Raw genomic sequence first — 230,686 nt, 5'->3', positions numbered from 1 at the left:
AAAGTGCACCCGTTTACCTTGGGTGAGCATTTACAAACGGCGTGGGAGAACTCTGAAACGTGCATCCAACTGATGGCAGAAAACCTCGCTTGTGAATTGTGGGAGAACCAACCTGATAACGCACTGGTGCTCGACACCCCTGTAGGGCAATTGCACGAACGCTTGGTCGGTTGGTTGCATATCTCCCCCATATTAGCCGGTAACGTCGCCACACGCACCCTCGCCCAGTTTACCGACTATGCCCAACAATTGGGCTGGATACCCTCGACAACGGAGCCGTCATGAGTCAAAAAACAGAATCTTGCATTATCTGTGACAACTACCGATTTTGGATTAACCTGCAATTGGTGGATGATAAAGGACAACCATTAATTGGCGTGGCTTATACTTTATCCGAACGTGGCACAGGGCGCACCTTAGCGGGCAGCAGTGATACGCAAGGGCTAATACACGCCGAAGGCATGACGGCACGCCCGTATACTTTAACCCTTGAGCCGCAGTCACTGGCGGATGCACTGACCACCCTATCTCCTCCGACGGCGATTCAAGGCAAAGATAAATCGTTGAAAGATTTTTGTCGCGAACAGGGCTATTCACTCAGTGAACAGCACCGCGCGGGTGAATTTAACACCGGATTGCCCGAGAGCGTTCACCGTATGACGGCAGGGCAAATCAGCCGTTCAGCCCATTATCAACAGCGAGATGAAGGCTATCAACTGTGGTTCCCCTACGACCTCCACCGCGTGATAGCAATTAAACGCATTGCCGAACCGGTATTTGCCAAATCTATCTTGCGCGGCGAAGGCAATACAGATGCTGGTGATGCGATCGAAGACTTGGCGAATTTTGGGGAGTGTGATTACAGTGCGTATACCTGTGGTATTCCGTCAGCAACTGAACAATCTGAGTCTGAAGCTAACTGGGTTTCATCCTTATTCAGTACCATTGGCAATGCACTCAATCCGATTGGGACTGCACAGGCATTTCCTTTCTTCGGTGGTTTGGGTGGGAGCATGGGAATGGGAGGAGCCTTAAGTGGTGGTGTTGCCGGTGCTGCTGTAGGGCAACAAGAGAACGATTTTGGTTGGGGTACAACACAACAGAGCTCAAGTAAGAACATTTCCAATGAGCTAGAACAAGTTTTGCGGGTATCATTTCCCGTCACCATGGACGGCAGGAAGATCTTTTTCGCTATGGTGGCTCACTATTATAAAGGCGATAGTTTAACCCAGCAGGATTTATTGGAAATTGCGGATATGGGGAACGGCACCGACACGTTTGCGAGTGGGCTTTGCCTCAACTGATAAAACCGCAGTCGCAATGGCAGCGGCATCACAGTTGATTGCTCTTCATACTGAGCCGGATAGTGATAAAGCGCAAGTTCCTGTGATTAAAGGTCAGCTGGCATCTGGAGCTGAAAGAATGGAAGTCATCAGCTTACCTGCGTATCAATCCCTTGGTCATGCACTCAGTCTGCTGGCGCCTATTGAAGTATACCGATTTGATGTGGATGGTGGTACTCAGCTGTATATGGGGGTAGCGGCGTCAGGCAAAATTATTAATATCTCAGCGCGGATTGATGATATTCCAAAAGGGCCGATTATTCATGCAGGGCCTTCCCCTCTGCCACAAAAAGTCGATAAGCCTGAAGGGTTTGATATTCATGATTTCGATTATCGACCTGAGACACTGCCTGTTGCGGATGACGATATTGTCTGGCGGCATACGGGGCACGATGTTGAGCCGGTGGATTTTCGCGATTATATTCTGACGGTTGAGCGAAAGGATGTAAAACCTACGTATGTAAGCTTACGCGGTAAATCAGTTGAAGAAAAACTCAAGGCTCGTGGATATGATGATGTTATTATTAATGAGAATGGTGGATTAGACTATTCGAAAAGCAAGGCATTATATCATAATCCTGATAGATTGAAGCCAGATGGTACTCCAGTTGAGCCTATAGTAAAAATTAAGTATACAGGGAATTATCCTGATGATTTTGAAGCGGCAAATATGGCTGGATTTGGACAAAAATCCACACCTATGTTAGATGGGGAACGTTATCTTTGGCACCACCTAGATGATTATGATCCAATTACTAATGAAGGTACTATGCAGCTAGTTGTTTCGGATTCACATAATGGGATTCAGCATAAAGGTGGAGTGAGCCAATTCAAGGACACAAATAATGTTAGTGAATATCCATTTAGATTACCCAATAAATAAGGAGCCAATTATATGACAATAGAATTAGTGTTTCCTGAAAAAAGCTTATCTAATGATGAGTTAAATCAATTTGAATTGTTGTTTATAGCTAAATTGCCAGAAGCATTTAAGCGACACTATCTTACCATTAATGGTGGCTTTATTGGTGAAGATTCCAATATAAATTCTTATTTTGGAGGTTTTAACCCTATAAAGTATGGAAAGTTACCTATTGAAAAGCTTATTGAGGATATTGGTGATTTGGATGTAATACTGAATAATAAATCAGTACACTATGAGCAGGGAAGTTTTATACCCTTTGGTTATGATAATGGGGGAAATACCTTGCTTTTATCCCTTAAGAAAGATAGTTATGGCGAAGTTTACTTTCACTCTTATGATGGTTTATTCCAAAAGGAATATAGTAATTTTGAATCTTTTTTGAATGATGTATTTGGAAATGATTATTATTAAGATATATAAAAATAAACTAGTGTCGTAGAATTTTCACTTTATAAATGACTAACTCAGATATGATTCTTTTATAGATTACCAGTCTAGTAAAATATTTTATCATTTGATAAAAAAACATTTTTCGTTGACGTTTTAGAAAAAGGTCGAACAGATTTTAGTGAAACTGTATCAGGAGAAATATCTTAATGCGTAGCACCGTAAACAGCAGAAAAATCATTTTAAAAAATGATACGACGAATACTGGTGGTACGGTGCTGACTGCTTCTTCTCTCGCCAAGCAAACTCAAGGCGTAGCTTGTGTGGGTGACTCTGTTTATTGCCCTTCGTGCAAAAAAACAGGCACTATTGTTGAAGGAGATAGTTTAATGAAAATTAACGGTATACCTGTAGCATTAGAAGGCCATAAAGTCGCTTGTGGATGTTCTAGTGGCTGTGTACTTGTCGCAGCAGGTTAAATTATAGCTTGATATCAGTACTCAGAATAAAAAAATAAAGTCTAGGTAATGACCACCTTTACGAATATTCGCAAAGGTGGCTAAATGATATTATTCAGTTTGATTTATGCTCTAACTCATCAATATATCCGCATACCACTGCATCATTTCCCTTCTTCTTTCCAAATACTGAGCATGATTATAGGTTCCACGAATGGAATTTTTATCTTTATGCACCAATTGAGTTTCAATCCAAGCGCTGTTAAACCCTTTTTCATGCAGGATCGTACTCATAGTGTGGCGGAAACCATGCCCCGTTGCTTTACTATTATACCCCATTCGTTTTAATACCATATTGGCTTCATCACGTATAACGCGGGCGTCAGCAAGAGAAATATCAGGGTAAACACCAATCGATAATTATTTCTTTTTGCTCGTAAAGCAATCAGTAACGGCAACTATTAGGTTTGCTCGGAGTACGCTTACCAGAAGCCTTATGTTCTTTGTTTTAGGCTCATATCTGTCGGGAGTGGTACGCTATAAAATGGTCTTTAAATTATATCGAACAAGCTATGCTTAAATATCAAATATCGTATTGAGTTTGTTTAGGTGGAATAGAAGATAACTTAATCATTATGAGGAACTAAACTAACTGAGGAGACCACTGTAGAAGTGAAAGTGGTGCCGGACTCGGAATCGACTTTTCATTATAACTGGTTGTATTTAAAAATATTAATTGAATTTGATTTTATTTATACCCTCTTTTGTACCCTCTGTCCGTTTGGTGGGTTTTGTTGAGCACGGTTGGGGCGATAGAGCGCAGCAAATAGATTGTTTTTTTGCACAGATGACAGGTGTAATTATAACGTATTCGAATCCTTTTTAAGTATACATTTAATGGGGATCATGTTCATGTTAATTGTTTCTAGTATGAATCATGGTATTGCCAATTTGACATGTTTAATGATGTCTTAGAACCTATCCCAAAAGGAATTGTCAGATAATACATAATGATAATTTATGAGGGCAACGTATGGTAGGTAATAAGTGGCAAATCAGTGATGAACTCTGGGAGAAAATGGCTCCTCTCATCCCGGAGCATAGAACTCAACACCCGCTGGGTACGCACCGCAAGCGGGTTGATAATCGCGCTGCAATGAACGCCATTTTCTTCGTACTCAGGACGGGTTGCCAGTGGAATGCGCTAAATGCCACCGGTATATGCTCGTCAAGCTCTGCTCATCGCCGATTTCAGGAGTGGCGGGATGCTGGCGTATTTGAACGCTTCTGGCAAAACGGGTTGCTTGCTTGCGAACAGTTGGACGCTATTGACTGGTCGTGGCTGTCGATGGATGGTTGTATGACCAAATCACCGCTGGCAGGCTCAAAAAAACAGGCAAGAACCCAACAGACCGAGGGAAACGGGGCGTAAAGCGCAGTCTGATGACTGACGGGAACGGGCTTCCGCTTGCACTGGTTGTCGCTGGAGCAAATACGCACGACATAAAGCTGGTTGCGGATACGCTCGATGCCCTCCAGACGGGCAGACCGGGCAAGAGGCTCCGGTTGTGCATGGACAAAGGGTATGAAGCGGAATGGTTGGGAGCGTATCTGAAAAGTCGTCGCTATGAACCTCATATCCAGTCACGGAAGGATGAATCAGAAGCCATCAAAAACACGGATTTTAAGGCCCACCGCTGGGTTGTAGAGAGAACACACAGTTGGATGAATCGCTACCGTCGTGTCCTGACTCGTTGGGAGAAGAAGGTCGAGAATTATGAGGCAATGCTGCATCTTGCCTGTGCCATCATTGTCTGGAATAAAATCCTATTGGGATAGGTTCTTATTGTGTCATTTTTGTTTAATTCCTCAATGCCTAATTCAGTTAAGATCCAACGGTTTGATATGTGCCATTGAATACTAATCAAAGTGGAAGTAGGCTTAATTTATCCATCCAATATAGGATAAACTCAAAGTGATCAGTACTTATTCAATTCAATGTCACACACATGACACACGCATAAGGGCCATCTCTGTCTTGGCGACGTTCAACATAAACAGCTAACACGCCACGACAATCTGGCACCTCCTTACCAATATAATGCTCGCTATTACCAACCCATTGATACTTTCCCCTACAATAACGAGCAAGGCGAGAGCCTAAATGTTGCTGATGGATCTTCATTGCTGCAGATTTACGGATGATATTCATGGTTCACCTCATACTAAGCCATGCTCAGCGAAAGAGAAGATTTGCTGACCACCGATGATCAGATGGTCAAGCACTCGTACTTCAATTAGCTGCAATGCTTTTATTAATTGTTGCGTGATAGATTTATCCGCTTGGCTTGGCGTGATATCGCCTGACGGATGGTTGTGTGCAAAGATAACGGCAGCAGCATTAAAATGAAGTGCTCGTTTGACGACTTCACGAGGATAAACCTGTGTGCTGCTAATCGAGCCAGCAAACAGGGTTTCACTGCTTATCAACTGATTTTGTTGATTCAAGTAGAGCACAATAAACGCTTCACGCTCTAATGCTGACATTTTTAGCCGTAACCAATCCCTCACATTTTGCGTTGATGTAAAAGCAATACCCGGTTCACGCAGATACTTATCCAGTATGGTCAACGCACGTTTGATAGTACGTTGTTCATTAGGAAGCAGTGTTAAGGTATTCGTATAAGTATTGATACTCTCCATCGTTAATATCTCCATCATTACGAGGCTAGTTGAAGCATATTTTCAGCCATCACCCACAAGGCTCGGTTAAGCTTCACATCACCATCAATCCCATTCACTGAACGCGTGCGAGCGCGTTTACCTTTCGCATTTCTGCCTGATAATCCCCCTTTAATTAAATTTTCTTGCAAACGTTGGTACACCGTCCAAAGATCGTCCTTCTTATCTTCTACACGGCGTGGTTGTAATACTTGCGCTTCGGTGATCGGCTGATGCGCTTCACCATAACGATATGTGAGAGCAGATTGAGCAAAGATGTGTTGGGCTGGTGGCGGTAATAATAGGGACTGCATGGCATCACGTTGCTCATCCATGCGTTCAAATAGCCCTAACACTTCATAAGCCCCTTCAATCACTTTTTCCACCACATCACCTTTATGCGGTACACGCACCTCACCAAAGGTTTGTCCGCAAATTAAGCCATTCTGACAAACGAATCGGAACATCCCCGGTAACATCTGATAACTCGATGAGCCATCATGGCTATTGAGTAAGATGATTTCAGGCACTAGGCTGCCCGTAATTTGGTCATGGCGTCTCAGCCGTAACAGATGCTTAGTATGATCACGACGGCTGTCATCTCGCACACGCGTTTGGCAAGCAAAGAACGGATAGAAGCCTTCTTTTTGAAGACTATCCAATAAGGTAATCGTAGGGATGTAAGTATAACGTTCACTTCTGGATGCGTGTTTTTCTTCTGAAAATACGCTAGGTACTGTGCGGAATAATTCTTCAATGGTTAGCGGGCGGTCACGACGAATAGAGCAAGCATTGCCAAAACGGGAAGCTAAACGAGACATAGGGGTTCTCCTCAATAATTAAACTGATAAATCATTCGATAAATGGATTAAATGAAGATTGCTGGTGGGGGAAAGATAAAACCGTGACTGATAAATCAGTCTATAAGGCGAAAGATTTGAGCTTGCTCCGGATGCTGTATAGCGTAATCACGCAACAGGTAAAAATATTCCACCAGCACAGGGCTTTCGGTTTTAAATGACCAGATGCTATACACCAGTAAACAGACAGCAATACCGGCTGCTTCAGGGCTTAACTCAGCTTCATTTCCGTTATGCGGGTTAAACATTTGCAGGGAGGTTTCGAGCATATCAGGCCAGATAAATGCGCCGCCATTAGACAGCATACTGAACTCCCAGAAAGCACCTTGATAGACCTCACACATCTTATCCATCAGATTAAAGATATCGCCTTCAATACGTTGCCAGTCTGGCACAGTACCAAAGTAAAAACGCCAGAAGGTACTACGACCACGGGAATTGACGAGGTTGGTTTTGATAACCGTTGATTCTTGCTCTTGTAAGGTAAACATAATAGAACTCCAATTCAGTCGATATTGATAGACAGTAATAAACAAAAAAGCCCTACACCTTGCGGTGCAGAGCTTTCTCGAAATGATAGGTATATTGAGTATCATTTTTAGTGACGCATTCTGATGATTGATTCACTAAAATAATATAGATATAAAAATAAATGTAAGTTAATTAATGGGTTAGTCTGATGATGCTTTTATAATGGTATCACCATTACGTATAGTAAACTCACTGATGCTATAAAACCGATGACTTTGACTAGCAAATGAAGTTATGTTTGCAGGTACAAAGATATCCATCTCTTTTTTTTCTACCCCCACTTTACCAAAAGAATAAGATACAGAAGGTGAAACAATGCAGATCTCAACTTCCTTCTTATAGTTCGCTGTTTGAGCGTAAAACACAGGTTGATCGTTGCTCTGAACGGGTACAACCACTGACAGCACTAATAGGGCATAAGGTAGACTGAAACAGCGCATTGCATAAGCTCGATTTACCTACGCCCGTTTTGCCCATGAGGCCAATGGTAGGGGAGTAGTGAACGAGTTGATTAACTTCATGTAAGAGCTGGGTCTGCAGGTGTGACAGTGAGTTAGATAGAGTGGCTTTGATTAATGATGAAACAATATGTTCAGCAGACATAAAAATCTCCTTGTGATTTTACAAGGAGATAATATGGCGCTGAAAAAATATCTAACTGAAAGGGGGTGATTAAGTGATAACTAAGAAAGTACCATCAGTTGCTTAGCTTGCTCTGAACGGTTTTTTATACTGACATTTTTATCATCAATGTAGGCTTTAACTTTCTGTTGATATTTTTCTTTGATTTCACATAACACGTCATCACGGTAAATGGGGGAATTGAGTGCCCTCAAAAAATACCCCCCTTTTCGCGTTATTTGAACACAGAATAATTTTTTTAAATGATAAGCTCGATTTTCTTGAAATAACTGGGCAAATGTATAGTGTTTAATGTCTAGAATATTTATTTCTAAGATGTCATTAGCTAAATACACAGGGACGATTTCTGCCTCATAGTTCAAGGCAACTCTAATTTTTGGCTGATATTTTTTTTCATCATGACCACTTTTTTTTATGTCTAAGATATTCACATTAACTTCTTTTATGAGTATAAGCGTTATATCAGCAAGTGGCTTGATGAGATTATCAGGATAATTTTTGAGATTGATAATTTCATTCTTAATTAATTCAGATACAGCCGTTCTGTTAATTTTCTTAGATTTAATGAATTGAGTATTAAACTCCTCTACTGTGTAATCTTTATTTACACCGCCGGGCCAGAATTTAGTTGGTCTCGACATAAATCCTTCTTTCGACTTTACCCATGTGATTTCGTAATAGGCTTCTTTCAAATCGATATCATCATTTTTATAGTGCATGATAGAACGATTAATTTCTTTCTCAATAAGCTGTTCTGCAAATTTTCCTGGTTTTGTATTAGCTCGCTCCGCACCTTTGAGTATGTGATCATAGATGCGCTTGTTTTTAAAATTAATATGAACTCGGTATTTACTTGGCATCGTCCCTTCCTCACCAACCTAATGAGCCAGTATGACATACTGAAACGAACTCCAATAGATGCATTATGCCGTAAAAAAATAATACGCGTTACTCGGCAAAAACGTTCAGCCCCCAAAGCCACGGATAAGCGATAGGCTTAATTTTTACGTAGATTATCGCGCATCTCAAAGTGCGCACCTTTATTAAATATCATTATTATCATGTGCTTATAATTTACCATCTTTGTTTTTGATGATATTGGCTGGAAGGCTTCAGGGCTTACGGTATTCATGATGACCCGCGAAAAAATGAGGGTGGCAGTTAAAATTTGCATGTTTTTTTAAGGGGGAAAAGTATAAAAATGAGGTCATTGAGAAGTGAAAATAGGGGACTAATATCAGAGTAGTGAGTTGTGGTTTTCATTGAAAAAATGCGCTCAAACTCAACTTAATTTCAGGTTAATGTCCATACGCTTGAGTACTTACTGAGGGTTTTTAACGAAAATAGCCTAATCGGTGTGTTGGTATAGTTATATAAATATACATGCTACATATAAACAATACATTTAAATATCAACACGACTATTCCAATACAAAAACCAACCTACACATCTAAAACGATATCTATAGTCCTAGAGTGGCATCATCTTCCATAAACCTATTAATGCGTAAATGACCTATATGGTTAAGCACATGTCTTATAAATCTACACTGACTTACCAACCTCATATTCCCTTAAAAGTTCAGTCAGTATGACGATCTTGCAGCCTTAAGCAGCAGACTTAGATCGGTGAACTTATTCTCCTAATAACCACGCTGTAATTTAATACTGCCCTCCTATTGATATGACATCCAACCAACATAAGAGGAATTCGTCATGTCAAAAAAGCTAAACCAACACTATGTAAACCAAATTAACCGTACCATCAATAAAGCACTAGCGGTACATAAACGCTTAACTGCCATACACCTTGATTTACGCTTTCCAATTACACCAGAAGATGTTGCAGATGACTCCACAGCTATTACCCGATTCTTTGAATCACTTAAGGCTAAAATCAAAAATGACCTTAAAAAGAAAAAAGAGGCTTGGAAACGTAATCTTTCCTGTAAATTACATTATTGTTGGGTGAAAGAGATTGGTGAAAAGAATAAACAAAAGCACTACCACGTGATGTTGCTGCTTAACAAAGATATCTATCACTCCTTAGGGGATTTCAAAAAAGAGAGTGGAACCCTTTATGTTATGTTACAACAGGCTTGGTGCAGTGCCATCAAAATTGAGTATTTACCGTCTCGTCCATTAGTCAACATTGCGGGTAAAAATGTCACGCATTTATATCGTGTCGAGCAAGAAGAAACCAAAGATGGCATGTATACCTACATAGTGACGAATCAATCTCAAAATATCATTGTAAATCGAATTCGGTATCTCGCTAAGTTGCATACCAAGTTCAATGTGGATGGTGAACGGTCATTTGGATGCAGTCGGTAATTAAAAACTGGAGAAGGGATGTCATGACTTGAAGTGATATCCCTTTCATCAAACCGGTATCGCTTCTGACTTTAATTTTAAAGACAGGAGTTTTTCCTCATGACAAATCCAATTGAAACATCAACAGCAACAATGCCATCATTGTTAAATGACCAGTTTATCGATATGAAATTCATCACTCAATTAACAGGCTTAACCGATAAGTGGTTTTATAAACTCATTCAAGACGGTGAATTTCCAAAGCCAATCAAACTAGGACGTAGTTCTCGTTGGCTGAAAAGTGAAGTTGAACAGTGGCTACAAGAGCGAATTCAAGAATCACGTGCTACATGTTAATCCTATTCAGTGAACCCCCAACAACTTCATACTGCACACAGCAAGAGAGTGATTGAGTTTACTTATCACATGATGACTTATCGACCATAATGGGCATAATGAACACCAATAAATGAGCGGTAGCTATAATATCTTGCCTTGCCTTGCCTTGCCTTGCCTTGCCTTGCCTTGCCTTGCCTTGCCTTGCCTTGCCTTGCAGTTATAATGTAAGCGGTTAATGAACCACACATACTAAACAAACTCGTCATTTGCCATAGTAGCTTTTTCATTGGAGGGACGTAAGCGGTTAATGAACCACACATACTAAACAAACTCGTCATTTGCCATAGTAGCTTTTTCATTGGAGGGACTATGGAACAACAAAGTAAACGAGAATACTGGGCTGCAATTCTAGAGCAGCAACGACAAAGTAATTTAGGCATTAAGCAGTTTTGCTCGGAGCAAAACATAAGCTATCAGACTTTTCACTATTGGTCGAAAAAGCTCACGCAATCCGAGCCTGAAACCAGGGTTCAACCTATCGTGGTGACAGAGCCTACCGTGAGCACAAGTTGTGTTGTGTTAATTCTCAATAATGGCATTCGAGCAGAACTGCCGGCAACGCTTAGCTCGCAACAAATTAAGACTTGGTTTGAAGCGCTACAATGATACCAACAGGTAAGGTTTTCCTCATCTCTGGAGTCACGGACATGCGTAAGTCCATTGATGGACTATCGTTGATTGTCGCGGAGACTCTTGAGATGGATCCGTTTAGTGAGTCTTGGTTCATTTTCTGCAATCGTACCCGAGATAAATTGAAAATCTTGTTTTGGGATACTAATGGCTTCTGGCTGTACTATCGTCGCTTAGAAAAAGGGACCTTCAAGTGGCCAAGACCCAGTGAGGACGGAGCCATTCATATTACTAAGCAACAACTGGGTCGGCTTCTTTCGGGGTTAACGCTCGAACATGCCAAAGCTCATCGTCCACTTCATAATCTAGAAGTGTGACCGCTGATACTGATCGTCACGTTGGGCTTGAACGATCCTTTTTTGCTGTCACACTTAAGTCATTGAGATGACCAGAGCCCAGACATGACCGACCTCCCTGATGATATCGACCAGCTAAAAGCTATGCTGCTTGAACTTCACCAACAGAACGAAGCAAAAGATAAACTCCTTGCGGCAAAGCAAGAGGAGGTTGCCGAGCTCAAAACCAAAATTGAGTTGTTGATTGAACAGCTCAATTTAAGTAAGTCAAAGCGCTTCTCATCACAAAGTGAAAAAATACCCAAAGGTACGTTTAACGAAGCGGAGCAACAAAAGAGTACGGCTAAATCCGACGACGACAAGAAAAAAACAGGCCGTAAGCCTTTTCCAAAAGAGCTCGAGCGTGAAGTTCATAAACATGAACTCAATGCCCCTTATTGCGACTGCTGCGACGAGCCTTTACATCAATGTGGTGTTGAAACTTCTGAAGAGCTGAAAATCATCCCACAGAAGGTTAGTGTTATACGTCACGAGCGAACCAAGTACGCTTGCCGGCAGTGTGAAAAAACACAGACTGAAACAAAGATTATCACAGCACCAAAACCCGCAAGTATGATCCCTAAAAGCCTAGGGAGTGCAGATGCATTCGCCGCTGTAGTCACAGCAAAATACGTTGATGCTCTGCCACTCTATCGCCAAGTGGATATTCTCAATCGCTCTGGTATAGATATTAGCCGCGCTACACTGGCCAACTGGTGCGTTCAGTTAGGAAGCAAAGTGCAAGTCATTATTGATGCAATGAAAAGTGAGTTATTGAAAGAAAAGCTCATCTGCGCGGACGAAACCACTGTTCAAGTATTACGTGAAGAAGATAAGAAAGCACAATCTAAGTCATATATGTGGGTCTATCGTAGCGGTGAGTTCGTCAATAACCCAGTGGTTATCTACGACTATCAAGCCAGCCGCAGAGCAGAGTGCGTACAAGACTTTTTAGGTGGTTACTCTGGTTACTTGCTATCGGATGGCTACAGTGCATACGACAAACTTGAGGACGTGACTCAAGCTGCTTGCATGGCGCATGTACGCAGAAAGTTCACTGATGCTCAAAAAGCTTCACCATCAAAAAAAGCGGGCAAGCCAGAAAAAGCACTGAACTTTATTAGCAAACTATACGGTATTGAAAAGAAAGCCAAAGGGCTTGACGCAAAATCTCGACACCAACTACGACAAGAAGAAGCCAAACCTATTTTAGATGAGTTCAAGCAATGGCTTGACAGTCAAAACGTTCTCCCTAAAGGATTACTTGGCAAAGCCATCACTTATACGCAAAACCAGTGGCCTAAGCTGCTTACCTACCTTGAAGACGGCGATATAAGTATCGACAACAATGTGACCGAACGAGATATAAGGCCGTTCACGACAGGTCGCAAAAATTGGATGTTCTCAACTTCGGTAGGCGGAGCAAAGGCGAGTGCAAACTTGTATAGCCTCGTGATGACTTGCCGCGCTAATGACATGAACCCTTATTATTACTTCCAACACCTGTTTACCGAGTTACCAAAACGAAGTCCGAAAGATGATGTGTCGGATCTCATGCCATGGAACGTAGAAATCAGTGAGGTTGAGTAAAGCTTTACTGGTTCATTAAGCGCTTACCTCAAAATGAAGTCCGCTTTAGGTTTATTATTTAGATTAGCAGTTATTTTTTATAACCATTAGGGTTTTGAGACTGCCAGCGCCAGCTATCATTAACCATGTCTTGTACTGAGTATTGAGCTTGCCATCCTAAATCTTCAAATGCTTTTTCCGGGCTAGACCAACATTCAGCAATATCACCAGGCCTGCGCTCAACAATTTTGTATTGTATTTGTTGACCTGCAGCTTGTTCAAAAGCCGCTATCATTTCTAAAACGCTTGTACCTTTGCCGGTTCCAAGATTATAAATATGTAGTCCTGATTTTTGTCTCACATTTTTGAGGGCTGCAAGATGCCCACTTGCTAAATCCATCACATGGATATAATCACGAACACCTGTTCCATCTGGAGTAGGATAATCTGCACCAAAAACCATGACCTCCTTGTGGCGACCAACAGCAACTTGCGCAATATAGGGTGTTAAATTATTTGGTATACCTTGTGGGTCTTCACCCATTAACCCAGATGGATGGGCACCAACAGGATTAAAATAGCGCAATAAGGTAATCGACCAATCATTATGAGCAATATTGAGATCAGTTAAAATCCGTTCAACCATATATTTACTGGTACCATACGGATTAGTTGTTCCACCGACATTGGATTTTTCAGTTAAAGGAACTTCTTCCGGATCACCATAAACCGTGGCAGAGGAGCTAAAAATTAAGCTTTTAACATTTGCCTGCTGCATGCTTTCAATTAAAACGAGTGTACCATTCACATTATTATCATAGTACTCAATCGGCTTTTGTACTGACTCACCAACTGCTTTTAATCCAGCAAAATGGATGACTGAATCTATCTTATGTTGGGCAAATATCTTGTCGAGCATTGCTTTATCGCGGACGTCACCTTCATAAAAAATAGGTTGAGTATCGGTGATGGTTTGAATGCGATTAAGCACTTCAGGATTAGCATTGCATAGATTATCTAAAATAATAGGTTGTATACCTTGCTGGATCATCTGTACACAGGTATGGCTACCAATGTAGCCAAGCCCACCAGTGACCAGTACTGTTATATCACTCATCTGTATTCCTTGTGCGACTAATATTCATAAACATAGTTATAGTCGTCAGATCTTGCATCTATACCGTTTAAGATGACGCCTGTAATTTCAATATCATTTTGCTTGAAGCGTCTTAATGACAACTCTATGTCTTTAACGGTATTGACACCATAGAAGGCAATCAATAATGACGTACCGACATATTTACCAATAATTGCCGAATCAGTAATAGCTAGTATTGGTGCTGTATCAATCACTACGAGGTCATATTGTCCCTTGACAGTCTCAAGTAAATTTTTAAATCGTTCACCCATTAATAATTCAGATGAGTGGGTGACATTATTACCGCGGCAAAAAATATCTAAGTTTTCAATCACGTTTTGATGAATAATGGGTTGAGTGGTATCTGATTGAGATAAATAATCAGAGAGTCCATTTTTATTACTCAAGCCAAAGAGCTTGTGGATACAGCCTTTACGTAAGTCAGTATCAATAAGAAGTACTTTTTTGCCTGCATTGGCAAGTACAACAGCCATATTCGAAGTCACAAAACTTTTACCCACACCTGGTGATGCACTGGTCACCATGACGAGGTTATTCCCTTGGTTCATTACCGAGAAATAAACACTTGTCCGTAATGAACGAATAGCCTCTACTGCGGTATCTGCTGGGTTTTCAAGGGATAATGGTCGTATATTGCCCTCTGCAATCAGCTTTTTCTCATGAGCTGAAAACGGGATCGTGGCGTAAACATTGACACCCAATGCATCAATATCTTCTGTACCCTTAATTTTATTATTGAGGAATTCACGTGCAATGACATAGGCACAACCCACAATAAAGCCCAGTATTGCAGCTAACACTAAGATTAATGCTTTCTTAGGTGCTACGGCATTCGGTTGAGACTCGGCTGAGTCAATAATACGCACATCAGCGGTGATCCCTGAGTTCAATACACTCAATTCTTGCTGTTTAGCTACTAATTGATTGTAAATTGCTTGTTCAGACTCAACATCACGCGTTAAACGAACAATTTGTTGTTGGGTATTCGGTAGTTTTTGAATATTTTTACTAATTTTCTCTTTTTCACGTAACAATTGTTGGCGCTTATCTAATAATGATTGATATGCAGGATGGTTACGGGTATAGAGTTGTTGAATTTCAACCTCTTTAAACGTCAGTTCATTCAACTTTTCTTCAACTTGTAAAGCACTATCAAGTGCGGCTTTAGCTTCCAATGACAGGTCAATAGACTCATTTTTCTTACGGAAGGCATTTAACTGATTTTCATAGTTATCCAACTTAATTTTTATTCGCGAATTCAGATAATAAGTGCAACGCTCGGTCATGTTAGATGGAAGGACGGTTAGCTACTGATAAGCTATCCTGCTCTTCCGACCAAAGATGAGCGAGTAAGTATGAAGTATCAGCAACTAACCGAAGGACAACGATACCAGATATCGATACTGCGTGAGGATAATTTATCCTGCCATGAGATAGGTATCCGTATCGGTGTAAGCAAGTCCACGGTCTCCCGTGAACTGAGGCGTAACACTTCAGATACTGGTTATAACCCACAACAGGCACACCAGAAGTGCTGTGATAGGCGGCTGTCATCTGCCAAAAGGACAATTCCTCAGCAGACCATAGATTTCGTGATATTTGCTCTGGAGTGGAAGTGGAGTCCTGAGCAAATAAGTGCAATTGGCAGCATTATTGGTCTTAGCGTCAGCCATGAATGGATTTACCAGTATATCTATGCGGATAAGCGTAGCGGTGGCGAGTTGTACAGGCATCTTAGGCAGGGCAAACGGCGATATCGTAAGGGCTACGGGCAGAAACGAGGGCGCATCCCTGATGCGGTATCCATTGAGCTACGGCCGTCAGTCGTCGATGACCGTAGCCGTCTGGGGGACTGGGAGGCCGATTTGGTGCAGGGTAAACAGGGCACTGGTGCTATCGTGACACTGGCAGAACGCAAAAGCCGTATTTACCTGACAAAAAAGGTGTTTTCAAAGGATGCGGTGGAAGTCAGTAAGGCCATTATCTCACTGCTGAGTGAGTATCAGGATGTATGTCACACAATAACGTTCGATAACGGTCTAGAGTTTAGTGAGCACAAGGCGATAGCAGAAGCACTGAACGCAGATACGTACTTTGCCCATCCGTATGCCTCGCATGAGCGTGGGCTGAACGAGAATACGAATGGGTTGTTAAGACAGTTTATCCCGAAAGGAACAGACCTGCGGACAGTGACAGAAGAAGACTTACAACGCTATCAGGGAGCGTTGAACAGCAGGCCACGCAAGTGTCTGGGGTTCAGACAACCTTCGGTGGTGTTTGCGGAGCTAAGAAAGGCGGCTTAGCGTTGCACTTCGGACTTGAATCCGCCATTTTTGGTAAATATTCATCCAAAAAGAGTAAGGTATTATTGGTCACTTCTTTTTTACGTTCAGTATTTTGGTCTACATAGTTTTGGATAATACTATTAAGAATTTTGACATTTTCTGTTCTATCAGGGCCTTTGATTGCCATGTTGATAATGCCCGTACCTTTACCCACTTCCGCAATAGTTAAAGTATTACGTAAATTTTCAATGGAGGAATAGCGTGAGTCTTTTATAAGATTAAATTCTTGACCAATTTCTGCATTGATTGAAGAGACCAATAAGCTGATTTCATCTTGCTTTAATAATTCACCTACTTTTCCTTCAACAGTTTGCCCTGCAATACTGAGTGAATATTTGTCCTCACCTAAATAAGTAAAGGTAGCTGGCTCGCCAATTAATTGCTCTGGTACAAAATAGAGAGAAATAGTAACAGAAGATTTATCATTCCAGAGTTTATCGAAAAAGCCTGCTGGTGCAATTTGGGTATCTAAATTAAGGTCTGTTACTGTTTTGCCTAGCACCATACGAGATTTAATCACTTCAATCTCTGAATCTACTTGGCTATTACTATTTGATAGCGGCATTATATCACTCATCTGATCTAACAGAGAGACTTGACTTGCTTTATCATATTGTAGCGTGGCATTAGCTTGATAAATGGACGTCGCTAAATAACTATAAACTGCGGCTAAGATAATAAAAATAAGTGTAAAAAAACCAATCTTAATATAGTTGGTTTTTAATACCTTGAATAATGCCAGCAGGTCGATTTCATCTGTGGCTGCGGGGTTATTTTTTGTTGTATTCATAATAAGTTAAATATCAATTCATCCAAAATTAAAATTAAATTTTCCCTTGCCACTGTATAACGGCTTTTTCCATTAACTGATAAACATGCTCAAACATTTCATCACTACGTTTATGGGGATCTGGGATTTCTATTTTATTGAGCCATTGACCAAATAGCATCACTTTTCCGCGAGTTTCGGGAAATTGTTGATGAACTTTATCAATATGATCGTTTTCCATCACCAAAATTAAATCTGCTTCTTGGCACAATTCTTTGGTTAAACGACGAGATTGATGATTATCTAATGACAGATTATGGTTTTGGGCAATTCGCATAGCACTTTCATTGGCTGGCATATTCTCTTTGGCGATAATACCTGCAGAATGAACCTTTTTATTGGGGAAATGTGTTTGTAATAAACGCTCCCCTGTAGGGGAGCGACAGATATTACCCATGCAGATAACAAGAATATTGTTAAACATAATAATTACCAGTCATGAACACGTTTGACCCCTTCAGTTAATTGATTATATGAAGCAATTGTTGGCAGAAGCTGAGTGATTAAACGGTTCCAGCGAACTATTGGTGCGGCAGTCACATAAACAAGGTCATAAGGTTTTAGTTTAAACTCTGTTCCCATCACCATGGATGTTGCATCCGATAAATCGAGCTGATAAACCGCTGCAATTTTTTTCGGTAGTAGAGCATCAAGTTCTTTATCACCCGATGATTTGTTTTTTAGTGGGCGGATAACAAATATACCCGTTGCATTAGCTGTGGCTTGATTTGTACCACCAGCTTTACTTAAGGCTTCAGTAATACTCATACCTGCACGGTCAATGGTAAGTGTATCTGGCTGACCAACTTCACCCATAACAAACACTTTTTGGCTATCATTACGCGGTACATACAGTACATCACCGGGTAACATGAGATAATTTTGTGTTAAATCACCATATTGAACAAGTGATTGTAAGGAAACTTTAATTTCTTTACCATTTCTCGTTAATACCACGTTATCCCAATCTGCTTTTTCGGTCAGTCCACCCGCATTATTAAACGCTTCTAGAATTGTCAGTGGGACGTTAGTAATTGGTAATGTGCCTGGTTTAGCAACTTCACCTGAAACATACATCTTTTGTGAGCGGAAAGCGGCGATACTGACATCAATTTGAGGTGATTCTATATAAGTCGCTAACTTATTACTTATAAGGCTACGAATTTCAGTGACAGTCTTACCAATAACTTTAACTTTTCCAATATAAGGGTAGTAAATTGTACCATCGGAATGTACCCAGTTACCGGAATCTGCTGCGCTACGATAGGACCCCGCAGGAATTGTTAACTCAGGATGATCCCATACTGTTATATTTAGTACATCACCAACGCCAACACGATATTCATAGGTTGAAAGCTGTTTTTCAAGCGTTGGGTTTGGCTTGGCGATATCGTGTGGTGTGTATAACTCATCCAGTAATTTAGGTGAAATGGGGTAGATATCAACAAACTTATCAATATCACGATCGCCCGTATCAACAACATTTTTACCGCTGGTGGACATATAAACACCGGGAGTAACGGTACAACCTGTCAGTAATATGCTCGTTGCTAACAGTGTAAGAGGGAGACGCTTCCTAAGCACAGTATCATCCTATAAAGAAATGTTTGGACAAAGAGTGGGCACCAATAATCATTAATATTGTATTAACGCCTACACCTAGTTAGTATAATTTTTGCGTAGTTTATATTGAATGATGTTTCTTGGCAAAAAACATTAATTATTTTATGTCCATTAATTAATCACTACCAAATAAATCGCGGGTATACACTTTATCAGCGACATCTTCCAACTCATCAACAAGACGGTTAGCCAATATTAAGTCACAATCAGCTTTAAAGACCTCTAAATCGCGATACACTTTTGAACGGAAAAACTCGTCTTCTTTTAGCACTGGCTCATAGACGATGACTTCAATCCCTTTGGCTTTGATGCGTTTCATCACACCTTGCACCGCAGAAGCACGGAAGTTATCTGAACCAGCTTTCATGACTAGGCGATAAACACCCACTTTGCGCGGTGACTTGGCAATAATCGCATCAGAGATAAAATCTTTACGCGTCCGGTTTGATTCCACAATGGCATTAATCAGGTTGTTTGGCACATCATCATAGTTCGCCAACAGCTGTTTGGTATCTTTTGGCAAACAATAACCGCCATAACCAAAAGATGGGTTGTTATAATGGCTGCCAATACGTGGGTCTAATGACACACCTTCAATAATTTGGCGCGCATTCAGACCCCGACTTTCTGCGTAAGTATCGAGTTCATTAAAATACGCAACGCGCATCGCTAAGTAAGTGTTAGCAAACAATTTAATGGCTTCGGCTTCTGTACCATCCGTAAATAAAACAGGGACATCTTTTTTAATTGCGCCTTCGAGCAACAAATCCGCAAAAATTTGGGCGCGTTCAGAGCGTTCACCGACCACAATGCGTGAAGGATACAGATTGTCATACAGCGCACGACCTTCACGTAAAAACTCGGGTGAGAAAATCACATTGGTGTAGCCGAACTCTTCACGTAGGCGCTCAGTAAAGCCAACCGGAATAGTCGATTTGACAATAATCGTGGCATTTGGATTGATTTTTTGCACATCATGGATGACCGATTCAACGGATTTAGTATTAAAGTAATTGGTTTTCGGGTCGTAGTCAGTTGGTGTGGCGACAATCACATAATCAGCGCCCGTATAGGCTTCTTGGATATCTTGCGTAGCACGGAAATTAAGCTTTTTCTCCCGTAAAAACTGCTCAATTTCAGTATCAATAATTGGAGATTGGTGATTATTTAACATCGCCACTTTTTCGGGGATGATATCGACTGCCACGACTTCGTGATTTTGTGACAATAACATAGCATTGGACAGACCGACATAGCCTGTACCTGTAATTGCAATTTTCATCGTTCAATCCATTATTAATAGTTGTTATATATCATTCAGAATATTTAAAAATTAGCTTTTAATAAATTGAATAATATCGTTATACATTTTAAACTCATCTTTAGTATATTTATTTAGTATAATTCCATTTTTTATTTTATCTAAACATATAGGTATTTCCTCAAATCTCCATGCAATAAGAGCATAATTGTTTTTTTCAACATATAAAGCAATATCTTGTTGATGATTATCTACTCGCTCTAAGTTTGGAACTATAACTATTTTTTTTTTCATTTCTAGTAGGTTATAGATAGAACCAGCTCCTGCATGCGTTATGATAATATCATAGTCTTTATAAATCTTATTAATATTACTCTCAAAAGAAAAATGTTCATGATTTTTAGGGATATAATTACCCATTGACTGAATTACTATATTAGTATTATTCAACTGGGTATCAATATATCTAACAAGACTATCAAATGGTGTCGTACCCAAGGTTAATAAAATTTTCATAGTCGACCCGAGTAAATTGAGTTTTTATAAATCTTTAATAACTCTTTATTTTGTACATAAAACTTATTAGATATTAGGTACATAATTCTTCCTGTAAAAGATTTTGTATGAAATCTAGACCAAGTTTCTATATGTAAAACTTCACCACCAAATACTCTAGTTAAAAAACCAAAAAAAATAACGTGTCCAGGGCCTACAGATATCATTTTTATTTTTTCTGAATTTTTATATATTTTAATAAAGTTTTTAAATGAAAAGATAAGATTTTTGAAAAAATCTAATGGACTGAACTTGATTTTTGAACGTGGTTCAATGATATATAATACTTCATCAGCCCAATCAAATTTACTTAAATCATCTGTATAGGCAATCCAATAATCATTCTCTTGTTTTTTTCCTATGAGAGAAACCATTAAGCGATCCATCTGAGTTTTATGTCCACCAGTACCAAAGGCGAAAACTACGCTTAATTTTCTTTTATCTAAATGATTCATACAATCTCTCTGATACTTTATTAGAGCAATAATTATTTTTAACAGTTTCTAAGGCAGAATACCTGATCTGATTCAATTGTTTGTTGCTGAATGTCATTAACATATTTATTACATCAACATATTCATTAATATCACTACAAAGAAAACCATTTTTAGAATTATTAATGTACTCTTCAAAAGCAGGTATTTTTGATAGAACTACAATAGTTCCGGAAGCCATGGCTTCTAAGGGAACCAAGCCTAAACTTTCAGCTTCTGAGGGATAGATTAATATATCTATATTTTTATACCATAGTGCTAGTTCACTAGTCGATTTGGGAGCTAAAAAAGTAAAGTTATTACATAAATTTAAATTTGAAACTTTCTCCATCAATTCATCCTTCATTGGACCATACCCAACGATTTCACAAGTAATATTTTCATTATTAGTCTGTTTAATTACATCAATAATGATGGAAACATTTTTACTTTCAACTAATCGCCCTGCAAAACCTAACTTTAGAGGCTTTCCCAGTCGAGGTGAAAATGAAAATTTTGATAAGTCAACTCCACCTGAAGGGTATATTATTATTTTATTCTGACTTACATTATATTTTTTTATTAATAGCTCTTTGTAATATAAAGAAGGTGAAATAACAGAGTTTGATTTAACTAGGATCATTTTTGATAGAGTTGATTTTAATTTAAAAAAAAATTTCTTTCTTCCTTTATGGTATTTAATGTCACCGCCATGCACATGTGTAACTATTTTAAGTTTTGGTTTAAATAAAATAGCGATTAGAATCGGTAGAGCACAATGTGATATGTAGTGCGCATAAATAAAATCATTTTTTTTAAATAAGCACACATATATTATTTTTACGTAAAAAATAATATAATTAAAAATTTTCTTCTTAAATGAACTTGATGGCTCATTTAAGACTACTCTCGATACTTGTATATTTTTGTGAGATAGAGAATCTTCAGCGCGATGTACAAATATGCCATAATATGGATATTTATTGGAGGGATACATATTACTTATAAGTAGTACTTTTTTCATTTTTCTATTCTCATGAACTTTTTTAATATAGAATAGGGTATTGCTAATTTTATCATCACTTTATAATTACAAGAGAATATATACCTTAAGCAGTTATATTTAATTATAAGGCTCATCGCTTTTTTCTTTTTACCTAAACAAATACAGTAATTGACTAGTCTATTAAAAACAAAAATAGATTTGGCTTTTGGTGAAAGTAAATTTTTCTTTATCCAAACCAACCCAGGTTCATAGCTTAAGGAGTTAGATATTCTAGAGCCGGAGTCGTTGTCAGTCATAAAAACAAGCACTTCATCGATAAACTTGAAATTTGCATTATGATAAAGTTGGGAGCGAATAATAAAATCATAATCTTGATAACGAACAAGTTTTTCATCAAAAAGGATAGATTTACAAAAGCTTAGATGCATGAATATTGATGATGTTTGAATTGTTCCTGAATTAATAATCAAATAATCACCAACATTTTGTTGTGGATGCACTCCTTTTTTAGGTGAAATTATATTTCTATCTTTTACTTTAGAGTAAAGTATAGTTTTTTTATCAATATTTTGCATCATACATAATGATAGTTTATCTGATCTCCAAATATCATCTGAATCTAAAAATGCAATATATTTACCTTTGGCATGCATTATTCCAGTATTTCTTGCAGCTGAGCCATGTTTATTAGTTTCATGTCGTATGTAAATTATATTTAGTTGGTTTGAATATTGGTTTAATATAACCTCCAAAGTGGCACTATCATTTGAACAATCATCAACAATGACAACTTCAAAGTCTTTATAAGTTTGCTTTGTCAGGGAGATTAACGTATTTTCTATTATATGAGAACGATTATATACGGGAATTATTACTGATATCATCAAAATTGTTATCTCTTTTTTTAAAGATTGTAAAGCCATAACAAATTGCAAATATAGCTGGCCAAGAAGTATCAGAAAATCCCATCGTACTAATAAAGGAGACTAATGCTATTATTGGCCAAATATAAGTATCTTTTTTTCTTGCAACAATTGTTGGGTAAAGAATAATTAGGAAATAAAGAAATGAAAAAATACCTTGCTCAACAAATATGTGTGCATACGCACTATCAGACATATAAACTTGAAAATATGTATGAGTAATTTGATTATTTAATGTGGATGAGAAATCTCCCCAAGTTCCAAGACCGAGCCCAAAAGGATTTTGGCTAACTATGGATATAGCTAGTAGATAACAATAAAATCGCCAGTCAACATGACCAAGTTGTGCAGAATTTAGATTTTCCCTAAGTGAGATTATATACTCTAATTGATCTAACTTATTAATAAACCTAGGTTCATATAATAAATATATAATAAATACTATAGATAGAATTATAATTGGAAATATACGAGCTGTTATTAATTTTTTTCTGTATTTTAAAGAATAATAAATACCTAAAGAAATTAGAGCTATTTTGGATGTTGAGATAATAATAGTTAAAGAAAATATCAACTTAATTTTAGAGCTATGCTTTTTCTTAAATAAAGAAATATTTTGATCAAATAAGATAAAAAGACAAAGAGCACTCATAGATAAAGCCGGAAGATTACCATACAACCCCATTACTCTCCCTGCTTTTTGGGTATCATCGTACATTTCTGTTGGCATCAAAAATAAGCTAACAAAATGGTCCCCAAATACTAATTGTAATATCATTATAAGTAAATTAATCGTAAAATAAAAAATACCTACCTTCATAAAACTACGAATAAATAGATTAAGTTCAGATTTATTTAGTGATGAAAAAAAAGGGAAAAAGGACAAAAATATCAGCAATTTTGATAATTCATAACTAAATGAGTTAAATGAGGACCATAAGAATAATAATGTTATTATTATATACAATATTATTAGTGGAAAAAAACCCCTAGCAACTATTGTTACCTTTCTTTTATAAAATGCCACTAATAGTAAAAATATAAAAAACGTAATTACTATAGCTAGCCTATCAGTAAAAGGAATATCAAATGCAAACCTGAAATAGTCAGAAGTAAATATTAAAAATGACAAAAAATAAGATATTATTTTCATAATTCAAGAGTCTTTATCATGTTTTTCTCCCATGATGGAAGGGAGAATTTTTTTATATAGGTATGGTAAGCATTATCGGCTAAACTGTCTCTCAATATTTTATTATCAATTAATTTAAGGAGTGTTGTCACATGTTCATCAATATTAGATTTTTGAACAATTAAACCTGATATATTATTATTAATTGATTCAGAGTTTCCCCCGGTATCACAAGCTACAATTGGAAGTTTGAAAGACATTGCTTCTAATATACTTAAAGAATGATTTTCAATATGAGATGGATGGTAATATATATCAGATGTTGAATAATATTCTGATAAATCCTTCTTATACCCAGCAAGATGAATTTTTTTTTGTTCACTTTCGCTTAAATCTAGTTGAATAGGCCCATCTCCAAGCCAAATAAATTTAACATTATTTCTTAGCGCTATAATTTTTTTTGATACTTCTAGCCAATCATATATACCTTTGTATTTTACACGCTGGCCAACAGACAGAATAATGATTTCATTATTTTTTTTAAAATTAGTCTTGTGACAAGACGAGTGCATAGTATGGTTGTACACTACATTAATATTACTGGAAATTATACTAGTATTTTTCATTAGTAATTTTTTTGCATAATTTGAAACGGTGATTATTTTTTTATTTTTAATATTATTTACAAAAAACATATTTTTTATAGATATTTTTTTTGTAAATAAAGAATGTAATATATGTATATTTTTGCTATTTTTCATAGAAAATCCCCAGTATTTAGATATATCACCGGTATTGATTATGACTATACTAAAATTCTTTCTTTTAATTTTTCTAGTAAGGTATTTGTCATAAAAAACACCTATAATATTATTTCTAAAATATTTTCCTCTATGGTTAGTTATTATTATTTTATCTTCTGGTACTAGATCAGAAAAATATGACTTATCTTGATGTATACTTTCTATGAATAACTCAACATCAAATGAATTTTTTTGAAGGAATGTGATTAATTGACGAGTATGTAACTTAACTCCTCCTGCTATCATTGCATTTTGAATATCAGTTACTATAAGTGCTTTTCTATTCATATTTATTCTTTATTAGTTTTGCTGGGTTACCAGCATAAATACAATTAGCGGCTAAGATTCCTTTTGGTACTATGCTACCCGCAGCAACTATAGCGCCAGTTTCTATTTTTACACCTGGTAGAATGATCACTCTAGCTCCTATCCATACATTATCTTCGATTATGACTGGCAGATAATTATACCCAGACTCATTCATATAATCAGATGTGGAATAATTATGATTAGCTGTAAATATCATAACTTCAGGGCCGATCATTACATTGTTACCTATATCTATTATAGCATCACTATATATGTAATTATTAATTCCAAATCCAGAATTATTTCCTATTTTTAGATTTTCGGAGTTCTAAACTTTACTCCTTGCTGTATATTGCAGTTATTACCTATAGACATAAAACTATTTTTTAATAGCCAATAACGTATTCTTACTATTTTGTCTTTAGGTGTGTTTTTACTCCGCAGCCTAGAAAAAAGTGTATTATATATGAGTATTTTTATTCTTTGCATTACTGCATTTCCTTATATGATTTTTTTTTAAAAAAAACAAACAAAGAGCTTGGATATATAATGAAATTACCACGCCATACAATGATATAAATTGAATAAGTATGAGTAAAAATATCAGATAAATAAGATTAGAAAAAAAAGTATACTTAATAACATTTTTATACCCATTGAGATATAAATATAAGGGATTATAAAAAATAAAACTATAACATGATACAATAACAGAAATCATAATAAGTAGAAAATTTGCATTACTCGTTATTAGGGTAGGCAGTGTTATAAATAGTTCTATTTTTTTTACAAAAAAAGCTAATAAAAATGCAACTAATACAATAATTATATTTATTTTTATAACTATTTTTGATATAAATTTTAATGTGTTCAATATGTTAATCTTGGCTAGTATTATTATTTTACTATAATAATGTTGATAAAATGAGGTTATGACTAGAACTATGACACTTGATATTCGTCGGCAAATAGTGAATAAGCCTGTTAATTCCATACCCAAGAAGTAACCAATAACAAATCGGTCTAGATAATTGACAGGAATATCTAAAATAGAGGTAATATTTAATTTATATGACTTTAATATTAAAAATATTGCATAAATTCTACTTGCTTTTACATGAAGAACACTATTACCCATTCTCAACGAGAAAAAGTTTACAACATACCTGAAAAACTCAGATAATAGATAAATAATACTAATATCTAAAAGGGTTGGAGAACATATCATTATTCCTATTATTTTAATGACTCCAGATGACAAATTTGCCAACAAAGTTACGTTATAATAAGAATGGTATCTTATTATGGCATTAAAAGTATTAAATGACATAAATAAAATATTGAACAAGTTTATTGTTAATATAAAATAATCAACATTAGCTATATCTAAAAATGTTATAATTAAATAAGAAAATATTAATGATACTAAAATACCTAATGACGATATTAATATTTCAACAATAAAGGATGTTTTTATTTTTCGAACATCATATCGTTTATTTAAGCTTATAATTAGTGGTTCCCAAAGCTTAAAATTAAAAATGGAACATGCTATTAATAATGCACCTTGGTAAATGCTAAATAATCCAAAACCTGAAACACCTAATTTATTAGTGATTTGTATTATAATTATAAAGCCTACAAAAGCATTTATAAGATTGGCTATTATTAGTGTTTTAATGCCAGTTTTTTTTAAAAGAATCATAGGTTAAATTTCTGTTATTATACTATCTCTAAAAAACATAATTACCTCAATGGGTTGTCAAGCCACACTATATGATTGAATTCTGGTGATATACTTATTGGTTGTAAATGAATTAATATTTCTAATCAAAGTTATCGGAATGAATTGCTGCATTAGGGCTAAAAATAACATTACAACATAAATACTTAAAATTTCGTCTATATTATTTTTAGTTATATTTCAAACTATTCATCATCCACGCTTAGGATTCAAATAGATTGGGGAAAAACAAGATAAGCAAAAACATAAGTTAGTTTTCTATATTGGATTGGCTAGGATCTAAATATCGAGCTACCGACCTATTAACCAATCACTATTACCGATGATTCTTTGTATATTTGGATTATTTCTTATTTACTAGTAAGGTTTTGGGGAAACAGGTCACGTATCCAAAGGGTTGATGGCATTTCAAACGTAATACTCTCGCTCAATGAAAGTCCCAATGATCTTGTCATGCATGCCGGATGATTTTGAATACCCTAACGTCTTGCGATTAAGTCGTTTCAATCGGTTACGCAACGTCAGATTTTCACGCTCAATTCGCTGTGTATATAGCTTTCCTAAAATAGGTTTTTCGCTAGGGAGTGTCTCTTTGTACGCCCTGTAACCATCCGTACACCAAAAAGCGATACGGAACCCAGACAGCAGTTTTAACAATTTCCCCAGTGTTTTCTTGCTTCGGGAACCAAATACATGAGCGATAATCCGCTTTAAGCGAGGCTCCCATGCATACCACAACCAACGCTGACGTTTTTTGTTACCGATAAATGACCACATCTCATCGACCTCACAAATGAGCTGAATTTGTAGGTTATCTAGGGGCAGTGTTGTTACATTCCGTGACGAGAGTTTTTTAAAGTGCGGACGACGGCATTGATACTGATATGTAATGCCCTAGCGGTGTCACGAATACCCGCATTATTCATGGCAAGCTCAACCACTTGCTCTTTGATGCCGGGCTGACAAGCGTTGTAGGTATAATCGAGTTGAAAAGTGCGGCAACAGGCCTGACAGCGATAACGGGGATGACCTCCATTGCCGGTGCCATGTTTTTTAACAGGGTCGGTTAACCCACAGAATCGGTATTTTACTGAAATGGTAGCCATACTAAACCTCAACAGAAAAGCTCAGTTTACCCCATTATCAACTCATTGAATACTCGACCGGGAAACACCGATATAACATCTCAATTTGATTGAATCTAAGAAGGTAATATTCATACACGTATAGCTACCGCACTGGGTTATCGGGTCCCAGAGCACCATTGAATTTTGCTTGAGTGCTTATCAATTGAAAATATTACCGTTTTTCAAAATTGCTCAATTGATAAGCATTGCTTATTGTTTTGAGGATCTGTTAGAGGAGAACCAATAAGCTGATCATATTACTCAAATACGGTTCATAATATCATTAAATATAGGGAATGTCTATGGGAGGAATACCCTTAGAGAATAGTCCTAATGCAAAATACAATTGTATTGGAATAGTTTAAATAATATCACAAATAGCCATCTTTACGGATATCCGTAAAGATGGCTTAAAATAGAGTTTAGTTTGATTAACGTTCTAGCTTATGGATATCATTGGGGTACCACGACATTCTTTATTTCCCGCCCAATGGGATCAAAGCGGATTGACTCTCATGTTGTTGTCCTATCTACCCACCCGTATGATAAACATATCCTCCACTGTGAAAAATTCCGCCTTGTTCAAGGCAAACATCACGTCCATAGCGTTCATAATCAAAGTAGTGGGATAAATGACCCAGTTGGGCTAAATCATAACAACCACTTTCTTCTATCCAGTAATAACCTAAATCATATTCATTATAGACCCCCGCTAATTGCTGGAAAGAATCTAAATTATCCGCTAAATGAATTAAATCATGGATTGAACTCGTTGAAGAACCGATTTCAATTGCCGCCTGGTAAAGGTTAATTTCATCTGGCGATAACATGGCTAATCGCGAGGCTAACTCGTTCAACTCATCTAAAAGGCTATATTCTGAAATGTAAGAAGAAAGGCCATCAATGGAGGATTCATAGTCGGTCAAAAAATACTCTTCATAGTGAATGCCATCAATGCCAATCCGCACTAAACAGTGTTCGATATCTTTTGAGGTTGCTGGAAGCTCAAGCCACTCACCAACCAGTTCACCTTCGTTATATTTTCCTAAGTTCGTAATAAAAACAGAAATCATCCCCGATTTTAGGCATGGGGAAGCCGTCGCAGTTATACGCATATTCGTGTCCTATTATTGATGTATTGTGATTTAATTAATGGCGATATTTTGATAAAGGGAGCTATTTCCCTTTAGAAGATGATATTGATATAAAAAGCCAATCAGCTGAAAAACAGGCAACTCGCTTTAAAAATGATTAATGACGGTTTAGAGCAGGATAATGAGTTGCCTTACAATCCCGATAACATGTTATGTTTTTTACCATGATTTATTTTTGTGTGGGTTAAAACGAAAAAAAGCCCCTGTCCAATAAACTAGGGGCAGTTCAGACTCATAGATTCCTAAGAGATGAAACCCCATCAGGGGTTTCCGTTAACTTATGGTTATCAATCAAACGTGTATTCACACTCGATACATTCATAACGATCAAATACCACACCATCTAAAGCTGAACCACTCACAGCCCCAGCAGTAGCTCCAGCGACTAAACGTCCAAATAGAGCGCCTACCGCAGCACCAGCAATCGTCCCGACAACAGGAACAGCAGAGCCGATAGACGCTCCAGCTAGTGCGCCTGATACGCCACCAGCAACAGCTCCTGTCTTTTTCCCGATATGACGTTCACGAATGCGAGTTGAATCGCAGGCCGGGCAACGAATGTAATTTTCCATGATAATTTCCTTTTAGGTTGATTTAAAAGCAAAAAAGCCCCTGTCCGTGAGGACAGAGGCTTTCAGTGATAAAGCTTTTTTATTGAATGAGATGTATTACGATAAATCGTGGTTAGTTATCATGCGTTTTGACGATGAAAATTCCCATGAAGAATATTTCCCCCATTTCTCAATGAATCGATATAGTCGGCATACTACAGTAGTATTCGACTCCTCGTATTGAAAATGGATCTCCTATATGACATGGCTAAAGTTTTAGTGATTCATTGGATTATTCAACTTTGCAAAGTCGAATGGCGAAATCGTTTGTTCCCGATTAGCATCCAAATAATCCGCCCACCATTGCACCATTAATCGGCGTTGATCTATATGTTCTGCCTTATGAATATAAGCAGCCCTCACTGAGTTACGTTCTTGGTGGCTCATTTGCCTTTCTACTGCATCCTTCGACCATAAACCTGATTCAACTAATGAACTACACGCCATCGTTCTAAAACCGTGCCCACAAATTTCAGTCTTCGTATCATAGCCCATCACACGTAAGGCTTTATTGACTGTATTTTCACTCATGGGTTTAAAGGGATTATGAGCGCCCGTTAGGATCAATTCATGTTCACCCGTCCATGCCCAAATTTCTTTCAGTATAGTGATGGCTTGGTGGCTAAGGGGAACTAAATGCGGAGTGCGCATTTTAGCGCCTCTGTGTGAGAATTTAACGCCGGGTATAGGCTTTCGCTGAGCAGGAATCGTCCATAAGGCTTTATCGAAGTCAATTTCAGACCAACGCGCATAGCGAAGTTCGCTTGACCTAATAAACACTAATAAATTTAACATCACGGCTAGGCGAGTGACGGGCTGCCCTTTATAAGCATCGATACGGGCAATGAGTTCAGGTAGACGGTCAAGATTAAGAGCTGGACGGTGTTGGCGTTGTACCGTCGTTACAGCCCCTGCGGTATCAATAGCAGGGTTATAGCCAATAATACCGGATTGCACCGCATAACGCATGACAGCAGAGATACGTTGCTGTAAACGCGCAGCGATCTCATAAATCTCTTTACTTTCTGCTGCACGGATAGGAATAAGCAGGTCAGGGGTTTTGAGGGTAGTGATATCCCGTAATCCAATATAAGGAAAGACATGCGACTCCAAACTCTTTAAAACCTTTTCACTGTGTGATTCAGACCATTTTTTATTGCTGGCATGCCATTGTCTTGCGATGGTTTCAAAAGAGAGATTAGCATCAGAAGCTGCTTTAGCCACACGTTTTTGTTCGCACGGGTCAATACCGTCAGCAATCAATTTTCTTGCTTCATCACGTTTTAAACGCGCCTCTGATAAAGAGACATCAGGGTATAAACCCAATGCTAAGGTTTTCTCTTTACCTAAGTAGCGATAGCGTAATCGCCAGTACTTAGAACCATTAGTGTGAACCAATAAGTGCAGACCTGCACCATCGGTTAATTTATAGGATTTCACATCGGGTTTAGCCGCCCGAATTTTAGCGTCAGTCAGTGCCATAGTGAGCTTCCTGAAAGATAAAGTGGGTACAAAATTCTATCGAACTAGTGTATACCCGCAATTGTACCCACGCAATGGGGTTGATGTGGGTAGAATCGAGTAGAATTCAGTGGAGTTGAAACTTTGGGAGAGTGTTGATTTTAGCGGGCTTTACAAACCAAAACAGACGTCGGTTGACGTCTGTTGATAACAAGGTGGTGCCCGGACTCGGAATCGAACCAAGGACACGGGGATTTTCAATCCCCTAGTTAAAAAGCTTGATGTAATTCACTAATGTAATTATTTTTTTTGACTTCTCACCCAGAGTATGCTGAGTGAGAAAATGACCAGAATTGTTCCAATTATATCAACAAAAGGCGGAGCCGGAAAGTCAACCAAAGCCAGCAATATTGCGGGTTTTTGTGCTGATGCAGGGTTAAAAACCCTGTTGATCGACGGCGATCATTCCCAGCCGACAGCCAGCAGTCTGTTTAAACTTGAATATGAAGCACCAAACGGCTTGTTTGAGTTGTTAATGCAACTGACCGATCTTTCCCGGCCGGATACCATCATATCACGCTCCGTTATCCCTAATCTGGATATCATCATTTCTAACGATCCGCATGATCGTCTCCCTGCGGCTATATTGCATGCACCTGACGGCAGAATGCGTCTGCGTAATATTCTGCAACATCCGTTATTCGCTTCTTACGATGTTATTATCATTGATTCAAAAGGCGCGGCTTCGGTGATGCTGGAAACCATTTTGTTAGCTGCCACCGATTATGCTGTCGGGATAATCAAACCTATTTTGCCGGATACGCGTGAATTTTTACGGGGAACACTGGGATTAATCGGCGGGCTGGTGCCGCTGACGGCTTACGGAATTCCCCTGCCGGCAATACGTATTCTTGCTAATTGTGTTGAAGATACGGTGTTAGATCGTGCAACACTGACTGAATTAACTCAGATTATTGACCAAAAAGCGTACCCCTTTGCGGAGTCGATTTCTCTTTCGTTACTGAAAACCGCTGTTCCCAAACTGGAAATATTTAAAAATGGTCATGCACAGGGACAACCGGTGCATCGTCTGGAATACCGGACTCAGCGTAAAACACCGGCAGCCGCAGTCATTATGCATCATCTTGTTTCAGAGCTGTTTCCGGAATGGAAAACCCGTTTTGATGATGTGCTGAAACGGGAGGTGCGTCCATGAATATCAAGGTATTCTCCTGTTTTTTCCCGTTCAGTCTAACCGTGGACTGGCAGCAGATACTGCCAGCCCGATCAGAATTAATGTATTTCCCGGAAAGGATCGTCAAGAGAGTCCGGGCGTTTTTCGACTCTGCGCAAAAAGTCTTTTGCCCCTCTACGAGCTTTGAATGTGCCCCACTCTTCAGTCAGCGCCAGATGTATCTGTTCTGTTGTCATGCCTGCCACCTGAGCTGCCGGCAGGTTATCGCGAAGAATAAGATAGCTGTGAATAGCATTCAGGGGAGTGATATCGGGATTCAGCATTTTCCAGCCATACATTTCAGCCAGCCAGTCACCCAGCCATTGCAGGCGGAACAGACTCTGGCGGGAATTGCTTTCTTCAGTCATTTTCATGGTCATACTCCGGAAGGTTTTGACATACAAGTCAAAACGGGCTTCGCCCGTATCGGTGTTGTTGTCAAAAATGCCAATGTAATCAATGTCGGACGGCAGTTGATAGTTTGTATTCATAAATGTTCCTTTAGGTGTGTTATGGATAAAAATAGGCTGCCTGTACGTTCAGACCGGGGTCGCCAAACTTACCGGTCCGAAAATAGTCGGGCAGTCACAGGGAGCTTATCTCTGACGACTGTTCGTCCGACACCAACAATTCATATTCCAAAAAAAATAATTTATTTACACGGTGGGAACAGGGCATTTCGGATTAACGGAGGGCTTTTCAATGCATAAAAAGTCTTCTTCTGCTGTATTACCTGAAACTCTGTACTCACCGGAGGCGGAGCAGAGCGTGCTGGGCGGGCTGATGCTGGATAATGACCGCTGGGATGAAGTGGCGCCGTTATTACAGGCGGAGGATTTTTGTTCCAGAGCGCATCAGGAAATCTGGAAGAAAATGGCCGCCCTGTGTCAGATAAACAGCCCGATAGATTTAATCACCCTCAGTGATGTACTGGAAAAAGACGGCGTGCTTGAGCGGGTGGGGGGCTTTGCTTATCTGGCGGAATTATCCAAAAACACCCCCAGTGCGGCCAATATTGTCCGCTATGCGGAGATTGTCGTGGATCGCAGCCGTGCCCGTGGTCTGATGATGCTCGGGAATCTGCTGGCCACCCAGAGTGTGGCGGCTCAGGCAAATATACCGGCGTTATGTGAGCAGGCTGAACAGCGGCTGTTTCAGCTGTCAGAAAAAGGGCTGCCCGCTTATTCCCCGTCGTTGCTCGATATTTTAAATAATGTTGTTCAGCATCTGGAGGAGGCATTAAGTGCAAAAGGGATAACCGGTACGCCAACGGGGTTCAGTGAGCTGGATGAAAAAACCTGTGGTTTGCAGGCAGGCGATTTGGTGTTACTGGGCGCACGGCCATCGATGGGGAAAACGGCACTGGCGCTGACCGTTGCACAGAATGCCCTGCGTCTGGCAGAAAAACCGGTCTTTTTTTTCAGTCTGGAAATGCCGGCGGAACAAATCATGCAGCGCTTACTCAGTGATTTGGGCAATGTCTCACTGACGGCTATCCGCAGTGCGCCTCTGGAAGAAAATGACTGGGAGTGTCTTGGTGGTGCCATGTCACAGATTGCCGAATGGGGGGAGCGTCTGGTGATTGATGATACCAGTAATATGACACCTTCCCTGTTACGTGCCCGGGCACGGCGTTACCGCCGTAAAGTGGGTACGCCGGGACTGATTATTGTGGATTACCTTCAACTGATGCGCAGTCCTGAACAGGAAAACCGGACGCAGGAAATCAGTGAAATTTCCCGTAGTCTGAAAGCACTGGCGAAAGAACTCGGGTGTCCGGTGGTGGCCCTTTCCCAGCTAAACCGGCAACTGGAGCAACGTGCAGATAAGCGCCCGACAAACGGGGATTTACGGGATTCCGGCTCGCTGGAACAGGATGCGGATTTGATTTTATTTTTGTACCGCGATGAGGTGTATCACGAACACTCACCGGACAAAGGTGTGGCAGAAATTATCATCGGTAAGCAACGACAGGGACCGCTGGGGACGGTGAAAGTGCAGTTTAACGGGATGTATACCCGGTTCAGTGATTTTCCTCAGGGATATTATTTTTAAGGGAGAGGCGAAGAATGAAAACAGATTTACAGCATAAACTCAGTCAGGCGCTTCTCAGAGGAAATCCTGTCAGTTCCCCGTTATCCGATAATGCCCACGTCAATCCGGTGTCTGAAATGCCGATGATATTAACACTTGAGCAACTTCAGCCAAATCCGGATAACCCACGTCAGGGCAGAAACCCGCGTTATGAGGAAATCAAGAGTTCCATTCGGGCACGCGGACTGGACAGTGTCCCTAAAGTCACCAAAGCACCGGGGAGTGAGTTTTATATCTTCAGTGACGGCGGAAATACGCGCTATCAGATCCTCTCTGAGTTGTGGCAGGAGACACAGGATGAGCGTTTCTTCCGCCTTCATGTGTTATTTAAACCCTGGCCGGGGCGTTTGCAGTGTTTGATTGGCCATCTGGCGGAGAATGAAGTCAGAGGGGAGTTAACGTTTCTGGAAAAAGCACAAGGGATTTGTGTGGCGCGTTCTCTGTATGAGGAAACGCTGGGGAAAAAATTATCACTCCGGGCATTCGCTCAGCGCATGACGGCGGACGGATTACCTGTCAGCATTTCACACATCAGTAAGATGGAAGATACTGTTTCTGTTTTATTACCTTATATGCCCCGTTTACTGGAAAACGGGCTGGGAAGACCCCAAATTGAGCAATTATTGTCCGTGCGTTCGACATTAAAACGGGTAGCGGATTCGTTTCTTTTTCAGTATGACGGGCCGGATCCAGCCTGTGATTTTCTGGGATGTTTTGAAAGGACATGCACAGAAATAGATAACCATGATGTTTTTGATTATGACGTGTTTCTGGATGAACTGATTGGCCGGCTACTGAGGGAGTGTTCTGTTGCCGGTGTGGATTATGAACGTTGGGTATTTGAATTGAAGGTCAATAAAGGCAGACGCAGCACAAAGCCGGAATTGCCTGCGCCGGTGGAGAGTGAGGGTGATACAACAACCGCGCATTCAGAAACCGTACCTACCGGTATGACCTCCGGTTTTTCGGCAGAGGATTTGTTAACGGAGCCCCTATCTTCTGGTTCAGGTCAGGAGGCTTCAGTATCTCCTGTCGTTGAAAAGAAAAAATCCCGTCCGGTTGTGGAGATCCAGACGGATTTATACGGCGGGGCACCTGTGCTGAGCGGGGATACCGACGAGGCGGATATTGAGCCTGTCGATGGCGGAAGTCTGTTTGTCACGAATAACCCGGAGCATGTCACACCGGTGGAGGCGCCCGTCTCCGGTCATGCGGTGACGGCACTGACGTGTCAGGATCTCTGGCCGGTGGCATCACATCTGGATGATATTGAACATCTTCAGACGCAAATTTACCGTACTTTGTTTGAATTAGGGAATGAGCTGGATTTATCTTCCGCCTTTATGGCGGCTTCCGGGGTGCATTCTCCGGGATTTATTACGTTGTCAGCACATTCGGTGCTGGGGCGTGTGATGACGGTTTTCTCAGAACCTGATGAGTCCCATGATGATATTCCGGATGCCCTCAGAGCCCTGCTGACGGGGGGATATCAGCCCGGTATGTCGCCGGTATTGAATGATACCCAGTTTATGACATGGATGAAACTGATGTACTTGTTGCGTTGTTTGTATGCCAAACAAAGAGATGTTGATCCGGATGTGAATGATGAAGAGGAATGGGAATAAAAGCACCGCCTTATCGCCGGAGGCGCTGGCGTGTTATCTGCCCCTGAACCGGGGGCGGGCAAAGACCGGTTATGAGCAGGAAGTGATACAGCGCCTGATGGATATCTGCCGGTTATTCCGGGCCGGGAGCCGGAAATATGAGCATGATAAGGTTTTCCGGTTTTCTGTCCGTCCACCGGAAAATCAGGATGCGGACTGGTGGCGGTTGGTGTTGTTCAGTGCGGAAATTTGCCGTTGCCGTTATGCACTGCGGAAAACCGGGACCGCCGGAGAACCTTATATTGAGGTGTGTTTTACCGGTAAAGGCCGGCAGGCTGAATTGTCTGCGGAATTACTGGGATTTATATGGTCCCGGTATTATCAGAGCCGGCGCCGGGCGTGGCGAAAATATATGCGCACCATGAGACAAAAAGCAGGGGCAGAAGTATTGCTTTCAAATAAAGCCCGTGAGTTATGGCACCGGAATTACGTGTTACAGTGGATACTTACACTCTGGCAGGCTTTCAATAATACAGGAGGCTGTAATGGCGACTCAATTAGCACAGGCAGGGAATCATCTGCTGACAGAACTGGTGATGGAAATAAAAAGCGGAAATCTGCGGCGTTGTGAGGCGCTGGGACTGACGGACAATGAGATCCGGTTACTGAACAGTTTAACCATTGAAGATCTGCATTATCTTTCTCAAAGTCCGGTCTCCATTATTACCTGCCAGATCCACCGGGAGAATTTACGGTTATTACTGACCCGGGCAAAAGAAGTTCACCGTCAAAATCAGATGATTGAACGCTGTCTGAGACTGGGGGCATCCATCGATTTGCTGAATCAGTATTTTGGCATGACGTCACTGGAGGTGTCAGCCCGTCGGCGTTTGTCCGGGATCCGGGGAAATGCTGGCCGTTCACAGCGGCTGTCAGATGTGCAGCAAACGGAATTATGGTATCGCTGGAAAGAGGAGGGCATGCCGGAGCCGGATGATCCGGATTGTCTTCAGATCATGGTGTCCTGTGCCGAAAAAATGAATGTCTCTCTGACCACGGTATGGAATTCGGTTCAGGAATGGCACCGGGACGGCATACTGAATTCAGCTGACAGGGGGAAATATCATGCCGGATAACAGGAATATCAGTCATCATCAATCCGCCCGGATATTTCCGGAATGTGTCACGCCTGTTCCGGAGCATATTCAGCGGAAGGCAAACGGGTTATTGCTACGTTATTTTTCGGGAGAACGACTTTGTAAAAAAGTGAAATGCGGTGGAAAAAAGGGCGGTGTTTACCCGGTATTGAAAATTGATATTGGTGCATTCTGGCGTCTGCTCAGTATGGACCAGGGGCAAAGCTGGAAGCTGATGAGCCATGAACGTTATAACAAGATGATTAGCCGGTAAGGGCAGAATATTCAACATCATGATCCTCAGTATATTGAGACTGCCTCTTTACGGTGCGGTATTTTCACCGGAGGAGGCAGCTATAAGTGTATTCAGGCATGAAATTATTTTTGTGTGGGGCATAAGATGCAATTTCCTCCGGACAGTATTATTCAGTTTTCATTAGAAAAAATGCGGCAGCAACTGCATCACCGGCAACACAGCCAGCCCGGCACGGCACTGCGCAGTGGATTGATTTACGCCGGCAATGTTCATGATGCAATCCCCCGGCAATTATTGCTGGAATCCCGACTTTCCCCGGTTGATAAACTGACCTGGATGATGATCCGCCTTCATGCTCAGCAAAATGAGGGGGCCGTATTTCCGACCTATGATGACTTACAACTCCAGTTAGCCACACCCCACAGCGATAAAGCCTCGCGGGAAACGGTCAGCAGGGCACTGTTAATGCTGAGGCTGACGGGCTGGCTCAGTTTATGCCATCGGGTCAGGGATAAACGGGGGCGTATCAGAGGAAATATCTATATGTTACATGATGAGCCGGTGAATGCATTTGATGCAGAGACATTAGATCCACGCTGGATGGATGTACTGGAAAAAAGTTGTTATCACAAAAATAAGAGTGTGCGGTGCGTGGCCCGCGCTGCGCTGACTGCCCTGAAAACCGAGCCGTCAATGCGACATCAGCATACCAGAATGCAACTCATTGAGCAGCGGCTTGAAAGTCTTCAGACACCGGAAGCGCTGGCAGACAGGCAACGCCGGATACTCAATGGGCAGACGGCACAACTTCATCCGGGTAAACATAAAAAAAATCGAGCCCAGTGTAAAACACCGGATTTGAAAATCGAACTCAGGGAAAAAAATGATGAAAAAAAACCGGGTACGAAAATCGAACTGAGTACACAAACCCAGTCTGATTCAGGGGTACGAAAATCGAACTGTTACGTACGTAATACTTTTACACAGAGTGTAAAAAATACGTACGTAGATCAGGGAGAGCAATATTTATCGGGTACTCAGGTGCAGGGGCTGCATCAGTGGATTGATGAGAATGATCGGCAGATGCTGGAAAAACAGTTACAGGCGTTGCCGGAAGAAGCCGCAATATCGATTGTGCAGCAACTGACACAGGGGGTGAGGACAGGAAGTGTACGTAATCCGGTGGGGTATGCCTTGCAGCTATTAAAGGCAGCCCGTGAAGGGCGATATCACTCCGTTTCCCCAGCAGAAACGGGGATGAAAAGTGCGTCTTTACAGAAAATGTCAGGTACTCCGGATGTATCACAGCACACGCAAACCAAACCGGAGAGAACGGAGAGAAGTAAGGCGTCTCAGGGGGGGATGGGTGCCCCTGATATTGCACGTCAGTACCTTCAGCGTTTTCGCCGTACGCTCATAGGGATATCCAATGAGCAATGAAGGCGTATTCAATAAATCACCCGTGTTTCCACTGGAAACAGTGCTCAAAACTTAACCGGTGTTTCCACTGGAAACAGTGCTCAAAACTTAACCGGTGTTTCCACTGGAAACAGTGTTTAAAAATTGGGTTTTTCTTATCCGGGTAGGAAGGTCCGGAACGCGATATTTCGCTTTCCGTAACGAAATCTGCATCATCGAGAGTAAAGAATTTAACAAGCTATGGAGCAGTCTGGTTAACGATATGGGCATAGAGATATTTTCGTACATATAATTTCACTCTGATATTTACTTTAAACTGATCTTATTGTTTTTTGCCCACTTTCTTAATCTTCCATTAGCGTTGGCGTAAGGCGAAGATGTGTTAAATGAGATCATTCTCCCCATCGTCCATTTTGTGTACCATAGTCTTCCATACAAAATATCATCGGTACGCTCATCAATAAGTTTCACAACTTCATTTTTTACAGCCTGAAGTTCAGCTACTAACAATTCATAACTTAACTCACTGTAATCTGAGTAAAATTTTTGAGCAAGAAGACTAAGTTGATTCCATTTATAGCCAGTTTCCGGAAAATCGACAGGCAGACCTTTAGCATCAAAAGTGATCCACTTTACAACAAGAGCATTCCATCCAAGCAGATATGAAACAAGGTCATGAACACTTATCTTCGTTCCTTTGGCGTGTCCATCCATTGAGTTATCTGAAGTCATTTCTGGCGGGATTGCGTTGAGGTAACTAATTAATTTACTAAAACTTTTATCAATAGCTAAAAGCAGCTCAGCTTTTGTTTGTGGCACACTCATGAAGAATTTCCTCTTATTTAAAATAAGACACCATAAATGCATTGTATGGTGTTTATAAATCAATTAGGTACTGTACTACTCCCCTTACAACAGAGGAAGACCCTTAACTATTTACTGATGTTTCCGGTGGAAACAATGCTCAAAGGTTAACCTGCATTTCAGTAGGATGACGAGTAACGCTACGTTTTTATAATAAATTATTTTTTTCAATTTGAATTTATCGTTGGCATAGGGGGTTGACATTTGTACGGTATGTCAATTTCTCAAAGCAAGGGTATTGTTATGGAACAAAATAAACATTCTCAACAGTTACTTCAGGCTGGCCCTTTAAAGTCAACATTAACACTGAAACTCCATACCAGTTATGCAATCCGGCTATGGGAAGGGCGGGTTGTACCCAACTCTCAGAATGACGGTGACGAAAAAAAGCGTAAATGGATGATCCCCAGTCTTCCGATGTTTATTTCCCGGGCGGGTCATATTACTGATGATGCAAAGAAGGGATACTTATATGCAGAAATGTGGCTGTATCAGCTTGAGCAGGCACTGGAGCAAGGGACTCGGACTATTCAGAAATTACTTTCAGAGGTTGAACAACAATTAGTTCAGTTACCTGCGGTTGCGGTTATTTCGGATATCTCATCAACATCTCCTGTTGACCTGGCGATATTCAGTAAATCTCCTGTTGGTTATAAATGTGTCTGGTTACTCGTCGGGGTTGATCAACTTGCTTTGCGTGTATTGCAGGGAGAGCATTATGGTTTTATTTCCCGTCAGCAACGTGACAAGGTCCTTAAATTAGCGGGCTATCAGGTTCGTCATGTGACAGGGATGGCCGTAAACTACCGGAAATATGAGCTCACCCGTCATAACCTTGATTTAAACAGTGAAACTTATCAACAGGCTTCCCGTTATTTAGGTGAAATTGATCCGGATATCATTTCAGGAAGAAAACGTGCGTCATTTTTACCGTCTTTAAAAAAATAACGAATGTTATTTATATTGGGTTAATTATTTAATAATAAGGAGCTGCAATGAAAAAAAGCGGATTGCTTACCTTATGCTTTTCTTTATGGCTTTTGACCGGATGCTCTGCACAGGAAATCGCAGAATGGAATCAGAAAATCAGTGACCTGGGGCATCAGGTCAGTCATACCATGAATGGTGGTATGCAGAAACGGGAACAACGGGAGTATGACGTGGTTATCCCTGTTGATATTGATACAGCCGCAGCCCGTCTGCGCCGTTATTATGGTTTTGAGGATGTGAATGCCAAAATCCGTGCTCTGTGTCAGTCAGGTAAAGAAAGTGATCAATGGGCCGCCACGGCTATTGCAGAAGAAAGCCGGGGCTGGGAATGGGAAGTGACGCCGGGAAGTTATTATAAAATGGGGGCGGATATGGGAAAACGTAACCCGCCGGCACATATCGTCATCGAACTGGAAAAAAATGGTTCGGGAACACACATGTATATCACTTACAGCGCTTCGTACAGTGATACCCTGACTCCGGAGTTTGTTCAGGAAATATTTAAAACCGCGAATGACGTTGCAGCCGGAAAAAGGAGGTAGAACAGGGTAATGAAATTATTTCTGTGCGAAAAGCCGTCTCAGGCCAAAGATATTGCCCGGGTGATCGGCGCTCATCAGCGGCGGGATAATTTTTTTCAGGGAAATGGCGTTCAGGTCGCCTGGGCAAGAGGTCATCTGCTGGAGCAGGCTGAACCGGAGGCTTATGGCGCACAGTTTGCGGCCCCCTGGCGGCAGAGTGCCTTACCCGTTATTCCTGAACAGTGGAAAATGGTGGTTAAAAAAGACGCGGTTTCGTTGTTTCAGACCATAAAACAGTTGCTCAGTCAGGCGACGGAAGTGGTGATTGCCACGGATGCGGACAGGGAAGGGGAAGTGATTGCCCGTGAATTACTGGAGGCCTGTCATTACCGGAAAAAGGTACAACGTTTATGGTTGTCTGCACTGGATGAGGCGAGTATCAGGCAGGCATTAAATAACCTGTTACCCGGCGAGAAAACGGCCTCTTTATATTCAGCGGGATTAGGGCGGGCCAGAGCAGACTGGCTTATCGGTATGAACATGACGCGTCTGTTTACCCTCAAAGCCCGGGAACTGGGGTTTGGTGGGATATTGTCGGTCGGACGTGTCCAGACGCCGACACTGGCCCTGATTGTCCGGCGGGAAAGAGAAATTACGCACTTTGTTTCCAAACCCTTCTGGCGGGTGACCGCCTCGTTGCAGCATCAGGGGATCATTTTTCAGGCTCACTGGCGACCTGCCTCGCAGTATTGTGATGATGAACATCGTTGTATTCACGTTCAGGCCGCTCAGGCCGTAGAGCAACTGTGCCGGCAGGCAGGGAAAGCGACGGTGTGTACAGTGAATGAAACGAAAGGAAAAGCCTTGCCGCCGTTGCCGTTTGATCTCGGGACACTTCAGCAGGCGGCCTCAAGGCGTTGGGGGTATTCTGCGGATAAAGTGCTTGAAATCGCACAAAGTCTGTATGAAAAACATAAGGCCACCACGTATCCCCGGACGGACTGCGGGTATCTGCCGGTGTCCATGCGTGCCGACATACCGGTTGTTTTAGATGCATTATCACAAAGCGATCCGGCCTTACAGAATGTGCTGGCACAATTGCAGCCGGCGCGAATTTCCCGGGTCTGGAATGATGCAAAAATTACGGCTCACCATGCGATTATACCGACCCGGCAGACACCTGATTTGAACGCCATGAATGAGGCTGAACTGAATGTCTATAAACTTATCCGTGCCCATTATCTGGCGCAGTTTTTGCCGGATCAGGAATGGGATGCAACAGAGGTGTTTTTAGATATAGGCGGACAACAATTTGTTGCCAAAGGGAAAGTCGAAAGAGTGAAGGGCTGGTCTGTATTATTTGTGAAACATGAAGACGATCCGCCAGTAAAAGAAGAGGCAGAAACCGGGCTGGAAGCCGGAACAGAAACATTGCCGTCCCTTCACGAAGGTGAATTCTGTGTGGTACAGGAGGCAAAGGTTGTACAACTGGCGACCTCACCACCGAAACCGTATACGGATGGTACATTGATTGCGGCCATGAAGAATGCGTCCTCCTTTATTACCGATCCGACATTAAAAAAAGTCCTGAAAGAGAATGCGGGGCTGGGGACAGAGGCAACCCGGGCAGGGATCATCACCACGCTGGAAAACAGGAAATTGATTGTCAGGCAGAAAAAAACACTCCGGGCGACAGACACCGGTTGTCAGCTGATTGATGCCCTGCCGGCAGCCTGTACAGATCCGGGAATGACGGCGTTATGGGAACAATCACTCGAGCAGGTTGCACAGGGAAATCTGTCTCTGGATGTGTTTATGCAAAAGCAAATCAGCTGGTTGGCACATCTCATTAAAAAAGGCGGGGAAATGCCGCTGGCGCTGGATCTGCCACCGATGCCATCCTGCCCGTCGTGTCATGGAAAGATGGTCTTACGGGAGAGCAGTAAAGGCCGTTTCTGGAGTTGTCAGCGTTATCCGGATTGTAAAGGGAGTGTACCATTACCGGAAAAAATGCAGGGGGTTACCCGGGGGATGAATAAAAGAAAGAAGGCCGTGAAGAAGAGCATAACAGGACTCTTTACCTGAGTGATAATTACCGTTAGCATAGCTGACGCTAGGGAAAAGCCCCCCGTCATTGCGGCAAAGCCGTAGCGGAACAACTGCGGTGGCGACAATGAGAAAGTCTGTCTGTCAGCAGGACAGACTTTAAGGCGCATCAACCTCATGAAAACCGCGCCGGAGCTGGTTGAACTCCTGAGGTTCTTTTTAACATCACAGAGTGGGCGGCACTGTCAGGCGTTATTAACCGTAACGCCTTTTTTATTTGACAAAAAAGTTATTCATCCATGTGACTGAGTACCTGAATCACCCAGTCCGGGCAGGGCCGGGCGCTGTTTTTTTCCGGTGGGCATAACCAGGATTTTACCGCCCTGACAGAACAGGGCCTGCCTGTTGTCTGCTGAATGAGTTGAGCCAGGTCTTTTTGTGTCAGATGATGTTGCTGTAACCAGACTTTCAGTTTGTTTCTGTTATCCATTTTATTCTTCTGTGTTTATCCTTTTCTCTCTGAACTGCTTTTTTACTTGACAAATAAAAAAAGCAGATTAATCCTTATTCTGCTTATACCGTTGCTTAATGCAACATTGCCAATGCTTCAGTTGTCTGAGAGAAGCGCCTACGGGTGACAACGATGCCAATGTTCCGGCAATCTGAGAGGAACGCCTACGGGTGATTGCCACTGCCAATCCTCGGGTCATCTGAGACGGGAGCCTACGGGCGATGACAGAACTCCGTTCGTCCTTGAAATTGACGGAGGGTGATAACAGAATAGCGTTATCATCAGGATCATCTTATACAACGCAAGTCGTCAGTTCGGGAGCGTTCCTGTTACTGACCCCGGTGGGAAACACGTTCCTGCCGAGACGATGTTTCTCATTTTTTTACCTTTTTTATCCGATGGAGAAACATCATGACCAGCAAAAATAATACAACATCTGAAAATAAATACTTTAATCTGCATGTGAACGGGATTGGGTATTTATCGAATATCCGTCAGGTTAACGGCCCTAAAGGGCAGTTTTTAACCGCAGTGATTAATGCACTCAGTGGACCGGCTGATAACCCTGTGTATGTTCGTTTTGATACGACCGTTGTCGGGGAGAATACGGTCTCACTGGTCAGACGGTGTATCAAAGCGGTGGATGAGGACAAAAAAGTCCTAACCGGGTTTACATTAAGTAACCTGGCTTCCGATATTTTCACCCTGACAAAAGGTGAGCATGCCGGAGAACAGCGGGTCAGCCTGAAAGCCAGGCTGCTGAATATTGACTGGATTAAAATCGGTAAAGAAGTGGTATATAAAGCCGAGAAACACCAGTCAACACCACCAGAGACTGAACAGCCGGTATCCAGAGAGTATGTGGCTGATTCTTTTTAGTCATTAATAAGGAGTTTGCTGTGACTAAAAATACACAACAACCGGTACATGATGCGTTATTCAAGCAGTTTTTAACGCATCCTGAGAATGCCCGGGATTTTTTCTCGGTGCATTTGCCGGCCAACATCCTGCCTTTGTGCGATTTAAGTACACTGCGCCTGGAGCCGGCCAGTTTTGTGGAGCGCCGTTTACGTCAGCTGCATTCGGATGTGCTGTATTCCGTGCAGATGACGGAAGGGGAAGGGTATATCTACTGCCTGATCGAGCACCAGTCAAAACCGGATCGGTTAATGGGTTTTCGTCTGATGCATTATGCGATGTCAGCGATAGCGCATCATCTGAAAAAATCGCCGGCGGATAAGACCCTGCCGTTGGTGGTGCCGTTTCTGTTTTATCAGGGCAGTGTTTGTCCTTATCCGTACAGCATGAACTGGCTGGACGGGTTCGCCGATCCGGCGCTGGCTCAGCAGCTGTATACCCGGTCGTTTCCGTTAGTGGATTTGAGTGTGCTCAGTGATGAGGAAATCCTGACACACAAGGGTATTGCCCTGCTGGAGCTGGTTCAGAAACATATTCGGACCCGCGACGGTTTAATGGCGGTATTGCCGATAATCGCGCAGATAATTAACTCGCAACACAATACGGTTGACCAGGTGAGGAGTGTGATAGAATATATTGCCTATCAGGGGTATATTCTGGATGAATCCCGCTTTTTCAGCCAATTGATTGCACTGTCACCGGAGTATAAAACGATGCTGACAACGATTGCAGAACAACTTGAGCAAAAAGGTATCGAAAAAGGTATCGAAAAAGGTATCGAAAAAGGTATCGAAAAAGGTATCGAAAAAGGTATTGGCCTGGGTGTTGAAAAAGTCGCCCGCTCATTATTACAACAGGGGGTTGATCTGAACATTATTATGCAATGTACCGGACTGACCCGGGAAAAGATTGAGTCATTAAAACATTAATCTTTTCTGTTTTTACTCTCAAATGCCGGCATGACTGCCGGCATTTTTTATGCCCGCCGTTTTCTTTTTTTTTTCGGAAAACTAATTTCTCATTGAGAGCACTTGCTTTTCTGCGCACAGTGTGCCTGTGACTTTATTTTATTAACACAGGACAGAAAATGCGTATGAAAATTCTCCCGATATGTCTTGCCCTGACCTCACTGCTGTTGGGGGGCTGTGCAGATAAACCCTCCCGGCCTGCTGAACCGGTGGCTGATAGATACCGCGATTCTGGTCAACACCGGTCATGCCCAGCCGGTACTTCCGGACCTTTATCCATCAGCTGGGGCTGGTACAGTTACTGCCGGTGGGCGGACGTTATCAGGGGCGTACGGTGACGTTGCGCCTACCATAAAAGAGATGCCGTGATGAAAAACATAAGATTTGTGGTTTTACTGAGCGGGTGTCTGATGACAGCGCCGCTGACAGCCACACAGTCTGTTTCCGGGGGGCAGATTGGCAGATTGAGGCGGGGAAATCGGCTAAGAGTCAGACTCAGTCATTGCAGTATGAGGCGCAGGAATGGGGACTGAGTGCGGAGGAGTATGCCCGTTTTGAAGCGCTGATGAAAGGGTGGCGCGGTATTCAGTCTCTCGGCCTGGATCCTCTGACGACACTGGGCATTGAGGCCCGGTCAGATGAGGAGCGCTGTCGGCTGGCTGAAAAGTGGGTACAGCAGGAATTTGCCTGGGCAGAAAAAGAGCTGGCGTTTCAGCGGGAAGTGGATGCAGCCTAGAAACGGCTTTATGGTCAGATATTATCGGTCAGTCTGGGAACAGCCGGCTGAATCCGGTCTGTATTCTTTTTATTTAAATCAATTACACCTGTTAATCGATTAATAATATTAGTCGGAATAACTTTATCTTTATTAATAATAGCGAATACAGGCTGTCCAAAGCTATTTTGTTCAATAAAATCGAGCCTTCCATCTTGAATATTATCAAGTGAAATAATAATTGCGGCAATATAAGAGAAGTCAGTATGTAGAATATTAACATATTTACGATGAGTTGAAATAGAGTCAGACATATCATAGCTGACTGCGACTTTATAATTTTTCATTTTTAATTCCTTTTTGGTAAAAAATCTTGCTGAAATATTAAGTGAAAATATTTCATTTATTTATATTTATGTCATCACGGATATAAAATAATGTTATAGGTTGGTGGCTTTTATAATTTTAGTAATCTTTTTTTTAGCAAAATGACTAGGAATAAAAGCTGTTTAGCTGCACATTACTGTGCATAAAAACCAAGGATATGAATGTTCAATAAGAGCTCGTTATAACCACATTAAATGTGATATATAATGATAAAGAGATTGACTATCCATTTGATGAAAATATGCAAACCACGTGATAGAAGCCAATAGAGAGATTATCTTTGAGCGCTGAAAAGATTAAAACTAAAACATGAGAAATGTGAAAGCATCATTATATGTGTAATAAGTTTTATATGTGGTCAAAATCGGTTATTATTTTCTATTTTTGCATTCATTAATTGTTAAGGTATATATAACAACTATAAGTTATATGTAATTAAATATCCGAATTATACTGTGATGCAGATCAAGGTATATCATTTAAAGAATGATTTTTCTTTAATTCATATATTTATTTTTTGTTATTTGTTGTTTTCTTTTTAACAAAAGAATAGGTGATTAATATAGTCGCCAAGTCTATGTTATAAATATTAATACAATGTATTTATGGTGCCTTTCCTATAATTAAAGATTATAAATTATTATCATTAATGGTTGCATTAATATATATTTATTTTCTAAATAATTATTTTAAAGTTTTTTAAATTTGCTTATATAGTCATTAAGATTAATAAAATATACTTTGAAATATATTCTGTATTACCTATTCCCTTCTATATCAATATAAATGAGTTTTACAATCAGTATAAATTGTTAAAAATGATCGTTAAAAACGATTGTTATGTTTATATTGATGGTTTTAATCTATCAAAAAAATACATTATCGATCAATAATAACATATTAACATAATTTATTTTTAGAAAGAAAATTATATCCATTAATTATATTTTAATTACATGAGGTTACATTTTAATAAATAATAAGTTTGTAATTTCAAATAAAGCTTCCGTATTTTTCATGTTGGTGAATGTTATTAATTTTTTATTAAATAATGGCGTTTATATTTAATAATTTTAATAGAGTAGCACCTGTTTTTTATAGTTTTAATATATAAATTAAGGATATAAATACCCTCAATGAAGTTTATAGATTGATTTTTATGTTAGTAACCAAATAATGAAATTTAAAAATAATATTGCTTTAAGTACGGTACTGTCTGTTGCTATTTTTAACTCAGCAATGGCATATGACGGTACAATTAGTCTTACTGGATGCACTACTGGACAAAATGGATCTAGTAATGTGAAAGCTTTTTTTGAACCCGGAGCTAATACTGACTTTAATACGAACAAACTAAAAAATGCAAGCTCTGACGGAGCACAAAATGTTCAAATTCAGTTATTAAATAACGATGGTACTACTGCTATTCAATTAGGGAAAGACTTTGTCGGACAGGATGTCCATTCAGAAGCTATTAATAGTGACGATGAAGCGACACTACGCTATATGGCCCAATATTATGCTACAGGAAAAGCAATTGTAGGGGATGTCATTTCTAGTGTTAATTACACTATTGCCTATGAGTAATAAATAATAATCGTGCGTTTTTATTATCATTATTTACAAGGCAGCTCATCTGCACTGCTTTGTTCGGAGTTTCCATGAAAAAACTTTTCTTTTTCATGATGGCCGGCTTATTTTCTGTGTCAAGTTATGCTAATGTTGGGTACCTGAGTTATTTATCCTGAAAACTAGGAAGGTATTAATATTAAAATTAATAATGATGAATCTACTCCATCTTTAATTCAGTCCTGGATTGATACTGGTGATGCCAGTGTTGCTCCAGACTCAGTCAATGTTCCCTTTATTATTACTCCGCTTATATTTCGTATAGAACCTCACACAGGGCAAACATTACGAATTATGTATACGGGTGAAGCACTGCCTAATGATCGTGAATCAATTTTTTGGCTAAATATACTGGATATTTCAGCTAAACCTAAATTTGAAAATAAAAATAATTTAAATGTAAACTCAAATTATCTTCAACTCCCGATCCATAGTCGCATAAAGCTATTCTATCGTCCAGAAAAACTCACACGTTCTCTCAGTGAGGCCTATAATTCTGTTATATGGCATATTGAAAAACAAGGAGCAAAGGCCTTTCTTTGTGCAGATAATCAAAGTCCTTATTTTATTACTTATAATCATATTACTTTGATTCAGAGCAACTACTCACAATCAATTAATCCAGTAGATATGGTTGCTCCTTATTCTTCAATACGCCTTCCTATACATGGAAATATGTCGGGATATGGAAAAGTGAAGTGGACAGTTGTTAACGATTATGGTGGGCATGAATTAAGTGAGTCAGCTCTGAAATAAGGATAATATTTATGAAATATTGCACTTAAACTGAACATCATTCATTCCTGCCTGCCATATTTATTTCACTGGGAGTTTTTTCCATGGACACAGTGGCTATGGAATATGCTGAATTTGATCCCAGTTTTTTACAGCATACTCAAGGGAAGACGACGTTAGATATTCATCGTTTCAATCAAGGAAATCCAACTCCAGCAGGAAAGTACTATGCTGATGTTTATCTTAATAATAAATGGAAAGGGCTCTGCCTTAGTGTTTCTTACGCCATTTGTCACATTAACATTTTTGGTGTTTACACCTGAAACCTGGGTACATGGAGCAGATGCTCATACTGAGTTTCCTTATCTTTCCGGTGCGGGAAGGTTAGTTCTGAAAGATACTATGATGATAGCAGCAGGATTTGTTGCAATGGTACATTCTGCAAGGTGTATCACTAAAAAGTAGTGAACACTATCATTTATCTGATTTTTATTTTCTAGTATTATATGAGGTTATCGCGTCGTGGAGGGGAACTTTCCCCCTCCACTCCCACGGAGCCGGACGTGGCAGTATCCCGTCATCTGGCTCTTGTAGTTGACTGGTAACATCGCGTACAAATAGTCCAGTGTGCAAACAAACTGAGTTTAACATTCCGGATCCTGTCTAATCATTCATACGCTTGAACCAGACTACCGTGTCCCCTCTTGTATTTACGGGTAACCCATTTAGCAAGGTACAGATCGATATGTCTGGCTATATAATCCATTACTGATTGACAAAAGCGTCCATAGTACAATACCCACGTAGCCTGAGATTGAGCCAACGTACCATTGTATCCAGTGATAACGGTGCTCTGTGGCTTCAATCCTAACCCCGCACTGTCTGACGGATTGCCTCGCAAAAATGGACAATGCCGCTGAGGAACTGGCGTATAGTAATAGAGTCGCTTTATTGTCGAGTTCGGTGACCGCGACCGCTAGGATGGTCACTTTTGAAAAAGGCGTTTACACAGCATGGTAAACGGACTCGAAATTCTCTTACATATACTGAAAATTAATTACAGTAACCTATTCGTTATAACCTGTTTAAACCCACTCCAATTCGTTATTTATCTCACGTCTGATCATGAATATATAAAAATCGCGTATGTACGGTATGTCCGGTTAAAGTATTCAATGAAAGTGTCCTGCGTCGGCTTACCTGGCTGGATAAGATCCCGTTTTACTGCATGTTTTTCTGCCCATTCAGCCAGTATCAGTGAGATAAATTCTGGACCATTATTCATGTGCAGCATGATCGGGTAGCCGCAGTTTGCCGCGATCCTGTCGAGTACACGGATCATTCGCAGATCTGGCAGATTCAGAATGATTTTAATCGACAATGTCTCACGGTTAAAGTCATCAACTTTAACAGTCCGCCCGGTTTCAACCGACTTAATTACGGCGATGATCTGATGCTCAGTAAAACAGGCTTTACGCATAGCGATCTCCTTCGTTGGCAAATTAATTATGCGGGATACTTACACCGTCAACCCCAGTATGCAGAGGATGAAGCATCAGATCGGAGCATTGTCTGATGGTGCCATACACCAGATTTAACAATAACCCGTTTAATACGCCAAGCTGCAAAGAAGCAATTAAGTATTCTAAAACAGATAGTTAAAACTTAAACCTTATCTAGGACAGCCCAAATTTTTATTATTTTTTAAATAATCACTTGCTAATGATAATTATATATACATACAATGTGATATGTTATAACATAACAAAAAATGGCGGATAGTATGAAAAAATCTATTTTTAATTATACAACATTTTTTATTTCAATGAGTTATTCCTTATTTGCAAATGCAAGCCCTGCAATAAAATCAACTGAAAATCGGAACAATGAGGTATTAGAGGTCTATTCAACACCTTTGCATACTCCGCAAGAGAAAATGGCGATCCCCGTTTCTGTTCTGACACAAGAAGATCTACGCGCTAATCGTAGTGCCTCGATTGCTGAAACCTTAACATCCTTACCAGGTTTTCATGCCAGCTTTTTTGGTGGAGGCTCAGTTCATCCAGTTATTCGAGGAATGTCAGGCAATCGAGTCAAGGTATTACACAGTGGTAGTGATCTTATGGACGTATCCTCTATTGGTGCAGATCATACAATCACCAGTGAACCCTTTTTAAGTCAACGCATTGAAGTATTAAAAGGCCCTTCAACATTACTTTATGGAGGAGGCACAATAGGCGGTGCAATTAATGTTATTGATAGCAAGATTCCTATGTCAGTGCCTGAAAAAGGCTATGAGGGTGAATTGCATTATCAATACGATTCTGTTTCTAAAGGAAATACAGGATCAGTAGGATTAACGTTAGGAGAAAATAATTTGGCGCTTCGCCTTGAGGGTACTAAACGTTATCAAAGTGATTACAAACAACCAGAACCTTTACATCAAGGAGAAACTAGCCGTTTAGCAGGATCTTATCAAGATAACCAATCGGCAAATATTGGTGTATCCTGGCTTTTTGATGACGGTTATATAGGGATTGGTTATGGTGAACAACATCGTCGATATGGGCTGCCTGGTCATACGCATTTTCATGATCATGAAGATGATCACCATCATCACGCCCCAATTCGCCCTCCTTTAATCGGCCATCATCATCATAATCACAATCATGAATACCCTGATGAACAACATCAACATGGTATTCCTTATATTGTTATGGATAGCAAACGATGGGATCTTCGTGGTGAAAAAAACAATCCATTTACTGGTATTGAATCAATACGTTTCAGTGCGGTCAGAACCGATTATCATCATGATGAAAAAGAAGGAAATGAAGTCAGTACCTCATTTAAAAACAAAGGCGATGAATTAAGACTGACATTTACACATCAACCTATTTGGGGTTGGCATGGTGTTATTGGCGGGCAATTTAACCAGCGTGATTTTAGTGCTCAAGGAGAAGAAGCTTATGTACCGTCAACAAAAACAAAAAATCACTCACTCTTTTTATTAGAAGAATACCAATTAGGTGATTTTCGCTATGAATTAGGATTTCGCCAAGAGTGGCAATCACTGTTAAATAGAGAAACTCAAAAAAATAATAAGCAGAGTGCATCTTCTATTTCTGCTGGATTAGCATGGAATTTTACACAAGACTATTTTTTAAATTTATCACTTTCACACACGAAAAGATTACCTGTTGCAGAAGAGCTTTACGCGAATGGTGTTCATGCTGCAAGTCGAACTATTGAAAAAGGCGATCCTAATTTAACCGCAGAGGCTGCAAATAATATTGATATTGGAATAACTAAAGTAACAGGTGATATTCAATTCAATATGAGTGCCTATTATAACCGTATTAATAATTATATTTACGGTCAATTTACGGGGACTGAATTAAATAATGGCTATCGTTCATTACAATATGTTCAAAATGATGCACAGTTTAAAGGTATAGAAGGAAATATTGATTATTACTATAACCAAGATAGCTTAATTGGTATTTCTGGTGATTATGTTAGAGCAAATTTACTACACAATAAGGGAAATATACCAAGAATACCGGCTTATCGTTTAAGTACTTATATTAAACATAGTTTTACAGAAAACGTAATTGGACAAATTCGCATTGATCATTTTGGAAAACAGAATAAAACAGCAGACTATGAAACATCCACAGAGGCTTATAACACAGTTAGTTTAGGTAGTGAATATATTGGTTATTTAGATAACACAGATTATACCTTATACGCCAAGATTAATAATATCTTTGATGTAAAAGGGAAAGACAGCACCTCTTATATTAAAGATGAAATGTATTTACCTGGTCGTAATATTATCTTAGGCGCTACTCTTACATTCTAATATGAATATCATGAAAAAAAGTAAACTCTCTATTATTTTACTTATACTTTTGTCGTCTCCTTTATATGGAAAAGAGAATAATCAAGATAAAAGCCAAGAAAAAGAAACATCAAACGATGTTATTACTGTTAAAGCAACATCAATAAAAAACAAAGAGACATTCTCCTCTTTATTACTCAATAATCGAGAAGAGATAAAAGGAAAACAACTTGAACAAATAAAAACAAATACGATTGGTAATACCGTTTCAAAAGTTGCTGGTGTACAAGCGGAAGGTTTTGGCCCAAATGCGGCAAGGCCTGTTATTCGAAGTCTCTCTGGCAATAGAGTCGGGATTTTAGTTAATAATCTTCCGATTAATGATGTTTCATTTATTAGTGGGAATATGCCTATTCCTGTTGATATGAATAGAATTAACGAAATATCAATTAGTAAAAGCTCCGAAGCACTACTTTATGGTGGTAGCAGCAGTGGTGGTGCAATTCATTTGTGGGATGATCGAATAATGACACAGTTTCCTGAAAAAGCAATTTCAGGTGCCGTGACATTTAATGGTAGCACTAATAATGGTAACGGTGGATCAGTAAATATTAAATTCAGTAATAAAGAAAACTGGATTTTTAATCTTTCCGGTGCTACTAAACGAGTCTCAAAATATAAAATTCCAACACGCTCTAAAGTTGGTGCTTGCTATAGCTATCAACAGCTAAAAGACCACTCTGCATTACGTGATCAATGCCAAGTGGATATGAAAGTGTTTACTAGCCGTAACCCTGAAGCGTATCCTTACATTAGTGAGTTTTGGAAAAAATATCAGGTTGAATATGAGTTAAGCGAGGATGATAAATATACCTTTAAAGATAAGGACTATTTTTCAGGTATTGGTTATGTAGATAATGAACCTAACTTACGATATAAACCTGGTAGCCCCACATCTATTGAACATGTCACACCTCCAAAGCATTATGTTGAAAATAATAATAACGAAATTCCCAATAGCTTTTTAAAAAGCCAAAGTGGTAACGCATCACTCTCTTATATCGGAGATGACGGTTACTTAGGTTTTTCTGTCACTGATTTTCAAACATCGTATGGAGTGCCAGGCTATGCTTATCTCACAACTAAAACAACTCGAGAAAGGTATAAACCTGTTTCGGTTTCAAATAGTAATCGAAGAATAGATATACAAGGAAAACATGATCATTTAGCACCATTTTTAAGAGACAGTGCTTTTTATTATTCTTATTCTGAATCTAAAGATGAAGAGTTAGTCGGCCAAATTGCTTCATCGGTATTTAATACAAAAAGCCATCAGTTAGCTTTAGAAACTGCACATACTCCGCTATTTAATCGACTTAATGGTGCGTTTGGGATCAACGGTAATTATCGTGATCTGAAAACGTCTGGTTATGATGCTTATTTACCCAGTGTATTAACCAAAGAGTACGGAATATATTGGGTTGAATCGCTAAATTTATCTCCTTTTGAGCTCACTGCTGGATATCGTAAAGGTTACACTCAACATAATCTCAATATTCCAGCGAATTATAATCGTGGTAGAGGGCAAGGTTCTAATTTACAAAACCGTCATTTTGATACAAGTGCAAATACACTCGCTCTATCTTTTACACCAATTGATGAATGGACATTAAAACTACAACAAAATATTTCTTATCGAGCACCAGAAATTAATGAACTTTATACACATGGCCCTCATTATGCTTATTTAATTGAAGAACAAGGAAACAGTGAATTTAATACCGAAAAAAGCAAAAGTATTGAATTATCATCTGTTATTGAGATTGGCAATTTCTCTAATAAACTTAATTTGTATAAAACAGACTACAGTGGTTTTAAATTTAGACGATTAACGGGTATCAGTCGTGGTGCTGGTCCTGTTATGGAATGGGATGACACCGATCTTGAAACAAAAGGATTAGAATATGAATTTAAATATTTATATGAAATGCCTCATGATCACAATCTAACATTTACACTATTTGGTGATTTTGTCGAAAATAAAAGCAAAAGAAAACTGTTTATTGCAGGTCACTATTTGCCAAATTTACCTAATGAAAAGCATGGTATCAGTATTTATTACCAACATGATGAATTAACTGCATTTAGTAGTGCAACTTACTATAAAAAACAAAAAGAAAGCGGTGGGTTAATGTATGGTGGAGATATGGCCTTTCCTTCCTATACGTTAGTTGATGCGGGGATTGGCAAAAAATACCACCTTGATAAGGTAGATGTTTCGGTTGATTTTATTATTAATAATCTCACCGATACTGAAGCAAGACCTGCATCTTCTCAATTGAAATATTTAGTCCCATTACCGGGTCGAAATTATGGGATAAATGTCAAAATTGATTTTTAATATATTCTGATTTAATAAGATATAAAGTAAGTGAGGTACTCTATGGGTGCCTCTTTTTTTTATAATCATGCACAATTAACTTGAAGATGCATGTTTTAGGGCTCTATCACATTAAGGTAAGCACACCTGTTTTAATTCTAGACATTTTTTGAGATCTCGGTGCCAACAAGATGTTTCTATCAGTACCAATCCCCAATTCATTACCACAAATCTACTTTTCACCAATACGGAGTAAAGGGCGCTAAGTTCGGCTATGCAGGGACCGATTTTTCCTCCTGTGTGCTTTTTGTTCCCGTATCAGCTTCCGGTTAATCATTTCACGGCACAACCGGTCCCGTAAGGGTGAAGTGCACGCATGCTGCACCCTTGTGGGCCAGAACGATGCCGAGAAAGCGAACTGTCAGGCGATACGAAGATGAAAATCACATTACTGATGGAGAAAAAACTATGATCACTTCCTTGCATACTCAGACAAGTGCCTCTAACACCGCAACGGCGACCAGCGTATCCCCGCTGGACCCGTCAGGCTCCTCAAAAACGAAATTTTCCAAAACCAGAACCGATATTTATCAGATCGTTACCGACCTCATCATTACCACACTGGAAGTAGGCGTTAAACCCTGAGTGTGTCCGTGGCAGCGCGTACCGGGTATGTCCGGCATGCCTTCCAACTACGCTACTGGCACAGCCTACAGCGGGTGCAGTGAATCAGAATGAGGATTCAGTGATTCCTGCTGGATGACATACAAACAGGCTAGGGCAGAAGGTGCGCAAGTTCGTAAGGACTAGCACGGCATGACCGCCATTTTTTATACCATCCTGGAGAAGGAAAACGACACCGGAGAAATTGACCATATCCCGATGCTGAAAACCTTTGTCGTGTTTAATGTCGAACAAATTGATGGCCTCTCACTGACGGCAGATACCGTTGCCCCACAAGCGACGTTTGACGCGTTGCCACAGGCTGAAAATCTGTTCTGTAACAGCGGTGCTAACATCATTGAGAAAGGACAAAACGCCTTTTTCATGCCATCAACAGATGAGGTTTTGTTACCTGAACGTCGTTTTTTTCCGATGCCGCTAGCTTTTATGCCACGGATCTGCATGAGATTGTTCACTGGAGCGATGGCAAAAGTCGCCTGAACCGCGAAATGAAAGGAAGATTTAGCAGTGAAAATTATGCATTTGAAGAGTTGATCGCCGAGCTGGGAAGCGTGTTCCTGATGGCGGATCTGGGGATTGTCGGATAGGTTCAGCACGAAAGTTATATTGCTTCTTGGCTGAAAGCACTGAAAAACGATAAGCGCTATATTTTTAAAGCCGCCAGGCAGCATCGAAAGCGCATCGTTATATGATGGATAAGGTCTGAACAGAGGAATAAGACGCCGCAAAGGAATGCGGCCTTAACCTTATTTTTGGATCTGGCAGAGTGACATAGATTTCAATTTCCCTGCGAATGCGGACGGTAAAGAGCCCGCTCATCCTGCAAACTACATTTTTATACTGTTGATAATAGGGTATTCCTTAGTCATGGTAATAAGGCTCAGAAAGCCATATTTAGCTTTCCATAATGGAATATTATCGCCACCTTGAAGAATTCTTTGTTCCGGTTACAGAATCTGCATTTTTATTGAGAGCAAGGGATTTAACCTGCCACGGCGTGGTCAGATTAAGGATGTGGGCATAGAGCGATTTTTCGGCCATTAATTTGACGCTGATGCTTACTTTAAATTGTTATTATTTTTTGCCCACTTTTTTAATCTTCCATTCGCGTTGGTATAAGGCGAAGATGTATTAAATGAGATCATTCGGCCCATCGTCCATTTTTTGTATCATGGTTCACCATACAAAACATCATCAGTTCGTTCATCAATAAGCTTTTGTAGTGGTCAACTAAAACTGGCCACGGTTTTAGAGTTTTTTCGGTATCGGTTTTCCGATTCATTTGGTGGTAATCCACCGTTATATTCGTGCGGCCTGAGTTCGCTGTAATACCCGACGATATAACCCGTTATCGCTTGAGCAGCTTCACTGAAGCTGGTGTAGCCTGTCACCGGCATCCACTCATTTTTCAGACTCCTGAAAAAGCGCTCCATCGGACTGTTGACGCTCCTATGTCAAGAGCGGCGATTGGCATATGCGAGGTCCGATAAAATCAATGGATAGAGCTCACGGACGATGTAGCGTTTTAGGCATCTCAGGATCTCTTTAGTCGATAGCCCTTCACCAGTTCGTCTGTCGACATAGATTCTCGTGCGCGGATCGCTACGCATACGTACAAGGGCTATTGTCCACAGGGCATTGTTTGCTTCACGTGAGCCACCACGGTTTAATCTGTGCCTTACTGTTTTCCCTGATGATGCTGGCAGTGGATTTACGCCACAGAGCGATGCCAGGGCCGCTTCATTTTTTAAACGTTCGGGGTTATCACCCGCAACTGCCAGCAGTGTTGCAGCCGTCTGTGGCCCAACGCCAAACTGGCTACGAAGGTTACTGGCATACTTGCGGGTCAGTTTATCTAGTGATTCGTCTAGTTCATTCAACTCTTCAGTCAGGGCCATCCATCGTTTCGCAAGGCTTCGAAGCGTACTGCACAAGGCTATACGTAACGGTGAGTGCTCTGACACTTCGCTGTTAATGCAGGCAGTTACGCATTCGTGTGGTTTCGATTTCCAGAGTTTGTCGCGAACATCTTGCGGGGCACTAACCAGCAGTGCACGAAGCTGATTAATCGCCTGCGTACAGGCTTTTACTGCACTACGTCGGGCAACACTAATAATCCGGAGAGCCTCACATGCACCTGACTGCATTTTTGGTATGGCCTTGCTGCTCCCTGAAAGCACTGTCCGGGCTGCATTTTCTGCATCTAGTGGATCTGACTTCCCTTCAAGGCGGCGTTTTGAGCGATCTGGCCGGTTAACTTCAACAACATAAATGCTATTCTTGATGAGATAGCGTGTTAATGCGGCACCATATGTTCCTGTTCCTTCGATGCCTGCTCGTTCGAGGCTACCGAAAGAACGTGCCCAATCAAGTAGTTCCAGATAGCCCGCTTGATTTGTTTGAATAATGTGAGTTCCAAGCAGTTTACCTGCCTGACTGATAACAGCGCCGACATGAATATCAAGATGGGTATCGACACCCAGAATCACGGTTTCAGAAGATTGGCGGTCGTTTTGCATGGTTTGCCTCCAGATATTGGTAGCACAATCATCCCCATCGCAGGACAGGACACTCGGGATGCAGCACAAAGCTCCTATCAGGTCACAAACTCTGGGCCCGGTTATGCCCGGGAAATACCAGAATCGGACGACAGGTCAACACAAAGGCATTTGAGCCAATCCCAGCACGGGTCAGTCCGATCCGGTATTTGAAAGTATATTAGAATGAGTATCCCAGCAGTTTCCGCGCCTGCTCATACTTTGCCTGATCCGGTATCGCCACAGTAACTGCCTGAACTACCTGCTTGTATAGTGACTACCCTAATCACTGTGGAACATAACCCCGGATGGCTTACCGCGTCTTTCCCATGCCATTTTCAGTGCTTTGGTGGTCAGCCTGCTGTCCGGAGAGAACGACATTGCCCACCCCACGGGTTTCCGTGCAAATAGATCGAGTACCACAGCAAGGTAAGTCCGGCGTTTACCTGTCCAGATATACGTCACATCGCCGCACCATACCTGGTCAGGCACTGTCACTGCAAACTGACGTCCGAGGTGATTCGGGATAGCAATATGTTCGTGTCCCCCACGTCTATATCGGTGAACAGGCTGCTGACAACTCACCAGCCCCAGCTTCCTCATAAGATGGCCGGCAAGCCATCGTTCCATCCGGAAGCCCCTGTGTGTGGCCATTGTGGCGATACTTCTTGCATCCTCGGAGCCATGACTGAGGCCGTGTAGTTCCTGAACCTGACTGCGTAATACAGCTAGCCTGCTATCCGGCTTGTCAGGACGGTTTTTCCGGTATTTATAGCTGCTGCGGTGAACCCCAAACACGTGGCAAAGCGTGGCCACAGGATAATGCGCTCTGAGTTTCCCGATTATCGAGAGTTGTTCAGGGAATCTGACATCAAGAGCGCAGTAGCCTTTTTTAATATTTCATTTTCCATTTCAATACGTTGAAGTTTTTTCTTCAGCTCACGTATCTCAATTTGCTCCGGCGTGATAGGGGAGGCTTTAGGTGTTTTGCCGGCACGTTCATCTCGTAGCTGCTTTACCCACCGGGTCATAGTGGAAAGTCCGACATCCATGGCATTTGCGGCATCTGCAACCGTATAGTGTTGATCCACCACTAACTGAGCGGATTCACGTCTGAATTCTGCACTGAAATTTCGTTTTTTCATTAAAGCACCAGTGTTGTCCTGAGGGTATTCATTTCGTCGAAGGTGAGTCCCAGAGATTCACGATGGTGAATATTGTCTTCTTTCAGCGCACGCAGGGCATCTGTTAATACGGCGTAATTCAGAGACGGAATCATGATTTCGGACCTTCCTTAAACACTTCAGCGGTTGGCTAATTTGAGGTTGATCCATTCATCAATTTCAGATTCGAGCCAGGCTACGCTGGCAGGGCCAACCTTTATTATTGAACGAGGAAAAGAGCCCCCTTTCATATACAGATAGATTTGCGAGCGTTTCAGACCGGTTTTTTCTTCGACCTGTTTCAGGCGTAATAACTGATGTGATGTCATGATTTTCTCCAGTGTAGAGTGGGGTTGGAGAAGATAAAAAAGCATAAGCGAAGGTGAAGAAGAAAGCACGTAAGCCCGTATTAAGAGTTTTTGAGTTCTTAATACGTATTTCAGTATAATGGTGAGTTAAATCAATAAGGCACTGAAGTGGGAGAACCGCGTTCAAGTGCTGTTTTCAGTGTATCGCCGCTGAATTTGTCAGTAATACCTTCGGTAGATGCCCATTGTTCGAAAATGGATAAAAGCTTGTAAGGTTTTCCTAGTAATGGACTGATGACTTCATTATGTTTACATGAAAGCCAGAAAAGACGAGATAAAGGGCTGGATATGCGTGTCGATGTTGGAGTGTGTTTAATATTTACATAGGCATTCATCAGCTTTTGTAGTTCAGTCAGGCGAATTACAAAACAGGAATCTTGTGGTAATTTATAAATAGGGAAATATTCTTTGTCACTGGATTTATGAGTTTCATTCGATTAATGTTGTTATAAATCTCAGATTTTAGTTCTTCAGGTAATTACATTAGTTGTTGGCTAATTCGTTCTTTTCATGTTATTTTCTCAAACGCTTGAAATAGAGTTCTTGATAATAAAACTGAAATGCCATAATTAATACATTGATTGCCTGTGATTGGTGGTGATATATTGATTGAGTGCGCCAGTAAGTGTTGAATTGTTACGAATTCATACCCGATCAGAGTGGTATCAATGACCCATTTTTTTAGAATGAATATATTTATCTTGAGTGAGTGTGGTATAATTTATATGTTTAATGAAACAATGTGTATCAAGATAGCATAAACGATCTGTGAGAGAGTTTCCTATTTTTTTCAATTTAATTTTATTCTTAATTTTTGTGACTTTCCTTAATATAATTGTAGATTGAAAGTATATAGATAAATAAATGTTTCAAGATAGCGCATGGCGATAAACGTCGCTGTCGGTTAATTGTTTCTCTGTTTTTTTCTGGTTGGCTAGGTATACAGCTTCAGGTATGGTTAACCAATCGGATTTATTTTTAATAATAGTATTTTTTGTTTTATTGTTAAACATAATTTTTCCTTATTTATATGAGTGCTAATATATTGATGGTTTTTTATAATTTATTCGTGTTTTGGTGTGAATATATGAATTGAATTGTCATATCTTTTATATGACCTATAGTCAGTCAAATAATACTTAAAACTAACTGTTAATATATAATTTCATTGTGGTCGTATAACTATAATAAATGATGTGGCAGGTTGCTTTTTATATCACCCCATGTTAAGAATTTATAGTTAAATGGATGGTGATATGTGATTATGGATATTTTATAGCTATCTAATATTGATTTGGTAATATATGAAAGATGAGCAGAGTAATGCTGTTCTATAAAATATAATTTATCAAATTGATCTCTCTTTATATAAAAATCTAAATTCTTAATGATTTCTTCTGATAATCCAATGCCTCTTGATTTAATATAGGCTTCTTTTAATGTCCACATCTTATAGAAATTATGTTTTTTTTGAGTCTCGTCAAAATAAGATAGGTATTTTTTTTCTTTTTTTGAGAAATAATAATCTATAATGCTATTTATTTCTATATCACGGTTGAAATATTCAATATCAATACCAACGGATGATGTATTTGAAATAGCGAGAGCAACACAATTATTTGAATGTGATAAATTGAAGTAAATGCTTTCCTTTGATTCGTTTAAAATAAATGGTTTCCCGTACTCATTTTTTGAAAATCTTACATCTTCTGGTGAAATTTTTAAATAAAATGATAAAATATCGCGTAACATGACTCTTGATAGCAAAAAAATATTTCGTTGTTTTATAAAAGGGTAGTCGAATAACGATGAAATTTCATCGTTATTTAAGATGTGCATTCTGGATTTAGCTTTACTTAAACATGGTATCGTTTGTAGATTACCAATCCAGATATGCACCTCATTATCTATAAACAAGTTGCTATTACTCATTGCATTTGGCTATTAGCATAACGCTTTCTGTTGTAACCATAAATGTGCATATAAGCCATTTTTTGCAAGTAACTCAGCATGTTTTCCTTGTTCTGCTATTTTTCCATTTTCCATTACGATAATGTTATCGGCATTTTTAATGCTATTTAATCGATGGGCAATCATAATGATTGTCTTATCTTTTGATAACAATGATAAAGCTTGTTGAATTAATACTTCTGATGAACAATCGATACTCGATGTTGCTTCGTCGATCAGTAAAATTGGTGCATTTTTTAATAAAGTTCTAGCAAGAGAAAGACGTTGACGTTCTCCACCTGAGAGTAACATACCACCGTAACCAATAGGAGTATCATAATTTTGTGGTTTTTGTATAATAAACTCATGTGCATTAGCTAATTTAGCTGCAGTTATTATTTCATCATCGTGAGCATCTGTTTTTCCCATTAAAATATTATCTTTAATTGTTCCTGAAAATAAAACGACATCTTGATAAACAGAAGATACATATGAACAGAGTTTATCGGAATTTATTTGGTTAATATTAATATCATCTAGCAATATTTCACCTTGGTTAACATCCCATAGACGAGAAATAAGCTGTAGTAAAGTGCTTTTCCCTGAGCCACTAGGGCCAACAATAGCAGTAAAGCTTTTTTCAGGAAAACAGCAAGATATATTATCTAATGTTAATTGACTATTATAAGGATAAATAAAGCTTACATTGTTAAAATAGATATCTGTTCTTATTGGTAATTGAGTATATTTAGGCTCAGAAAGTGGAACCACTTTCATTACTTCTTCTATGCGTTGTAATGATTTTTGTGCATAATTTAACAACATACTGGATAATCCTAAATCAAAGAATTGTCGATAAATGGGGAGTGCTAATACAAGGAAAAAAACGAATTGAGAAGGAGAAAGTGAGCCACTAATTAAACGGCTTGTTCCTATTATCATTAATAAAATAAAACCTGATTCAAGAATAAAACCATAAAGTGCAATCCAAGGGGCAGGCTTGGAATCTAGAACTATTTGGGTTTTATTTTGTGTTTCTAAGGCTGCTTTTAGTTTTTTCCATGCAGGACCAAGTCGCCCAAAACTACGAATAACCATAATTCCTTGGATATAATCGAGTAATTCGGATTGTACATTGGCATTAGCATCAGCTGCCTGTTGTGCAGCTTTTAACATTATTTTATGGCTTATGGATAATGCGAACAGAGCGATTGGAATAGAAAATAATATAATTAAAGTGAGTTGCCAATCTACCCATACTAAGAATAGTGAGAGAAAAACAGGCATCGCTAAAGTACTGATAAACATTCCTAAGAAATGTGACCAGATATTTTCAATGATCTCTAAATCAGCAGTAAGCCGTGATGCAAGATCACCACTGCGTTGAGAAGAAAACCAGCCAATCGGGATTTTTCGTAAATGATCGGCTATTCTTAGACGGGCTTGTCCCATCATTTTATAAGCACCAATAAAAATCATTGGCATACTATAAGTACCAATGACAATACGCAGAACAATAGATAAGAGTATTGATAAAAAGTAATAAAATAACTGAGCTAGTGTGATTTTATTGGCAAAAAGATCAATTAATAAAAAATAGAGTAGAATATACGGAATAGTAGCAAAAAGACCTTCAACTACGGCAAGGCATAGACCCACCATTAAATCTTTATCTTTTTTATTAGAAAGCAAATAACCTGATTTAATTAATTCTTTAATCATTATTATTCTCCTGGATTAATTGCCAATGAATAGTGTGACTATAATCATTCCATAATTTTTGATAGGTTGGGCATTGGTTTAATAAATGGGTGTGTGTACCTGTATCAATAATCTTTCCATTATCAAGCACAATAATTTTATCTGCGTTAATAATAGTATGTAGGTTATGAGTGATCATAATAACAGTCCGATTCTGGCATAGACTCTTTAATGCGCGATAGATCAAAATTTCATTTTCAGCATCAACATTGGCAGTAATTTCATCGAGAAGTAGGATTGGAGAGTTTTTTAATAGTGCTCTTGCAATTGATAATCGCTGTTTCTCTCCACCTGAAAGTTTATTTCCTTGTTCACCAATTAATGTATTATATCCTGCTGGGAGTTTTTCAATAACATGATGAATATTGGCTGCTTTAGTTGCTTTGATAATATCCTCAAATAAGGCATTAGGATTTGCTATGAGTAAATTTTCTAAAATAGTTCCATGAAATAGATATACATCTTGAAAAACAACACTTATTTGAGAAAGTAAATCAATTTCTGGCCAGTAGTTGATATCATATTGACCTATTTTTATTTGGCCAGAAGTACAATCATAAAAACGGGGAATTAGTTTTAATAATGAGGATTTTCCTGCACCACTGTGGCCTACAATTGCAGTTGTTGTACCCGCTTGGGCATTAAAACTAATTTTCTCTAATATCGGTTTATCACCATGATCCAAACAGACATCTTTAAAAGTAATATCGCTATTTTTAGGGAGAGTAAAATGTTTATCATGTTGTTTATGCTCTGAAAGTTCAAGGATCATACTGATATGTTTTAAGGTTTGTTTTCGTTGAGCTTGTTCTCCTAGCACAAATGTTAGTCGTAATAACGGCGCAAGTACGAGGGGGGATGTCATTAAAAATAAAATATAAGTAGATAAATCAATATTTTGATTTAAATACATCCACCCACCTACTGGTGCTATAATAACGAGATTCGCTGTTAATATCCCACTAAATACCATCCAAGAGCCTGTACTAGCTTTGACATTATTTTTTATCCATTTAACAGAGGAATTGATAGATTGAGATAATTTACCAAAAGTATGGGAGGTTAAGTTAAACGCTTTTATTTCTCGTATTCCTTTAATATATTCTCCTATTTCATTAGCAATTTTTTTCTGAATATTCATCCACTCATTGGTTTGTTTATTGGCTCGACGCAACATGAGAAGTTGAGCCATAAAAGCAATGGGTAATGGGGTTAGAGATAATAAGGCAAGAGGCCAATTTACATAAAAAAGTAATATAATAGCGATAAAGGGAGTCACTATGGCTGAGACGAGATCAGGTAGCATATGTGCGAAAAAACCTTCTAAGCTTTTTATATCATCATTGATAATACGTCGCAGATTTCCACTGCCATATTGAGCAAAAAATGATAATGGTACTTTACTGATTTTTTTAGCTATTGCGAGTTGTAATTGATGCTGAATATAAAAAGCACCCCGATGTGCGGCAATATGACTTATTGCCATTAATCCCCAACGTAAAATTAAAATAATCACAGTGATATAAACTAGATTATTTATTTGTTGAATATTAGGTGATGTTGAAAAACAAATCTGGCTGATTTTATAGATGATCCATAATGGTGCTAAACTTAGCATTGTTGAGATTATTGCCATAATAATGCCACTAATCAGAGGGAGTGGGGCTAATTTTATTAAAATACGAAAGTTAAGTGGCAAAGTATCTATTGTTTTATTCATATATATTACCTAATCAATTTAATCATTGATAAATTGGTGATAAAAATCAATAATAAAACGACAAAAAGTATTTGGGCGTGTAATTGGATAAAAGTGATCTCCAGCGATGCAATTAATAGTGCAATGCTTATCTATCCAATCTTGCCATGCTTCAACTTCGTTTTTATCAGCTTCACTATCATGACTACCATACATTAATAAAACAGGGGTATGAAAAAGCCGTTTAGTGCTTTTTTGAAAAAAATAACGCTCGGTAGCAAGGAAATCAGCACGTAATAATGGCATAAACTGTTTTAACAACTGTGGCTGCTTGATTAATTCAGCATCACATCCACCAATGGCAATTAATTGTTGAATAAAGTCATCATCATTTAAATCACTCAGTAATCTCCTTGCTTGAATATGAGGAGCTTGGCAGCCTGATAATATTAGTCCAGATAATTCCCAGCCATTTTTTTCTAATTGAATAGCAGTTTCAAAGGCAACTTGGGCCCCCATACTGTGACCGCAAAGTAATAATGAATTATGCCGTGGTGGATAAAATTTCTTTATTATTGTTATTAATTCATTGGCTAATAACCCAATATCATTAAAGGCTGGTTCTTTAAATCTGCAACCATGGCCAGAGTAATTAACTAATTGACAATTTAACCCTGAAATATCGGTAGATCTCCACGAGTTAAATGCACTATTACTGGCACCAGCAAATGGGCAAACCAATAGGTTAGCATTGTCTTTATTTACATTTTGCTCATTTAAAGGAGTAATATATTTGGGAGATTGTTTTATCATTATTTTCTCCGTCCACTACTTTTGGTGAAGTTCATTCGCTTAAATGGCGCAATTGTGCCATCAATGGCTTTACCTGCTGTTTGCAATGTTTTTATCCATAATTGAGATAAAGCTAATTGGTAATGGGGTTGTAAAATCATTGGTTTTTTATCATTAGGTAATTGCCAGCATTTATCTATCTCTGCCAGTAAGTAATTAATAGCTTCTGGTGCTTCACATTCCATCACATCCTGCCAACTATTTGGTGGAGTATGAAATGAATGAAACAGTGGTTCATCAAGCTCCATCGTGGCAGGAGATTGATACATGGCTTTTTTACTATCTTGGTGATGATGAATATAAAGCGCATTATTCCATTCTACTGGCCCATAACTTCCAGCGAGAGTTAAATAACCAGCTGGCCAGCCTAATATCATATGATGCATCACGAGGCTATGCTGATCAGGATCGTTAGATGACAAATGTTTTTGTAGGCATAAAAGCAAATCACCAGTAGGGTTGGATAGTCGTAGAAATTGTAGCGGGGTATTATCTTTTTCTAATGTGACTGTAATATCATTAGGGTGTAATTTCATTGCTTGGCAATATATATCTAAGGCGGAATAAATTAATTGCCTGCTTGTGATAATTTGTCCCCACACTGGTCGTTGTTGTATTTGCTGATATATCTTCTGTGTGTTTTCTATCCATAAACGTCCTGCTTTATTATGTGGATAGAGGCTGTTAACGATATAGTGGCAATGCATTTTTTCTGCTAATGATTGTAGTCTGGTAATTTCATCAGGATGTACAGGATGTTCCTGTACAACCGAGATCCCCCGTTGTAAAAATGCTTGCGCAAGTTGGCTACCTTCGCCACCAACAATGGCTGATCGCACAACAATACAAGCTAGATCTATTTTTTCAGGTAGTTGATCAAATCGAGTAAAAAGTGGAATACCGAATGCTTTAGATAATTCTCGAGAACGAGTGCTACCTTTGGAAAAAAGGCCAATAAGATGCCATTTGTCTTGAGGTTGTATAAATGCATTGAGATAAACCTCTCCAAATTTACTGCCTACAATCACCACTTTTTTTGCCGGTTTCATTAATTACCTCCTTCGGATGGATATCCGTTATTAGAAAGTTTTTGTTGCACCCACTGATCAATGATTTCGGCCAGATGTGTGCTGGTAGCGCGATCTTGCAGTATTGACCAGTGCTCCCCTGAAAAATAGTGATGTTGGGTATGTGGCGGTAATCGTTGGTACCACTCTTTTTCAGGTGATGTCCATTCTGTTGGGTGGTTGGTGGCTTCCAGCCATAAACAGGCGATATCATCAGATAATGGTAGGTCACTTTCAGGTAGGAATGACATAAGTCTTTTAGTGCATGCAAGCTGCTTATTTTCATCTGATGAACTATCTGAGTCATCATGACAAAATTTAATAAAATCATGTCGATAGACGGGATCTATTAATACTAATAATACGGAATGATTTTGTTGCGAGAGTTGTTCTGCAAGGTAACTGGCAATAAAAGCACCATATGACCAACCAATAAGAATATAAGGGCCAGTCTGTTGTGCTGTTTTTATGCTAGATAAATGTAATGATAACAATGTATCCAAATCAGTTAGTTTTGAAGCATCTGTAACTGTTAATCCCCACACTGTATTATTTAACGACTCAGCAAGAGGTAGGTAAACACCGGGATCACCATCAGAAGCATGTACCATAAAGTAGTGGTAAGGTTTTGGAGCAGATACAGCGCTTAGAGGTATCAAAGAGGAGTACTCTCGTTGAGATTGCTTTTCCTGCTCTAAATGAGCACAAAAATCGGCTAAGCATGGATAGGTAAAAATCTGTTGTAATGTTGCTGGATATCCCCGTTGATGTAATTGGCTGATCATTTTGGTTGCAATCAAACTATCTCCTCCAGAACGGAAGAAATCATTTGTACTATTGACCTCACGACCTAATAACTCAGACCATAATGCAATGATTTCATTAATCATATTGGTTGGTACATCAGGTATTGCAACAGGTTGTATCTGTTCATTTAGCTCTTGAGCGGATGATGTTGCTATGCCATTAAGGGTTGCTTCAATATTTTCACATTGGAACAACTCAAAAGAGTCGATATTCTGATCAAGAGAATGAGATAAATAATCACGTAATTTACCTAAATAAGGTTTTCCTCCACGAGTGGGAGAGGCTAAAAAGAGTGTTTGTCGCAAAGATGAGGAATCTGTTTGGGGCCATTGACCAATAGTTTCAAAACCAGTATTGATTAAAATATCATGCCAACTTTCACTATCAAGCATCGCTTTATTCGTCAATATACGCTTATCTTGATATGCACTTAATCCCTCAATAAAGCCAACAGTCGCCATTTGCATAGCACTTTGACACTCGGTTGCTTCGATAAATAATAAATAGCCTTGAGGTTTTAACAGGCTTCTAATCCGTTTTAGTGCGTGGCCGATATGTGATGCATCATGTAATACATTAGATGCAATGATCAGATCATAGCCATTATCTGGATGATGAGAAAATTGTATTGGTGCATTAATATCAAAGAGTTGATAGCGCATTTCTCCTACAGCAGTGAATTTTTTTCGCGCTTTATCAAGGAAGTAATGTGATATATCAGTAAAGGTGTATGAGTAATGCGTATTCTTAAGTACTGCGACTATACCTTGAGTGGTAGCTCCTGTACCTGCCCCTATTTCTAAAATATTGAGTGAAGATGTTGCACCAACCATTGCACTAACAATATCTTTTGCACATTGATTTAAATAATTTAGTGCAGGGTGTTTGGCGTATAGTGCTGTGGTAATTTCATCTGAATTAAAAAGTAGTGAAAGAGGAGAAACCTTACCACTAAAGAGTAATTCATGTTGGGTTAGTGATTGTTCAAGGTAATCCCAAAGTACATATTCCCAATCATTAACAGGTTGTTGAAATACTGGGGCAGATAAACATAAGTTAATAAACTGTGTTGTGGCATAAAACTGATCACCCTCTTTGGTTAATAAGTGATGCAGGCATAATAAATCTAGCCACTGACTAAGTAGCCTCTCATACTGAGGCTTTGCTTTTAAACGAGCCACTATTTCAGCTAGGGTGATTGGTGTGTTTAGCTCGGTAAAAAGAGCATTTCGATACAGTGTGTGACATATGCCATACCGTGCTCGTTCCTCAAATCGTTGCCAACTCTTTTCAATAATGTCACTGAGTGAAGCTGATGGCGAAAGTAAATTAGGTAACCAATTGGGCTGTTTAATAACGGATAGTGGAATATCAGAAGAGGCTTCAAACAGTAATTGTAGAGGAGGCTCTACTTTCGTATCGTCTTTTACCATTACCATAGCATGAGCACGTTTGATTTGCGGATGATTTTCCAATGTTTGCTCGAGTTGTTGATAGCGTGATTGGAGGTGATTATCTATTGCTAAATGTTGATATGAAGGAAGTTGCGCAATAATCTTATCAACTGATTGATTATTATCTTCATCTTGGCATAATTGAGTGATCAAGCTTTGATAATCAGAGAACATCATTGTTAATAAACCGTCAGCAAAGATGTCATCCATGCAGAACCAATTTAATGTTAGCCCCTCTTTTCCTTCCATTACTTGGTGATCTAACCAAACTTGAGGTGTTTGCGCGAAGCTATATACGGGTTGGCCGAAAAGCTGATTTAATGCTTCATCAATATTGTCACCATCTAGTGTCATACCTAACATGCTAGTAAATACAATAGGTAACAGAGATTGGCTACTATCCCCTTTATAGCGTCCCCATTCACGTAAAATCTCTACACCATTTACTTGGGACTTACTTAAATGTTGCCAAAGTCTGCGCTGTATTTTTGCCATTGACTCATTTAATGTACAGTCGTTATCTAGATAAATATCTATAGGGAGTACAGAGGTAAAATCACCAATAAGTTGTGTAACATCTGGGTGCCATGGTTGACGATTAAAGAAAGTTAAGTTTAGTGTAAAGGCTGGGTATTTTGTCCAGCGACCTAAAACTAAAGCAAAAAGTGTTAAAAGCCCTGCTGATGGTGTAATACCATGCTTTTTCCACCTCTGTTTTAATTTGTCCCATTGCGCTATAGAAACATGATGTTGGAAAGTCGTAAAACGAGGTTGTTCAGTAATGGATGAATTCTTTATCGGTAAATATGGGGCAGAAGGTAAATCAGATAATAGATCCTGCCAGTAACACCATGCCATTTTCCACTCATCACTGTTACGATTTGTTTGATTTTTTAAGCAGTAGTCGCGGAAGGTAAATGTTTGTGGTATTAATTCTTGTCCTGAATAGGCGTTAAATAGATCATCAAACAGAATTTTAAAGCTCATGGTATCAAACTGCAGTAAATCTAGATTGATATGTAATCTGTAACAATCGTTATTTAGCCAAGAAATTTCAACTTCAAATAATGGCCATGACTCAGTCGGTAATACCCGATAAGAAAGGGCTTCCCTTATCTGTGTTAGGCTCTCTTGTTGCTCTTGTTGGGTTAAATTTGTTAGGTCATGTTGAATAAAATGAAAATAAGGAACTTCTTTTAAGATACGTTGTTGTCCATCATCATCTATGATCATTCTCAACATATCATGACGCTGAATAACTTTATTCCAAGCTTTTTCAAGTGAGGCCGGCTCCCATATATGGCGTTGACAATCCCATTCAAAAATTGCATGGCAAGCAACGCCTCCGTAGTTAAAGAGGTTTTTACGTCCGATCCAATAGGCGTGTTGAATTGGTGTTAATGGAAATGGGGCATATCGTTCTGACTCCATTGTGTGGGAAATGTTGTCTTGATTATGGAGTGCTTCTGTCACAGTAAATTTCTCAGGTGCTGCGGTTCGAATAACTGAGGCTAAACCAGCAATAGTCATATCATCATAAGATTGTTCAGCGTCAATATTGACCGCAAACTGTTTCTTAATTTCCGCACTGAGATCGAGGAAAGAGAGAGAATCTAGTCCTAATTGGAATAGTTCAATGTGAGTATCAATATGTTCATCACCAAGACGCAACAGTTGTTTGATGCATGCTGTTAGCCACTGTTCTAAGTTATCACCAACGCGATAATCAACCCTGTTAGGGCTTACCGGCTCTGTTTGATCCGTTTGAGTTGGGGTTTCACAAAGCTGGCGAGTGTGATTAATTTCATGGTTATCATAATGATCATTATGATTAGTCTGATGAAATAAAGGCGTTTTTTGTGTCATTAAAGGTGGAGTCGCTAAGCGCATTGCAAGGCGACAAGAGGTATTATCTAGCAGACAAGCATCTAAATGTGCCAGTCCTTCCTCAGTAGTAAGCGTACTCATACCTTTGTGTTGTAATTTATCATGGAGTTGTTTTTCTGCCACAAAGCCAACACTTTGCCATGCCCCCCAAGCGATAGAAATGACGGTTAATCCCTTGATATTGCGACGTGCATATTCAGCTAATCCATCTAAATATCCACAAGCGAGGGAATGAGCTGCTTGTCCTTCAGAGCCTATAGTTGCAGCGGCAGAGGAGTATAAAATAAGGTAACTGGCATCTGTTTTTTCTAAAGCATCACAAAATTGCTTGGCAGATATCGCTTTAACAGAAAATACGTCAGACATACGCTTAGGGGTGAGTTGTGTCATAAGTGCATCATCCAAAATACCTGCACTGTGTATAAGCCCCTCAATGCCACCTTCATTTTCAAGCTGAGTGAGTGCTGCATGACATTGAGCGTTATCACGACAATCACATGTTAGCCATTTTATTTCTAGCTGGTTAGATTTCTGTAAGTTATTCATCCAATCTAATGCGCTGCTATCAGCTCGTGGTGCCAAAATAGCGATACGTTTAGCACCTTGCCTTACTAACCAACTTGCTGTAATTCGACCTAAGCCTCCAAAACCACCAGTAATAATATGCCAGCGCGGGGATACCATGATGTTCTGCGCTATGATCGTAGAAGATGAGGGCAGTGGGGTTAATTGTGGTAAGTAGCAGCAATGGTTACGAACAATAATTTCATTATTACCTTGTTCTATTTGTATAAAAGCAGGAACTAATTCAGACCATGAGGCATTTATACCTAAATCAACAATGGCAATTAACCTTGAGCTATATTCTTTTTGAATAGTTTTTAATAAACTTCGAATACTACGTTGTGCTGGATTAACCGTTTCTATGGCAGTTAATGCCCAGGCTTGTTGCGTGATAACAACAAACCCATCAGACGATGACAGTAATATTTGGCGGATCTGCTCGGCGATAATTAAAGGATCTGCAAGGTTGGCAACGATTAATTGATTTTCGCCCTGTTCAGAAAGACATCCAATAGCGGATAAAATAGCTGTGATTTCAGAAGGCAATGTTTGTTGATGGTTAAATATTAATGTTGGCTTGATAAGATCTTGTTCCACACAAGGTGTTAATTGCCATTGGTAGTGTGAACTTTGTTGTATCTTGGTGTCACTAGGTAACTCTTGATCAAAGTGATCGTTTTCTGTCGAAACACTGGCGAGAATAATATGTTCACACATATCTTTGGTTTCTGGTAATGCATCAGGTAACCAGCGAATATGTTGAAATCCTGCTAAGCGACACTGTTGATGCCATAATTCTGGTGATAAAAATAGTTTTCCTTTACGGATCTTTTCATCATGGAGGGGTAACACCAGTGGGCCAAAAACAAAATCAAATAAGCGAGCTTGTTTGGTTATTTCGCGCATAAGCAAATGACCATTGGAACGCAGTAAAGTACGAAGAGCAGTTAATGTATCTCCAATATGTTGAGTGGCATGAATAACATTAGCAGCAATAATAATGTCATAATAATCAGATTGAAAACCTTGTATTTCAGGGGATTGTTGTAAATTGAACTCTCGATAGTTAACAAATGAATATTGACTAAATTTTTGTGCGGCACGTCGGGTGAAGATAGGTGAAATATCGGTAAATTCGTATTCAACATGTTGTATGGTTGATAAAATAGGTAGCAGCCAAGAGGTGGTTCCTCCCGTGCCACCACCGACTTCAATAATTCGCAAAGGCTTAGCCACAGTGGGCTGGTAGTGAGAAAGTAATCCTTTAAGTACCGCGGCAGCAATTTGGTTAAAATAACGACCAAAACTAAAATCTTGATAGAGAACTTCAACACCTTGAGATGCACCTTCAGGAAAGATCACTGAAACAGGTTCAATCACGCCTGTCATCATATCGTAGAGTTGCTCTCCTGCTCGCTTGACGGTGTCAGGAATAGATTGAAGACCTTCGCTATCTAATTGTAATTGATGGAATAATAATGGTAATTTATCACTAGAAATAGATTTTATTTTTTTATAGTAGTTGTGCTGATTTATCTGTTGGTAAATATAATATCCATCCTCAACACAGGCCTCTAATAAACGTACTAATAATTGATAATAGCGGGGTAAAATGCGTCCTGCTCGCATAATATCGATTACAGACATGGGGGTATTCAACTCATGGCCTAAACACGAGCATATCATTTTATCGACGTAATAATTATGTAAAGTGGTAAGTGTTGAATTAAATGAGTTTAAACGAGGAAGATCGAGTGTTGTAAGCGCTTTTAATGCCGTTTCACGACCTTGGCTAATAGGTAAATCAAATGCGCTTTTTTGTGGTTGATATTTTTCACTATCCTTTTTTTCATACCAATAATATTGTTTTTCAAAGGGATAGAGAGGTAATGGTATATAACTTCCTTGAGTTTTAAACAGTGACTGCCATGGTAAATCATAGCCTGCAATAAATAGGGTTGTTGCAGCCTGTTGTTTCATCTGAATTTCATCAACTCCCATTCTGGCAGTTGGTATCCAACTAATCTCAGTAATGCCTTCACGTTCACCAAGATCACTTAATACAGAAGTTGGTCCTAATTCTATAGCATGGGTGACACCATGATTGACTAACGTTTGTATTGCATCTTGATACATAACTGTATTGCGTAGTTGCTGAGCCCAATATGATGGATGTTGAAGTTCTTTTTGAGAAATTAATTGCCCTGTATAGCCTGAGACTAAGGCTATTTTTCCTTGTGAGGCTGATAATGACTCAGTAAATTCCATCAATTGATCAAGAATATTATCAATATAAGAGGTATGAGCAGCACACACGTTATTCATTTCTCTAAATCGAATATTCTTTGCTTTCAATATTTGAGTAAACTTTTGCATATCATCGGGTTGCCCCGCGAATGATAAGTTGTTATGGCCATTAATTGCAGCTAATTCAACATGACATTGTTTAGCAATGATTTGAATATCTTGATATTCTGCAAATACAGCAATCATTTCACCATTAACATGACTTTCCATTAATTGTCCACTATATACAGCAAGTGGCATCATTTGTTCGATTGTATAGAAACCAGCGATAACGGCTGCGGCATATTCTCCGCAAGAATGACCTACAATTATTTCAGGTAAAATACCGATTGCTCGCCAATGTGCTGCCATTGCGATTTCATAGGCGACAATAGCCGCTTGAATATAACTGGCATTAACAAGTTTATCGCTATGTAGGCCAAACATGACTTCTTTTAACGGAAATGTTAAGTGTTGCAGGCATGCTTGCTCACAACGATCGATTGTTTCGGCAAATGTTGTTGAATGTTGGTACATCACTTTACCCATAGCAGGATATTGTGATCCCATACCAGAAAATAGCCACGCTATTTTCTTATTTGTTGATGTATGACCATATTGTATTAAAGAATCAGCACTTCCTTGAGAGAAAGCTAACAGTGAAATATCACTCTCACTTGTTAAGGGGATAGATAAGCGCCATGGTAAGTTGAGTTGTCTTTGCTGTAATGCATTATGAGCCAGAATGTTTGCTGGGGTAATTTTTATTAATGGTGCATAATCACCAGCAAGTTTTTTTAGACTCTCTTTTGTGGCGGCACTAAGCAATAATGAGTATTCAAAATTATTGTCTACCTCTTGTTCAGGTTTGATTGATACTAATGAGTCAGGCAATGATTGCACAATGATATGACAGTTTGTTCCACCAATACCAAATGAAGAAACACCAGCAGTTCGTATTCTGCTAGACCAAGCTTTAGGGTTTTTAGGAATGTAGAACGGGCTTTTTTCTATTTGTAATTGAGGATTTGGGTGATTAAAATGCATAGATGGAGGAATAAGTGCTTTATTTACCGCTAATATCGTTTTAATTAGGCCAGTGATACCTGCTGCTGTATCCAGATGTCCGATATTGCCTTTAACTGAGCCAATAGCGCATTTAGAAGCAGTAAGAGAGCGATCAGCGAAAACCTGACATAATGCACTAAACTCAATTGGATCACCTAATGGTGTAGCTGTTGCGTGTGCTTCAATAAGTTCAATATCTTCATTTTTAATATCGGCCAGTTGTATTGCTTCTCTAATAACTGAAACTTGGCCTGCTACGGAGGGAGCTGTGAATCCCGCTTTTTGATGACCATCATTATTAATGGCACTACCACGTAATACAGCAATAATTGTGTTTCCATCCACTAAGGCATCTTCAAGACGACGTAACACTACAATACCAAATCCATTACCAGCAAAAGTACCGTTTGCCTCTGCATCAAAAGGACGACAAATACCATCTGGTGAGAAGATCATGCCTTTCTGATATAGATAACCACCGGTTTGTGGAAATGTGATACCAATTCCACCAGCAATAGCCATACTGCATTCACCAGAGCGTAAACTTTCACAAGCCATATGTACGGCAACTAAGGAGCTAGAACAAGCGGTTTGTATAGTTAATGCTGGACCAGTTAAATTTAATTTATATGCAATACGTGTTGCGAGATAGTCTTTATCATTCCCTAATAATTTTTGCATGCCACGGACATGGCCAATATTGTGCAATGCTAAATCTTGCTGGGCAGGATAGCTGCTCATTCTTGCTGAAGCAAAAACGCCTGTTTTGATGGTTATATTGCAAGGGGCATATCCAGCATGCTCTAAAGCATGCCAAGCACCTTGTAAAAAAATTCTTTGCTGGGGATCGATAAGTTCAGCTTCTGAGCGTGAATAATTAAATAGAGTAGCGTCAAAATATTCCGCTTCATCTAACGGCGCGCCACGATTAACAAAATCAGGTGAATGATAAGTTTGTTCAGCGACACCTGCGGCTTTTAGTTCTTCTTCAGAAAAAAGACGAGAGCTATCGTGTTTATTAATTATGTTATGCCAAAATTGATCAATATTTTGTGCATCAGGGAAGCGACCAGAAAGACCAATAACAGCTATAGGTTCACTATTACCATAGAAAGTTTCAAAATTCAGCATGATTAATATCCTTTATCTACTATGAGTTCGTAGTTGTAACCGTTTCTTTCTCTTGTTTTTGTGTTTGTCTCGGTCGGAATATTGCTCACATGTTGGTGAAGTGTTTTGCCAAAGCAATTGCGCTAATGTACTTAGATTTGGACTAGCGAACAGATCAGTAATTGTAATATGGCTATAGCCATTTTTTTGTAGTGCTGCATGAAGTTGAACCAATTGTAAAGAGCTGGCACCTGCTTCGAAAAAATTTGTTTCAGGTGCTAACGTTATTCCAATAACTTGCTTAACAAGTTGTTGTAGTTTTTGTATTGTCTGACCTGTTTTTTGTGTATCAGTAGATTGTTTATAATGTGTGTTTTGATTATTTTTGGCATTGAAAACTGGGGTGATGACGAGATTATTGCATCTTGGTATAAGTTTATTTAGTGGCAATTGCCAAGATTGTGGTTCAGTAGCCAGTTTAGTGAGTATATGTTCATATTGCTGGAACATGGAAAAAATGGTTGTGTAGTCAAATAATTGTTCGACAAAATCCCAGTTTAAATATAATTCACCGTCTGACTCATATACTTGATGATCTAGCCATGTTTGTGGTGTTTGTGATATTCCCCAAACAGGTTTTAGCCATGAATGATGAGAAAGAAAACCTTCATCATGTTTATAGCCCAATGCACAGGTAAAAACGACAGGTATCTCTATATGAGACATCTGTCGTTGAATTGCCATTTCACGCATTACTTTGATGGCTGAAACACTACGATGTTGCATATCTTTATGTAAACGTTTTTGCATCATTGAGATACTGTTTGACCAAAGATCACAGGTATACCAATCGAGTAATTGTAATGAGGTAAAATCACCAAGTACTTCATTTATTTGAGGATGTACAGGATGCCGATTAAATAATGTCAAATTAATTGTTAACTCAGGGCTTTTACTCCATGCGGATAATGTGGCGCAATAAGCAGCAATCAAAAGTGCTGCTGGCGTAACATTATTTTGCTGAGCAACTTGTTGTAGTGCTTGCCAAACAGAAGTAGATAATGATGTTTGTAAACGCGAGAAGCGAGGTTGCACAATCTGTGCTGGATCTTTTATTAGTGGCAATTGTGGGGCTGGTGGTAATTGTGGTAAACGCGTTAACCAATATTCCCAATCATTTTGTGTGTTAATCGGATAGGCATCACAATCAATATAATCTCGAAAAGTAATATCTAGAGGGATAAATTGGTGATTTGGCTCCATATACAGTGTTTTTAGCTCACTGAAAAATATCTGCATACTCATTCCATCAAGGAATAAGTTATCAAGGCTAATAAAAATATGATCTGGTTGTTCTTTGGTCTTGATAACTTGAATAGTAAATAAAGGCCAAATTTCTGGATCATAAACAATGTTAGCAAGTTGAGCTCGTAATACTAGAAAAGCGTCACTTTTTTCTGTAGGGATATAATGCGTTTTAACGGAATAATAAGGAACTTTTTTAAGTACTTGTTGTTGTCCATTAATAATGACACCACGTAACATATCATGACGAGAAATCAACTGATTAATTGTACGTTCTAATTTAGGTACATCTAAATTTTCCGCTATAAAATGGACAAAAAAATGTGTACCAACACCCCCAAGTGTAAAATTATTTTGCCGTCCAACTAAGTAAGCTTGCTGAATATCAGTGAGTGGAAATGGATTGTATCTATACGCCTCGTTATGTGAAATTGCTGGCTGTTTTTCGAAAACTTCGCTCTGCTTTATATTTTGTGCAAAATCAGAAAGGATCGGATAAGCAAAGATATGCTCCAGTTCAACTTGGTAGCCAATATGGTTTAAATCAGAGATCAATCGAATAGCAACTAGGCTATCTCCCCCTTCACGAAAGAAATGACTGTGACGGTGTATCTTGTTGGTGCCAAGGAGCTTTTGCCATATTGTTATGATGATCTGTTCTTTACCATTGATAGGTTGTTGATTTAGGTATTCTTCTTGGTATTCCTGACAATACAATTTTAATGATTGGTTATCTATTTTGCCATTTGCGGTTAAGGGGAACTCAGTTAGAAAATAAATATGTTTTGGGATCATATAGTCTGGTAAAAATTGGCGCAAATCATGCTCTAGCTTATTTTTATCTGGTAAATAAATTTTTTCTGGTGCTTGGTATAACTGTGTCAATATTTCGCCGTTAACTCCTTCACTTTTATAAGTCGCAGTAGAAGCGCTAAAGATATCTTTGCATTTTTTTGCTGTTAATAATTCATCAGCAGGATCACTACCATTTTGTTGTAATAAAGAGATGCTTATCAGTGATTGTGCAGGGGCATGTAACACTTCTTGTATAAAAATCATTCCACTCGGAGCACAGAGTGAAACGAATTTTTGTATCTCTTTTTGTGGGCTGTCTAATCGATGAAGATAATTGTTCATCCAAATGATATCTGCACTATATCGATTTTTATGAAGAAATACTTCTGTAAGAGGCTCAGCATAACTATTTTGATAATCTGATAAATTTTGGTTAGCTTGCGTTACCATTGAAAGAGACTCATCAGTTAGCAGTAGGGTAACCATATTAGTGGGTAATCGTTGCAGAATATAATTTGCTGAAATACCGCTTCTAGCACCTAATTGAATGATTTTTATTGGCCTTTTTAGTGAATGATGAAGTTCTCTTATTTGTTGTAGTAAATTTTCTAAGGAGTAGTGCATTCCATCAATACGCATAGTGACTTGTTCTGGTGACCAATAGGGATCATCAAATAGTGTTAGAGCTGATTTTTTACCTTTGAGTATGTCTGTTAAATTGTTTTTGTGGCGCTGCAAATTTTCTATTAGCGTTCGCTGGGTACTATTAGTTGGGGGGGAATTGAGTGTAGTTTGTGGATATTGTGCTATTAAATTTAGCCAATTAGCCATTAATGACTGATAGCTAGCGATAATGCTATGGTCATCTGCTGATTTTTTTTCTGACAAGAGGTTGTCGAAATCAATATTTTGTTCAGTAAGATAATCATATAAAAATCCAGCTATGATTGCCGTTTCTTGGGATTGTTGTTGTACATTTATTGGGGTTGAGCGCAGATAGTAGAGGGGAGAAAAGGTGCTATTTGAACTGATAATATCCTGGTAATTACCCGAATTTAGTATCACAAAAGAGTGTAATGCTTTTTCTTTATTACCATTACCAAGGCATAGTGTAATCGCATTTTGCACACCCTGAAGCTTATTGAATGCAGCATCAATTTCCCCTGGTTCTATACGGTATCCGCCAATCTTAACTTGGCGGTCACGTCTTCCTAAAAATTCAAGTATACCGCCAGGGAGATATCTTCCCATATCACCTGTTTTATACCAATTTTCACCATTTTGTTTTACAAACTGTTGTGCTGTTTTTTCGGGATCGTTTAGGTAGCCTAACGCAACGCCTGCACCACCAATCCAAAGTTCTCCTGATACCCAATCAGGGCAATCTTCTCCTCTAGCATTAACAATACGATAACGTTGGTTGGATAAAGGATATCCATAAGGTATCGAGCTCCAGGATGGGTCTAATGTTGTGACATTAAAATAGTTAGACCAAATAGCGGCTTCTGTGGCACCTCCCATGGCGACTATTTGTCCATCAGGGCAGAAATTATAGTAACGTGTCGGGAGATCAAGCCCAATCCAATCTCCAGAGAGATAGATTAATAGCAGCGATTGTGGAATGGATGACCCTATTCCTTCTGCATAGGTTAGTAACATATCAAACAGTGCAGGTACGCTGTTCCAAAGTGTTATTTTATGTTGGTTAATAAGTCGTAACCATGCATCAGGATTACGGCGCTCATCTTCTTTAACTAATACAAGAGTCCCTCCGGCATTTAAAACACCGAAAATATCATAAACAGACAGATCAAAATGTAGTGCTGATATGGCAAGTACCCGATCTTTGTCTGAAATGTTATATCGCCGATTGAGATCAAGGCAGGTATTCATTGCGCTGGCATGGGATACAACAACACCTTTAGGCTCTCCAGTAGAACCTGAAGTATAAATAACATAAGCTGCTTGATGAGGAGATATATCTATATTGTGTAGTGGTTTATTCTCGGAGGGTTGAACTTTTTGCCAAACAATCCTGTTACAAAATGTAGCATAGATTGAATAGGATGGATCGCTATCAGATACGATGAGTAATGAAAGCTGAGCATTTTTAGCAATGCGGTTTATACGTTCTTCTGGTTGTAGTACATCAATCGGAACATAAGTTCCCCCCATTAATAAAATAGCCAGAACGCTAATGATTTGCCCTACTCCTTTTGGCATACATACACCAATTCTGTCTTCTGGTTTATAACCTTGTTGTATTATTTGATCACTGAGTATTGTTGCTTTAGATAATAATTTTTTGTAGCTCCATTCCTGAGAGTCGATATCAATGACAGCAATTTTTGATGAATTTGAATAATTATGGAAAATAGACTTATGCAGTGTATGTGGTAATAGTGAATTATCTTTTTTGATAACTGATATTCTATTTTTTAATTGTTTTTTAGGAATTAAATCAGGTTGGGTTTCAATCCAGGCATTAGGATCGTTGGCAAGTTGGCGTATACGAGAAATATAAACATCAAATATTGTTGTTATAACATCATTCCGGAACAAGTCATTGTTATAATCCCACTGTAAAACAATATTTCCACTTTTGTTAATTGCCATGTGATCAAGCCAAACTTGTGGGGTTTGTGATATTCCCCATCCTATAGAACCTAATACAGATTCTATATTTTTATCAATAAGTGGTTGATTAATATGGCTAGTAAAGACAACAGGACACCCATAAGGATGGGTGCCATTTTTACGAAGGTCTCTAATGATATCAATACCAGAATAATCAGAATGTTGCCAAGCTTCAATAAATGTATTTTGATTGTCTTTAGATAATGAAATTAATGGTCGATTGTCTGTTTTCATTTCTAAAAGAATGACATTAGTAAAATCAGCTATAATATTATTAACTGCAGGGGCTAATGGCTTTCTATCAAATAATGTAAAGTTGAGTAATAAGCTATTTTGGCCAGTCCATCTTGCAAGTACAGATGAGAAACAGGTTGCTAATGCAATGGAAGGTGTAATATTATTTTCTTTAGCCAAATTACTAAAGTTTTTCCATTCTTTTGAGCTAAATGTCCAGCTAAGGCGTTTAATTTTTATTTTATTTATTTTTTCTGGATCCATATATAATGGCAGAAGAGGAGAGTCTGGTAGGTTTGGGATTTTATTTTTCCAATATTGATATGCTGATTCTTTGTTTTCATACTGTTTTTTATCTTGTAAATAATGGTAAAAGTCATAGTGCTCATCTAACTGAGGCAGTATTTCTCCGCTCAATAATAAACAAAGTTCAGTAAAGAGTAATGAATAACTTGTACCATCTGCAATCAACATATCAATATTAGTACATAAACGATATCTGTTGTTAGGTAGCGATATCATGTGAAAATCAATTAACTGACCGCTTTCAACATTTAGTACCTGATGGCTTAATTTTTCCCGTAATTGTAAAAGTTTTTTCTCATACTCATCTTTTGGTAATTTACTAAAATCATGATATGTAACATATTTTCTATTTGGGTTAGGAGACCAAAATTGTGTACCCTGTTGGTGAAATACTATATTCAACATGGGATGACGTTTTGATAATAATACTAATGCTTTCTCTAAACTTTCCGGAGTAAATTTAGGGGTGCCATCAAATTCTTGATAAATTTGGCAAGCAACACCACCAAGAGTTTGTTTATTCAAACGGCCGACAAAATAGGCATGTTGTATAGGTGTAAGTGAAAACTCACCAGCATTTTTTATTGTTTTATGTGTATATATATTATCTTTTCTTTCTTTTTTATTTATATCTGATTTTTTTAATATTTTATACCATCCTTTTATTGTTGGATTTAAATACAAATCTTTTAATGTTATAGCATAACCATTTTTTTGGAAAATATATAAACATTGCATAAATCCAATTGAATCAAGACCTAATTTTATCAGATTGTCCTTATCTGAAAATTTATTTTTGTCAATGTTTATTTGCTTGGAACATAATTCTTTTATGTTATTAATATCACTTAATATTTTCATTTCTATACCTTAATTATGAGTTATTTATGGCGGAGGATTGCCATTGGTACAGTACTTGAGCTAATGTTTTCATGGACCAATCCTTCTCTTGATGCCTCCTTAATTACTTGTTCAATTCCAAAAGTATACCAATCTCTTTCTATATTAAAATTTCGTATGACTTTATCGTCTTCTATGATTTTAAAATTCATATTCCAACGAATAGCCTCTTGATCTATAGGTTTGCCACTTAAATAAATTTCATAGATATGGTTCCCTATTTTTTTACTATTTAATAGTATCTTAGAAATGTTACAAGGCGTATTAAACGGCATTGTATCTACCAAAATAGCACCTTTTTTTTCTAGCCCATTTGCAAGCTTATTCCATAATATTTTTCTATCATTCTGATTAAAATATCCTATACAGCCACATATAATAGCGGCAGAAAATGATTTTGGTAGAATGGTATTTTGAAATGTATCAGCAATCACAGTTACTTGGTGTTGTATTTCAGGTAACATCATAATTCTTGTCATTAGGCCAATACGCATAGATGCAGACGGTTCAATTGCAAAAATATGTATGTCTGGAAACATTTGCGCAATTATACTTAATTCTTGGCCAGTGCCGGAACCTATATTTAACCAGTTGCCTGTTTTTACTCCCATAAACTTCAAGGATTTTATAAATGTATCTTTACGAGTTTCCCAATGAGGTTCGCTTAAAATATCATACATTTCAGCAGACTGAGTATAATAATCTTCATAGTTATCCATTCTGTAATTACCTTATTCAATTTCCTACTAATTATACATATTGCTCAAAATTGTTTGATGAAATATTTAGTTTAAGGCGTTTTTTTATTAATTTAATGGAAATTAGTACTGCGATAAAAGTATAAATAGATGATATTGCAAAAACAAAATGATAAGACCAGTTCTCCGCTGTCCAAGTGCCTAATAGAGTAGCAATGATTGCTGTAAAAGCATTTGTACATTGGAAAATAGTGAAATCAATACCAGCTTGTTTCAATGAAGATAAGCTCATTAAACCAGTGTAAAAAGAAACTAGTCCTGCAGAAAAAAGAATATATTTGAACCCTATAAGTAAAAAAAGTATTTCATGTGGGATATATTTTATTCCTATAGCCATGGATATGAAAGTAAAAATTAAACCTTGTAAACCATAGGTAATGAAAATTGATTTCCATATGCCAAATACTTTTATTAATATACCACCTAAAAGTGTTCCAAATAGGCTTGCACAAAAATTGAAGCTTCCTATTAATAGTGCAATATTATTTAATGTAATATTTATATCTATTAATAGAGGTCCGGTAATCATATCTGTGATTCTGTTACCTCCTTCTAATAAAACTACTAATAAAATACCAATTCTTACCTCTTTTCGATTAAATGCATATGATAATTTGGGTATATGGTAAGTTTCAGATGTGGTTAGTCTATCTGATTCTTTAAAGTAGAGTGTTGGAATTGTAAGTAATATGATGGTTAGAGCTGATATAGCAAATGCAGTATTTAAGCTAAAATAACTGGAAATTAATAAAAAACCACTAGTGCCTAATAATGCTCCTATTTCTCCTCCGCCAACTTGGGCAATATTTCCCCACCCTCTATTACTTGCCTTAATCTGTTCTACCGCCATGCCATCACATGCAATGTCAATAGTCGATGTTAAGAATGCACATAGGATAAATATTCCAAAAATCCAAAGATTATTCAGTTTGCTTATATTATCGTTAGGGTTTATTAGAATAAGTAAAAAAACTAAAAGAGCAACCAATGATTGACCAATAAGAATCAAGTTACGTGAACGGCGAAATTTTTTTCCAAAAGGTAATCTCAGGCGTTCAATAAATGGAGACCATAAAAATTTAAGTGTCCAAGGAAGCATAAAAAGTGAAGTCAATCCAATTAAAGAGAGAGAAAATCCTTCACTTCTTAGTAAGGTTGGTACAGATTGCATGATAATCATTGATATAAGGGTTTGGGTGATATAAACCCCACCTATAGCCATAATGATCCTTCTGTTGGCTGATAACTCATAACAGATTGATTTATAGCAGCAATGATCCTTTTGTTTTTTGTCATTGGTTTGCACTCTATTAACCCACCTTAATATTCATGTTTTCTGTTACTCAGCACACTTTCATAAGTATATATAATTTTCATGCTCAAAATGTGATCAACCTCAAATAATAATAACAATGCAAATGATATTAATTCGCATTAACATTTCGGCGTAAAGTGCCATTGCACATTTTGGGGTTTATATGGAAAATAAAGGAACTTTATTTAAATCTATATCTTTTGTAGCGGCTACAATGGTAACAGTAAGCTCTGTAGCTGCCACAGAACAGCATGATAATACAATAACTGTTACTGCAACTAAGCGCATTCAAAGTAGTTTTGATGTAATTGGTAATGTGAATGTTCAAACTGATGAACAGTTAAAAAAATCTTTAGTTAATCAAACTGATGATTTGAGCGCAGTTTTTCCTGAGTTGTTATCTGCAAACCGAAGTTCGCGTATTTATAACAATATGACTCTTCGGGGCCAATCTTCGGCCGATTTCTTTTCTCCAAGTTTGGGACTGTTTGTTGATGGTGCTCCCCAGCTTTCTCAATCGTATGCTCAATCTCTTCAAGGGGTTGAGCAAGTTGAGCTACTTAAAGGCCCACAAGGAGTTATTTATGGGCGTGGCACATTGGGAGGGATTATCAGTGTTATTACCAAAAAACCCAGTAGTCACGCTGAAGCATGGTTAGGGGGGCAATATTTTGGTCAAGGGGAAAGAATCAATACAGGAGGAAGCACTGGCTACATGGAAAACGGCTGGGCTTTTCAGGGGAATGTTAGTCTCGATAGAAATAATGGTTCTTTGAACAATCCAGCATGGGATAAAAAAAATGTTGATAGCAGAGATATAAAAGCTGGATGGTTGTCTGCTAATTATATTTCCCCTGATACATTATTTGAGTCTAATTTAAAAGTAGGTGGAGAAAATTACCATTCTCATGAGGAATATTTTGTTCCTTTTTCACCTCTTTCACGTTCAAAAATTGATACTGAATGGTTATATGAAACACCTAATCTTAAACGTAAATTAAAAAATATTTCCTGGAATACAGGTTATGATTTTAATGATGAATGGAAGTTTAAAACGATACTTTCTTATCAAAATATGGATATAGATAGATTGTTTATGGACGGAACGTTACAAGATGATTCTCAGGATATTTTGTATTCAGAAGCAAGAGCTAATTATGAGGGGGGGGATCTAAGTGGAATTATAGGGGTATCATTTCAAAAGATGGGTTATAGACATGATAATTTATCTGTAGGGAAAGTCGGAATGGGAGGAAAAAAATCTGATAATGATATTTATAATTACTCTGGATATTTTGATGGTGCATACAGGATAAATGACAATTGGGAGTTAGGTGCAGGGGCTCGTTTTTCTCACGAAAAAGCAAAAACTCGAATGATTATTTTAGAAAAAGGAAAAGGTGAGTCTAATTATAATAATAATGCAGTTTTTAATGCCTTTATTCCACGAGCAAGTATCGCCTGGCTTCCAAATGAGCAGAATCGTATATGGTTTGGAGTTGGCCGCGGTTTTAAACCTGGTGGTTTTAACAAAGAAGGGGTTGATAAACTAGCTCTGACTTCTTATAAATCGGAAATTGCCACGGAAATGGAATTAGGTTGGAAATGGCACAGTGTTAATGATAACCATATGGCCGAAATTACTTTATATCAAATAGATAGTAAAGATGTTCAAGGATATGTAGGTGTTATTGGTTATCAGGCATTATCTAATATGGGAGATTCAAGAAGTCGAGGGATAGAATATCTTTGGAAATCAAAGCTTACCCCTAATCATAGTATTTCACTGGGTGGCATGTTCAATCAATCAGAGTTTACCAGTGGAGAACATAAAAATAAAAGACCTGCTTATACTCCTAGTTATAGTTCATTAATTTCATGGGAGGGCTTATATGGCAAGGAGCAAAAGTGGTCTTCTCGGATTGCAGTCAGATTTAATGGACCATTTTACTTTAATGAGCAAAATAATTTAGAACAAGGGCATTATACTGTTGTTGATGCATCAATATCATGGCACCCTACAAAGCAATATGAACTTAGTATCTATGCGAAAAATATTGGTGATGCTTTATATCGAACGTATGCATTTGGTAATAAAGCACAGCTAGGTAATCCGAGAGAGATCGGGGTTCAGGGAAGTATTAACTTTTAGGGTATAGTAAAATCCGCCTGCGCCAAAAAGCGGGTTTTTATTGTCAGCCTTAAACCACCACCTAAGCAGGTGATGATTGACCCTGTGAGGCTATAGCCTGAAGGAAACCCATGTTAAAAAACTACCTCTTACTCACCACAAGTAAAGAGGAAATAACATGGGTTTATACAGAAGTTCATCACATGTGTATTGACGTTGCAAATATCATCTAGTTTGGACTCCTAAATATCGTTATAATATATTGAAAGATAAAGTAGGAAAAGAGCTTTATAGAATAATTTATATTCTCTGCATTATGAAAGACTGTGAAGTATTGGTGCTAAATGTTCAGCCAGACCATGCTTATTTAGTTGTAATGATCCCACCTAAACTATCAATATCAACACTAATGGGAGTCCTGAAAGGACGTAGTACGATAAGGTTATATAATCGATTTCCACATATACGTAAGAAACTTTGGGGTAATCATTTTTGGGCTAGGGGATATTTTGCTGATACGGTGGGGGTTAATGAAGTCATCATTAGGCGTTATGTAAGGCATCAGGATAAAGTTGATCAAGAGCTCGACCAACAAATGGAATTGTTGGGGGATTAATAAAGAATATAGCCCCCTTATAGGGGGCCCAATTTAAAACCACCTCTTTTAGAGGCGGTATTTTACACCCGCCGTTTTCTTTTTTTTCGGAAAACTAATTTCCTATTGAGAGCGCTTGCTTTTCTGCGCACAGTGTGCCTGTGACTTTATTTTGTTAACTCAGGACAGAAAATGCGTATGAAAACTCTCCCGATATGTCTTGCCCTGACCTCACTGCTGTTGGGGGGCTGTGCAGACAAGCCAGCCCAGCCTACGGAAGCGGCGGCAGACATCGCGATTCCGCTCAACGTCGGTTATGCTCAGCCGCTGCTCCCAGATATTTATCCGTCAGCCCCGGAAGTGGTGCGTTATGACCGTTACCGGCTGGTTGATATTTCGCCTTCACAGGCACAGCGTTACCCGCTGGAACAAATTGTTCATCTGCGTATTCCTGCTTCCGTCTCCCCGACAGTCGGGGATGCGCTACATTATGCCCTGCGTGATTCCGGATATCGTCTGTGCACGTCCGATGGACAGGCGAACCACCTTTATCGTTTGCCGTTACCCGCTGTTCATTATCAGATGGGATCGATCCGCCTGAATGTGGCGTTACAGATCCTTGTCGGTCCGGCCTGGCAGTTGTGGGTGGATGATGTGCAACGGGAAGTGTGTTACCGACTTCGTCCGGAATACACGCCATCTGCGCCGGATGCAGGAATGAGCGGCGCTTCATCCGTCTCTGTGGTCACCCCACTTTCTGCGGGCAGTACGCCATTACCGGTGCCACCGGTGCTTAACACTTCCACTGGTCATACCGATGTGAATAAGGTTCATCGCGGAGGGTGGCTGAAATGACTCATTCTGAAGAATTGTCCGTAACCCCATTACATAAAAAAATTTACCGGGGGGTGATTGTGACGGGCGTGGTCGCCTGTGCTCTGGTGGCCGGTATCCCGCTGTTTATCCACAGTAATGTTATCAGTTCACACTCAGAGGCTCTGTCACAACTCGGACAACGATTACAGGCGATTGAGATGAAGATGGCTGACTCTGTCACGGATGACCGGATGAATGCGCAACTGGACGTGCTCCGTCAGGGGCTGACGACGCTAAAACAGGATGTGGCATCACAGCGCGACACCCTCAGAACGGTGACAGCACAGCTGGCGGTGGCCGGCAAACCGGATGAACAGATCGCCGTACTGTCTGACGGGCTGGAAAAACGGCTGGCACAACTGGAAACCCGCCAGGCACAGTGGGCACTGGCGTTACATCAGTTGCAGGAACAGCGTCAGCCGGAACAAAAAACGGTCAATCCCCCGGTTGTCAGGGCAAAACCCGCCACGCCGGAAACTTCCCGTCTCGGGGCTTCTGTCCGTCCATCCCGGACCGTGCCGTTTCAGTTAACCGCGATTGAACAGCGGGGCGGTCGTCTTCTTGCCGCACTGGCTCCTGCGGATATTCGTCAGCTGGGGCAGGTACAGTTACTGCCGGTAGGCGGACGTTATCAGGGCTGGGAAATGACCGACATTCAGACTGATCGTGTGACATTACGTTATCAGGGGCGCACAGTGACGTTGCGCCTGCCATAAAAGGAATGCCGTGATGAAAAACATAAGATGCGTGGTTTTACTGGGTGGGTGTCTGATGTCCGCACCGCTGACAGCTGCACAGTCTGTTTCCGGGGCAACCCGACCGGTTCAGATTGAGGCGGGGAAATCGGCTGAGAGTCAGACACAGTCATTGCAGTATGAGGCGCAGGAATGGGGACTGAGTGCGGAGGAGTATGCCCGTTTTGAGGCGCTGATGAAAGGGCGGCGCGGTATTCAGTCTCCCGGACTGGATCCCCTGACGACATTGGGTATTGAGGCCCGGTCAGACGAAGAGCGCCGCCGGCTGGCTGAAAAGTGGGTACAGCAGGAATTTGCCAGGGCAGAAAAAGAGCTGGCGTTTCAGCGGGAAGTAGATGCTGCCTGGAAGCGGCTCTATGGTCAGGTATTACCGGTCAGTCTGGGAACATTCGGCAGGATGGAACAGGGAACAGCGCAGCGCCGGCAGGCACTGTTTGTGCAGGCGGAAAATTGTAGCGCGTGTGATGCCCGTCTGGCTACTCTGCTGGCCGGCAAACAGCCGTTTGATATTTATGTGCTGGGGACAAAGGGGGATGATAACCGCCTGAGGGCTTGGGCCAGACAAAAAAATATCCCGGCAGAGCGCGTCAGAAAGCGGGAAATTACGTTAAATCATGATGGCGGTCTCTCGCTTCAGTACGGACTGACCACCACACCGGTGGTGATGCAACAGTTACCGGATGGGCGGTGGCGTCCGCTCACACCTTAATCCGGAGGCGTGATGCGTAAAAATTCCCTGCTCACTCTTGTCCTGCTGCTGTTTTCCGTGCCGTTACCGGCTCGGGAGGTGCCGCCGGGCTACCGTGAGGTGGCCCGGCAGGAGAATGTACCAGCAGAAGCCCTGTATTCCCTGGCACTGACGGAGTCATCCTGGACATTACCGGCACATCACCCGCAGGCCGGTGAAATCCATCCCTGGCCGTGGACGCTGAATGTGGCTGGTAAAGGATACCGTTATCCGACACGGCAGGCCGCCTGGCAGGCTTTACAGTCGTTTTTACAGACGACATCCCCCAGACGTATTGATGTGGGGATTGCACAGGTGAACTGGGGCTGGAACGGGCATCACTTCCGTTCCGCCTGGGAGGCCTTTGATCCTTATACCAATTTGCATGTGGCCGCCCGCATCCTGCGCCGCTGTTATGAGGCGTCACCGGGTAGTTGGATCCGTGCCGCCGGCTGTTATCACCATCCGGCGGGCGGTCAGCCCGCAGTACGCTATAAAAATAGTGTCCGGCGTCAGCTGGCGACACTGACGGGCGGTACACAACCCGTTCCCGCTCATTTACCGGCAGTCAGTACAGATCGGGCTGTATCGTTTGTGTGGATAGAACCGGAGAACAAAACCGATGCGAAATAATCCTGAAGAAAAGACAACGCGAGCCTTTTATCCCCTGCCCGTCTTGGGGATGCTGCTGTTTTGCGCAGCCGGCGGCAGTCAGGCGGCATTAACGGTGGTGGCGGATTATGGCGGGCAACCGGCAGCACCTTTTTATGACGCGATAAATAATGCCCCGAATGAATGGACAGCAAAGCCGGCGTCCCGCCCTCTGCCGTCCGTGATGGCCCCGTCAATGGTGTTGCCGGTTGAGACACCGGAAATGACGCCGGGGGAGGTGGATGACCGCGTCCTGCATTTACCGGGGATTGGGGCACTGTATCTGGTGGGGGATGATCCGTTATCCCGGGCATGGCTCACACAGCACGCAGCCCAGCTGAATGCAATGAATGCGGCCGGGATGGTGGTGAATGTGAAATCGGAAACCGGGTTACAGGCGCTTCAGGCGCTGGCTCAGGGAGGACTGCTCTCCCCAGCTTCTGGCACCGATTTAGCTCACCGTCTTCAGTTATCACATTACCCAGTTCTGATCACGGAAACCGGGTTGACCCAGCAGGTGAAGTAATGTTACCGCCGATATGGCCTTCAGATGGGGTTGACTCCCCGGCATTCTGGTTGGCCGTGCTGATGTGGTGCGTGTTCTTTGTTGTGATGAGACTCCTGGGGAAAAAAAACCGTCCTGCCCGCCGTCATCGTCACTGTCACGGGAAAGAATCGCGTGTACCGGAAAAAGAAAATCCGTCAGATCCTCCCTGGGGTTGAGTGCAGTGAGCACATTGTTTTCCGGACGTGTCGGTGAATTTTCAAACAGTGTTTCCAGTGGAAACGCTGGATGATTTTTGAACACTGTTTCCACTGGAAACACCGGTGAATTTTTAAACACTGTTTTCCGGGGTAACACCAAAAAAGAGTTTGAGAGAATGAGTGATCGTTATGTGATAGAGGCCTGGCTGCGACCGGCCGTGGAATTGAACAGTGCTCTGGTGTCCGGCGGGGCGGCGTTTGTGTGTGCGGTAGCGCCCTGGGCAGTGGCATTGTCTCCGTCCGTGAGTTATGTCACCGCCGGTGCGTTTGCCGGTTTTTCCGCATTGCGGGCACATCAGGGATTCCGGGTATTACGTTACCGCCGGAATCTCCGGCGTCTGCCCCGCTATCAGGTGACGTCGGCACAGGTGCCGGTCAGCCGGCAGCGTCTGTTTCTGGGAAAAGGGTTTCAGTGGCAGCAAAAACACACGCAACGCCTGCTGGAAACCCAGCGTCCGGAAGTGGAGCGGTATGTTCAGCCGCCGGCACATTACCGGCTGGCCCGGCAGTTTGAACTCCGTTTTGAATCCCGTTTTCCGGCGGTTTGCCGGCTTTTGCAAAAAGACAGTTGGCTGAATCCGGTCCGCCCGCTGACGCCGGTGGGGGGGAATCCGGTGTTACACGGTGTGGAGCCGGATGAGGTGAATGTGACCATGGATTTGCGTGAACGGGTTGGTCATATGCTGGTACTGGGGACCACCCGTGTCGGCAAAACCCGTCTGGCGGAAGTGCTGATCACTCAGGATATCCGCCGGGGGAATATCACGATTGTTTTTGATCCGAAAGGGGATGCGGATTTATTGCGCCGGATGTGGGCGGAAGCGCATCGTGCGGGGCGCAGTGAGGAGTTTTATGTTTTTCACTTGGGCTGGCCTGATATCAGTGCCCGTTATAACGCCATCGGGCGTTTTGGCCGAGTATCGGAAGTCGCGGGGCGGGTTGCCGGCCAGTTATCCGGGGAAGGGAACAGCGCGGCGTTCCGGGAGTTTGCCTGGCGGTTTGTTAATATCATTGCCCGGGCACTGGTTGCTCTGGGGGAGCGTCCGGATTATGCCAAAATTTTACGTTATGTCACCAATATCGGGGAACTCTATCAGACATATTCGATGCAGGTGATTAAAGCACAACTACCTGATTTGTTTGCCCAAATCGAGAATGCGCAGAACGCGCTGACGGTCGAGGATGTGCCCCGTCATCTGCAAAGTGATCCGAAAGCTGTGGCTATCTGGGCAACGGAGCTGGCGTTAAGTAGTGAGAAAGGGAAAAAAATCTATGATCCGATTTTGGACGGGCTGCGCAGTGCGATCCGTTATGACCGGACCTATTTTGATAAAATAGTGGCTTCTCTGCTGCCGTTACTGGAAAAACTGACTACCGGAAAAACTGCCGCCCTGTTGTCGCCGGATTACACCAATATGCAGGATCCCCGTCCGATTTTTGACTGGCAGCAGGTGATTCGGAAAAAAGGGATTGTATATGTCGGGCTGGATGCGTTATCGGATGCGGAAGTGGCGGCAGCGGTGGGGAATTCCATGTTTGCGGATTTGGTCTCGGTAGCCGGGCATATTTATAAATTCGGGACTCAGGATGGACTGCCGGAGGATGAGCACGCCGGAAAATTACCGATCAGCCTGCATTGCGATGAATTTAATGAACTGATGGGGGATGAATTTATTCCGTTACTGAACAAGAGCGGCGGCGCGGGGATTGAAGTGACGGCCTACACACAGACCTGGTCTGATATTGAAGCCCGGCTGGGGAATGCGGCGAAATCGGCGCAGGTCACCGGTAACTTTAATACGCTGGTGATGTTGCGTGTCCGTGAACTGATGACCGCGAAATTACTGACGGAACAGTTACCGGAAGTGGATATTTACACCAAAACCCTGGTATCCGGGATCACCGATATTTCCAATCCGAGGCAGGGGAGTGATTTTACCTCCAATACCCAGGACAGGGTCAGTATGGTGGCTAAACCGCTGCTGTTACCGGCAGATATTATTCAGTTACCGAAAGGACAGGCGTTTGCGCTGCTGGAAGGCGGGAAGTTATGGAAAATCAGGATGCCCCTGCCGGCGGCAGAGGCTGATGCCCTGATGCCACCGGATTTACAAAAAATCGCACAGTATATGGAGAAAAATTACCGTACCGGCGAAACTTGGTGGACTGCGTCATCATTTTCGGATGCGCGGCATGACAGCGGCGGTATGAATGTGGCTGAGATGGCACCGGATACCGAAGGGGGCAACGATGGCAACTGCTGAGGTACGTCAGGAAACCCCGCGTCACCCGGCAAAAGACCCCGGTTTGCCGGCTAAATTGTTGTGGCACTGGCCGTGGGCCATCATCGGGGTATTACTGGCCTCCTGGGTATGCAGTCTGTTGATTGAGTGGGTCGGGATTGCGTTTTTCTGGGCGGACGAAGGGGCGGAGCACAGCCGGCAGGTGATGTTAACCGAGAGCGGGTATCTGTCAGAAGGGTTTACCCGTAGTCTGCTGATGTCCAGTCCGGCGCAGTGGCTGGCTCATACCGTTGAACAGGCATACCGGTGGCTGTTTGTGGAGTCCGGGCTGATGGAGAGCTGGCAGAACGTGTATCCTGTCAGCGGGAATGCAGTTGCCCGTGAACTGGATGACTGGCGGATTTGGTTTGTGTCCGAGCTGAGAGACTATCTGCTGGCGACGGTTTATGTGACGCTGACCTTTTTTATCCGGGTGACTATTCTGGTGCTGTCGATGCCCCTGTTTGTTATGGTGCTGTTGGTGGGCATGGTGGAAGGCTTTAACCGGCGTGATTTGCGGCGTTATGGTGCCGGGTATGAATCCAGTTTTGTGTATCACCACGCCAAGCGTTTTGTTAAGCCGGCCTTTTTTGTTCCGTGCATGATTTATCTGTCCTGGCCGTCTGCCATTTACCCTAATCTGGTGTTGTTACCGGCGGCTCTGTTGTTCGGGCTTGCGGTGGCAGTGGCTACCGCGTCATTTAAAAAATATTTATAGGCGCTGGGCAGAGACACACAACACTTGTTTTTGTGTGTCTCTGTCAGCAGACAAGCGGCTAGGCCGCGCGTCAGTGGTGTGATGGGGTTATCCTGCGCTGATTGATGGATTGATGAGTGTGAGCAGTAAATAAAGTGGCGGGTTGTCTGTCGTGATGAGTTGCCAGCCACATTGTGTCAGCAGTTCAGCTAGTGCGGCGATATCACCTCCGATTTTTACAGGTAGGTGTGCGGTCTGATGACCGTCAGTATCAAAAGCCTGCTCCAGTGCATTTTTGGATAAACAGATGGTGTTGCTGAGCGTATCCGGGCTCACCGCATGTCGTCTGTGCCACGATTTATCACTCAATAACTGATAGGCAAAGCCTGCCTCCTTGGCCGATTCAAGCGCATAAGTGAGCCGGAACAGATCGCTCTGCTCGTGTAATGCGCCTGTACAGGAGCGGTACAGATAATCCAGTTTTTGTGGCAGTTTGGCCCGGCTCCCCAGTGTACGTCCCTGTTGAAGCAGCCAGTCAATATCCGGCGTAACGTCACGGTCAAAACGGCGTTGCTTTTTGGCGGTTGCCAGCCAGCGTATTAAAAACAGGTTTTTCTGCATGTCGGACTGCACCAGCCCCTCCCTGCGGGCCAGATGCAGGGCAACCAGTGCACACCAGGCAAAATGCCCAGTTTTTCGGGTGATGGTCTGACTCATAGGCTCACTTTTATTTATTCATTTCAGCTATTTTCGCAAAAAGCAAGCAATATAAAATTAAAAAATTTGGAAAACTAATTGTTTGCTGTTTTTTCTGTCCGCCTTTTTTACCCTGACTCCACGTTAACCGTCTTTAAGGAGTCGTTATGCGATTATTTTCTCCGCTTATTTCCCTGTTTGCGTTGGTTGTCAGTGCATTTGGGGTATTGCCTGCTCAGGCCGCTGAAAAAGATGAACTGGCGCTGACGTTAAAGCAGCTCGATCACATCCAGGCCAGCCTGGAGCGCGCCCGTATTCAGGCAAATCAGGACAATCACGCCCGTTTTTATTTTGATTATTCCCGCGCCTCCAGAGAGGTGGAGATTATCCGGCAGGGGATTGTCCGCTATCTGGAGCCTTCCCGGGCCCAGCCCACGATGCCGGTTAATGTGGCGGAGCCGCTGCGCGGGGATTACCGCCGGGAGCAGCGATGAATCCGTCACAGCAGGCGGCATTTGAGGCTGCTGCCGGCTCGGGGATGTCTCCGGCTGTTCTGAATCTGTTGTGTATCGGGGCATTACTGGCGGTGCTGTTTTTATGGGCAGCCTGGGGACTGGTTGATGTTTACCGGGGCTGGGCAAATGAAAATGTTCGTACTGCAAGGGTGGGGCAGTTTGCTGTCCGGGCAGTGATATTACTGGTGGTCTGCATCTGGATGTTTGCCAGTTGAGTGTGCTGTTTAATTTATTTTACAGAATGAAAGGTCATTTTATGGATATGAAATCATTTTGGGGACGTGGTGTCCGTCGTATTGGTGCGTCAGTGGTGACGTTATTCACTTTATTCAGTCTGATGCCGGCGTATGCCGCACTGCCTTCGGTGGAACCCCCTTCTTCCGGTGGCGGCGGCGGACTGATGGACACCATTAAAGGCTATCTTAATGACGGCATTGTGATTGGCGGGCTGGTTGTGGCTGCGACGGCTTTTATCGTGGTGGCCATTGCCGCGGTCACCACGTTCAATGAAGTGCGCGACCAAAAGGCTGGCTGGGGTAAATTCGGTACAATTATTGTAGTCGGTGTCGTCCTGATTGTGGCGGTCGTCTGGCTGGCCGGAAAATCCGCCACTATTATTTTTTAAGCGGAGGCAACGATGCAGACCATCGATTTTATGCCGGATCGCTTAAATGCAGAGCCCACCGTCTTTCGCGGATTTACCACCCATGAAATGTTTGCCGCCGCCGGTGTCGGTTGTGTGGGCGGGAGCGTTATCAGTATCCCGCTGTTACCGCTGGCCGGGTGGGTGATCCTGCCGACCGGCGCGTTGATAATGCCGCTGTTGGTGGTGTTTTTTGGCGGCACTTTTCTGACCCGTATCAAACGCGGAAAACCGGAAAATTATCTCTACCGCCGATTGTCCTGGAAACTGCAAACCGGGTTTGCCCGCACATTGCCGCTGACCGGACGGCTGACTGAAAAATCCCTCATCACCGTATCTCAGGGCTGGTTTTTACGCCGGACGCAGGCGCTGTCACTGTGCCGGTATATCGCCGGAGGCCGCCATGAGTAAATTTCGTCATGCCCTGCAAAACCGGGACCAGCACATTCTGACACTGCGGATGATCTGCGGGGTGCTGGTGCTCTGCCTGTTTGTGGCCTTTGCCGGCTGGATGCGGGCGCCGGCTAAACTGACGATCCATAATCCGCCGGATTTGCGCTCCGGCAGTACCCGGGCATGGTGGGAAGTGCCGCTGCCGACGGTGTACGCTTTCAGCTTTTATATTTTTCAGCAACTGAATGCCTGGCCGAAAGACGGCGAGGTGGATTATCCGCGAAAGATTGCACAGCTCAGTGCCTATCTGACGCCGTCCTGCCGGGCGTATTTTGAGAAAGAGGCCGCTTACCGTACTACGCTCGGGGAGCTGAAAGGGCGTTCCCGGGTGGTGTATGAGATCCCGGGACGCGGGTTCAGTGAGGATAAAGTCCGGGTGATTGACCGGGATAACTGGATCGTGCGCCTGGATTTGGTAGCGGATGAATATTTTAGCGCGGAGCCGGTCAAGCGAGCGACGGTACGTTATCCGGTGAAAGTGGTGCGCTGGGAGGGCGATCCGGAAAGTAATCCGTTTGGTCTGGCCCTGGACTGCTATGACGGGCTGCCTCAGCGTCTGGAAGCGGCGGAGCAGAATAAGGAGGTCAGTCAATGAGCATAAAACGTCATCTGACGGCCTGTGCTCTGGGGATTTCGGCGGTGTTTTCTGTGGCCGCTCTGCCGCTGCCGGTGCAGGCGGTAGAGCTGGTCCGCTGGGAGCGTATTCCGTTACCGGTTTCTCTGCATGTGGGGGAAGAGCGCATTGTGTTTGTGGAAAAAAATGTGCGTGTCGGTTTTCCACCGTCTCTGAATGAGAAACTGCGGATCCAGAGTACCGGAGGGGCGGTGTACCTGCGGGCGGAAAGCGCCTTCCCGCAGACCCGCCTTCAGTTACAGGATGTGGAAAGCGGGGAAATCCTGTTGCTGGATGTGACGGCCACTGCCGGTAAAGGGAAGCTGGAGCCGGTGCGGGTGGTGTACAGCGGTGAAGTCAGTACGCAGCGTGACAGTCAGAGCGTCAGACGCAGCGGGCAGGCTGCGGGGGCAGCAGCCGATGCCGTACCGGAAAGCGTGGACCGCAAAGCGAAAACCCGTTATCCGGCGCCGTTACCGGTCTTACTGACCCGTTATGCCGCCCAGAGTCTGTATGCACCGTTAAGAACAGTGGAGCCGGTGTCCGGCGTACAACCTTTGCCACTGACCTTACCAAAAACACTGACAGCACTCTACCCGTCTGAACCACTGATCGCGCGGCCGCTGGCCGGCTGGCAGGCGGCGGAGTACCGGGTGGTGGCGGTGAAACTGACCAATCAGTCCGCTCAGAAAGTCGTGCTGGATCCCCGTCAGTTGCAGGGGCAGTTTGTCAGCGCCACGTTCCAGCATCAGTGGCTGGACGCGAAGGGCACACCGGAGGATACCACCACAGTGTATCTGGTGATGAAAGGCAAACCGGATAAGGCGTTTCCTGCGGAGCCGCCTGTCCGGAGGACGGGAGGGAAAGCCCGATGAAAGTGAAATCCAATACGCTGGTCAAAATTCTGGTGCCGTCCGCACTGGCGTTGGCGGTGCTGATTGGTATCAAAAGCTGCCAGCCCGACACGCCGGTCACCGGCAGCGGACAGGACAACCTGTCTCAGTCAATCAATGACCTTGACCCAGGGGAGCTGAAGTCACTCGGGATTGAGGGGGATACCCCGGCCGATACACTGAGGACGCTGATTGGCACTATGAAAACGGTACGTGACCGTCAGGCGGAATTGATCGCCCAGAATGAGAAATTGCTGGAAGAGAATGCGCAGCTGCGTAACCGGCAGCAGAATGTGTCGGGGCAGATCCAGTCTGCGGTGGCTTCCGTCCGTCAGGAAGCGGAGAGTCAGCAGCGTGCCCTGCAACAGGAGCAGCAGACACTGATGCGGCGTCTGGATAGCCTGGGGGAAACGCTGACAGCATCAGGTGGTCAGCCGGCTCAGGGCAGCGGACAAGGCGATATTCCGCTGGGACTGGGGCTGGATACCGGGGGCAGCGGACTGACGGTGAAAGACGGGTTGCTGTGGGCTGAGCCGCAGGATGCACAACCGGCTGAACCGGGGCGGATGGTGAACGGACAACCGGCTAAACCGGCGTTTCCGACCTCTTTTCTGGAGGATAACGCCATTACCCGTCAGAAAGCGGAACTGGACCGGGTGGCCAAAAATCAGCGCACGCTCTCCGGTACAGTGGACGGTGAGGCCCATACCGAACCGGCGTACACGATACCGGAGAATGCCACCCTGGTGGGCAGCCAGGCGATGACGGCGTTGCTGGGGCGGGTGCCCATTGACGGTAAAGTGACCGATCCGTATCCGTTCAAGGTGGTGGTGGGAAAAGACAACCTCACGGCGAACGGCATTGAGTTACCGGATGTGGAAGGGGCGGTGATCAGCGGCTCGGCCACCGGTGACTGGACATTGTCCTGTGTGCGCGGGGATATCACCTCGATCACCTTTGTTTTTACGGACGGCACGATCCGCACGGTGCCGAAGCCGGCTGACCGGACGGACGGCGGCAGTCAGGCCAACAGCGGACAGAATGCCCGTAATAACGGCGGGTCGCTCGGCTGGATTTCAGATGAGAGCGGGATCCCGTGTATCAGCGGTGAACGTAAAACCAATGCCGGCACCTATCTGCCGACCCTGTTTGCCCTGACGGCAGCGGCCTCGGCCGGGGATGCGATGTCGCAGAGTCAGTATACCGCGCAGAACAACGGGTACGGTATCACCTCCTCGCTCTCTGGGGATGCGGGGAAAGCGGCGCTGGGCAGTGCCATCGGCGGCGGGTTTAAGGATGTGGCGGACTGGGTGAAATCCCGCTACGGGCAGACCTTTGATGCGGTGTATGTGCCGCCGGGGCAGAAAGTCGCGGTGCATATCAGCCGTCAGATCCCGGTGGATTATGAATCGCAGGGACGCCGGGTGAATTACGGTTTTTCACTGACAGAGGGTGAGGAAGGAGGTCTGGAGTGACGTATTTTGCGAAGCCGGGGGTGCTGGCTGTGACGCCGGTGACGTTTCCGCTGGTGTTTGTGTTCAGTGCCGGACAGGCCGGTTGTACTGGAAGTCATTTTTGCCTGACGGTGGCCGGTCATCAGGTGTTTGATGAGGAGCAACAGCAGCTGATTGCCGGCATGTCACCGGCGACGATACAGCTGGCGTGGCAGAGTACCGCCGGTGAGACGCCCGGGGCGGTTCTGTCTGTGGGCCGTCACCGGGTGGGGCTGAGTGACAACGACATTACCGTTTACCGGTTTGCCCCGCGGGATGAGGCGTGGCCGCAGGACAGTGACTGGGATCGCCTGCTGTACACCGTTTTTAAAGGGGAGGCGCCGGATAAAGCCGGCTGGCAATGTGTGCCTTTTTCACTATCTGAACTGAGCTGTCACGGTGAGTTTGCCCGGCTGACCTGCCGGGGGGCGATCCTGAAGGGCGCGGGAGGCGTCATATCATGAGAATGATGAAATGTGTGATGAAAAGCAGAGTGCTGTGCGCACTGGTGTTGTTGCTGGCCGGCTGTGCCACCTCCAAAGAGGAGCTGCTGCCGGCGGGAAACAGCGACATGATGGCCATCTGGTCCGGCAGACAGGCTGATCCGAACGGTGCGGCGGACAGCCGGACGGTGACGGAGACCGCCCGCAGCGCCCTGCGACGCGCCCTGACGAATGATGAAGCCGCGCGCCTTCAGCAGGCGGACACCGCGTATACCCGGACACAAAGCAGTGAGATCCATCAGCAGTTTCCGCGTCTGCCGAACCCGGACATGGTGATGTATGTGTTCCCGCATCTCTCGGCCGGCAATCTGCCGGTGCCGGGATACAGTACGGTGTTTCCGTTTTACCATCAAGTGCAGTATGCCCTGCCGGGTGAGCGTGTGGAGGGCTTGTGATGGGATTTTCATTATTCCGCTCACGCCGGAAAGCGCAGGCGGTTTCTGCTGAAAAAACGGATGAAAACAAGGCTGACAAAACCGTACACCGCAGTACACCGGCAGAGAATGCCGGTTTAGGCCGTCAGCCGCTTTCCCGGCCGGGAAAAATGACCCGGGCGGATGAGCAGAAGATTTACCATGCGAATCCGTCCTTTATTGATTACCTGCCCTGGGTGGAATTTCTGGATGAGGAGCAATGCCTGCTGCTTGATGACGGGGTGTCGGTCGGGGCGGTGTATGCCGTTGAGCCGGCGCCGACGGAAGGGCGCTCTGCCGGCCGTCTGCTCGAAATCCGGGATGCGGTGGAGGATGCGCTTCAGGACAGTCTGGATGAGCATGATGATAACCCGTGGGTGGTGCAGTTTTTTTGTCAGGATGAGGACGACGTGAGCGTCACACTGGCCACATTGCGGGACTATATCCTGCCGGCGGCCCGGGGCACCGCGTTTACCGAAGCCTGGCTGACCGAAATGGCGCGTCATTTACGGGGGATTGCCCGTCCGGAAGGGCTGTTTAAGGACACGGAGGTGACCGGACAACCCTGGCGCGGACAGCAGCGCCGGACCCGGATGGTGGTTTACCGCCGGCTGGGGAACAGCTATACCGATCCGATGCCGCCGGTGGCGATGCTCAATCAGATGTGTGACCGGCTGGTCAGCAGTCTGGGCAGTGCCGGCGTGCAGTGTGTCCGCCAGGACGGGAGGCAGGTGCATCAGTGGCTGCTGCGTCATTTCAATCCGGCCCCTGACTGGGTGGACCGGGAGACGCTGTACCGGGAAGGGGCGTACTGGCCGGCGGCGGAGGAAGCCCCGGGCACCCTGCCGGTGCTGAAGGATTTTGCGGAAACGCTGTGGTTTACCCCGCCCCGGTCGGATGTGGAAAACGGCGTGTGGTGGTTTGATAACCTGGCGCACGGTGTGGTGAATATCGAAAAACTGCGTAAAGCCCCGGGGCCGGGGCACCTGACCGGGGAGCAGAAGCGCGGTGACAAAAATATCAATGCGCTGATGGACCTGTTTCCGGAAGGGACGATGCTGTCGATGACCATCGTCACACAGCCTCAGGATACGCTGGAGCAGGAATTTACCCGGCTGGGGAAAAACTCGGTGGGGGAAAACACCGACTCGCAACGTACCCGCCGGGACGTGGAAACCGCCAGAGGTTTACTGGGGCACCGCCATAAGCTTTACCGGGCCTCCCTGTCATTGCTGCTGCGTGCCGGCTCGGTGGAGGAACTGAACAAAAAGCGCGTGGATCTGACGGCCACGCTGCTGAATGCCGGTCTGGAGCCGGTGAAGCCGGAATATGATGTGGCGCCGCTGAACGGGTATCTGCGTGCCCTGCCGATGTGTTTTGACCCGCAGACGGATAAAAAACACTGGTATACCCGGCTGACCTGGGTACAGCACCTGGCCGGATTACTGCCGGTGACCGGGCGCACCAGCGGCACCGGGCATCCCGGCTGGAGTTTCTTTAACCGGGGCGGCGGGGTGCTGACCTTTGATCCGCAGAATAAACAGGATCGTACCCAGAATGCGCATCTGCTGTTATTCGGTCCCACCGGGGCCGGTAAATCCGCCACCTTATGCGCACAGTTATCGCAGCTGATGGCGGTCCGCCGTCCGCGTCTGTTTATTGCGGAGGCCGGTAACTCCTTTGGTTTACTGGCGGACTATTACGCCAGTCTGGGGCTGAGTGTCAATAAGGTCAGTGTCAAGCCCGGCAGCGGGGTGCGTCTGCCGCTGTTTGCGGATGCGCATCAGCTGCTGATGATGGATGAACAGCGTCTGGCACTGAATGCGGATGAACTGCCAGAGACGGACAGTGAATCTGAGGATGATGACGGGCAGCGTGACATTCTGGGGGAAATGGAAATCTCCGCCCGCATGATGATCACCGGCGGGGATGTGCGGGAAGAAGCGGAGCTGAAGCGGGCTGACCGGGCGATGATCCGCCGGGCGCTGATGGCGGGGGCCCGGGCGTCTTATGCCGCCGACCGGCAGATGCTGCCGGCGGATTTGCAGGAGGCGCTGTATGCCCTCTCCCGGGGGGAAGGTGAAGAGGAAGGGCGGGCATTAAATCCGCAGCGCCGGGCGAAAGCGGCCGAAATGGCGGAATCCCTGGGGATGTTTACCGAACCGGGCAGTTTTGAGCATGAGCTGTTTAATCTGCCGGGGGAGCTGTGGCCGGAGGCGGATGTGACCCTGATTGATTTGGGGCACCTGGCGCGGGAAGGGTATGAGGCCCAGATGGCGCTGACGATGGTGAGTCTTATCAACTCCATCAACAATATTGCCGAGCGGGATCAGTACCGGGCCCGGGACATTAATTTTGTGGTGGATGAGGCGCATATCGTGACGGTCAACCCGCTGTTATCCCCCTATGTGACCAAAGTGGTGAAAATGTGGCGGAAACTGGGGGCCTGGCTGTGGCTGGCGACCCAGAACCTCGATGACTATCCGGACTGTGCCGAGAAAATGCTCAATATGGCGGAGTGGTGGGTGTGTCTGACGATGCCGCAGAAAGAGGTGGAGGCAATCGCCCGCTTTAAGACGCTCAGTGAGGAGCAGAAACAGGTGCTGCTGTCCGCAGCCAAACTCTCCGGCTGTTACACGGAAGGGGTGGTGCTGGCGCGGAAAGTGGAGGCGCTGTTCCGGGTGGTACAGCCGAGCTTATATCTGGCGCTGGGGATGACGGAAAAAGAGGAGAAGCAGCAACGGCGGGTGCTGATGGAGCAATACGGATGCAGTGAGCTGGAAGCGGCGTTCAGGGTGGCAGATGAACTTGACCGGAAACGGGGGTTACCGCCCCGGGTGCCGGGATGATGAAACGGGTGGAGCAGGGAGTGGGTAAACCGTGTTGCAGCACGGCTTACCCGGCCGCTTCATTGGGTATGTTAAAAAGAGGAAACATGACGTCATGAAAACGACGGGAGTTAAAGTAACGCTTTTGTCGCTGGTTGTCAGTTATTCCTGCGCTTTACAGGCCAAAAACGTGTCACTGGGGGACACGGCCGTGGCCACGGGGCAGCACAGTACGGCTGTCGGTGAGGGCAGTATGGCGCTGGGGAACAATATGACGGCGGAACAGGCGCAGGCGGCGATGAAAGCCCAGAATGCCCTGTTGCAGAACAGGGCGCAGGCGCATGAGCAGTACATGCAGACGCAGGCCCTGTTTGACAGTAAATCGCTGGCGAACAGCAATATTCTGGAGCGTCAGGAAGCGATGAAACCGTTGTTGCAGCAACAGGAGACCCTGGCGGGTCAGCGTACCGCGCAACAGCAGCAGGTGACACAGGCACAGCAGGTCGCTGACCGGATGGCACAGATTTATGAACGCAATCTGGGGGCGGTTTCACAGATTGTGGATGAGAATTTTGTGGCGTTGTGGCAGCAGGGGCAGGCTGACCGTCTGGCTCAGGAAGTGAAAAAACGGGTTGAGCAGGATACGTCGGTCAGTAATGACACGCAGTTTTATGTCAGTTATGTTAATGCCTATATTGAAGCGAAAACCAGAAGTGCTCTGGTTAATGAAACCATCAAAGAGAAAACCGGTTCTCAGATTACGACCAACTATCAGGGTGTGGCCCTGTCCCCGGTACTGAGTGCCGGCCACAGTGATAAAGCGATGCTGTGGTCGGATGCGGTCACGGACAGCGAGCAGAAGAAACAATTATCCCGTTTACACCTGAATACCGCGGCCCTGAAGGGCGTTGCCGGTTATCAGGAAGAGCTGGCCAAAATCGCCCTGATCACCTCTGCGGACGGGAAAAAGAATCTGTATCAGGCTTATCAGAAAAATGCCCGGCAGCAAATTGAGCAGGGGCTCACCGGGGTGACAGAGGCCGGGAAGCAGATCCTGTCAGAGCTGTATCTGGATAACATCGATGAAGGCACCTTTAATCAGATGGTCAGCGGTATTTTCACCCGCTATGAGAATCAGCTGAACTACCTGATCCAGCTGGATAAGGTCAACAGTTTATCGCCGGACAGCCCGGATTATGCCAAAGAGTTACAGCAACTGCTGGTACTGGAAAGCCGTCCCCGGGATAACACCGTCGGGCTGAATACCAACCCGGAGGCGCTGAAACAAAAAGTGGATCAGTACCTTCAGGACAATGCGCTCAGTCACACACAGGCCATGTCGTCACAGGCCACACAGCTGAAACAGCAGTTATCGGCGGAAAAAGCCGTCACCGATCAGGCACTGAAGCAGGCAGAAACGCAACTCTCCCGGCTGGAAAAGGATCTCTCCGCGCTGGATACAAAGTTGTCTGATTTGCGTCCGACGCAATCCGAGCTGGAAAACATCCGGGATCTGGAGAAGGTGAAAGCCGAACTGGCGCAGAAACAGGCGGAATATCAGGCGGCGGATAAAGCCCTGAATGAGGCGCAGAGTACGCTGAGTCAGGGTAAACAGGCTGTTGCGGTCGGGGATAAGAGTCTGGCGCTGGGCGAAAAATCCGTGGCACTGAGTGTGGATGCCCGGGCGCTGGCGAAAAACAGTGTGGCACTGGGGGACGGCAGCCTGGCTGACCGGGATAACAGCGTGTCCGTCGGCCGTGAAGGTCAGGAACGTTTTCTGACGCATGTGGCGGCCGGCATTGCAAAAACGGATGCGGTCAACAAAGGGCAACTGGATGAGGAGCGGGATGCGCGTATTGCCGGCGATAAGCAGACGCTGAAACAGGCCATGGACTACACCGATGTGAGCATTCAGTACAGTGAGGCGAAGATAAACAAGCGGATTACGGAAGAGCAGCAGGCCCGTATTGAGGGGGAGGAACAGACCCTGGCGGCCGCAAACCGCTATACCGATGAGACGTTCGGGCAGGTGACCCACACGGTGCTGGACAATGCCCGGCAGTATACCGACCAGCGTTTCAGTCAGCTGGACAATAAAATCAGTCAGGTGGAGAAACGGGCCAATGCGGGGATTGCCGGGGTGACCGCAATATCTTCCATTCCGTATGTGAACAGTGAGCGTTTTTCGTTCGGGATGGCGATGGGGCATTACCGTGATGCACAGGCGATAGCCACCGGGGTGCAGTATAAGCCGACGGCCAATACCAATGTGCGCCTGAATGCGTCATGGAATAACGGCGGCGATACCAGTATCGGCGCCGGGTTTGCGGTGGGCTGGTAACCGGTGAAAACCCGCCGGTCACCGGCGGGTTTTGATGCGCTTTTCTTCTCTCACCGTTCGTTTGTGAGGACTGACCGAATGAAAAAACGATTTTTATCTCTTTCCGGATTGCTGATGCTGTCGCTGTCATGCCTGCCGTTGACCGCCGGGGCGGCAGTGGTGCTGTATACCACGCAGGATGACGCTCTGCCGCAGACGGACATCCCGTTTGAGGTGGTGTATCTGGATGCGCCTGAACGCCTGCTGGATGAGGCCCTGCTTCAGCCGGGGACGGAACTGAGTGAAGCGGATGCCCCGCACATCACCGCCCTGTTACAAAGTCCGGCCTGGCAGGCCAGAGAAACGGCATTACGGCAGGCTTATCAGGGCGTGGTTCAGGCCTGGCAGCTGGGGGTGTCATCTCTGCCGGCGGTCGTCGTTGATGCGCAGTGGGTGGTTTACGGCACCACCGATATTGCACAGGCGGTGACGCAGATACAGCAGTACCGGGAACAACAGGAAGGAGGAGGTCAACCATGACCCGACAATCACATCGCCGGCGTCTGGCGGGGGCTTTGTTACTCGGTTGTTCACTGGTGCCGGTGGCGGAAGCCAGTCTGAGTACCGCCACTCTGGTCGCTTCTGCGGCCTCACCGTCGTGTATCAGCTGGCGTATCAGCGGGATTTGCTACTGGCTGAAGTGTGGCTGGGGCGGCTGCCGTATCCGGACATCTGTCCGGGTGTCACATTTTATTCCGCAGGCGGTGGTCTCGGCCTACCATGCCCCGGGTGAAAACCCGTGGCGGGAAATGTCACTGGTCAGCGGGGCGGCCGGCGGGATTGAAAATGCCGTGACCGGCGTGCTGAGCGGGGTATCTGCCGGGGGCGGAAACAGTGAACAGAAGTTTGAGGCAAAACGTAAAACCGCCCTGCACTTTTTTTATGCGGATGCTATCGGTCATCCGGCAACCACCCTTATCGGCGGCAGTATTCCGGGGTATTCCTGTGACAGCGCAGCCACACCGCTGTTTCCTTATTACCTGAGCACGCTCGACAGTGTGCCGTGGCGGCTCGGTGTGCCGGAAATGGCGTATCCGGAAGCGATAATTCCCGGGAAACGGGAAATCGGGGGGCAGAGCCGGGGCAACATGTGGGGAAATCTCTATCCGCGCAGCGGTTTTGTCAACCAGCAGGACGGGGATAAAGCGGCGGCTGTGGTGGCGCAGCGCGTGGCAGATATTATGACCCGCACCGGGCAGGCGCATACCTATGTGCCCCTGAAAGGCAACCGCCGGGATGGCTATTGGCCGCCGGACGCGGTGACGGAGAATACCGGGACAAAAAACCATAAATGGCAGCGCCTGTCGCCGGGGCTGAAAAACAGCTGTGCGGTGTTTCCGGATGAGGGCGGAGCACAGGCACAGGACGGTAATTATGCCTGGGCATTGTGGCAGCCGTACAGCTGCTGCAAGCGCATGGGGCAAAAATTTCTGTACAGCACAACGTTTTAAGCAGGGATTTTAAGATGATGAAAGCAAAACGACACACGTTTTTTCCGCCGGCGCTGACACTGATGGTGTTATGCAGTGTACCGGCATTTTCTGTCCGGGCCGGGCTGGATTTTTCTGCCGGTGCGAATGATATCGGCTACGGCGCAAATGTTTCCGGCGCGGTCTCCGACAAACTGTACTACAACCTGGGCGGCGGCACGGTGTTATCCCAGCCGCCGGGGCGCAGTAATCTGCAACGTCTGGGGATGAGCATGGGCTGGAACAGTGATCTGATGTGCGGCAATTTTGATATCAAAACCACGGTGGGCAACCAGCTGAACGGGGTGACGGCCGGCTTTAAGAATCTGATGAGTGAGGTGATCCAGAATGCCACCGGGGCGGTGGCCAGTCTGCCGGCGATGGCTATCCAGCGGGCGAATCCCGGCCTGTATGAAATGCTGACCAACGGGGTGTTGCAGGCTAATGTGGCGTTTGATAAGGCGCAGCTGAACTGTCAGAACATGGCTAAACGGATGATGGACTTTTCAGAAAATAATCAGTGGACGCAGGCGGCGATCCTCGAAGAAGCAAAGAATATCATCAATAACAGTGACGGGGATGCGGTAAAAACTGACCAGCAAATTCAGCAAAGCAGTGGCGATAAAGGGGTTGTATGGATAGGCGGGAAACAGCGCGGTGGGGTTGGTCAGCCTGCGATTCAGCCGGCGCAGGATTTTGCACAGGCCGGCTTTAATATCATGAACGGTCTGCCGGCAACCAGTACGGCCCCGGTGCCGGCCGGCCAGTGTAACGGAGCCGCTTGCAGGCGCTTTGCCAACAGTGAGGAAGCCGCTCAGGTGGTCACACAGGTGCTGGGCAGCAAATCGGTCCGCACCTGCACCAATCCGGCGGATTGTCAGAGCGGCGGTGAGGCGGAGCAACCGGGCAGTTCCCAGCCAGGAACCGGGCTGGCACCGGTGCTGGAGACCACCACCCGGGAAAATTTGGAACAGCTGCATAAACTGGTGAACAGCCGGGGCGCGGTCGGGGCGGCAGAGTTGGCGAAACTGAAAACCGGCAGCCTGACGGTCTCCCGGGGGGTGATTGAAGCGCTGCGCCGGGATCCGGATAAAACGGCATTAACACAGCGTCTGGCCGGTGAGCTGGCGATGGCGGACACGATGGAGCTGGCGCTGACGATGCGCCGGATGCTGATCACCGGCCAGGGGGAGCCGAATGCCGGTAATTTTCCGAAAGCCCAGGAGATCGGTAACCAGTCGGTTGACCAGCTGGATCGCGAAATCGGGATGCTGCAAACGGAAATGGAAGTGCGTAAATCCATTGCCAATAACGCGATGCTGACGGTGATTGAGCGTGATCAGCAACGGACACAGGTGAACCCTGCCACCCAGACCCCAGATAATACGGATGTGCGTGTACAGGGACTGGAGCAAAACAGTGACACCGGAGGACGTTAAATGACGAAAGGAAAAACCGGGCGCCGGTTATGGCCGGTGCTGAAAGTAACCGGGCTGACCCTGCTCAGTATGGTGGTGTTGCTGGCGGTGGCTCAGCTGGGGCTGAGTTATTACGGTGAGGCGGACAGTCTGCGCCGGGCGTTTTACCGTGCCCGCTGGTTCTGGCTGGTCTGGCGGTGTGTGTTGTACGGAGCCGTGGCGGTTGGATTATGGAAACTGTATCACCACCCGAAAGTCAGTGAGACGGCCCGGCGCAGTCTGAAGCGCAGCGGGCTGGCGATGGCCGCCTTTGTGGCGGTGAGTGAATGGTCAGTCTGGGCGGGAGGTGACGGCTTATGATGACAAACAGTTATCTCGAGTATTTTCTCACGCTGCTGGCCTGGGTGGTGAATAACGGATTGTGGTCGGTACTGACCAGCACCGGGCTGTTTGCGCTGCCGCTGGTCTTTAAAGTGCTGGGGATCTGGCTGAAAGTGCGGGAAGAGGGGGAGGATGAGGGTAACAAAGGTTCACTGGCAATTGTGCGTATCGAGAACGCGCTTTACGGCGCCTTTGTGGTGATCCTGTTTTGTTGTGTGCCGTTGATGGAGGTGAGTGTCAGTACCCTGCAATTTGATACCAGCCGGACCAAAACCTGCGGCACCTGGACCCCGGTGAAGCCGGCGGAATCCGGTTACAGCGGCGTGGTGTCGTCACTGGATAATCAGACAGCCAAAATCCCGCTGTGGTGGATGCTGGTACATAAGCTGTCGAAAGGGGTGACTCAGGCGGCGGTGGCCAGCATTCCGTGCCGGCCGGATTTGCGTCAGGTGCGTTTTGAGGTGCAGCACAGCAACATTAAAAATCCGGCGCTGGCTGCCGCACTTCAGGATTTTACGGATGACTGTTACTCACGTGCCCTGTATGACTGGAAAGCGAAAGATCAGGGAAAAACACAGGATGAAAAAACGTTACAGGATATCACCTGGATAGGCTCGGCCACCTTTATGAAAGGGGAATATCATCAGATCCAGTCACGGACACCGCGGGCGGGCTTTCCCTGGGATGCCGACCGGGATGACGGGTATGCGAATGTCAACGGCAACGGTTACCCGACCTGTTATCAGTGGTGGAATGATGCGAATGCAGGGTTACTGAAACTTGTCAAAGAGCAGACCGATGAAGGGATGTGGCTGCGTGCCCGGGCGGCGATGAAGCTGATTAATAAAAACTCGAAAGAGTTTGAGGAGGCCATCGTCCGCCGGCTGGTGAGTCCGGCGAATCTGGATGTCTCCGGCGGCCGGGTATACCGGGGATACGGGGGTAATGCGGATATGACGGTGATGAATGAGCTGGCCAGAATGGGAGGGGTAGCCGGGACTTCGCTGGCGTCACTGGGGGCATTCCCTGCCTTTGATACGATGCGACAGTCCTTACCGATGGTGCAGGGGCTGATGTTAATGGCGGTGTATATCATGATCCCGATGGTGCTGATGTTTTCGGCGTATGAATTTAAGACGGCGATAACGGTGACGTTTGTGATATTTGCGCTGAACTTTCTGACATTCTGGTGGGAGCTGGCACGCTGGATAGACAGCTGGATGATGGAGGCACTGTATAATTCCGATACGCACAGTCAGTGGAATATGAACGGGCTTCAGAACACGTCTGATGATGTCATTATGAACCTGGTAATGGGAACGATGTTTTTGGTGTTGCCGGCGTTGTGGTTGACAGCATTTGGTTGGGCTGGAGCTAAAGTTGGGTCCGAGCTAGGTAATATGACATCTAACGCGACTTCACCTGCGCATAGTGCGGGGGGGAAAGGAGGACAGTTAGCAGAACAAGCTATTTCTAAAAAAGTTAACTAATAATATTTTGAAGCCAGCTGCAAAATTTAGTTTTGTGGCTGGCTAATCTTCGTCAATATTTATTCCGTTCATATAATATCCAAAACCTTGGTTGCCATTTCTAAAGTCGTCACTATTGCCAACGAGATTGGATTGCCATTCATTATTGTTATCAGTGGATTGAATGTTATTTCCTGAAGAAATATCAATGTGTTCTATTACAGAAAATAAAATCACCAACGCTCCAAAGGTAAATAGGATGTACAAACTGAAATAAGCCAGTAACGCGATGACTGCGAGAGTTATAGATACCAGTGGAATATGCCCCAGCCAACCCGGCATATTTTTGCTTTTGGCGCTTGCCACACAGTTCTTATCGAAAGCCTTCAATTTTTTGATTAGCCATTTTGCTTTATAAGCTGCTTTTATGCCCCAGCGTTCTCCTCTGGAAGCGGCTGTTTTATCACTCATTTCCCCCTCCGGTAATCAGTGAGTCTGATTTATCTCATGCTTGTCGTCTATCGTTAATACAATTTTAGGTCGATTTTTAATCATTGTCTACATCTTGTGAGTTATGCACATATCCACGGTCACCAAGCCAGTGCAACCCGATGCCAACAAGCAATCGGGTAAACGGGAGCGTACAGGGCATCGGCCCTGATGGTGGCGGTGGGTATGTGTATAACTTTTTTGTTGCCTTCATATAAAAATCTTATTCTTTCATCTGGATGGATTTATTGAATTTGATTTTTTATGTCAGTTTAAGTAAGTTTTTAATATGTATCCGAGTCCTTGTATATAGGAGATGATAATATGAATTTTATTTTTTGGTTTGTGGTCTTAATAGGGGCGGGATATTTGTGGAGGAGGAGGGGTTGGTTCAGTAAAATAAGGAAGCAATACTCAAGGAGAAAAACAACATTAAATGGTAACAAAGGATGTTTATATAATAAAAAAAATGACAATGATGCTTTGGAAGGTAATGGGGATTGTAATAATTTTTATTCTGAGAATAAAGAAAGTTTCTTTTGGTTAATGATCGAGAGAGGTATTAAATTTTACAGAAAAGAATATTTGACTACGATTACTGAAAAAAATATCATGATAAGTTAGTGAGCTGGTTTGGTGAGAAATGTTATATACATTGTCAGGTTAGTTTAGGGAGTTTATTTATATTCCCAAAACAAAAAAATTTTACTGATGAAGAACAAAAACGTTTTTTTTCTGTTTGTAATAGAATGTCCTTGGATTTTATTTTAACATTTAAAACTAATATGCCCTTCTTACGTGTTTCTGTTGACTCTATGAAAAATAAACCGCCTGTTTGGGATGTTTATGATAAATCCAAATAAAAACATATCTGATTGTTGAGTTTTCGTGATTAAAGATGGCATTGATTATTAATACGATGAAGAACCAACAAGGGGATATTTAATAAAGAGAAAAAGGAGGATGTAAAATATTCTCCTTTTTCTTTATCGGGTATTGACGAAAAAAGAAAGTTTGATTAAATTTACCACGTTACACCGTTGCTTAATGCAACATTGCCAATGCTTCGGTTGTCTGAGAGAAGCGCCTACGGGTGACAACAATGCCAATCCGGCAATCTGAGAGGAACGCCTACGGGTGATTGCCACTGCCAATCCTCGGGTCATCTGAGACGAGGGCCTACGGGCGATGACAGAACTCCGTTCGTCCTTGAAATCGACGGAGGGTGATAACAGAATAGCGTTATCATCAGGATTAACTGCACTTCAGTGACCATGTCACAGCTATCCGGTCACCCGGATATCCACAAAAAAGCAGAGTATGCGATAACGTGTATCTGCCTCTTCTGATGTGTTCTGACGAATACGTCCTGCTTTCTGCAACCTTTGTATGCCCGGTATGACGCGTTTCCATTGCGCAGCTTTGGAAAGCGGCATCTTCGGAGCAATACATTGAGCAGCAGAATGATGGGCGTGCGTCACTTTCGTCAAGTGAAACGAAGACAAAGTGACGCACGCAAGTGCATACGCTCAGAACGCTTCAATACTGGTCTTACAGCAAAACTGACAATCTGACAGACATGTAATGCATTGCTCAGAACGGCTGAAAGTCTTTCAACGCTCAACGTTTATATGATGATAAAAACGTATAACATTATGAAAAAAGGAGAAAAAACGACACGATACCAAGGCGACGTCAGGAAACTGACGGACGGAGGTGCCCTGATAACGGGGGCCGGTCTGATGACCGCAAACAGTTCAGAGAACTGATTTGATACCTCTCAACAACTCAACCTTTTATCGCCCCGGTGCTCAGGTATCTGTCAGGTCGCAGGATGCGCAATATAAAACCGTCGCGCCGGGAAAAGGTAACCAGTTGAGAGCGAAAGAGGCGGAGAATCAGAGAATGTCCAGAAGAGCAAAAGCCCTGTCCCGTGAAATGCATATCCTTGCACGTCAGGCCGGAGGGAGCTTTAAAACCATTGCAGACCGGGTCAAAATTGCAGAACGGGTTGCGGCAGAGCTGGCCGGGTTGAATATTCAGATACGATCTGTTGAGCAACTGAAATCCCGCTATATTGAAATGTATATCCATGCCCGCAGAGAACAGAATATCAGTTTACGCAGCTGTCAAAACGAAATGTCGGCTATCCGGGCGATATTTCGTGTTGCCGGACGTCATAAACTGGCTGACCCTAAACATGAGCGCCTCAGTAATGAGGCGCTGGGGCTTTCAGGTGCCAGCAGGGCTGGCACCCGTACCGCGATATCGGACGAGCGCTTTCACGAAGCGCTCGCTCGGATTGAGCCTTATGATCAGGGGGTGGCATTAACTATGCAGTTATCCCGTAGTCTGGGATTGAGAAATGAAGAAGCCGTGCAGTCAGTAAAATCATTACGGACCTGGCAACAGGCGCTTAAAAACGGTAAAGATCGCGTTCATGTGGTTTTTGGGACAAAAGGAGGCAGACCCCGTGAAGCATTAGTGCCGGATAAAGCCCGTGTATTAACATTAATTAATAAAGCCATTGAATATGCGGATAAACATAACGGTTATTTAATTAATCGTCCGTCATTACATTCTGCCAAAGATCGTTATATTAATGTGATGCGACGGATAGGCGGATTTATTCACGAAGAATCAAATCATGGTTTACGGTATGCCTATGCTCAGGATGTTGAAAAATATTATCTCAGTCAGGGATTCAGTCAAAAGGAAGCCTATGCATTAACCTCCATGGATTTAGGGCATGGTGACGGTCGTGGCGATTATATTAAACGGGTTTATAGTCAGAAAGGAGATATTGAGGAATAAGATAAAAATGAAAGTCTGTTTAATTATTTTGTTTATTAATTTTGCTTTTTGTTTTCCGTTAATGGCGAAGACGTTATTTTTAGGTGATTCATTAACGGCTGTTTATGAAATGTCAGCAAAATATGTTTTGGATGAAAAAATAAAAACAGAATATGTTTCCGGTTCGGGGTTAATAAATAAAAGTAAAAAAGATTGGATCGCTTTCGTGAATAATTTCGATTTGCGGGAGTTTGATAATGTGATTATTAGTCTCGGAACAAATGATTTTGTTCAATATGGTTCGGATGAATGGCTGAAATATTACAGTCTGGTATTTCAATTCATTGCTGAAATTCAAAGTGAAAATCCGTTAGCGACAATTGTCTGGATATCTCCACCACATTTAAAAAATCCGGAACATGAACGTTATTTAATACATACCCGGCATATAATTAAACACAGTGCGATGTTATTAAATATTCATTATCTGGATATTAATCAGCCTCATATATTAGGAACGCAATGGCAATCTGTTATTCATAATGAAACTGTACGAACTGATGATGGAATACATATTACCCGTAAAGGGGGAGTACGGGTGATCAGAGAAGTGGTAAAAATCCTGAATGGGCAGGATTGACAAAGATAAAAAAACGGCTAAAAATGAATCTGCTTATCTCGTTGCGTAATGCAACTTGCCAATGCTTCGGTTGTCTGAGAGAAGCGCCTACGGGTGACAACAATGCCAATGTTCCGGCAATCTGAGAGGAACGCCTACGGGTGATTGCCACTGCCAATCCTCGGGTCATCTGAGACGGGAGCCTACGGGCGATGACAGAACTCCGTTCGTCCTTGAAATCGACGGAGGGTGATAACAGAATAGCGTTATCATCAGGATTATTTTTACGCAACGCTTCATATAACCTGCCCGCTGACGGGGAAATCACCCGTCATCAGGGAATTTCTCCGTTTTTTCAGGAGAAATTCAATGAAGGTATCTACATTTCCGGAATCGTCTTTTTTTGACGATCTGCACTCTCTCACGCAACTGCATCACCTCTCAGGTGAGCTCGACATGGTTCTTGCTTTTGTCCGTCTGGATATTGGCGAGCACCCGGACGAAGATAATTTTCCGCCAAACTTCTGGATAATCAGTGCCGTTGCAGAGCAACTGGGCGCGTTATCTGTGGAGGCTGATTTTACCCGTCCACATCTTGAGAAAATGGTCCGCGCTGTCTGGAAAGCGGCTGAGCAAACGCCTTATGCGTCTGACTTTCGCCGTATCTACAACGATGCGATCAAAAATGCACAGTTTGAAGATCCGGTTGAAGCGCTGATGTTTGGTGCTTAACGGCGGACATTCACTGATTTTATGACCCATACGGGAAAACATCCCGTGAGGGCTGTATTCCCTTATCTGAGGATAGCCCTTATGACTCTTTTTACATTGAATTATGGTGTTGCCCACGTAATGTCTGGTATTGCCAGTTATTTATTTCCGCATTCCCGTGTTTCTCAGCAACTGAAGGCCGTTGCTAATGATGCCCGGATGCTGAAAATCACCGCAGAAGAACTGGAGGTGATACGTTTGGACGAAAAACGGATGTATCAGAGCGGAGATTACAGAGAACTGCCGTTTATTGAGCTTGATTTGTATACAACGGCATTTCGTTTTGGCGCCCTGATTTACTATGGACTCGCAAACCGGTGCCCCCGCATTTTTGCTTCACCGGCTGACAGTCATCGCTGAGCGGCTCGATCCGGAAATCTGGAATGAAGCCTGGCGCTGGGGTTACCGCTGCTGCCTGCAACACGAAAATGAAAAGCATGTAACCGACTGATTTAACGGACTCACAGGTGTCAGTCAGCTACCCTGAAATGGGGCTGCTTCCATTTACTGATCAGGTTTGATAACCATGATTTATGGCATTACCCGCGGACTGTTCTTTGTGGCCGATCACGTCTGTCGCTATTCCCGGAGTTGGGAATGGCTGATGTGGCTGGTTGAGGAAGCCCGGACACTGCGAAATGTTGAGGCTGATTTGAAACTGGCTGAAAGGTATGCCGGTGAGCAAAACCGCCCTCATTCCATTTCGCTGATGAAGTGTACGCTTTATGATGCCGGATTTGCTTACGGCAGATTATTACTGTGGCGTGCGGATGGTCTGATGAGACCCTGGCCGGCATGTCTGCTTCGCCGTTTACCGGATATCGGTCAGCGGATTGATGCAGTGATCTGGCAGAAAGGCTGTGAAGCCGGCTTGGATGAGACCGTCAGTGAATGGATGGCAATGGAGATGGCTGATGAATACCTTGTCGGTATCGAACTGAGCGACTGATTTGCCGGCATTCATTCTTTTTTTACTTACCTACCCGACGGGGAAACTCCCCGTCAGGTGGACGTTTCTCCGTCTTTTTTTACCGGAGAAACACACATGTCTGTTTTACTGCCAGAAAACAAACCGTTTTCATTTCTGAGTCTGATCATGCAACGGCTGTACCGTTTTTATGACCGTATACCGTTTGTTTCGTCAGGGATACCCGGTGAATTACCGTGGATAAGTAACCGAACCGGCCGGCGCGCTTACCGTGCGACGGTGGTGAAAGTGAATCCCCGGCAGTTCAGGATCCGCATTACTGTACGTCTGGGCGCGCATTCGAAAGAATACCGCTTTCATTCGTTGATAACCTCGCTGGACAGCAGGACATTTTGTTCCATAAAAGCGGCCTCCCGTGCCGGATTTGCACTGACATACCAGCTGGCACAGGTGCGTTATGCCTGGTGTCGCTGATTTGTTGTACTGATAGCACCATTGACTTTTTGTTATGACCCCGCCCGGCGGATTGATTTCCGTCAGGAGATGAATCCGCCATTTTTTTAATCAGAATGAGGATTTATCACATGGGATATACACATTATTTTACACAAAAACAAAGCGTTGACCCCCTGATGTGGCAGAACTTCCGTGAACATCTGGACAAGCTCTATCACCACTATCTGGCCAATCCCATATCCGCAGAGCAGATTTGCGGCGGATACCCAGATAAACCTATTGTGTTGTGTGATGGCCTGGAGGAAAAACGGCTGAATGATGGCTCATTATTCACCGACGACGGTGAGGCGCTTTGTTTTAACGGTAATGCGGCTGATGACATGAATCATGAGACGTTTATTGTTCAGCGCGAAATCCCCGTAGAGGACTACTGGGATTTCTGCAAGACAGCATACAAACCCTATGACGTGTTTGTAGTCGCGGCATTACTGTTGTTGTACAACCTGTGCCCGGGATATTTTTCGGTCTCTTCTGACGGGGATATCCGGGACTGGCAGCCGGTGCTGGACTATGTCAGTCAGGTATTTCCTTATCTTATCCTGACGTTACCGGAAGGGATAGGTTTACCGGAGGCAGGATAATGGCCAGAGCCTGTACGATACGGGAACTGATAGCGGATTTATCCCGCTGCAATCCGGAGGCATTCGTCTTGTGTGAGATGTGGTTCCCCGATGATGTTACCTATGTTGATGAAACGGCTTGTCCGGCAGAGACACGGGCAACATTAACGCATGTTGCACATCATTTTGATGCGGAGCTGGGGATCAACTGGGACACGCTGGCGTGTGCGTTATCGTGTGTCAGAGATGCTGAGCAGAAGGGACTCGATATTTACTTTTATGCCAGTGAAAAGCGTGGTACAGACAAAAGCCGGATACCCGCCTCACGTTACGCAGAAGCGGACAGCGACGGCGATATTGAAGTCGGGTATTTCCGTAAGGTTAATGCGCTGTTTAAGTGGGTGCATGACCATATCGGGGCTTTTGAGAACTGTGAAAAGGTGCTGGTGACAGAGGCCCATCTGCGGGCTTTACAGCAGGACTTGCAGGCACTGACACCGGAAAACTGTCAGACACGGTTCCCGACCACTGAGGGCTTTTTCTTTGGTTCAACGGCTTATGATGAGGCGTACTGGGCTGATGTGGAAGGCGTCAGACGCTGGCTGTCAGAGATAACGGAGACGTTTGACTTTGACGCAGAGTCACTGTTTTTTGTGGCCTGGTGGTAATCAGGTAAGGTGTTTCCCCGGGAAGCACTGAACACATTTTAATCAGTGTTTCCACTGGAAACGCCGGTTGAAAATTAACCATATTGTTTTTTCACCTGATGGTGTATCTCACCGTCAGGACGGGATACACCTTTTTTATTGAGGGTATTCCGATGAAAAAATCTGACCGTAAACGCCGTCCGGCAGCGGATAAGCCGGTTCGCGATATTTATCAGGAAGTGACTGACCGTATTGTGGCCGCGCTGGAAAAAGGCACCCGTCCGTGGAAACGACCATGGCGGCCGTCGGAAGGGACAGGCACCGGTTTTCCGGTGAACGCCCTGACCGGTCATTCCTACCAGGGGATAAATGTGCTGCTGTTATGGTTGTCGGCGGCGGAGCAGGGCTTTGGTTACGATATCTGGCTGACTTACCGTCAGGCACAGCAACTGGGTGGCCATGTCCGTAAAGGCGAAATGGCGACGAATACTGTGATATTCAAACCGGTGAAGGTGCCGGCAAAAGACCGTCACGGTGAGCTGCTGCGGGATGAACACGGTGAGGTGGTGATGACGGAGGTGCCGATGATAAAGGCGAATCCGTTATTTAACATAGCCCAGTGTGATGACCTGCCGGCGCATTTTTACGAAAACCGGCGACTACCCGGAGAGGAGACAGCAGGGATAACCCTGCCGGCCACGCACCGGGTGCTGGATATCCTGAATGCCAGCGGCGTGAAGGTGACCAGTGCGGCGCAGAACCGGGCGTATTACAGTCCGTCACAGGACCGGATTGTGATGCCGCTGTCGTCACAGTTTGACCGGAATGCCGATTACCAGGCCACCTTACTGCATGAGTTGGTGCACAGTACCGGTCATCCGTCCAGGCTGGCCCGTGAAGGCATCACCTCATCGTCCCTGAAGTTTGGTGACCCGCTGTACAGTTTTGAGGAGCTGGTTGCGGAAATGGGCAGCGCTTTTCTTTGTGCGCAGTTAAGCGTCGAGGGAGAAGTGAACCATGAAAGCTATCTTGACAGCTGGCTGCGGGTACTGAAATCGGACAAAAAAGCGTTGTTCCGGGCCGCCGGGCAGGCCCGCCAGGCCTGTGAGTTTTTACTGAATGTGGCCGCATCCCGACAGGCCGCGTAGGAGACTGCGATGAACAAAATGACCATTATCCGCTTTCAGTTACTGGTACATCAGTTACTGCAAGTGCATTACGGCATTACGCTGAGTGATACCGGATTGTCCGATGATGCTGAGGTGTCCCGGATGATTGAACTCGGGATATCGCCGGTATCGGTGGTCAACCGTCTGGTGGATAAGTACCACCTGGATAAACTGAATGCATCCTGTTATCTGCCGGCATCCCCGTATGTCAGTGACAGCGATGCCTTACTTGCACAGGCTCAGCTGAGCGGTGCCATTAACCCGGATGTCATGCCGGATAATCCTTAACGATTAACGACTGACATCTTTCCCGTGAGGGCTTGTTCCTCACGGGATAAGCCCTCTTTTTTATTCTGAAAAGAGGACATCATCATGCCAAACTGGTGCTCGAACCGACTTGACATCACCTTACACAACGCGGCGGATATGCCGGCTCTTAAACACTGGATATATGCGGATGATGGGATACCCGCCTGGCAGACGGCGATAGCACAAAGTCTGCATTTGTTGCTGGCCGGCTGCGCGGGGATACTGAAACCGGTCAGACCGCTGTCTTTTCCGCCGTTACCGGAACTGACTTCATACGGTGCAACCGGGCCTGTTTCCCCGGGAAACACGGCTTTCACGCACTGGGTTGACCTGCTGATGACTGCACCGGATTTGACACCGTCATGTTGTCAGCAAATCCATCAGTGGTATCAGATGTGGTTATCTGAAGGCGGGGCGTACCATTCCTGGGACTCGCTGACGGCGACGCAGAAAGCGAGACTGTCCCCGTTGTTATCGGGAAGCAGTTTTGACTGGCTTAACCGGTTTACCGGAGAGGATGAGAGCCGGGTGGCGACAGCCTGGGAGGATATTCAGTACCTTCGCAGTACCGGAGAAGCCATACCGATGGATATGCGGACTCTGTTACCGACCAGCCTTGCGGCTGAATTACACGGTTTTAACGGCTGTTTATGGAAAACACCGGAGGTCATCTGGCGGCAGGCGCGCTGGCAGGCGTTTGCCCCCGGTAACAGTACATATCACCTTTATCAGTGCCGTTATGGTGTGAAATGGCCGAACGGCAGTGGTTTTCACTGTATTGATGGCGGGTATGCGACGGAGTTATCCGCAGAGTTTGATACTCCGTGGGGGCCGCCGTCAGCAGCGGTTTTGTGTGCTCTGTCTGCGCGTTTCCGCTGTCAGGTCCGTCATGTCTATGCCGAAGAAGGCTGTGGTTTCTGCGGATACAGCGAGTATGACCATGGCCGGTTAACCGACCATGAATCTGATGAGATTGAGTTCAGTGATGAAGAGAATGAGGACGGTTTCCAGGATGTGACGGGACCGGACTATATTCTTGATTCATTGCCACATTACGGAGGGTGAGGTTTCCGTACTGATTTAACTGACTGAAAACCCGGTAGTGATACCGGGTTTTTTTATTTTTTTCGGAAAACTAATTTCGGCTTTTGTTTTATTCCCGCATTGTTATCGTGATGCCGTCATTGAATGAGATGGGGGAGAGTGTGATGAGATGTGAATTTGGGCAGGGTGTGAGGGAGTGGGCTCAGGATTTTTGGAATGAAATTCTGTTTCCTTTTTTTGTCACAGCCGGACTTTTGTTGCCACTGATTCTGGTTGTGGGCGTTTTCCTGGTCTGGGATGAACAGCGCCAGGCTGAGTGGGGGCGTTATTACCTGACGGAATGTCAGTTGGTGGAAAGAAACAGAAATGCGGGCTTCTGGTCAGGTCGGGAAAATATTCTGCAATGCGGAATGACCCGGGAGCATGTGAATGCGGACGCGTATGAAAAGGCCATCCGTGCCTGGCAGCAGAAACAGACAGAGACAGAATAATAAAACATTATTCATGTAATCTTCTGTTTTGTTGCCGGAATTATTTTTGTGGATGAGTTAACGTAATGAAAATAAGGTGCATTTATTATTTATTCTTATCCTGATATTAAAATAATTTATGTTTTATTTAATGTTGCGTTGTTGTTTTTACCGAATTAAAGAGGCAGTAACACCGATGTTACCGTGGTTTCGTAAATCGCTTTCCCGGAAAGCGGAAGAGAAAACATTGCGTGTTTCCCCGGGAAACACGCAGGAAAGGCCATTATTTATCCGTGACAGTGACGGCTTTTATTTACCGCAGGCAGCTGACGTATTGCTGACCACACCGCAGCGGCAAAACTGGTTACAGCAAATCAGCCGGGTGGTAGCGTTACCGGATAACCAGTACCGGGCACTTTGCCTGTCTCCTTTGCAGACGCTGGCAGAACGACTTCAGTGTGTGCCGGCATCAAAAACCGGGAAATATGCCGGCGAAGGGGGATTGCTGGATTTAACGCTGAATACGACAGCCTGGTGTATGCGGATGTCCCAGAAAGAGATGCTGCCCCGCGGGCTTCCGTCGGAAGAGCAGAGCCGTCAGTTCAGCGCCTGGAATGTGTGTGTTTTTTATACCGGACTGTTTTACTGGTTACCGTTAACGGCACAGTTTGAGGGACAACTGAACAGCCTGTCGGCGTGGCAGCCGGGGATGAGTGCGCCCACCGTACCGTATCGTTTTCGCTTTCATGAGCCGGTGCCGGATATGACGCATTTTCGCCGGACGACGGGGGCCATGATGGCTTTCCGGCTATTACCGGAGAAGGTAATCCACTGGTTGTCGGGTACACCAAAGGCGCTTCAGGCGTTGTCTGACGTGGTGACCGAGCCGGTAAACGGTGATAATGATTTACAGCGTGTGCTGAATGAGGCTCTGGCTGCGTTCCCCGCCGGTGCATTGCCGGCATTTTCTTCCGTTGTTTCTATGTCAGCGCCTGATGCTTCGTCTTCAGTGCTATCAGGGCAGCCGGAGAATGATATCGCGTCATTGGCGCCTGCTGAATTGGCGCAAAAGCCACAACCTGAAACTCCGTCTGTAACATCTGTATTGCCTCCGGAGTCTGTTACTTCAGAAAAAACAGAGAACGGAATTCACTGCGATATACCGCTAATGGTAGTTGCAGAAGCAGAAGGTGCGGTTGTCCATGGGGCACTTGATTCTGCTGATGAAAAAACTGTCTCAGATATGTCTCCTCCGTTATCTGAGGATATGAAATATGCACTTGAATTATCAGGTTTAATGCCGGAAATCTTATCTGATACTCAGACGGGCAATCGTGATGAGAAGGATGAACAGCGCGAAAACTGTCTGAGTATAAAAAATGAAGGAGAGGCTTTCTGGGCGTGGTTTAAGTCCGGATTATTGGGCGGAAAACTGGCAATAAATACGCCGGATGCGAAGGTTCACTGTGTCATGGAGTATTTGTTTTGCCAGAGTCCGGCTGTTTTTTATCAGTACATACAGGAGGCGGGTAAAAATCCGGATGATATCGGCCATATTATTTCTTCTTTTGAATCCCTTAAATTGCACCGGATTATTCGTCATGATACCCGACAAACAGGGCATTTCAGGGCTCGAATTTATGGTGAAAAACTGAATCCGCTGAGTGATAACAAAACATTAATTACGTTATCCCATAAAAAAATCAATGGTTACATGATTAAAGGACGTCAGATTTTTGGCATGAATATGCCGGAGGAATCATTGTTTATTCGTATTGTCGGAAGTTAAAAGCAGGAGGTGTTTATGAAAGATAATCACAGTTCTGATGAACATCAGCAGAAAGTGGATGTATGGGAGCAAATGCTGAGTAATTACTTTTACAATAAAGTATTACGGCCGGATACGGAGAAAACATACCGTAAGATGGTACGTCTTTTTCTGCGTTATTGCGGAGTTTGTGAAAATGCGTTACCGCTACCGGATGAAGTGACACATGAGCATGTGCTGAGATGGCGAAGAAATGAGCTGAATATTCAGAAAGTCCGGGAACGGACATGGAACACAAAAACCAGGCATATGCAGTCTCTGTATAATTATTGGATCAAAAAAGGGATTGTTTCACTTAAAGAAAACCCGTTCTCAGAAACACAAATTGAACCGGGTGAAAAACAGAAAAAAGTCTATACACAATCACAACTGAGAACGATTTATCGTATTCTGGAACAATTTCAGCAACAGGAAAATATGCTGCCACCTGATCAGGCTCACTTTCAGGCATGTGCGGTTTATCCCACTCGATTCTGGTTTGCTGTGCTGGAAACGCTGAGGCTGACGGCTATTCGTTTTAACCAGCTGATTAACCTGCATATTGGCGATCTGGATTTTGAGGAGTGTACGATCACATTGCGCAGTGAAAGCAGTAAAAATCACCGGGAATATCAGATTGCTTTTGTTCAGCCACTACGTTGTTTACTGGCGCCCTTGGTTGAGGAAATGCGTTGTCACGGGGCGGATAAAAACGATATTTTGTTTGATGTTCATCGTCTTTATCATAAACGACTATCCCGCTCTGAAACTCCACTCAGTCAGACGATACGTTCTTTTTTCCGTCGTTTATCAAAGGAATGTGGATTTCATGTCAGTCCCCATCGTTTCAGACATACACTGGCGACGACATTAATGAAACATCCTGAACGTAATATGCAATTGACGAAACAGATGTTAGGACACCGTAGTCTCTCTTCAACTATGGAATATATTGCTCTGGATGCATACAGTACAGTCAGGATCTTGGAGAATGAGTTAGGTGAGTTTTTAACAATGGGATTAGGTGGTGAACTTACAAGGCTAGCATCAAAAAGACAGAGGATGTGATATAAATAAAAAACATTTACACAAAGTTGACTATTTTATCAACTTTGTGTATAAGCTGGATTTGATTGAGAAGGGTGTTCTAGGAAAACACCCTTACTTGATAAATCATTGTCAACCACGTGAGAAGTCATGAACGTGATTACAACTGAAATTCAAGTTTTAACCGAGCGTTGGAGATCTCACTTCCAGCGACCGTGCTAGGGAAACGGTTACACCATTTCCGAAAGGAAAGATGGTGCCCGGACTCGGAATCGAACCAAGGACACGGGGATTTTCAATCCCCTGCTCTACCGACTGAGCTATCCGGGCAACGAGGCGTATTAAACCTGATTTCACAGTTGGAGTCAAGGAACATTCGAAAAACTTTATTTCGTATGCGCTTTTTTTCAACAGGTTAGCTGATTATTGAACAGTAAGGCTAATAAAAAGACGATAAAATAAAAAACACTCGCCAGTTATATACTGAAACGAGTGCTTTTTGTACTAATATTAATCGCCTTTAGAGACGGTAATTCTTCTGAGCCTTATCGACTTTTATCAGATAATTACGCGATTCGGCAGCAGGATGCTTTGTTGATAGCGTTTGATAAACTTCGCCAGGGGCGAGCTGATTGATCTTCTGTGCAGCCACTTTTTTATCGCTGTGGAAGACTCTAAGGACGCTACCAGCACCACCGTTATAAGCGGTTATTACGGCATAACGGCGTGACACTGGGTTTTGAATATCACCTAAATAGCTATTTTGTAAAATTGCCAAATAAGCAGTTCCCGTATCAATATTTTTTTCCGGATCGAAAAGGTAACTACGGCTCGGAACCCCTGACTTACCTTGCGAACGGAAAACATCTTTACCCGCGGTATTTGGCATGATTTGCATCAAGCCTAACGCATCGGAACGACTTACCGCGTAAGGGTTAAAGCTCGATTCGATTTGCATAATGGCTAAAATAAGTGACTCATCAACCCCATATTTAGCCGATGCCTTCCTGATAAAAGGAAGGTACTTATGAGCGCGTTTATCAAGGTGGTTAGGAACCAGTTGCATGGTCACAGACCAAATGACATTCATACCTGATTGCCGGCGCTGCAACTTATTATTAACAAGGTATTCAGCGTATTTATTTGCGCGCCATTCCCAACGAATGGGTTCACCTGTGTTATCTAATACCTGCCCAAATAGAAAAGGCTCTTGGCTGTGAGGTATATCATTAATATCAGAATACAAATCGATAGAGTTTGGGTCATCACCCATTAATAGGGTAGTGATGATAGCCTTTTTCAAATGTTCTGAAGGCTCTACGGCGGAGATGGTTTCTACTGTAATCGTCCCAGCATCAAAGTTGATATGACTACGGGTACGATACTCATCGGTATACTTAACATAATCTTTAGGGCCTGCAATGAGAACTTCTTTGATCCCCCAGATATTTTCGATATTGTGGGCAAATTGCCCCATAAGGATATCGAACCCATTGGTGTCTTTCACATAGTTAGGATTAAAATCAGACTCTTTATTGCTGGAGCAGGAGATAAGAAGAGGCACCAGCAGCGTTAAGGCTAACAGTTTTTTCATACATTCCACAGTATTCAAGCTCATGGTCTACCTAAGATAGGTAGACCAATCAATTATTTTTCAGGTGTGTAGCCGTCGATATGAATATCGTGTCCCTCAAATAGGAACTTAACCATTTCTTGCTCTAGCATTTTACGGTCATCAGGGTTCATGGTATTGAGCTTTTTCTCATTAATCAGCATGGTTTGTTTTGCCATCCACTGACCCCAAGCCTCTTTCGAAATCTCATTAAAAATGCGCTTTCCTAGCTCACCCGGATAGAGCTGAAAATCTTGCCCCTCAGCGTCACGTTGTAAAAAAGTACAAAAAATTGTTCTACTCATTATTTTTTCCTCAGAATATCAGGCGGCACGGCAAGCTGTTGAAGTAAGCTTTCAACCGGCGCAGCGAGGCCGATTGTTGCACCGAGATTTAAGTTATACCAAAGTCCTTTACCTTCATCCATGGCTGAAGTAAATGCCTGAATATTAACTTTAACAGGAATAATATCCAGATGAAAATGGCTGAATGTGTGGCGAAACGCAATTAATTGTTCTGGCGTATCATGTTGAATACCGGATTGAGAAAGCCACGCATTCATTTGCTCTTGGGTTTCAAATTGAGGGAAGGCAAATAGCCCTCCCCAAATACCTGAAGGTGGTCGCTGTTCAAGCCAAACGAGATCGCCTTGCTGCATAATTAGAAACCAAGCTGTCTTTTCAGGGATCTTTTGTTTCGGCTTTTTACCGGGGTAATCCTGCCATGAGTGGTTAGCATAGGCTATGCAACCTAAATGCAGGGGGCAAAGTTCGCATTTCGGTTTACTACGGGTGCATACCATAGCACCTAAATCCATCATAGCCTGATTAAAGAACTGGACGCCTTCTTTAGGGGTAACCTCAGTACTGATATCCCATAAGCGATTTTCGACCTCTTTTTTCCCTGGCCATCCTTCGACGGCATAGCAGCGAGCGAGCACGCGTTTAACATTACCATCTAATATTGGATAGTGCTGTTGTTGTGATAACGACAAAATAGCGCCTGCTGTAGAGCGACCAACACCAGGAAGGGCCACAACATCATCGAATGTAGTTGGAAACTGCCCATTGAAACGTTCTGCTATGACTTTTGCGGCCTTATGCAAATTGCGAGCGCGTGCGTAATAGCCCAGCCCCGTCCATAGATGTAATACTTCATCTAAGGGGGCATTCGCGAGGTCTTTTACATCGGGAAAACGGCGAATAAATTTTTCGAAATAGGGAATAACCGTACTGACTTGAGTTTGTTGTAGCATGACTTCCGAGAGCCAGACATGGTATGACGTTTTTTCTTTTTGCCACGGCAAAGTTTTCCGGCCATATTGGTGATACCAATTAAGCACGGCGAGCGAAAATTGTTGAGCTTCCATTGAGTATATTATTTTTATCGGTAATTCTATTAAAATCAGAGATAGTCAGGATTGCAACATAGACCGGACAAGCTGTAAACCGCTTATTGTGTGCTGGAGTGTAAAGTTATCCAATTTTCACCTGCAACCTTGGATGAGTTTTGATAAACTCCCTGCACTTTCATGTGAAGTTTGTATTATTAATCGTTTTACTAACTTGTTGAAAATAGTCGGCAAGGGTAGTCATTTTCGCTTATTTACTTGATTAGGCAATCAATTCGTAGAATTTTTATATTATGATCAATAACGTCATCTCCCCAGAATATAATGAAGAAGGGCGGGTTATGCGCCGCGTTCGCAGCTTTGTCCGTCGTCAAGGACGTTTGACGCAACGCCAAGAAGATGCGCTACAAAGTGAATGGGCAACGATGGGGATCGATTTTGTTGCACAGCCTTTAGATTTTGCCGCAATTTTTAATAACCAAAATCCTGTTGTACTTGAGATAGGGTTTGGTATGGGGGCCTCTTTAGTCACAATGGCCTCACAAAATCCTGAAAAAAACTTTCTAGGGATTGAAGTCCATGCGCCTGGTGTTGGAGCATGCCTTGCTTCCGCAAAAGAAGAAAATGTGACAAATTTACGTGTCATGTGTCATGACGCAATTGAAGTGTTGGACCGTATGATCCCCGATGAAAGTTTATCTATGGTTCAGCTATTTTTCCCAGATCCATGGCATAAGGCAAAACATAACAAGCGCCGTATTGTGCAAGGGCCTTTTGCCGATAAAATTCGCGCTAAACTAGTGAAGGGCGGTGTTTTTCATATGGCGACGGATTGGGAGCCATATGCGGAACATATGTTGGAAGTGATGAGCCATGCAGATGGGTATAAAAACTTATCTGCATCAGGGGATTATGTACCTCGGCCTGAAACACGACCTGAAACAAAATTTGAAAAACGCGGCCAGCGGTTGGGGCACGGTGTATGGGATTTAATGTTTGAGAGGACAAAATAATGGCTAAGCAACAACGCAGTCGTCGTTTACGTAAAAAACTACGTATTGATGAATTCCAAGAGTTAGGGTTCATTGTAAAATGGAGCTTTGAAGAAGGTACGCCTATCGAAGAAGTCGATCGTACCGTTGATGCATTGATTGCTGAAGCAATTGAACCTAATGGCTTAGCGTTTGAAGCAAGTGGTTATATGAGCTGGGAAGGTATTGTTTGCCTGCAAAAAATCGGTAAATGTACTGAAGAACACCGTACCATTGTCGAAAACTGGCTAAAATCAAAAGGCATGAAAGATATCGTTGTTTCAGAGCTATTTGATGTTTGGTGGGAATAATTTCTTAAGTCGGTAATCGATTTATTGGGTTTCTTATTTGTTTTACGAACTCTAATGGTCATTACGACCAAAGGCATCCTTTTAGGATGCCTTTGTTTTCTGGAGTGAAGTACAGTGAGCCGTCTATTTTCTAATCAACTACTGAACGATATCTTAGACCAAGTACGGCCTTTAATTGGTCAAGGCGCGGTCGCAGATTATATTCCTGCTCTCGCGAATGTCCCTCCTCATCAATTGGGGATTGCGGTGCATACTGCTGACGGTGAAATTTTTATGGCGGGAGATGCTCAGACACGTTTTTCTATCCAATCAATTTCAAAAGTACTGAGCCTGACTTTAGCGATGACGCGTTATGAAGAAGATGAAATTTGGCGACGCGTCGGGAAAGAGCCATCAGGATTACCATTTAACTCCTTGATCCAGCTTGAAATGGAAAAAGGTATTCCGCGTAACCCTTTTATTAATGCGGGAGCGATTGTGATTACAGATATGCTGCAATCACGTTTAAGTGCGCCCAAGCAACGCATGCTAGAGTTTGTCCGAAAACTTGCTTGCGAGCCAGATATTAGCTACGACATTGCGGTTGCGCGTTCGGAACTTGAACATGCCAACCGTAATGCCGCCATTGCCTTTTTGATGAAATCATTTGGTAATTTTGAGAATAATGTCCTTACAGTTCTCGAAACTTACTTTCATTATTGTTCTCTAAGTATGAACTGTGTAGAGCTGGCACGCTGCTTCTCTTACTTAACATCACAAGGGATGTCATCTTGCTCTATCGACCCTATTATTACGCCACTACAGTCGCGGCAAATTAATGCCTTAATGATGACTTGTGGGATGTATGATGGTTCTGGTGAATTTGCCTTTCGTATTGGCATGCCAGGGAAATCGGGGGTTGGTGGTGGGATCGTTTGTGTCGTACCGAACCAATTTTCTGTTGCGGTATGGGCACCTGAATTAGATTCGGCGGGGAACTCGCTGGTGGGTTGCGCAGCTCTTGAATTATTATCAAAACGCATTGGTCGTTCGGTGTTTTAGATATCATCAATCGGTAAAACGATCTAATAGGAGTTACTATGTTACGCCGTACTTTAATTGTTCTTTCTTTATTGGCTAGTGCAGGCACTCAGGCCGCAGATTATAAATGTTCAGTGACGCCTAAAGACGATATCTTTCTAACCCCAGCAAGTGTTCAAGTGGTTGGGCGCAGTGGCGACTTGAATATTACGCCTAATGGTGATGTGACTCTTAATGGCAAAAAAATTGAGGTAACCGAGCAGCAAAGGCAGCAAGCTGTTCGTTACCAAGCCGCTATCCGTAATGATATTCCATGGATCAAATTGGAAACCCAAAATAAATTATCGGCCTCGAAAAATACCCTTGATAAAGTGGTGATCCGAGTAATCGGTAATGATAGCAATGTACGTAAACGCTTAACGAAGTTAGAAAGTGACCTTAATGGTCAGATCAATCAAGTCATAGAGACACGCCCTGATGGTTATGCTTTCCATCACCAAGCAATGAGCAAAGTTGAAACGCAAGGGCGTCAATTGGTCAATGAGAGTCTAGGTGGCATATTACAGGACAGTATTAATGAAATGGGGCGTAAGCAACTGCTCTCTGGCGGTGATAGCAGTAAAGCGCTGCAAGGTCTTTTAGGGAATTTAGGTGGGCTTCAGCAAGACCTCGAAGCTGAGTGGAAAAAACAAGAAAATAGCTTCCAACAGTTTGGTCAACAAGTGTGTGGTAAAGTGACTTCTCTTGAACAGCAACGTATTTCATTAATGAATTCACTGAAGTAAGAGATATTCTCTTCTTTTTTAAGAGGCAGAGGCCTATTTTGGGCTCTGCCTCTTTGTTATTTAGCACAGCAAAAATGTGATGTTTTTATCAATAATAATAATCAAAATGAAATTGATTCTTATTTGATTGACTTATTAATGGCTCACTCTAGAATGCAAGTTTGGTTTAGTGACTAACTGGTATTGTTTAATATGAAAAAATTCATTCCTGCTGTACTTGTTTCCTTACTCTCTTTTTCCGCGCCATATGCACTGAGTGCTGAATCAGCGGCATTTACCCCTAACGCCGTCATTGCACAAGGCACTGAAAAAGTGAATATCAAACATTTGTCAGGTGAGACTGAAGTGAATAAGGCTCCACAGAAAGTGGTTTTATTCGACTTTGGTGTTTATGATTCAATGCAAAAATTAGGGCTTGGCGATAAGGTCGTTGCGCTGCCAATGGGCAATGCGCCTGCTTACATTAAAGGCAATATTGCTGCTAATATGCAAAATGCAGGTGGAATGAAACAGCCTGATCTTGCAAAAATTGCAGAATTAAAGCCTGATCTGATCGTGATCACTGGCCGCCAAGGTAAGTCTTATGATGAACTATCTAAAATTGCTCCAACCATTAATTTAGGTACAAATAGCCAGCATTACATTGATTCAGTGAAAGCGAATATCAATTTAATCGGTGAGCTGTATGGCAATCAAAAATCGGTAGAAGAGCAACTGGCTCAGTTGGATAAATCTATTGCGGTAGCCCAAGAAAAAGCGAAAAAATCACAGTCTAAAGTGTTAGTTCTGCTGCATAACGATGGCAAATTGATCCCAAATAACCAAAGTGTTGTTTATGATGTTGTTAAAGCACAACGCGCAGAGTTACCAGAGCCAGCAGAAGCGGATAAGTCTAAGCGCCGTGTCGTTGATACGAAAACCATCGCACAGGCAGATCCTGATGTGATTTTAATCGTGGATCGCAGTGAAGCGATCGGGGCAGGTAAGCTGGATAAAACCGTTTTCGAAGATCAAAATATTCAAGAAACGAAAGCCTACAAAAATGGCAAAATCACATACTTGCAGTCTGATTTATGGTATTTGTCAGGTGGTGGTTTAGTGAGCCTAACAGAACAAGTTGATGCAGTCGCTAAAGCACTATAAGTGATCTAAAAAAGCCCGCACCAGTTAAAAGCGCCCAATTTTATGAGCGCACTTTAATCTGCGGGCTTTTGTGATTTATGGGGCGGGATAGGGATATTTTTATTGCAAAGATAAATTACTCTTCATCAAGAAAAAGCTCTAGTAATGAGTTTAAGAATAATTTGCCATGTTTGGTAATTTGCCACTCATGCTCATTTTCAGTGATATAGCCTTTATTTAGCGCTTCATTAAGTGAGTCTCTTACCACCGATTCAGGCAAGCCCGTATAGTCACTAAATTCTTTTCGGGGCATTGGCTCCAATAACCGAAAGCGGTTCATAAAATATTCGAACGGCCTATCTTGGGCATCGACATCGTAAGATTTTTGCAAATAGCGCCCCTCCATATAACCACGAGGATGCTTAGTCTTGATGGTACGCATAATACGTCCATCAGTGAATGAGATCTTACCATGAGCGCCACAGCCGATACCGAGATAATCACCAAAACGCCAATAGTTGAGGTTATGTTCACATTGAAAACCAGGCTTAGCATAAGCCGATGTTTCATATTGCTGATAACCTGCCGCAGTGAGCAGCTTATGCCCTTCGGAATAAATTTCCCATAATGTATCATCATCGGGCAGGGTCGGAGGGCGCGAGCCAAATTGTGTATTAGGCTCGATAGTCAATTGATACCAAGATAAATGGGGAGGGGAAAGCGCAATTGCTTGGCGCAAGTCAGATAACCCTTCATCACGAGTTTGTGAAGGCAAGCCATGCATCAAGTCTAAGTTAAAACTACGTAAATTAAGCTGTGTCGCAAGCTTCGCAGCCCGTTTCGCTTCTTCAGCGCCGTGGATGCGGCCAAGAGTAATCAATTTGTCATCGCCAAAGCTCTGTACACCAATAGAGATCCGGTTAATCCCTGCTTTTTGGTAGCCTGAAAAACGATCGGCTTCCACAGTACCCGGGTTAGCTTCCATCGTGATTTCAGCTTGTGGGTCAAGATGAACTCGTTGACGTACACCATCCATCAGCGCTTGCATGGATTCCGCACTTAATAAGCTTGGTGTACCTCCACCAATAAATAGTGTTTTGATGGCGCGATCACCGATGAATTTCGCATCAATCTCTAAGTCGTGCAACAGGTGCTCAACATACTCTCGCTGGGGGATATCACCTTTAAGAGTATGCGAATTGAAATCACAATATGGGCACTTTTGTACACACCAAGGAATATGGATATATAGGCTTAGAGGTGGCAACTTAAGCATTCTTGAGTGCATCCAATAGCATTGCTAAGGCTTTGCCTCGATGTGAAATCGCTTGTTTTTCTGATTTCGTCAGCTCAGCAGAGGTACAATTCAGTTCTGGCACATAAAAAATAGGATCATAACCAAAACCGCCTTGCCCACTCGGTTCATGAGTGATGATGCCATGCCAGCGTCCATGGAAAACTAAAGGTGTTGGGTCTTCTGCATGGCGTAAGTAAACCAACACACAGTTAAATTGTGCCTGACGTTCCCCATCAGGCACCGATTTCATCGCATCGAGTAATTTATGCAGGTTTTGTTCATCCGTTGCTTCTTCACCAGCATAGCGAGCGGAATAGATCCCCGGAGCACCACCGAGTGCGTCAACGGAGATCCCAGAGTCATCCGCAATAGCAGGGAGACCAGTTTGCTGAGAAGCATGGCGAGCTTTTAAAATCGCATTTTCGATAAATGTTAATCCTGTTTCCTCGGCAGACTCAACACCGAGAGAAGTTTGGGCTACGATATCCATCCCAAAATCACGTAACAGGTCAGCAAGTTCATTGACTTTTCCCGGATTACCGGTAGCTAAAACAACCTTTTGCATTTTTAATCGCTCTTATTACATTACGCCAACAGCGTAGAGAATGCCTGTTAATGTTGGATCAATCATCAGTGAAATATCAGAACGTAGATAATTCAGCGCAATTAAGATGAACATGACAATCATTGCTGAGAAATCAAGCCCACCCATAGCAGGGATAATGCGACGGATTGGCGCCATTAATGGTTCTGTTAATTGATATAACAAATAGTCGACAGGATTACGGCCTTGGCTAATCCAGCTCATGATCGCTCTAATCAATATCATCCAGAAAATTAATTTTCCGGCATAGGTTAGTAACAGAATAATACTGATTGGAATAACACTAAAACTGAGAAGGGCCAATGTATGGGTGATCCACAAGCTAAAGACAATAGCAACAAGTGATAAGATAAATGCGATAGTAACTGTTGCTGTATCAATAGGCCCGATAGAAGGGATAACACGGCGTAATGGTGTAATAACAGGTTTCGTGGCTTTTACCACGAACACGGAGAAGGGGTTATAGTAATCTGCACGTACCCACTGCATCCAGACTCGTAGCAGTAAGATAAAAATATAAAGTTGAATAATGGTTGTAACGACAAAAAGTAAAGTCTGCATGTCTCGTCCCGCTGTTAATTAAAAAAGTTTTTCCATCTCTTCTGCCCGAGTGATAGCACGTTGCATCGCTTTTGCTACCATTTGCGGAAGACCACTATCGTAAAATTGCGCTAATGCCATCGCTGTCGTTCCTCCCTTAGAAGTCACTTGTTCGCGCAATGTGGAAAATGGGGTGTCGCCTTGTGATTTCGACAACGCAACAGCACCTTCCGCGGCATTTAAGACCAATTGACGGGCTTGATCGGGCGTATAGCCTAGTTTCTCGGCTTCTTGCTGCATGGATTCCATAAATAAGAAGAAGTAAGCAGGAGAGCTTCCAGTAATCGCAATAATATTATTGATCTCTTGCTCTTTTTCGCACCAAATTGTCGAGCCAACACTTTGCATCAATTGCTCTGCAAATTGTTTGTCTTCGGCGTTAATACTCTCTTCTGCGAATAAACCACTCACGCCTTTACCGACGAGTGATGGCGTATTTGGCATGATACGAACCAACTGCAATGGTTGGGCTAAATAATCGGCATAGCGGTGAGCGGGGATACCCGCAGCAATGGTCAATACCAGTTTTTTACTGAAATCCACGGCATGCTGTAAAGGTTGACACACCTCTTCCATCATTTGTGGTTTTACAGCAAGTACAATCACATCGGCGTGTTGCACAGCGGATACATTATCACTACTGCTGATAACGCCATATTGTTCGGCGATTTTTTCTCGGCGAACAGGGGTTGGCGAACAGACGGTGATCATTGAGGCGGGGTAACCGTGGCTAACAAGCCCTGCAATAATAGCATGGGCCATATTTCCGGCACCTATAAATGCAATTTTGCGATGTTGCATGTTGTACTCCTTATGATTTGTGATAGTCACGGGCACCAAAAATAGCCGTTCCGATACGAACGAGGGTCGACCCACAATGAATGGCAGCAGCCATATCATCGGTCATCCCCATAGATAGGGTGTCGACGCTAGGGTAGTGTGTTTGTAACTGTTGATAGGCTTGCTCCATTTTGCGAAAAGCTTCGCATTGGCGCTGGTAGTCGCTTTCCGGTGCTGGAATGGTCATCAAACCACGAAAAACTAGGTTAGGCATTTGGCTAACTTGTTTTGCTAGCTCATCAAGCTCTTCAAGTTTTATGCCTGACTTACTGTTTTCATCACTGATATTTATTTGGATCAGCACATTTAGCGGTGCTTTGTTGCTTGGACGCTGATCATTTAGACGTTGGGCGATTTTTTGCCGATCCAGCGTATGGAACCAGTCAAAATACTCGGCGACAAGACGGCTTTTGTTTGATTGTAATGGGCCAATAAAATGCCAAACCAGATCTTGTCTATCCGCGAAAAACTGAATTTTCTCAACGCCTTCCTGAACATAATTTTCACCGAATTGACGCTGTCCAGCCTCGATAGCCTCCAAGATAGCGTCACAAGGTTTGGTTTTACTTACTGCAAGTAGTGTGATGTCCTGTGCAGAGCGATGACATTCTGCTGCCGCTCGTTCAATACGCGCTTTTACATCAGAGATATTACGTTGAATGGTCATTATTCTGTTCAATTACGTTAGGTGGATAATCATAATGCCCATAGTGTAAAGCATATTGCTTGATAACGGCACCTTTGCATGTGTAGATTAAAAAAAATTACATTTCGGAAAACATTGTGCGGCTTAAAGGTGTTGCTCAAACCAACTTTCTAAGATCACGACAGCAGATGCTGAGTCTACTTTGCCTTTACTCAGTGCTCGGTAACCACCACGCTCAAATAATTCTGCTTTTGCGGCAACCGTGGATAGGCGTTCATCGTGTAGCTCGACTTTGACACCAAATCGCCCATGGATACGATTAGCAAAGTTACGCGCTTGGCTGGTGACAAGTTGTTCAGTGCCATCCATATTTAAAGGAAGGCCAACAATGACCAATTGAGGTTGCCACTCTTTTAGCAACTTTTCGACCTGTTGCCAATCAGGGCGGCCATCATTGGCTTTCAGTGAGGCGAGGGAGCGGGCTGTTCCTGTGATTTCTTGGCCAACAGCAACACCAATACTTTTCGTACCAAAATCAAATGCAAGAAGGGTTCTGCTAGACATCACGCGTGCCCTGCCTGCATGGAAATTGTATGGATATTCACGCCTAGAAGGTTAGCAGCAGCTTGCCAGCGATCTTTAATGGGGGTATCAAACACTAACTCTGGTGTGGCTTCTACCGTCAACCAACTATTTTCCATAATTTCATTTTCGAGTTGACCGGGCTCCCAGCTTGCATACCCCAGAGCGACTAATGATTGCATAGGCTGCTGGTCCTTGCCGAGTGTTTCTAAGATATCTTTAGAGGTCGTTACCATCATGTCATCATTGAGATGCAGACTTGAGGCAAAGCCTTTAATCGGCGTATGGAGGATAAAACCATGCTCTTCAGCAACAGGGCCACCAGCAATCACTGGTTTAGCAAGGTTGCTGGTATTGGTTGTTGAAACCGCTATCTCTAATTTCTCGAGCATGGTACTCACAGAAAAATCATCAATAGGTTTATTGATAACGATCCCCATAGCGCCTTTTTCATTGTGTTCACACACATAAACAACAGACTGCTCAAAATAGGGATCAGTAAGAGATGGCATTGCTATCAAAAAATGATTTTGTAAATTCATAATTTTTAGGCTCAGTGTAGTAAGTAACCTATTTTAATGATAAGAATTGCCTTTAAAGGTTGAGAAAAGGCACTTTAATGAGCCTTTTCTCATTACCAATACGCTATTTTTAGCGCTGAAGGCACTATTTTTTTATATCGCGCTCAATGGCATCCATCAACATACCCGTGATAGAAATATCGTAAGCGGCTTCAATTTCGCGGGCACAAGTTGGGCTAGTGACATTAATTTCAGTCAAACGATCGCCTATAATATCAAGCCCAACAAAGTATAAGCCTTTTGCTTTTAAAGTTGGGGCAACGGCGCGGGCAATTTCCCAATCGCTTTCACTTAATGGGCGAGCTTCTCCGCGACCACCTGCCGCCAAATTACCACGGGTTTCTCCCTGTGCTGGGATACGAGCTAGACAGTAAGGCACAGGCTCACCATCAACGACCAGTACACGTTTGTCACCATCTTTAATTGCTGGCAAATAGTTTTGTGCCATGCAGTAACGGCTAGCATGCTCGGTGAGCGTTTCGATAATAACCCCAACGTTAGGGTCGTCTTGCTTCAAACGGAAAATAGACGCTCCGCCCATTCCATCAAGTGGTTTAAAAATCACATCGCCATGCTTTTGGTGGAACTCACGTAGCTGTTTAGCGCTACGTGTGACTAATGTGTGTGGCGTTAATTCAGGGAACCACGCTGTAAACAGTTTTTCATTGCAGTCGCGTAAACTTTGTGGCTTGTTGACGATCAGTGCGCCAGCCTGCTCAGCTCTTTCAAGAATATAAGTTGCATAGATAAACTCAGTGTCGAAAGGGGGGTCTTTACGCATTAAAATAGCGTCAAGATCACCGAGCGCGATATCTTGCTCAGATTTGAACTCATACCATTTGTTTGGGTTTTCTTCGACAGTGACGACTTTTGTCGTTGCGCGAGCTTCACCTTGATACAGATAGAGATCATTCATCTCCATATAATGGATTTCATAACCACGACGTTGAGCTTCCAGCATCATAGCAAAACTAGTATCTTTCTTGATTTTAATGGATGAAATAGGATCCATTACTATACCGAGCTTGATCATTTTTTCTCCTTAACCTAGGTCACCTAGGCGCACTTGCAGTGCGGTGATTGCAGTTAGCGCAGTCGTTTCTGTTCTTAACACTCTTGGCCCTAACAGAATATCAGTAAATTGATAATTAGCTGTCATGGCGATTTCTTCTTCACTTAGCCCACCTTCGGGGCCGATTAATAGCCGAACTTTATTTAATTCGGCAGGTAATGTATTGATACTTTGTGTTGCTCGTGGGTGTAAGTTGACCTTAAATGCCCCATCCTCCTCAGCACACCATGCTTCGAGTGACTGTACAGGACGAATTTGTGGGATCCGATTACGACCACACTGCTCACACGCAGCAATGGCAATCTTTTGCCATTGCTGTCGTTTTTTCTCTAACCTTTCAGGATCTAAACGAACACCACAGCGCTCAGAGAGTAAAGGGGTGATTGTATTAACACCTAGTTCCACCGATTTTTGGATAGTAAACTCCATTTTTTCACCACGCGACATGACTTGCCCAAGGTGTAAATCTAATGGCGATTCTCTATCATCAACATGGCTATCGATAATATTGACGGAGACTTTCTTTTTTGTCGCCTCTGATATTTCAGCGCAAAACACCTGATTACTGCCGTCAAATAATTCCAGTTTTTGGCCCGCAGTCATGCGAAGCACTCGCCCCACATGGTTGGCTGCATCATCGCCAAGAGCGATTGTAGTGTTAATTTGTAGTGGCTCAGGGTGATAAATGCGTGGAATGCGCATACAGTTTCCTTAAAAAGAACAAGGTTAAAAAAGAGCAATAGCAGATCAAAAATATGGGGATGCAATCGCCAAAATCAAGAGCTAGCTCAATTTTATAGTGGTTGGCGGATTCAAGTCCGAAGTGCAACGCTAAGCCGCCTTTCTTAGCTCCGCAAACACCACCGAAGGTTGTCTGAACCCCAGACACTTGCGTGGCCTGCTGTTCAACGCTCCCTGATAGCGTTGTAAGTCTTCTTCTGTCACTGTCCGCAGGTCTGTTCCTTTCGGGATAAACTGTCTTAACAACCCATTCGTATTCTCGTTCAGCCCACGCTCATGCGAGGCATACGGATGGGCAAAGTACGTATCTGCGTTCAGTGCTTCTGCTATCGCCTTGTGCTCACTAAACTCTAGACCGTTATCGAACGTTATTGTGTGACATACATCCTGATACTCACTCAGCAGTGAGATAATGGCCTTACTGACTTCCACCGCATCCTTTGAAAACACCTTTTTTGTCAGGTAAATACGGCTTTTGCGTTCTGCCAGTGTCACGATAGCACCAGTGCCCTGTTTACCCTGCACCAAATCGGCCTCCCAGTCCCCCAGACGGCTACGGTCATCGACGACTGACGGCCGTAGCTCAATGGATACCGCATCAGGGATGCGCCCTCGTTTCTGCCCGTAGCCCTTACGATATCGCCGTTTGCCCTGCCTAAGATGCCTGTACAACTCGCCACCGCTACGCTTATCCGCATAGATATACTGGTAAATCCATTCATGGCTGACGCTAAGACCAATAATGCTGCCAATTGCACTTATTTGCTCAGGACTCCACTTCCACTCCAGAGCAAATATCACGAAATCTATGGTCTGCTGAGGAATTGTCCTTTTGGCAGATGACAGCCGCCTATCACAGCACTTCTGGTGTGCCTGTTGTGGGTTATAACCAGTATCTGAAGTGTTACGCCTCAGTTCACGGGAGACCGTGGACTTGCTTACACCGATACGGATACCTATCTCATGGCAGGATAAATTATCCTCACGCAGTATCGATATCTGGTATCGTTGTCCTTCGGTTAGTTGCTGATACTTCATACTTACTCGCTCATCTTTGGTCGGAAGAGCAGGATAGCTTATCAGTAGCTAACCGTCCTTCCATCTAACATGACCGAGCGTTGCACTTATTATCTGAATTCGCGAGATCTTTTTTGATCGCTTAAAATAAAAAACCCGTCTCAATCACTGACACGGGTTCACTAAACAGCATGATTATTTTATCAACTTAACTATTAACATCCGTTAATGCAAAATGATCAAACCCTTTAAGGGCAACATCAACCGCCTGATTATCACAATAATAACTGATCCCTTCTGATTGCGGTTTTATTTGACCAATACACGTAAAATTAGCGCCTGTATGAGCCAATGCTACTTCTAAAGCACCACGATTAACTTCAGGGATCGTAAAGCAAAGCTCATAATCTTCACCGCCACTTAACGACCAAATGCGTGCTTGCTCTACAGAGCAGTTTTGTTGCAACGCCTCGGAAAGTGGTAAAGCATCAAGATTAATACGAGCGCCACAGCCGCTAGCCTTGAGGATATGATTGAGATCGGAAATTAAACCATCAGAAATATCAATCGCGGAAGAAGCTAAGTGGCGTAACGCCTGCCCTTGTAAAATACGCGGCTGAGGACGCAGATGACGCCCAATTAGCCATGACTTTTGGCTCTCATCAGCAATATCTAATTTCCCCTGTAATATTGCTAAACCCGCAGCGCTGTCACCTAGTGTGCCCGTCACGTATATCCAGTCGCCATTACGGGCTCCTGAGCGTGACAATGCTTTCCCACTCGGTACTAAGCCATGTACGGTATAAGTTAGGCTCATTGGTCCACGCGTTGTATCACCGCCAATTAGCTGCATACCGTAATAGTTAATTTGCTCAAATAAGCTATCGCTAAATTGCTCTAACCAATCTGGATCAACATGAGGTAGTGTGATCGCTAGAGAAACCCATGCCGGATCTGCTCCCATAGCAGCAAGATCACTTAAATTAGACGCTAATGATTTGTAAGCAAGATCGGCTGGAGAAATTTCAGGAAGGAAGTGGATACCAGAAACTAATGTATCGGTGCTCACAGCAAGCTGCTGTTTTTCTGGGATGGTCATCAACGCACAGTCATCACCAATACCAATATTCACATCCCGTCTGTTTGTTGTTTGACGGTTAAAGTAACGCGCGATGAGGTCAAATTCGCCATATGACATGGTAGCTTTTCCATTTTCGCTATGCCCAGTTATCAACTTCATCACTGATAATTAGACATAAAAGACAAAGATAGGCCGGAACCCAGCCTACCTCATTACTACTGTAGTATTACAGGAGGGAACCCTGATCAATTTTTATTTTTTACGACTAACAGAAGGCGCAGCCTTATCGAGAACACCATTCACAAATTTATGGCTATCTTCAGCACCAAAAACTTTGGCTAGTTCAATGCCTTCGTTAATTGCAACTTTATAAGGCACATCTTCACGGTAGCTTAGTTCATACATAGCAACACGTAAAATCGCTTTCTCTACCTGCCCCAACTCTTCAAGCTGGCGAGATAGGAAAGGAGCCATTAGCTGGTCAAGCTTAGCAGCGTTATTGGCGACTCCCGACAACAGTTCACGAAAATAAATAACGTCAACGTCAGACATGTCCTGTTCAGCAATAAATTCATATTCCACATCGGAAACATTATTACCGGATAATTGCCATGAATAGATGGCCTGTACAGCACACTCACGAGCGCGGCGACGAGCAGCAGGTTTCACAAGATTCCCCTTAAATAAAAACTAAATCAGCCTTTTACAGCTTTAAGTACATTAATCATTTCTAATGCCGTCAGAGCAGCTTCAGCGCCTTTATTGCCAGCTTTAGTACCAGCACGTTCAATGGCTTGCTCAATATTTTCAGTCGTCAAAACACCGAAAGTGACTGGCACTTCACTGTTCATTGCGACATGAGAAAGACCTGAACTGCACTCGCCTGCAACATATTCAAAATGCGCAGTTCCACCACGGATCACCGTGCCTAATGCAATAATAGCATCGTATTTTTTCGTTTCGGCCAGTGCTTTAACGGTTAATGGTAGCTCGTAAGCGCCTGGCACCCAGACAACAGTGATGTTATCTTGAGACACTTGGCCGATACGCTCTAAAGCATCAACAGCACCGTCCAGCAGACTATCATTAATAAAGTTGTTAAAACGAGCGATTGCAATGGCGACACGCGCTTGTGGCGCGGCAACAACACCTTTAATTACGTTCATAGCCTTCCTTTAATATTAATTATAACCCGCGGGGCGCGGATTTTATCACATTCTTTCGTTAATCGCGTGGTTGAATTTTAGCAAAATGATAAAAAACTTTTATTACCACACAGGACGTAGCCTGACACGCAGGTCATCACCGACTTTCTGCACATCAGTAAATTCAAATTGTTGTGCATCTGACAAATGTGCAAGTGCTGGAATATTCACCAAACCTCGCGCTGTATCCCCTAATAATTTAGGAGCAATATAGACAATCAGCTCATCCACCAAACCAAGTTTTAACAATGAGCCAGCGAGTATTGGTCCTGCTTCAACCCAAACGCTATTCACATTTCGTTTAGCCAACTGCATCATCAAGATCACAAGGTCAATACCATTATCATCAGATGGAATAGCAAGCTGTTCAACTTGCCCCTGCCAAACCGCATCAGGCTCGGGTTGAGAGCGAACTAACCAACATTCACCTGCCAATTGGGTGACCTTATGTTCCGCCGTGACGCGATTATGGTTATCTAAAACAATACGAATTGGTTGACGCAATGTGCTTTGCGGATAAACAGCTTGTATCTCGGCAGGTAATTCATTCCAACGTACGGTCAGTGAAGGGTTATCTGCCAGCACAGTACTACTGGTACTCAAAATTGCACTCGCTTGCGCACGCAATACCTGTACGTCCTGCCTTGCTGCTGCTGACGTGATCCATTTACTTTCACCTGATTCTAAGGCCGTTTTGCCGTCAAGGGAGGCTGCAAGTTTCAGTTGAACATAAGGGAATGCTGTACGCATACGCTTTAAAAATCCACGGTTTAATGATTCCGCTTCTTCCATCAATACGCCACTTGCGGTTTCAATCCCCGCTTGAGAAAGCATATATAATCCCCGACCTGCAACTTGAGGATTGGGGTCTTGCATTGCTGCCACTACACGACGAACACCCGCATTAATCAAAGCCTCAGCGCAAGGTGGGGTACGACCGTGATGGCTGCATGGCTCTAATGTTACGTAGGCGGTAGCGCCTTTTGCTTTCTCTCCTGCCATGCGTAAGGCATGAACTTCAGCATGCGGTTCACCCGCTTTTTGGTGATACCCTTCACCAACAATTTCACCATCACGTACGATAACGCAACCCACATTAGGATTTGGTGAAGTGGTAAAACGGCCTTTTTGGGCAAGCTCAAGTGCCCGCGCCATATAGATGCGGTCTTGTTCAATCATGTTCTTAATCCTGTAATTTAGCGATCTCTTCGCCAAACTCCCGTACATCTTCAAAGCTACGGTAGACTGAAGCAAAGCGGATATAAGCCACTTTATCCAGTTTCTTCAGTTCATCCATCACTAAATTACCAATCATTTTAGAAGGGATTTCACGTTCCCCTGTTGCACGTAGTTGTGATTTGATAGAAATAATGGCCTGTTCAACGGCATCAGCACTTACGGGCCGTTTTTCCAAGGCCTTTTGCATACCACGACTTAGCTTTTCTTCATCGAAGGGTTCGCGTACTTCATCACTTTTAATTACCCGTGGCATAACAAGTTCCGCCACTTCAAAGGTGGTGAAGCGTTCATGGCAAAGCAGACATTGACGACGCCTGCGCACTTGAGAGCCTTCTCCAACCAGACGCGAGTCAATTACTTTCGTATCTACAGCAGAGCAAAATGGGCAGTGCATAGTGTTTCCTGATTCTTATTTCGGGTAAACAGTGTAACCCAGAGCTTAATAAAAAACACCCCGCAAGACTGTACATTTGCAGTCTAACGGGGTGTTTTCATGTTTAAGCCATCTTTTTAGAACACACCAGACGGCTTTCATTCAGTCACCTAAGCCACCAACTTTCACCCAATGGGGATTACGGTAGTAAAGACTCTTGGTCAGCACCTTCTTTTTCAACTTTCGGTGGAAGTAAGTGCTCACGTTTCATACCCATTTTCAGTGCTAGTGCAGAAGCCACATAGATAGATGAAATCGTACCGATGGTTACACCGATTAACATGACCAATGAGAAGCCTTCTAACATCGCGCCACCGAAGATATACAGCATCAGCACCACTAACAGTGTTGTTGCAGATGTCATAATGGTACGGCTTAAGGTCTGTGTTAAAGAGACGTTCATGATTTCATACGGTGTACCGCGACGAATTTTACGGAAGTTTTCACGGATACGGTCAGATACAACGATACTGTCGTTCAGTGAATAACCAATAACGGACATCAATGACGCCACGATGGTCATATCTATCTCAATATGGAACAAAGATAGAATACCTAACGTAATCACAACGTCATGGGCAAGTGCTAATACTGCACCTGTCGCTAGACGCCATTCAAAGCGGAAACCAACATAAATCAAGATACAGATAAGCGCCGTTAATAGTGCAAGTGCCCCTGTTTGAGCAAGTTCTGCCCCAACACTAGGCCCCACAAATTCAATACGCTTCACTGTCGCTTGCTCATCAACATTTTTATTGATGATAGTGATGATCTCTTTACCGACTTCTTGACCTGCAACCCCTTCAATAGGTGGTAAACGGATCATGATGTCACGGCTGCTACCAAAATTTTGGATTAAAGGATCTTTGTGAGCCGTATTAGAAAGACTGTCACGAATTTTATCCAAATCAGCTGGCTGACTCAGGTTGACTTCGATGACTGTACCACCAGTGAAGTCAAGGCCCCAGTTAAAGCCTTTCATCCCAATAATCGCGATAGATGCGATCAGTAATACAATAGAAATCCCAAAGGCAACGTTGTCCCAGCGCATAAAGTCATAGACTTTACGACCATAGTTCAATTGTTCAACAGTATAATCCTGTGCCACAACGTGCTCCTTAAATTGACAGCTTGTTGATACGTTTACCGCCATATAGCAGGTTCACGATAGCACGTGTACCAATAATAGCTGTAAACATAGAGGTGGCGACACCGATAGCTGTCGTAATTGCAAAGCCTTTGATTGACCCTGTACCCACTGCATACAGAATAATTGCAGTGATAAGTGTAGTCAGGTTTGCGTCGATAATACTTGAGAAAGCGCCTTTATAGCCTTCATGAATAGATTGCTGGACTGAACGCCCATTGCGCAACTCTTCTTTAATACGTTCGTTAATCAAAACGTTAGCATCGACGGCGACAGCAAGGGTCAGTACGATACCGGCAATACCTGGCATGGTCAGTGTGGCGCCTGGTAACAAGGACATCACCCCAACAATCATGATCAAGTTTGCAAACAGCGCCGTACTCGCAATCAAACCAAACTTACGATAGTAAATAATCATAAATAAGATTGAGGCGAACAAACCAGCTAAACAAGCTTTTAGACCTTGTTCAATGTTTTGTAAACCAAGAGTCGGCCCAATAGTACGCTCTTCAACGATTTGGATTGGCGCAATTAACGCACCAGCACGTAGCAATAGCGACAATTGACGAGCTTCGTTTGGATCAGTGATCCCCGTGATACGGAATTGGCTTCCGAAACGCGCAGAAATATTCGCCGCGTTAATCACTTTCTCATCTTTCATCAAAATTACACGGCCTTCGGCATCTTTTTTCCCGCTGTCTTTATATTCAACAAACAGCGTTGCCATTTGTTTACCCTGATTGTCACGGGTAAAATCAGACATGACAGAGCCACCCGCGCTATCAAGGCCAATACTTACTTGTGGCGCACCATTTTCATCACTACCTGAAGTTGAGTCAGTGATGTGGTCACCAGTCAGGACGACTCGCTTATACAGAACGTAAGGGAAGCCATTACGATCATACTTAACCTCAGAATCGCCTGGCACACGGCCATTTTCTGCCGCTGCTGGGTCAACACTTTGGTTAACTAAACGGAACTCTAAGGTTGCCGTTGCCCCTAAAATTTCTTTGGCACGCGCGGTATCTTGGATACCAGGTAACTCAACAACAATACGCTCCGCACCTTGGCGCTGAACAAGAGGTTCTGCAACACCCAATTGGTTTACACGGTTACGAATAATGGTAATGTTTTGAGATACGGCATAGTTACGAGCCTCACGTAGACGCTCATCCGTCATAACCGCAGTCATGGTATTATTGTTACCATTAGAAAATACAAGATCTTGGAACTTACGAAGGAGTATTTTCTCTGCTTGGCTACGATCATCAGCATTACGGAAACGGATCTCAACGCTGTAATTGTCGCCTTTACGGATAGAAGAGTACGGTACTTTTGCTTGGCGCAAATCGTTACGTATACCGTCCATGTTTTGTTCCTGCAATTTACTTAATGCAGTGTCCATATCGACTTCCATGAGGAAGTGAACCCCACCACGCAGGTCTAGACCGAGTTTCATCGGCTCACCACCAACAGCTTCTAGCCATTTAGGTGTTGCAGGTGCAAGGTTTAATGCAACAACATATTGGTCACCCAGAGCGCTAACCAGTGCTTCACGAGCGCGCAATTGAATATCCGGGTTGTTGAATCGGGCAAGTACAGCCCCATTTTCCAAGGCAATAGATTTGCTCTGGATATTGTCTTTTTCTAACGTTTTTTGGACTTGGATCAGCGTTTGCTCATTGGCGGCGGTTCCCCGCACGCCAGTGATTTGAACAGCCGGATCCTCACCATATAGGTTTGGAAGCGCATAAAGCAGACCGATGAGGATCGCAGCGATCAGCATCAGATACTTCCACAAAGGATAACGGTTTAGCACGGCAGTTCCCTTCGGGAAAAATCAGAAATTAAATACCTTTCATTGTGCCTTTAGGTAAAACAGCAGCAACGAAATCACGTTTGATAGTTACTTCGGTGTTCTCACTCAGTTCAAGAACAACATAACCATTATCAGAAACTTTGGTTACACGACCAATCAAACCACCTGTTGTTAAAACTTCATCGCCCTTAGTGATTGACTCCATCAGTTTACGATGCTCTTTAGCACGTTTTTGCTGTGGACGTAAAATCATAAAATAGAAGATCAAAGCAAACACGGCGAGCATAATAATCATCGTATACGGGTTGCCCTGTGCTGGCGCGCCTGCAGATGCCGCTGCTTCAGAAATAAAAAAACTCATTCAACTTTCCTCATTGTTATTGAACGCTATTTAAAACATAAGTACAGCAAAGCTTAATATGCTACACAGATTAAGCTCATTTCGCACTTAAATTCATTCCATATTTAATGAAGGTTGGCTTTTGCCAATCTTCTGATAGAAATCTTTCGCAAACTCTTCAAAGTTACCATCTTCAATCGCTTGACGAATACCAGCCATTAGACGCTGATAATAACGCAAATTATGAATGGTATTTAGCCTTGCGCCAAGAATTTCATTACAACGATCGAGATGGTGTAAATACGCACGACTATAATGACGGCAAGTATAGCAATCACACTCAGGATCGAGTGTTGAAGTATCCGATTTATACTTCGCATTGCGAATTTTTACCACGCCATTCGTGACAAATAAATGACCATTGCGCGCATTTCGTGTTGGCATCACACAATCAAACATATCGATGCCACGGCGAACACCTTCAACTAAATCTTCCGGTTTACCAACCCCCATTAAATAGCGAGGTTTATCCGCCGGAATTTGTGGGCATACATGTTCTAAGATACGATGCATATCTTCTTTTGGCTCGCCTACCGCGAGGCCGCCTACAGCGTACCCATCAAAGCCGATCTCTACCAGCCCCTTAACTGAAATATCACGTAAATCTTCGTAAACACTACCTTGAATGATGCCAAATAGTGCGTTTTTGTTGTTTAATTCATCAAAGCGTTGACGGCTACGTGCAGCCCAACGTAAGGACATCTCCATGGATGTCTTCGCGTAATCCCAATCGGCAGGATATGGCGTACACTCATCAAAAATCATCACGATATCTGAGCCGAGATCGTATTGAATTTCCATTGACTTTTCAGGGCTTAAGAAGATTTTTTCACCGTTAATAGGGTTACGGAAATGCACACCTTCTTCTTTAATTTTACGCATAGCACCAAGGCTAAAGACTTGGAAACCGCCTGAGTCAGTCAAGATAGGACCTTGCCATTGCATAAAATCGTGTAAGTCACCATGCAATTTCATGATCTCTTGCCCTGGGCGCAACCATAAATGGAAGGTGTTACCAAGCAGAATTTGTGCACCTGTTTCTTTGACCTCTTCTGGGGTCATCCCTTTGACTGTTCCATAAGTACCAACAGGCATAAAAGCGGGGGTTTCCACCACGCCACGCTCAAAAATCAAGCGCCCACGACGCGCATTGCCATCCGTGGTTTGTAATTCATATTTCACGTTTATTTCTCCTAGCAGCAGAAAAACAGTCTGTTGCTGATATTAACTTTCACAGGCGAGCAGCTTATCCACCGCCTATCTAACTCACGCTACTGCCCAATCTGCTCAAAACGAGCATCAGGATTACGCGTGATATACATAGCATCACCATAACTAAAGAAACGATATTTTTGTGCTACTGCTTCTTTATAGGCCTGCATAGTATTTTGATATCCAGCAAATGCAGAAACTAACATAATCAGTGTCGATTCTGGCAAATGGAAGTTGGTGATCAAAGCATCAACCACTTGATACTCAAACCCTGGATAAATAAAGATTTGGGTATCATCAAAAAATGGGGCAATGAGCGCATCTTGGCTCGCTTTTGCCGCACTTTCTAATGAGCGTACAGAAGTGGTTCCGACAGCGACCACACGGTTACCTCTCGCTTTACATGCCAATACGGCATCCACAACCTCTTGTGGCACCTCTGCATATTCAGAATGCATGACATGATCTTCGATAGTGTCAACACGCACGGGTTGAAAGGTTCCCGCGCCGACGTGTAAGGTGACGAACGCCATTTCAACGCCTTTTTCACGTAGTGCATCCAATAAAGGCTCATCAAAATGCAAGCCAGCGGTAGGAGCTGCAACCGCGCCAGGACGTTGGCTATAAACGGTTTGATACAGTTCTTTATCCGATTCTTCATCAGGGCGGTCGATATAAGGTGGTAATGGCATATGCCCGATTTCATTGAGGATACTCAATACATCGCGCTGATCATCAAACTGCACTTCAAATAAAGCCCCATGGCGCGCAACCATAGTCGCATTAACGCTTTCATCTTCACCTAAAATCAGCTCTGCCCCCTCTTTCGGGGCTTTAGATGCCCGAATATGAGCAAGTACGCGATGCTCATCCAGCATTCGTTCGACCAGCATTTCGATTTTGCCACCGCTCGCCTTACGACCAAATAGCCTTGCTGGAATGACACGCGTGTTGTTAAACACCAGCAGATCACCGGGTGACAGTTTCTCAAGGATATCCGTAAAAATACCATGCGTGAGCTGCCCCGTTGGGCCATCAAGGCTTAGCAGTCTACATGCGCTTCGCTGCGCTTGAGGATAATGGGCAATTAATTCTTCAGGTAACTCAAAAGTAAAATCGGAAACACGCATTGTCTTAACTTCAATCTAAAAAAACAGGCGACTAGTCTAGTGCTGAGCACTCAAAGGCGCAAGAAATAAGCGTATTTTTGCCGAAAAAACCTTCAATATTTAACAAATATTTCTCAAGTCACGAAAATTTTCTTCCTTATGTCATCGCTGCATCGCTGTTTGCTATTCGATTTCGTGCTAAACGGATATCTCTAGGCAATTTCAGATCCGTGTTAAAACAACAGACCATAGACATCTAAAGATGCGTGCACAGTAAACGGGCTATAATTTACCAAGCATCGAGTATATGATATCAACATGAACTTTCTTGCTCACTTGCATCTTGCCTATAAAGCGAATAGCTCCCTATTGGGCAATATCATGGCCGACTTCGTTCGTGGCAACCCAGAAGGCCATTATGCGCCCGATGTTGTCGCGGGGATCACTATGCATCGAGCCGTTGATAAGGCGACAGACTCTCACCCTTTAGTCAAAGAAGCGCGCGCACTGTTCAGGCCGGATTACCGTCGGGTCGCGCCGATCACACTTGACCTTGTATGGGATCATTTCCTCTCATTGCATTGGTCTAAAATCGAACAAACTATCGGATTGGCCGATTTCATCTATTATGCACGTCGCCAAATTGAACCTAATCTGCGTCATACGCCTGAAAAGTTTCAGGAGTTAAATGAGTTTCTCTGGCCCCAAAATTGGTTAATTCGCTATGCAGATAAAACATATATAGGGCAATCGTTGAATGGAATGGCACGTCGGCGGCCTAAACTACATGCGCTTAGCGGCTCTTTTGATGACTTTTTATTGCAATATAAGCCACTTGAACAGATTTTTTTCCAGTTTTATCCGCAAATGATACAACAGGCTGAACAAGGAATATTTGTCGGTCACCTCACAACACTGAAGCCTTGATCAATTATCACTTGTACTTTACCGTAATAAAACTATTGTATTGATATCAATTTGTTAAATAAGTATAATTGATAGATAAAAACTATCACAGAAATTGGTATTTATACCTTTATTCTTTGTAGGGAATTTCATATTCTCTCTTGATATATTGCCTAAATAATTTGAACGGTTTGTTGGCAACCAGCGAAAGGCTTCCTAGCAGCAAAATAGCGCTATCACTAGGCACCTAACGCGGTCCAATAAGTGGTTTAAACTATTATGGATATAAAACCTTTAATTCAAACTCATAGGAGTAAATTATGGTTCTGGTAACACGTCAAGCCCCTGACTTTACTGCTGCAGCTGTTCTAGGTAACGGTGAAATTGTTGACAACTTTAACCTGAAAAATCACCTAAACGGCCGTCCAGCGGTGATCTTCTTCTGGCCAATGGACTTCACTTTTGTTTGTCCTTCAGAACTTATCGCGTTCGACCACCGTTATGAAGAATTCAAAAAACGTGGTGTGGAAGTAATCGGTGTTTCTTTTGACTCTGAATTCGTTCACAACGCATGGCGTAAAACTCCTGTTGATAACGGCGGTATTGGTGAAGTGAAATACCCAATGGTTGCTGACGTCAAACGTGAAATCATGAAAGCATACGGCATTGAGCACCCAGAAGCTGGCGTTGCTCTGCGTGGCTCTTTCTTGGTCGACAAAAATGGCGTTGTGCGTCACCAAGTCGTTAACGACCTACCACTCGGCCGTAACATCGATGAAATGCTGCGTATGGTTGATGCGCTGCAATTCCACGAAGAGCACGGTGATGTTTGCCCAGCGCAATGGGAAAAAGGTAAAGAAGGCATGAACGCATCACCTAAAGGTGTTGCTGACTACCTGACTAAAAACGCAACTGGCCTATAATTCATAGCGTTTACTGTTTTTATGGATCGGCATAAACTTCGGTTTATGCCGATTTTTTATTTTTGACAATCCCATTTGCCCGCTTTTACTTTATTCTCTGCTTTTTATTCGTCTTTTTTCAAATAATTATTGCTAGAAAGTTCTTAATTGATGCTAAAGAACAATATATCTGAGGATATATAGCGCACCATACTTTTACAGGACTGCTATTTATAATATGGTTACATTTATCCATAAATAGTTACATTTTTAACTCAATATAGCGTCAATCGTAAAGTAGGAAAAAACGATGAAATTTAAACTGTTAGCATCGGTTGTTATAGCTGGTACTTTGCTTGCAGGCTGTGATAACAACCAAACAGCCTCTGAAAGTAATTTCAAAAAATCCATTCAAGATTATCTCGATACTAAATCGGCTATTTGTATCAATACTGGCCCATTCCCTGCTGAGCTTTTAGCACAAGCAAATACTCGAAAAATAGAACAATTAGATAGTTTGGTTGATGCTGGATTATTAAACAAATCAGAAAAAAAAGTCGTTATCAAAGATATGTGGGGAACAGAACAAACAGGTGAAGGTGTTGAATTTACCTTAACGAGTGAAGGTCAAAAATTCTTTGATGAAGCAAAAGCCGAATTTTCTGGGCGTGGCAGCTTCTGTACAGGTAAGTTAGTGGTCACTGAAGTCACGAATTTCACAGAGCCAGCTGAGCGCGGTGGTCAAAAAATCTCTATCGCTAACTTTAAACAAAAAATTGAAGATGTGGCACCTTGGGCCAAAAATGAAAAAGTCATTGCCGCCTACCCACAAATCAAATCAACCCAAGAGCGTGCTGAAAAATCACAACAAAGCCCATTGGTACTGACCAATAACGGCTGGATCCATATTGCATTGTTCAACCAAAAATAAATTGGTCTCCCTAAGCAGAGCCACGATCAGGCTCTGCTTAACCCATTGTTTTATATTTTTAAGTTAATTTTTTCACTACATTGTTAACATTTCTCGATTGTATCTTTCAGTCTCTCCAGCTATTTTATGCTATACATAAAGAACACAATTAATTAACAAATGAATCACATTAGTTAATTGTGTTACTCAATTTCATAAAAAGCCCATTCCATTTTATTCATCGGGAGATACGAATGATAAAAACATCATGGCGCCCCTCTGTCCTATTACTTTCACTGCTTATCTCACCTCAACTCTTTGCCGCCTCAGAACCTGCTGTCGAGGCCAAAAAAGGAATGGTTGTGTCTTCTCAACACCTAGCCTCTCAAATTGGTGCCGACATCCTTAATGCAGGCGGTAATGCAGTTGATGCGGCTGTTGCTGTGGGATATGCCCAAGCCGTGGTTAATCCATGCTGTGGGAATATTGGTGGCGGCGGATTTATGACCATTCACCTTGCTAATGGCAAAGATCTTTTTATCAACTTTAGAGAAACCGCCCCAGAAGCCGCTAGCGCTAATATGTACTTAGATAAGAATGGTAATTTAATAAAAGGTGCCAGCCTCTATGGTTACCTCGCATCGGGGGTTCCGGGAACGGTAAAAGGGCTTGATTATGCGCTCGAAAAATATGGCACAATGAGCCGCCAGCAAGTCATGGAGCCGGCAATTAAATTAGCCAGAGAAGGTTTTGTTTTAACGCGGGCAGATACCGATGTCCTAGATACCACTGTCGATCGCTTTAAGCAAGACCCAGAAGTCGCACGCATTTTTTTAAAACCTAATGGTAGTGCCTTTCAACCCGGCGATCTGTTAGTACAAACCGACTTAGCCAATACCCTTGAAAAAATTGCGAAAGAAGGCCCTAAAGCTTTCTATGAAGGCGAAATACCGAAGATCGTAGAAGAAGCGTCTAAAAAGAATGGGGGGATCTTAACCGCAAAAGATTTTGCTAATTATACGATCACCGACACCACACCAATTAGCTGTACCTATCGAGGCTATAAATTTATTTCAGCACCACCGCCTAGCTCGGGTGGGGTAACCATCTGCCAAACACTCAATATCTTAGAAGGCTATAACCTTAAAGAGATGGGGTTCAATTCGGCAGAATATATTCATACTCTCACAGAGGCAATGCGCCATGCCTACATGGATAGAAACACTTTCCTAGGCGATCCGGCATTTGTCGATAACCCAACCGACAAGTTATTGAGTAAAGCCTACGCAGAAGAGCTACGTAAAGAGATCAAACCTAACCAAGCAACGCCATCAACACAAGTCCAACCCGGTGTAGGGCCACATGAAAAACCAGAAACCACTCATTACTCTGTTGTCGATGACAAAGGTAATGCGGTTTCAACGACTTATACCATCAATGGACGTTTCGGCTCCGTGGTGATCCCGCCTGGTACAGGGTTCTTTTTAAATGATGAGATGGATGATTTCACCACCAAAGTCGGTGAGAAAAATATGTATGGTTTAGTTCAAGGTGAAAGAAACGCGATTGCTCCTGGTAAGCGCCCACTATCATCGATGAGCCCAACCATAGTGACCAAAGATGGTAAAGTGTTCTTAGTGCTCGGCTCCCCGGGCGGGTCACGGATTATTTCAATCACATTGCAAACCGCCCTGAATATCATTGACCATGGAATGCCTCCTCAAGAAGCCGTGAACGCACCGCGTATCCACCATCAATGGTTACCCGATGAAGTTTACTATGAGGAGCGTGGTGTCTCTAAAGATACCTTAGCGTTGCTCGATAAGATGGGTTACAAAATGGTAGAACAAACACCATGGGGTGCAGCAGAGTTAATTATGGTGCCCGTACCGGATGCTAAAGGAGATAAAACAGACTCATCAGGCAATGATGCCGCAGTTTCAGGCAAAGTTCGCCAAGGCTATATCTACGGTTCAAATGATGTTCGTCGTCCAGCCGGTAAAGCCGTTGGTGTCGATTAAAATCCACACTTAAAACAAATGGCGGGATAACCCGCCATTTAAATGATTAGCTAAGTGGGGAGACCCGCTTAGTGTTATCTACTAAAAAATCAACAAATTGATATTTTTAATGGTTTTCACAATCTCTTATGGCCGCAGCCAAACACCTTGATGTTGACCCACGGCCTGAAATTACCTTGCGTTATTTACGAATAAAATTATCCACAATAAGGCTGATCGCTTCTTCACTACGACCATGTAAAACCGCTTTTGCCGTATAAAGCCCCATACCGACAACACTATTAAGCTCTACATTCGGTGGCATAACCAATTCATTCGGTGAAGTATGCACGTTTAATACCGCTGGGCCATTATAATTTAGGAAGCGGATAACAGCGTCCTCCAATGCTTCTGGGGATTCAACTGATTCACCAAACATCCCTAACGCACTCGCCAGCTTACCAAAATCAGGGTTTTCTAAATCGGTATAGTTATTCAATAACCCTTCAACTTTTTGTTCTAATTCAACAAAGTTAAGCGATTTATTGTTGATGATAACGATTTTTGCCGCCAATTTTTCTTGCGTCATAGTGAGTAGATCGCCTAATAGCATCGCTAACCCACCATCACCTGACATAGAGATCACTTGGCGATTAGGAAACGCTTTTTTCAATCCTAATGCTTGAGGCATTGCGTTAGCCATGGTGCCATGTTTTAAGCTCGTTAATGTTCTTCGCTGCCCATTGGTATTGATATAGCGCAGCATCCAAACCATTGCAGAACCCCCATCTGCCGTAAAAATAGCGTCGCTATCTGCATGCTTATCGAGTAGCTGAGCAAGGTATTGAGGGTGGATGACATGAGCTTTCGCCCCTTTTTCTAGCCAGCTAATTTTTTCGAGTGTCTTTTTGTGCAAATCGACAGATTTACGTAAAAACTCATCATCGGTTTTATTGTCAATTAAAGGCAATAATTGCAATAAGGTTTCATTGACATCACCATTGAGCCCTAAATTGACAGGGTGGCGTTTACCGATATTTTCTAAATTAATATCAACTTGTACGATGGTTGCTTTTTCAGGGAAAAATTGAGGCCATGCGAAATCAGTACCTAACAGCAGCAAAGTATCGCAGTTTTTTAACATGGTAAAACCGGACTCAATACCGATCATTCCCGTCATTCCCACATTATATGGGTTATCATATTCAATAAAATCTTTGGCTCGTGAGGTATGTGCAATTGGCGCTTTTAATTTTTCTGCCAATTGAAGAAGTGCTCCTCTGGCATCTTTACTACCAATTCCCGCATAAATACCTATTTTCTTACCTTTATTTAATACATCTGCCAGCGCTTTAATATCTTCTTGAGCAGGGATAATTCGCGGTTGATGATAATTGACGGCTATTTTATTTGGATAGTCTATTTCAGACTTACTTATATTTACTGGAAGAATAATAACAGCGACACCTTTTTGACTTAAAGCTGCACTAATGGCATTTTTTGTCACTTCAATCGCTTTATCAGGGCTAATAATTTCTTCGCAGAATACTGAGCATTCACTATAAACGGATTTAAAATCGACGTATTGAGGGAAAGAACTATCGGTTGTATTAGTATCTAATTGGCTTGCAATCAAAATAACAGGCGCGCCATTGCGATGTGATTCATATAATCCATTAATAAAATGTAAGCTTCCAGGTCCACAGGAGCCTGCACATGCGGTGAGTTGGCCTGAAATAAAGGATTCGGCACCGGCGGCAAATCCCCCAACCTCCTCATGCCTTACATGGATCCACTCCATCTTACTTTCATGTATCGCATCCGTGACATAATTTAAAGTATCACCAACGATGCCATAACAATGCTTCACACCTGAATTTTGGAGAATATCAACAATCACGCTAGCAACATTTTTTTTCATGCAAGGCTCCAATAGCAGATTATTTCTTATAAACAAAAGATCACAGATGACTCTTGTCTACATATTTATATTATTAATATCACAATAAGTAATAACTGCAATTAAAAGCACTATTTTTATTTTAACCCTTTCTTTTTATGATATTTTTCCGTCAGAATAAGAAGTAAAAAAGGAGCTAATAAGCTCCTTTTTCTATTATTGAATATTGATATTTTTAGGCTTGTTTATGTTCGGCTGCGGGTGTGATCACTCGGTCACAAATTGCCGCTACAATTAACACCACAAATGATGGTAATAACCATGCCAAATCTTGTTGATATAACGGAATTCCAGTCATCCAATCAGGAATATACGTTTTCAGATGATCTGACGCTTTCGCTGCACCAATTAACCCCACAATAAAACTGGTCAACATGGTTGGGGCAATCACCACACTTGGGTTACGCCACCACTTTAAAGTAAAGCTTAATAAAATAAGCACAATACAAGGTGGGTAAATCGCCACTAATACAGGAACAGAAAACGCAATCAGTTTACTTAATCCAAGATTAGAAACGACCATGGAGAATGCACCAAGTACCAAAACTAGCGTGCGGTAAGAGATTGGCACATAGCGGCTAAAGAACTCCGCGCAAGCACAGGTCAAACCAACAGCCGTCACCATACAGGCAACAAAAATCAATACGGCAAGGAAGAAGCTACCATAGTTACCAAATGTATACTGAACATAGGCATGCAGAATATCAGCACCATCTTGAGGGTTTGGAATAATGGATGCGCTGTTTTCACCTAATTTAAATAGTGAAAGGTAAACCAGTGTCAGTAGCACTCCCGCAATCAGCCCCGCCCACATGGTATAGCGGGTCAGCAGTGAGGAGTTTTCGATACCTCGCGAACGAGCCGCATTAACAATCACGATACCAAAGACCATTGCTCCCAATGTATCCATCGTCAAATAGCCATTGATAAAGCCATTTGAGAAGGCCATATCGCGGTATTCATCTGTTGATAACATAGGTTGACCTGCCGGCCAAAGCACAGCCGCAACACCAAGGATAGCAAGGGCTAACATTTTTACAGGTGCCAGTATGTGACCTACACTATCCAGTAGTTTACCTGGGTATAGAGAAATACCGATGACTAGCACAAAATAGACTGCACTATAAATTAATAATGATATATCTGATTCACCACCAAGTAGCGGTGCAATCCCCACTTTGTAAGAAACCGTCGCAGTGCGAGGCGTGGCGAATAGCGGGCCAACGGACAGGTAAGCAACAACAGCAAGCAATAGCCCCGCCGTTTTACCAACAGGTGTACTTAGGGCTTCAATACCCCCACCCACTTTGGCTAATGCCACAACGGTTAAAACAGGCAACCCCACACCTGTAACCAAAAAGCCTAGCGCGGCAGTCCACACTTGCTCGCCAGCCTGTAAGCCAACCATTGGTGGAAATATGATATTTCCAGCACCAACGAAGAGCGCAAAGGTCATAAAACCTAAGGCAAGAATATCTCTGGATGTTAAACGATGAGCCATATTTTATGTTAAATCTTTGTAACGGTGTTAGAAAATATAGAGTAACCAATCAGTAACTCTTTGAATTATAAATGGCGGTATAGAATTCTAATTAACAAGTTGATAAACAATACAATGTGTACGATTTATCACATCAGGCAAGATTAAAAATCAAAAAACAGAAAAAATCGCCAATAACTGGCTACAAGTAAAACTTTTATAGGGAAAAAAGGCAATAGCAAACCTAAAAACAAGAATAAATCTCTAAAGTATTTTTTATAACTAGTGATTACTGTCAGTAAAATAAGAATATGCGCTATATGATTTGAACAAAAAACAACCAATTAAACCATTATTTATCTTATCTTTTAAATCGATTATGGTTTTGCAAAGCGAAATATAGGTTTTTTAGAAAACAGAAATTTTTAATAACCCATCACAAATATAGAGAGATTCATTTTTTAAATAAGAAGGAGCGACATATCTGGCGGTGATAATGATATGTTGGATTGGGTCGATAAGAACGGCTGTTTGCCGCTCTCATCGAGGTATGTCACGTCTTTAATGAAGTGTTTTAGCTGTTTTTTTGTCTGATACGATCAATACAGGAGGCAGGGTAAAAGAGAATTCGCTCCCCTTGCCTAACTGACTGGTTATCATTAATTGGCTATTATGATGCTGCAAAGCGTGTTTGACGATCGCTAAACCAAGCCCCGTTCCTCCCCCTGTTTGGCGAGACCTCGCCTTATCAACACGGTAGAAACGTTCAGTTAAACGTGGAATATGCTCTGGGGGGATCCCCAACCCATTATCAGCAACGCCAAAACGTGCCCCATTATGTGTTTTCTGCCAACTGACTTGGATCGTTGTTCCTTCCGGTGTATGCATAATGGCATTATAGACCAAGTTAGCCACCGCACTACGAAGCTGCTCTTCATTACCGTAAACATACAGCTTTTCATCAACCATAAATTTAAACTGTTGCCGCCCTTGGCTTAAACTCATCGCTTCCTGTTCAATCATTTTTAAAATTACAGGAATATTTACCTGCTCATCTAAATTAATATGAGGCGCCACTTCAATGCGAGATAACTGTAACAGTTGTTTAATCAAATTATCCATTCGATGCGCCTGCTCTTGCATTACCGTTAACGCTTTTTTGTTGGCAGCTGAGGCATTTTCTTGATCATCTAATACTTCAAGATAACCTTGGATCACCGTTAGTGGTGTGCGTAGTTCATGGCTGACATTCGCAAAAAAGTCTCTACGTGCTTTTTCTAATCGGTGCTTTTCCGTGACATCCCTCGCAACCATTAATAGCTGACCTTCGGTATAAGGTAAGACACGGAATTCAACAATAGCGCCACTGTTTAGCTCTATCGTTAACGCTTGTTCATAGTTTTGTAATGTAAAATAACGGCTGAAATCTGGATAGCGTAATAAATTAAAAATCGGTTGCCCGCTATCTTCCGGCCAGCGAAAACCTAATAAATGTTGAGCATGGCGATTACACCAAAAAATATTCCCTTCAAGAGTCATCATTACGACGGCATCAGGGAGAGATTCTGCGCCACTGCGAAAGCGTTTGATCAACTGCCCTAATTCACGCCGACGTTTTCGGTTGCGCTGCTGAAGCTGATAGATCCCATAAAAGATTGGCTCCCAGCCGCCTTTACCATCAGGGGGCAGCATGCTCCGATCAAGCCATAACCAATATGACAACTTCATCAAGTTATAACTGTGCCAAATCAGCGCGGCGGTCAATGAGATGACTAAAAGCCATGCAAGATGGCCGATAAAAATCGATAAGATTAATGCAGGTAAGATGAATAAAAACAGCCCCCAAATTAGCTGTTTCCATGATAGGCGTTCAAGCACTGGTATCTCCTGTTATTGATCAGTAACGCACTGAGAAGCGATAACCAGTACCACGCACTGTTTGAACCATTTTATCATGCCCTTCAGCCTCCAAGGCTTTTCTGAGGCGGCGGATATGCACATCAACCGTTCTATCTTCAACATACACATTCGCTCCCCATACATAATTGAGTAACTGCTCGCGGCTATATACTCGTTCAGGGTGAGTCATAAAGAAATGCAGCAGCTTATACTCCGTCGGCCCCATATCAATAGGAGTGTCATTACTGCTGACCCGATGAGACGTTGGGTCTAGTGTTAACCCGTTCATTTCAATAATGTCTTCTGTTGCCATCGGGGAAATACGGCGTAGAATGGCTTTCACACGAGCGACAAGCTCTTTGGGTGAAAACGGCTTTATTAGGTAATCATCCGCCCCCACTTCCAAGCCTTTTACGCGGTCCTCCTCCTCCCCTCTTGCGGTTAACATCATCACAGGAATATCGCGCGTATCACTGTCACGTTTCATGTGTTTAATCACTTGAATGCCTGAACCACCAGGGATCATCCAATCTAATAAAACAAGGTCGGGTAATGGATCAACTAACTGCGCGATGGCGGAATCATAATCATCAGCTTCAATCGACTGAAAACCATTCTGCTCTAATACAAAACAAACCATTTCTCGGATGGGCGCTTCATCTTCAACCACTAGAATGCGTCTTGCCATGATTAATCCTGTAAATAAGAAGAGATCATTAAAAGTGAAAGCATTATGCGTCACTTTTATGACAGAATTATGAATACCGTCATCAAATAACAATAATCCTTTCTATATTAGCGGTAAATTGTCATTTAAGTGAAACATTCTCGTCATACTTTACATTGTCGCGCCTGCTGCTTCGCCTATCGTTATCACATTGAATTGTCTGCTTGTTCAGAGATCCCCTTAAAGGGTCATGATAGGGTATACTGAGCATAGTATACATATAAAGCCGTAGGAAGGGGCCTTCATGCGTATTATCCATACCTCTGACTGGCACCTTGGCCAGTATTTTTTCACTAAAAGCCGCGCAGCCGAACATCAACAGTTTTTAACTTGGCTTATTGAGCAGGTTAAACTTCATCAAGTTGATGCCATGATTGTTGCGGGAGATATTTTTGATACCGGCTCCCCCCCAAGTTATGCCCGTGAGCTTTATAATCAATTTGTCGTCTCGCTACAGCAAACAGGCTGCCAATTGGTGATCCTAAGTGGTAACCATGACTCTGTTTCCGTCTTAAATGAAACCAGTTCACTGCTTGCCTATTTGAATACGGATGTCGTCACTTCAGGAGCAACGCCCCATGTGATCACATTAAAGAATGCACAAGGGCAACCCGGAGCACTGTTGTGTGCGATCCCTTTTCTACGCCCTAGAGATATTCAATTAAGTGTTGCAGGACAGAGCAGTGAAGAGAAGCAGCTATCATTACAAACAGCCATTCGTGACTATTACCAAGCTAGCTATCAGCTTGCCGAGCAGCAGCGGCAAACTATGGGGTTAGATATCCCAATTATCGCAACGGGGCATTTAACGGTTGTCGGGGCTGAATTGACGGACTCTGTGCGTGATATCTATATTGGTACTTTAGACGCATTTCCCTCTGCCGCTTTCCCTCCGGCTGACTATATCGCCTTGGGGCACATTCATCGTCCGCAAGTTATTGGTCAACAGCAACATATTCGCTACTCTGGTTCACCGATTGCATTAAGCTTTGATGAAGCGAACCAACAAAAAAGTGTTTGCTTAGTGGAGTTTGATGGCCACGAACTGTCGCAGATCCACCAACTTGCGATCCCAACTTTTCAACCTTTGCAAACACTAAAAGGGTCACTTGCAGACATTCAAAAGCAGTTACATGTACTCTCTATCGAGCCAGATACGCCCCCAGTTTGGTTAGATATCGAAGTCGCTTCACAGGACTATCTTGCTGATATCCAACAACGTATCGAAAGTATTATCAAAGGCTTACCCGTTGAAGTTGTATTGTTACGCCGTGCACGTAAACCACAAAACCCCCAACAAGCTCTCGCTAATGAAACCTTAAATGAGCTTACCGCCGAAGAGGTATTTTTGCGTCGTTTAGCGGAAGAGTCGCTAGATGATAAAGAAAAAGAGCAGCGCTTATTAGTACTCTTTAGGCAATCTTATGACGCTTTGCGTGCTGAGTTAGAGGGAAATTCATGAAAATCTTAAGTCTACGCCTAAAAAATATTAACTCTCTAAAAGGCGAATGGAAAATTGACTTCACCCAAGAGCCGTTTGCTAGCCAAGGATTGTTTGCGATCACAGGCCCTACTGGGGCGGGTAAAACCACCTTACTAGATGCTATTTGTCTCGCACTCTATCACCAAACACCTCGTTTAAGTACGCTATCCGTTAAACAGAATGAGCTTATGACACGCCATACTGGCGAGTGCTTGGCTGAAGTGGAATTTGAGGTCAAAGGTATCGCTTACCGCGCATTTTGGAGCCAACGACGAGCCAGCAACAAGCCAGAAGGAAAATTACAACCGCCAAAAGCCGAGCTAGCGACTGTCAGTGACGGCAAAATCATTGCGGAAAAAGTCAGTGACATACGAGAACAAATTGTTCAGATCACAGGGCTAGATTTCGGACGGTTTACAAAGTCTATTTTGCTTTCACAAGGGGATTTTGCCGCCTTTTTAAATGCGAGCGAAAAAGAGCGAGCCGATCTGTTAGAAGAGATCACCGGCACGGAAATTTATAGTCAAATATCCAGCTATATCTATCGCCAGCACAAACAGGTCAAAAATGATTTAGAGATTTTAAAAGCTCGAGCGCAAAGCATTCATTTGCTCACCGAAAGCGAACATCAAGCCCTCATCGAACAACAAACCGTATTAGCAGACCAAGAAAGACAGCTTAATCAAAAACGAACGCAAAACCAACAAGCGTTATATTGGCAGCAACGCCAACAACAGTTAACTGCCCGCTTACATCAGTTAGAGCTTGATCAACAGCAGGCTGAAAAGGCATATCAAGACGCTGAGCCTCAGTTTAAAAAACTCTCAGACAATCTGCCTGCCGAAAATTTGCGTCCTTTATGGCAGGATGTGGAACGCCAACAACAGGCATTAAATGAATTATTAGAGAAGCAACAGAGCCTTTCACAACAGTGTGAAAATAACACTCAACAACTTACGCCTTTACAAGCACAACTTGCTCAAGTCCAACATGAGCATAGCCAGCACCAAAATTATGTTCAGCAGCAAACCGTGTTGATCGATACCCACGTTCGCCCATTAGATAATGCGATTCTTCATCTACACCAACAGATTAAAGAAATTTCAGAACAAAAAGAGCAATATCACACGGAATATCAATCGAAGCACAGCTTAATTACTCGAACCCAACATCAAGCTCATTTGGACCGTGAAGAGTTACAGCAAATTGAACATTACCTACAGCAACATCCCCAATATGCGGCTATTACCCAACAAATAGGTTTATGGCGGCAACAAGGTCAATTTATTGATGAATTGAGTCAAAAAGTACAAGCCTTAGAGCAAAAACAACAACTACTGCAACAAGAGCAGTCAGCATTAGTTAGCGAGCAACAACAGCAAATTGAGCAAAATGCCCAAACGCAGCACCAACTTGAACAGGATACTGCGGCATATCAACTCGTTGAAAGTCGCTATCTAGAGTGGCAAGAAAAACAAGATATTGAACAACTTAATCAATCAATAGAACAGCTACACACCAGATCACAACATGCCCAACTTTTACCTTTATTGTTATCTCAATGGCAAGAGCAGCAAAACCAATTAAAAATCAAACAACATCAGCAAGAGGAGCTAACCCAATCAATTTCTCAGGCTGAAAAGCAGCTCCAGCTAACTGAAACACAAATTACGCACCTTCAGCCTCATTTAACAGATTTGAATGCGCGGTTACGCTTAGAGCAGAAAATCGTCAGTTTAGAAAAGGAGCGCCAACAACTTATTGCGGGTGAGCCTTGCCCACTTTGTGGCTCTACCGAACACCCTGCAATTGAACAATATCAATCTGTAGAGCCAACGCAAACTGAACAGCGCTTAATCGCATTAACCAAACAGTTAGAAGAGCTTAAGCAAACGCAAGTCACTCAACAGTCGCTACTGCAAAGAGAAATGCAGCGCCAAGCAGAAAATCAACAGGCACAACAGCAGCTTATAGCTCAAGAGCGTCAGCTGCGAACACAATGGATGACCGCGTGCCAGAAAGCTCTCGCCCCTGAACTGACCACGACTCATGCTGCCGTAGAGCAGTTGCTCACGGATATCCAAAAACAGTTATCAGAGAAACAGCAGTCATTACAGGCGTTCACCGCCCTCGAACGTGAATATCAACAACTTAAACACCGATTACATGAGCAGCAGTCATTAAATAAACAGCAACAATCCTCGCTCGCCTTGCTTACTGAACGAATTAAGCATCAGCACCAACTTATTGATGAAACACAAAAAGAGCATGTCGTACACCAACAGCGCCATAATCAGCAGCAGCAACAGCTCCACGAGGCTTTGGCTGAATTTAGGTTGCCTGAAAGCGAAAGTTTTGAACCGTGGTTTACGTTACTAGAGCAGCGTGGTCAGCTATATGCTGCGAAAAAACAAAGTGCGCAAGATATTAGCCAAAAAATAGCGGTCGCTGAGGCGACGTTGCAAGTTGAGTTAGCTCAACAAACCCATTTAAGTAAACGGCTAGAAAATACGCAACAGCAATTGCAACAGTTACAACAACAGGTTGAACAAAAACAGGCGGCACGGCAGCTATTACTTGATGGGCAATCTATTTCACAATTTATGGGTAGATTGCAAGATCAGCAAAACAAACTGGCTCATCAGCAACAACAACTTAATGAGCAGGTCACGCATCATGAAAAACACTTAGCTTCTCTAAAAGGCAGCCTTAACGAGGTCATCACGACGATAGAAAAGACACGATATCAGTTAACCACAGCACAGCAGCGCTTCGAGCATGCCCTTTCGACTAGCCCATTTGCAACACAGCAAGCATTCTTAGCCGCACTATTAGCGCCGGATGAAAAGCTGCAACTTGAACAATTGCAACAACGATTACTCCAGTCACGTTTACAAGCGCAAACCCGTTATAAAGAAGGTGAGCGCGCACGACAAGAACATTTGGCCCAAAAGCCCGATGATCATATTGAGGCAAGCTTGGAGGAGTGGCAGCAAGCAATTATTCAGCTTGATGAGGAGATTAAAAATCTCAATAAACAACAGGGGCAGATCTTCAGCCAACTCGAAGCAGACAAACAACAACGTCACCAACAACGTGGCTTATTACAAGAAATCGAGCAGAGCCAATCCCACTATGAAGATTGGGGATATCTCTGCGAACTGATTGGCTCAGCGGAAGGAGATAAATTCCGCCGTTACGCGCAAGGGTTAACCTTTGATTGCCTCATTTCTCTCGCTAATCTGCGCTTGGATAAGCTACATGGTCGCTATTTGCTAAAACGTAATCATAATGCGGATCTGGAATTACAAGTGATTGATGGCTGGCAGGCCGATACTATCAGGGATATTAAAACCCTCTCTGGCGGAGAAAGTTTCTTAGTCAGCCTAGCGCTTGCTCTCGCATTATCGGATATGGTGAGTAACAAAACTCAACTCGAGTCTTTATTTCTCGACGAAGGCTTTGGCACACTCGACCCTGAAACATTAGATATTGCCTTAGATGCGTTAGAAAGCCTGAATGCATCCGGAAAAACGATTGGGGTAATTAGCCATGTTGAAGCGATGAAAGAGCGAATTTCTGTACAGATCCCCGTGAAAAAGACCAACGGTTTTGGCTTTAGTGAATTACCTAGCCGATATCGTATCCGTTAAAATATAAATGGCGCTTTATCATAGGAACAAAACATTCCTAGATAAAAGCGCCTTACCACATCAATCAAAAATTTCTTTCAATTTTCTATCATGAAGGGCTGATAGATGCTCCCCAATGTAATCATAAAAAATAACAATTTGTATTTAATTGATTTTAATAAAAAACAATTAAATTGACTCAGCCGAAAAATTTGAACCTTACCGTTAATTTTTTTTTCTATGATTTTCCCTTCACAGCGCTATAGTAATACTTAACAAATAGCTAGGAGACTCACATGTCAAACGCATTTATTGAAATGATTAAAAATCGTCGCACTATTTATAACCTCGGCGATGCATTACCAGTTTCTGAAGAGCATGTTACAAAATTAATTAAAGAAGCAGTAAAACATTCACCTTCTTCTTTTAACTCACAAACATCACGTGTTGTGATCTTATTTGGCGCAGAGCATAAAAAACTGTGGAACATCACCAAAGAAACATTGCGCGCCATCGTGCCAGAACAGGCATTTGCAGCTACTGAACAAAAAATTGATAGCTTCGCTGCGGGTGCTGGCTCTATCTTATTTTTCGAAGATATGGCGGTCGTGAAAGGCTTACAAGAGCAATTCCCACTTTATGCCGACAATTTCCCAATCTGGTCAGAACAAGCCAGCGGTATCGCACAATTTGCGGTATGGACAGCCTTAGCGCAAGAAAACGTCGGGGCATCACTGCAACACTATAATCCACTCATTGATACTCAGGTACAAAAAGAGTGGGGAACACCTGATAATTGGGTACTACGTGCTCAAATGGTATTTGGGTCAATTAATGCTCCTGCGGGTGATAAAGACTTTATGGATGATGAAATTCGTTTCAAAATCTTTAAATAATCAGAATAAAATTCGAATAAAAAGCCCTTGTTGATTAAAACAAGGGCAAATCACCTGCCAAATAATGTGATATATCACTTTTCAATACCAGCCAACACCAAGGGATCCGATTATTATTGATATGCAATATCAATTAGTTATTCCACAACCCATGCTATCAAACGCTAATCCTTTAGAATATAAAATCAATTAATAGCAATCTAATAAAATTTCATATTGATAATCTCTATTAGATACCGACTTATTGTCGGTATCTATCTATTTTTAGCCATCTTTTTAGAATATTACACCAAATAAATTCGTTTAAATTTCATGCTGTTACAAAATAAACTAAATAAAATCGATATTTTATTAGCATAAATCATATTTTTTACTCGTATTTGAACTAAACTAGTCAGTGAGAATTTTGTAACGCGCTACTCGTGTTATTTAACTAGCGCTAGTTCAACTAGGAGGTAGAAGCAATGAAATGTTTATCCTCAATTGTAACAGTGACTGCTTTACTCATTTCCAGTTTTACTTTTACCCATGCTGCAACCAATCGAATCGGAGGTGGAACCATTACTTTTATTGGCTATGTCTATGAGCCACAATGCGCAGTTAAAGTATCCAGTAGCGAACAAATTGATCTTGAATGTTTCCGCAATGGTAAAAATATCACCAAAACCAGTTCACTTAAAAATGCCAAAAAACTCAGTTCTGATTTTGTAAAAGTCGAATATAATCAATTCAACAATAAACCCACTCTAAATGTGACCTACGATTAATGCTCTTTATTTATTAAAAGAGTTAGCGAAATCTTGCTAACTCTTTCAACGATACTAAATTAACTAAGCTTTTATTTGATAGTTAAATTTAATTAGTATTTAACGTTATGGTCATTTTACTGTTTGCTTTACCTGGTTTAATTGGCTCAGTTCCATAACGAACATAGCGTGCTGTAAAGTTTAATAGCAGCTCATGTGTTGCAGCGCCTGTCGTTGGCACAGAAACGCTAGTCCAATTATTTGCTGTAGGAATTGGTGAATCAATTGCTCCTAAACGAAGTAGTTTATTTCTCTGCCCCGATGAATTTAATATTTCTATCGCGACCCCTTTTGCTGTCGAGCCTAAATTAGGATCTAATAATAAATAGTCAACCTCATTCATAGCCCTATTTTCTTCACCAGGTGCAAAACCATAACTAATTTTAGCCCCTTTCTGACATTCTAATGTGAAAGAAAAAGGAGTAGGAGTTGATGGAATATCATTTGATGAATGGCTACCTAAATAAACGGTTGATGTCGATGATTTCAAACCACAAGTTGTAACCTGACGTCCCCCGACTGGACGCTGACGTATTTTAAAAAAAGTGTAGCCTGCGGGTTCATAGTTATTATTTATCGTATTATTGATCCCAGGGCCTTTGAACCCAACAACCCCTCTATTAACAACCCCAACGGTACCTAACGAGTTACCACTGACATTTTGCTGAGAGCGAACCTGTTCAATAGAAAGACCCGAAAAATGTTTCAGCTTAATATTAATTTTTTGTGGGTTATCAGGATCTATGTCATATGCCATAGGCTTCGCATTCACCACATTATCAAATTGATATGAAGCATCTCTATTCATACCTAGAAATAGTTCAAAAGCCATTCCTTGAATATTCGTTCCCCAATATTTTATATTGTCATACGTAAACGCGGGAGCGGCGTTATCGAAAATATAAGTTTTAGGTAAATAGTATATTTCAAAAATAGAGGATGCATCAGCGATATCACATTTAAAAACGACACGATCTGGCGGAGCGCCCATTAATGATGCCATTTGAGTGCTCGTTATAGAATCAAAAGCAATTCTTGTTCCAGCAGGCTGAAATTGTAACCCATATATACTGACGTCAACCTTAGAGCCAATACTCACTTGTGTTCCAGGTATCCCACCATTTTGGATAATACAAGTGGAATTTACTGTTCCAGCGAAAAATAAAATCATAAAACCAATTGATGTTATGGCTCGTTTAAATATAAACATAACGCCCCCAAAATACTTGTTAACGAATAAGTCTTCTTTAAAAACTTATGGGTAAATTAATAAAAAACATAATGATTAATAAGCCCAACACTGAATAGTTAATCTTTAAAAGATACTAATTTTCATATTTTAGAAAAGTATCGAAACTTATTAACTCTAAAAACCGTAAATTAAATAAGGCACAGTAGCACTTTAAGAAATCATTTCTTCTTAAACAACATACAACCTTAATAAAAATAACAAACAGATTCAGAAATAGAACTATTACTTGAGATGTTATAATCAAACTTACAACGTTGATGACTACCTTCACCCCATTTAACAATAACTGTTCCTTGTTCAGATTGAGAATTAAAATGTACTAAGCCACCTTGCCCAACTAAACCAATCTTATTATTATTTTCATCATAAATATCGGCACCAAACGGCACTGCTTTTTTATCTTGTAAAATAATACGATAAGTAATGTTGTTACCTTTTTGTGTATTAAATTTCACTAATACCGCAGACCCTGCATAAGGTGCTATCTTGGCTAAGTTATTATCTAATTCAACATCTGTATCCATATTTTCTGTATTAAGATACAGTGTATTATATTGATAAGGTACTAATGAAGGTACAACGGCTTTTCCGCTATCATTAATAACAATATTACTCCATGAGGCTACTGATGCACCTTCCGCTTCATTAGCTTCCACAATCGCAAAAGTATCACTTAAATAGCGAGACGGAATAACGCCACCTTGATAAGCCACTAATGCACCACTTGCTCCCACCGATAATGACTTGTAATTATTACCTTGTGAATAACCCGCGTTTACAGAAGCCGAAGAGAAATCTTTCTGAATATTTCCAGAGAAGCTACTGTTTGAATTACCAATATCACTCGCTGTCGCGTTCCAAGAAATAGAATTATCTTCACCGAAAGAGCTACTAATTGTCGTATTATTTGACCAACGATGATCTGAATCAGAACGTGTTATGGAGCTACTTAATAACGTATTCTGTTCTGGATACCAAAGTGAGAATGGTACAGAGACGTTAAACATATAGTTATTATCTCCACCCTGATCGCCATTTCGATACATTTTTATATAGGTAAAGCTATAACCAATACCTTTAAAGTTATTCATATAGCCAGCTTGCAATTGCTTAGTATCTGGCAAATTATCACGCCAAGTTTGCAATGAATAAAACTAAAAGTGATTTTTTCATATTTAACCTTTGTTAAGATAAAACAATTCCAATCCTTTATTATTAAAAATAAGGACAACTGACTACACATTTAAGTAAGAGCTAAATCCATTTAAGACAACATTCCAAAAACTAAATAACTAAAGTATTCGCGACAAATATATTTTTATCGTAAATAGTTTTGTCATAATCAGACAATAACACGACGATATCTACATTAAAGGCATTAGCAAATTTTGCTAATGATTCGACATCAATTCTATTAACTCCACGTTCAAATCTAGAAATTTGCTGTTGGCTTATTCCTGTTATTTTACCTAATGCTTCTCCACTCCAACCATTTTGCAATCTCAGTGACTTTATTCTTTGCCCAACAGACAATGAATATTTATATCTTTCATTTTCCATATGCGGGTACCTCTGAATTTATTATTCACACATTGATTCAGATTAGTTCTTGTCAAATATATTACGTATCCATAATTTAAAAACAAATAACACCACTCACGAAAGAGTAAAATATATTATGAAAATAAAAATAGAAACTAGAATTATCGGAAGTCAAACAACGCCAATAAAAACATAATGTTAATCAAATATCCCAAACCAGAATTAACATCTGATTTAGAAATCAACAAGCAATTAAAGAAGATAAAAAATCTACTTAATGTTGAAAAATCGACATTAACACCAAAAAAATCAATTTTATGTATTAATATATATCAACCTATTTGCATTTTTAGATTATCATCATTAATACTCGCGATTAGAGTAACTCATTTATATTAAAATTTAATCATAAATCAATCATCAATAATAGAAACTAAAAATAAAAAAGCGCCCCCTTTCACAATTTAAAATTGTGTAAAGTTACCTATTTAATTACATAACTAATATTTACATTACATTATCTTTGGATTTCATCTTGAAAAAGCGTCCTTTATAGAAAATCATTTTTTGAATGATATTATAAAAAATGAGTTCATCTTCTTTTTTTAGAAAAATTTCATATTAAAAAAATGAATATATTGAACAGAACTTTTTGTAATGAAAAAAAATTAATTAACATTAAAAATATATAAAAAAATTAATATTTCTCTTATTGTTTATTTCATTCTTAGATAGAAACACAAACATAATTAGACTAACCCTTTTGTTATATATCAGAATTGTATCTCCTGTTTTCACCGCCTATTAATGACATTTTTCAGCTTTTATCTTTAATAACGAGGTAGTGATTTTTATACCTTCAATAAAAAAGCCCCATTATTATTAAAATGAAATTAACAATAATGAGGCTTTTAATGATCAAATTTTAATAATGGTACTAAATTCGACACTGCTTATTTCTCAGTTAAGTCTATTTGGTAAATAGCAAAACCAATATCATCAGTGCCTACCTGTTTTAATGGGTATTGGGCATTCTGCTGAATGAATTTCGCAGCTTTATCACTCTGAGAGGTTTCAAAACGAATATCGAGAGCCTTATCTGTTTTAATTGGCAAGAATGACCAATTATTATCAGCTCTACTGGTAACCTCACCGTGTTCTTTAGAAACTTTCGCAATATAAGAGGCCAATACGGCACGGTTTTCATCTGGGGAAGCAAACGCAATATGATTATCGCCCGTTCCGGCAAATTTACCGCCGTATGCTCGATAATTATTGGTTGCAACTAAGAAGGTAGCTTTCGGGTCTATTGGTTTCCCTTGATAAGTGACATGCTTAATTCTATTCGCTTGTTTATTGACTAGCTGGCAATCTACATCATATTTTGCAGGCTCAGTGAGGTCGATTTGATAATTTATCCCACTGATAGTGTCAAAATTATAAGTTCTAAAGCCATCCCAGTTAATTAAGCTTTGCGGTGATGTTGATTGAGGATCAATACGGTTAAACATACCCGCTGAACACTCCAGCCACTCGACCACTTCGGCACCTGTCGCTTTCACAACCACTAGTGTATTTGGATATAAATACAAATCAGCGGCATTGCGGAAGGTTAGATCTCCTTTTTCAACCTCAACAAATTCGTCAGGCGCATTTTTACGTCCACCTACTTTGAACGGAGCAGCAGCAGATAATACAGGCAAGTCAGCAAGGTCAGGGTCACCTTGAATATAATGTTTCGTATAATCAACTTGCGCATCATTCACTATCTGTACCGTTGGATCGCTTTGAACTAATGCCAAATAACTGTACATATTATCGGAGGCTTTTCCGATCAATTTCCCGACAAACTGACGAGTATCGTTATGAGGTTTATCAATGATCTTCGCTAATTCATCATCACGCTCAACCAGCGCTTTTTTGTTGGCTTTATCATAAACGGGTCGAGCATGCGCATTCGCATCAACAACTTTCCAACTGCCATCGTCATTATTGACGACTAAGTCGACGACACCAAGGTGATCACCCCATTGGCCTGGCATCACCGCTGGGATCCCGTTAACGGTACCTTTGGTAATATCAACACCTTTAATATTGGCGAAATCTTTACTTGGAAATACCCCATGAGAGTGACCAAACATAATCGCATCTATTCCCGGTACTTCACTCAGATAATAAACAGAGTTTTCAGCCATTGCCTTATAGGGCTCTTGTGAAAAACCGGAGTGAGGGATTGCCACCACTAAATCAGCACCTTCTTTTTTCATTTGAGGCACAAATTTTTTGGCGGTTTCCGTAATATCGTTGACCGTCACTTTGCCACTAAGATTGGGTTTATCCCAAATCATAATTTGTGGGGGAACAAAACCAATATAACCAATTTTTAAGTTATGGGTTTTTCCATCACGATCTTTGACGGGAGTATCAACAATAATATAAGGAGTAAAATAGTTTTTACCCGTTTTAGCATCGATGATATTGGCGTTAACATAAGGGAATTTTGCCCCTGCAATTGCCTTTTGCAGATAATCTAAACCAAAATTAAATTCATGGTTACCAAAGTTACCTACAGTATAGCCCATTGTATTCATTAGACTATGAGCAGGATGTGACTCCCCTTCCTCAAGGCCTTTTGCTGCCATATAATCCGCTAAAGGACTGCCTTGAATTAAATCACCATTATCAACTAAGGCGGCATTTGTCACTTCACCTTTAGCCGCCTTAATTAAACTTGCAGTACGCACCAATCCAAATTGATCCGTTGGTTTATCCTTAAAATAATCGAAATCAATCAAGTTGCTGTGTATGTCAGACGTTTCCATAACACGTAAATCAACTGTTGCGGCATTGGCATTGAATGCCACGAATAAAGCTAATGCTGATAATTTAAAAATAGTATTCACCGTAATTCCCCTTACGTTGATTTGTGCAAAATAACCCTTGCTTATATTCTCTGTAAAAATAGTACAAACAGCATTACATATAGTGAATGTGTGCGTTCTATTCGTTGATATTTCGATAAGCGTTGATAAACAGTGCCTCTCTTGTCCATCGAAGTCACTGTTTATCTTAATAAGCACTATTTAATCATATATAAGTCACAAAATTATTGACGGTACATAACTATTTAGGCCAAAGCCATGCAGCCCCACGCACCCCACTTGAGTCACCATGAATGGCCTGCCGAATTGGCGTATCACATTCACGACCGAATACCCAGTTTTTCACCAGTGAAGGTAATGTTTGATATAAGCCTTCGACATTACTCATTCCACCACCGAGCACAATGACATCGGGATCGAGCATATTGATAACTTGAGCTAATGCTCTAGCAAGCCGAGATTGGTAATGTGTCATTGCGGCTATTGCATGTGGATCCCCAGACTTCATCAATTCGATGATTTCTGAACCTATTTTGGTTTCACCAGACAATTTACGATAGTCCGCCATAAAACCTGTTCCAGATACGAATAGTTCAGTGCACCCTGTTAGCCCGCAATAGCATTGCTCTTCTTGAAGAAACAATGCGTCTTGGCTATCTTGCCAAGGCAATGGATTATGGCCCCATTCCCCCGCGACCCCATTACCACCAGAATGAACCTGACCATTGATCGCAATACCAGCACCACATCCCGTACCAATGATCACTGCAAATACCACTTTTGCCCCTTTGCCTGCACCATCAACGGCTTCTGAAACAGCAAGGCAGTTAGCATCGTTGGCGACTTTTACAGGCCGCTCAAGTATTCGCGCTAAATCTACATCAAAAAATTGACCGTTGAGCCATGTGGAATTGGCATTTTTCACTTTACCTGTCACAGGTGATAGTGTCCCGGGGATCCCAACTCCCACACTTCCTTTTCTCGCCGTGGCCACTTCGGCATCATGAACAAGACCTGCAATCGCATTTAACGTTGCGTTATAGTCTCCTCTGGGCGTCGCCACGCGCTTTCTAAATAGAGTTTCGCCATTATCATCTAATGCAATCACTTCTATTTTTGTACCACCAAGGTCAATTCCAATTCTCATCATCACACCCACTACTTAGCTATTTTCTGTATCATTGCCTATATACCCTATCGATTTCAAGCGATTAGCGACAAAACTGAGGCCTATAAACACAACAAATACGCCAAAAAGGCATTTTTTTTCGCTTAATAACCGACAATTCGTTATCATAGCCACCGGCTAAAACAGGTAATCCATCAACAAAGGTAGGTTTTTCATGTGGTTCAAGAATATATTGGTCTATCGTCTGAATCGTGATCTGGCTCTCAGTGCTGACGATCTGGAAAGACAACTTGCCCCTCTGGCCTATCATCCTTGTGGTAGTCAAGACATGATGAAAACGGGATGGGTGTCACCCATGAAAGGTTCTGATGCTTTGACCCATGCCGCGGGTAACCAAATACTGATCTGTGCCAAAAAAGAAGAAAAAATGCTGCCTTCCCCTGTCATCAAACAGGAGCTACAAGAAAAAATCGAAAAACTTGAAGCAGACCAAGGCCGTAAACTGAAAAAAACAGAAAAAGATTCTCTTAAAGATGAGGTTGTCCATGCCTTATTACCAAGAGCATTCAGCAAATACAATAAAACCTACATTTGGATTGATACCGTCAATCAATTGATTATTGTTGATGCCGCCAGCGCTAAACGTGCAGAGGATAATTTAGCACTATTGCGTAAAAGCCTCGGTTCACTGCCTGTTGTGCCGCTAACTTTTAAAGATCCTATTGAGCTAACGTTAACCGAATGGATCCGCTCAGGCTCTCTGCCTCAAGGTTTTGCCGTAATGGATGAAGCAGAGTTAAAAGCCATTCTAGAGGAAGGTGGCATCATTCGTTGTAAAAAGCAGGAGCTGATTTCTGATGAAATTGCGACCCATATTGAGGCTGGAAAATTAGTGACTAAACTGGTTTTAGACTGGGAAGAACGGATCCAATTTATGCTGTCTGATGATGGTTCACTGAAAAGACTAAAATTCAGTGATACATTAAAAGAACAAAACGATGATATCGGTAAAGAAGATTATGCTCAGCGTTTTGATGCCGATTATGTACTTATGACAGGGGAACTGAGCGCCCTGATTGCACGCCTTATTGATGTTCTCGGCGGTGAAGCTGAACATTAATCGATACCATATCCCCAGATGGCAGCAGACGATCCACCGTGTTGCCATCACTTTTTAGACCTCGCTAGCATTGCCACTATTAATTCATTGACTGCCTACTCAATCTCTGGTGAATTGAATTACATCTTGATAACAAAATTATCGCAACGTTTATTTGTTAAATAAAAATAACTAAACGAATCACGTTAACTATCAAAATAAGGTCAACTTCAATCGCAGGAATTGTTATGAAAGAGCTCATCGAACCCGAAGTGGATGAACATTCAGTTGTCACGCTACAAAAAATTACGGCAGATAATTTTTCGGAAATTTGCCTACTCAGCCATACGCTCAGCGAAGCACAACGCGGTATGGTAGCGGATAATGCCTATTCTATTGTTGAAGCTCAATTTTCCGATTGTGCATGGTATCGCGGTATATATGCTGACGATGTTCCCGTTGGTTTTATTATGCTGCATTCGGGGCTAGATGATGACGAGCTTGAATATGATGGAATTATGCTATGGCGCTTTATGATAGCAGAGCCTTATCAAAAATTAGGCTTTGGTCGCGAAGCCCTTCTTCAAGTGATCCGCTATTTAAAAAAGAAAGGTTATCCACGACTTTATAATAGCTGTGGCGAAGGAGAAGAAAGCCCGTTTGAATTCTATAAAAAGCTTGGTTTTATTCCTACAGGGGCTTATTTAGACGATGAATGTGAACTTGTTCTTGATTTAACTAACTGGCAAGAAGAACCGTGATTTAGCAAATAGGGGGATTGCCACCTATTATTATTTAATGATTAACATGGCAATTCATAAGCCTATAATGCCAATATCTCTCTGAGGCGGGAACCTCGAAGCTCACTTCAGCAGATCATCTAACTCATTCAGGTTGCAGCAAGGCGGCAAACGAGCAGATCCCTAGAAGCATACATAAGTATGTCACTAGGGTCTGTGGAAGCCGCCAACAGCGCTGCAACTTAAAGTATGGCAAGTATCGTTATTTCTGGATCAAATAACGTATAGTTGGTCCATCTTGCTGAATATCCAGCACGGTATAACCATAATTTTTGGCATCCAAAGGGATATTATTAATTGATTGTGGGCAATCACTGACCACCTCTAATATTTCCCCTTTTTTTAAGGATGGCATCGCTTCCAATGTCGCTACGGCCGGATAAGGGCAAGGCTCCCCGACCATATCTAATCGATAGTCCGGAATGATTTCTTTATGACTCATACAACCTCCGCTGATGTTGAAACTGGTGATTGACGTTTACGGAAAAAATAGCGTTCCCACACCAACATCAAGATAAATGCTAAAGCTAACAACAGATAAGTCACCGCTAATCCCCCTTGTGGACCAAAGGTTTCTAGCAAATTCACTTTATCGAAATCTGTTGCTAACCAAGGGCCTAAATCATCCCAATAGTAAGCAAGGATGGTTGCTCCGATAATATTACCGAAACCGACCCACCAATAATGGACTTGCCCTTCTACGGCACGGTACATCCAGCCCGTTTCACAGCCCCCCGCAAGCACAATACCAAACCCAAACAATAATCCGCCAATAATGGCATTCGGGCCAGCCCATAAAATTTTTGGCGTTGCACCTAATTGTACATAACTAAAAATACCAATTGCGCTCACCGCCATACCAATAATAATGGCTTTTGCCATATGTGTTCTTCCGGTGATCCATAAGTCACGGAAAGCGGAGGTGAAACAAATTTGTGCTCGTTCAATAAGCAAACCAAACCCAATACCGCATAGAATGGCGATACCTAATACGGGCGCATCCCATAAGGTATAAAAGCCCCACGCGATCGCGACTAAAAAGATAGTCATCCCTAATTTAAAGCGTTTTTTTGCCACATCTAGGTGTTGTGTTAATGGAGAAGCGGCAGAGACTTTTTTGAGCTTAACAGGGATCCTGAACATCGGCATTAATGTGAATTTAGCACCGAAATAGGAGCCTACTGCGGTTGCGATAGCAAAATACCATGCGTGCAGAGAAAACTGAGGGATCCCAGTAAAAAATGCGGCTAAGTTGCACCCCATCGCTAAACGCGCACCGAAACCAGCGATAATACCGCCAATAATTGCTTGGAAAATACGTATCTTGTGTTGTGGCATACGTAATTTTACGTTATTTGCCCATAACGCAGCCGCAAAACACCCCGCAAACATACCGATGATCATCACACCATCAATTCTATCTAGGGGGCTACCTTCTAAGCCAATGACTTTAAAATATCCCCAGTTTTCGGGTTCAGCACCGAATAACTGCATGATATGCCCACCCCAACGGGTGAATTCACCAGTAACAGCCCAGAATGTACCTGTTAAACCAAAGTAATAGGTGGATAAGATCCCTGCCGCAATAACCGCAGGTAGAGGTTTCCAAAAACGGATGAGATAGTGAGATTTAAACTCAGACCAAGTCATTTTAACGTCCAATTCATTCGCGCCAGAACCTGGCAGAGAACCCCGCCGTTGTATAGCATGCCCGCTTCACAAGCCCCCAATGGTTGCAAGAAAGCAAATTGGCATATTCCCCACAGCAGATAGGGATAACATCATACTCCGATAATTAGTTTCGGGAAGCTATATGCTATAAATATTTCACGGTCTATCCCTTCAATCGCTGATTTTTACAGCAGATATAATAACCTATCGAAAATAAAAGGATGGCTCGCAATACCCTAGGTTGATTATATTGCATCTCAGGTTTTGCCATTAACATGAAGATTTTTGAAAACTTACATTAACTTTATGTTTTATAAAAGAAATTCAAACAAAAAAAAAGCGTTATCAGAGATAACGCGGGAATGTGTAGTCTTATTTTATCTATAGTAGAGGAGTATAATATGAAATTGCCGTATAACGGCGTTGCATGCTATGCGTAGTCTGAAGTCAGCCCATTTGACTCCAGTAATAACATTTATTAACTTAAAAACACATTCATCCGTAAGTTAAAAAATAATACGATATAGATCATTTTTACTAACTCAAATTATCAAGATGACTTTATTTTTCCCTAGTTTGGCGAATAAAGAAAATAAAAAAATTTGAAAGATGAAAAGTGTTTAAAAGTATTTCTAAATGTTATTGACCGCATTATAACTCAACATAATTGTTGCGCAAGTGTTTTTTTCATTTAACTAAAATTTCAGCGTAAATTTAATTTTACTGAATAAAATCATATTGTTACACTATTATCGTTAAATATAAAAAACATAATTATATATTTTTAATAATAATTTACATAAATAGCGACATCTTTAAAATGTTACAAAACAAATTATTCAATTAACTCTTCTTATCTAGATAATAATTAACATTTAATTGTTAGATTTATTTATATAGATATCATAATTTGAATAAGCATTAATCTAATTTATTTCATTATCTATTCTACTCAATAACACTTGTAATGGATAAATATAATCTGTATTTATACTCTCAATAACATAATCAGAATTTTATATGTAAAACAAAAGGTTACAAAAGATAAATAAAAAACCCTTTATCTACACAAAAATAAAAAATACGCGTAATTACTTAAAAATTCACAAAATAAAATAACATCCTAATAGAAAAATAGTTTATTTTTAATAATCACTTATTGAGAAACTAGGCAAAAAAAGATGTATTAGTGGACAAAAAAAACCATACAACTCAACGGATAAATCACAAAGAAGTCATAAAATTAATTCAAAAAACTAATCATTACTCGCAATACGTCATACCGAATCAAGAAAAAAATTGTGACTTAGGCACCTCAATGATGCAGTTTGGTGCCTGTAGATTTAAACCCTCAATAAAAAACGCACCTTATCACCCTACTATATGTAAAGGGATAAAGTGCGCTTGCTATAGAAAAAGATACTAGCGAACTACTTAGACGCCGCCGCTTCCATGCCTACTAGGCCAATTTTAAGATACCCTGATTGACGCAATGCATTCATTACATCCATCATTGTTTCATAATCAACACTCTTATCCGCTTGGAAGAAAATTGTGGTATCTTTATTCGCATTTGTTGCCAGATCAAGAGAGGCCGCTAACTGCTCTTTTGTTACAGCTTGGTCTCCTATGAATAATTGGCTATCCGCTTTTACCGTCAGAAAGACCGGTTTTTCTGGACGTGGTTGCGGTTTCGCTGTCGAAGCAGGTAAATCCACTTTGATATCAACCGTTGCCAAAGGAGCGGCAACCATAAAGATAATCAACAGAACTAACATAACATCGATAAACGGTGTTACGTTGATCTCGTGCATTTCACCACTATCGTCTTGTTCGTCACCTAAACGCATTGCCATAATCGTTACCTTGCTTTGCTATTTGCCAGATCCAGATCGCGACCTAATAGTAACGCAGCCTGTGCTGCAACATCACCGACCTGACCACGGTAGTTATTAATCATTCTGGCAAAAATGTTATAAATAACAACGGCAGGGATTGCTGCGATCAAACCAATTGCTGTTGCTAATAATGCTTCCGCGATCCCTGGAGCAACAACGGCTAAGTTAGTGGTTTGTGAGTGAGCAATACCAATGAAGCTGTTCATGATCCCCCAAACCGTACCAAACAACCCAACAAACGGAGAAATCGCCCCAATGGTGGCTAAATAACCATTTCCACGCCCCATATGGCGGCTAATTGCAGCGATTGAACGCTCAAGACGGAACCCTGTGCGATCTTTAATACCAGAAAGATCTGTGCTTTGTGCTGACAGTGTTCTTTCCACAACCGCTTGTTTTAACAATAAACGGGTTACACTGTTTGCCTTAAAACCTTCAGCGATGCTCATTGCCTCATCTAACGATTTGACCTTATTAAGCTGTGCTACTTCAGCTTTTAAACGACGGCGCGCTGCCAATAACTCGATGCCTTTAGAGAAGAACAAGGCCCATGTAATCACTGATGCCAAAACCAGACCAATCATGACTGTTTTAACAACGTTATCTGCATTTTGGTACATACCCCAGACCGATAGGTCCTTATCAAAGCCACCTTGGTTTTCGGTCGCAATCTCAATACTTTCGCTAACCACTGGTGTTGTTGCACCATTTTCTGCTGCGGCTTGAGTTTGTGCCGGTACTGCTGCCGATGGGGTATTTGTTTCAGTCGCCGGTGCTGCTGGTGTTGTTTGGGCTGACGCTGTGGATGTCGCTGGGGTTGTTGCTGGTGTGGTTTCAGCATTTGCTGTCCCCAACAGGCCTATCGCCAATAGAATAGAAGCTGTTAGTTTACGCATCAGTTGGCCTTATACTCTCTTTTTCTGTGTTCTATTAATAAATTCGTGCCGATGATTTCACGTTCACCGACTAACCTATAAAAGCGAAATTGACTCGCCCAATTCATCTCTTTTTTCAAAAGATGGTGCAGATAATATCAAACGCTGCGCGAATTGATAGTAATTATTATTACTATTCAATATTTTTTTCATATTTCTTGCGCTTTAACAAATATGCCCTCAACAACAGTGAGACTATTACTGAGTGACATGAAAAAAAATCCGATTGGACGTTTACACTTGTACATCTTCAACAAAATCATTTAACTTCAAGTATTCTCTTTTTGTTTCGTATCGCTCAGGAGCAGCTAAAGGACGCAATATGGCTAAGATCAAACCAGAAACTCAACTCGTGCACCTTGGTAGAAACCCTGCTTTTACTCAAAAAGGCGTGAACCCTATAATCCAACGCACCTCATCCGTAATATTCAACACCCTTGCTGAGAAGCGCCATGCGACACAAAACAGAGCCAATTCTGTACTTTTTTATGGGCGTCGTGGAACACAAACTCACTTTGCATTTCAAGAGGCGATGACGGAATTAGAGTGTGGTGCAGGTGCGGTACTTTATCCCTCAGGGGCGGCCGCAATCACCAATGCACTGTTATCTTTTATCTCTTCGGGAGATCATATTCTTGTCACAGGCTCAGCTTATGATCCCACACAAAACTTTTGCGATAAGATCCTAACAAAACTAAACGTTACAACGGACTATTTTGATCCGATGATTGGAGCTGCTATCGCTGAGCTTATCCGTCCTAATACTCGAATAGTCTTTTTAGAAGCGCCCAGTTCTATCACTATGGAGATTCATGATCTCCCTGCTATTGTGCAAGCGATACGTCAAAAAGCCCCCGAAACTATTATTATGATTGACAACACTTGGGCCGCGGGCGTGTTATTAAAACCTTTATTATTAGGCATCGACATCTCTATCCAGTCTGCGACTAAATATATTAATGGTCACTCGGATGGTATGTTAGGCGTTGCCGTTGCTAATGAGCGCTGCATTGAACCCCTTCGCGAAAACTCTTATTTACTCGGTCAGACTGCCGATCCTGATACGGTATATATGGCCGGTCGCGGCTTACATACGTTAGCAACGAGACTCAAACAGCATGAAACCAATGGCTTAGCTGTTGCTCAGTGGTTAGCGCAGCGCCCTGAAGTTGAACGGGTTTTCCATCCCGCGCTTCCTTCTTGTCCGGGGCACTCATTCTTTGTTCGTGATTTTAGTGGCAGCAACGGGCTATTCTCTTTTCAATTAAAATCACGCTTATCCCAAACACAGTTTGAAAATTTCTTAAATCACTTCAGCCATTTTAAGATGGGGTATTCATGGGGAGGTTATGAATCTTTGATTTTGGGATACCAAAAAGAAGATCTTATCAGCATGCGTCAGTATGATTTTACCCCCAATGAGGGTACTTTTTTCCGTATTCATGTTGGTCTGGAGCATCCCCAAGATTTAATTGATGACCTCACATTGGCATTTGAACGTATCCAATAATGGTGTTTTGTTACACGCTTTCATCATCGACCCAAGATGAAAGCGTGAAAATTCAATCATCTTATTTATCAACTAATCCTCTCATTTAGTAAACAAATCAAACTTGGTGTGGTTTTTTCCTGTAATATAAGAAAAGAAATTCGCTTTTTCGTAGATAGACAGGAACAATTATGGAAGTACTACGCGAAATCGTGCTGGCGCTTTGGCATCATGATTTCCTTAAACTCTCCAATCCAGAAGTGCTTTGGGTTATTTACACAGTTCTCTTTGTAGTCATTGTGCTAGAAAATGGGGTACTCCCCGCCGCTTTTTTACCTGGTGATACCTTATTGATCCTTTCGGGAGCCTTAATTGCAAAAGGAGTGCTGCACTTTATTCCGACCATTTTGCTACTAACAACAGCGGCAAGCTTGGGGTGTTGGCTCGGTTTTCTTCAAGGAAGGTGGTTGAGTGAAACAAAAATCGTTAAGCGTTGGCTCTCACAGATCCCGCATGAATATCATGATAAAGCCAACCATATGTTTCATAAACAAGGCCTTTACGCCTTACTCATCGGTCGTTTTTTAGCCTTTGTCCGCACACTATTGCCGGTATTAGCTGGGCTGTCTGAGTTAAGCCATCGACGTTTTCAACTCTTCAATTGGTTAAGTGGCTTACTTTGGGTAGGCATTATCGTGACATTAGGATATGCACTGAACCAAATTCCTTTTGTGAAGCAACATGAACAAATCGTCATTAGCGTATTAATGATCTTACCTGTACTTTTGCTCATCGGTGGGCTTATCGGCTCCATCATGATGTATTGGAAGCATCGCAAGTCTATCAATAATAAATCGAAATAATAAAAACCGCCTCATCATTGAGGCGGCATTAGACTTAGTTACGATGGCTGATTTTAATGCGCTGTTAAGGCCGCAAATAAGTATTGACCAATTTCAGGAGTCATCCACGTACCTTGTGAAATAACAGGGTTTTCGCGATAAATTTGACGAATTTTTTCCTGTAATTCAGGGTCTCCCCCAGTAAATTGATTAAACATGTTTAACCATGTTTTAGCCAAGGATTGCACTTCTGGTGATTCAGGCGATACACCTGATTGCTGCGCTCTGTATAAGCCCGCAATCAATTCAGGCCATACTTTACCTGATTCAAAGTAGTGTTCACGCACAAATGCAAACTGTGAATCCGTTAAATAAGACTTAAAAATCGCAAGCTGGTGTTCGCTAAACCCTTTCGCCACATATTCAATCATTTCCTCAGTAATACCTGAAGACAATGCAAATTCATTATCCGACAAATGAATTTTATTCAATCTAGCGAAAAAGTCAGGGTTCCCACCAGTATCACGCTCTAAAGCGATCATCCACTCCGCTGACACTTTGCGCGCTTGTTCAGAGTCAGGTGTAACACCTTCTTGCATAAGGTTTTTAACGGTTTCTACGCGTTGCTGCCACTCTTGGCTTTTTAACGTATTCGCCGTATATAATGGCATTTTTTCTAATTCTTTCGGTGTAAAATACTTGTCGTACATAGACATCATCTCCAATATGGAAAACCAATCAGCCTGAGTGAGAATATCGCCAGCTTGCATTTGTAATTGAAGCTGCTCTAACCGATAGCGTAGTTTGGCTATCTGTTTCATCTGTTCAGAAAGCGCGCTAATACGCTGCTGTAACAATTGCGCCATATTCCCACTATGGCCATCTAAGATCTTACCGATGTCTTTGAGTTTAACGCCCACTTGTCTGAGCATTTGAATTTGAGTTAAACGCTCGAGACACTGTACGTTATAGAGTCGATAACCCGCATCGGTTCTCGCAGTTGGAACGAGTAATCCTATCTCTTCATAATGATGAAGTGTGCGAATGGTTAGCCCTGTTTTTTGTGCAATCTCACCCACTTGAAATAGCATATCGAACCTCCTGTGATTGATGTGCAGGTTAGTGCCTCACGTTACGTGAGAGTCAACCGTTTCTGACAAGAATTTTATCTTTTTTTCTCTTTCTAGATCATCTTTATCTTCACAAACACACTGATTATAATTTTCGCGGAATAACCCACACTGAATAATAATGGTGAAATTAATGAGTATGAAAGCAATATGTATAGGATTGCTTTTACTCCCTTCTTTAGGGTTAGCAAATTCCCTAAACACCGGAGAGCCGAGTACGCCTGGGTATGAGAAAGCCGAGGAAGCTAAAGCGTGTATTGACCAATATGCTTTTGATATCGCAAGACAATATGACCAACCTGCCAGCCAAATAGCCGAAGCGGCTCTTGGTTACTGTGATCAAAAGATAGAGTCATTTCGCCAATACAACCGAGAAATGAGTGTTGCCAACATTCCACAAAGTAACCTCCGAGAGCTTTCTTTGCGGGGAGCCGCGCTCTATGCTGCCGACCAGCAATTCCATGATCTCAAACTTTCGTGGATAAAAGATATTGAATACAAAATATTAAAACACAGAGAAGCAACACAATAGTATTTTCTTAAAATAAAAAAGCCCTGCCACTTAAGATTAAGGACAGGGCTTTAAACTTATCTTATTGCATTATTTAATTAGAGCATGCATCTCTTGCACTGAAATCACTTTTTCCGTTGGATCAGCGCTTAATGACATTGTGGTCGCAAAGCCGCCATTCAACGTCGTATCATAGTGTACTTTATATTGTAATGCGCTACGGCGTATTAACTTAGAATCCTCAATCGCTTGACGACCAGCCGTAGTGTTCACGATATAATCGTATTCACCATTTTTGATCCTATCTTGGATATGAGGACGACCTTCATGCACTTTGTTGACCAAACGAGGGTTGATCCCAGCTTCACCTAAGACGATAGCCGTACCATGGGTCGCATCCAATTCAAAACCATGCTTAAGCAATTTAGCCGCCAAATCAACGACTCGAGTTTTATCCCCTTCGCGCACAGACAACAATGCACGACCGGATTTTTTCATTGTCGAGTTACTGCCTAACATTGCTTTCGCGAAAGCCTCCGCAAATGTACGGCCAACGCCCATCACTTCCCCTGTTGAGCGCATCTCTGGCCCCAAAATTGGGTCAACACCTTGGAATTTATTAAACGGTAGCACCACTTCTTTTACAGAATAATAAGGAGGAATAATCTCTTTCGTCATCCCTTGTTCTGTCAATGATTGACCAACCATCACTCGCGCAGCAATTTTTGCCAGAGGCAGCCCAGTCGCTTTAGATACAAATGGAACAGTACGCGCTGCACGTGGGTTCACTTCGATAAGATAAACTTCGTTATCTTTTACGGCAAACTGGACGTTCATCAAGCCACGAACACGTAACTCAAATGCCAAGTTACGCACTTGCTCACGCATCACATCTTGAATTTCTTGGCTAAGTGTATAAGCAGGTAATGAGCATGCTGAATCACCTGAGTGCACCCCAGCTTGTTCAATATGCTCCATGATGCCACCAATCAACACCATTTCACCATCACAGATTGCGTCAACGTCTACTTCAACTGCATCATCTAGGAAACGGTCGAGTAGTACTGGTGCATCGTTAGAAACACTCACGGCAGTTTGGAAATAGCGACGTAGATCAGATTCGTCATAAACGATTTCCATCGCACGTCCTCCTAAAACATAGGATGGACGTACCACCAGCGGATAACCGATGCCTGACGCTTTTTCAACCGCCTGCTCAATCGTCACTACAGTCGCATTTTGTGGTTGCTTCAAGTTCAAGCGATTAACCGCTTGTTGGAAACGTTCACGGTCTTCTGCACGGTCAATGGCATCTGGGCTAGTACCGATGACGGGTACACCAGCTGCTTCTAGGGCACGAGCCAGTTTTAATGGCGTCTGCCCGCCATATTGAACAATAACCCCTTTTGGCTGCTCAATACGTACAATTTCAAGTACATCTTCTAAGGTAACTGGCTCAAAATAGAGGCGGTCTGAGGTGTCATAGTCTGTTGAAACCGTCTCAGGGTTACAGTTAACCATGATGGTTTCATACCCATCTTCACGTAGTGCCAACGAAGCATGAACACAGCAGTAGTCAAATTCAATACCTTGACCTATACGGTTTGGACCACCACCTAATACCATAACTTTAGGCTTGTCGAAATTAGGGTTAGACTCACACTCATCTTCATAGGTGGAGTACATATAAGCGGTATCTGTTGCAAACTCAGCCGCACAGGTATCAACACGCTTATAAACAGGGTGTAAGCCATAACCTTGACGCAGTTTACGTAGCTCAGCTTCAGAGACACCAACAAGTTTTGCTAAACGTGCATCAGCAAAACCTTTGCGTTTCAAAACGCTTAAAAACGTTTTGGTTAACCCATTAATGCCTAGCTCTGTAACTTGTTCTTCTAAGCGCACCAGCTCTTCGATTTGCACTAAGAACCAGCGGTCGATGTTAGTTAGGTTGAAAATACCGTCAACGGATAGTCCTGCACGGAAGGCATCGGCAATATACCAAATACGCTCTGCGCCCGCGTCTTTTAACTCGCGACGAATACGTGTTAGTGCTTCAGGATCATCTTGGCTAACTTTTGGATCAAAACCAGTCGCGCCAACTTCAAGGCCACGTAATGCTTTTTGCATTGACTCTTGGAAGGTGCGACCAATTGCCATCACCTCACCAACGGACTTCATTTGCGTTGTCAGGCGGTCATTCGTGCCCGCAAATTTTTCGAAATTGAAACGAGGAATTTTTGTGACGACATAGTCAATGGAAGGTTCGAATGATGCAGGTGTACGACCACCTGTAATATCATTCATTAGTTCATCAAGTGTGTAGCCAACAGCAAGCTTAGCGGCAATTTTGGCAATTGGGAAACCAGTCGCTTTCGAAGCAAGTGCGGAAGAGCGCGATACACGAGGGTTCATCTCAATAACAATCAAACGTCCATTTTTGGGATTGACGGCAAATTGAACGTTAGAGCCTCCAGTTTCAACACCAATCTCACGCAATACCGCCATCGAGGCATCACGTATAATTTGATATTCTTTATCGGTCAGTGTCTGGGCTGGCGCAACGGTGATAGAGTCACCCGTATGGATCCCCATCGCATCAAAGTTTTCAATTGAACAAACAATAATGCAGTTATCATTTTTGTCACGTACCACTTCCATTTCGTACTCTTTCCAGCCAATGAGCGACTCATCAATCAGTAGCTCATTGGTTGGTGAGAGGTCAAGGCCGCGCGTACAGATTTCTTCAAATTCTTCACGGTTATAAGCAATACCACCGCCAGTTCCCCCCATCGTAAATGAAGGACGGATAATACAAGGGAACCCAACATCTTCAGCTACCGCGTAGGCTTCTTCCATATTGTGTGCGATACCGGAGCGCGCTGTATCCAAGCCAATTTTTTTCATGGCTTTATCAAAACGTTGGCGGTCTTCGGCTTTATCAATCGCATCGGCGGTGGCACCAATCATTGTCACACCGAACTCAGCTAATACGCCTTTACGCTCAAGCTCCAGTGCACAGTTCAAAGCAGTTTGCCCACCCATGGTTGGCAGCACCGCATCTGGACGCTCTTTTTCGATGATTTTACGCACCACTTCCCAATGAATTGGCTCAATATACGTTGCATCAGCCATTTCAGGGTCAGTCATGATGGTTGCTGGGTTAGAGTTGACTAAAATAACGCGATAGCCTTCTTCACGCAGTGCTTTACACGCTTGCGCACCTGAATAGTCAAATTCACACGCTTGGCCGATAACAATCGGGCCAGCCCCTAGAATCAGAATACTTTTTATATCTGTACGTTTTGGCATTTTTCTGCTCCCGATTATTTTGCGTTATGACGAGGTTGGTTCTGGCGATATTCATGGATAAGTTCGATGAAGTGATCGAACAATTTCGCCGCATCGTGAGGGCCAGAACTTGCTTCAGGGTGCCCTTGGAAACTAAACGCTGGCTTATCCGTACGGTGAATACCTTGCAGAGTGCCATCAAACAATGACTTATGTGTCACACGTAATGTGTCGGGTAATGTTGACTCATCGACAGCAAAACCATGGTTTTGTGCTGTGATCATGACAACATTTTGATCTAAATCTTTAACTGGATGGTTTGCACCATGGTGACCAAACTTCATTTTCATCGTACTTGCGCCGCTTGCTAACGCCAGTAGCTGGTGCCCTAGGCAGATACCAAAAACAGGAATTTCTATTTTTAAGAAATCTTGAATTGCTTTGATAGCATAGTCACAAGGGGCAGGGTCGCCAGGCCCGTTAGAAAGGAAAATACCATCTGGATCCATCGCCAATACGGTTTCTGCTGGTGTTGTTGCAGGAACGACAGTCAAACGGCACCCACGATCCACTAGCATACGTAAAATATTACGCTTAGCCCCAAAGTCATAAGCGACTACATGTAACGGTAGCTCATCTTCACTTTTCGCACTCAGTTGACCATCAGCCAAAGTCCAAGAGCCTTGAGTCCAACTGTATGCTTCTTTCGTGCACACTTCTTTCGCCAAATCTAAGCCGTTTAGGCCAGAGAATGAGCGAGCTTTTTCCAGCGCCAACGCCGCATCTGGTGTATCACCGGCAATGATACAGCCGTTCTGAGCCCCTTTTTCTCTTAATAAACGCGTTAATTTACGTGTATCAATATCGGCGATAGCAACGACATTATGACGTTTCAGGTATTCTGATAGGCCTTCCTGACCGCGAAAGTTACTATAAACCAGTGGTAGGTCACGAATAATCAAACCTTGAGCATGAACATTTGGGGATTCTTCGTCATCAGCATTAGTGCCGACATTACCAATATGGGGATAGGTGAGAGTAACAATTTGGCGGGAATAGGAAGGGTCGGTAATTATTTCTTGATATCCGGTCATTGACGTATTGAAAACGACTTCTCCAACAGCGGCCCCTTCAGCACCAATGGCGCGCCCGTGGAATTCGGTTCCGTCTTCGAGAACCAGTATAGCTGACTTAATCAAAACACCCTCCAGGGAATAATAAATCACAATTAGTGCATATTAATTCAGATTTGAGGATCTAAATCAATGCCAAAATGCGTTTTTAAGCAAATTTTTGGCAAATTGCGCGCATTCTAATGATGAGATGAGGTCTTGTCTAGGAAAAAACGCATTTATTTCATTTTTTTGTTACTTTTTTAGTGATCAGCCCGATTTTTAGTGCGATGGCTAGCAAAACTAACACCAATAGTACCTAAGTAAACGGTTGCAAACTGAATTAAGTGAATATCTTATGGTAAAGCAGGAAGAGCATCGAAGAAAGTCTATTTTTTAAGCAAAAAGACTTAGAAAAAACAATTAAACATCAAAAAACAAAGGTAATTTATAAAACATATAACAATAGATGCAAATCACAACAAATACGCAAATAACATTATGATTTGCATCAATAATATTAAAACATAAATCTATAAATTCTCTAAATCGAGAACATCTTTCATATTATATAAGCCTGCATTTTGAGCAACTACCCATGCAGATGCTTTAATTGCCCCATTAGCAAAGGTCATTCGACTGGAAGCCTTGTGAGTTATCTCTACACGCTCACCAATATCGGCAAACATTGCAGTGTGCTCACCAACAATGTCACCCGCTCGTACAGTCGCAAAACCAATTGTGCCAGCTTCGCGCTCTCCGGTATGGCCTTCACGCGCATATACTGCACACTCTTTAAGATCTTTACCTAGTGCATGAGCAATCGACTCACCCATAGCCAGTGCCGTACCTGAAGGGGCATCGACTTTATGGCGATGGTGAGCCTCGATGATCTCAATATCCGTGTAATCTCCCATCACTTTCGCCGCTTTTTCCAGCAATTTCAGCACTAAGTTAACGCCAACACTGAAATTTGCTGCAAACACAATAGGGATCGATTTAGCGGCTTCGGCGATGGCATGTTTGCCTTGATCGTCAAAACCGGTTGTACCAATTACCATCGCCTTATGGTTAGCGCGACAAAAAGCTAAATAATTCAACGTACCTTCGGGACGCGTGAAATCAATCACGACATCAAAATCATCAACAACTTTATCCAATGTATCAACGACAGCAATACCCAGTTTGCCGACTCCCGCAAGCTCACCCGCGTCCGTTCCAACTAATGATGAACCGACGCGCTCAATTGCCGCCCCTAACCGGATACCCTCTTGATTTTGTGTTGCCTGAATAAGCTGACGCCCCATGCGCCCTCCTGCACCAACAATTGCAACACGTACCATTGAATTTGCCATTTGCTATCCTTTTTGTCCGTTTTGCGGTGAATGTGAGGCCTAATACCACTTCACTCGCCACCACAACATCGTCATGTGAAAAATCATTGTGATATAGCTTAGCGAGCCTCTTGAGACTCTGCTAGCTCTAATCTTGAATTATTAACAAAAGCGTATAATGGCTAGAAATTATCAGAAAAAGTTGTGGGAAAAATAGGAATAGCCACAGAAGGGGGTCCTCTGTGGCTAGCGTGTGAGATAAGTCAGCTAATCATTAGAAATTAATTGAACGACGACTAGTCGGCCGCCTTCTTCTGTCGATAACACAAACTGCAAGCCATCAGTCAATGCAATCTTATCGCCAATAGGTATCTGTCTTTTTTCTGGTAATACCATCAAGCCATCAATACGTTCATTCACTAGCCACCATTGGTTATTGTGGAAAATAAAATAACCAACACGTTTCTTTTGCTCATCCGTTGTTCGCTCATTAGGCGCAATAAGTCGATTAACATGCCAAGCATAAAGTGATTGCCCACTCCATACCATCAACCGGTGGTCATCTGGTCGATAATTTCCCACTTTACGTGAAGAGTATAGGTTTAAGATCGGTAATTTACCTGAGTATGCAGTGCCACAATAAGGGCAAACAGGGTGCATTTTCCCAGAAAAAACATACCATTGCTGCTCACAATCATGGTTTTGACACGGTTGAATGAGATCGACAGTTTTTACTAGTGCCGTTTCCCACTCATCCGCAGTAGGCCTGAGAGAGGGTTCGTGCAGACCAGTAATAAAGGCTTTTTCAAATAACGGCGTTAAATAAGGCCCCATCACGGTATAAGGGATTTTTTCAGGATCAGCCCAAGGCAAAGATGAAGGTTTAACCTGATTCAATTTAACGGCATTACTTCTATCGGTAGGGTGTTCAATAAAAAGCGCTTTTTCCCCCATTAATAAGCTTTCATCATTCATCTCATCATCCATATCATGAATTTTACCGCCACGCAGTGGATGTCGATAAAATAAATACATATAGATCAGAACTGATAACGCATGCCTATCTGTAGTAATACTCGGTAAAATACGATTTGGGTCGGATTTGGCTAAATGAGCCGTTTTGACCACTTCCGGTGCAATAAAATCTGGCGTACCGACCACATCGGGGGGATATTTTCCAGGAACCACTAACCCATCAATATCAATCACGCACGCATGCCCCTGTTCAGGGTCGATTAGCACGTTTTTATAGCTTAGATCACTGTGACACAGACCCGCAGCGTGCATTCGGCGAACGGCTCTTGCCAACAAAAGACACACTTTCAAGTAATTCAGCATATTGCCGCGTTCACGCGGATCTAAGAATTTATTTTGATTATTTGCGCTGGCAAACCACTTTCCTTCTTTTTCACGGCCTTTAATCGCTAGGAAGTCATTATTCTTAGAGCCATATTTAAAGAAAAAATGGGATTGATAAGTTGGAACAACAATACCAACCTTACCTTCATGCTTCACAATATCGGTTGGCCAACAAAACAAACCTTTCCAGTATTCACCACCAATTTGCTCAAAAATATTTTTTCTGTATTGCCCTGTGATCATATCAATACGTTCAAGCGCTTGCGCATTTTGGGGCGTTTTATAAAATGCGACGACATAGGATCTGTCTGGCGAAAAATAGACATCCTTCATTGAGCCTGAACCAATAATTTCGTCAACGTATTGAACGGTTTTCCCATCCTGAGTTGTACAGGTAATAATATTTGCCATAAAAACCACCAAATTTATATTTCAGAACGGTTACCAAGCAACAATGATGGTGCGATCATCATGATTACCTGCTGAGAAAAAATTTAACCATTCGGCAAGCTTTTTATCAGCCTCTACTGGGCTTTCTAAACAAGGCGTTATTTGCTCAAGAAGATCATCCCATCGCTGTGGATCTTTCAGGCCGTTATCGGTTTCAAAAATAGGATCAGAAACCCCATCAGTCATCAGGATCAGGTGAGTGATTTCAGGCCATTTACCAATCCCGATCCGCCGATTAAAGTCGTTATCATTGATTTCACTCTCATCGAGGAAACGGGTTTGCCCTGCGTACTCCCCACTGTCGGGTACACCAAGAAGACGTACTTTACCTGCTGGACCATAAACAGCAATTGCCCCATCCCCCATCCAAAACGAAGCCGCGAATAACTCATCGCCAACACGCATTGAAGCCGTCGCCAGTAGCGTCGTTGAGAATGATTTAATCGGTTGATCAACGTGAATAGCTTCATTTTTAATATTATTGATCGTCAATTGTGCTGCGTTATGGAACAACTTAGCAAAGTAGGCACCGATATATTTGGTTGATTCCGCATCCCATGACGTCAGCGCTCCCATAAATTGTGCTCTTTCTTCATCGCTAGCACTCGATAACCGCCCGTTAAGGTACTCACCGAATGTATTGACCGCAATACGTGAGCCTTCACGTGAGTTTTTTGCACTGCCTGCGCCATCAGCAACAATCATTAAGCTCCAACCACTTTTATCATCATGGTGAATATAAAAATCATCATCACGAAATGATCCAGCGTGTTCATGAGAGCGACCACGGCGGCTTGCTGCTGCAATACGCAATGGGCCTTCCGAAATAATTTGATGGTCAATATGCTTTTTAGGGTAAGGGCTATCTGCTGGTGGCTCATTAATTTGCCATAGACTACGAGGATCAGGATTGATAATAAAAATCCCCTCTGTGGTACAAGGCTCTCGGCCTTCACTTGACCAAACTACCGACATCTTAATGTTGCCACTTTGTGTTGGTACGCCTGATAACATTGATGTTTCAGCATCAAAGGTAACGCCAATCTCATCTGAAAAATCGACACGCTCAACGGTTGCCGTTTCACCATTACTCAATAACACTTGGACTTGAGAATTAAAGGCAAGCCCAACTCGCCCATTTGCGATCACAATGCTCGCAGTAGGAGGCAGAGAAACGGGTTCTTTCGTGATATTCGCATTGCCTGCTGCGGGGATCTGCCCCGGTTTAAGCACGGGCTCTTTTTCCAAAGATACAGGCTCGGTGACCTGCTGTGACTGGCTTTGCAAATAAGGCAATAATAGAGTCAGTTGTGAATCACTGAATTGGCACTCATTTAACCTATCAGCGAACTGTGCCTGCTCTTTAATATCTGCACATTTTTCTTGGATTTGCTCAAGAATGTTAAAAATGGCTTCAGCTATCTGTTTATCTTCATAAATTGCCACCAAAGCGCTTTCAGAAATAGGCATATTACGATTTCTAATTGCGTGCTCTAGCAGCAATTTAATCAATAGTGCATTTTGATCCATTACCCTTTTCCTCTAGTCACATCAAAATCAGACTGGTCATCACTATTGTTAAAAGAGATCCCCCTTTCACACCAAGGACAGATGACAGATTCAGGGCCATTGACACAGAGTAATTTGCCACAGGCACAGACGGCGAAAGCGGTCGCATTACCACAATATGGGCAACCTGGCGTACCATTTAGCTCGCTAGTGTTCACTTGTGACATATTCGCGCTATCATCGCTCCACGCAAAATAACTTTCATCAATGGTGTAACACCCTGTAAGGTTAAAGTGACTGAGGTTCAATTTGAAGTTCAGGTTAGGTAGATGTGTTGGTGGACGTTCATATTTCATCAAATAAGGCCGTTTAGAACGGTTACAACGCCCGACAAAAGTGACGCAAGTATCATCATAACTTGCCGCAATTTCATCTTTAGCTAACCGCACCACTTGCTCTGTCTTATGCAATAGTGGTGGTGCTTCATCGCCCACACTGCGACTTTGGGAAACAACGGATGCCGTAATCCATTTGATAAATTTAGTAAAATCCCCTTCCTGAGCTTCCGTGAACAATAAAACGTTCTCCGTTAATTGCGATAATACGTTTAAGTCAGCAGAGGCGCCTAAGCCAATCGCAATTAAATTGACTTTAGAGGCATATTTTTCTTTCCAACGCTGAATTTCCGGTGCCACATTATCGGTAGGTCGCCCATCTGTCAGTAAATAGACCACAGGCTTCCAATCCCCTTTTCTTTCATAAGTGGTTTTTTGGACTTGAGTATCTATTTGATAGGATAATTCTTTCAGGGCGTTACCAAGACTGGTTCCACCCCCTATGGGCAATTGAGGTGGATAGAAGGAAACAACTTCCGTTAACGGCACAATTGTTTTAGCAATACCCGCAAAAGCGATAATGGAAATCCAAGCTGTTTCTAATGCATGAGGGTCTTTTCTGAGATCGTTGACGATCATCTGTAGACCATCATTCATTTTTTTTAGGTTTTCTCCCACCATGGATTCAGAACAGTCAAGCACGAAGAAAATAGGCAGTCTTCTCATCACTAAACCTTATTACAAGTAAATTCCTTTCAAGCTGTCCTGTTGTTCATCAAACAGTGGATAGCCCAATAAAAGCAAAGTTTCATAATGAAACTTTGCTTTATTCCTATAATACAAGTTGTATTTCAGGAGGTGGAGGAGGCAAGGTATCCTGATTACTATTAATACCTGCGCTGGAACTCCCTGAAGAGACACTCGCTGAAACCCATTTAAAGAAACCGGAAAAGGCATTCGAGTCGAGTGTTTCAAGTGCAACGACTTGAGAGGTTAGCTGTTTCAGGTGGTCATGTTTTGCTTTTGGCCCCACGGCACAAGCAATAATGGAACCAAAAGAACGCTTTTTGATTTCTTTAATGGCTTCGGTATAAGCATAGCTGTCTGACGGAGTACCATCTGTCATTAAAAAAACTAAAGGTCGCCAATCCCCTTTTTGCGTATCGTCAGTACGTCTAATATCCCTATCAACACATTGAATTAAGCATTCCAATGCAGCGCCAGTGAAGGTCCCTCCAGAGCTAGGCACGACAATATCGGTAAATTGAAAGTTTTCTAATGCGGTAAGAGGAATAAATTCACGTGCTTCATTATCATAGGTGATGATCGCGATATGAACACTCTCTAATGCGTAAGGATCTTGCCTTAGTGCATTAAGCATAGCTTGGATCCCAACGTTTACGGCATGTATTGATTCACCTCGCATTGAGCCAGATGTATCAATCAAAAGATAAACGGGTAACCTTCTCATTTAGCAATAATCCTTCAAATAAGAGACGAATGAATCTGAGTCTGAAGGTTGACCTATCGCATTCAATTTCCAGCCAGAGTCTTCTCTGACCAACTCAGCAAAAAGCATAGAGCGCTGGTGATTAAATTCTGCACCACCAGATAAATCGAAACGCGCCATTTCAACATTTTTCGCATCGACTGCACGAATAAACGCATTTTGTACTTTGCCAAAATGTTGTTGTAACTGCTTACCGTTATAAATCTGCACAATGAAGACAATTTTGGCATATTTGTCATCGAGGGTGTTCAGTTTTACGATAATCTGTTCATCGTCACCATCACCAGCGCCTGTACGGTTGTCACCCGTCAACCAAATTTGCCCTGATTTATGTCTTAGGCTATTAAAGAAAATAATGTCGCCATCAACAAGAGATGCTTGACCGCCTTCCATTCTGCCTAAATCTGCAACCTTACCATTAGCGTCACATAAAAAAGCAATGACATCTAAGTCGTACTCTTCTTGTTTACCGAAAAGACTTCCTAGAAAACCTTTTTTTTCTTCTTTAATATCCCAACCCAGCCCAATGGTGACAGAGGAAAGATCATATTCACTTTTCTTTAAACTGACGCCTTGGCCTTTCTTTAAGCTAACTGACATAAATTAATCCTTTTTAAAGTACCACATTAACTTCTGGTGGCGGTGGTGGTAAGTCATTGAGATCAGCAATATCTTTTTTACTCAAATCCACTTTCTGACTACCTACGGAGATACTTGCAGATACCCACTTAAAGAAAGACTTAATCGTCGTTGAATCCGCGGTATCTAACTGAAGAACAACCTCGGTGATCTCTTTTAACACTTTTGTTTGTGCTGATTGCCCCGCTGCACAAGCAATGACGAGCCCCGTTCTTGCTGCTTTAAATTTGTTTAATCCGGCCTTCCAATCATCAGTTGGTGCCCCATCCGTCATAATAAATACCAACGGACGCCAATCACCTTTTGACTCTACAGTTGTTCTTTGCACTTCATTTTCGATACAGTGAGCCACAACGGAGAGAGCGTCTCCCAATGCTGTCGTGCCACTCGCTTGTAAATCAGGTAAGGAAAAATTGATAAGGTCGGTTAATTGAACAATTTGTTGTGCCGTTGAGTTGAAGGTAATAATGGATACATGGGCTGTTTCGAGTGCATAAGGATCTTGTCTTAGTGTCGATAACAGCGTTTGCACACCATTTTTCACCGCTTCAATCGGCTCTCCGTGCATAGAACCAGAGGTATCAAGTAAAAGATAAACGGGCAATCGGCGCATGAATGAGTCCTATTCAAAATTATGTTTTTTATTTATACAATATCTTAATGCATCTCAACATGAATTCAATCAATATTGCACTTAGTACTCGTAGCAAGGCAATCAGAACAATCCCGTTAATAGTTGAAAATTAAGTAAAAAAATAGCCGACTAAAATTAGTCGGCTATTATTCGGATTAATCATAATTCAGTAAATCTCAATGAATGCTAATGATACGCCTCGACTATATTTCTCGCCCACATTAGGGAAAAGCATCATTAACAATGCGATAACTTAAAGCATAACGAATAGATACACTTAATAAGTTAGCTTTTTTTATTTTCTGCGGAGATTTTTTGAATAAGCTGCTCAATAAAATTATCAACCAGTAATTCAACGGCATCACTACGAGTTGATTTATTTAAACGTGATAGTCGGTCAATCTTTCTTAACGTAAGCATTTTTAATGACAATGAAACTGACTTCTTTTTGTCTTTATCTAATCTTACCCGACTAGTAATTTCTTGATGCATTCTTTCTTCATTAGCCACTAATGCTTCGCGCATGCGACGGATCGTTTTATTATCCAATTGCCCTCTTTCGGTCATTTGATAAGCACGATTCGATTTACTGTATTTTATCTCTGCGCCATAAGCTTCACGCAGCTCTTTCAATACGCGTGTCAACGTTGGCTCTGAGCATTCTAGCGAAGAGATTATTTTTGTCGTAGCAACTGGCTTCCCCGGACTTAAAAGCGCGGCTAATGTATAAACTCTGATTTGGCGAGTACTGAGTTGCATGATTGTTGTCACTTACTTGAATAAAATCGAAAATTAAGGATACAAAATAGATTTGATACTTATATATGATAATATCTTTAAATATTAATAACATATATTATATCAAAAGAAAACTCACCTATTGGCGATAACATGCGAAAATCCATGTATGATAACCATTTTCAACCCAACTAACGATTTTACTTAAAATAATGTCGATAACACAAGCCATACTTCCTATACTATCGAATTATTTAAAACGTCAATCATCAACTTCATCATTGTGTTGCATTTAAACGCGGTGAACCTATATTGCCTTGCTCTTGTGCGATACCGTAGATTTTTGAACGAGCTAAAATACCGATTGCCCAACGCCGATGAGTCGCAGGCTCGCACATAGCGCCCTGAGATTTAAACACCGCTTGGGTTGAGTTCAAAATACGTAAAGCGTCCGAATGTTCTGACTGAGAGACCATCAGTGCTTGTTCTATTTTACTGATCTGCTTAGGATGGATCGCCGTTTTCCCCACTAAGCCATTAGCAATATCAAGCATCAACTCTTTTTCCATGATTTGATGGTCGTCGATATGCTCGCAAACTGGAGCCGTTAAAAAGAAATTACGGGAGCCAAAAACCGCAACGAGCATTTTGATCACATACCCCATCGGTCCATCATATAACGTAAAATGGCGATTACGTCGCAATGAAATCACATTCATTAAATCATTTCCACCAATTCGTAGCGCAATAATTCGCTCATGACAAGGGTGTACTAGTAAATGATTTGCAAGTTCAGTCATTTGTATTACATCAAAGACTTCTTCTGTTTCCAGTGTCGGCATCATGCACAAATGTGTATTTTCGATGATATTCCACCAGACCGGGAGTGATTCTTGGGTAAATTTTGGCAGTACAAAACCGTCAATTGCACTGAGATCAAGATGTTGCACTATCCATTCACCCATTTCCGTCTCTCTTGGGCGAATAAACACTAACGGCCACGCCTGATTACCCGTTTGTTTTTTAACTTCAGATAATTCAAGTAGTAAAGCTTGCAGGTTATTTAGCGCCAGAGGAATATCCGATTCACTCACCGAATCTTCTAAACAGATGATTAATGAACGTAGTCCTGCTATTTTGTGATTCAAAATAACATCAGCAATATCAGTACGTGTTGCTGGCATATAAAGCGTAGCACCTAGTTTCCAAGGTGAGAGTCTCTGCTCCATTACTTTACCTTCTTAATAATCGTTACTGCACGATATTGGCCGATGTCATTGCCAACCTCAGTGATAGTAATATTTTTCTGTTGTGCTAAATAAACCAACAAAGCGACATCAGGATCACTCATTTTGCGCACTAAAACATGATCGGGAACACGACGTAATACCGCACGAGTTGCCTCTGCAATCCCTGGTTTGATACGGTTAATATTGGTAATACTGTATTGCTCTGCCAACGTGTTGATTACCTGCTCGCTACGCTGTTTGAGCGATGCGCATAATGGGGAGTTTGGAGACGGTGTGGCAATTGAAGCCATCTCTAAAGCATCTCGTTGTTTGGCAACGGTATCGACAAGCAGGCGGCTGCACTCAAATTGGCTTAAATGATCACATTTAACACAGCCATGAAAGCCTGATTCAGTCCATATTGAGCGTGAAATTAACCCTGAAACAGGTGCTCCCATGATACCAAATGGGATCAACCAATCATCATGGCTCGCAGACAACCATGCACACCCACAAGGATCTGCTAGTACGACGAGTCTAGGCTGCGCAGGATAGCCCTCACGCCCCGTTAATGAGCGCACTAATTCACCGGTTATGGCCCCTTTTCCCGTCCAGCCATCAACAAACACAATACCTTCGGTGCCATGACGCCGCTCAATCCACTCTAATGCCGTGGTATCGATTCCTCTATCGCGAATAATACTGATACCATAGTGATAAGATTCTTTCCCCATCGCACGTAGTGTTTGTTGCAACATAACACCTAACGGCACACCTGCCCTCACAAGACTCGTCAGCACAATTGGGGTCTTATCGAACTGCTGAATTAACGCTTTGGCTAGCATCACAACCTCGCTAGCTAAACGTGCCGCGCCTGAATCAAGGGCTTTCGCAAATAAATCAAGGTGCCACGGAGTCGGTTCAGGCTCTTGGCTTAGCATATCTGAATAGTGCTTTGCCCCTGACTGTATAAGTTGCTCTTTTAGCTCAACAGGTGTCATTTCGATGGTGACGGGCTGCAACAAAAAATGGACATCATCAGGCAAATAGCTACCAGAAAAAGGTTCAAAATCACGCATCGTCTAATCCCTCAAAAATCTTTGTATTAATTTGAGCAGCAAACTGACTCTGTTTTGGCATTCCAAACCAACTACACAGCTTCATAAAACGATGATCGCTTAAGCTATCACCTAAACCAATCACAGGAAAAACGCCTCGTTCACTTCTCAATTTATTAAGTAAATAAGTCACCGCATGCCCTTTTTCTATCGACTCAGGCAACCAAGCAATATTGTTACTGTTACGATGAATATAGAAACCTTTGGTTGAAAATAGCTGCTCAATTTCATCGCCAATGGCATACAGCTCATCTAATTTAGTGCTATCGCGGTGCTTCATAACCAAATAAATGGGCGTATTATCATATTCATAATTAATTCGTGCCCAAGCATCGATATTGCGTTCAGCCATTAACGCGGTGATCTTTTGCTGCATCTGGATCAGTTGTTCAGTGTAATCTTGCAGGCTCGCTAATATTTGTGTTCGCCACTGCCTATCTTCTTCACCCTGTGGATTTAAGATCACCGCCCCGTGTGTCGTAATGGCCCAAGAACGAAAGGGGATGGTGACACGGCGGATCTCTTCCGTTCCACGCGCGGTAACAGGGATCAAATCAGCATTTTCAATCATCCAATCCACTAGCATGGCTTGCTCTTGGGTCATAAAGCTACGTGGCTCTAGGTCTCTGTCTAAGGCGCCAACCTGAAAAGGCATTAAGTCTAGCTCATCAACCATTTTCCGCCGGGTCTGAAACAAAGTGTCATCTAAATCGGTAAAAATCACCGGCCTACTCATAACTTAATACCTCAACTATTGGGGCCACTTTATTCAGTGCTTCAAGTAGTACGGGGTCCACACTCTCTTTGGGTGTTTCGATGCACAGTATGATGCGTGAGAAATGTTGATGGGCAACGTTATAAACAAAATTAGGGATCCCCAAGCCGTAATTATCCTTAAAGGCAATAGCAGATTGAATTGCATAATTAACAGAAATTGGTGAACGCGTTGTGGAGCTATATTTTACCTCCGCACCTTGTTGCTCTAACCTCTCTGCTAACAAAAAGGGTTCCCAAACAAATTCCCCTGAGCCAAGCACCAATATTTTTTCGTCGGAAGAGGCTTTGATATGGCGGCCCAAATCTCCAGCCGGTGCTGCTATCCCCAACCTTCCCCAACTTTGCTTACCTGTAATTGGGAAATGACCTGTTCCTGTAATATTCACATTTGGCATGATGGGGACAGGCGCATCTTTATTTTGCTGCCACTGCCATTGCCCCTGCACTAACGATAGAGTACGTATCGGTAAGGGGCTACGCTCTTGTAAAGCGTCACCACTCCAATCGGTTAAGGTGACGGCTATCACCTGTTTAATCTCAGTCAAACCGCCAGCGTCACGTAAAGCACAAAGTAAATTAATAAAGGTATTTCCCGTGGTTGCCTCATCATCAACAAGGACAACGGTTTGCGCATGCAATACACGGCGTCTTAATTCAGGGTCATGGGGTAAATAAAGCAGATGATCCGTCGCATGGCTGTGATTTTCTTTGAACTCACACAATAACTCACCCCCTTCAACAGGATGACGCGTCGACGTCAAATAGACAGAATCTTTATAATGTTTTCTCGCCTCATCAAACACGCCAGCCCCTAACCCCACGGCGGTTTCTGCCATGCCTATAAATAAAACAGGCCCTTCAAGTGTTGACGGAAATTGTTGGCATAATTGCTGATATGTTTTACGCATCAATTTTGGCTGGACAGGAATATGCCTGCCCAACACTTTACTCACAAATAGAAAGGCACGTTTCGGGTTACGTCTCTCTGCGATTTCAAAGAGTTCATCTAGCGTGTCCAAACAACAAGTGGGAATAACACTCAAAGTGCCAGTCGTCAGATTGCGGCGGTAAACTACAGGCTCAGTCGTACTCTTCATTATTAGTTTTTATCCGTACTGATTAAATTGGTTGTTATTGAACTATAACTGATTGAATTTGTGATAGGCCGTATAATCGAAGGTGTGAATTTTGCTTTTTCAGCAACGACTTCCTCTTGGCTAATTAAACCAAGCTGCCGCAAAGCAAAAATACCAGGTAGGTTGATACCACTATGTTGTGTGTAACCTATTCCACCAGAAGGACGCATATTGATTTCAAGCAAAACGGCGTTCCCCTGAGCATCATTGCGTGTTTGCACATTAACAATCCCATCGGCTTGCATCACTTGCGCGCAAGCACAGCCTAACTCATAAGCTTCCCCTGAGTTTTCTAAGTGCTGCAAAGAGCCTTCTTTACGACGAGCAACCGCAGCAATAACACGACCTTGTTCGACAACCATATCTACCGAATATTCAGGCCCCGGCAAATAAGGCATTAAGACTAAAGGTTCAAAGCCGTCTGCTTGTTCCATCGCTTGCAAATAGAGGCGAGGGTTAACTCGACGACTCTCAGGGTGAGTAAATGCCGCCATAGCAGAAACGGAATCATCAAAACGCCAAAATCCCATACCATAAATCCCTTTAATAGGTTTCACACATAATGGCACATTTTTAAAAGGGTTATTCACGATAAATGCTTTTAATTCATCAATTGAGTCAATCTGAATAGAGGGGACAACGGGCAAACCGTGCTTTTCCATTGATTGTGCAAAAGCATATTTATCATCGGCTAACTGAAGTGCACTAACACTCATCGCCCCCGTTGTTAATTTAACGCCAAGAGACTCAATTTGCTGGCGGTGAGATTCAAACCATTCACTATTTCGGCCAGCTTGGATTGCCGATATTTTCTCTTTTTCAACCAGCCGAGTGATAAATGCCAATCGCTCAGCACTATCTTCTGGCTCTAATCGTGCATAGTCGGCCTGAGATAAAATTTCATTTCGGGCATGACGATGAGAAGCAAATATCGTTATGTTTTTCAGTTGTTGTTGAGCAAACTCACGAGCACCTTGAATAAGGTCTCGCTGCGAAGACAAGCCTTCCATAAACCATATTTTACTGTTCATCAATCCCTACATCCATCCGAAGCACCCAATAATAAGATCGGCAATAATGCGATTTAAACCGCAACATGTCAATCATATTGTGATTTATTACCGTTAATAGTTTAGAACTACATATATTTACATTTAGTTCGGAAAAATCTCATTAATCAATATACTAAAAATGAATTAATCATTTATATTCAACACGTTAAAATAAAAAGAAATAATATTGAAAAAAATAGCGTTGCCCAACTACTTCATCATGATATGATTAACTTTATATTTTGGATTTTAGTTATGTAAAAACCACTATTTCATCGTAACTTTGAAGGAATTTTATTATGGTTTCATTGAGCAAAAATCAAACCATCTCCCTGAGCAAGCAAGCACCTGCGTTGAATCATCTGATGTTTGGTTTGGGCTGGGATCCGGTTCAGGTTAAGAAAAAAGGATTTTTAAGTGGGCTTTTTGGTGGCGGTAATTCAATCGATTTGGACGCTAGCTGCATTTTACTTGATGCACAAGGAAAGCAAATTGATGTAGTCTCTTTCCGCAAATTAAAATCAAGCTGCAACTCTGTCATTCATTCAGGCGATAACCTTACCGGTGAAGGTGATGGCGATGATGAAACCATTTTTGTAGAACTCAATAAACTGCCAGCCAATACCGAATACCTCGCATTCACAGTCAATAGCTTCCGTGGTCAAACCTTCAATGAAGTCGAAAACGCATTTTGCCGCGTTGTTGATCACGCTACTAAAAAGGAGCTGGCAAACTATAAATTAACGGAACAAGGCTCACATACAGGGATCATTATTGCTTCTTTGCGTCGTAATAACGGTCAGTGGGATTTCACCGCTCACGGTTCGCCTTCTACAGGTCGCACTATTCAAGATATGCAATCTGACATCGTTAATGTGGTGGTACGCCCATGAATATGACTCCAGGTGCTAATGCTACCGTTCCTTCTCAAACCCTGACGATCCGTATTCAATCTGGCATGGCTGTTGATGCCTCGGCTTTCCGTTTATACGATACAGGTAAAGTTAAAAACGATGCGGATATGGTTTTTTATGGTCAAACAACGAATGATGATCAAACCATTAGCTTTCGTCCTGAAGGCAACAATAGCCTCTTTACCGTCGATTTAAATCGTTTACATCCTAGCGTGCAAAAAGTTGCATTTACAGCAACTTGTGACGGCAACCAAACCATTGCTGGCTTGCAGCGTCTTGCTATTCAAGTTGATGCTAATAATGAAGTTTTGTTAAACGGCACGGTGGAAACTAATGGACGCCAAGAAGCGGCATTAATTCTCGGTGAACTCTATCGCCGTAATGACAGTTGGAAGTTCCGCTTTATTGCTCAAGGGTTTAATGGTGGACTAAAACCTCTCGCTGAGCATTTTGGTGTTGATGTTGAAGATACACCGACACCCGCGCCGACAGCCACTCCAGCACCAGTCTCAACACCAACACCGCCCCCTGCTCCGGCTTCCGTGAATCTGAGCAAAGTGTCTCTAACTAAAGAAAAACCTTCAATTAGCCTCGTTAAAAAAGACGATTTTGGGAAGATAAGGATCAACCTTGATTGGCACCGTGGTAGTAATACTGGGTCAACAGGCTTCTTAGGTGGCTTATTTGGTGGTGGAAATAAAGGAATTGACCTTGATTTAGGTGCATTTGTTGAGCTACAGAACCGTGAAAAAGGGGTTATCCAAGCGCTTGGAAACACTTTCGGCTTCTTTAATTCTCCACCGTTCGTCGAGTTACAAGGGGATGACCGCACTGGTGATGTTTCAGGTGGCGAATGGATATATATCAATGGTCGTGAGTGGAAAAATATCAAGCAAATACTGATTTACGCCTTTATTTACGAAGGTGTACCAAGCTGGGATAAAACGGACGGTGTGGTCACTATTCATGTACCAGATCAACCACCAATTGAAACACGTTTAACCGAAGGAAATAATGGTCGCGGCATGTGCGCTATCGCGCGACTCGTGAACGAGCAAGGCGCTATCAAAGTTGAGCGTATCAACCAGTTCTTTAAAGGTCATAAAGATATGGATAACGCCTTTGGCTGGGGGTTTCGCTGGACTGCCGGTTCTAAATAATCAAAAGGAAATTAGGGGATATACCATGAGTTTTTTCAATAAAGTTAAAGATGCATTGAATACAGGCCGAGCAGAGTTAACCAAACAAGTCGGTCGTTTTAAAAACAAAAAATTTATGCAAGGCACAGTGGCTGTTTGTGCTCGTATTGCTATTGCCAGCGATGGCGTTAGCTCTGAAGAGAAGCAGAAAATGCTTGGCTTCTTAAAAGCCTCTGATGAGTTAAAAGTTTTTGATACCACTGAAGTGATTGAGTTTTTTAATAAGCTCATTACAAGCTTTGATTTCGACTCAGAAATTGGCAAGGGTGAAACAATGAAATACATCCTTGCACTAAAAGATCAACCTGAAGCCGCTCAGTTAGCTATCCGCGTTGGTATTGCGGTCGCCAAAAGTGATGGTGATTTTGACAATGATGAGAAAGCCGCGGTACGTGATATTGCAACTGCATTAGGCTTTTCACCAGCAGACTTTGGTCTGTAATTTTAATTAAGGACCCCGTTTAGGAATTATTATGGTATCCACTCATATTGGCTTTCCGACTGAAACCGTAATTGTGTTTGTGGTATTAGCAATCGGAGCTATTTTTATCGATTTATTTATGCACCGTGCTGATAAACCGATCACATTAAAAAATGCAATTTTCTGGTCCATATTCTGGGTTGCCATTGCTATGGCATTTGCTGGATTCCTATATATCCATCATGGCTCGGAAGTTGCCAGCCTATTCGTAACAGGTTATGCGTTGGAAAAAGTCCTCTCGGTCGACAACTTGTTTGTCATGATGGCGATTTTCTCTTGGTTTGCCGTACCGGATCGCTTTCGCCACCGGGTTCTATACTGGGGGATTATCGGTGCCATTATTTTCCGTGGGATCTTCGTCGCCATCGGTACAGGACTTCTCAGCTTAGGACCATACGTTGAAATCATCTTTGCCCTTGTGGTTGCTTGGACAGCGGTAATGATGTTACGTAGCGGCGATGACAGTGATGAAATTGAGGATTATTCTCAGCACTTAGCCTATCGTTTAGTCAAACGTTTCTTCCCAATTTGGCCTAAAATAACGGGGCACGCATTCTTATTAACACAAAAAGAAGTTGATGCAGAGCTAGCCAAACCTGAAAACAAAGATGTGACAATCGGCCGCGGTAAAAAAGCAGCACTTTACGCAACCCCACTTATGTTATGTGTGGCTGTCGTTGAGTTATCTGATGTGATGTTTGCTTTTGACTCTGTACCCGCTATTATCGCGGTAAGCCGTGAGCCACTGATTGTTTACAGCGCAATGATGTTTGCAATATTAGGTTTGCGTACGCTTTATTTCGTTCTGGAAGCATTGAAGCAATATCTTGTCTACTTAGAAAAAGCCGTCATCGTTCTTCTGTTCTTTATTGCCGTTAAACTTGGCTTGAATGCAACAGATCATATTTGGCATCATGGCTTTAGTATCTCTGCTAGCACAAGCTTGTTTGTGGTACTTGGGGTACTTGCATTAGGCATTATCGCAAGCGTACTTTTTCCAGAAAAAGATAAATCTGAGGATGAAAAGCATAGCTAACATTCTTTCACAACATATTTTTGCATAAATTTTCAAGGAGTTATAACAATGAGCGTTTCTCTATCTAAAGGCGGCAATGTTTCGTTAAGCAAAGCAGCACCAACGATGAAAAACGTCCTAGTTGGACTTGGCTGGGATGCTCGTTCAACAGACGGTCAGGACTTTGACTTAGATGCTTCTGCGTTTTTATTAGCCGCTAACGGAAAAGTACGTGGTGATGCAGACTTTATTTTCTATAACAACCTAGCATCTGCCGACGGCTCAGTAACTCATACCGGTGATAACCGTACTGGTGAAGGCGATGGTGACGATGAAGCGCTGAAAATCAAATTAGACCTGATCCCAGCGGACATCGATAAAATCATCTTCGTTGTCACTATTCATGATGCACAAGCTCGTCGCCAAAGTTTCGGCCAAGTTTCTGGTGCATTTATCCGTTTAGTCAATGATGACAACCAAATTGAAGTCGCTCGTTATGACCTGACTGAAGACGCGTCAACGGAAACGGCAATGCTATTCGGTGAATTATACCGTCATAGCAATGAGTGGAAATTCCGTGCCGTCGGTCAAGGCTATGCAGGTGGCCTAGCCTCTGTATGCGCTCAATACGGCATCAATGCATCTTGATATCAGTAAAATCAGTGATAAGTATTGGTAGCGAAAAAACGCTACCAATTTTCAACAGCAAAGGAGCTTTATATGGCAGTTTCCCTCGTTAAAGGTGGTAATGTATCCCTGACTAAAGAAGCACCGACAATGAATGTTGCTATGGTCGGTCTGGGATGGGATGCTCGTGTTACTGACGGCGCAGATTTTGATTTAGATGCTTCTGTATTTATGGTTGGAGAAGACGGTAAAGTTCTCTCTGATGCAAATTTTATCTTCTTCAACAACAAAGTAAGCCCATGTGGTTCTGTTGAACACCAAGGCGATAACCGTACTGGGGAAGGCGACGGTGATGACGAACAAGTCAAAATCGACCTGACTAAAGTTCCTGCTGAAGTGAAAAAACTGGTTTTCTCTGTCACGATTTATGATGCAGAAACACGTAAACAAAACTTTGGCATGGTAAGCAACAGCTTTATGCGTGTTTACAACAACGATACCAATGCTGAAATTGCACGTTTTGACCTATCTGAAGACGCGTCAACTGAAACAGCAATGATTTTTGGTGAGCTATATCGCCATGGTAACGAGTGGAAATTCAAAGCGGTAGGCCAAGGCTTCGCGGGTGGCTTGAGTGCATTAGCAGCTCAACACGGTGTCAATATCTAATTCACCTTAACTAAGATGAGCACTGCCCTCATCTATAAAGATTACTGGCAGTCATCAAGCTCTCATCTCTCTCTTGATGACTTTATTTTCCCAAGAGACTGATAATAAAATCAGTCTCTACTAACCACCTGTTTATGTTTATATCGGTAGTGCTTTTTATGGAAATGGCGCCAGTGTGCGTCTTGCGCAGCTTGCAATAATTCAAAATCCCCACGAGTATCACCCCAAGCGCGTAGGTGATATTGACCCAAGTCACCGTATACCTGCTCTAAACGTTTTACTTTCTGTTCACGGCGGCAGTTTTGGCCAACCAAATTCCCCGTTAATTTACCATTCACCACTTCAAGTTCAGTACTGATCAACTTGATGCCTAACCTTTTTGCAAACGGCTTAAGGACCAGAGATGGTGAGGCGGAACAAATCGTCACTTCAGCACCACTTTCAACTTCAGCGGCAACACCTAACACCCCTTCAGGGCGCATCAATTTCGTCCAATAAATCTTACAAAATTGTTCGGCTTTCTCTTTTAGCCACTTCTCGTCAACCCCCGTGAGAAAGGTCTTAATCAGCACTTCTTTTAATTCGTCACGCGTGAGCTTGCGCCTAGCACATTGCAAAGTAGGCAAAACCAATCTAATAATTTTGCGGGAAAAACGATATTTCCCGAACGCAAATTTTAAAAATGGGATAAAGCTGTCACGATATGTTAATGTGCCATCGAAATCAAAAACAGAAAGTACATTAACGGCATGGGCGGTATTGTTGGGCACGAATGAAAACTCCAAAAACGCTGCGTTGCCTCCAACCTGCCTCTATTAGGCAGATCAGAGGTATTCTATAATAAATAACTAGGCGCCTTGCCATTAGCTAATTTGCTTAACCTCAACACGTAACTCTTTAGGCACTTCAAACACAATATTTTCTTCGCGGCCTTGAAGCTCTACAACCTCATCGGCGCCAAACTCTTTCAGTTTATCGATCACTTGGCGAACTAAAATATCAGGCGCTGAGGCTCCCGCAGTCAAACCGATAATTTTTTTATCGACTAGCCACTCTGTTTTAATGTCTTCAGCACCATCGATGAGATAAGCTGGTTTTTTCATTCGGGAAGCCAATTCCGCCAAACGATTCGAGTTTGACGAATTTTTAGACCCCACAACCAACACAATATCTGCACGCTCAGCAAGTTCACGCGCTGCTTCTTGACGATTGGTCGTCGCATAGCAGATATCATCTTTACGCGGGCCAACAATGCTTGGGAAACGTTGAGTTAATGCATCAATAACGTCAGAGGTATCATCAACCGAGAGCGTTGTTTGGGTCATAAAGCACAAATTATTTTCGTCTTTTACTTGCAGCTTCCAGACATCTTCTGGGCTTTCAACAAGGTACATTCCACCTTCTGGGTTACTGTACTGCCCCATGGTACCTTCTACTTCTGGATGGCCTGCGTGACCAATCAAAATAGCTTCTTTGCCTTTTCGGCTAGCACGCGCCACTTCCATATGCACTTTGGTCACCAATGGACAAGTCGCATCAAATAACATCGTCAGATCACGTGAGCGCGCTTCTTGACGAATAGCTTGAGAGACGCCATGAGCAGAAAAAATCAGGATCGAGCCATCGGGAACTTCAGAGATCTCTTCAATAAAAATAGCACCGCGCTGACGCAGATCATCTACCACATAACGGTTGTGAACAACCTCATGGCGTACATAAATAGGTGCACCATAAAGCTCAAGTGCTCTTTCTACAATGCTGATCGCACGGTCTACCCCTGCACAAAAGCCACGAGGGTTAGCCATTAATATTTGCATTTTGACTCTCCAATTGCGGGTCAATCTCAAGTACTTCAATATCAAAAGTGATTTGTTGCTCTGCTAACGGATGATTAAAATCAATCGTCACAGATTCACCTTCTATTGATTTTACTACTCCAGGCATCTCACTGCCATTCATTGCAGTAAAAAGCATGATTGTGCCAATCTCAGGTATCCCTGTTTCCGTAAAATCACGCAGAGAAAAGTATTGAATTAAATCAGGATTATGTTTACCAAAGACCGTATCACCCGGTAATGAAAAACTTTTCTTTTCACCCACATTCAGCCCAACTAATTGCGCTTCTAATTCAGGTGAAAGTGAACCATCCCCTAAACTAAACAACGCAGGTTTACCCTGACTATGGGAAGAATCGGCTGTCGAACCATCTTCTAGTTTCAACGTAAAATGCAACAATACCGCGCTTTGTGGTTGTACCTGAGTAGACATAAATCGAACCTATTTCTATTATAAAAATCAGCCCGGCAGAACCGGGCTGAGGGTTATTATATCAGTTAATTTGCTTTCTTTTTGTCCTTGTCAGGCAAGAAGCCTTCTAAGATCACTAAAGCGGCACCAATACAAATCGTAACATCTGCAAGGTTAAATGTTGGGTAATGCCAATTGCCTATATAAAAATCAATATAATCAATGACAAAGCCATGTATTAAACGATCACTCAGATTGCCAATTGCTCCACTGATAATCAACGCATAAGCGATATTGCTTAGTCGTTTTTGCGCGCTTTGGCGATACATCATTACCATTAAAATGACAGATATCGTCACCGCGATGCCAGCAAAGAACCAACGTTGCCAGCCTCCCTCATCAGCAAGAAAACTAAATGCGGCACCAAAGTTTTGTGCATACATCAAGTTGAGGTAAGGCATGATTGGATGTGGCTCATACAGGTTCATCTCTTTCAAGACTAACTGTTTAATGCCTAAATCCAATGCAATCAGCACAACGGTTAACCACAACCAACGTAACCCAGTAGAACAAATAGGTCTCTTCATTATTATGCAAACTTACGTATTTCACCGTTTCCGGCTACGTTAGTGACACAGCGACCACACAATTCAGGGTGATCAGCAACGGAACCTACATCATTAGCATAGTGCCAGCAGCGAGGACATTTCTCACCAGCAGCCTTGCTAAAGCCAATTTTCAAGCCACTTAGCTCTGATTGTTGTGCATTCGCTGGTGCCTCAGCAATATCAGCAACTCGTACTTGAGAGGTCAACAACACAAAACGGAGCTCATCCGCTAAGCTATTGAGCTTCTCTGCAAGCGCTTTATCCGCATACAAGGTGACAGAGGCCTCTAATGAGCCACCGATATGTTTATCTGCACGTGCTTGCTCAAGAACTTTGTTAACTTCACCACGAACAGCAAGTAGCTCAGCCCAGAAATCATCATTCATGCTTTCTGTTTCTGCCAAACCAAATAATGCGTCATACCACTCTTCGGTTAATACAAACTTAGCACGCTCACCTGGCAGCTCGTTCCAAATTTCATCCGCAGTGAACGACAGTATTGGTGCAATCCAACGAACCAAGGCTTCCGCAATATGGAATAACGCTGTTTGGCAGCTACGACGAGCAAGGCTATCACTCTTCGCGGTATACTGGCGATCTTTAATGATATCCAGATAGAATGAGCCCATTTCGATAGAGCAGAAATGCATAAGGCGCTGAATGACTGACAAGAAGTCATATTCATCATAGGCTTTAGTGATCTCTTTTTGAGCCTCAAGTGCACGCCCTACTGCCCATCTATCTAACACCACCATCTCTTCAGGTTTAACCATATCAGTTTCAGGGTTAAAGCCGTTCAGGTTAGCCAGTAAGAAACGTGCAGTGTTACGAATACGGCGATAAGAGTCTGCCGCACGTTTTAAGATCTCATCCGATACCGCAATTTCACCAGTGTAATCGGTAGATGCCACCCATAGACGTAAAATATCAGCACCCAGTTTGTTCATCACATCCTGTGGGCTAATTGTGTTACCTAAAGATTTAGACATCTTGCGGCCTTGACCATCGACAGTAAAGCCATGAGTCAGTACTTGACGATAAGGTGCTTTGCCTTTCATTGCCGTTGAGAGCATCAATGAAGACATAAACCAACCACGATGTTGGTCTGAACCTTCAAGGTACATATCCGCTGAATTGCCGTGATACTCAGGACGTGCATCCACAACGGCAAAATGTGTCGACCCTGAATCAAACCATACATCCAGTGTGTCTGGCACTTTACGGTAGATTTCAGCTTCATCACCTAATAGCTCAGCAGCATCCAGATCCCACCATGCTTGAATACCATCAACTTCAACACGTTTAGCGACTTCTTCCATCAACTCCAACGTGCGAGGATGTAACTCTTCGGTCTCTTTATGCACAAACAGTGACATTGGTGTTCCCCACGTACGTTGACGCGAGATACACCAGTCAGGGCGGTTTTCAACCATTGATTCGATACGTGCACGACCCCAACCTGGGATCCACTGAACGATATCAATCTCTTTTAGTGATTGCTCACGCAAGCCATTCTTATCCATGCCAATAAACCATTGTGGTGTAGCACGGAAAATGACTGGGGTTTTATGACGCCAACAGCATGGATAGCTATGTGAAATAGCTTGCTTATACAGCAATGCGCCTTTTTCTTTCAGTAACTCAACGATGACATCGTTAGCTTTGAAGATGAACACACCATCCAAGGTTGGATAGGTATTCGCAAGGAAGCAACCATCTGGACCTACTGGGTTTGCAGTTTCTAGGCCATATTTTTGACCGACTACATAGTCTTCTGGACCATGACCTGGGGCGGTATGCACTGCCCCTGTACCGGCATCTAGAGTAACGTGATCCCCTAAAATAGCAGGCACATCAAAGCCCATAAATGGATGCTCGAAGCGCAATAATTCAAGGGCACTGCCTTCACATTCGCTCAGCACTTTCCATGACTCAATGCCCACTGTTTTCATGACATCTTCAACGAGATCAGCCGCAAGGATAACGACTTCGCCATTGGCTTCAACCAACTGGTATTTAAACTCAGGGTTCAGTGAGATAGCACGGTTAGCTGGTAACGTCCAAGGCGTTGTGGTCCAAATGACTAGCGCTGGCGTTTTATCACCCACTACGCCAAATTTTTCGTACACCGCGTTGCTATCTACGGCAGGGAAACGAACGTAGATAGATGGTGACGTTTTGTCATAGTATTCAACTTCTGCTTCAGCAAGTGAAGACCCACAAGCAGTACACCAGTGAACTGGTTTTGCCCCTTTCACTAGGTGACCATTAGCGATAGTTTTCGCCAATGCTCTGATAATGTTTGCTTCTGTTTTGAAGTCCATCGTCAGATACGGCTTATCCCACTCACCCAAAACACCAAGGCGAATAAAGTCAGCTTTTTGGCCTTCAATTTGCTCTTTAGCATATTGACGGCATTGTGCACGGAATTCAGCGGCGGAAACTTTTTCCCCTGGCTTGCCTACTATTTGCTCAACTTTATGTTCAATAGGTAAACCATGGCAATCCCAACCAGGGATGTATGGGGAGTCAAAGCCCGCCAGCCCTTTGGATTTAATAATAATGTCTTTGAGAATTTTGTTGACTGAGTGACCAATATGAATACTGCCGTTAGCATACGGAGGACCATCGTGCAGAATAAATGTTTTTTTGCCCGATTTTGCTTTACGGATAGCATGATACAAACCTTCTTTGTACCAGCGCTCTAACATCTGTGGTTCGCGTTTGGCGAGATCGCCACGCATTGGAAACCCTGTTTCTGGTAGATTCAGGGTATTTTTATAGTCACTCATCGATTCTCAGTTCCATTTTCCGCTAAATTATCTGACATTTATTGCCGCTAAGTAATCCCTAGCCGCAATCACATCTTTAGCGATTTGCTCCTTAAGTGCGTCTAATGAAGCAAACCGCTGTTCGTCGCGTAATTTCTTACGCAACACGACATCAATATGACGTCCGTATAAATCCATATTGGCATCAATCAGATGGACTTCTAATTGCTGCCCTTTACCAGATACTGTTGGCCTAGTACCTATATTTGCTACACCAGGCAAAGGCTTATCCCCTAAACCGTAAACTTCTACAGCATACACACCCGTCACAGGTGTGACTAATCGTTTTAATGGCAGGTTTGCCGTTGGAAAACCGATGGTACGCCCAAGTTGGTTTCCATGCACAACACGCCCACTGATACGATATGGGTGGCCTAATAACGTTTCTGCTAATGCCAGATCGTTATCTTGTATTGCTTTGCGAATCGCAGTGCTACTGATACGCAACCCCGAATCACAAAAACTTTCTGTATCCGCGACTTGAAACCCATACTGGCTACCTGCTTGCTGTAGGAAAGCAAAATCGCCCATACGATTCTTACCAAAACGAAAATCATCGCCTATGGCGAGGTATTTTACGCCCAATTTTTTTACCAGTAGTTCAGCGACAAACTCATCTGGCGTTAAAGAGGCAAAATGTTGGTTAAACTCAACACACAGTAGGTAATCAATCCCACTGTCTGCCAAGTATTTCACTTTGTCTCGCAGACGCGTCAAACGAGCAGGCGCTTTATCACCAATAAAAAACTCAAGGGGTTGTGGTTCAAAAATCATCACGACAGAGGGTAACCCCAACTGTTCACCCTTTTGCTTCAAATTTTGAAGTAAAACCTGATGCCCACGATGGACACCATCAAAATTACCAATAGTCAGCACGCAACCATGATGGCACGCCCGGATATTTTGTATACCGCGAATTAGCTCCATAACAGGCTCAATACCGAGGAAATTGCTGGATTATACCTTGTACGACGCTTAAGGTTAACCCAAGTTCGTAAAAGGTTTCATTCAATCGCCATTTTTTGATCAATACACAAGTTACAGCCCAGTTTTAGCCTGAATAAAACCCCGACTAAGCGGTTTTAACGAAAAAAATTTAGCTGTTGCTGAATATAAAGATCAAAATATAGGGATAACCAATGGATTATCAATACAACAAAATTGCGCTGAGGTCTCGAAAAATCGTAAATTTTTCTGATTTTCGTCCAGACTTATGCAAGCCATTGTTCTCAATGACCAATAAACAAACAATTATTGCGTGATAATTATACTAACTGCTATTATCTTCAACTCAAAAATTTTTTCAGTAAAAAAATTTTTTATTATGTGCCATCAAATACGCTTTTTTTTCGCGTGAAGATCTGTATTCCTCTAGCATTTGCTGGTAGAATCTTGCACCATTCACAAACGCACTTACGTCGATGTACACGACGTTTATTTGCACAAATCCATTGACAAATGAAGGGCGAAAGGGCATATTCCTCGACCTTTGAATTGTCCTCAATAGAATACATTTGGGAGTTGGACCTTGGCTAATATCAAATCAGCTAAGAAACGCGCTATACAATCTGAGAAACGTCGTCAGCACAACGCTAGCCGTCGTTCTATGGTGCGTACTTTTATCAAGAAAGTTTACCTTGCTATCGCTGCTGGCGATAAAGAAGCGGCTCAGAAAGCATTCAATGACATGCAACCTATTGTTGATCGTCACGCCACTAAAGGCCTGATCCACAAAAACAAAGCAGCGCGTCATAAAGCTAACTTAGCAGCTCAAATCAAAGCTATGTAATTTTGCTTCTTGATTAGCTAAAAAAACCGGCTTCTGCCGGTTTTTTTGTCTGTTAAACTTTTTTCTCAAGCTTATCAAATGGCGCTGAGAACAGATTGGAAAAATCTTTGTTACAGACACGCTGAACCGCAGGATGTTGGATCATGCGTTCCGCAAAAATGACAAAATACTCTTCTTTAACGCTATCTAACCGACCGAGTTCGATAACATCCTCCCCTCCCAAAATATCCGCGGCATATAATGAGGGAGCAACAAAGATTGCATTGTGATGCATACCAAAGGCTTTCATTAAAGCAGCATCATCAAATTCACCAAGTACTTCAACTTGCAAATTCTTATTACGGATCCAAGTCAATAAGTGGCGTCCTAACATTGAACGGCGACCTGGGATCAGCAAACGACGCTCTTCTAAACATTCAGGGAATGGCTTTTTAGGTGCAGGGTCGCGGCAAAAGAAACTCACACTGCACTCGCCTAACTTCACAGAAAATAGGCCTTCTTGCTGTGATGAATCGACTGGGCAATCAGATAAAATCATATCAAGTTTGTGTTGGCTCAGTTGCTCAAGCAACATTTCATGAGTCGATTCAAAGCAGCGAAGATGGATCTGCTCATGTTCAACGACCGCCGTTTCTAAAACTCGACTTACTAACTGTTTCGATAAGGCATCAGCAACACCGACATCAAACAACAAATTTGATTCTCGGCTATAATTGACAATATCAAGCATTTCTTGGCTTAACATAAACATTTTGTCAGCGTAGCGAAAAATGAGTTGCCCAAGCTCTGAGGGAACTAAACCGCGCCCTTGGCGCTTAAATAATTTACCGCCTAGCCGCTCTTCTAATGCTTTTATTTGCCCGGTAATGGTTTGAGGGGTTAAATACAACGCTTCAGCTGCCCCAACGACAGACCCTTCTTTACAGACATGCCAAAAATAATAAAGGTGGTTAAAATTAAGGTGTGAAACCCGCATATCGATTCCTTCTGTACCGCCAATAATAATCAATACTGACCATACTATTTTTCACTGCTCCTTTTGCAGGAGTTATATAGATATACCCACAACACAAAAAAGGTGTGTTGCGGGTATATCATAGTCCATTAACTCGGAATTTCTTACTATTTATTTCTGAATTTATTGGAATTCAGACAATCACTATTTTTGTTGAGGTTTCGGTAACACTACCTTTAACAAAAAGTAACCTAAAAAGGCAGCTAATGTTGATCCAAGTAAAATTCCTAGTCTTGAATAGGTACTATAGCTATCATCCAACCCATCAAATGCCAGTCCGGTAATAAAGATAGACATAGTAAAACCGATTCCACATAAAACAGATACTGCGAATACTTGCCTCAAATTAATGGACTCAGGTAATTTTGCAAACCCAAGTTTTACCGAAACCCAACTAAAGAGAAAAATCCCTAAAGGCTTACCAAAAAGTAAACCTGCCGCAATCCCTAAAGGTAATGTACTCATCAATCCATCAAACGTGACGCCGTTTAATTGAACACCTGAGTTGGCAAAAGCAAATATCGGTAAAATCATATAAGCAACCCAAGGGTGTAGCACATGCTCAAGCTCTTCTGACGGTTTTGTATTATTTGTGCCATGCAGTGGTATCAAGAAACCGACAATGACCCCCGCGAGAGTTGCATGCACGCCTGATTTAAGAATACAAACCCAAAGGATCAGCCCGATAACTAAATAAGCTGCGGTATTTTCAACTCGCCGCCAATTCATGATAACCAGTAATGCCACACATAAAGCCGCTAAACCAAGCGCGACTAAAGATAACGAACTGGTATAGAAGAATGCGATAATCACAATGACACCAAGGTCATCAATAATCGCTAGTGCCAATAAAAAGACTTTTAACTCTGTTGGCACTCGCTTACCTAAAAGCGCCATAACCCCTAGGGCGAAGGCGATGTCTGTTGCTGCGGGTATTGCCCAACCTTGGCGTGTAATATCATCAGCGCCATTAAACAGCAAATAAATGAGTGCAGGTGCTAACATCCCACCTAGCGCTGCAACAGCAGGAAAAATAGCTTTATCTTTCCCTGCAAGCGACCCCTCAAGCAGTTCTCGTTTAACCTCAAGACCGACGACAAGAAAGAAAATCGCCATCAAAAAATCATTAATCCATAGAATTAATGGCTTATCGAGCTCTAGTGATGAGATCTTAACGGAGATAGGTATATCTAAAAACTGCTGGTATAGTCCCTGAGCTGGCGAATTCGCCATAATTAATGCGACTATGGCAGCAATAATTAGGAGTAGCCCTCCCGCTGCTTCTAACCTTAAAAATTTACGGATGATTGCTGTCATATATTTAACCCCAAAATAAACAGAGTGTTAATATTATGCTAATCATTAGTTCGTAAAAAGTCGTTTATTTATCAGTAATGATTCGATATTCTCGAGCAATATGAGAAATTACTCACTCTTTTTGTTTAATTACTGTTAAATTTAAATATAGACAAATTTATTTGAATCCATATTTTTCTTTTTACGCAGTCGCAGTACACATCCCGTTTTTTAAGATAATATGCTTAACAGATCAACCACTAGCCACTTTTTTAGAGTAAACGCTCTTTTTCGTGCCGGCTCACAAAATAAAGCTTCACCATCCAGTGAGTGACAATCAACCTCGTAAGCCCTTCACAAAAAAGCCTCATTACGTAATACTGAATGACAACCTATTTCACCTATTCGTATTATGACAACCTATGTTTTGCTCGCTGTATTATTTGCAGCATTTTGTCACGCCAGTTGGAACGCCATCGTAAAATTCGGTAATGACCGTTTTTTCGGTTTAGTCATGATCTCATTATTTTCTGCGGTGTTAGCAATACCGGCACTGTTTGTGTTGGGGTTGCCTTCCGTTCATGCCATACCTTGGTTAGCCTTATCACTCCTTTTTCATCTTGGCTATGCCTATTTTTTAAGCCAAGCCTATACACATGGTGATTTAGGGCAGATATATCCCATTTCTCGAGGTTCTGCACCGCTTATTACTGCCTTGCTCAGTTTGCTAATCTTCCATGAAATGATCTCTTTAATTGGGCTACTTGGGCTCCTATTCATTATGAGTGGGGTGATTATTATTGCGTTTGCCGGAAGAAAGCTGACGCTCAATATCACAGGAAAAGCACTCTGTTACGCACTGTGCACTGCTTTTTTTACCGCCTGCTATACCTTATCCGATGGGCAAGGCTCTCGGGCTAGCGAAGATCCTATCGTGTATACGTTATGGCTATTTTTGCTTAACGGCATAGTACTTACTCTCTCGGGCGCTTTGAAATATCAAAAAACCCTGTTTCAAGGTATCAAACAGTATTGGCGCTCTGGTTTAATTGGTGGATTAATGCAGTTAGTGAGTTATGGCATTGCTATCTGGGCAATGAGCCAAGCCCCCATCGTTTTGGTTGCTGCGGTAAGAGAAACCAGCGTACTTTTCGCGATGTTTTTATCTATCGTTTTCTTAAAAGAGAGGTTCAACTTCATGCGCGTTACTGCTTGTGTGATTATTTTAGCTGGTGTGTTACTCGCGAAGCTGAGCCATTAATACAAAGAAAGGCACTAATCTCAAAAAAAAGCCCGCAACTAAGCGGGCCATTTAATTTATTATTTGTTAGTTAGGTCATCAAAGAATTTCTTCACGCCGTCTAAAAAGCTTTTTGAGCGTGGGCTATTCTTTTCGCCACTCGTACCACCGAGTGATTCTCCAAACTCTTTGAGTAGCTCTTTTTGCTTCTCATTCAATTTAACTGGTGTTTCAACGACAATATGGCACATGAGATCACCCTGCATACCACCACGGACAGATTTCACGCCTTTGCCTTTCATGCGGAAAATTTTACCGGTTTGGGTCTCTGCTGGGATTTTCAGTTTGACGCGACCATCAAGGGTCGGGACTTCTATTTCACCACCTAATGCCGCAACCGCAAAGTTAATCGGAACTTCGCAATGTAAGTTGTTGCCATCACGTTCAAAAATACTGTGTGGTAACACACGAACTTGAACAAACAGATCCCCTGCTGGTGCCCCATTTTCCCCAGCTTCACCTTCACCGGATAAACGAACACGGTCGCCAGTATCTACCCCTGCTGGGATTTTCACTGATAGGGTCTTATAGCGTTCAACGCGGCCATGACCATGACACTTGTTGCATGGATCTTTAATAATTTTGCCTCGGCCATGACACGTTGGACAAGGTTGCTGTACAGAGAAGAAGCCCTGACGCATGTGTACCTGACCCATACCATGACATGTTGGGCAAGTATCTACGCTGGTTCCCGGTTTAGCACCATTACCATGGCAGACATCACAGGTTTCCAAAGCTGGGATACGGATCTCTTTGGTCACTCCACGGACAGCCTCTTCAAGGGTCAGCTCCATGTTGTACTGTAAATCAGAACCACGGCTTGGGCGCTGCTGTCTGCGGCCGCCTCCAAAAATATCACCGAAGACGTCACCAAAGATATCGCTAAAATCAGCACCGCCGCCAAAACCGCCGCCGCCCATGCCACCTTGCTCAAAGGCAGCATGGCCATACTGGTCGTAAGCTGCGCGCTTCTGCTCATCGGACAGGACTTCGTAAGCTTCTTTTATCTCTTTAAATTGAGCTTCTGCTTCATCTTTTTTATCCTGATTACGGTCAGGATGATACTTCATTGCTAAACGCTTATATGCGCGTTTGATGTCTTTATCTGAAGCATTTTTTTCGAGGCCTAAGACCTCATAAAAATCTCTTTTCGCCATTTATTTTACCCTTAACATGCCGACACGGGCGTGGAGTTTCCTCGACGCCCGTGTTCGGTATCAGTAACCATTAATAACCATTAGCAAGGTCACTGCGCCCGCTAAGGGCATTATTTTTTGTCTTTATCGTTAACTTCTTCGAACTCAGCATCAACAACATCGTCATCTTTCTTCGCTTCTGCGCCTGCGCCAGCATTTGCTGAGCCAGCTTGAGCTTGTTGTTGTGCAATTTCCAGAAGTTTAGCTGAAGCAGTTACTAAAGCTTGGATCTTCGCTTCGATATCTGCTTTATCTTCGCCTTTGATTGCTACTTCTAGCTCAGATGTTGCTTTTTCGATATTCGCTTTATCTTCTGCTGGCAGTTTATCGCCTGCTTCTTCAATTTGCTTACGCGTACCGTGAATCAGTTGGTCAGCTTGGTTACGAACCTGAACTAACTCTTCAAATTTACGGTCTGCTTCAGCGTTCGCTTCCGCGTCACGTACCATTTTTTCGATTTCCTCGTCGTTCAGACCGGAAGAAGCCTTAATGGTAATGTTTTGCTCACGACCACTGTTTTTATCTTTCGCTGATACATGCAAGATACCATCAGCATCGATATCAAACGTAACTTCGATTTGTGGCATACCACGCGGTGCTGGTTGAATACCATCTAAGTTAAACTGACCCAGTGATTTGTTATCACCGGCACGCTTACGTTCACCTTGCAGAACATGGATTGTTACTGCAGCTTGGTTGTCTTCTGCTGTTGAGAACACTTGGCTATGTTTCGTTGGGATAGTGGTGTTCTTCGGAATTAACGGAGTCATCACGCCACCCATTGTTTCGATACCTAAAGACAGTGGCGTTACGTCAAGTAACAGCACGTCTTTAACATCACCCGCTAACACACCACCTTGAACTGCTGCACCTATTGCAACGGCTTCATCTGGGTTCACGTCTTTACGTGGTTCTTTCCCAAAGAAATCAGCAACTGCTTTTTGTACCAAAGGCATACGGATTTGACCACCAACCAAAATAACATCGTTGATGTCATTTACGCTTAGGCCAGCGTCTTGTAGCGCAACCTTAACAGGCTCCATGGTACGTTTAACTAAATCTTCTACCAGTGACTCTAATTTCGCACGAGTCACTTTGATGTTCATGTGTTTAGGACCTGTTGCATCTGCTGTAATGTACGGCAGGTTAACATCTGTTTGCTGTGCAGAAGAAAGTTCGATTTTCGCTTTCTCAGCCGCTTCTTTCAGACGTTGCATTGCCAGCGGGTCATTACGTAGGTCAACACCTTGGTCTTTTTTGAATTCTTCAACTAAGTAGTTGATCAAACGGTTATCGAAGTCTTCACCACCTAAGTGAGTATCACCATTGGTTGCCAGCACTTCATATGTTTTTTCACCATCAACTTCATCAATTTCGATGATTGATAGGTCAAATGTACCACCACCTAAGTCATAAACTGCGATAGTACGGTTACCCACTTCTTTATCTAAGCCATAAGCCAATGCTGCGGCTGTTGGTTCGTTGATGATACGCTTAACATCAAGACCAGCAATACGGCCAGCATCTTTTGTCGCTTGACGCTGAGCATCGTTAAAGTATGCAGGAACAGTAATAACAGCTTCTGTTACTGGCTCACCCAAGTAATCTTCTGCTGTTTTTTTCATTTTTTTCAGAACTTCAGCCGAAACTTGTGGTGGAGCCATTTTTTGGCCTTTTACATCTAACCAAGCATCGCCGTTATCTGCCGCAATAATTTTGTATGGCATAATAGCCACGTCGCGCTGAACTTCTTCGTCTTGGAAACGACGGCCGATCAGACGTTTGATCGCAAATAATGTATTTTCAGGGTTAGTCACTGCCTGACGTTTTGCTGGCTGACCGACCAAAATTTCACCGTCTTGTGTGTACGCAATGATGGAAGGAGTAGTACGATCACCCTCGCTGTTCTCAAGAACACGAGCAGCTGTGCCATCCATAATTGCAACGCATGAGTTAGTTGTACCCAAGTCGATACCAATAATTTTACCCATCTAAAACGCCTCCAAAGGAATTCTTTTTTGTTCAATTTCATTACCAATCTATATGAGGCTCAATATTTCATTTTCAAGGGAGTTTTTACTCCGAGGCTCAATTTTTTTGCTTTACACAATTATTCGACTGATAACGAGTGATGCTTTAAAGATGGGGTCGTAAATTCATTCATCAAGGGGATGACTTAAAAAAATTTCATATTTTTTGCAAAAAAACCTGTCTTTCGATCATTGTTTCAGCAAAAAAACTGCGTATGATTCGCCGCCAACCTAAACAAGCTGGCAAAAAATTTTATATCTTTTTGAATTTTAATCATTTTTCACCAGAGGTTATATGCAATCCAGCTCTATTGCTAATCCGGGTCCACTTGGTTTATTGGGCTTTGGTATGACTACAATTCTGCTCAATCTCCATAATGCAGGTTTTTTCCCTCTCTCATCAGTGATTTTGAGCATGGGGATTTTTTATGGTGGTATTGCTCAGGTGATAGCCGGACTTATTGAATATAAGAAAGGAAATACGTTTGGCGCAACAGCCTTTAGCTCATACGGGATGTTTTGGTTAACGTTAGTTGGCCTATTATTTTTGCCCACGCTGGGCTTAGCAGAGCCAACCGGACCTGCATTTTTAGGGGTTTACTTACTGATTTGGGGAGTCTTCACCTTCTTTATGTTCCTTGGAACATTAAAAGCCAATTTTGTTTTGCAATTTGTTTTTGGCAGCTTAACCATACTGTTTGCATTGTTAGCCATCGGTAATTTAACAGGCAATAGCACTATTTTAACGATCGCAGGCTTTGAAGGGATTGTTTGTGGCGCAAGTGCATTCTACTTAGCAATGGCTGAAGTGTTGAATGAGCAATATGGCAAAACTGTTTTACCAATAGGGCAGCGCTGTTAATCGTCGTCGTAAGCAAGTCAGGTGAGTGAACCTCACCTGACTTAATAATCATGATTTAAGAGCGGATCGCCGACTTTGGCCTAAATGCCTTCACAACACTCGGATCCGTTTCGACATAAGGCCCATCGAGCAGTTGAATACAGTAAGGCACACTAGCAAAAATCCCAGAGACGATGACATTCCCTTCCGCATCCTTTAACCCTTCCAGTGTTTCTGCAATGGCTTTAGGTTGACCCGGTAAGTTGAGGATTAATGCTTGATTGCGTATCGCCCCCACTTGGCGAGAAAGAATGGCCGTTGGCACAAATTTTAAACTAATTTGACGCATTTGTTCACCAAAACCAGGCATCTCGCGATCGGCAATCGCTAATGTTGCATCTGGCGTGACATCACGACGTGCGGGGCCTGTACCACCAGTTGTCAGTACTAAATGGCAGGCAAACTCATCCACTAGCTCACATAATGTTTGTTCTATCATGATTTGCTCATCAGGGATCAGGCGAGTTTCAATACGAAAAGGTGTTGTCAGCGCTTTCGCAAGCCATGCTTCTAAGGATGGGAGCCCTTTATCTTCATAAATACCACTTGAAGCACGGTCAGAAACTGAAACCAAACCTATGCGCAATTCATCCATACAAACCTCAATAAATAACCAATAAAAAGTGCTCATTGCGGGCAGCCCCCGCAAATCACGCGCATTAATACGTAGGTTATCATATCATGGGAAATATAAGGTTTCAGTGCTAAGTATCGCGATATTGCTTAGTGAAAATACATGAAGGAATGTAGGCTGTTCAGCATTAGCCGCGTCGTCAATGATTTCATTTAGTTAAATAATATTCAGGTTGCTTATCAGGGGCTCTTTTGTATTTGGTACTCACTGATCCAAAATGCAAAAAACCCAGTGAAGACACTGGGTTCTCATAAAAAGTGAAGGCAGAAATTACAGTAGCTCTGCGATCATTTTTTCCAGTTTTTCTTGGTCAATAGCAAATTTGCGGATACCTTCAGCCAGTTTATCTACTGCCATCGGATCTTGGTTATGCTGCCAATAGAACTGAGATTCAGTCAGTTTAGCTTCTGGCTCTTTTGTCTTACCAGAGTCAGTTAATTTACGAACAACTTCGCCTTGCGCTTCAGAGAGTTCTTTTAACAGTGCAGGTGAAATCGTTAGGCGATCACAACCCGCCAGTTCCAAAATCTCACCAACATTGCGGAAACTTGCGCCCATAACGACGGTTTTGTAACCATGGGTTTTGTAGTAGTTATAGATCTCAGTCACAGAAATAACACCTGGATCTTCTTGCGGTGCATACTCTTTTTTATCGGTATTCGCTTTGTACCAGTCAAGAATACGACCAACGAATGGTGAAATCAGATAAACACCTGCTTCCGCACATGCACGAGCTTGTGCAAAAGAGAAAAGTAGGGTTAAGTTACAGTTGATGCCTTCTTTTTCTAATTTCTCAGCTGCACGGATGCCTTGCCAAGTTGAAGCCAATTTAATCAGAATACGGTCATTGCTGATACCCGCTTCGTTGTACAGCTTAATCAGACGACGCGCTTTAGCGATACACGCTTCTTCATCATAAGACAGACGTGCGTCAACTTCCGTTGAAACACGGCCTGGAACCAGTTTTAGAATTTCCAAACCGATGTTGACTGCCAATTTGTCACAAGCATCAACAACCTGCTGTTCACGATGACTGCTTTGTTTACGGGCCCACTCGACCGCTTCGTCAATCAGTTTACGATATTCAGGAATTTGTGCTGCATTTAGAATCAAAGATGGGTTAGTTGTCGCATCTTGTGGTTTATAAAGCTTCATCGCTTCAATATCGCCAGTATCAGCAACAACGGTGGTCAGACTACGTAAGGAGGTTAATTTATCGGTCATTTCTTTAATCTCGTTGTTATAAAGGAATTGAGGCAAACGCCGCACCGTACAATGATAATATCACGCATCCAAGTTGCTGCAAGCGACTAAAACTATTCTATAGCAACTAATTGATATGCAATCGTTTTCGCAATTTAAATTAAAACTGAATCCTTTTAGCTTCGAATAAGCATAATCACAGTACGCGAATTCAGATAATAAGTGCAACGCTCGGTCATGTTAGATGGAAGGACGGTTAGCTACTGATAAGCTATCCTGCTCTTCCGACCAAAGATGAGCGAGTAAGTATGAAGTATCAGCAACTAACCGAAGGACAACGATACCAGATATCGATACTGCGTGAGGATAATTTATCCTGCCATGAGATAGGTATCCGTATCGGTGTAAGCAAGTCCACGGTCTCCCGTGAACTGAGGCGTAACACTTCAGATACTGGTTATAACCCACAACAGGCACACCAGAAGTGCTGTGATAGGCGGCTGTCATCTGCCAAAAGGACAATTCCTCAGCAGACCATAGATTTCGTGATATTTGCTCTGGAGTGGAAGTGGAGTCCTGAGCAAATAAGTGCAATTGGCAGCATTATTGGTCTTAGCGTCAGCCATGAATGGATTTACCAGTATATCTATGCGGATAAGCGTAGCGGTGGCGAGTTGTACAGGCATCTTAGGCAGGGCAAACGGCGATATCGTAAGGGCTACGGGCAGAAACGAGGGCGCATCCCTGATGCGGTATCCATTGAGCTACGGCCGTCAGTCGTCGATGACCGTAGCCGTCTGGGGGACTGGGAGGCCGATTTGGTGCAGGGTAAACAGGGCACTGGTGCTATCGTGACACTGGCAGAACGCAAAAGCCGTATTTACCTGACAAAAAAGGTGTTTTCAAAGGATGCGGTGGAAGTCAGTAAGGCCATTATCTCACTGCTGAGTGAGTATCAGGATGTATGTCACACAATAACGTTCGATAACGGTCTAGAGTTTAGTGAGCACAAGGCGATAGCAGAAGCACTGAACGCAGATACGTACTTTGCCCATCCGTATGCCTCGCATGAGCGTGGGCTGAACGAGAATACGAATGGGTTGTTAAGACAGTTTATCCCGAAAGGAACAGACCTGCGGACAGTGACAGAAGAAGACTTACAACGCTATCAGGGAGCGTTGAACAGCAGGCCACGCAAGTGTCTGGGGTTCAGACAACCTTCGGTGGTGTTTGCGGAGCTAAGAAAGGCGGCTTAGCGTTGCACTTCGGACTTGAATCCGCCGTACGACAAAATAGAAAAATTGTTTTTACTTATCTCACCGATTAGCTATTTAATGGCAATTTTTGTTAAAGTGGTCGTCGTCATTTTATTATAGGGATCTTGCTATGCTCATCACAATCTCACCAGCCAAAACATTAGATTATGAAAGCCCGCTCGCAACACACTCTTTCACACAACCTGATTTACTGAATGAGTCACAGCAACTGATTGAGGTTTGCCGCAAACTATCTCCAGCAGACATCTCAAGCTTAATGAAAATTAGCGATAAACTGGCTGGCCTCAATGCTGCACGTTTTGGTGAGTGGCATGCGGATTTCACGCCTGAAAATGCACGCCAAGCTATTCTTGCATTTAAAGGGGATGTGTATACAGGTATGCAAGCTGAAACATTTTCTGCACAGGACTTTGAGTTTGCCCAGCAGCATTTGCGTATCTTATCAGGGCTATATGGCTTATTACGCCCTCTCGATTTAATGCAGCCTTACCGCCTCGAAATGGGAACGCGCCTAAAAAACCCTCGAGGCAAAGATTTGTATGAATTTTGGGGCAATATCATCACCGACAAGCTCAACAAAGCGCTTGCGGATCAAGGCGATCATGTATTAGTCAACCTTGCCTCAGATGAATATTTTAAAGCCGTTAATAGCCAAAAATTAGATGGTGTCATCATAAAACCGGTCTTCCTTGACGAAAAAAATGGCAAATATAAAGTGATCAGTTTCTATGCTAAAAAAGCACGTGGTTTGATGAGCCGCTTTATTATTCAAAATAAGCTAACCAAAACAGATCAATTGGCTGATTTTAACCTTGAAGGTTACCAATTCGATGAGAGCCAATCCAAAGGAAATGAGCTGGTCTTTACCCGTCCTGAACAACATTAATCCCTTAAATAAGGTGGTCGCTAGTGTGATCACCTAACTCACGACTCGGCAATATTGTCTCTTTTTTATCCTCCATCACATATTTACTAAAAATTTGTATTTTGGTTAAAAATTAGCATTGATTCACCATAGCGAAAATGACATTTGTGTCAGTATCGTTTAGGTCTCTGCCAACTATTTGGAGGTGAAGTATGCCTTATATTGCAAATACTGATCGTTACACGGATATGGAATATCGCCTATGTGGTCGCAGCGGGTTAAGGCTCCCACTAATCTCTTTAGGTCTTTGGCACAATTTTGGTGACAACAAATCCCCGGATAACTGCCGAGCCATGTTAAGGTATGCTTTTGACCATGGGATCACCCACTTTGATCTCGCCAATAATTATGGTCCTCCGCCGGGCGCAGCAGAAAGCCTATTTGGACGAATACTCCAACAAGATTTTTTACCTTACCGAGATGAAATGATCATTTCATCAAAAGCTGGCTTTACCATGTGGGATGGCCCTTATGGTGATTGGGGCAGTAAAAAATATTTAATTGCCAGCCTTAATCAAAGCCTAAAACGCATGGGTCTAGATTATGTTGATATTTTTTATCACCATCGCCCAGATCCTGATACTCCTCTTGAGGAAACAATGGGCGCCCTTGATCTGATCGTACGCCAAGGTAAAGCTCTGTATGTTGGGATCTCTAACTATCCTGCCGAGCTTGCAAAAGAAGCGATTGAGATCCTTAACCAATTAGGTACGCCTTGCCTAATCCATCAACCTAGATATTCCATGTTAGTCCGTGATCCAGAAGATGAATTACTTGATGTGCTTGAAGATGAAGGCGTCGGCTCCATAGCTTATTCGCCGCTTGCAGGTGGCATACTTACCGACCGTTACTTAAACGGTATTCCTGCCGATTCAAGGGCGGCAAGCAACCCTTCTCTTCCCCCAGAAAGGCTAACCTCCGCGGTACTCGCTCGGGTGAAAAAACTGAATGAACTTGCTTTGCAAAGAGGCCAAAAATTGAGCCAAATGTCCCTAGCCTGGGTATTACGCCATGATAGGATCACCTCTGTGCTCATTGGTGCAAGTCGAGTTAGCCAAATTGATGACGCTCTCGGTATGATGGCAAACCGCGAATTTACACCTGAAGAGCTAAAAACCATTGAACTTATCTTAGAAGACGCCATTTAGCGCTTATCCGCTGCTCCTTTGTATTCCGAGTATGAAGTGGCAGCGCCATACCAACTTCCCCTCAACACAAAAACAGTGATTAACTGTCTCGTGGCTTCTTTTTTGCTGATCGCAGGTCAATAAATTAATTTAATATTATTTAAAGGAATATATTAAGTTAATTCACCGTTTAAATAAATAATCTCTTATAAATCAGGATATTTTAAATACAACACATTCTAAAAGCCCACTTTTATTGATAAATAAAAATGAACAAATAAACTGAAATAGCAGTTTGTTTAATTCATTTAACCAAGAGAATATTATATGAAAATAAAACATATCCTTATCGCTTCTCTGTTTACCCCTGCATTATCTTTCGCTTCTCTTCCTCAATATCAACTCCTTGATATGCTAATGGATCCGACCTCAGTATCGGGCCAATACTTTGGCAATGGTGGTAACGGTGGTCATGGCGGAAACGGGGGTAACGGCGGCAATGGTGGTAACGGTGGCAATGGCGGCAACGGTGGTAATGGTCGGTAATTAACTCGTAATCTTATATGATTATTCCCCCCTTCTAAATGGAGGGGGGTCGGAGGAAACTATGCAACGAAAATGGCTTCTCACTATCAGCACGCTATTTTTCTTAACTCCCGCAATATCAAGCCATTCACTCAGTTACAACAATCCACTACACAGCACAACGCCACCACATGCGATTTCGAGTGAGCACAATATCTTTTATGTGAATCATGGTGGAAATGGAGGTAATGGTGCCAACGGCGGTAATGGGGGCAATGGACTCAATAATGGTAATGGAGGAGATGGGGGCCATGCACAGCCCGGCAGTAACGGTAATGGTGGTAATGGCGGTAGTGGCGGAATCAATGGCGGGAACGGGGGCCGAGGCGGTAATGGTGACGGCTACGGTAACGGAGGTAATGGCGGTAATGGTACAGGAAATGGTCACGGCGGAAACGGGGGGAATGGGGGTCATGGTGGCAACGGTGGTAACGGCGGTCATGGTTCAGGAAGTGGCAATGGCGGAAACGGTGGAGATGCAGGCCCAGAAGGAGGAAAAGGGGGTAAAGGAGGTCTTGGTGGACCAAATGGTGGCAGAAACGGCCTAGATGGTGCAAGTTCAAATCGCTCTACGCACTAGTCCTCTACTATACCGACTTTCGTGATCTCATCGTGTCATCAATATTTGAATCAATGAACTATTATCATTACGATAAATAGAAACGGAAGCATATCGCTTCCGTTTCATGGATCCAGAAATCGCTATTTAGGTGCACGTTCCATTAAGAAAGCCCTTAGCTTCGCAAAATCCGACGGCAAAAAGTGTGATAGCAGAGGTAGCTCAGCACGCTCAGCTAAAGCTTCTGGTAGAGGAAGTTGTTTATTCAAAATCGCCTCTACACTCTCTTTAAACTTAGCAGGATGCGCCGTTCCTAAGAACAAACCATACTCACCATCTTGTAATTGATCGCGTAAAACACGGTAAGCGACAGCTGCGTGCGGCTCAGATACATACCCTTTTTTATCTAACTCACGCACCGTTTCTTTAGTCACCTCATCGGTCACCGCTCCATAACCAAGCTCTTTCAGAGACCACCCTTTACGACGGAATAGCTCCTCAATACGCGGCCAGTTATTAGGTTGGCTCACATCCATCGCATTCGATAAAGTCGCAACGGTTTGATGTGGTTTCCACTCCCCACCTTCAAGGTAACGAGGAACCGTATCATTGACGTTAGTTGCAGCAATAAAGCGTTTAATCGGTAAGCCCAGTGATTTAGCAAGTAAGCCCGCAGTTAAATCACCAAAATTACCACTTGGAACAGAAATAACGAGTTGCTCACGTTTCTCAGCAGGGATTTGAGCAACCGCTTCAAAGTAGTAACAAATTTGTGCTAACAAACGGCTAATGTTGATTGAGTTCGCTGAGTTTAAATGCAATGCTTTTTTCAGCGCCTCATCATCAAAAGATTGTTTGACCAAGGCTTGGCAGGCATCAAAGTCATCTTTGATTGCAACCGTGTGAATGTTTTCACCTAGGGTACAAAAGAGCTTTTCTTGTAGTGGGCTGATCTTACCTTCTGGATAGAGAATAACCACTTGCACATTATTTAAACGGTAAAATGCATGTGCAACCGCCGCCCCTGTATCCCCAGAGGTTGCAGTTAAAATAGTCACAGGCTGGTCACCAGCAACTTGGGCAAGTGCTTGAGCCATAAAACGGCCACCAAAGTCTTTAAAGGCGAGTGTTGGACCATGGTATAGCTCTAGTGTCGCTACATCTTGCTCAACTTGAGTAACAGGAGCAGGGAATGCAAAAGCTTCTTTGACGCGAGCCGCCAGCTCAGCTTCAGGGATCTCATCACCAATAAATGCCGTTAAAATACGGCTACTACGAGTGACAAAATCCAGTTTTAGTAGCTCATCAATTTCAGCAGCGCTAAACTCTGGCAAATCTTGCGGGAAGAATAGACCTTGTTGTTTGCCCAATCCCTGTTTTACTGCCTGTGCGAAGCTCACTTGCTCTCTATTATCTTTCAAGTTATACAGTTTCATTGTTTACCCTATTGTCCTTGCCCCTGTGAGATCCAAACGGCAGATATGCACAAAGCCTTCATCATTTTGAACATAATGTTGTTGTAGATAATCGGCCATTTTTTCAGCGATTTGTTTATCATCACAAATGGCAAATAGTGTCGGCCCAGAACCAGAAATACCACATGCAAGTGCACCAATTTCATAAGCATTCTTACGCGCCTCGGCAAACCCAGGAAGTAGCTGTGTTCGATAAGGTTCAGCTACGACATCTTGGATCATAGTCGCAGCAAGCTTTGGTTGGCCTGTATGGCAAGCATGGATAAAGCCCGATAAATAACGCCCATGATTAACAATATCATGGCGCGGATAACTATTTGGCAAAATAGCTCGCGCTTCCGCGGTAGAAACCTTGATCCCCGGATACGCCATCACCCAATACCAATTCTCGAAAGCGGGAACAGGTTGAGAAATAATTCCGTTTTGCTCAATAATCAGTTGTAAGCCACCAAGGTAACAAGGAGCCACATTATCGTAATGTACACTGCCTGAAATACGCCCTTCTAGCTCCCCCATCATACTTAATAACGTGGTCTCATCAAAAGGCTGACCGGCAAACTCATTCAGTGCCATCAGTGCCGCAACAACAGAACATGCACTGGAGCCAAGCCCTGAACCAATAGGCATGTTTTTTTCGAGAGTCATCGCAACATTAAGCGGTTTACCAAAGCGTTCGCAAAACAGTTCCCAACATTGGTAAACAATATTATGTTCATTTTTT

General features: G+C 42.7%; 207 protein-coding genes, 1 tRNA gene and 11 pseudogenes (2 of these 219 only partly in view). 104 read left to right on the top strand and 115 right to left on the bottom strand.

Annotated elements, in window-relative coordinates; all coding sequences use genetic code 11:
- The 5 genes from M1E93_RS03850 to M1E93_RS03830 form a co-directional block, all read left to right on the top strand.
- A protein-coding gene (locus tag M1E93_RS03850) for a DUF4123 domain-containing protein (protein ID WP_053110075.1) crosses the window boundary here: on the top strand, positions 1-285 show its 3' end. 522 nt of this gene lie to the left of the window's left edge; 285 of the gene's 807 nt are visible here — the last part of the coding sequence; its start codon lies off the left edge, out of view; its stop codon occupies positions 283-285.
- Positions 282-1,304 (top strand): hypothetical protein, encoded by a 1,023-nt coding sequence (locus M1E93_RS03845; protein WP_392503929.1) that lies wholly within the window; start codon positions 282-284, stop codon positions 1,302-1,304. The genes M1E93_RS03850 and M1E93_RS03845 overlap by 4 nt, the downstream gene beginning before the upstream one ends.
- Positions 1,285-2,226: an HNH endonuclease gene (locus M1E93_RS03840; RefSeq protein WP_426207126.1), complete on the top strand. Its 942-nt coding sequence runs from the start codon at positions 1,285-1,287 to the stop codon at positions 2,224-2,226. The genes M1E93_RS03845 and M1E93_RS03840 overlap by 20 nt, the downstream gene beginning before the upstream one ends.
- Before the next feature lie 12 nt (positions 2,227-2,238).
- Positions 2,239-2,679: an SMI1/KNR4 family protein gene (locus M1E93_RS03835; protein WP_004927418.1), complete on the top strand. Its 441-nt coding sequence runs from the start codon at positions 2,239-2,241 to the stop codon at positions 2,677-2,679.
- A gap of 185 nt (positions 2,680-2,864) precedes the next feature.
- On the top strand, positions 2,865-3,134 hold the full coding sequence (locus tag M1E93_RS03830) for a PAAR domain-containing protein (RefSeq protein WP_392503927.1): 270 nt from the start codon (positions 2,865-2,867) through the stop codon (positions 3,132-3,134).
- 111 nt (positions 3,135-3,245) lie between these two features.
- On the opposite strand, the pseudogene M1E93_RS03825 reads toward M1E93_RS03830, so the two are convergent.
- A pseudogene (locus M1E93_RS03825) lies at positions 3,246-3,470 on the bottom strand (tyrosine-type recombinase/integrase); the annotation flags it as partial.
- Positions 3,471-4,146: 676 nt separating this feature from the next.
- Between M1E93_RS03825 and M1E93_RS03820 the strand changes: the two are divergent.
- A pseudogene (locus tag M1E93_RS03820) lies at positions 4,147-4,952 on the top strand (IS5 family transposase).
- A 151-nt stretch (positions 4,953-5,103) separates the two neighbouring features.
- On the opposite strand, the gene M1E93_RS03815 reads toward M1E93_RS03820, so the two are convergent.
- From M1E93_RS03815 to M1E93_RS03790, 6 genes are all read right to left on the bottom strand, one after another.
- Positions 5,104-5,325 (bottom strand): DUF987 family protein, encoded by a 222-nt coding sequence (locus M1E93_RS03815; protein ID WP_272582966.1) that lies wholly within the window; start codon positions 5,323-5,325, stop codon positions 5,104-5,106.
- 8 nt (positions 5,326-5,333) lie between these two features.
- Positions 5,334-5,816 carry a JAB domain-containing protein gene (locus M1E93_RS03810; RefSeq protein WP_014656726.1) on the bottom strand — a complete coding sequence of 161 codons (483 nt, stop codon included), beginning with the start codon at positions 5,814-5,816 and terminating at the stop codon, positions 5,334-5,336.
- Positions 5,817-5,833: 17 nt separating this feature from the next.
- A complete protein-coding gene (locus tag M1E93_RS03805) occupies positions 5,834-6,655 on the bottom strand; it encodes a DUF932 domain-containing protein (RefSeq protein WP_426207125.1) in 822 nt (273 codons plus the stop codon).
- 95 nt (positions 6,656-6,750) lie between these two features.
- Positions 6,751-7,185: an antirestriction protein gene (locus tag M1E93_RS03800; RefSeq protein ID WP_210799352.1), complete on the bottom strand. Its 435-nt coding sequence runs from the start codon at positions 7,183-7,185 to the stop codon at positions 6,751-6,753.
- A 376-nt stretch (positions 7,186-7,561) separates the two neighbouring features.
- Positions 7,562-7,828, bottom strand: a complete 267-nt coding sequence (locus M1E93_RS03795; RefSeq protein WP_196718027.1) for a GTPase — start codon at positions 7,826-7,828, stop codon at positions 7,562-7,564.
- Positions 7,829-7,908: 80 nt separating this feature from the next.
- Positions 7,909-8,727, bottom strand: a complete 819-nt coding sequence (locus tag M1E93_RS03790; RefSeq protein ID WP_426207124.1) for a hypothetical protein — start codon at positions 8,725-8,727, stop codon at positions 7,909-7,911.
- 856 nt (positions 8,728-9,583) lie between these two features.
- On the opposite strand from M1E93_RS03790, the gene M1E93_RS03785 reads away from it, so the two are divergent.
- Both M1E93_RS03785 and M1E93_RS03780 read left to right on the top strand, forming a co-directional pair.
- Positions 9,584-10,201, top strand: coding sequence for an inovirus Gp2 family protein (locus M1E93_RS03785; RefSeq protein WP_426207123.1), 618 nt, complete (start codon positions 9,584-9,586; stop codon positions 10,199-10,201).
- Positions 10,202-10,300: 99 nt separating this feature from the next.
- Positions 10,301-10,537: a helix-turn-helix transcriptional regulator gene (locus M1E93_RS03780; protein WP_426207122.1), complete on the top strand. Its 237-nt coding sequence runs from the start codon at positions 10,301-10,303 to the stop codon at positions 10,535-10,537.
- 77 nt (positions 10,538-10,614) lie between these two features.
- On the opposite strand, the gene M1E93_RS03775 is transcribed toward M1E93_RS03780, so the two are convergent.
- Positions 10,615-10,878: a hypothetical protein gene (locus M1E93_RS03775; protein WP_426207121.1), complete on the bottom strand. Its 264-nt coding sequence runs from the start codon at positions 10,876-10,878 to the stop codon at positions 10,615-10,617.
- Positions 10,879-10,888: 10 nt separating this feature from the next.
- Here M1E93_RS03775 and tnpA (M1E93_RS03770) point away from each other — a divergent pair, with 10 nt between their 5' ends.
- The 3 genes from tnpA (M1E93_RS03770) to tnpC all read left to right on the top strand — a co-directional run bounded on the left by tnpA (M1E93_RS03770) (position 10,889) and on the right by tnpC (position 13,134).
- The gene (gene tnpA / locus M1E93_RS03770) at positions 10,889-11,185 is read left to right on the top strand and encodes an IS66 family insertion sequence element accessory protein TnpA (protein ID WP_008914069.1); all 297 of its coding nucleotides are present in this window, start codon (positions 10,889-10,891) and stop codon (positions 11,183-11,185) included.
- Entirely contained in the window at positions 11,182-11,526 is a 345-nt protein-coding gene (gene tnpB, locus M1E93_RS03765; RefSeq protein ID WP_426207120.1) for an IS66 family insertion sequence element accessory protein TnpB, read from the top strand. Before tnpA (M1E93_RS03770) ends, tnpB begins: the two co-directional genes overlap by 4 nt.
- 84 nt (positions 11,527-11,610) lie before the next feature.
- Positions 11,611-13,134, top strand: a complete 1,524-nt coding sequence (gene tnpC, locus M1E93_RS03760) for an IS66 family transposase (RefSeq protein WP_094961086.1) — start codon at positions 11,611-11,613, stop codon at positions 13,132-13,134.
- Positions 13,135-13,204: 70 nt separating this feature from the next.
- On the opposite strand, the gene galE is transcribed toward tnpC, so the two are convergent.
- Positions 13,205-14,230, bottom strand: a complete 1,026-nt coding sequence (gene galE, locus M1E93_RS03755) for a UDP-glucose 4-epimerase GalE (RefSeq protein WP_426207119.1) — start codon at positions 14,228-14,230, stop codon at positions 13,205-13,207.
- 17 nt (positions 14,231-14,247) lie between these two features.
- Positions 14,248-15,525 (bottom strand): annotated as a pseudogene (locus tag M1E93_RS03750) (polysaccharide biosynthesis tyrosine autokinase); the annotation flags it as partial.
- 102 nt (positions 15,526-15,627) lie between these two features.
- On the opposite strand from M1E93_RS03750, the gene M1E93_RS03745 reads away from it, so the two are divergent.
- Positions 15,628-16,575 carry an IS30 family transposase gene (locus tag M1E93_RS03745; protein WP_140035165.1) on the top strand — a complete coding sequence of 316 codons (948 nt, stop codon included), beginning with the start codon at positions 15,628-15,630 and terminating at the stop codon, positions 16,573-16,575.
- Here the strand turns inward: M1E93_RS03745 and M1E93_RS03740 are convergent.
- The 15 genes from M1E93_RS03740 to M1E93_RS03670 form a co-directional block, all read right to left on the bottom strand.
- Positions 16,529-17,407 carry a Wzz/FepE/Etk N-terminal domain-containing protein gene (locus M1E93_RS03740; RefSeq protein ID WP_426207118.1) on the bottom strand — a complete coding sequence of 293 codons (879 nt, stop codon included), beginning with the start codon at positions 17,405-17,407 and terminating at the stop codon, positions 16,529-16,531. The genes M1E93_RS03745 and M1E93_RS03740 overlap by 47 nt on opposite strands.
- Positions 17,408-17,441: 34 nt before the next feature.
- On the bottom strand, positions 17,442-17,870 hold the full coding sequence (locus M1E93_RS03735) for a protein tyrosine phosphatase (RefSeq protein WP_426207117.1): 429 nt from the start codon (positions 17,868-17,870) through the stop codon (positions 17,442-17,444).
- Between the two features lie 5 nt (positions 17,871-17,875).
- Positions 17,876-19,030, bottom strand: a complete 1,155-nt coding sequence (locus tag M1E93_RS03730) for a polysaccharide export protein (RefSeq protein WP_426207116.1) — start codon at positions 19,028-19,030, stop codon at positions 17,876-17,878.
- 154 nt (positions 19,031-19,184) lie between these two features.
- Positions 19,185-20,351, bottom strand: a complete 1,167-nt coding sequence (locus M1E93_RS03725) for a nucleotide sugar dehydrogenase (RefSeq protein WP_426207115.1) — start codon at positions 20,349-20,351, stop codon at positions 19,185-19,187.
- A gap of 51 nt (positions 20,352-20,402) precedes the next feature.
- The gene (pssE, locus tag M1E93_RS03720) at positions 20,403-20,846 is read right to left on the bottom strand and encodes a PssE/Cps14G family polysaccharide biosynthesis glycosyltransferase (protein WP_426207114.1); all 444 of its coding nucleotides are present in this window, start codon (positions 20,844-20,846) and stop codon (positions 20,403-20,405) included.
- Positions 20,843-21,340, bottom strand: coding sequence for a PssD/Cps14F family polysaccharide biosynthesis glycosyltransferase (pssD, locus tag M1E93_RS03715; RefSeq protein ID WP_426207113.1), 498 nt, complete (start codon positions 21,338-21,340; stop codon positions 20,843-20,845). The genes pssE and pssD overlap by 4 nt, the downstream gene beginning before the upstream one ends.
- Positions 21,324-22,382 (bottom strand): glycosyltransferase family 4 protein, encoded by a 1,059-nt coding sequence (locus M1E93_RS03710; RefSeq protein ID WP_426207112.1) that lies wholly within the window; start codon positions 22,380-22,382, stop codon positions 21,324-21,326. The genes pssD and M1E93_RS03710 overlap by 17 nt, the downstream gene beginning before the upstream one ends.
- Positions 22,379-23,287 carry a glycosyltransferase family 2 protein gene (locus tag M1E93_RS03705; protein WP_426207111.1) on the bottom strand — a complete coding sequence of 303 codons (909 nt, stop codon included), beginning with the start codon at positions 23,285-23,287 and terminating at the stop codon, positions 22,379-22,381. Before M1E93_RS03705 ends, M1E93_RS03710 begins: the two co-directional genes overlap by 4 nt.
- Positions 23,220-24,107, bottom strand: coding sequence for an O-antigen ligase family protein (locus tag M1E93_RS03700; RefSeq protein WP_426207110.1), 888 nt, complete (start codon positions 24,105-24,107; stop codon positions 23,220-23,222). Before M1E93_RS03700 ends, M1E93_RS03705 begins: the two co-directional genes overlap by 68 nt.
- 329 nt (positions 24,108-24,436) lie before the next feature.
- Positions 24,437-25,510 carry a glycosyltransferase family 4 protein gene (locus M1E93_RS03695; RefSeq protein WP_426207109.1) on the bottom strand — a complete coding sequence of 358 codons (1,074 nt, stop codon included), beginning with the start codon at positions 25,508-25,510 and terminating at the stop codon, positions 24,437-24,439.
- Positions 25,503-25,766: an acyltransferase gene (locus tag M1E93_RS03690; RefSeq protein WP_426207108.1), complete on the bottom strand. Its 264-nt coding sequence runs from the start codon at positions 25,764-25,766 to the stop codon at positions 25,503-25,505. The genes M1E93_RS03695 and M1E93_RS03690 overlap by 8 nt, the downstream gene beginning before the upstream one ends.
- A gap of 1,917 nt (positions 25,767-27,683) precedes the next feature.
- Positions 27,684-28,381 (bottom strand): IS1 family transposase gene (locus tag M1E93_RS03685; protein WP_426207107.1). Its coding sequence is split into 2 segments (ribosomal slippage): positions 27,684-28,132 and positions 28,132-28,381, totalling 699 coding nucleotides; the frame shifts between segments, so codons are not numbered across the junction.
- A gap of 551 nt (positions 28,382-28,932) precedes the next feature.
- Complete coding sequence (locus M1E93_RS03680; protein WP_426207106.1) at positions 28,933-29,517, bottom strand: antirestriction protein ArdA; 585 nt, start codon at positions 29,515-29,517, stop codon at positions 28,933-28,935.
- A gap of 326 nt (positions 29,518-29,843) precedes the next feature.
- Positions 29,844-30,128 (bottom strand): hypothetical protein, encoded by a 285-nt coding sequence (locus tag M1E93_RS03675; RefSeq protein WP_008913927.1) that lies wholly within the window; start codon positions 30,126-30,128, stop codon positions 29,844-29,846.
- 255 nt (positions 30,129-30,383) lie between these two features.
- On the bottom strand, positions 30,384-31,649 hold the full coding sequence (locus tag M1E93_RS03670; RefSeq protein ID WP_426207105.1) for a tyrosine-type recombinase/integrase: 1,266 nt from the start codon (positions 31,647-31,649) through the stop codon (positions 30,384-30,386).
- A 322-nt stretch (positions 31,650-31,971) separates the two neighbouring features.
- Here M1E93_RS03670 and M1E93_RS03665 point away from each other — a divergent pair, with 322 nt between their 5' ends.
- Positions 31,972-32,844, top strand: a complete 873-nt coding sequence (locus M1E93_RS03665; RefSeq protein WP_000196965.1) for a ParA family protein — start codon at positions 31,972-31,974, stop codon at positions 32,842-32,844.
- A gap of 77 nt (positions 32,845-32,921) precedes the next feature.
- Here M1E93_RS03665 and M1E93_RS03660 read toward each other — a convergent pair whose 3' ends face one another.
- Positions 32,922-33,353 (bottom strand): hypothetical protein, encoded by a 432-nt coding sequence (locus tag M1E93_RS03660; RefSeq protein ID WP_001095747.1) that lies wholly within the window; start codon positions 33,351-33,353, stop codon positions 32,922-32,924.
- A 211-nt stretch (positions 33,354-33,564) separates the two neighbouring features.
- Between M1E93_RS03660 and dnaB-PI the strand changes: the two genes are divergently transcribed.
- From dnaB-PI to M1E93_RS03635, 5 genes are all read left to right on the top strand, one after another.
- A complete protein-coding gene (gene dnaB-PI, locus M1E93_RS03655; protein WP_426207104.1) occupies positions 33,565-34,917 on the top strand; it encodes an SPI-7-type island replicative DNA helicase in 1,353 nt (450 codons plus the stop codon).
- Between the two features lie 14 nt (positions 34,918-34,931).
- Positions 34,932-36,581, top strand: a complete 1,650-nt coding sequence (locus M1E93_RS03650) for a ParB family protein (RefSeq protein WP_000845359.1) — start codon at positions 34,932-34,934, stop codon at positions 36,579-36,581.
- Positions 36,582-37,105: 524 nt separating this feature from the next.
- Entirely contained in the window at positions 37,106-37,696 is a 591-nt protein-coding gene (locus M1E93_RS03645) for a DUF2857 domain-containing protein (protein WP_000235333.1), read from the top strand.
- A complete protein-coding gene (locus M1E93_RS03640; RefSeq protein WP_004239737.1) occupies positions 37,686-37,970 on the top strand; it encodes a hypothetical protein in 285 nt (94 codons plus the stop codon). Before M1E93_RS03645 ends, M1E93_RS03640 begins: the two co-directional genes overlap by 11 nt.
- Before the next feature lie 126 nt (positions 37,971-38,096).
- Complete coding sequence (locus M1E93_RS03635; protein WP_004239736.1) at positions 38,097-39,392, top strand: STY4528 family pathogenicity island replication protein; 1,296 nt, start codon at positions 38,097-38,099, stop codon at positions 39,390-39,392.
- Positions 39,393-39,677: 285 nt separating this feature from the next.
- On the opposite strand, the gene M1E93_RS03630 is transcribed toward M1E93_RS03635, so the two are convergent.
- Positions 39,678-40,196 (bottom strand): ClbS/DfsB family four-helix bundle protein, encoded by a 519-nt coding sequence (locus M1E93_RS03630; RefSeq protein WP_000115888.1) that lies wholly within the window; start codon positions 40,194-40,196, stop codon positions 39,678-39,680.
- Positions 40,197-40,478: 282 nt separating this feature from the next.
- Between M1E93_RS03630 and M1E93_RS03625 the strand changes: the two genes are divergently transcribed.
- The 6 genes from M1E93_RS03625 to M1E93_RS03600 all read left to right on the top strand — a co-directional run bounded on the left by M1E93_RS03625 (position 40,479) and on the right by M1E93_RS03600 (position 46,925).
- Positions 40,479-41,183: a PFL_4669 family integrating conjugative element protein gene (locus tag M1E93_RS03625; RefSeq protein ID WP_000437242.1), complete on the top strand. Its 705-nt coding sequence runs from the start codon at positions 40,479-40,481 to the stop codon at positions 41,181-41,183.
- 47 nt (positions 41,184-41,230) lie between these two features.
- Entirely contained in the window at positions 41,231-41,767 is a 537-nt protein-coding gene (locus M1E93_RS03620; RefSeq protein WP_004239735.1) for a hypothetical protein, read from the top strand.
- Positions 41,768-41,776: 9 nt separating this feature from the next.
- On the top strand, positions 41,777-43,831 hold the full coding sequence (locus tag M1E93_RS03615) for a DNA topoisomerase III (RefSeq protein ID WP_004239734.1): 2,055 nt from the start codon (positions 41,777-41,779) through the stop codon (positions 43,829-43,831).
- A gap of 883 nt (positions 43,832-44,714) precedes the next feature.
- Positions 44,715-45,182, top strand: coding sequence for an STY4534 family ICE replication protein (locus M1E93_RS03610; protein WP_000202155.1), 468 nt, complete (start codon positions 44,715-44,717; stop codon positions 45,180-45,182).
- Positions 45,183-45,202: 20 nt separating this feature from the next.
- Positions 45,203-46,150: an Rpn family recombination-promoting nuclease/putative transposase gene (locus M1E93_RS03605; protein WP_004239733.1), complete on the top strand. Its 948-nt coding sequence runs from the start codon at positions 45,203-45,205 to the stop codon at positions 46,148-46,150.
- Positions 46,151-46,691: 541 nt separating this feature from the next.
- Complete coding sequence (locus tag M1E93_RS03600; protein WP_225373904.1) at positions 46,692-46,925, top strand: hypothetical protein; 234 nt, start codon at positions 46,692-46,694, stop codon at positions 46,923-46,925.
- Between the two features lie 14 nt (positions 46,926-46,939).
- On the opposite strand, the gene M1E93_RS03595 is transcribed toward M1E93_RS03600, so the two are convergent.
- Positions 46,940-47,251, bottom strand: a complete 312-nt coding sequence (locus M1E93_RS03595; RefSeq protein WP_004239731.1) for an Orn/Lys/Arg decarboxylase N-terminal domain-containing protein — start codon at positions 47,249-47,251, stop codon at positions 46,940-46,942.
- Between the two features lie 314 nt (positions 47,252-47,565).
- Positions 47,566-47,643: a leader peptide SpeFL gene (speFL, locus tag M1E93_RS03590; RefSeq protein ID WP_223310125.1), complete on the bottom strand. Its 78-nt coding sequence runs from the start codon at positions 47,641-47,643 to the stop codon at positions 47,566-47,568.
- A gap of 824 nt (positions 47,644-48,467) precedes the next feature.
- Here speFL and M1E93_RS03585 point away from each other — a divergent pair.
- The 4 genes and pseudogenes from M1E93_RS03585 to M1E93_RS03570 all read left to right on the top strand — a co-directional run.
- Positions 48,468-48,878: a fimbrial protein gene (locus tag M1E93_RS03585; protein ID WP_000669584.1), complete on the top strand. Its 411-nt coding sequence runs from the start codon at positions 48,468-48,470 to the stop codon at positions 48,876-48,878.
- A 174-nt stretch (positions 48,879-49,052) separates the two neighbouring features.
- Entirely contained in the window at positions 49,053-49,676 is a 624-nt protein-coding gene (locus tag M1E93_RS03580) for a fimbrial biogenesis chaperone (protein ID WP_081355108.1), read from the top strand.
- A gap of 83 nt (positions 49,677-49,759) precedes the next feature.
- Positions 49,760-49,978 (top strand): FimD/PapC N-terminal domain-containing protein, encoded by a 219-nt coding sequence (locus M1E93_RS03575; protein ID WP_071550302.1) that lies wholly within the window; start codon positions 49,760-49,762, stop codon positions 49,976-49,978.
- A pseudogene (locus M1E93_RS03570) lies at positions 49,917-50,120 on the top strand (DUF417 family protein); the annotation flags it as partial. The gene M1E93_RS03575 and the pseudogene M1E93_RS03570, both read left to right, overlap by 62 nt.
- A 664-nt stretch (positions 50,121-50,784) precedes the next feature.
- Here M1E93_RS03570 and M1E93_RS03565 read toward each other — a convergent pair.
- Positions 50,785-51,060: pseudogene (locus tag M1E93_RS03565) on the bottom strand (DDE-type integrase/transposase/recombinase); the annotation flags it as partial.
- A 378-nt stretch (positions 51,061-51,438) separates the two neighbouring features.
- On the opposite strand from M1E93_RS03565, the gene M1E93_RS03560 reads away from it, so the two are divergent.
- From M1E93_RS03560 to M1E93_RS03550, 3 genes and pseudogenes are all read left to right on the top strand, one after another.
- Positions 51,439-53,520: a TonB-dependent receptor gene (locus M1E93_RS03560; RefSeq protein ID WP_001351060.1), complete on the top strand. Its 2,082-nt coding sequence runs from the start codon at positions 51,439-51,441 to the stop codon at positions 53,518-53,520.
- 10 nt (positions 53,521-53,530) lie between these two features.
- Positions 53,531-55,900, top strand: a complete 2,370-nt coding sequence (locus M1E93_RS03555) for a TonB-dependent receptor plug domain-containing protein (protein WP_004239729.1) — start codon at positions 53,531-53,533, stop codon at positions 55,898-55,900.
- Between the two features lie 447 nt (positions 55,901-56,347).
- Positions 56,348-57,269 (top strand): annotated as a pseudogene (locus tag M1E93_RS03550) (ArdC family protein).
- 352 nt (positions 57,270-57,621) lie between these two features.
- Here the strand turns inward: M1E93_RS03550 and M1E93_RS03545 are convergent.
- The 16 genes and pseudogenes from M1E93_RS03545 to M1E93_RS03470 all read right to left on the bottom strand — a co-directional run.
- Positions 57,622-57,777, bottom strand: a pseudogene (locus M1E93_RS03545) (ClbS/DfsB family four-helix bundle protein); the annotation flags it as partial.
- 12 nt (positions 57,778-57,789) lie between these two features.
- Positions 57,790-58,005: pseudogene (locus M1E93_RS03540) on the bottom strand (integrase core domain-containing protein); the annotation flags it as partial.
- 12 nt (positions 58,006-58,017) lie between these two features.
- Positions 58,018-59,082 (bottom strand): IS110 family transposase, encoded by a 1,065-nt coding sequence (locus M1E93_RS03535; protein WP_004239726.1) that lies wholly within the window; start codon positions 59,080-59,082, stop codon positions 58,018-58,020.
- A 210-nt stretch (positions 59,083-59,292) separates the two neighbouring features.
- Positions 59,293-60,245 (bottom strand): annotated as a pseudogene (locus tag M1E93_RS03530) (IS3 family transposase); the annotation flags it as partial.
- Positions 60,246-60,265: 20 nt separating this feature from the next.
- Positions 60,266-60,379, bottom strand: a pseudogene (locus tag M1E93_RS03525) (DUF2857 domain-containing protein); the annotation flags it as partial.
- Between the two features lie 24 nt (positions 60,380-60,403).
- Positions 60,404-60,592: an AlpA family transcriptional regulator gene (locus M1E93_RS03520; RefSeq protein WP_000200567.1), complete on the bottom strand. Its 189-nt coding sequence runs from the start codon at positions 60,590-60,592 to the stop codon at positions 60,404-60,406.
- A 908-nt stretch (positions 60,593-61,500) separates the two neighbouring features.
- Positions 61,501-61,644 carry a hypothetical protein gene (locus M1E93_RS03515; RefSeq protein WP_000482925.1) on the bottom strand — a complete coding sequence of 48 codons (144 nt, stop codon included), beginning with the start codon at positions 61,642-61,644 and terminating at the stop codon, positions 61,501-61,503.
- Positions 61,645-61,813: 169 nt separating this feature from the next.
- The gene (locus tag M1E93_RS03510) at positions 61,814-62,563 is read right to left on the bottom strand and encodes a 4'-phosphopantetheinyl transferase family protein (RefSeq protein WP_000071884.1); all 750 of its coding nucleotides are present in this window, start codon (positions 62,561-62,563) and stop codon (positions 61,814-61,816) included.
- A 12-nt stretch (positions 62,564-62,575) separates the two neighbouring features.
- The gene (locus M1E93_RS03505) at positions 62,576-64,303 is read right to left on the bottom strand and encodes an ABC transporter ATP-binding protein (protein WP_000588838.1); all 1,728 of its coding nucleotides are present in this window, start codon (positions 64,301-64,303) and stop codon (positions 62,576-62,578) included.
- Entirely contained in the window at positions 64,296-66,062 is a 1,767-nt protein-coding gene (locus M1E93_RS03500; RefSeq protein ID WP_001044024.1) for an ABC transporter ATP-binding protein, read from the bottom strand. Before M1E93_RS03500 ends, M1E93_RS03505 begins: the two co-directional genes overlap by 8 nt.
- An 18-nt stretch (positions 66,063-66,080) precedes the next feature.
- A complete protein-coding gene (locus tag M1E93_RS03495; RefSeq protein WP_004239723.1) occupies positions 66,081-66,854 on the bottom strand; it encodes a thioesterase II family protein in 774 nt (257 codons plus the stop codon).
- On the bottom strand, positions 66,854-67,942 hold the full coding sequence (locus tag M1E93_RS03490) for a Gfo/Idh/MocA family oxidoreductase (RefSeq protein ID WP_000801189.1): 1,089 nt from the start codon (positions 67,940-67,942) through the stop codon (positions 66,854-66,856). The genes M1E93_RS03495 and M1E93_RS03490 overlap by 1 nt, the downstream gene beginning before the upstream one ends.
- Positions 67,942-77,157: a type I polyketide synthase gene (locus M1E93_RS03485; protein WP_004239722.1), complete on the bottom strand. Its 9,216-nt coding sequence runs from the start codon at positions 77,155-77,157 to the stop codon at positions 67,942-67,944. Before M1E93_RS03485 ends, M1E93_RS03490 begins: the two co-directional genes overlap by 1 nt.
- A 12-nt stretch (positions 77,158-77,169) precedes the next feature.
- Complete coding sequence (locus tag M1E93_RS03480; RefSeq protein ID WP_004239721.1) at positions 77,170-83,274, bottom strand: non-ribosomal peptide synthetase; 6,105 nt, start codon at positions 83,272-83,274, stop codon at positions 77,170-77,172.
- Positions 83,275-83,294: 20 nt separating this feature from the next.
- Positions 83,295-84,032 (bottom strand): class I SAM-dependent methyltransferase, encoded by a 738-nt coding sequence (locus tag M1E93_RS03475; protein ID WP_000371013.1) that lies wholly within the window; start codon positions 84,030-84,032, stop codon positions 83,295-83,297.
- Between the two features lie 31 nt (positions 84,033-84,063).
- Entirely contained in the window at positions 84,064-85,377 is a 1,314-nt protein-coding gene (locus M1E93_RS03470; RefSeq protein ID WP_001351065.1) for an MFS transporter, read from the bottom strand.
- Between the two features lie 172 nt (positions 85,378-85,549).
- Here M1E93_RS03470 and M1E93_RS03465 point away from each other — a divergent pair, with 172 nt between their 5' ends.
- From M1E93_RS03465 to M1E93_RS03425, 9 genes and pseudogenes are all read left to right on the top strand, one after another.
- A complete protein-coding gene (locus tag M1E93_RS03465; RefSeq protein ID WP_000428182.1) occupies positions 85,550-87,538 on the top strand; it encodes a TonB-dependent receptor in 1,989 nt (662 codons plus the stop codon).
- A 157-nt stretch (positions 87,539-87,695) separates the two neighbouring features.
- Positions 87,696-88,133 (top strand): annotated as a pseudogene (gene tnpA, locus M1E93_RS03460) (IS200/IS605 family transposase).
- 171 nt (positions 88,134-88,304) lie between these two features.
- On the top strand, positions 88,305-88,967 hold the full coding sequence (locus M1E93_RS03455; protein ID WP_004239720.1) for a PilL N-terminal domain-containing protein: 663 nt from the start codon (positions 88,305-88,307) through the stop codon (positions 88,965-88,967).
- On the top strand, positions 88,964-89,704 hold the full coding sequence (locus M1E93_RS03450; RefSeq protein WP_000149725.1) for a hypothetical protein: 741 nt from the start codon (positions 88,964-88,966) through the stop codon (positions 89,702-89,704). Before M1E93_RS03455 ends, M1E93_RS03450 begins: the two co-directional genes overlap by 4 nt.
- A 13-nt stretch (positions 89,705-89,717) precedes the next feature.
- Positions 89,718-90,452: a TIGR03759 family integrating conjugative element protein gene (locus tag M1E93_RS03445; protein WP_000790124.1), complete on the top strand. Its 735-nt coding sequence runs from the start codon at positions 89,718-89,720 to the stop codon at positions 90,450-90,452.
- A gap of 12 nt (positions 90,453-90,464) precedes the next feature.
- Entirely contained in the window at positions 90,465-91,103 is a 639-nt protein-coding gene (locus M1E93_RS03440; protein WP_004239718.1) for a transglycosylase SLT domain-containing protein, read from the top strand.
- On the top strand, positions 91,093-91,647 hold the full coding sequence (locus M1E93_RS03435) for an integrating conjugative element protein (protein ID WP_004245750.1): 555 nt from the start codon (positions 91,093-91,095) through the stop codon (positions 91,645-91,647). The genes M1E93_RS03440 and M1E93_RS03435 overlap by 11 nt, the downstream gene beginning before the upstream one ends.
- A gap of 355 nt (positions 91,648-92,002) precedes the next feature.
- Complete coding sequence (gene traD, locus M1E93_RS03430) at positions 92,003-94,150, top strand: type IV conjugative transfer system coupling protein TraD (RefSeq protein ID WP_012368437.1); 2,148 nt, start codon at positions 92,003-92,005, stop codon at positions 94,148-94,150.
- Complete coding sequence (locus tag M1E93_RS03425) at positions 94,137-94,886, top strand: TIGR03747 family integrating conjugative element membrane protein (RefSeq protein WP_000179437.1); 750 nt, start codon at positions 94,137-94,139, stop codon at positions 94,884-94,886. The genes traD and M1E93_RS03425 overlap by 14 nt, the downstream gene beginning before the upstream one ends.
- An 87-nt stretch (positions 94,887-94,973) precedes the next feature.
- Here M1E93_RS03425 and M1E93_RS03420 read toward each other — a convergent pair whose 3' ends face one another.
- Positions 94,974-95,582 (bottom strand): DUF2913 family protein, encoded by a 609-nt coding sequence (locus tag M1E93_RS03420; protein ID WP_004239713.1) that lies wholly within the window; start codon positions 95,580-95,582, stop codon positions 94,974-94,976.
- Positions 95,583-95,728: 146 nt separating this feature from the next.
- On the opposite strand from M1E93_RS03420, the gene M1E93_RS03415 reads away from it, so the two are divergent.
- The 16 genes from M1E93_RS03415 (at position 95,729) to M1E93_RS03340 (ending at position 111,053) form a co-directional block, all read left to right on the top strand.
- Entirely contained in the window at positions 95,729-96,055 is a 327-nt protein-coding gene (locus M1E93_RS03415) for an RAQPRD family integrative conjugative element protein (protein ID WP_004239712.1), read from the top strand.
- The gene (locus tag M1E93_RS03410) at positions 96,052-96,291 is read left to right on the top strand and encodes a TIGR03758 family integrating conjugative element protein (protein ID WP_001070025.1); all 240 of its coding nucleotides are present in this window, start codon (positions 96,052-96,054) and stop codon (positions 96,289-96,291) included. Before M1E93_RS03415 ends, M1E93_RS03410 begins: the two co-directional genes overlap by 4 nt.
- A 47-nt stretch (positions 96,292-96,338) precedes the next feature.
- Positions 96,339-96,701, top strand: a complete 363-nt coding sequence (locus M1E93_RS03405; RefSeq protein WP_073557142.1) for a TIGR03745 family integrating conjugative element membrane protein — start codon at positions 96,339-96,341, stop codon at positions 96,699-96,701.
- A gap of 12 nt (positions 96,702-96,713) precedes the next feature.
- Positions 96,714-97,130 carry a TIGR03750 family conjugal transfer protein gene (locus tag M1E93_RS03400; protein ID WP_004239708.1) on the top strand — a complete coding sequence of 139 codons (417 nt, stop codon included), beginning with the start codon at positions 96,714-96,716 and terminating at the stop codon, positions 97,128-97,130.
- Positions 97,123-97,767, top strand: a complete 645-nt coding sequence (locus tag M1E93_RS03395) for a PFL_4703 family integrating conjugative element protein (protein WP_000033152.1) — start codon at positions 97,123-97,125, stop codon at positions 97,765-97,767. The genes M1E93_RS03400 and M1E93_RS03395 overlap by 8 nt, the downstream gene beginning before the upstream one ends.
- Positions 97,764-98,660: a TIGR03749 family integrating conjugative element protein gene (locus tag M1E93_RS03390; RefSeq protein ID WP_000023746.1), complete on the top strand. Its 897-nt coding sequence runs from the start codon at positions 97,764-97,766 to the stop codon at positions 98,658-98,660. The genes M1E93_RS03395 and M1E93_RS03390 overlap by 4 nt, the downstream gene beginning before the upstream one ends.
- The gene (locus tag M1E93_RS03385; RefSeq protein ID WP_004239706.1) at positions 98,657-100,153 is read left to right on the top strand and encodes a TIGR03752 family integrating conjugative element protein; all 1,497 of its coding nucleotides are present in this window, start codon (positions 98,657-98,659) and stop codon (positions 100,151-100,153) included. Before M1E93_RS03390 ends, M1E93_RS03385 begins: the two co-directional genes overlap by 4 nt.
- Positions 100,150-100,635: a hypothetical protein gene (locus tag M1E93_RS03380; RefSeq protein WP_004239705.1), complete on the top strand. Its 486-nt coding sequence runs from the start codon at positions 100,150-100,152 to the stop codon at positions 100,633-100,635. The genes M1E93_RS03385 and M1E93_RS03380 overlap by 4 nt, the downstream gene beginning before the upstream one ends.
- Positions 100,632-101,069 (top strand): TIGR03751 family conjugal transfer lipoprotein, encoded by a 438-nt coding sequence (locus M1E93_RS03375; protein ID WP_004245744.1) that lies wholly within the window; start codon positions 100,632-100,634, stop codon positions 101,067-101,069. The genes M1E93_RS03380 and M1E93_RS03375 overlap by 4 nt, the downstream gene beginning before the upstream one ends.
- Complete coding sequence (locus M1E93_RS03370; RefSeq protein ID WP_004239701.1) at positions 101,069-103,936, top strand: conjugative transfer ATPase; 2,868 nt, start codon at positions 101,069-101,071, stop codon at positions 103,934-103,936. The genes M1E93_RS03375 and M1E93_RS03370 overlap by 1 nt, the downstream gene beginning before the upstream one ends.
- Positions 103,937-104,030: 94 nt before the next feature.
- On the top strand, positions 104,031-106,256 hold the full coding sequence (gene taaP / locus M1E93_RS03365) for a trimeric autotransporter adhesin TaaP (RefSeq protein ID WP_004239700.1): 2,226 nt from the start codon (positions 104,031-104,033) through the stop codon (positions 106,254-106,256).
- A 78-nt stretch (positions 106,257-106,334) separates the two neighbouring features.
- Positions 106,335-106,775 carry a TIGR03757 family integrating conjugative element protein gene (locus M1E93_RS03360; protein WP_004239699.1) on the top strand — a complete coding sequence of 147 codons (441 nt, stop codon included), beginning with the start codon at positions 106,335-106,337 and terminating at the stop codon, positions 106,773-106,775.
- The gene (locus M1E93_RS03355) at positions 106,772-107,746 is read left to right on the top strand and encodes a TIGR03756 family integrating conjugative element protein (protein ID WP_012368435.1); all 975 of its coding nucleotides are present in this window, start codon (positions 106,772-106,774) and stop codon (positions 107,744-107,746) included. The genes M1E93_RS03360 and M1E93_RS03355 overlap by 4 nt, the downstream gene beginning before the upstream one ends.
- A gap of 14 nt (positions 107,747-107,760) precedes the next feature.
- Entirely contained in the window at positions 107,761-109,203 is a 1,443-nt protein-coding gene (locus M1E93_RS03350) for an integrating conjugative element protein (protein ID WP_004239696.1), read from the top strand.
- Positions 109,204-109,542 carry a hypothetical protein gene (locus M1E93_RS03345; RefSeq protein WP_000160224.1) on the top strand — a complete coding sequence of 113 codons (339 nt, stop codon included), beginning with the start codon at positions 109,204-109,206 and terminating at the stop codon, positions 109,540-109,542.
- Positions 109,539-111,053, top strand: a complete 1,515-nt coding sequence (locus tag M1E93_RS03340) for a conjugal transfer protein TraG N-terminal domain-containing protein (protein WP_000988923.1) — start codon at positions 109,539-109,541, stop codon at positions 111,051-111,053. The genes M1E93_RS03345 and M1E93_RS03340 overlap by 4 nt, the downstream gene beginning before the upstream one ends.
- Positions 111,054-111,095: 42 nt before the next feature.
- Here the strand turns inward: M1E93_RS03340 and M1E93_RS03335 are convergent, their stop codons facing one another.
- Positions 111,096-111,503 carry a DUF3742 family protein gene (locus M1E93_RS03335; protein WP_004239694.1) on the bottom strand — a complete coding sequence of 136 codons (408 nt, stop codon included), beginning with the start codon at positions 111,501-111,503 and terminating at the stop codon, positions 111,096-111,098.
- Between the two features lie 342 nt (positions 111,504-111,845).
- Here M1E93_RS03335 and M1E93_RS03330 point away from each other — a divergent pair, with 342 nt between their 5' ends.
- The 16 genes from M1E93_RS03330 to M1E93_RS03255 all read left to right on the top strand — a co-directional run bounded on the left by M1E93_RS03330 (position 111,846) and on the right by M1E93_RS03255 (position 124,222).
- On the top strand, positions 111,846-112,145 hold the full coding sequence (locus M1E93_RS03330) for a hypothetical protein (protein ID WP_004245740.1): 300 nt from the start codon (positions 111,846-111,848) through the stop codon (positions 112,143-112,145).
- Positions 112,145-112,384: a hypothetical protein gene (locus tag M1E93_RS03325; protein ID WP_004245739.1), complete on the top strand. Its 240-nt coding sequence runs from the start codon at positions 112,145-112,147 to the stop codon at positions 112,382-112,384. Before M1E93_RS03330 ends, M1E93_RS03325 begins: the two co-directional genes overlap by 1 nt.
- 1,042 nt (positions 112,385-113,426) lie before the next feature.
- The gene (locus tag M1E93_RS03320; protein ID WP_004239692.1) at positions 113,427-114,335 is read left to right on the top strand and encodes an integrase domain-containing protein; all 909 of its coding nucleotides are present in this window, start codon (positions 113,427-113,429) and stop codon (positions 114,333-114,335) included.
- A 7-nt stretch (positions 114,336-114,342) separates the two neighbouring features.
- Complete coding sequence (locus M1E93_RS03315; RefSeq protein WP_000861660.1) at positions 114,343-114,954, top strand: SGNH/GDSL hydrolase family protein; 612 nt, start codon at positions 114,343-114,345, stop codon at positions 114,952-114,954.
- A gap of 348 nt (positions 114,955-115,302) precedes the next feature.
- Positions 115,303-115,665, top strand: coding sequence for a hypothetical protein (locus M1E93_RS03310; protein WP_004245735.1), 363 nt, complete (start codon positions 115,303-115,305; stop codon positions 115,663-115,665).
- A gap of 81 nt (positions 115,666-115,746) precedes the next feature.
- Complete coding sequence (locus M1E93_RS03305) at positions 115,747-116,064, top strand: hypothetical protein (RefSeq protein ID WP_000171971.1); 318 nt, start codon at positions 115,747-115,749, stop codon at positions 116,062-116,064.
- A gap of 418 nt (positions 116,065-116,482) precedes the next feature.
- Complete coding sequence (locus M1E93_RS03300) at positions 116,483-116,653, top strand: hypothetical protein (protein WP_223302951.1); 171 nt, start codon at positions 116,483-116,485, stop codon at positions 116,651-116,653.
- Positions 116,654-116,749: 96 nt separating this feature from the next.
- On the top strand, positions 116,750-117,106 hold the full coding sequence (locus M1E93_RS03295; protein WP_004239684.1) for a hypothetical protein: 357 nt from the start codon (positions 116,750-116,752) through the stop codon (positions 117,104-117,106).
- Between the two features lie 110 nt (positions 117,107-117,216).
- Positions 117,217-117,729 (top strand): hypothetical protein, encoded by a 513-nt coding sequence (locus M1E93_RS03290; protein ID WP_000542402.1) that lies wholly within the window; start codon positions 117,217-117,219, stop codon positions 117,727-117,729.
- Positions 117,730-117,806: 77 nt separating this feature from the next.
- Positions 117,807-118,376: a hypothetical protein gene (locus M1E93_RS03285; protein ID WP_228725837.1), complete on the top strand. Its 570-nt coding sequence runs from the start codon at positions 117,807-117,809 to the stop codon at positions 118,374-118,376.
- Positions 118,377-118,528: 152 nt separating this feature from the next.
- Entirely contained in the window at positions 118,529-119,503 is a 975-nt protein-coding gene (locus M1E93_RS03280; protein ID WP_012368428.1) for an ArdC family protein, read from the top strand.
- Between the two features lie 9 nt (positions 119,504-119,512).
- Positions 119,513-119,812, top strand: coding sequence for a TA system toxin CbtA family protein (locus M1E93_RS03275; RefSeq protein ID WP_001038587.1), 300 nt, complete (start codon positions 119,513-119,515; stop codon positions 119,810-119,812).
- 84 nt (positions 119,813-119,896) lie between these two features.
- Complete coding sequence (locus tag M1E93_RS03270) at positions 119,897-120,898, top strand: DUF1281 domain-containing protein (protein WP_004245726.1); 1,002 nt, start codon at positions 119,897-119,899, stop codon at positions 120,896-120,898.
- Positions 120,899-121,041: 143 nt separating this feature from the next.
- Entirely contained in the window at positions 121,042-121,368 is a 327-nt protein-coding gene (locus tag M1E93_RS03265; RefSeq protein WP_012368427.1) for a hypothetical protein, read from the top strand.
- 118 nt (positions 121,369-121,486) lie between these two features.
- Complete coding sequence (locus M1E93_RS03260) at positions 121,487-123,136, top strand: TraI domain-containing protein (protein WP_223302950.1); 1,650 nt, start codon at positions 121,487-121,489, stop codon at positions 123,134-123,136.
- A gap of 15 nt (positions 123,137-123,151) precedes the next feature.
- Positions 123,152-124,222 carry a tyrosine-type recombinase/integrase gene (locus M1E93_RS03255; RefSeq protein WP_000654298.1) on the top strand — a complete coding sequence of 357 codons (1,071 nt, stop codon included), beginning with the start codon at positions 123,152-123,154 and terminating at the stop codon, positions 124,220-124,222.
- 233 nt (positions 124,223-124,455) lie between these two features.
- Here the strand turns inward: M1E93_RS03255 and M1E93_RS03250 are convergent.
- From M1E93_RS03250 to mutY, 4 genes are all read right to left on the bottom strand, one after another.
- Positions 124,456-124,531: transfer RNA gene (locus M1E93_RS03250), tRNA-Phe, on the bottom strand.
- 190 nt (positions 124,532-124,721) lie between these two features.
- A complete protein-coding gene (gene mltC, locus M1E93_RS03245; protein ID WP_004923287.1) occupies positions 124,722-125,795 on the bottom strand; it encodes a membrane-bound lytic murein transglycosylase MltC in 1,074 nt (357 codons plus the stop codon).
- A 53-nt stretch (positions 125,796-125,848) separates the two neighbouring features.
- Positions 125,849-126,118, bottom strand: a complete 270-nt coding sequence (locus tag M1E93_RS03240) for an oxidative damage protection protein (protein WP_004923284.1) — start codon at positions 126,116-126,118, stop codon at positions 125,849-125,851.
- Positions 126,118-127,182, bottom strand: a complete 1,065-nt coding sequence (mutY, locus tag M1E93_RS03235) for an A/G-specific adenine glycosylase (RefSeq protein ID WP_053110098.1) — start codon at positions 127,180-127,182, stop codon at positions 126,118-126,120. Before mutY ends, M1E93_RS03240 begins: the two co-directional genes overlap by 1 nt.
- A gap of 275 nt (positions 127,183-127,457) precedes the next feature.
- Here mutY and trmB point away from each other — a divergent pair, with 275 nt between their 5' ends.
- The 5 genes from trmB (at position 127,458) to M1E93_RS03210 (ending at position 131,454) form a co-directional block, all read left to right on the top strand.
- A complete protein-coding gene (gene trmB / locus M1E93_RS03230; protein WP_004923278.1) occupies positions 127,458-128,177 on the top strand; it encodes a tRNA (guanosine(46)-N7)-methyltransferase TrmB in 720 nt (239 codons plus the stop codon).
- Positions 128,177-128,506: a YggL family protein gene (locus M1E93_RS03225; RefSeq protein WP_004923275.1), complete on the top strand. Its 330-nt coding sequence runs from the start codon at positions 128,177-128,179 to the stop codon at positions 128,504-128,506. Before trmB ends, M1E93_RS03225 begins: the two co-directional genes overlap by 1 nt.
- Positions 128,507-128,620: 114 nt before the next feature.
- Entirely contained in the window at positions 128,621-129,547 is a 927-nt protein-coding gene (gene glsB / locus M1E93_RS03220; protein ID WP_392504546.1) for a glutaminase B, read from the top strand.
- A gap of 38 nt (positions 129,548-129,585) precedes the next feature.
- The gene (locus M1E93_RS03215) at positions 129,586-130,311 is read left to right on the top strand and encodes a DUF2884 family protein (protein WP_014656683.1); all 726 of its coding nucleotides are present in this window, start codon (positions 129,586-129,588) and stop codon (positions 130,309-130,311) included.
- Between the two features lie 192 nt (positions 130,312-130,503).
- Positions 130,504-131,454 (top strand): siderophore ABC transporter substrate-binding protein, encoded by a 951-nt coding sequence (locus tag M1E93_RS03210; RefSeq protein ID WP_426207103.1) that lies wholly within the window; start codon positions 130,504-130,506, stop codon positions 131,452-131,454.
- 115 nt (positions 131,455-131,569) lie between these two features.
- Here the strand turns inward: M1E93_RS03210 and hemW are convergent, their stop codons facing one another.
- From hemW to queA, 20 genes are all read right to left on the bottom strand, one after another.
- A complete protein-coding gene (gene hemW / locus M1E93_RS03205; protein ID WP_004923262.1) occupies positions 131,570-132,709 on the bottom strand; it encodes a radical SAM family heme chaperone HemW in 1,140 nt (379 codons plus the stop codon).
- Positions 132,702-133,295 carry an RdgB/HAM1 family non-canonical purine NTP pyrophosphatase gene (gene rdgB / locus M1E93_RS03200; RefSeq protein WP_004923259.1) on the bottom strand — a complete coding sequence of 198 codons (594 nt, stop codon included), beginning with the start codon at positions 133,293-133,295 and terminating at the stop codon, positions 132,702-132,704. The genes hemW and rdgB overlap by 8 nt, the downstream gene beginning before the upstream one ends.
- A 15-nt stretch (positions 133,296-133,310) precedes the next feature.
- Entirely contained in the window at positions 133,311-133,895 is a 585-nt protein-coding gene (locus M1E93_RS03195; RefSeq protein WP_004923256.1) for a YggT family protein, read from the bottom strand.
- 18 nt (positions 133,896-133,913) lie between these two features.
- A complete protein-coding gene (gene proC, locus M1E93_RS03190) occupies positions 133,914-134,735 on the bottom strand; it encodes a pyrroline-5-carboxylate reductase (RefSeq protein ID WP_036941558.1) in 822 nt (273 codons plus the stop codon).
- A gap of 10 nt (positions 134,736-134,745) precedes the next feature.
- Complete coding sequence (locus M1E93_RS03185; protein ID WP_053110101.1) at positions 134,746-135,441, bottom strand: YggS family pyridoxal phosphate-dependent enzyme; 696 nt, start codon at positions 135,439-135,441, stop codon at positions 134,746-134,748.
- 123 nt (positions 135,442-135,564) lie between these two features.
- Complete coding sequence (gene ruvX, locus M1E93_RS03180; RefSeq protein ID WP_426207102.1) at positions 135,565-135,984, bottom strand: Holliday junction resolvase RuvX; 420 nt, start codon at positions 135,982-135,984, stop codon at positions 135,565-135,567.
- Positions 135,984-136,544 (bottom strand): YqgE/AlgH family protein, encoded by a 561-nt coding sequence (locus M1E93_RS03175; RefSeq protein WP_004923247.1) that lies wholly within the window; start codon positions 136,542-136,544, stop codon positions 135,984-135,986. The genes ruvX and M1E93_RS03175 overlap by 1 nt, the downstream gene beginning before the upstream one ends.
- Positions 136,545-136,668: 124 nt before the next feature.
- Entirely contained in the window at positions 136,669-137,616 is a 948-nt protein-coding gene (gene gshB, locus M1E93_RS03170) for a glutathione synthase (protein ID WP_036941552.1), read from the bottom strand.
- Positions 137,617-137,625: 9 nt separating this feature from the next.
- A complete protein-coding gene (gene rsmE / locus M1E93_RS03165) occupies positions 137,626-138,357 on the bottom strand; it encodes a 16S rRNA (uracil(1498)-N(3))-methyltransferase (protein WP_004923239.1) in 732 nt (243 codons plus the stop codon).
- A gap of 129 nt (positions 138,358-138,486) precedes the next feature.
- The gene (locus tag M1E93_RS03160; protein ID WP_140035165.1) at positions 138,487-139,434 is read right to left on the bottom strand and encodes an IS30 family transposase; all 948 of its coding nucleotides are present in this window, start codon (positions 139,432-139,434) and stop codon (positions 138,487-138,489) included.
- 187 nt (positions 139,435-139,621) lie between these two features.
- Positions 139,622-140,611 (bottom strand): thiamine-phosphate kinase, encoded by a 990-nt coding sequence (gene thiL / locus M1E93_RS03155; RefSeq protein ID WP_014656776.1) that lies wholly within the window; start codon positions 140,609-140,611, stop codon positions 139,622-139,624.
- Positions 140,612-140,746: 135 nt separating this feature from the next.
- The gene (nusB, locus tag M1E93_RS03150) at positions 140,747-141,163 is read right to left on the bottom strand and encodes a transcription antitermination factor NusB (RefSeq protein ID WP_426207101.1); all 417 of its coding nucleotides are present in this window, start codon (positions 141,161-141,163) and stop codon (positions 140,747-140,749) included.
- Between the two features lie 26 nt (positions 141,164-141,189).
- Positions 141,190-141,660 carry a 6,7-dimethyl-8-ribityllumazine synthase gene (gene ribH, locus M1E93_RS03145; RefSeq protein ID WP_426207100.1) on the bottom strand — a complete coding sequence of 157 codons (471 nt, stop codon included), beginning with the start codon at positions 141,658-141,660 and terminating at the stop codon, positions 141,190-141,192.
- 102 nt (positions 141,661-141,762) lie between these two features.
- The gene (gene ribD / locus M1E93_RS03140) at positions 141,763-142,878 is read right to left on the bottom strand and encodes a bifunctional diaminohydroxyphosphoribosylaminopyrimidine deaminase/5-amino-6-(5-phosphoribosylamino)uracil reductase RibD (RefSeq protein WP_426207099.1); all 1,116 of its coding nucleotides are present in this window, start codon (positions 142,876-142,878) and stop codon (positions 141,763-141,765) included.
- A gap of 4 nt (positions 142,879-142,882) precedes the next feature.
- Positions 142,883-143,332: a transcriptional regulator NrdR gene (gene nrdR / locus M1E93_RS03135; protein WP_004926977.1), complete on the bottom strand. Its 450-nt coding sequence runs from the start codon at positions 143,330-143,332 to the stop codon at positions 142,883-142,885.
- A gap of 178 nt (positions 143,333-143,510) precedes the next feature.
- Positions 143,511-144,479 (bottom strand): protein translocase subunit SecF, encoded by a 969-nt coding sequence (secF, locus tag M1E93_RS03130; protein ID WP_014656778.1) that lies wholly within the window; start codon positions 144,477-144,479, stop codon positions 143,511-143,513.
- A gap of 10 nt (positions 144,480-144,489) precedes the next feature.
- Positions 144,490-146,337, bottom strand: a complete 1,848-nt coding sequence (secD, locus tag M1E93_RS03125) for a protein translocase subunit SecD (RefSeq protein WP_014656779.1) — start codon at positions 146,335-146,337, stop codon at positions 144,490-144,492.
- A gap of 28 nt (positions 146,338-146,365) precedes the next feature.
- Positions 146,366-146,698: a preprotein translocase subunit YajC gene (gene yajC / locus M1E93_RS03120; protein WP_004926971.1), complete on the bottom strand. Its 333-nt coding sequence runs from the start codon at positions 146,696-146,698 to the stop codon at positions 146,366-146,368.
- Positions 146,699-146,791: 93 nt separating this feature from the next.
- Positions 146,792-147,919, bottom strand: coding sequence for a tRNA guanosine(34) transglycosylase Tgt (gene tgt, locus M1E93_RS03115; protein WP_004926970.1), 1,128 nt, complete (start codon positions 147,917-147,919; stop codon positions 146,792-146,794).
- A gap of 89 nt (positions 147,920-148,008) precedes the next feature.
- Complete coding sequence (queA, locus tag M1E93_RS03110; protein ID WP_036941828.1) at positions 148,009-149,079, bottom strand: tRNA preQ1(34) S-adenosylmethionine ribosyltransferase-isomerase QueA; 1,071 nt, start codon at positions 149,077-149,079, stop codon at positions 148,009-148,011.
- Positions 149,080-149,376: 297 nt separating this feature from the next.
- Between queA and M1E93_RS03105 the strand changes: the two genes are divergently transcribed.
- The 4 genes from M1E93_RS03105 (at position 149,377) to ggt (ending at position 153,797) form a co-directional block, all read left to right on the top strand.
- Complete coding sequence (locus tag M1E93_RS03105) at positions 149,377-149,985, top strand: ACP phosphodiesterase (protein ID WP_014656782.1); 609 nt, start codon at positions 149,377-149,379, stop codon at positions 149,983-149,985.
- 299 nt (positions 149,986-150,284) lie between these two features.
- A complete protein-coding gene (locus M1E93_RS03100) occupies positions 150,285-150,887 on the top strand; it encodes a peroxiredoxin C (protein WP_004926964.1) in 603 nt (200 codons plus the stop codon).
- A gap of 289 nt (positions 150,888-151,176) precedes the next feature.
- On the top strand, positions 151,177-151,797 hold the full coding sequence (locus M1E93_RS03095) for a hypothetical protein (protein WP_004926962.1): 621 nt from the start codon (positions 151,177-151,179) through the stop codon (positions 151,795-151,797).
- Positions 151,798-152,030: 233 nt separating this feature from the next.
- Positions 152,031-153,797 carry a gamma-glutamyltransferase gene (ggt, locus tag M1E93_RS03090; protein WP_426207098.1) on the top strand — a complete coding sequence of 589 codons (1,767 nt, stop codon included), beginning with the start codon at positions 152,031-152,033 and terminating at the stop codon, positions 153,795-153,797.
- A gap of 181 nt (positions 153,798-153,978) precedes the next feature.
- On the opposite strand, the gene M1E93_RS03085 is transcribed toward ggt, so the two are convergent.
- The 4 genes from M1E93_RS03085 to phoB all read right to left on the bottom strand — a co-directional run bounded on the left by M1E93_RS03085 (position 153,979) and on the right by phoB (position 159,803).
- Positions 153,979-155,697: a thiamine pyrophosphate-dependent enzyme gene (locus M1E93_RS03085; RefSeq protein WP_036941831.1), complete on the bottom strand. Its 1,719-nt coding sequence runs from the start codon at positions 155,695-155,697 to the stop codon at positions 153,979-153,981.
- A gap of 214 nt (positions 155,698-155,911) precedes the next feature.
- Positions 155,912-157,237 carry a branched-chain amino acid transport system II carrier protein gene (gene brnQ / locus M1E93_RS03080; protein ID WP_004926953.1) on the bottom strand — a complete coding sequence of 442 codons (1,326 nt, stop codon included), beginning with the start codon at positions 157,235-157,237 and terminating at the stop codon, positions 155,912-155,914.
- 540 nt (positions 157,238-157,777) lie between these two features.
- Positions 157,778-159,094, bottom strand: a complete 1,317-nt coding sequence (phoR, locus tag M1E93_RS03075) for a phosphate regulon sensor histidine kinase PhoR (RefSeq protein WP_426207097.1) — start codon at positions 159,092-159,094, stop codon at positions 157,778-157,780.
- A 19-nt stretch (positions 159,095-159,113) separates the two neighbouring features.
- Entirely contained in the window at positions 159,114-159,803 is a 690-nt protein-coding gene (phoB, locus tag M1E93_RS03070; RefSeq protein WP_014656785.1) for a phosphate regulon transcriptional regulator PhoB, read from the bottom strand.
- A 283-nt stretch (positions 159,804-160,086) separates the two neighbouring features.
- On the opposite strand from phoB, the gene sbcD reads away from it, so the two are divergent.
- From sbcD to M1E93_RS03050, 4 genes are all read left to right on the top strand, one after another.
- Positions 160,087-161,304, top strand: a complete 1,218-nt coding sequence (gene sbcD / locus M1E93_RS03065) for an exonuclease subunit SbcD (protein WP_426207096.1) — start codon at positions 160,087-160,089, stop codon at positions 161,302-161,304.
- Positions 161,301-164,978 (top strand): AAA family ATPase, encoded by a 3,678-nt coding sequence (locus M1E93_RS03060; RefSeq protein ID WP_426207095.1) that lies wholly within the window; start codon positions 161,301-161,303, stop codon positions 164,976-164,978. Before sbcD ends, M1E93_RS03060 begins: the two co-directional genes overlap by 4 nt.
- A gap of 275 nt (positions 164,979-165,253) precedes the next feature.
- Positions 165,254-165,853 (top strand): nitroreductase family protein, encoded by a 600-nt coding sequence (locus M1E93_RS03055; protein ID WP_004926931.1) that lies wholly within the window; start codon positions 165,254-165,256, stop codon positions 165,851-165,853.
- A gap of 464 nt (positions 165,854-166,317) precedes the next feature.
- Complete coding sequence (locus tag M1E93_RS03050) at positions 166,318-166,620, top strand: hypothetical protein (RefSeq protein ID WP_004926928.1); 303 nt, start codon at positions 166,318-166,320, stop codon at positions 166,618-166,620.
- An 88-nt stretch (positions 166,621-166,708) separates the two neighbouring features.
- Here M1E93_RS03050 and M1E93_RS03045 read toward each other — a convergent pair whose 3' ends face one another.
- The 5 genes from M1E93_RS03045 to mak all read right to left on the bottom strand — a co-directional run bounded on the left by M1E93_RS03045 (position 166,709) and on the right by mak (position 173,482).
- Positions 166,709-167,869 (bottom strand): fimbrial protein, encoded by a 1,161-nt coding sequence (locus M1E93_RS03045; protein WP_426207094.1) that lies wholly within the window; start codon positions 167,867-167,869, stop codon positions 166,709-166,711.
- Between the two features lie 227 nt (positions 167,870-168,096).
- Positions 168,097-169,056, bottom strand: a complete 960-nt coding sequence (locus tag M1E93_RS03040; RefSeq protein WP_426207093.1) for a fimbria/pilus outer membrane usher protein — start codon at positions 169,054-169,056, stop codon at positions 168,097-168,099.
- A gap of 139 nt (positions 169,057-169,195) precedes the next feature.
- Positions 169,196-169,471 carry a helix-turn-helix domain-containing protein gene (locus M1E93_RS03035; RefSeq protein WP_004926910.1) on the bottom strand — a complete coding sequence of 92 codons (276 nt, stop codon included), beginning with the start codon at positions 169,469-169,471 and terminating at the stop codon, positions 169,196-169,198.
- Positions 169,472-170,406: 935 nt separating this feature from the next.
- Positions 170,407-172,356: a bifunctional 2',3'-cyclic-nucleotide 2'-phosphodiesterase/3'-nucleotidase gene (locus tag M1E93_RS03030; protein ID WP_426207092.1), complete on the bottom strand. Its 1,950-nt coding sequence runs from the start codon at positions 172,354-172,356 to the stop codon at positions 170,407-170,409.
- A gap of 220 nt (positions 172,357-172,576) precedes the next feature.
- Positions 172,577-173,482: a fructokinase gene (mak, locus tag M1E93_RS03025; protein ID WP_014656791.1), complete on the bottom strand. Its 906-nt coding sequence runs from the start codon at positions 173,480-173,482 to the stop codon at positions 172,577-172,579.
- Between the two features lie 196 nt (positions 173,483-173,678).
- Here mak and rdgC point away from each other — a divergent pair, with 196 nt between their 5' ends.
- Both rdgC and M1E93_RS03015 read left to right on the top strand, forming a co-directional pair.
- Entirely contained in the window at positions 173,679-174,584 is a 906-nt protein-coding gene (rdgC, locus tag M1E93_RS03020) for a recombination-associated protein RdgC (RefSeq protein ID WP_426207091.1), read from the top strand.
- 227 nt (positions 174,585-174,811) lie between these two features.
- Positions 174,812-175,324 carry a GNAT family N-acetyltransferase gene (locus M1E93_RS03015; protein WP_004926889.1) on the top strand — a complete coding sequence of 171 codons (513 nt, stop codon included), beginning with the start codon at positions 174,812-174,814 and terminating at the stop codon, positions 175,322-175,324.
- 241 nt (positions 175,325-175,565) lie between these two features.
- Here M1E93_RS03015 and yedF read toward each other — a convergent pair whose 3' ends face one another.
- The 4 genes from yedF to exbB all read right to left on the bottom strand — a co-directional run bounded on the left by yedF (position 175,566) and on the right by exbB (position 179,828).
- The gene (yedF, locus tag M1E93_RS03010) at positions 175,566-175,805 is read right to left on the bottom strand and encodes a sulfurtransferase-like selenium metabolism protein YedF (protein ID WP_004926886.1); all 240 of its coding nucleotides are present in this window, start codon (positions 175,803-175,805) and stop codon (positions 175,566-175,568) included.
- A complete protein-coding gene (yedE, locus tag M1E93_RS03005; RefSeq protein ID WP_014656793.1) occupies positions 175,802-177,013 on the bottom strand; it encodes a selenium metabolism membrane protein YedE/FdhT in 1,212 nt (403 codons plus the stop codon). Before yedE ends, yedF begins: the two co-directional genes overlap by 4 nt.
- A gap of 1,451 nt (positions 177,014-178,464) precedes the next feature.
- The gene (gene exbD, locus M1E93_RS03000; RefSeq protein WP_004926875.1) at positions 178,465-178,890 is read right to left on the bottom strand and encodes a TonB system transport protein ExbD; all 426 of its coding nucleotides are present in this window, start codon (positions 178,888-178,890) and stop codon (positions 178,465-178,467) included.
- 5 nt (positions 178,891-178,895) lie between these two features.
- On the bottom strand, positions 178,896-179,828 hold the full coding sequence (gene exbB / locus M1E93_RS02995; RefSeq protein WP_426207090.1) for a tonB-system energizer ExbB: 933 nt from the start codon (positions 179,826-179,828) through the stop codon (positions 178,896-178,898).
- A 361-nt stretch (positions 179,829-180,189) separates the two neighbouring features.
- Here exbB and metC point away from each other — a divergent pair, with 361 nt between their 5' ends.
- Positions 180,190-181,377, top strand: coding sequence for a cystathionine beta-lyase (gene metC, locus M1E93_RS02990; protein WP_014656794.1), 1,188 nt, complete (start codon positions 180,190-180,192; stop codon positions 181,375-181,377).
- Positions 181,378-181,547: 170 nt separating this feature from the next.
- A complete protein-coding gene (locus tag M1E93_RS02985; RefSeq protein WP_004926866.1) occupies positions 181,548-182,219 on the top strand; it encodes a DedA family protein in 672 nt (223 codons plus the stop codon).
- Positions 182,220-182,272: 53 nt separating this feature from the next.
- Here M1E93_RS02985 and M1E93_RS02980 read toward each other — a convergent pair whose 3' ends face one another.
- Positions 182,273-183,289: a MerR family transcriptional regulator gene (locus tag M1E93_RS02980; RefSeq protein ID WP_426207089.1), complete on the bottom strand. Its 1,017-nt coding sequence runs from the start codon at positions 183,287-183,289 to the stop codon at positions 182,273-182,275.
- A 172-nt stretch (positions 183,290-183,461) separates the two neighbouring features.
- Here M1E93_RS02980 and M1E93_RS02975 point away from each other — a divergent pair, with 172 nt between their 5' ends.
- Positions 183,462-183,860, top strand: coding sequence for a hypothetical protein (locus M1E93_RS02975; RefSeq protein WP_141173048.1), 399 nt, complete (start codon positions 183,462-183,464; stop codon positions 183,858-183,860).
- A gap of 69 nt (positions 183,861-183,929) precedes the next feature.
- Here M1E93_RS02975 and carB read toward each other — a convergent pair whose 3' ends face one another.
- The 15 genes from carB to M1E93_RS02900 form a co-directional block, all read right to left on the bottom strand.
- On the bottom strand, positions 183,930-187,151 hold the full coding sequence (gene carB / locus M1E93_RS02970; protein WP_426207088.1) for a carbamoyl-phosphate synthase large subunit: 3,222 nt from the start codon (positions 187,149-187,151) through the stop codon (positions 183,930-183,932).
- 14 nt (positions 187,152-187,165) lie between these two features.
- Positions 187,166-188,329, bottom strand: a complete 1,164-nt coding sequence (carA, locus tag M1E93_RS02965; RefSeq protein WP_426207087.1) for a glutamine-hydrolyzing carbamoyl-phosphate synthase small subunit — start codon at positions 188,327-188,329, stop codon at positions 187,166-187,168.
- 446 nt (positions 188,330-188,775) lie between these two features.
- Positions 188,776-189,597 carry a 4-hydroxy-tetrahydrodipicolinate reductase gene (dapB, locus tag M1E93_RS02960; RefSeq protein WP_014656799.1) on the bottom strand — a complete coding sequence of 274 codons (822 nt, stop codon included), beginning with the start codon at positions 189,595-189,597 and terminating at the stop codon, positions 188,776-188,778.
- A gap of 246 nt (positions 189,598-189,843) precedes the next feature.
- Entirely contained in the window at positions 189,844-191,346 is a 1,503-nt protein-coding gene (locus M1E93_RS02955; RefSeq protein ID WP_426207086.1) for a helix-hairpin-helix domain-containing protein, read from the bottom strand.
- 30 nt (positions 191,347-191,376) lie between these two features.
- Positions 191,377-192,915, bottom strand: coding sequence for a PP2C family serine/threonine-protein phosphatase (locus M1E93_RS02950; RefSeq protein ID WP_004926841.1), 1,539 nt, complete (start codon positions 192,913-192,915; stop codon positions 191,377-191,379).
- Complete coding sequence (locus M1E93_RS02945; protein WP_426207085.1) at positions 192,915-193,955, bottom strand: TerY-C metal binding domain-containing protein; 1,041 nt, start codon at positions 193,953-193,955, stop codon at positions 192,915-192,917. The genes M1E93_RS02950 and M1E93_RS02945 overlap by 1 nt, the downstream gene beginning before the upstream one ends.
- Positions 193,956-194,061: 106 nt before the next feature.
- On the bottom strand, positions 194,062-194,700 hold the full coding sequence (locus M1E93_RS02940) for a vWA domain-containing protein (RefSeq protein ID WP_004926837.1): 639 nt from the start codon (positions 194,698-194,700) through the stop codon (positions 194,062-194,064).
- Complete coding sequence (locus M1E93_RS02935) at positions 194,701-195,339, bottom strand: TerD family protein (RefSeq protein WP_004926835.1); 639 nt, start codon at positions 195,337-195,339, stop codon at positions 194,701-194,703.
- A gap of 13 nt (positions 195,340-195,352) precedes the next feature.
- Complete coding sequence (locus tag M1E93_RS02930) at positions 195,353-195,991, bottom strand: vWA domain-containing protein (RefSeq protein ID WP_426207084.1); 639 nt, start codon at positions 195,989-195,991, stop codon at positions 195,353-195,355.
- A gap of 306 nt (positions 195,992-196,297) precedes the next feature.
- On the bottom strand, positions 196,298-196,771 hold the full coding sequence (locus M1E93_RS02925) for a hypothetical protein (RefSeq protein WP_004926830.1): 474 nt from the start codon (positions 196,769-196,771) through the stop codon (positions 196,298-196,300).
- 257 nt (positions 196,772-197,028) lie between these two features.
- A complete protein-coding gene (locus M1E93_RS02920; protein ID WP_426207083.1) occupies positions 197,029-197,979 on the bottom strand; it encodes an HpcH/HpaI aldolase/citrate lyase family protein in 951 nt (316 codons plus the stop codon).
- A complete protein-coding gene (locus tag M1E93_RS02915; protein WP_014656807.1) occupies positions 197,979-199,058 on the bottom strand; it encodes a cysteine protease StiP family protein in 1,080 nt (359 codons plus the stop codon). The genes M1E93_RS02920 and M1E93_RS02915 overlap by 1 nt, the downstream gene beginning before the upstream one ends.
- The gene (locus M1E93_RS02910) at positions 199,051-199,833 is read right to left on the bottom strand and encodes a hypothetical protein (protein WP_426207082.1); all 783 of its coding nucleotides are present in this window, start codon (positions 199,831-199,833) and stop codon (positions 199,051-199,053) included. Before M1E93_RS02910 ends, M1E93_RS02915 begins: the two co-directional genes overlap by 8 nt.
- A complete protein-coding gene (locus M1E93_RS02905) occupies positions 199,826-200,971 on the bottom strand; it encodes a phosphoribosyltransferase domain-containing protein (protein WP_426207081.1) in 1,146 nt (381 codons plus the stop codon). The genes M1E93_RS02910 and M1E93_RS02905 overlap by 8 nt, the downstream gene beginning before the upstream one ends.
- A gap of 2 nt (positions 200,972-200,973) precedes the next feature.
- On the bottom strand, positions 200,974-202,041 hold the full coding sequence (locus tag M1E93_RS02900; protein WP_004926814.1) for an ATP-grasp domain-containing protein: 1,068 nt from the start codon (positions 202,039-202,041) through the stop codon (positions 200,974-200,976).
- A 320-nt stretch (positions 202,042-202,361) separates the two neighbouring features.
- On the opposite strand from M1E93_RS02900, the gene M1E93_RS02895 reads away from it, so the two are divergent.
- The 6 genes from M1E93_RS02895 (at position 202,362) to M1E93_RS02870 (ending at position 206,967) form a co-directional block, all read left to right on the top strand.
- On the top strand, positions 202,362-202,955 hold the full coding sequence (locus tag M1E93_RS02895) for a TerD family protein (protein ID WP_004926810.1): 594 nt from the start codon (positions 202,362-202,364) through the stop codon (positions 202,953-202,955).
- Positions 202,952-204,136, top strand: coding sequence for a TerD family protein (locus M1E93_RS02890; protein ID WP_088498964.1), 1,185 nt, complete (start codon positions 202,952-202,954; stop codon positions 204,134-204,136). Before M1E93_RS02895 ends, M1E93_RS02890 begins: the two co-directional genes overlap by 4 nt.
- A gap of 25 nt (positions 204,137-204,161) precedes the next feature.
- Positions 204,162-204,617, top strand: a complete 456-nt coding sequence (locus M1E93_RS02885) for a tellurite resistance TerB family protein (protein ID WP_004926805.1) — start codon at positions 204,162-204,164, stop codon at positions 204,615-204,617.
- A gap of 31 nt (positions 204,618-204,648) precedes the next feature.
- Positions 204,649-205,692 (top strand): TerC/Alx family metal homeostasis membrane protein, encoded by a 1,044-nt coding sequence (locus M1E93_RS02880; RefSeq protein WP_004926804.1) that lies wholly within the window; start codon positions 204,649-204,651, stop codon positions 205,690-205,692.
- 48 nt (positions 205,693-205,740) lie between these two features.
- The gene (gene terD, locus M1E93_RS02875) at positions 205,741-206,319 is read left to right on the top strand and encodes a tellurium resistance membrane protein TerD (protein WP_004926803.1); all 579 of its coding nucleotides are present in this window, start codon (positions 205,741-205,743) and stop codon (positions 206,317-206,319) included.
- Between the two features lie 72 nt (positions 206,320-206,391).
- Positions 206,392-206,967: a TerD family protein gene (locus M1E93_RS02870; protein WP_004926799.1), complete on the top strand. Its 576-nt coding sequence runs from the start codon at positions 206,392-206,394 to the stop codon at positions 206,965-206,967.
- 110 nt (positions 206,968-207,077) lie between these two features.
- Here the strand turns inward: M1E93_RS02870 and M1E93_RS02865 are convergent, their stop codons facing one another.
- The 6 genes from M1E93_RS02865 to ribF form a co-directional block, all read right to left on the bottom strand.
- Positions 207,078-207,737: an HAD family hydrolase gene (locus M1E93_RS02865; protein ID WP_004926796.1), complete on the bottom strand. Its 660-nt coding sequence runs from the start codon at positions 207,735-207,737 to the stop codon at positions 207,078-207,080.
- Between the two features lie 93 nt (positions 207,738-207,830).
- Positions 207,831-208,784, bottom strand: a complete 954-nt coding sequence (gene ispH / locus M1E93_RS02860; protein ID WP_004926791.1) for a 4-hydroxy-3-methylbut-2-enyl diphosphate reductase — start codon at positions 208,782-208,784, stop codon at positions 207,831-207,833.
- Positions 208,765-209,235, bottom strand: a complete 471-nt coding sequence (gene fkpB, locus M1E93_RS02855) for an FKBP-type peptidyl-prolyl cis-trans isomerase (RefSeq protein ID WP_004926787.1) — start codon at positions 209,233-209,235, stop codon at positions 208,765-208,767. The genes ispH and fkpB overlap by 20 nt, the downstream gene beginning before the upstream one ends.
- A 65-nt stretch (positions 209,236-209,300) precedes the next feature.
- A complete protein-coding gene (lspA, locus tag M1E93_RS02850; RefSeq protein ID WP_014656811.1) occupies positions 209,301-209,801 on the bottom strand; it encodes a signal peptidase II in 501 nt (166 codons plus the stop codon).
- Between the two features lie 2 nt (positions 209,802-209,803).
- Positions 209,804-212,614 (bottom strand): isoleucine--tRNA ligase, encoded by a 2,811-nt coding sequence (gene ileS / locus M1E93_RS02845; RefSeq protein WP_004926779.1) that lies wholly within the window; start codon positions 212,612-212,614, stop codon positions 209,804-209,806.
- Between the two features lie 27 nt (positions 212,615-212,641).
- Positions 212,642-213,580: a bifunctional riboflavin kinase/FAD synthetase gene (gene ribF, locus M1E93_RS02840; RefSeq protein WP_004926774.1), complete on the bottom strand. Its 939-nt coding sequence runs from the start codon at positions 213,578-213,580 to the stop codon at positions 212,642-212,644.
- Positions 213,581-214,181: 601 nt separating this feature from the next.
- Here ribF and rpsT point away from each other — a divergent pair.
- Entirely contained in the window at positions 214,182-214,442 is a 261-nt protein-coding gene (gene rpsT / locus M1E93_RS02835) for a 30S ribosomal protein S20 (RefSeq protein WP_014656814.1), read from the top strand.
- 52 nt (positions 214,443-214,494) lie between these two features.
- On the opposite strand, the gene nhaR is transcribed toward rpsT, so the two are convergent.
- Together nhaR and nhaA are read right to left on the bottom strand one after the other, a co-directional pair.
- On the bottom strand, positions 214,495-215,418 hold the full coding sequence (gene nhaR / locus M1E93_RS02830) for a transcriptional activator NhaR (protein ID WP_014656815.1): 924 nt from the start codon (positions 215,416-215,418) through the stop codon (positions 214,495-214,497).
- A gap of 183 nt (positions 215,419-215,601) precedes the next feature.
- Positions 215,602-216,774 (bottom strand): Na+/H+ antiporter NhaA, encoded by a 1,173-nt coding sequence (gene nhaA / locus M1E93_RS02825; RefSeq protein WP_171830914.1) that lies wholly within the window; start codon positions 216,772-216,774, stop codon positions 215,602-215,604.
- A 391-nt stretch (positions 216,775-217,165) separates the two neighbouring features.
- Here nhaA and M1E93_RS02820 point away from each other — a divergent pair, with 391 nt between their 5' ends.
- The gene (locus tag M1E93_RS02820) at positions 217,166-218,014 is read left to right on the top strand and encodes an EamA family transporter (RefSeq protein ID WP_104873003.1); all 849 of its coding nucleotides are present in this window, start codon (positions 217,166-217,168) and stop codon (positions 218,012-218,014) included.
- 59 nt (positions 218,015-218,073) lie between these two features.
- Here M1E93_RS02820 and dnaJ read toward each other — a convergent pair whose 3' ends face one another.
- Both dnaJ and dnaK read right to left on the bottom strand, forming a co-directional pair.
- Positions 218,074-219,210 carry a molecular chaperone DnaJ gene (gene dnaJ, locus M1E93_RS02815; protein ID WP_004926754.1) on the bottom strand — a complete coding sequence of 379 codons (1,137 nt, stop codon included), beginning with the start codon at positions 219,208-219,210 and terminating at the stop codon, positions 218,074-218,076.
- A 110-nt stretch (positions 219,211-219,320) separates the two neighbouring features.
- Entirely contained in the window at positions 219,321-221,240 is a 1,920-nt protein-coding gene (dnaK, locus tag M1E93_RS02810) for a molecular chaperone DnaK (protein WP_104873004.1), read from the bottom strand.
- Between the two features lie 334 nt (positions 221,241-221,574).
- On the opposite strand from dnaK, the gene satP reads away from it, so the two are divergent.
- Positions 221,575-222,141 (top strand): acetate uptake transporter, encoded by a 567-nt coding sequence (gene satP / locus M1E93_RS02805; protein WP_104873005.1) that lies wholly within the window; start codon positions 221,575-221,577, stop codon positions 222,139-222,141.
- Between the two features lie 55 nt (positions 222,142-222,196).
- On the opposite strand, the gene mog is transcribed toward satP, so the two are convergent.
- Both mog and tal read right to left on the bottom strand, forming a co-directional pair.
- The gene (mog, locus tag M1E93_RS02800) at positions 222,197-222,775 is read right to left on the bottom strand and encodes a molybdopterin adenylyltransferase (RefSeq protein ID WP_004926746.1); all 579 of its coding nucleotides are present in this window, start codon (positions 222,773-222,775) and stop codon (positions 222,197-222,199) included.
- Between the two features lie 309 nt (positions 222,776-223,084).
- Positions 223,085-224,038, bottom strand: a complete 954-nt coding sequence (tal, locus tag M1E93_RS02795; protein ID WP_014656817.1) for a transaldolase — start codon at positions 224,036-224,038, stop codon at positions 223,085-223,087.
- A gap of 287 nt (positions 224,039-224,325) precedes the next feature.
- Here tal and M1E93_RS02790 point away from each other — a divergent pair, with 287 nt between their 5' ends.
- The 5 genes from M1E93_RS02790 (at position 224,326) to M1E93_RS02770 (ending at position 228,511) form a co-directional block, all read left to right on the top strand.
- A complete protein-coding gene (locus M1E93_RS02790) occupies positions 224,326-225,273 on the top strand; it encodes an IS30 family transposase (protein WP_140035165.1) in 948 nt (315 codons plus the stop codon).
- Between the two features lie 130 nt (positions 225,274-225,403).
- A complete protein-coding gene (gene yaaA / locus M1E93_RS02785; RefSeq protein ID WP_104873006.1) occupies positions 225,404-226,180 on the top strand; it encodes a peroxide stress protein YaaA in 777 nt (258 codons plus the stop codon).
- A gap of 191 nt (positions 226,181-226,371) precedes the next feature.
- On the top strand, positions 226,372-227,367 hold the full coding sequence (locus tag M1E93_RS02780; protein WP_004926737.1) for an aldo/keto reductase: 996 nt from the start codon (positions 226,372-226,374) through the stop codon (positions 227,365-227,367).
- A 306-nt stretch (positions 227,368-227,673) separates the two neighbouring features.
- Complete coding sequence (locus M1E93_RS02775; RefSeq protein ID WP_004926727.1) at positions 227,674-227,892, top strand: hypothetical protein; 219 nt, start codon at positions 227,674-227,676, stop codon at positions 227,890-227,892.
- Between the two features lie 61 nt (positions 227,893-227,953).
- Positions 227,954-228,511: a hypothetical protein gene (locus tag M1E93_RS02770; RefSeq protein ID WP_004926724.1), complete on the top strand. Its 558-nt coding sequence runs from the start codon at positions 227,954-227,956 to the stop codon at positions 228,509-228,511.
- 122 nt (positions 228,512-228,633) lie between these two features.
- On the opposite strand, the gene thrC is transcribed toward M1E93_RS02770, so the two are convergent.
- A complete protein-coding gene (gene thrC / locus M1E93_RS02765) occupies positions 228,634-229,926 on the bottom strand; it encodes a threonine synthase (protein WP_169342129.1) in 1,293 nt (430 codons plus the stop codon).
- A 3-nt stretch (positions 229,927-229,929) separates the two neighbouring features.
- A protein-coding gene (gene thrB, locus M1E93_RS02760; RefSeq protein WP_004926720.1) for a homoserine kinase crosses the window boundary here: on the bottom strand, positions 229,930-230,686 show its 3' portion. 173 nt of this gene lie beyond the right edge of the window; 757 of the gene's 930 nt are visible here — the last part of the coding sequence; the start codon falls outside the window, past its right edge — the gene reads right to left on this strand; it ends in the stop codon at positions 229,930-229,932.

Source organism: Providencia sp. PROV272 (genome assembly GCF_049901975.1).
Lineage (GTDB): Bacteria > Pseudomonadota > Gammaproteobacteria > Enterobacterales > Enterobacteriaceae > Providencia > Providencia stuartii.
The sequence above is the reverse complement of the archived record's forward strand: the minus strand, read 5'-3'. Positions and strand labels throughout refer to the sequence as shown.

What these genes read in the sequence shown, in the direction of transcription:
- M1E93_RS03845 (WP_392503929.1), top strand. Translation starts at nt 282, where the DNA reads ATGAGTCAAAAAACAGAATCTTGCATTATCTGTGACAACTACCGATTT.
- M1E93_RS03835 (WP_004927418.1), top strand. Translation starts at nt 2,239, where the DNA reads ATGACAATAGAATTAGTGTTTCCTGAAAAAAGCTTATCTAATGATGAG.
- M1E93_RS03830 (WP_392503927.1), top strand. Translation starts at nt 2,865, where the DNA reads ATGCGTAGCACCGTAAACAGCAGAAAAATCATTTTAAAAAATGATACG.
- M1E93_RS03815 (WP_272582966.1), bottom strand. Translation starts at nt 5,325, where the DNA reads ATGAATATCATCCGTAAATCTGCAGCAATGAAGATCCATCAGCAACAT.
- M1E93_RS03810 (WP_014656726.1), bottom strand. Translation starts at nt 5,816, where the DNA reads ATGGAGAGTATCAATACTTATACGAATACCTTAACACTGCTTCCTAAT.
- M1E93_RS03805 (WP_426207125.1), bottom strand. Translation starts at nt 6,655, where the DNA reads ATGTCTCGTTTAGCTTCCCGTTTTGGCAATGCTTGCTCTATTCGTCGT.
- M1E93_RS03800 (WP_210799352.1), bottom strand. Translation starts at nt 7,185, where the DNA reads ATGTTTACCTTACAAGAGCAAGAATCAACGGTTATCAAAACCAACCTC.
- M1E93_RS03795 (WP_196718027.1), bottom strand. Translation starts at nt 7,828, where the DNA reads ATGTCTGCTGAACATATTGTTTCATCATTAATCAAAGCCACTCTATCT.
- M1E93_RS03790 (WP_426207124.1), bottom strand. Translation starts at nt 8,727, where the DNA reads ATGCCAAGTAAATACCGAGTTCATATTAATTTTAAAAACAAGCGCATC.
- M1E93_RS03785 (WP_426207123.1), top strand. Translation starts at nt 9,584, where the DNA reads ATGTCAAAAAAGCTAAACCAACACTATGTAAACCAAATTAACCGTACC.
- M1E93_RS03780 (WP_426207122.1), top strand. Translation starts at nt 10,301, where the DNA reads ATGACAAATCCAATTGAAACATCAACAGCAACAATGCCATCATTGTTA.
- M1E93_RS03775 (WP_426207121.1), bottom strand. Translation starts at nt 10,878, where the DNA reads ATGAAAAAGCTACTATGGCAAATGACGAGTTTGTTTAGTATGTGTGGT.
- tnpA (WP_008914069.1), top strand. Translation starts at nt 10,889, where the DNA reads ATGGAACAACAAAGTAAACGAGAATACTGGGCTGCAATTCTAGAGCAG.
- tnpB (WP_426207120.1), top strand. Translation starts at nt 11,182, where the DNA reads ATGATACCAACAGGTAAGGTTTTCCTCATCTCTGGAGTCACGGACATG.
- tnpC (WP_094961086.1), top strand. Translation starts at nt 11,611, where the DNA reads ATGACCGACCTCCCTGATGATATCGACCAGCTAAAAGCTATGCTGCTT.
- galE (WP_426207119.1), bottom strand. Translation starts at nt 14,230, where the DNA reads ATGAGTGATATAACAGTACTGGTCACTGGTGGGCTTGGCTACATTGGT.
- M1E93_RS03745 (WP_140035165.1), top strand. Translation starts at nt 15,628, where the DNA reads ATGAAGTATCAGCAACTAACCGAAGGACAACGATACCAGATATCGATA.
- M1E93_RS03740 (WP_426207118.1), bottom strand. Translation starts at nt 17,407, where the DNA reads ATGAATACAACAAAAAATAACCCCGCAGCCACAGATGAAATCGACCTG.
- M1E93_RS03735 (WP_426207117.1), bottom strand. Translation starts at nt 17,870, where the DNA reads ATGTTTAACAATATTCTTGTTATCTGCATGGGTAATATCTGTCGCTCC.
- M1E93_RS03725 (WP_426207115.1), bottom strand. Translation starts at nt 20,351, where the DNA reads ATGAAAATTGCAATTACAGGTACAGGCTATGTCGGTCTGTCCAATGCT.
- pssE (WP_426207114.1), bottom strand. Translation starts at nt 20,846, where the DNA reads ATGAAAATTTTATTAACCTTGGGTACGACACCATTTGATAGTCTTGTT.
- pssD (WP_426207113.1), bottom strand. Translation starts at nt 21,340, where the DNA reads ATGAATCATTTAGATAAAAGAAAATTAAGCGTAGTTTTCGCCTTTGGT.
- M1E93_RS03710 (WP_426207112.1), bottom strand. Translation starts at nt 22,382, where the DNA reads ATGAAAAAAGTACTACTTATAAGTAATATGTATCCCTCCAATAAATAT.
- M1E93_RS03705 (WP_426207111.1), bottom strand. Translation starts at nt 23,287, where the DNA reads ATGGCTTTACAATCTTTAAAAAAAGAGATAACAATTTTGATGATATCA.
- M1E93_RS03700 (WP_426207110.1), bottom strand. Translation starts at nt 24,107, where the DNA reads ATGAAGGTAGGTATTTTTTATTTTACGATTAATTTACTTATAATGATA.
- M1E93_RS03695 (WP_426207109.1), bottom strand. Translation starts at nt 25,510, where the DNA reads ATGAATAGAAAAGCACTTATAGTAACTGATATTCAAAATGCAATGATA.
- M1E93_RS03690 (WP_426207108.1), bottom strand. Translation starts at nt 25,766, where the DNA reads ATGATCGGCCCTGAAGTTATGATATTTACAGCTAATCATAATTATTCC.
- M1E93_RS03680 (WP_426207106.1), bottom strand. Translation starts at nt 29,517, where the DNA reads ATGCGTATAACTGCGACGGCTTCCCCATGCCTAAAATCGGGGATGATT.
- M1E93_RS03675 (WP_008913927.1), bottom strand. Translation starts at nt 30,128, where the DNA reads ATGGAAAATTACATTCGTTGCCCGGCCTGCGATTCAACTCGCATTCGT.
- M1E93_RS03670 (WP_426207105.1), bottom strand. Translation starts at nt 31,649, where the DNA reads ATGGCACTGACTGACGCTAAAATTCGGGCGGCTAAACCCGATGTGAAA.
- M1E93_RS03665 (WP_000196965.1), top strand. Translation starts at nt 31,972, where the DNA reads ATGACCAGAATTGTTCCAATTATATCAACAAAAGGCGGAGCCGGAAAG.
- M1E93_RS03660 (WP_001095747.1), bottom strand. Translation starts at nt 33,353, where the DNA reads ATGAATACAAACTATCAACTGCCGTCCGACATTGATTACATTGGCATT.
- dnaB-PI (WP_426207104.1), top strand. Translation starts at nt 33,565, where the DNA reads ATGCATAAAAAGTCTTCTTCTGCTGTATTACCTGAAACTCTGTACTCA.
- M1E93_RS03650 (WP_000845359.1), top strand. Translation starts at nt 34,932, where the DNA reads ATGAAAACAGATTTACAGCATAAACTCAGTCAGGCGCTTCTCAGAGGA.
- M1E93_RS03645 (WP_000235333.1), top strand. Translation starts at nt 37,106, where the DNA reads ATGGCGACTCAATTAGCACAGGCAGGGAATCATCTGCTGACAGAACTG.
- M1E93_RS03640 (WP_004239737.1), top strand. Translation starts at nt 37,686, where the DNA reads ATGCCGGATAACAGGAATATCAGTCATCATCAATCCGCCCGGATATTT.
- M1E93_RS03635 (WP_004239736.1), top strand. Translation starts at nt 38,097, where the DNA reads ATGCAATTTCCTCCGGACAGTATTATTCAGTTTTCATTAGAAAAAATG.
- M1E93_RS03630 (WP_000115888.1), bottom strand. Translation starts at nt 40,196, where the DNA reads ATGAGTGTGCCACAAACAAAAGCTGAGCTGCTTTTAGCTATTGATAAA.
- M1E93_RS03625 (WP_000437242.1), top strand. Translation starts at nt 40,479, where the DNA reads ATGGAACAAAATAAACATTCTCAACAGTTACTTCAGGCTGGCCCTTTA.
- M1E93_RS03620 (WP_004239735.1), top strand. Translation starts at nt 41,231, where the DNA reads ATGAAAAAAAGCGGATTGCTTACCTTATGCTTTTCTTTATGGCTTTTG.
- M1E93_RS03615 (WP_004239734.1), top strand. Translation starts at nt 41,777, where the DNA reads ATGAAATTATTTCTGTGCGAAAAGCCGTCTCAGGCCAAAGATATTGCC.
- M1E93_RS03610 (WP_000202155.1), top strand. Translation starts at nt 44,715, where the DNA reads ATGACCAGCAAAAATAATACAACATCTGAAAATAAATACTTTAATCTG.
- M1E93_RS03595 (WP_004239731.1), bottom strand. Translation starts at nt 47,251, where the DNA reads ATGAAAAATTATAAAGTCGCAGTCAGCTATGATATGTCTGACTCTATT.
- M1E93_RS03585 (WP_000669584.1), top strand. Translation starts at nt 48,468, where the DNA reads ATGAAATTTAAAAATAATATTGCTTTAAGTACGGTACTGTCTGTTGCT.
- M1E93_RS03575 (WP_071550302.1), top strand. Translation starts at nt 49,760, where the DNA reads ATGGACACAGTGGCTATGGAATATGCTGAATTTGATCCCAGTTTTTTA.
- M1E93_RS03560 (WP_001351060.1), top strand. Translation starts at nt 51,439, where the DNA reads ATGAAAAAATCTATTTTTAATTATACAACATTTTTTATTTCAATGAGT.
- M1E93_RS03555 (WP_004239729.1), top strand. Translation starts at nt 53,531, where the DNA reads ATGAAAAAAAGTAAACTCTCTATTATTTTACTTATACTTTTGTCGTCT.
- M1E93_RS03535 (WP_004239726.1), bottom strand. Translation starts at nt 59,082, where the DNA reads ATGCAAAACGACCGCCAATCTTCTGAAACCGTGATTCTGGGTGTCGAT.
- M1E93_RS03520 (WP_000200567.1), bottom strand. Translation starts at nt 60,592, where the DNA reads ATGACATCACATCAGTTATTACGCCTGAAACAGGTCGAAGAAAAAACC.
- M1E93_RS03515 (WP_000482925.1), bottom strand. Translation starts at nt 61,644, where the DNA reads ATGTTTAACAATAAAACAAAAAATACTATTATTAAAAATAAATCCGAT.
- M1E93_RS03510 (WP_000071884.1), bottom strand. Translation starts at nt 62,563, where the DNA reads ATGAGTAATAGCAACTTGTTTATAGATAATGAGGTGCATATCTGGATT.
- M1E93_RS03505 (WP_000588838.1), bottom strand. Translation starts at nt 64,303, where the DNA reads ATGATTAAAGAATTAATTAAATCAGGTTATTTGCTTTCTAATAAAAAA.
- M1E93_RS03500 (WP_001044024.1), bottom strand. Translation starts at nt 66,062, where the DNA reads ATGAATAAAACAATAGATACTTTGCCACTTAACTTTCGTATTTTAATA.
- M1E93_RS03495 (WP_004239723.1), bottom strand. Translation starts at nt 66,854, where the DNA reads ATGATAAAACAATCTCCCAAATATATTACTCCTTTAAATGAGCAAAAT.
- M1E93_RS03490 (WP_000801189.1), bottom strand. Translation starts at nt 67,942, where the DNA reads ATGAAACCGGCAAAAAAAGTGGTGATTGTAGGCAGTAAATTTGGAGAG.
- M1E93_RS03485 (WP_004239722.1), bottom strand. Translation starts at nt 77,157, where the DNA reads ATGCTGAATTTTGAAACTTTCTATGGTAATAGTGAACCTATAGCTGTT.
- M1E93_RS03480 (WP_004239721.1), bottom strand. Translation starts at nt 83,274, where the DNA reads ATGAAAATATTAAGTGATATTAATAACATAAAAGAATTATGTTCCAAG.
- M1E93_RS03475 (WP_000371013.1), bottom strand. Translation starts at nt 84,032, where the DNA reads ATGGATAACTATGAAGATTATTATACTCAGTCTGCTGAAATGTATGAT.
- M1E93_RS03465 (WP_000428182.1), top strand. Translation starts at nt 85,550, where the DNA reads ATGGAAAATAAAGGAACTTTATTTAAATCTATATCTTTTGTAGCGGCT.
- M1E93_RS03455 (WP_004239720.1), top strand. Translation starts at nt 88,305, where the DNA reads ATGCGTATGAAAACTCTCCCGATATGTCTTGCCCTGACCTCACTGCTG.
- M1E93_RS03450 (WP_000149725.1), top strand. Translation starts at nt 88,964, where the DNA reads ATGACTCATTCTGAAGAATTGTCCGTAACCCCATTACATAAAAAAATT.
- M1E93_RS03445 (WP_000790124.1), top strand. Translation starts at nt 89,718, where the DNA reads ATGAAAAACATAAGATGCGTGGTTTTACTGGGTGGGTGTCTGATGTCC.
- M1E93_RS03440 (WP_004239718.1), top strand. Translation starts at nt 90,465, where the DNA reads ATGCGTAAAAATTCCCTGCTCACTCTTGTCCTGCTGCTGTTTTCCGTG.
- M1E93_RS03435 (WP_004245750.1), top strand. Translation starts at nt 91,093, where the DNA reads ATGCGAAATAATCCTGAAGAAAAGACAACGCGAGCCTTTTATCCCCTG.
- traD (WP_012368437.1), top strand. Translation starts at nt 92,003, where the DNA reads ATGAGTGATCGTTATGTGATAGAGGCCTGGCTGCGACCGGCCGTGGAA.
- M1E93_RS03425 (WP_000179437.1), top strand. Translation starts at nt 94,137, where the DNA reads ATGGCAACTGCTGAGGTACGTCAGGAAACCCCGCGTCACCCGGCAAAA.
- M1E93_RS03420 (WP_004239713.1), bottom strand. Translation starts at nt 95,582, where the DNA reads ATGAGTCAGACCATCACCCGAAAAACTGGGCATTTTGCCTGGTGTGCA.
- M1E93_RS03415 (WP_004239712.1), top strand. Translation starts at nt 95,729, where the DNA reads ATGCGATTATTTTCTCCGCTTATTTCCCTGTTTGCGTTGGTTGTCAGT.
- M1E93_RS03410 (WP_001070025.1), top strand. Translation starts at nt 96,052, where the DNA reads ATGAATCCGTCACAGCAGGCGGCATTTGAGGCTGCTGCCGGCTCGGGG.
- M1E93_RS03405 (WP_073557142.1), top strand. Translation starts at nt 96,339, where the DNA reads ATGAAATCATTTTGGGGACGTGGTGTCCGTCGTATTGGTGCGTCAGTG.
- M1E93_RS03400 (WP_004239708.1), top strand. Translation starts at nt 96,714, where the DNA reads ATGCAGACCATCGATTTTATGCCGGATCGCTTAAATGCAGAGCCCACC.
- M1E93_RS03395 (WP_000033152.1), top strand. Translation starts at nt 97,123, where the DNA reads ATGAGTAAATTTCGTCATGCCCTGCAAAACCGGGACCAGCACATTCTG.
- M1E93_RS03390 (WP_000023746.1), top strand. Translation starts at nt 97,764, where the DNA reads ATGAGCATAAAACGTCATCTGACGGCCTGTGCTCTGGGGATTTCGGCG.
- M1E93_RS03385 (WP_004239706.1), top strand. Translation starts at nt 98,657, where the DNA reads ATGAAAGTGAAATCCAATACGCTGGTCAAAATTCTGGTGCCGTCCGCA.
- M1E93_RS03375 (WP_004245744.1), top strand. Translation starts at nt 100,632, where the DNA reads ATGAGAATGATGAAATGTGTGATGAAAAGCAGAGTGCTGTGCGCACTG.
- M1E93_RS03370 (WP_004239701.1), top strand. Translation starts at nt 101,069, where the DNA reads ATGGGATTTTCATTATTCCGCTCACGCCGGAAAGCGCAGGCGGTTTCT.
- taaP (WP_004239700.1), top strand. Translation starts at nt 104,031, where the DNA reads ATGAAAACGACGGGAGTTAAAGTAACGCTTTTGTCGCTGGTTGTCAGT.
- M1E93_RS03360 (WP_004239699.1), top strand. Translation starts at nt 106,335, where the DNA reads ATGAAAAAACGATTTTTATCTCTTTCCGGATTGCTGATGCTGTCGCTG.
- M1E93_RS03355 (WP_012368435.1), top strand. Translation starts at nt 106,772, where the DNA reads ATGACCCGACAATCACATCGCCGGCGTCTGGCGGGGGCTTTGTTACTC.
- M1E93_RS03350 (WP_004239696.1), top strand. Translation starts at nt 107,761, where the DNA reads ATGATGAAAGCAAAACGACACACGTTTTTTCCGCCGGCGCTGACACTG.
- M1E93_RS03345 (WP_000160224.1), top strand. Translation starts at nt 109,204, where the DNA reads ATGACGAAAGGAAAAACCGGGCGCCGGTTATGGCCGGTGCTGAAAGTA.
- M1E93_RS03340 (WP_000988923.1), top strand. Translation starts at nt 109,539, where the DNA reads ATGATGACAAACAGTTATCTCGAGTATTTTCTCACGCTGCTGGCCTGG.
- M1E93_RS03335 (WP_004239694.1), bottom strand. Translation starts at nt 111,503, where the DNA reads ATGAGTGATAAAACAGCCGCTTCCAGAGGAGAACGCTGGGGCATAAAA.
- M1E93_RS03330 (WP_004245740.1), top strand. Translation starts at nt 111,846, where the DNA reads ATGAATTTTATTTTTTGGTTTGTGGTCTTAATAGGGGCGGGATATTTG.
- M1E93_RS03320 (WP_004239692.1), top strand. Translation starts at nt 113,427, where the DNA reads ATGTCCAGAAGAGCAAAAGCCCTGTCCCGTGAAATGCATATCCTTGCA.
- M1E93_RS03315 (WP_000861660.1), top strand. Translation starts at nt 114,343, where the DNA reads ATGAAAGTCTGTTTAATTATTTTGTTTATTAATTTTGCTTTTTGTTTT.
- M1E93_RS03310 (WP_004245735.1), top strand. Translation starts at nt 115,303, where the DNA reads ATGAAGGTATCTACATTTCCGGAATCGTCTTTTTTTGACGATCTGCAC.
- M1E93_RS03305 (WP_000171971.1), top strand. Translation starts at nt 115,747, where the DNA reads ATGACTCTTTTTACATTGAATTATGGTGTTGCCCACGTAATGTCTGGT.
- M1E93_RS03300 (WP_223302951.1), top strand. Translation starts at nt 116,483, where the DNA reads ATGAGACCCTGGCCGGCATGTCTGCTTCGCCGTTTACCGGATATCGGT.
- M1E93_RS03295 (WP_004239684.1), top strand. Translation starts at nt 116,750, where the DNA reads ATGTCTGTTTTACTGCCAGAAAACAAACCGTTTTCATTTCTGAGTCTG.
- M1E93_RS03290 (WP_000542402.1), top strand. Translation starts at nt 117,217, where the DNA reads ATGGGATATACACATTATTTTACACAAAAACAAAGCGTTGACCCCCTG.
- M1E93_RS03285 (WP_228725837.1), top strand. Translation starts at nt 117,807, where the DNA reads ATGTGGTTCCCCGATGATGTTACCTATGTTGATGAAACGGCTTGTCCG.
- M1E93_RS03280 (WP_012368428.1), top strand. Translation starts at nt 118,529, where the DNA reads ATGAAAAAATCTGACCGTAAACGCCGTCCGGCAGCGGATAAGCCGGTT.
- M1E93_RS03275 (WP_001038587.1), top strand. Translation starts at nt 119,513, where the DNA reads ATGAACAAAATGACCATTATCCGCTTTCAGTTACTGGTACATCAGTTA.
- M1E93_RS03270 (WP_004245726.1), top strand. Translation starts at nt 119,897, where the DNA reads ATGCCAAACTGGTGCTCGAACCGACTTGACATCACCTTACACAACGCG.
- M1E93_RS03265 (WP_012368427.1), top strand. Translation starts at nt 121,042, where the DNA reads ATGAGATGTGAATTTGGGCAGGGTGTGAGGGAGTGGGCTCAGGATTTT.
- M1E93_RS03260 (WP_223302950.1), top strand. Translation starts at nt 121,487, where the DNA reads ATGTTTTATTTAATGTTGCGTTGTTGTTTTTACCGAATTAAAGAGGCA.
- M1E93_RS03255 (WP_000654298.1), top strand. Translation starts at nt 123,152, where the DNA reads ATGAAAGATAATCACAGTTCTGATGAACATCAGCAGAAAGTGGATGTA.
- mltC (WP_004923287.1), bottom strand. Translation starts at nt 125,795, where the DNA reads ATGAAAAAACTGTTAGCCTTAACGCTGCTGGTGCCTCTTCTTATCTCC.
- M1E93_RS03240 (WP_004923284.1), bottom strand. Translation starts at nt 126,118, where the DNA reads ATGAGTAGAACAATTTTTTGTACTTTTTTACAACGTGACGCTGAGGGG.
- mutY (WP_053110098.1), bottom strand. Translation starts at nt 127,182, where the DNA reads ATGGAAGCTCAACAATTTTCGCTCGCCGTGCTTAATTGGTATCACCAA.
- trmB (WP_004923278.1), top strand. Translation starts at nt 127,458, where the DNA reads ATGATCAATAACGTCATCTCCCCAGAATATAATGAAGAAGGGCGGGTT.
- M1E93_RS03225 (WP_004923275.1), top strand. Translation starts at nt 128,177, where the DNA reads ATGGCTAAGCAACAACGCAGTCGTCGTTTACGTAAAAAACTACGTATT.
- M1E93_RS03215 (WP_014656683.1), top strand. Translation starts at nt 129,586, where the DNA reads ATGTTACGCCGTACTTTAATTGTTCTTTCTTTATTGGCTAGTGCAGGC.
- M1E93_RS03210 (WP_426207103.1), top strand. Translation starts at nt 130,504, where the DNA reads ATGAAAAAATTCATTCCTGCTGTACTTGTTTCCTTACTCTCTTTTTCC.
- hemW (WP_004923262.1), bottom strand. Translation starts at nt 132,709, where the DNA reads ATGCTTAAGTTGCCACCTCTAAGCCTATATATCCATATTCCTTGGTGT.
- rdgB (WP_004923259.1), bottom strand. Translation starts at nt 133,295, where the DNA reads ATGCAAAAGGTTGTTTTAGCTACCGGTAATCCGGGAAAAGTCAATGAA.
- M1E93_RS03195 (WP_004923256.1), bottom strand. Translation starts at nt 133,895, where the DNA reads ATGCAGACTTTACTTTTTGTCGTTACAACCATTATTCAACTTTATATT.
- proC (WP_036941558.1), bottom strand. Translation starts at nt 134,735, where the DNA reads ATGCAACATCGCAAAATTGCATTTATAGGTGCCGGAAATATGGCCCAT.
- M1E93_RS03185 (WP_053110101.1), bottom strand. Translation starts at nt 135,441, where the DNA reads ATGACCATTCAACGTAATATCTCTGATGTAAAAGCGCGTATTGAACGA.
- ruvX (WP_426207102.1), bottom strand. Translation starts at nt 135,984, where the DNA reads ATGTCTAGCAGAACCCTTCTTGCATTTGATTTTGGTACGAAAAGTATT.
- M1E93_RS03175 (WP_004923247.1), bottom strand. Translation starts at nt 136,544, where the DNA reads ATGAATTTACAAAATCATTTTTTGATAGCAATGCCATCTCTTACTGAT.
- gshB (WP_036941552.1), bottom strand. Translation starts at nt 137,616, where the DNA reads ATGATCAAGCTCGGTATAGTAATGGATCCTATTTCATCCATTAAAATC.
- rsmE (WP_004923239.1), bottom strand. Translation starts at nt 138,357, where the DNA reads ATGCGCATTCCACGCATTTATCACCCTGAGCCACTACAAATTAACACT.
- M1E93_RS03160 (WP_140035165.1), bottom strand. Translation starts at nt 139,434, where the DNA reads ATGAAGTATCAGCAACTAACCGAAGGACAACGATACCAGATATCGATA.
- thiL (WP_014656776.1), bottom strand. Translation starts at nt 140,611, where the DNA reads ATGTCATATGGCGAATTTGACCTCATCGCGCGTTACTTTAACCGTCAA.
- ribH (WP_426207100.1), bottom strand. Translation starts at nt 141,660, where the DNA reads ATGAACGTAATTAAAGGTGTTGTTGCCGCGCCACAAGCGCGTGTCGCC.
- ribD (WP_426207099.1), bottom strand. Translation starts at nt 142,878, where the DNA reads ATGATTGAACAAGACCGCATCTATATGGCGCGGGCACTTGAGCTTGCC.
- nrdR (WP_004926977.1), bottom strand. Translation starts at nt 143,332, where the DNA reads ATGCACTGCCCATTTTGCTCTGCTGTAGATACGAAAGTAATTGACTCG.
- yajC (WP_004926971.1), bottom strand. Translation starts at nt 146,698, where the DNA reads ATGAGTTTTTTTATTTCTGAAGCAGCGGCATCTGCAGGCGCGCCAGCA.
- queA (WP_036941828.1), bottom strand. Translation starts at nt 149,079, where the DNA reads ATGCGTGTTTCCGATTTTACTTTTGAGTTACCTGAAGAATTAATTGCC.
- M1E93_RS03105 (WP_014656782.1), top strand. Translation starts at nt 149,377, where the DNA reads ATGAACTTTCTTGCTCACTTGCATCTTGCCTATAAAGCGAATAGCTCC.
- M1E93_RS03100 (WP_004926964.1), top strand. Translation starts at nt 150,285, where the DNA reads ATGGTTCTGGTAACACGTCAAGCCCCTGACTTTACTGCTGCAGCTGTT.
- M1E93_RS03095 (WP_004926962.1), top strand. Translation starts at nt 151,177, where the DNA reads ATGAAATTTAAACTGTTAGCATCGGTTGTTATAGCTGGTACTTTGCTT.
- ggt (WP_426207098.1), top strand. Translation starts at nt 152,031, where the DNA reads ATGATAAAAACATCATGGCGCCCCTCTGTCCTATTACTTTCACTGCTT.
- M1E93_RS03085 (WP_036941831.1), bottom strand. Translation starts at nt 155,697, where the DNA reads ATGAAAAAAAATGTTGCTAGCGTGATTGTTGATATTCTCCAAAATTCA.
- brnQ (WP_004926953.1), bottom strand. Translation starts at nt 157,237, where the DNA reads ATGGCTCATCGTTTAACATCCAGAGATATTCTTGCCTTAGGTTTTATG.
- phoB (WP_014656785.1), bottom strand. Translation starts at nt 159,803, where the DNA reads ATGGCAAGACGCATTCTAGTGGTTGAAGATGAAGCGCCCATCCGAGAA.
- sbcD (WP_426207096.1), top strand. Translation starts at nt 160,087, where the DNA reads ATGCGTATTATCCATACCTCTGACTGGCACCTTGGCCAGTATTTTTTC.
- M1E93_RS03060 (WP_426207095.1), top strand. Translation starts at nt 161,301, where the DNA reads ATGAAAATCTTAAGTCTACGCCTAAAAAATATTAACTCTCTAAAAGGC.
- M1E93_RS03055 (WP_004926931.1), top strand. Translation starts at nt 165,254, where the DNA reads ATGTCAAACGCATTTATTGAAATGATTAAAAATCGTCGCACTATTTAT.
- M1E93_RS03050 (WP_004926928.1), top strand. Translation starts at nt 166,318, where the DNA reads ATGAAATGTTTATCCTCAATTGTAACAGTGACTGCTTTACTCATTTCC.
- M1E93_RS03045 (WP_426207094.1), bottom strand. Translation starts at nt 167,869, where the DNA reads ATGTTTATATTTAAACGAGCCATAACATCAATTGGTTTTATGATTTTA.
- M1E93_RS03035 (WP_004926910.1), bottom strand. Translation starts at nt 169,471, where the DNA reads ATGGAAAATGAAAGATATAAATATTCATTGTCTGTTGGGCAAAGAATA.
- mak (WP_014656791.1), bottom strand. Translation starts at nt 173,482, where the DNA reads ATGAGAATTGGAATTGACCTTGGTGGTACAAAAATAGAAGTGATTGCA.
- rdgC (WP_426207091.1), top strand. Translation starts at nt 173,679, where the DNA reads ATGTGGTTCAAGAATATATTGGTCTATCGTCTGAATCGTGATCTGGCT.
- M1E93_RS03015 (WP_004926889.1), top strand. Translation starts at nt 174,812, where the DNA reads ATGAAAGAGCTCATCGAACCCGAAGTGGATGAACATTCAGTTGTCACG.
- yedF (WP_004926886.1), bottom strand. Translation starts at nt 175,805, where the DNA reads ATGAGTCATAAAGAAATCATTCCGGACTATCGATTAGATATGGTCGGG.
- yedE (WP_014656793.1), bottom strand. Translation starts at nt 177,013, where the DNA reads ATGACTTGGTCTGAGTTTAAATCTCACTATCTCATCCGTTTTTGGAAA.
- exbD (WP_004926875.1), bottom strand. Translation starts at nt 178,890, where the DNA reads ATGGCAATGCGTTTAGGTGACGAACAAGACGATAGTGGTGAAATGCAC.
- exbB (WP_426207090.1), bottom strand. Translation starts at nt 179,828, where the DNA reads ATGCGTAAACTAACAGCTTCTATTCTATTGGCGATAGGCCTGTTGGGG.
- metC (WP_014656794.1), top strand. Translation starts at nt 180,190, where the DNA reads ATGGCTAAGATCAAACCAGAAACTCAACTCGTGCACCTTGGTAGAAAC.
- M1E93_RS02985 (WP_004926866.1), top strand. Translation starts at nt 181,548, where the DNA reads ATGGAAGTACTACGCGAAATCGTGCTGGCGCTTTGGCATCATGATTTC.
- M1E93_RS02980 (WP_426207089.1), bottom strand. Translation starts at nt 183,289, where the DNA reads ATGCTATTTCAAGTGGGTGAGATTGCACAAAAAACAGGGCTAACCATT.
- M1E93_RS02975 (WP_141173048.1), top strand. Translation starts at nt 183,462, where the DNA reads ATGAGTATGAAAGCAATATGTATAGGATTGCTTTTACTCCCTTCTTTA.
- carB (WP_426207088.1), bottom strand. Translation starts at nt 187,151, where the DNA reads ATGCCAAAACGTACAGATATAAAAAGTATTCTGATTCTAGGGGCTGGC.
- dapB (WP_014656799.1), bottom strand. Translation starts at nt 189,597, where the DNA reads ATGGCAAATTCAATGGTACGTGTTGCAATTGTTGGTGCAGGAGGGCGC.
- M1E93_RS02955 (WP_426207086.1), bottom strand. Translation starts at nt 191,346, where the DNA reads ATGGCAAATATTATTACCTGTACAACTCAGGATGGGAAAACCGTTCAA.
- M1E93_RS02950 (WP_004926841.1), bottom strand. Translation starts at nt 192,915, where the DNA reads ATGGATCAAAATGCACTATTGATTAAATTGCTGCTAGAGCACGCAATT.
- M1E93_RS02945 (WP_426207085.1), bottom strand. Translation starts at nt 193,955, where the DNA reads ATGAGAAGACTGCCTATTTTCTTCGTGCTTGACTGTTCTGAATCCATG.
- M1E93_RS02940 (WP_004926837.1), bottom strand. Translation starts at nt 194,700, where the DNA reads ATGAGAAGGTTACCCGTTTATCTTTTGATTGATACATCTGGCTCAATG.
- M1E93_RS02935 (WP_004926835.1), bottom strand. Translation starts at nt 195,339, where the DNA reads ATGTCAGTTAGCTTAAAGAAAGGCCAAGGCGTCAGTTTAAAGAAAAGT.
- M1E93_RS02930 (WP_426207084.1), bottom strand. Translation starts at nt 195,991, where the DNA reads ATGCGCCGATTGCCCGTTTATCTTTTACTTGATACCTCTGGTTCTATG.
- M1E93_RS02925 (WP_004926830.1), bottom strand. Translation starts at nt 196,771, where the DNA reads ATGCAACTCAGTACTCGCCAAATCAGAGTTTATACATTAGCCGCGCTT.
- M1E93_RS02920 (WP_426207083.1), bottom strand. Translation starts at nt 197,979, where the DNA reads ATGGAGCAGAGACTCTCACCTTGGAAACTAGGTGCTACGCTTTATATG.
- M1E93_RS02915 (WP_014656807.1), bottom strand. Translation starts at nt 199,058, where the DNA reads ATGCGTGATTTTGAACCTTTTTCTGGTAGCTATTTGCCTGATGATGTC.
- M1E93_RS02910 (WP_426207082.1), bottom strand. Translation starts at nt 199,833, where the DNA reads ATGAGTAGGCCGGTGATTTTTACCGATTTAGATGACACTTTGTTTCAG.
- M1E93_RS02905 (WP_426207081.1), bottom strand. Translation starts at nt 200,971, where the DNA reads ATGAAGAGTACGACTGAGCCTGTAGTTTACCGCCGCAATCTGACGACT.
- M1E93_RS02900 (WP_004926814.1), bottom strand. Translation starts at nt 202,041, where the DNA reads ATGAACAGTAAAATATGGTTTATGGAAGGCTTGTCTTCGCAGCGAGAC.
- M1E93_RS02895 (WP_004926810.1), top strand. Translation starts at nt 202,362, where the DNA reads ATGGTTTCATTGAGCAAAAATCAAACCATCTCCCTGAGCAAGCAAGCA.
- M1E93_RS02890 (WP_088498964.1), top strand. Translation starts at nt 202,952, where the DNA reads ATGAATATGACTCCAGGTGCTAATGCTACCGTTCCTTCTCAAACCCTG.
- M1E93_RS02885 (WP_004926805.1), top strand. Translation starts at nt 204,162, where the DNA reads ATGAGTTTTTTCAATAAAGTTAAAGATGCATTGAATACAGGCCGAGCA.
- M1E93_RS02880 (WP_004926804.1), top strand. Translation starts at nt 204,649, where the DNA reads ATGGTATCCACTCATATTGGCTTTCCGACTGAAACCGTAATTGTGTTT.
- terD (WP_004926803.1), top strand. Translation starts at nt 205,741, where the DNA reads ATGAGCGTTTCTCTATCTAAAGGCGGCAATGTTTCGTTAAGCAAAGCA.
- M1E93_RS02870 (WP_004926799.1), top strand. Translation starts at nt 206,392, where the DNA reads ATGGCAGTTTCCCTCGTTAAAGGTGGTAATGTATCCCTGACTAAAGAA.
- ispH (WP_004926791.1), bottom strand. Translation starts at nt 208,784, where the DNA reads ATGCAAATATTAATGGCTAACCCTCGTGGCTTTTGTGCAGGGGTAGAC.
- fkpB (WP_004926787.1), bottom strand. Translation starts at nt 209,235, where the DNA reads ATGTCTACTCAGGTACAACCACAAAGCGCGGTATTGTTGCATTTTACG.
- lspA (WP_014656811.1), bottom strand. Translation starts at nt 209,801, where the DNA reads ATGAAGAGACCTATTTGTTCTACTGGGTTACGTTGGTTGTGGTTAACC.
- ileS (WP_004926779.1), bottom strand. Translation starts at nt 212,614, where the DNA reads ATGAGTGACTATAAAAATACCCTGAATCTACCAGAAACAGGGTTTCCA.
- ribF (WP_004926774.1), bottom strand. Translation starts at nt 213,580, where the DNA reads ATGGAGCTAATTCGCGGTATACAAAATATCCGGGCGTGCCATCATGGT.
- nhaR (WP_014656815.1), bottom strand. Translation starts at nt 215,418, where the DNA reads ATGCGGGTTTCACACCTTAATTTTAACCACCTTTATTATTTTTGGCAT.
- nhaA (WP_171830914.1), bottom strand. Translation starts at nt 216,774, where the DNA reads ATGACAGCAATCATCCGTAAATTTTTAAGGTTAGAAGCAGCGGGAGGG.
- M1E93_RS02820 (WP_104873003.1), top strand. Translation starts at nt 217,166, where the DNA reads ATGACAACCTATGTTTTGCTCGCTGTATTATTTGCAGCATTTTGTCAC.
- dnaJ (WP_004926754.1), bottom strand. Translation starts at nt 219,210, where the DNA reads ATGGCGAAAAGAGATTTTTATGAGGTCTTAGGCCTCGAAAAAAATGCT.
- dnaK (WP_104873004.1), bottom strand. Translation starts at nt 221,240, where the DNA reads ATGGGTAAAATTATTGGTATCGACTTGGGTACAACTAACTCATGCGTT.
- satP (WP_104873005.1), top strand. Translation starts at nt 221,575, where the DNA reads ATGCAATCCAGCTCTATTGCTAATCCGGGTCCACTTGGTTTATTGGGC.
- mog (WP_004926746.1), bottom strand. Translation starts at nt 222,775, where the DNA reads ATGGATGAATTGCGCATAGGTTTGGTTTCAGTTTCTGACCGTGCTTCA.
- tal (WP_014656817.1), bottom strand. Translation starts at nt 224,038, where the DNA reads ATGACCGATAAATTAACCTCCTTACGTAGTCTGACCACCGTTGTTGCT.
- M1E93_RS02790 (WP_140035165.1), top strand. Translation starts at nt 224,326, where the DNA reads ATGAAGTATCAGCAACTAACCGAAGGACAACGATACCAGATATCGATA.
- yaaA (WP_104873006.1), top strand. Translation starts at nt 225,404, where the DNA reads ATGCTCATCACAATCTCACCAGCCAAAACATTAGATTATGAAAGCCCG.
- M1E93_RS02780 (WP_004926737.1), top strand. Translation starts at nt 226,372, where the DNA reads ATGCCTTATATTGCAAATACTGATCGTTACACGGATATGGAATATCGC.
- M1E93_RS02775 (WP_004926727.1), top strand. Translation starts at nt 227,674, where the DNA reads ATGAAAATAAAACATATCCTTATCGCTTCTCTGTTTACCCCTGCATTA.
- M1E93_RS02770 (WP_004926724.1), top strand. Translation starts at nt 227,954, where the DNA reads ATGCAACGAAAATGGCTTCTCACTATCAGCACGCTATTTTTCTTAACT.
- thrC (WP_169342129.1), bottom strand. Translation starts at nt 229,926, where the DNA reads ATGAAACTGTATAACTTGAAAGATAATAGAGAGCAAGTGAGCTTCGCA.